Raw genomic sequence first — 230,686 nt, 5'->3', positions numbered from 1 at the left:
TGGCGCCGGCCTCGATCAGCAACATCGGCTTGCAGTGGCGATATTGCTGGCGCAGGAAGTCGAGCGCATTGGCGTCCGCCGACAGCTGCCGGGCAGCCGCCTCGCCATCGGGCACGATCACTGCGTCGTACAGTACGGCCGGTCCCGCTTCGAGCGATACTTCAACCGCCAGCGGCGCGCCCTTGCCCGTATCGACCTTGCCCAGCTGGCTGCCCACCAGGCGCGGTACGGCGCCGTCGGCCAGCAGCGCATCGTACAGCTGGCGCACCTGCGCGCCGTCGCTGCCCGGCCCGATCAGGATGGCCACGCGGCGCGTGTGAATGCCGGTCTTGCCGGGGCGGAAGGTCAGCGACAGCGCCGGCGACGGTGCATACTCGGGCACCGGCAGCACGGCCATGCTCGGCATGGCCGGCGGCAGCGCCAGACCCAAGTCGTCAGCCAGGCGCTGCGCCAGCGTCTCGTCGACATTGCGCAGCATGGCCACGATGCGCTCGCGGATCGCCACCGTCTGCACGCGCGTCAGCTCGAAGCGGAACGCATGCACGATATGGTCCTGCTCGTGCGGCGTCTGGCTGATCCAGAACAATCGCGCCTGCGCGTAGTGCTCGGCAAATTTCTCGGGCTTGCCGCGCACCTTGTCGCCTTCGCCGGACGCCGGAAAGCTGTTGAAGCCGCGCGGGCCCGCCTGGAACGGCGCGCCGCCGGCCAGCGAATTGGGCTCGTAGGCGACGCGCCCCCGGTTGATGGCCTGGCGGTGCATGCCGTCGCGCTGGTTGTTGTGCACCGGCGCAATCGGCGAGTTGATCGGAATTTCATGGAAGTTCGGGCCGCCCAGGCGCGAGATCTGCGTGTCGACATACGAATGGATACGCCCTTGCAGCAGCGGATCGTTGGAAAAATCGATGCCGGGAATAATGTGCGCGGTGCAGAACGCCACCTGTTCGGTCTCGGCAAAGAAATTGTCGGGATTGCGGTTCAATACCATCTTGCCGACCGGTTGCAAAGGCACCAGTTCTTCGGGAATCAGCTTGGTCGAATCGAGCACGTCAAAATCGAACGCCTCGGCCTGCTCTTCGGTAAACACCTGCAGCGACAATTCATATTCCGGGTACTCGCCGGCCTCGATGGCTTCCCACAGGTCGCGGCGATGGAAGTCGGGATCGGCGCCGCTGATCTTGACCGCTTCGTCCCACACCAGCGAATGCGTGCCGGCCAGCGGCGACCAGTGGAATTTACAGAACACCGATTCGCCCTGGGCATTGACCAGGCGGAAGGTATGCACGCCAAAGCCTTGCATCATGCGGTAGCTGCGCGGAATGGCGCGGTCGGACATCACCCACATCAGCATATGGGTAATTTCCGGCATCAGCGAGGCGAAATCCCAGAAGGTGTCGTGCGCGCTGGCCGCCTGCGGCATGCCGTGATGCGGTTCGGGCTTGACGGCGTGCACCAGGTCGGGAAACTTCATCGCATCCTGGATAAAGAACACCGGGATGTTATTGCCCACCAGGTCCCAGTTGCCTTCATCGGTATAGAACTTGACGGCAAAGCCGCGCACATCGCGCGCCGTATCGGTCGAGCCGCGCTCGCCGGCCACGGTGGAAAAGCGCACGAACACCGGCGTGCGCTTGCCGGCCTTGGCAAAGGGCGCCGCGCGCGTCAGCGTGCTTTGCTCCTTGTAGCATTCAAAATAGCCATGCGCGGCCGAACCGCGCGCATGCACCACGCGTTCGGGGATGCGCTCATGGTCGAAATGGGTGATCTTCTCGCGCAGGATAAAGTCTTCCAGCAGAGTATGGCCGCGCAAGCCCGCTTTCAGCGAATTCTGGTTGTCGCCCACCGGCACGCCCTGGTTGGTGGTCAGGGTGCAGCCGGTATCGTCGGCGCGCGCGCGGTCGAGCGGCGCATTGCCGGCGTTTTCGCCGATCAGCGGCTGGCCGGCGCCCAGCTTGGGTGAGGCCAGCGTTTCGCCGGTGGTGCTGCCGGTGGCCGCTACGTCCGGCGGCGCCACATGCTCGCCTTCCTGCGCCTGTGCGCCGTCGCCATATTGCGGCGCCACGTTGGGATTGCCGGGCATGGCGGCGGACAGGTCCTGGCTGGCAGCAACTTTCTGGCGCAATGCTTCGGCCACATCATTGCCGCCGCCAAGGCTTTTCGGTGGCGGTGCGGAAGGGCCCGCCATGCTGCTCAGTACGGATCCGGCGCCGTCAGTCGGCGCCGCTTTTTTGGTGGTAGCCATATATCTCCTGAAAATGAAAAAGTGAACAATGCGAAACAACCACGCAGGCCACGCGGCCGGAAAAACCAGTAAAAAGGGCGCTGTTCCTCTGCCATGACAGCAAGAAGAACAGCGCCCATCAGAGCATCAGCCGATTCAGGCAGCGCTTATTTGCGCGAGCTCAACAGTTTCGACAGGCCGTAGCCGGCCGCAGCAGCGATCAGCAGCGACACGCCCGGACGCTCGCGCACATAGCCGCGGCCCGACTCGCCCGCTTTCTGGCAGGCGGCGCCCAATTGCTTGCCGCGCTCCATCAGGCGCTCGGATGCTTTCGAGACGGTATCGCTGACCTGGCTGATTTTCTCGCCGACCTGGTCGACGCCTTCGTGTACGCTGGAGGCAACCTTGTCGACCACCGGCTTGGCCTGGTCGGCTACCTTGTCGATGGTTTTATGCACGTCCTTGCTGGCGTCCTGGGCGGTGTCTTTGACGTCGGCGGCAGTTTTTTCAATCGCGTTCATATGGGTTCCTTTTGGTAGTGAATAAACACTGGCGGCGCATCGCGCGCCAGCCGTTGTATCCACCTTAACGCCGCACGCCAGCGCTGACCGTGCGCTGCCTCACGTTGTGCAACAGACCAAAATTCCTGGCGGAAATGAAAAACCCGCCGGCGTTGACCGCGGGCGGGTGCAAACATGGGAATATCGCGACATCCGACAACATTGTTGGCGTCGCAGGTGTTGTCGGATTACGGCCCCGCAGGGCCTAATCCGACCTACGGATATCAGAACTGTCCGCGCAACGTCAGCGTGACATGGCGCGGTGCGCCATACCAGCCCTGGTACGCGCCCTGGTAGTAGCGCTTGTCGAACAGGTTGGCCACGTTGAGCGACGCCTGCCAGTGGGGCGAGATGCGGTAGCCGGCCATCGCGCTCCAGACGGCGTAGCCGCTCTGCTGGCGCAGCGACGGGCCGGCCGGTGCATAGAGGTCGAGGTCCGACGTTTCCGACTGCAGCGACACGCCGCCGCCCAGCGTCAGGCCAGCCAGCAGCGCTTCGGGTTTGTAGGAGGACCACAGGCGCAGCATATGGCGCGGATTGTAGTCGTGACCGTAAGGCTGGCCTTCGTACGGGGTCGGCAAGCCGTTCTCGTCGCGGTTGATCACGTACCTGGCCGCGTTGAAGGTGTAGCCGGCCGACACCTGCAGGTTTTTCAGCACTTCACCGGACAGCTCGGTCTCGAAGCCTTCGCTCTTGACTTTGCCGCCATTAAGCGAGCAGCCGCCCGTTGCCGGCGTGCCCGGGCAATTGAGCGGAAACTGCGGATCGGTGGCCGCCAGGCCGTCCTGCACGGTATGGAACACGGCGGCCGACGCGTTGAGCCTGCCGTCGAACAGTTCGCCCTTGAGGCCCGCTTCATAGTTCTTGCCGATGGAAGGCGAAAGCGGCTTGCCGCTGGACGTATAGCGGCTGCTTTGCGGCGTAAAAATATCGGTATAGCTGCCATACAGCGACCAGCGCGCGTCAAGCCTGTAGAGTGCCGCGACAAACGGCGTGAATTCACGGCTCTGCTTGTAGGCGCTGCCAACCTGGCCGGTGCCGCGATCAACATCCTGGTAGTCATACCAGCTGACGCGTCCGCCCAGTATCAGGCTGAGCGGCTCACTCAAGCTCAGCTTGACGTTGCCATACACGCCCTGCGTGACAGTGCGGCTGTAGATGGCCGGCCCCCATGCCGGGCGCGCAGGCTCGGCCACCGCAGCCGTCGTGAAACGGTTGAAATCGACAGGATAGGCTGGCGAAAAACTGACGCGCACGTCGCGACTGTCGATCTCGTTGCGCTGCCAGTTGGCGCCGACGATCACGCTGTGCTGGCGGCCCAGTGCAGTAAATTTGCCGCTCAGCTGGCCATCCACGCCGGCATCCTCGTACTGATCGTCGCCATACACGACGCTGTTGATCGAGACGCCAGTCAACGTTTGCGGATTGACATAGCCGGCGCGGCGCGTAGCCTTGTCCTGGCGCTCGCTTTTGAGGTAGCTGCTGCTCAGTTTGAACTGCCAGTCATCACTGAAGCGGTGCGACAGTTCGGCAAACAATTCATGGCCCTTGACGTCCAGGCTGGTCCATGAAGGGGCCATCGAAGTCGAGCGCGGCAGGTGCAAATCGCTGCCGTCGGTCGACTGCGGCAGGCCGCCGATCCAGCGGCCGCCATCCTGGTGATAGGACTGGGTGCGCGCGCCGGCCGTCAGCATGGTGTCGCTGCCGAGGTCGGCCTCGATAATGCCGTACAGCAGCGGCGCGTCGATCTCGGTCTGCCTGACCCACGATTGGCGCTGCTCGTACGCCGCCACCACGCGCCCGCGGATCGAACCGCTGTCGTTCAACGGCCCGCTGGCGTCGACATCAAAGCGGTAGTTGGACCAGCGGCCGGCGCGCGCCGTCAGGTTAATCTGCTTTTCCGCCGTCGGGCGCTTGCGCACGAAATTGACGGTGCCGCTGGGGTCGCCATTGCCGACCAACACACCCGGCGCGCCACGCAGCACTTCCACGCGGTCGAAGATGGCCAGGTCGGGCGCAATGCCGATGCCGCCATAGTCGCCGCGCGGAACACCGTCGACCTGGAAATTGCTGATACCGAAGCCGCGCGCGTTATACGTGAAATGGCCGAAATTGCGCTCCTGCGCCGTCACGCCGGTGCTCTGCAGCAGCACATCGGCCAGCGTCAGCATGTTCTGGTCATCCATGCGCTGGCGCGTTACCACCGTCACCGACTGCGGCGTTTCGCGCAGCGACTGCGCACCTTTGCCGATAGTCAGTTGACGCGCCGCGTAAGAGCCGCTGTTTTCAGTGGCGGCATCGGCGCGCGCCGTAACCAGCACCGGCGCCATGGTTGCTTCCTGCGCCACCAGCCGCTGCGCCGCCACGATGGTGACCGCATTGCCGTCGATATTGGCCTGCAGGCCACTGCCCAGCAACAGGCGGTCGAAGGCCTGGCGCACGGTCAGGCGACCGGTCACGGCATGACCTTCTTTACCGGCCAGCAGGACCGGCGTGGCCAGCAGCGTCACGCCGGACTTGCGCGCCAGTTCCGACAAAGCCTGCGCCAGCGGCTGGGCGCCAATCGCAACGTCCAGCGTGGCTTCCTGGCTGGCGGCGACCTGCGCCATGGCCAGCGGCGAGGCGCCCAGCGCCATGGCAACGGCCAGCGCCAGCGGCGCCAGGGAAATGCGGGGTGGTGACATCTGCATACACTCTTCTCCAATAGGGGTGGTGGGCGGCGCCGCGGAAAATGCGCCGTATGCAGAAGAAGACGTAACAGCCAGGGCAACCCTGATGCCGGATAAAAAATTATTTTGCTGTTGCCGCAGCAATCACCTGACCACCGCACCCATCGGGCAGCAGGCGCACCGGCAGCACCAGCGGCAGGCTGCGCGCAAAGCGGTCGATATGGGCCAGTTCCACGCTGGCAGTGACGGGCAGGCCGGCCACGCGCGCGTCGCGCACCGCCAGGCCGCTGTCGCCATAGCGCGCCAGTTCGGCCAGCACGTCGGCCAGCGGCACATTGTCAAAGTTGAGGCGGCCGGCCAGCCAGTCGGCCATGGCGTTGACCGGCATGCTGCCTACCGGCCCCAGCCGGCCAAGCGCATCGGCGCTGATGGTCTGGCCCGGCAGCAATTGCACCGTGACCGGCGGCGCGCCGGGCGCTGTCGACTGCACTTTGACCTGGCCTTCCAGCACCGCCACCTGCACCGCGCCCTGGCCGGACCCGGGCGTGTGGCGCACCACGAAACGCGTGCCCACCACGGTAATGCGGGCCGCGCCGGCCAGCACGTCGAACGGCCGCGCGCGGTCGCCCTGCACCTGGAACAGCACCTGCCCTTCCGACAGGCGGACCTGGCGCCGCTGGCGGTACAGGGTGACGTCGGCGCTGGTGGACGTATCGAACTGCAGATGGCTGCCATCAGGCAAATCGGCAGCCAGCTGCTGGCCGCGCGCGCTGGCGTAATGCTGTTCGAACACGGGCAGGCTTTGCCAGTAGCGCCAGCCGCCCCAGCCGGCAGCGAGCATGCACAGCGCGGCAATACTGGCGGCGGCCTGCGGCAGCCAGCGCGCGCGCCGCGGCGGGAGGCAGTCATGCGCGGTGTCTTCTGCCAGCGCCTTGCGGCAGGCAGCCACGGCCAGCATTACATGGCGTTCGACCATATTGACGCTGATGCCCATTTCGGCCGCCACGTCGGCATGGCTCAGGCCATCGATACGATGGCGTACAAAGGCGGCGCGGCAGCGCGGCGGCAGCGCTTCGATGGTATCGGCCAGCAGGCGCAGACGCTGCATGCCGGCCACCACCTTCTCCGGTTCGCAGCTGGGCAAGGCCGCCTGTTGCTGCAGGACCTCGTCGCTGTCATGCTGGCGCACCCGCAGGTGGCGGTGGCGATCCACCAGCAGGTTGCGGGCGATCTGGTAGAGCATGGCACGCGGATTATCGGTGCGCTGGCCGGCATGCTGGGCCGACAACAGGCGCTCGAAAGCGTTCTGCACCAGGTCCTGTGCTTCGTGTCCATCCCTGACGGCATGCGTGAAAAAATTCAGCAACTCATTGTAGTAATGGACACCCACAGTACCCCGGCAATAACGCAAATAAGATTCATTCTCATTATCGCCGTAAAATGTTTCTTAAGCAAGTTCAACCGTGGACAGCGGTGCGCAGCCTTGCATCGACCGAATAGCGCCCGGCGCCGCTGATGGCAATCGTCCCGAACACAATGATCAGCAGCCAGCCGAACTGCCCATCGGCAATGCTCCAGTCCGGGTGTACCAGCAGCATCGACACCAGCAGCAGGAACAGGAACGGCAGGCTGGCCAGGCGCGTCAGCAGGCCCAGCGCCACCAGGATCGGGCACAGCACTTCGGCAAAGATGGCGCAATACAGGGTCAGTGCGCGGCCCATGTGCAGCGGATCGTCGATATGGGCCAGCTCGTCGGAAAAATGCAGCAGCTTGGGCAGGCCGTGTACATGCAGCACCAGCAAGGCGCCGGTCACGCGGGCAAACAGCAGGCCCGCATCGGGCGTGAAAGGGCCGCACAGGGCGGCCAGCAGACTTCTCAATTTCATGATGGCTCCGGATGATAATGATGATGAGTCCGCGTCAGCATAGGCAAGCGCCGTCACGGCCACACCTGTCAAAAGGCCAGCCCGCCAGCCGCACCAAAACTGGCCATTCGGCAGGAGCCGTTTCCAACGACAGCGGCTAGACTGGCTTTGCTTGTCTCCACAAACGCTTATCCCTACAAAAGGAACGCCATCATGTCGAACAAAATCGCCACCAGCACGCCAAACCTGACCGTCAATACCGTGACCGCCAAAGACGGCACCGTCATCCACTACAAGGACTGGGGCAGCGGCACGCCGGTGGTCTTCAGCCACGGCTGGCCGCTGCAAGGCGACGCCTGGGAAGACCAGATGATTTTCCTGGCCAGCCACGGCTACCGCGTGATTGCGCATGACCGCCGCGGCCATGGCCTGTCGAGCCAGCCATGGACCGGCAACGACATGGACACCTACGCCGACGACCTCGGCACCCTGCTCGACGCGCTCGACGTCAAGGATGCTTTCCTGGTCGGCCACTCGACCGGCGGCGGCGAAGTGGCGCGCTATATCGGCCGCCACGGCGAAGCGCGCGTGGCCAAGGCTGCGCTGATTGCCGCCGTGCCGCCGCAAATGGTGCAGTCGCCTACCAATCCGGGCGGCCTGCCGATGTCGGTGTTCGACGGCATCCGCGCCGGCGTGCTGGCCGACCGCTCGCAATTTTTCAAGGACCTGTCCGAGCCGTTCTACGGTGCCAACCGTCCAGGCGCGAAAGTGTCGCAAGGCCAGCGCGATACTTTCTGGCTGCAAGGCATGCAGTGCGGTATCAAAAATGCCTATGACTGCATCAAGCAGTTCTCGGAAACCGACTTTACCGAAGACCTGAAAAAAATCACCGTGCCGACCCTGGTGGTGCATGGCAGCGACGACCAGATCGTGCCGATCGACGCCGCCGGCAAGGCCTCGGCAAAGATCGTCAAGCATGCCAAGCTGGTGATTTTCGAAGGCGCGCCGCACGGCCTGCCAACCACCCACAAGGATCGCCTGAACGAAGAGCTGCTGGCCTTCCTCAAGTCCTGAACAACACGCTGCCGTTGCCCGGCAAGCGTGTAATCTTGCAGTAATAAAAACGCCGCACTTGCCTGCGGCGTTTTTGCTTTTATCGCCTCGCAATAAGAATATTCCTACCCTCCCCCATTCGTATAACAATGATTTGCTGCATTGCGCGCATACTGTCTTCATCGCGGCTCAGGCCGCACTGACCGACAGGATATGACGATGAACGCCCCAGCACTATGCCGTGCCGTCGCCTGTGCGCTTTGCACTGCGCCACGGTCAGTTTTGCCTTGCCAGCGTGCGGCCACTTAAATGGGCAGCATTCTCTATCAGCCGCTGGCGGGCGGCACACCAAAACACACGCGGCATGCCGCAGCGCCCAGTGCGCCATTGGCATTGCAACCTGACGCCGCACGCACCGCGCGCATCAGCACCATGGGCGAATTTGCCGCCTCGATCGCACATGAGGTCAATCAGCCGCTGTCGGCCATCGCGCTGCATGCCAACGCGGCACTGCAGTGGCTCGATCACGATCCGCCACGCCTGGAACAGGTGCGTGCAGCGCTTGCCCTGATTGCCGACGCCAGCACCGGCGCCAGCGCCATGATCCGCAACCTGCGCGCACTGACCGGCAAGGCGGCGCCGAAAGCCGAGCTGTTTGCCGCCGACCAGGCCATCAACGATATTTTGCTGCTGCTGGCGCCGGAACTGGCATACCGCCAGGTCAGCGTGCATCTGCAGCTGATGCTGGGCCAACAGCTGGTCTGCGCCAACCGCGTGCAGTTCCAGCAAGTGCTGATGAATTTGATCAGCAACGCCATTGCTGCCATGCAGGACCACGGCGACCGGCCGCGCATCCTGCAGATCATGTCCTGCCACGAGCACGACATGCTGTGTTTCAGCGTCGCCGACAATGGTGTCGGCATCGCCCCCGAAGCCAGCGAACATATTTACCACGCCCTGCATTCAAGCAAACCTGACGGCATGGGCATGGGACTGGCAATCTGCCTCGCCGTGGTCCAGGCGCATGGCGGCCACCTGTGGCACGAAGCGGCAGCGCCGGACGGCACAGGAACGGTGTTTCACTTCACCTTGCCCATTACCTGATATTGACGTTGCGCCTTATGCCTTGCCCCTGCATGCGCGCACACAGAAAGGAACCATCATGCATTTTTCTACACCAGAGGTGAGCGGCGCGCATTTTTCAGCCGCCACCATGCACGCCGCCGTGTCGCCAGTGACCATCGTGATTGCCGACGACCATCCCCTGATCCTGGCCGGCCTGGCCTCGCTGATCAACTCGATCCCCAGCCTGAAACTGCTGGGTCAGGCCAGCAATGGCCAGGCTGCCGTCGACCTGTATATGCAACTGCGACCGGACGTGCTGCTGACCGACCTGAACATGCCGGAAATGAACGGCATGCAGGCCATCGAGCAGATCTGCGCACGCGATCCACAGGCAAAAATCGTGATCCTGACCACCTACCAGGGCGAAGAAAACGTCTATCGCGGCCTGCGCGCCGGTGCGCGCGGCTACCTGCTCAAGGACTCCGGCTTTACGCAGCTGACCGACTGCATCCACAGCGTGGCCGCCGGCCGCCAGTTTCTGCAGCCGGAACTGGCCGCGCAGCTGGCCGAACGCATCGACGCCAACCGCCTGTCGAAACGCGAACACGATATCCTGCTGCATCTGTCGGCCGGCAAGAGCAACAAGATGATTGCGCGCAGCGCCGGCATCGAAGTCGGTACGGTGAAATTCCACGTCAATAACATCCTGTCCAAGCTGAACGTATCGAGCCGCACCGAGGCCGCTACCGTAGCGGCCCAGCGCGGCTTGCTGGGCGCGTTTTAAGCGCTTGATCAGCACTCTGTGTCGGATTACGCCCTGGCGGGCTAATCCGACCTACGTGATTTGCGTTAACCTGGCGCCATGATCATCAGGCCGCGCCGTCGCGCGGCTGTTCGTCCTTCGATACCGCCACCAGCGTGGCCGGCTTGGCGTCCACGCCGCTGATCTTCGGCACGCATTCGCTGCACAGCCACGACACCGTAATTGGCTCGCCAGCGACCACGCGCTTGACCACCGGCACGATCTGTTCGCCGATCAGCATGCCCAGCAGGCCGATCAGCGCAATCGCCGGCGGCGCAGGCGAACGCACTTGCAATACAGAGTAAATGATCCCTACCAGCAGGCCCACGGCCAGCGAAACGATATATAACTTCATGTCCAGCTCCATTGAATAAAAAAACCCGCCGCGCACAGAGTCGGGCGCGGCGGGTTGATCGACCACTTCGTGATTACTTGTTGGCAGCCACTGGCGCCAGCGTCTTGTGCTCGCTGGTGTGGCGCGGTGGCGCGTTGTGCACCATGGTGTAAGCGTAGTCGACGCCCATGCCGTAGGCGCCTGAGTGCTCCTTGGCGATGGCCATCACCTCGTTATAGGTGTCCTTGTGGGCCCAGTCGCGCTGCCATTCCAGCAGCACCTGCTGCCAGGTCACCGGCACTACGCCAGCCTGGACCATGCGCAGCATGGCCATGTCATGCGCTTCCTTGGTGGTGCCGCCCGATGCATCGGACACCATGTAGATTTCGTAGTCGCCTTCGAGCATGGCGCACAGCGCAAACGTGGTGTTGCACACTTCCGTCCACAGGCCCGATACCACCACCTTTTTCCGGCCGTTGGCGGCCAGCGCGTCGCGCACTTTCTGGTCGTCCCACGAGTTCATCGAGGTGCGTTCCAGGATATCCTTGCCCGGGAACACGTCCAGCAGCTCAGGGTAGGTGTGACCCGAGAAGGCCAGGGTTTCCACGGTGGTGATGGTGGCCGGAATATTGAATACCTTGGCAGCCTTGGCCAGCGCCACGGTATTGTTTTTCAGGGTCTGGCGATCCATCGATTGCACGCCAAAGGCCATTTGCGGCTGCTGGTCAATAAAGATGATCTGGCAGTTATCGGGGGTCAGAACTTCGAGTTTTGGATTGGTCATGATGGTTATCCCTAAAGGTTGAACAGGTATTGCGCGCAGTGGCGCTGGTACACGGCGCGGCGCTGGCAAGCGGTTCAAAACAGCCTGCCACTGCCTTGCATCGTATGCGTCGCAGCCCCGGCGCACCACTATCTAAATGTATAGGGACGCCCTGCTCCGGAGACCGGGCCTGGCGCCAAAAACCATGCGCCACACAGTGCTGCAAGCTTGCCAGTGCTGAGGTAAAATGCTTCTCACTTACTATTGTTTGCTGACTTTTGATCGCTAGACCGAGCACCGACCTTGATTGACTTATCGCCCCTGCCAGACAACACCAAGCACGACGCCACGCTGCCGATCCGCGTATTGATTGCTGACGACCATCAATTGCTGCTTGACGGCATCGGCTCCCTGCTCTCCTCGTTTCCCGGCGTCGAACTGGTCGGCCAGGCCAGCGATGGCCATCAGGTGGTGGAAAAATTCACTGCACTGCAACCCGATATCACCCTGATGGATCTGCAGATGCCGGGCCTGTCCGGCATCGAAGCGATTGCCGCCATCCGCGCCACATACCCGCTGGCGCGCATTATTGTGCTGACCACTTACAAGGGCGATGCGCAGGTGCTGCGGGCGATTGCCGCCGGCGCCAGCGGCTATATGCTCAAAAGCTCGCTCAGGCACGAATTGCTGACGGCAATCCAGAACGTGCACGCCGGGCGACGTCATTTCACGCCCGAGGTGGAAGCGGAAATGACGCGCTATGCCAGCGCCGATGTGCTGTCGAACCGCGAGCTGGAAGTCTTGCAGTTGGTGGCGCAAGGCAATTCCAACCGCGCCACCGGCACCCTGCTCAGTATCAAGGAAGAAACCGTCAAGGCACACATGAGCACCATCCTGGCAAAACTGGGCGCCAAGGACCGCACGCATGCGGTCACCATTGCGCTACGGCGCGGCATCCTCGACGCCTGAGCGGCGTTGCCTAGCGCCAGCGCAGCCAGTGCGGCAGGCAGCGGGTCAGCCAGTTGCCAGGCTTCCTGTGCACCGGAAGGTGCAGATGCCACTGCGTGCCGCCGCCCAGGCGCGTACTGTGGGTCAGTTGCGCGCCAAGCCGGTCAGCGCGTTCACGCATGCCGGGCAAACCCCAGTGGCCCGCCAGGTGGCCGTCGCTCATCACGTTGGCCGGCATGCCCTGGCCATCGTCGCGCACGGTAATGTCCACGCTGTCGGCATCGTGGCTGACCTGCACCTCGATCAGTTGCGCCCGCGCGTGCCGGAAGGCATTGCGCATGGCCTCGATAACGATGCGGTAAATCTCGTGCGCATCATCCAGCTGCAATGTAGTGGTATCGCCGTGCTCGCCGTAGCGGAAACGCACGCCATGCTGTAATGCCAGACGCTCCCCCTCACGCTGCAGCACGACGCACCAGGGCATGTCTGTTTCCTCGCCCGTGCGCAGGTGATGAACCTGATTGCGCCCCTCCCTGAGCAGGCTTTCTGCATTGTCGAGCGCCTGCTGCATGGCGGCGCGCGCCGGATCGCCAGGCGCCAGCGCCAGGCTGGCCATATGAAAATGCAGGATCATCGCCTGGGTCCCTTGCAACAGCGTATCGTGCAGCTCGCGCGCGATGCGCTCACGTTCGGCCTGCTGCACTTCCAGGCGCGCCTTGAGCTGCGTATCGTGGCGCCGCAAACGCCAGCGCAGCAGCACGAACACGCCGGCAGACAACAGCAGCACGCCCAGGCTGCGGAACCACCAGGTCTGGTGCATGGCAGGCAGCACCCGCAGGGCCAGCTGCGCCGGCTGTTCGCTCGGTACGCCATCGCCGTTGATGGCCATTACCCTGAAACGGTAAGCCCCCGGTCCCAGGCCGGTATATTGCGCCTGGCGCTGGCTGCCGGCATGCTGCCAGTGACGGTCATAGCCTTCGAGCATATACTGAAAGCGCAGGCGCGCAGGCGTTCCCAGGCTGCTGGCGTTATAGGTAAATTGCAGGTCGCGCGTGCCGGCCGGCAAGCGCTGCAGATCGGCCGGCGCCACGCTCACGCCATCGACCTGCAGCGCCAGTATTTCGGCCTGTGGCGGCGGCAGTGGCGGCAGGCGGTTATGCGGATCGAACCAGAAAGTCGCACTTTGCCGTGAAAACCATATCTTCCCATCGCTTGCCTCGGCCACCGAGCGGCCCTGCAGCAGGCTGATGCCGCCATGCAGACCATCGATGGCATCATAGGAATGCGTCTGCATGACATAAGCAGGGTCATGCAGTGCATGCAGCACTTCGCTGGCAGCGATATGCGTGACACCACTGGCGGTATTGAGCCACAAGCTGCCGTCAGTGGCCCTGAGCAGACCGACCACGCCCTGCACAGCAGCGGCAGGCGCGGCCTGCAGTTGCACGAAGCGCTCGCCGCGCCACAGTGCCACGCCCTTTTCACCGCCTGCCCATAGCTGGCCCTGATACTGTGCCAGGCCGCTGATCTTGCCAATATCGAGTCCCTGCAACGGGCCATAGGCATGCAGGCGGCCGGCCCCAAACATGACCAGCGAGCCGTCAGCATAGGAAAACCAGACGCGCCCGCCGCTGTCGGCCAGCAGCATCAACGGCAAGCGCGAGCCTGCGCCGGGCAACAGCAGTTCGCGCCGCCATGTGCCGTCGCGGTATTGAAAAGCGCCGGCGCCACTGAAGATGGCCCAGATGGTACCGTCGGCAGCGACTGCACCTTCGCGCATCGTATTGAGCGCAGCGCTGGCAGCGGGAAATGCGATGCGGCGCAGGCGCTTCCCATCGCTGACGGCAAACTCGTGCAAGGCGCCGTCGCTGGCCGCCCACAGCGAGGCGCCAGCGCCGATCAGTGCGTCGACCCGGCCGATGCGGGGCGCCTGGCGCACCGTACCGTCCGCCTCGACCAGCGTCAATGTGGCCGCGTCATCGCGCCGGCCCAGCCACATAGCGCCATTAGCGCCGGGCAACAGCCGCTGCGCACGGAAAGGGTTGAGCGTGCCGGGCTTGCGATTGCTGCCCAGCACCACCGGGCCGGCTTCGCGAAAACGGTCCAGCCCGCCCGCGGTGGCTACCCAGACATTGCCCTCGTTGTCTTCGCACAGACTGGCTATCACGACATCACTGAGGCCATTGCTGGGCAGGAACGATTCGGTGTCGGCACTGATGCCGCGCTGCTGCGGCCCCAGGCTGCCGCTGCTGCGCGTGCGGTGCAGCCCATACTGACTGTCGAACCACAGGCTGCCGGCACGGTCGACCAGCATGCTGCCGCTGGTGCCGCTGGTGTCGCGATAAATCCACCGGTGATCGAGCCGGTCATAGCGTTCGAGCGAGTCGATAATGCGGATGCCGCGCAGCTCAAGCAGGTAGATGCGCCCATTGCGGTCCTGCTGGGGCGGTGCGCGCAAGTCGAGCCTGCCGATCGGCGGCGCAAAGCGTGCCTGCTGCGGCTGCCAGATAAACAGGCCTTTTTCGCTGAACACGCCCACGCGGCCTGCGCGGTCGGCAAATACAGCCGAAGCCTTCTGCGCCGTGTAGCCCTGCGCTGCGCCCAGCGTTTTCCATTGGTGACCATCAAAGCGTGAAATACCCGAGACGCCGGCCGCCCACACAGCGCCCTGGCCATCGATGGCAAAACCCCAGATAGCGCCAGGCTGCACGCCCTGCGCCTCGCCAAAATTGCGCACCACGCCATGCTTGACATGGCTGATACCGCCGACCTGCCAGCCCACCCACATGCCGCCGTCGCTGGCGCGCTGCATGGCCAGCGGCACCTTGTCGGGGAAGCTGCCTTCGCTCGCCACCAGGGGTGCAAAGCGCAGGCCGTCAAAGCGGCTGATACCGGCGTGCGTACCCACCCAGAGATAGCCATCATTGCCCTGCGTTATAGAAACAATATCCTCAGGCGCACCATCGCGGACAGTCCAGCTGGTGTGCTGCAACTGGTGCAGGCCGCGTCCTGCGTCAATGGCTTGCGCTGCACTGCTCCATAACAGCAAGAGCAGCAGCAGCCATCCCGGCAGGAGCGGCATGCGCATCGCAGCTTACTTGGCCAGCGCGGTTGCGCGCGCAGTACGATGTTCCACCACGATCAGGCTGCCCAGGATAATCAGTGGCAACGCCAGCGCGGCAAAGCCGTAGGCCATATAAGCGAAAGCGGCGGCGATACAGCCGATGGCAAAGCCAACCAGCGGCCACAGGAACTTCACGCAGCGCGCCCGGGTAGCGCCATCGGACATGCCGCGCAGCACATCGACCGTATCGAGCACCATCTGCGTAACGTTACCGGTCATCATCGACGTGGGCGCCAGGTGCGCCAGCAGCAAACGGCTGGTGGCGCTGTGCACGCCCATGGCGGCCGTACCGAGCAGGCCCGAGGCCATCGCCATGTCCGACACATCCTTGCCGATCGGCTCGGCCAGGCAGCCGAAGAACATGAAGCCGGCCAGCAGCAGCCATTGCATCACGAATGCATAAGTCAGCGCCGGCCCCTTGCTGCGCTCGACCGACAATACCATCAGGCGCGTGATGGCAATACCGAGGATAAAGGCAGGAAAGGCCAGAAATTTCAGCAGGATGGACATCTTGCTGTGATCGGCCAGGCTGATGCCGATCATCACAAAGTTGCCCGTGACGTGGGCGGTAAAGAGACCGAACAGGGCAACAAAGCCCAGCGTGTCGACATAACCGGCGAGAAAACCCAGGCTGGGGCCGTACAGACGGCTGTTTGGTGGTACTGCATCCATGATACTGACTCCTGCAAACTGAAAAAAATGCGACAGCGAACATGTCCTGACGCAGCATGTCGCCATGGTAGAACAAGCCTTGCGCTGCCGCACCCGCCATTGGTTCAGTTACAGCCAACTGGTCTTTCGACCCGTGCAGGCAGGCCGGCTTGCCACTACACTCATTGCTGTGATACTGCCTGCCGAAGCCGTGCCCTGATCGCCACCGCGCCGCGCACGCCGGCCCACTTTCAACCTGATAGCATGGAGCTGCATCATGAACCAACCAACCACCAATACCAAGGCCGAAGCGCCGCTGATCCTGTTGAATGGCCGTTTCCATACCGTCGACAGAAGCCGCCCGCAAGCGAGCGCGGTAGCCATTGCCAATGGAAAATTCCTGGCCGTCGGCGACGCTGACGATGTGATGCGCCACCGCACGCCGGACAGCCGCGTGATCGACCTGAACGGGCGTACCGTGATTCCCGGCCTGAACGACTCCCATCTGCACTTGATCCGCGGTGGCCTGAACTACAACATGGAACTGCGCTGGGAAGGCGTGCCATCGCTGGCCGACGCACTGCGCATGCTCAAGGAACAGGCGCTGCGCACACCGAACCCGCAATGGGTGCGCGTGGTGGGCGGCTGGAACGAATTCCAGTTTGCCGAAAAACGCATGCCGACGCTCGAAGAAATCAATGCGGCCGCACCGGACACGCCGGTCTTCATCCTGCATCTGTACGACCGCGCCCTGCTCAACCGCGCCGCGCTGCGCGTGGTGGGCTACGACAAGGACACGCCCAATCCGCCAGGCGGCGAAATCGTGCGTGATAGCGCCGGCAACCCGACCGGCATGCTGATCGCCCGTCCGAACGCAATGATTTTGTACGCCACGCTGGCCAAGGGCCCGACCCTGCCGCGCGAGCTGCAGGTGAACTCCACGCGCCAGTTCATGCGCGAACTGAACCGCCTGGGCCTGACCAGCGCGATCGACGCCGGCGGCGGCTTCCAGAACTATCCGGAAGACTACGCAGTGGTCGACCAGCTGGCCGCCGACGACCAGCTGACGATCCGCATCGCCTACAACCTGTTCACCCAGAACAAAGGCCGCGAGCTGGAAGACTTTGAAAAGTGGACCGAGATGGTCACGCCTGGCCAGGGCAACGACTACTACCGCCATAACGGCGCCGGCGAAATGCTGGTGTTCTCGGCCGCCGACTTCGAAGACTTCCTCGAGCCGCGCCCCGACCTGGCACCGGGCATGGACGACGAGCTGGAAAAGGTGGTACGCCACCTGGTATCGAAACGCTGGCCGTTCCGCCTGCACGCCACCTATGACGAATCGATCGACCGTATGCTGACCGTGTTTGAAAAGGTCAACCGCGATATCCCGTTCGACGGCCTGACCTGGATGTTCGACCACTGCGAAACCATCACGCCGAAAAATATCGACCGCGTCAAGGCGCTGGGCGGCGGCATTGCCATCCAGCACCGCATGGCTTTCCAGGGCGAATACTTTGTCGAACGCTACGGTGCAGAAGCGGCCAAGCTGACCCCGCCGATTCAACGCATGCTGCAAACGGGTGTACCGGTCGGCGCCGGCACTGACGCCACCCGCGTGGCCAGCTACAACCCGTGGACCGCGCTGTACTGGCTGGTATCGGGCCGTACCGTGGGCGGCCTGCGCCTGTACGATGCAGGCGCACGCCTGTCGCGCGACACCGCGCTGGAACTGTGGACCACCGGCAGCGCCTGGTTCTCGAACGAGAAAGACAAGAAGGGCCGCATTCAGGAAGGCATGCTGGCCGACCTGGCCGTATTGAGCCAAGACTTTTTCAGCATCGACGAGGAAGCCATCAAGTCGATCGAATCGGTGATGACCATCGTGGGCGGCAAGATCGTCTACGGCCAGGCAGAATTTACGCCACTGGCGCCGCCACCGATCCCTGTCCTGCCGGACTGGTCGCCGGTAAAAAACGTGGCCGGCCATTACCGCGCCGCGCCGCCGCAAAAAACCAGCGTCCTGCAGCCGCACCAGTGCCAGGGTCCGTGCGGCGTGCACAAGCATGCGCACGACGTGGCGCGCAAGAGCGCCATTCCGGTGGCAGGCAATTCTGGCTTCTGGGGTGCCTTGGGGTGCAGCTGTTTTGCCTTCTAAGGTGCGCTGACAGGTACTATCAGCACAACGCCCTCACGGGTTTCACCATCAACATCCTCAACGCCACCACGTCTTGTCCGACAGGCTCTACCCTGTCGGACAAGACGCTGGGCAGGCAGACCGTAGTGCTGCCAGGTTAGCCAATTTTTCATCCCATAAGCAGACTCTGGGGTCGGCCCTTCAGGGTCCGGCCCCGGCATTTCTGCCGTTGGGGTGAATCCACGAATGTCACCGGCATTCTCGACTTGGCGGCCTTGCAGACAGACCGTCCCTCCCGCCACTGCCAAACAGCTGCCAAACAGCTGCCAAGCCAGATTGCACTCTCAGACAACAAGCCCGGTCCTGCTGAGCCAACGGGCTGGCGGCGCTCACTTTATATTTGCAGCATTGGTCAACAGGCCAAATATGACGGACAGCGGGTGGGCAGCAGATAGACAGCGCCCTGCCTCCACCGCGCTGAACCGACAGGTCACCAAACAGTGCTAAGCAAAGGAAGTTACATGAGCGTCAGTGCATCGAGCCACACCACCAGAACAGCACCCATCGCGGGTGGCGACGGCTATCTTCTTCAGAGCGAGCGCGATCTTGCCCAGGCCGTGGCCTATGCGATCGAACGCAGCGCAGCCATGGGCGCCAGCGAGGCTATCGCCATGGTCAGCGAGCAAGGCGGCATCACCCTCACGGTTGCCGGTGGCAAGGTAGAAACCGCCGTGCGCGAAGGCAATCAAAGCCTGCGCATCACGGTGTATGCGGACGGACGCACCGGCGTTGCATCGACCGAATCACTGAGCCGCAGCGCCATCGACCGGGTGGTGCAGCAGGCAACGGCCATGGCGCGCCAGCTGGAACCGGACCCGGAGGCCGGCCTGGCCGAGCGCGACGCCCTGGCATGGACCACGCCCGAAGTGCCACTGTTCGCGCCCTGCGGCCAGAGTGCCGCGGATCTGACCGAGGCCGCCATGGCCATCGAGGCTGCCGCGCTGGCCAATACCTCGCGTGACAGTATCCGCGTGTCGGAAGCCGGTGCGGCCAGCCAGGACATGCGTTTTGCGCTGGCCACCAGCCAGGGCTTTTGCCGCACCGGCAGCAGTTCAATCCAGCAGCGCTGGTGCCAGACCATCGCCCAGCGTGGCGAAGACATGCGCCAGGGACACTGGGCCTCGGCAGAGCGCCGTCTGGACGGCCTGCTGTCCCATGCCGAGATCGGCCGCATCGCTGCCGACAAGGCGCTCGGCATGCTGGGCGCCGAAGGTCTGACGACGCGCCGCGTGCCGGTGCTGATCGATGCGCCAGTGGCCTCGAGCCTGGTGCGCGACCTGTGCGCCCAGTTGACTGGCAACGCACAGTTTCAGCGCCTGACTTTCCTGCCCAACGCCCTGGGACAGAACCTTGCCGCCACGCACCTGACACTGCAGGAAGACCCGTTCGAGCCCTTTGGCCTGGCCAGCGCCACCTTTGACAGCGAAGGCGTGGCAGGCAAACGCCGCGCTATCGTGCGCAGCGGCGTGGTCGAAAGCCTGTTTCTGGATACGCGCATGGCGCGCAAGCTTGGGCTTGCCTCTACCGGCAACGCCGGCGGCATGCGCAACCTGACCTTGAGCAGCAGCACCACCGCACCGGGCGACGATCTGGTGGCGATGCTGCGCAAGCTGGACACCGGCCTGTGGCTGACCGGCTTCATGGGCGGCGGCAGCAATCCGGCCACCGGCGTGTATTCGCGGGCGGCGGCCGGTTTCTGGGTTGAAAACGGCCTGGTGGTGCGGCCCGTCCACGGCTTCACGGTGGCGGGCAATCTGCAAGACATGCTCAAAGACATCGTTGCAGTGGGCGCCGACGTGCACCGCGAGGGTGCAATCCGGGTCGGCTCGATCCTGCTGCCCGACCTGCAGATCGCAGGCCGCTGAACTAACCCTTTTGCAGAAAGAACCATTGCCATGCCTATTACCATGACCGCTGACGATCGCCTTGCCCTGGCCCAGGACAGGCTGCTTGCCGCCAACGACCTCGATATCCAACAGCTGCAAACCGGCCTGTCCGGCCTGTGGGCGCGCGGCGCCGACTATGGCGACCTGTATTTTGAACTGACCACCCGCGATAGCTGGTCGCTCGAACGCAGCAAGGTGGCGCGCGCCGCCTTCTCGATTTCGCAAGGCGTGGGCGCGCGCGCCGTCAACGGCGACAACACCGCCTTTGCCTATTCGAGCGACATCAGCAACAAGTCCATTACCGCCATCACGGCGGCGGCCCGCAGCATGCAGGCCCAGGGACTGGACGCCGGCGCGACCGGACGTGGCGTGGCCATTGCCGGCGCCGCCCGTGACGCCCAGGCCTATCCGGCCATCGAGGCGGCCGGCGGCATGGACAGCGTCGAAAAAGTGGCGCTGCTGCAGCGGCTTGACCGGATGGCGCGCGCCATGGATGCGCGCATTACCGAAGTCTCGGCCCAGCTGTCGGTGCAGGATGCCACCATGCTGGTAGCGGCCACCGATGGCACGCTTGCTGGCGACGTGCGCCCGCTGGTGCGCCTCGATATCTCGGTGATCGCCGAAAGCGCCGCCAGGCGGACCACCGGCGCGGCCGGCGGCGGCGGGCGCTTTGCACTGAGTGAGCTGACCGACGAGCGGCTGGAAAAAATGGTGCGCAAGGCAACCTCGATAGCGCTGACCAACCTGGCGGCCAAGCCGTCGCCGGCCGGCGAGATGACGGTGGTCCTGGGTGCCGGCTTTCCCGGCGTGCTGCTGCACGAGGCGGTTGGCCATGGGCTGGAGGGAGATTTCCACCGCAAGCGTGAATCGGTATTTAACGGCATGATCGGCCAGCAGATCGCGGCCCTCGGTGTCAACGTCTACGACGACGCTACGCTGCTTGACGCGCGTGGCTCGCTCAATGTGGACGATGAAGGCGTGGCTGGCCAGCGCAATCTGCTGATCGAGAACGGCCGCCTGGTCGGCCTGATGCAGGACAAGACCAGCGCCCGGCTGATGGGCTGCAATGCCACCGGCAATGGCCGCCGCCAGTCGTACTCCGACCTGCCGATGCCGCGCATGACCAACACCTTCCTCGGCAACGGCGCGTACGACCCGGCAGAAATCATCGCCTCGGTGCGCAACGGCATCTATGCGGTCGAGTTCAGCGGCGGCACCGTGGACATTACCTCGGGCCAGTTCAACTTTTCGGCCGAACAGGCGTTTCTGATCGAAAACGGCAAGGTGACCACGCCGATCGAAGGGGCCACGCTGATCGGCGTGGGGAACCAGACGCTGAAAGCGATCTCGATGATCGGCAACGATCTGGCGCTCGATGGCGGCGTCGCCACATGCGGCAAAAACGGCCAGATGGTACCGGTCGGCGTAGGCCAACCGACGATTCGAATCGACAACGTCGTTGTCGGCGGTGCACAAGGATAATCATGCAAGCAAACACAACAACACCGGCATCAACAACAGCACGCCACAGCAAACTCTTGATTATCGGCTCCGGCCCGGCCGGCTACACGGCGGCGATCTACGCCTCGCGCAGCGCGCTTGAACCGGTACTGATCGAAGGGCTGCAACCGGGCGGGCAGCTGACCATCACCACCGACGTGGAGAACTGGCCAGGCGACACCAGCGTGCAGGGTCCCGAACTGATGGCGCGCATGGGTGACCATGCACGCCATCTCGGGACCGAGATCATCAATGACTACATCGTCGAGGTCGACCTGTCCCGGCGTCCGTTTACCGCCGTGGGCGACGGCGGCGCGCGCTACAGCGCCGACAGCCTGGTGATCGCCACCGGCGCCAATGCGCGCTGGCTGGGGCTCGACAGTGAACGCCTGTACCGCAGCAAGGGTGTCTCGGCCTGCGCCACCTGCGACGGCTTTTTCTTCCGCAACAAAGTGGTGGCGGTGGTAGGCGGCGGCAACACCGCCGTCGAAGATGCGCTGCATATGGCCAACTTCGCCAGCCAGGTCTATCTGATCCACCGCCGCGGCAGCCTGCGCGCCGACAAGACCAACCAGGCCCGCCTGCTGGCCAACGGCAAGATCACGCCGATCTGGAACGCCGAAGTGGCTGACGTACTCGGCGACGGCAAGAAGGTCACGGGCCTGCGCCTGCATCACCGCGATAGCGGCGAGACCTCGGAGCTGGCGCTCGACGGCCTGTTCGTGGCGATCGGCCACGATCCGGCGACCAGCCTGTTCAAGGGCCAGCTCGTCATGGACGAAGATGGCTACATCGTGGTCACGCCAGGCTCGACCGCCACCAGCGTGCCCGGTGTGTTTGCTGCCGGCGACGTGCAGGACAAGCACTTCCGCCAGGCCGTGGTCTCGGCCGGCATGGGTTGCATGGCAGCGCTGGAAGCCGAACATTTTCTGATCGACACCCAGGCCGGCATCAGCCAGCCCGGGTGACCTATACCAGCCGCCCTGCCTGCATGGCGGGCGGCGCCCACCTGTAAAGGATACCTGCATGTCCCTGCTTAAAATTACCACCACCAACAGCTTCGAGGAAGACGTGCTGCGCTCGTCGATTCCTGTGCTGATCGATTTCCACGCCGTCTGGTGCGGCCCGTGCAAGGCCTCGGCGCCTGCGCTGGAAGATGCTGCACGCGAGTTCGAGGGCGAGGTCGCCTTCGTCAAGGTCGATATCGACCAGGAACCCCAGCTGGCCGAGACCTATGGCGTGCAAAGCGTGCCGACCTTTATCCTGATCCAGCAGGGCGAGCCGGTCGAGCGCTTCAGCGGCCTGGTCTCGCGCGGCAAGCTGGCCTCGCTGCTTGAACCGTATACCGGAGGCGGCCAGTGAGCACTTTCCACGCCTTTGGCAACGAAGCCACCAAGCAGGCCCTGAAAGCCGATATCGGCAGCAAGGGCCCGGTGTACGCCGCGTGGCTGACCAGCGCCTCGATCGAAGGCGACCTGACACAGGTCTCGCAAGACTACGGCCTGCACCCGGCGCTGGTGCGGCTGTTGCCGTCGCTGGGCGCCTTTGGCGAAGACGATGCAGCGCCAGCGTTTTACGATGCTCTGCTCGAGGCCATTCCGGTCGGCGCCGAAACGGGCCAGTTGGCCCGCCATGCCGTGCTGCTGGCCTGGACCGATCCTGCGTATGGCCGCGCCGGGCGTGTCGAAGCCGGTGCGGTGCGCGACGCCTGTGTCGCCATCGTCAGCCTGGTGCGTCAGTCACTAGCCACCGCCATCGACAAGTCCACCTGGCGCGCCGCCCGCACCAGGCTGACACAGGCCCAGCGCGAAACCCCTGCCAGCGAGCCGGTGGTCGACCTGATGCTGTCGATGGCCTGGGACCTGGAACTGTCGCCCGGCGCAGTGGTGGACGTCATGCGGGCCTGGAACGCGCAGCTGTCGGAAGAGGCCGAAACCGCTGACGACGACAGGTTCACCGAGGCCGAGGTCGCGTTCTTCCAGGCCGCCATGGACCGCATCAACGAGGAATCGTTTATCGCGCTCGGCATGGATGGCGATGGCGACCCGGACTATGAAGAGTTCCTGGCAGAAATGAACAGACGCTGGGATGCGGATCCGGCCACGCACGCCATCAGGGAGCGCGCGCTGGCCAGGCAGGCGCGTGTCAGAGGCAAGCTGGCCATCTGGCGCGCTGCCATGCAACAGCAAGTGCTTGATGACGCCAACAGGCTCGTCAGGTAAGATAAAAGTATCGAGCTCAGGGAGGCGGTCCGGCGATACCCCGGGCCGGTTACATACAGCATGTCAGTGAAGTCTTCGTTTATTGCCGCTGTCTTCGACAACAGCGTTCCCGGTACCCGCGAAGGCGACGGCTGGCGTGTCAGCAGCGTTAGCCGTGACATCGCCACCGTACACCAGGTCTCTGCGGGCGACTTTACCAGCGCCATCGAAGGCACAACCGGTCCGGACGGCAGAAACTTTTGCACCCACGTGATGTTCCTTCGTTCCGGCGAACTGAGCGTGGAGCAGCACGGGTATCGCCACCGGCTGCAGGTCGGCGACATCTTTGTTGCCTGCTCCTGGCATCCGATGACGCTGGCCGGCTCTGGCGAGGTGGACCTGCTGGTCCTTACCTTGCCGGGCTGGTGGGCGCTGCGGCACTTCATGGATACCTTGCAGATCCTGCCCGACCTCTACGTCAGCAAAGACTACTTTGCCGCCCCGATCATCGCCAGCCTGGCCCAGCTGATCACGGATCTCGACGACGAGGTGGCCGTGCCCCAGGCCCTGTCCATGATCTCCGACCTGCTGCGCACCGCACTGGCCGCCAGCACCAGGCCGGACACGCTGATGCCGCGTGCACGCGGGCGCATGGGCGAAATCCTGTGGTTTATTGCCCGCAATATCGAGCAGACCGGCATGTCGGCGCAGGATGCCGCGGCAAGACTGAAGTGCTCGGTGCGCACCATCTACAACACCTGCGCGGCCCATGGCACCAGTTTCAGCGCGGTGCTCATTGAAACCAGGCTGGTGACCGCGCAGTACCAGCTGCTGCGCAGCGAAGAGCGCATCTCCCAGATTGCCTACGACGTCGGCTTTTCCAGCCTGTCCCACTTCTCGCGCCTGTTTCGCGCGCGCTTTGGCATCACGGCCAAAACGATGCGCGCCAATAACCGAGCCGAAAACGGGATCCTCCCGCCGCGCTGAAGAGGATCCCGCCGTATCAGAAGTGCTTGCGCAGCGACAGCGAGAAGCGGCGCCCGCGTGGATCGGTATACGACGTCGGACCCACCACATAGGCAACACCGCTGGCAATCGCCGACCCCTGGTCGTTGAACACATTGTTCACGGCAAAGCTCGCTTGCGTATTGCTCAACATGCCCTGCTTCGTGCCGAAGTCATAGCTGACATGAACGTCGTGGTACAGCTGGCTTTGCACCTTGCTCGCGCCCTGCCACTTCTCCCACGACTGGCATTCCAGCGCCGACAGGGTGGACTGGCAAATCCGGTAGCTGTGGTAATACTGTGCGTTCCAGCCAGCGCTCCAGCTGTCGTTCGGGCTCCAGTCGATGCCGAAGTTGCCGCGCCACTTCAGTGGTCCATCGGAGTAGCCGGCACGATCCACCGCCGCGTCGTTTGCCAGCACACTGCGGCTCAGCTCCTGCGTGTAGGTGCCAGCGGCATGGAAGCGCACATGGCCAAAGGTTTCGCTGCTGGTCTTGTACTCAGCCTGAAGGTCAACCGCCTTGAGGCGGGTGCTGGCCAGATTGAACGACGAGGCGTCGATCTGCGTAATCGGACCGGGCTGCCCGCCCGAGCTCGGCCCACGCACCACACGCCCGGGGAACGCAGCTTCGTTGGCGATAATATAGCTCAGCGGCAGCGCGCTGACCTCATTGGTCTTGTGGATATCGGTATGGTCCAGGGAAATGCGCAGGCCCGGCGCGAAGCGCGGCGTAATCACCACACCGAGCGACGTGCTGCGCGACGCTTCCGGCTCGAGCGAAGCGTTACCGCCTGCCAGTACCGTCAGTGGCGCAGGGATGGGCGTATTGCCGCGTGCAGGATCGCGCAGACCCAGCAAGGAGATCAGGAACGCCGTGTACTGGGCTGGCGCCGCACTGCGGATCTGGCCCAGGTCGGGCGGCAGGAAACCTGTGCCACGGCTGGCGCGCAAGGCGATATCGCGCGTCGGTGCGTAGCGAAAGCCCAGTGTGTTGTTGGTCGAACCAAAGCTGTTGACCGAAGCGGTCTGCGGCAGGAACGGCCCGTTGGCGCTGTCGACCGGAATCTGCGAACCCGAAAAATCAGTGCGGTAGGCATCATGGCGAACCGAAGCCATCAGTTCCAGCGCGTGCATGTAAGGCACCTTGGTGCCGGGCGATGTGATCGGTGCGCGCAGCTCCAGATACTGCGCATCGACCTTGCGATGGGCAGCAGGCGTCCAGGTGTACCGGCTCTCGCCGCCAATGTCGCTGAAGTTGATGGCGTTGTCGCTGGTTTCACGCCGCTGTTCCAGCGAAGCGGTGGCCGTCAGGTCGCCGCCCGGCAGCTTCATCAGCGGGCCGCTCAGGCGCAAGGACAGGGTCTTGAGCGTGTTGCTCATTTCGCCGCGCTGGTTGTAGAACGAAAACAGCGAGTTCGGATTGCTGAGCGGAGAGGCGACGATATCGCGCAATACCGCGCCCTGCAGCGTTTCGTCGGCGGCCTCGGAAGCTGCGCCAAGAGCGGTGCTGTTGGTGCTGGAGGTGGTGTTGCGCAGCCAGCCGTATTCCGCCACCGCGCTCCAGTGCGCAGGCAGGCGCATGATCGCCCCGAGATGGGCACGGCTGTTCTTGACCACCTGCTGCTGCACCAGGCCATTGGGCACGGTCAGGTAAGACAGCACATCCTGCTGGAAGGGATTGACGCTGGCGCTGGCCGGCACATACTGCAGGCTCTGCGTCGGCATCGTCTGCGAAGTTTTAGACTGGTCATGCGCGAAGTCCAGATAGCCTTCGATATTTTTCGTGAACTCACGGCGCGGGTTGAAGGCAAACGTCGACGTTTCAGGGGCCGACCACAGCGGCAGCGCAGTGTTGTTGAACTGGAGCTTGCCGGCATTGGCTGCCAGTGCCGCGCCGCCATCGCTGGCAGCGCCGGTGTAGCCGGCGGGAACGCTGGTAAGCGCCGAGCCCAGCGATGCACCGCTCTTGAGCTGCAGCGGGTCGGTCGAGCAGGTAAAGCCGTCAACGGTGGAACAGATGTTGGCGCCGCCCATCAAGACGCTGGTATCGGTCGGATCGTTGCGCATTTGCAGTTGTCGACCCCGGCTGTTGAAACTGCGGCGGTTTGACTGCAGCACGCCGGCATCGGCATGCGTGGCTGAAAACAGCACGCGTGTGCGGCCGTCTTCCAGCGTAAAGCCGCCTGTCAGGCCGACACGGTATTCGCCCACGGCACCATCGGTCGCATTGCCATAGCTGACGTCGCCCTCGATACCGGAATACTCGCGTTTCAGGATGATGTTGATCACACCGCCGGTCGCCCCACCGCCATAGATGCCGCTCGCTGTCGCGGGCAGGATCTCGATGCGTTCGATCTGCGACAGCGAAATGCCGTTCAGGCTGGCCTGCTGGAAAGAATCGCCGGTGGAAATGGACGGCAGGCGGCGCCCGTCAAGCAGAATCAAGGTCTGGTTGGCACCCAGGCCACGCAGGTCGAGCCGGCCCGATGGCTGGGTTTGCGGCCCCAGTTGCGAGCTCGTGTTCTGCTGTGCATTCATCGGCAGATAGGTCTGCAGGAAGCCTTCGATGGTTTGCGCGCCACTGCGGGAAATCTGCTCCGCATCAAATACCACGTAAGGCTGGATGTCGTCACGATTACGGTGGATATCCATATCGAGCGTATTCTTGCCGCGCACCAGTATCTGCGGAATGCCGGCCGCGCCGGCGCCGGCGTCGGCATGGGGTCCGGCTGCGGTGACCTGATCCTGCGCATACGTGATGCTGCATAAGGACATCCCCATGGCCAGGTTGCCCAAGCCCATCAATGTACGGAAACGTGCGCCTGTAACGTCAAACTTCATCTGCTGTACCTCTTAATGATAAAAGTTAACCGAGTGGTGAGAGGCTGGCCCTGCCCTTCTCTAGTCTGAGAAGCTGCTGGTGAAATGGCGCCACGCTTTCGCGGTGTGCCACAGAGATCAGCGCCGCTTTGGGCAGACGCTCAACGATGGTCTGGTAGACCTTCGCTTCTGACTGGGCATCGAGTGCGCTTGTACCTTCGTCGATGAACAGGAAGTCGGGTTGGCTGAGAATCGCCCGCGCGGCCGCAATGCGCTGTTGCTCGCCCGGTGACAGAATCCGGCTCCACGGCTGGAAGCTGTGCAAGTGCGGCAGCAGGCGCTCCAGACCCAGGGCAATGAGCAGGCTGATGTACTGCTCGTCCGGGTAGTGATCGGGCCCATGCGGATAAGCCATCAAGCCGGCGATCGTGCCGTCAGGCATGTAATTGCGCTGAGGCAAAAAGGCGATATTGGCGTTGGCGGGCAGCTCCACGGCGCCACCGCCATACGGCCATAGCCCGGCGATGCTGCGCAGCAGCGTGCTTTTGCCCGCGCCGGAGGTGCCCTGCACCAGCACGCGCGCGCCGGCCTCGATCGCCAGTCCATCAAGCGCCACCATCGGCGTGCCATCGGGAAAGGCGATCTTCAGATCACGCACGGCAATACGCGGTGCAGCACTTTCGCTGATCACGATATCGCTGCTCACGGGCTGCGACAGCGCTTCGTCGAACAGGCGCAAACGGGCGATGGACGAGCGCCAGATGGCAAGCTCGGCATATTGCGTCACCAGGGCACCGATACCGTTATAGACCTGGCTGAAGGCGGCCGACACGATCTGGATATGGCCGATCTGCATGCGCCCGTCGAGCACGAACGGAATGCACAGCAGGTAGGGCATCAACATCAGCAGCAGGTCGGGCAGCGCGGTGGAAATCGTGATGCGCATGTTGGCCACGGTATAGGTGCGCCAGTTCAGTACGATCAGCGCGAAGGTGTCGGCGAGGCGCCGGCGTTCAAGCGGCGCCGCGCGGACAAAGGCGATCGATTCGCCGTTTGCCCGCACCGCGTGCATCTCGGAACGGAACTGCGCTTCGAGCCGCTGCCGCACCACCTCGGCACGCGTCAGCAGCGCGCCCACCCAGTGCACCAGCATCGTCATCGCCACTGCAAAGATAAAGGCGAGATAGACCAAGAGGCCTGGGATCGGCTGCGTCACGCCGATGGCCGGCACCGCGATCGGCGGCGACAGGCGCCACAGCTCGGAGGTGTAGAGCAGCACGCCAAAGAACGAACCCAGCACGGCTACGCCGATCTGGGTCAGCTTGTCGACAAACTGGAAGATATCTTCCTGGATACGCTGTTCCGGATAGTCGATGCGGGCGCGCCGTTCGAGGTGGAAGAAACGGTTGTCGTTCAACCACCGGTCGAGCAGCGTGGTGGTCAGCACGCGGCGCATGCGCATGCGCAACGACAGGCGCGACCAGGTACCGATGGCGCCCAGCACCGTGGTGACGACGGCAAACAGCAGGATCTGGGTGATAATGCCTGGAATGACCGCACCATTGCGGGCGGCCAGCGCGTTGACGATGTCCGCAAAGGCCAGCTGCATCTTCAGGAAGAAAGACATGGCCAGCCCGCTGTGGGCGAACTGGTAGGCAATCAGGAGCGAACCCGCCAGTGGTTCGGCCTTGACGTACTGCACGACCAGCGACGCACCATAGCGTATGTCGGCGCGCAAGGACTTGCCGGTGCTTTCCAGCGGCATCTCGGTCTTGACCGCTTCCTCTGCAGAAGGATCGGTAATGGCAACGTCAGTCATGCGAAATTTCCCTTGCTGTAAGTGCGTTCATGCCAGGTTAGACCTGGGCTGGCCGGCGGCCTCGATCAGCCCGCGCAACACGTCCATCAGCTGGCGCAGCACGCGGTCCGATTCCGGCTGGGCTTGCTGTTTGGCTGCCTTGAGACGCGCTTGCATCTCGGGTTGCATCGACGCCAGCACTGCGTCTTTGGTGTGCGGACTGCGCTCCAGCAGGGTTTCGATGGGCAACTCCGCCAGTTCAGGATCGCGCATGGCACGATTGACCTCGCACAGGCCGATCAGCGACTGCATCTGGATCTCCCGGTCTTCAATGCCGAGATAAGGCGCAGCCAGAAACTGGCGCCAGTCCTTCATGAAAACCTGGAAGATCGGCACGAATTCCGGCGCCAGCCCGCGTGCGGGCCAGGCCAACGATTCGACCAGCTCGGCCAAGCTGTAGCTCCACGGATCGCCATGACCTTCGGACGCCCGCATCGCATCGGCCCGCACGCTGCGCCATTCCTTGGGCGCCACCGCCACGCCGTCCATCTCGCGCGTCCACAAGCCTGAAATCCGCTCGGCACAGCTGCGCACGGCAGGTGACAGGTGAGCCGCCATGGCGAAATCGGGCGCCAGCACGCTGGCCAGGAAGCTGTGCATGAAGCGCGGCACCACGCCGCCCAGATCCGCACCCACCGCAATGGCGTCCAGCCACTCCATGGCAAACGCCAGGATCGGTACGCTGCCTTGCATGGACATGCCCCACGGCCCGTTCTCGTCCTCGCTGAACTCGACGCCCGAATAAACCACGCCCTCGCACAGGATCGCCAGTTCGAGCGGCAGGCCGGTGCGTTCGATGAACTGCTCCGGATCCTGGGTTTCAGCGAGGATGCCCGACATCGTTACCATGCCGCCATCGGTACGCCACTTCAGATAAGCCAGCGGAAACACCTGTCCTTGCGACCATTTGGCGCGGACCCGCTCGACCATCTCGCTCTTGCGTGCCGGTTCGCCCCGGAAGGCGCAGTAATGCGTGGCGCCGCTCATGCTTCGCCATCCTGGTCGAGAAAGGCGTCGATCTCGCTGGCCAGGCGCGTGCGGCTGCGGTCGTGCAAAGTAGTCACGGCCTTGCCTTGCCGGGTCAATAACAGGTAGGGGATGCCTCGAACATTGAATTTGTCAGCCAGTTCAGGCGACTCGTCGATATTGACCTTCACAATCTTCAGACTGTCTTCATACATCGGCGCCAGGGCCTGCAGGGTCGGCAGCAGCGTCATGCACGGGCCGCACCAGGGCGCCCAGAAATCAATCAGAACGGGAACCTCGCTGTGCGCCACTTCGGCCTCGAAGTTCGCATCGGTGACAAGGGTAATTTGCTCGGTCATATCTATAGTCCTTGCGGTAATGGGTACTGGGGTAATCGATCATGGCGTCAAGTGCGCCGATCAATCAATTATCTAATGTGACAAGCATATGACCTGCGTGAACCGGCGATGGCTCGACAGAACCCTCGTTTTTGCCTGACAGTGCAAACAACAGGGCGTGCGATGGCGCGCCAGCCGTTTTGCATGGAAAACCACGGTCAATTGGCGCCGTAAAGGCTCAGGACGGGAGGATGGGTGGGGTTTTACAGCGTGACAGCGCTATCGGGCGCATGGCCGGCGCTGCTTGCGGTCCCAAGAGGTCCGCTGGCGGGTATTGATGGCGGGAAGATGCAGTGAAGACCGGTGCGACTGGCGCACCGGCGTGATGCCGCGCAGCTTGCGGCGTTTAACTGGATACAAGCCGGATCAGCGAGGTCGGGCTGATCCGGCAAGCCCTGTTATGCCAGTACCTTCAGAAACGCTGCATTGAACGCTGGAATATCATCGGGCTTGCGGCTGGTCACCAGTGCGCCATCGACCACCACTTCTTCATCGCGCCACTGTGCACCGGCATTGCGCAAATCGGACTGCAGGCTGGGCCAGCTGGTCATCTGCTTGTCCTTGACGGCTTGCGCATCGATCAGCGTCCACGGCCCGTGGCAGATCGCGGCAATCGGTTTGCCGGCCTCGGCAAAGGCTTTCACAAACGCCACCGACGCCTTGTCGATGCGCAGTTCATCGGGGTTGGCCACGCCGCCTGGCAACAGCAGGCCGTCGTAATCGCCCACTTTCGCATCGGCCACCGCCAGGTCGACATCGAACTTGTCGCCTTCATCCTTGTGGTTCATGCCCTGTACCTGTTCGCCCTTGCACTTGGGCGACACCAGCGTCAGCACGGCGCCGTGCTCTTCGAGAAAATCGTGCGGGCCCGTGTATTCCACCTGCTCGAAGCCGTCCGTCAGCAGCACTGCAATGCGTTTGCCGTTCAGTTGTTTGTCGGTATTGTTCGCCATGGTTGCTCCTTGTAAATGAAGCATGCGCAAGCTGGCATGCGTGAACAAGCACCATAACCGGCTGCTGGCCGAGCCTATGTGAGCGCACGCACTTTCTGTTCATTGTTCCAAGAGGCAATGCCCTTGCTAAAGCTCAAAATAGTGCTCTAGAAAGTCGTTGAAGCTGGCCCATTGCGGCGCCAGCCTGCCCTGCCTGAAATCGTCCAGCTGGCTGCCCAGCGACAGTTCCAGCGCCTGGCCGGTGGCACGGTGATAAAAATAGCCGCTTTCACCTTCAAAGCTGTCCAGCGGCAGATAGTCCGATGGCAACCCCAGCGTCTTGTGCGTGAAATCCAGCGCCTGGCGGTAGTTGGTATTCCTGGAAAACCAGCACACCTGCATCATCTCCCTGCCACGCCACATGAAGGTGGGACCATCTTCGACATGCAGGCAAAACTGGCCGAACGGCGAGCCGGCATCCACGTTCAAGCGTTCCAGCTCCAGCGCATAATCGGCACTGGCTTCGGGGTACCACCAGCCCTGCTGCTTGAAAAAGTCGATCAGTTTGTCAGATAGCATGCAACACTCAATTATTCAGTTGGTCTATGCGAGGCTGGTTTTAACAGCAGCAATTGCTTGTCCATCACGCGAAACTCCAGCGGGTTGCTCAGCTGCGTGATTTCGCCATCGGTAGCCACTTTGATATTGCGCCGGCGCGACAGGGTTTTCACCTTGACCTGCATCTGCTTGAAGCTGAACGTGGCCAGTTCGTCGGCCTGGTCCAGCCGCCCCATCCTGCCCAGCGCGCCATGCAACAGCAGCCACAGCATGCCCAGCTTGCCTTTGGTGCGCGGCGCCACGGCAGCCAGATGGCCGTCTTCCAGCGCATCGCTGAGCGGGGCAATGCCGATCTGCTCCATCTGCAGCCGGTTATTGCCGACAAAAAAGGTCGCCGTACGCAGGCGCTGCAGTTTCCCATCCAGATTCAACACCAGGCGCAGCCGGCGATGGGGGCTGAGGATGGTTTTCAGCGCCGACAGTGCAGCAACCAGCCGGCTGCGGCCAAACTGTTTCTTGTCCACCTCCCGCTCCTCCAACAGCTTCGGATACAGCCCGATGCTGGCATTGACCAGAAACACCCGTTCATTGACCATGCCCACCTGCACCGGCTGCAGCGTCGACGCCAGCAGCGCATGCACCGCTTCATCGAGTTCCTCGGGTATGCCGTGGGTGCGGGCAAAATAATTGAACGTCCCCTGCGGCAGCACCCCGAACGCACAACCATGCGCAATCGCCTGCCGCGCCACCGCATTGATGGTGCCATCGCCACCAGCAGCCACCAGCACGCCGCCAGCGTCGGCAGCCTGGCGCGCCAGCCGCGCCGCAATCTCGTCGATGGTGCCCGGTGCATCGATCACCGTCAGATAAAACCGCCGCCCTGCCCCACCCAGCACCGACTCGATGATCGAACGCCGCTCCTCGGTTTCGTTATGGCCGGAACCGGCGTTGAGCGCGATAAAAAACGGGGCGTCGGGTGCGGCAGCGTTGATTGGCATGGCAGGGTCGCCTGGTTGTTATCACGTGAGGTTAGGTGCACGTATCGTATCTTGAAGATCGATGCGAACTGTGGGCGGTAGCGTACGCTGGCGAGCAGCAGGTGCAACTGGCATAGGACGGATAGTTTTTCAACATTTATGACATTCGCTTTGCCATACGATTCCGGATTAACTAACTGCCAAGTAACCATTACACACTATCTATATGTATTTCTAGTAATTGATGAAATTGAGGCTTATAAATAATTATTCGGTCAAAAGCGGACGACTTTAAAAACTCTCCCACCGGCCAAATCAGTTCTTGATCCTGAGCCAAATCCATGAAATCAACTATTAACAGGAGCCATAGACAGTCTGTGAGACAGTAGTTTTTGGCTAATTCATCCTTGATAGCTACAATCTCTCTCAACCTCGCCGGACACAATTGAACGCCTTCAAACGACTGCATCACTGACCATTTCGCGTTATGATACTCGTTGCCATTATGGTAAATCCAGCGTAACTCTGGTATCTCTGCAGATGGTGAATAATTTGTGTAACCTTCAACTTCTCCAGAGATGGCTTTTGCAAAATCCGCTATGGCAACAGCTAATTTTTTACAGTCAGAGATAGCATGCAATGGAGAAAAATCAACTGATAATTCAATCTTGCGCCCGCCTGCTTCGGCGTACAGTTGCTGAGCAATCCTCACCACCTTTTCTCGCAAAGGTCGCTGGCGCTGCTCACTAGTTATCGCGGTTCCGTCTTGCAGATAAAAATTTGTAATTTCAATACCAACTGTCTTACCTGTTGCTTCAACTTGAATCAAAACGTCAGGCTTGTCGTCATACTTGATATGGCCCGCTGGTAGCTCAAAATCGGACCGAAAGAGCTCAAAGTAGTATTGTTCTATTTTCGAGTTAGTTACCGTAGCCATCTAGCGATGCTCCTTCGCGTAATATTCTTTCGATAAGCCATAATTTGTACTATCACTAATATAGACCATGCATTTCTGTACATGAAGTCCAGATAGAAGACGAAGACCAACAGAATAAGCCACTTTGGTGGAGGAATACGACAAACCTTGACAGCACAGACCGAACCTCTGAGCCTCATGGACAACAAAAAACCCGCTTACCTTTGCAGATAAACGGGTCTTTTGATGAATCCTTGGTGCCGCTTGCCGGAATCGAACTGGCGACCTTTTCATTACGAATGAACTGCTCTACCAACTGAGCTAAAGCGGCGAAGACCCGTATTCTACAAACAATGCACAAAATTTGCTAGAGTCAACGCGATCTTTTTTGAAATTTCGGGGTAAACCCCACTTACTCCTGGTGGTAGGCCGTGACGCGGGCTACTTCGTCCTTCGAGCCGAGGAACACCGGTACGCGCTGGTGCAGCTTGTGCGGGGCGATGTCCATGATGCGCTGCTGGCCGTCGGTGGCGGCGCCGCCGGCTTGCTCGACGATAAAGGCCATCGGGTTCGCTTCGTACATCAGGCGCAGCTTGCCGGGCATCGAGGTGTCGCGCAGGTCGGCCGGATACATGAAGATGCCGCCGCGGTTCAGGATGCGGTGCACGTCGGCCACCATCGAGGCGATCCAGCGCATATTGAAGTTGGTGCCGCGCGGGCCGGTGTCGCCGGCCAGCAGTTCGTTGACGTAGCGCTGCACCGGTGGATGCCAGTGGCGCGCGTTCGACATGTTGATGGCGAACTCCTTGGTCGTTGCCGGGATCTGCATATTGCTTTGGGTCAGCACCCACGAGCCCATTTCACGGTCCAGCGTGAAGCAGTTGACGCCGTTGCCGAAGGTCAGCACCAGCATGGTTTGCGGGCCGTACACGGCGTAGCCAGCGGCGACCTGTTTGGTGCCTGCCTGCATGAAATCCTGTTCGGTCGGCTCGGTCATGCCTTCCGGCGCTTTCAGGACCGAGAAGATGGTGCCGATCGAGACGTTGACGTCGATGTTCGAGGAGCCGTCCAGTGGATCGAACAGCAGCATGTATTCGCCCTTCGGATAGCGATTCGGGATCGGATGGATCGATTCCATTTCTTCCGACGCCATGGCTGCCAGATGGCCGCCCCATTCGTTGGCTTCGAGCAGGATTTCGTTGGAGATAATGTCGAGCTTTTTCTGTACTTCGCCCTGCACGTTTTCGGTGTCGGCCGTGCCCAGCACTTCGCCCAGGGCGCCTTTGCTGACGGCGTGGCTGATGGTCTTGCAGGCGCGCGCGACGACTTCGATCAACAGGCGCAGTTCGGCCGGGATGCTATTGTTGGAGCGCTGCTCTTCGACCAGGTACTGCGTAAGACTGATGCGTTTCATGACTTCCCTTTTGGTTTTAATTTAATGGTGAGCGTTTACTCGAAACCATGGCAAAGGCCAGGGTCTGCGCCTGATCCAGCAATGTTGGCTGATACGTCAACATTGTTGGTTTATGCGCCAACAATGTTGTCGGATTACGCCGCTGCGCGGCTAATCCGACCTACGCTGCTAATCCGACCTACGCAATGCATGAGCGTAATCCGACAACAGCGATTAATTTGATAATGCCTTGGAGACGACTTCCATCACGTCGTTGGACAGGTTTTTCTTCGCTGCCACGCGTTCGAGGGCGCGGCGCATATGCTCCTGCAAGGCGGGAGCGTAGCGGCGCCAGCGGTCCATCGAGCGGGCCAGGCGCGCGGCTACTTGCGGGTTCAGGGCGTCCAGTGCAATCACCTGCTCGGCCCAGAAGGCGTAGCCGCTGCCGTCCTGGGTATGGAACTGCGACGGGTTGCCGTTGGCGAAGCTGAAGATCAGGCTGCGCGCGCGGTTCGGGTTTTTCAGCGTAAAGGCCGGATGCGTCATCAGCTGGCGCACGGCAGCCACATCGGTGGTTGGCGCTGCGGCCTGCATGGCAAACCACTTGTCGACCACCAGCGCTTCGCCGCTGAAATCGCGGTAAAAATCAGCCAGTGCGGCCTGCGCAGCAGCTTCATCGCCCGAATGGATCAGCGCGACCAGCGCGGCGGCGCGGTCGGTCATATTGCCGGCGCTGTCGAACTGCTGCTGGGCCAGCGCCAGCTCTTCCTTGCCAGGCGCCACCAGCAGATAGGCCAGCGCCAGGTTTTTCAGCGCACGCTTGCCGGCCGACAGCGCGTCGGGGCTGTAGTCGCCGGGCGTCAGGTTGGCGTGGTATTGCGCCAGCAGTTCGGGTTTGAGCGCCTCGGCGATGGTGCGACGCATGAACTGGCGCGCCGCGTGGATGGCATGCGGATCGACCTGGGCCAGTTGCTCGGCAATAATGGTTTCGGACGGCAGAATCAAGGCCAGCTCGCGGAAGGCCGCATCGAGCGTATCGTCTGCCAGCAAGGCGCGCTGGGCCTCGATAAAGGTGTCGTCCAGCGACAGGGTTTCGCCTGCTGCGTGGGCGGCAGTCAGTTTCAGCAGGCGCGCCATGGCCAGGCGCTGACCCGCTTCCCAGCGGTTGACCGGGTCGCTGTCGTGGCGGAACAGATGCAGCAACTGCGCATCGCTGTAGTCGTACTGCAGCACCACCGGTGCGGAAAAGTCGCGCAGCAGCGAGGGCACTGGCGCTTCTTTTACTTGCGCGAACACAAAGGTCTGCTCGGCCTGGGTCAGTTCCAGCACCACGCTGTTGGTCTCGGCCGCCACGCCATCGACAATCAATGACAGGTCGCATCCATCGGCGCCCAGCAGGCCTACCGTCACAGGAATATGGAACGGCAGTTTCTGAGGCTGGCCAGGCGTGGCCGGGCAGCTTTGGGACAGCGTCAGGGTAAAGGTTTGGGCGGCGGCATCGTACTGCGAGGCGGCTTTCACCACCGGCGTGCCAGCCTGGCTGTACCAGCGCTCGAACTGCTGGAAGTCTCGGTCGTTGGCGTCGGCCATGGCGGCGCGGAAGTCGTCGCACTGCACCGCCTGCTCGTCGTGGCGCGCAAAGTACAGGTCCATGCCCTTGCGGAAACCCTCGCGGCCCACCAGGGTCTGATACATGCGCACGACTTCGGCGCCTTTTTCGTAGATGGTGACGGTGTAGAAGTTATTGATTTCAACGAAAGAATCGGGGCGCACCGGGTGGGCCATCGGGCCGGCGTCTTCCGGGAACTGCGCCTGGCGCAGCGTGCGCACCTGGTCGATGCGGGTTACGGCGCGGCCGGTGTCGGTGCCAATCATGTCGGCCGAGAATTCCTGGTCGCGGAACACCGTCAGGCCTTCTTTCAACGACAGCTGGAACCAGTCGCGGCAGGTCACGCGGTTGCCGGTCCAGTTATGGAAATACTCGTGGCCGACTACCGCCTCGATGCCGGCATAGTCGACATCGGTGGCCACGCGCGGGTTGGCCAGCACGTATTTGGTGTTGAAGATATTGAGGCCCTTGTTTTCCATCGCGCCCATATTGAAGTCGCCGACGGCCACGATCATGAAGCGGTCGAGGTCCAGCTCCAGGCCGAAGCGCTCTTCATCCCAGCGGATGGAGTTTTTCAGCGACTGCATGGCGTAGTCAGTCTTGTCGAGGTTGCCCTCTTCCACCCATACCTGCAGCAGCACGGTGCGGCCATCGGCCAGCTTGAAATGCTCTTCCTGGCACACCAGCTTGGCGGCCACCAGCGCAAACAGATAGGACGGCTTCTTGAACGGATCTTCCCATTTGGCGTAATGGCGGCCGTCGCCGAGGTCGCCCTCTTCGATCAAATTGCCGTTCGACAACAGCACCGGGTACTTGGCCTTGTCGGCGCGCAGCATCACGGTGTAGCGCGCCATGACGTCCGGGCGGTCCGGGAAGAAAGTGATGCGGCGGAAACCCTCGGCTTCGCATTGCGTAAAGAAGTTATGGTTAGACACGTACAGGCCGGACAGCGAGGTATTGTCCTGCGGCGCCAGAATGGTCTCGATGTCGAGTTCGACTTCGTCGGGCGCTTTCGGGATGGTGAGGGTGCTGGCCGTCAGCTTGTATTGCGAAGGTTTCAAGACTTTACCGTTCAGGCGTACCTGCACCAGTTCGATATGCTCGCCATGCAGCTCGATGCTGCGGCTGCTGCTGGCCGGGTTGTGACGCATGCGGATCCGGCTCGCCACTATCGTGCGGGCGGGGTCGAGATCGAAACCAAGTTCAACACTGTCAACCAGAAAACTGGGAGGGGTGTAATCCTTGCGGTAAATCGTCTGAGGGCTGTCTGTGCGCATAGTGATAGTGAAATGAGAGCCGGATAAAGGCCTATTTTACCAATACCGGCCCGGTGCCGGGATGAATTGGCGCCTATTTGGTCACATATGCTTGCCAGCTAACACAGCGGGTAACATTCTGTAATAGTCAATTGCCGTAGCGTGGCGTACCCTTAAACTGACAGTCGAACAATTGCGTCTTTAATTGAGGAGAGCAAGGCATGAAAACCCTGGCTATTGTATTTACCGCGCTGACCGTGATGCTGACCGGCTGCGCCACCACCATCCGCAGCGATGTGACGGCCTTCCATGACTGGCCGGCGCAGCTGAATGACAAATCCTATGTGTTCGAAACGCCAGCGGCGCAGGAAGACACGCTGGAATACCGCAGCTATCAAAACCTGGTGCGCAACGAACTGGCCAAGCAGGGCTTTGGCGAAGCGTCAGGCCCGGCCAGTGCCAAGCTGCGCGTATCGATGCGCTTTTCCACCACCGATGTGCCCGAGCGCGTGCTGCAGGCCACCGACCCGTTCTGGTACGGCCCCGGCTACTGGCCTGGCCGCTACGGCTATCGTTATGGCGCCTGGCCCGGCTATGGCCGCTTTGGCTACAGCCCGTTCTGGGGCGGCCCGATGGAAGTGGAAGAATCGGTGCGCCACAAATTCGAGCGCGACCTGCGTGTCACCATCAACGAGCGCAATGGCAAGAAACTGTATGACGTGACCGTGCATTCGGCCAGCACCAAACGCGCCACGCCACAAGTGATGCCGGCCATGGTGGCCAGCGCCTTTGCCGACTTTCCAGGCCGTAGCGGCGTGCCGCGCCAGGTCGAAGTCAAGGTAGAGTAATTCTCACCACGAGCAATAAAAAAAGCTGACAGCGATGTCAGCTTTTTTTTTCGCCTGCCAGCTTGAGGTTCAAGGCAGCAGAATGCTCGAACCGGTGGTCTTGCGCGCTTCCAGTTCCGTGTGGGCGCGCGCCACCTCGTCGAGCCGGTAGCGCTGGTGCACATCGACTTTCACTTCACCGCTGCTGACCACGCCGAACAGCGAGGCAGCCATCTCTTCGAGATTGCTGCGGTTGCTGGCATAGCTGAACAGCGACGGGCGGGTAATGAACAGCGAGCCGCGCGAACCGAGTTCGGTCAGCGAAAATGGCGGTACCGGACCGGAGGCGTTGCCGAAGCTGACCATCATGCCCAGCGGCGCCAGGCAGTCGAGCGAGCCGGTAAAGGTATCCTTGCCGATCGAGTCGTACACCACCGAGACGCCTTTGCCGCCGGTAATCTCGCGCACGCGCTCGACAAAATTTTCCTTGTTGTAGTTGATTACATGGGCAGCGCCATGCGCGCTGGCCAGCGCGGCTTTTTCATCGGAGCCCACGGTGCCGATCAGGTTGACGCCCAGCACCTTGGCCCACTGGCAGGCGATCAGCCCGACGCCGCCCGCTGCTGCATGGAACAAAATGGTGTCGCCGGCCTTGAGCGCAACTGTGCGGTGAAACAGGTATTGCACCGTCAGCCCCTGCAGCATCATGGCGGCAGCCGTATCGAAGCCGATACGTTCGGGCAGCGCCAGCAGCAGATTGGCCGGAATATTGCGCTGCTGCGCATAGGCGCCATTGATGCGCGCCGCATAGGCAACGCGGTCGCCCACCTTGACTTCCGTCACGCCCTCACCCACCGCCTCGACAATGCCGGCGCCTTCCACGCCCAGGCCGCCTGGCAGCAGCTGCGGATACAGGCCGGTGCGGAAATAGACATCGATAAAGTTCAGGCCGATTGCCTCGTGCCGGACACGCGCTTCGCCGGGGCCGGGCGGCGCCAGTTCCACATCGACATACTCCATCACCTCCGGGCCGCCGGTACGGTGCATACGGATGGCCTTGGTACTGATCAACTCACTCATTGCCTACTCCTTGTTCAGGGAAAATCGGTCAGGCTGTCTTTGCCAGCGCCCTTGCCTGTGCCTGCAATTGCGACAGTACCAGATGCGCTGACGACAGGTTGGTGGCACAAGCAATATTGTGCACGTCGCAGGCGCGCACCAGCGCGTTGATGTCCGGCTCGTGCGGCTGCGGCGTCATCGGGTCGCGCAGGAAAATCACGCAATCGATCAGGCCTTCGACCAGCAGCGCGCCGATCTGCAGGTCGCCGCCGAACGGGCCAGAATGCTTGCGCTCGACCTCCAGCCCCACTTCATTGATCAGGCGCCCGCCGGTGGTGCCGGTGGCTGACAGTTCGCAGGTCATCAAAAAATCGCGGTATTCGCTGGCCAGGGCAATCATGTCATCTTTTTTCTTGTCGTGCGAGATCAGGGCGATACGTGTTTTCATGGTGAGGTCAAGGTGAGGTGGAAAGAGGTTACTTCTTTTTCGACAGCAAATAAATACCAGCGAGTACCAGGCTGGTGCCAGCCAGTTGCCAACTGGTAATAGGTTCGTCGAGGATCATGGCGCCCAGGAACAGCGTCGAAACGGGGCCGATCATGCCGGCCTGCGAGGCCACGGGCGCGCCGATACGCTCGACCGCGATCATGGTCATAAACACCGGCAGCACGGTGCAGAATATGCCATTGACCAGAGACCAGCCATACACGGCCTCGGGCTGTATCAATAGGCTGACCGGGCGCAGGATAAAGAACTGCGCGATGCAGGCAAAGCTGGCCACGCACATCGCATAGCTGACCAGGCGCAGCGAGCCGATACGCTTGACCAGCTCGCCTGAACCGAGCAGATACACAGCATACGAGCAGGCCGCGCCCAGCACCAGCGTGGAGCCCAGCGCCACATTGCTGGCGCCGCCCTGCAGATCATGCACGAACACCAGCACGATGCCGCAATAGGACGTCAGCAGGGCCAGCCACTGCACACGGCTGATGGCGTACTTGAAGTAGACGGTGGTAATTAACAGCACAAAGGTGGGCGTGAGGAACAAAATCAGCCGCTCCAGCCCGACCGAAATATATTGCAGCCCGAGAAAATCCAGATAGCTCGACAAATAGTAGCCAACCAGACCCAGCCCGACCAGTTGCCAGCGGTCACGCCACGACAAAGGCGGCGCCGTGCGCATCTGCCAGCAGGCAATCACGGCAAACACCGGCAAGGAGAAGATCATGCGAAACGCGATCAGCGTGACGGCGTCGATCTGGTAGCGGTACAACAGCTTGGCCACGATGGCCTTGGTGGAAAACAGCACCGCCCCGCCCACGGCAATGGCCAGGCCACCGAGATAGACGGAACGGGAAACAGGAGGTGGTGCGACAGGGGCGGGAGTGGTGCTCATCCCGTGATTGTAATGGAAGTGGCGTAGGTCGGATTAGCGGGGCAAAGCCCCGCGTAATCCGACAACATTGTTGGCGTTACTGGTGTTGTCGGATTACGGCCTGCGGCCTAATCCGACCTACGCCACCGTTACCGCCGCCGTTCCCGCCACAACCGTCGCGGTGGTTACCCGCGCAATCACGCTGGCTGGCGCATTGCTGCCGACCAGCTTGTTGACCTGCTTGAACTGGGCCACCAGCTTGCCGGGGGTCAGCGTGACGACCGTGTAGCCCTGGGCGTCCGTGTTCAGGTGCTTCATCCACGGATTGTTGCCCAGGCCGGCCAGTTGCTGCGCCAGCGCCAGCAGGGTGCCGGAGAAGTCGGTGCTTGCTTTCAGACCGGCCTGCACGGCAGTCACGGTAGCGTCGAGCTGGGCTTCGGGCACGCCCTTGGCGGCCAGCGCGCCGCGCAGTTGCACGCGCAGCTGCTCAAACAGGCTGTCGACGGTCGGTGCGGCCTTGCCCATGGTGTAGTCGAGCAGGTTGATGGCCAGATTGACGGTGCCCACGCCCGGCACAGGAATGGCCAGCGGGTAGCTGACCAGCGTGCCGATATCGCCCTGGGCCGCCGAATTCATGTAGCTGAAGAAGGAGTCGGAACTCACGCCCGCCGACACCAGGTCCACCATCACCGGCGTGCCGCCACCAGCGGCGTCGAAATCATCATTGACGGTGCCGGCAAAGAAGGAATGGATATCGCCGGTAATGGCCACCACGTTACCGATGGCATTGGTCTTCAGGTGCGCCATCAGCGCCTTGCGTTCGCTGTTGTAGCCGTCCCACTGGTCGCAATTGAGCAGGAAACGGTTGAAAAACGGCGCCAGCGCAGCGGCCTGGCCGGAAGCGGTGACAAAAGCCGATGCCGCCTGCCTGGCCTGTACGTCCGGCTTGATCCAGCCAAACGCGATCACCTGCGCAGCGGCCGCCGGCGTGGCGCTGTTGTAGGCGGCCACCGTGATGGCGGCCTGCGCCGCGCTCAGGCCTGCACCCATGGCAGAGCCCGCCTGCGCGGTGGCGTTGGCGGCGGCGCCGGCAATCGCCATGGCGGCGGCCTGCGCCACGCTGTTGCTGGCGCCGGCAGTCGAAGCTGCCACGATGGCCGAAGCGACACGCACATTGCCGCCGGCCAGCAGCACCGTATTGGCAATCGCCGTGCCGATGGTCGAGACTGAACTTAAAGCCACCAGCGTGGCAATCGCATCGACGCCGTTAAAGCCCATGCGCAGCAGCGATACTTCATTGCCCCACAGCTTCCAGGTGGATGTGGCCGACTTCATCTTGCCCTTCCACCATTCGCGCTGGGTCACGCCCAGCATGCTGACGGCGCCCAGGCCATCGGCGCCAGCCTTGGTAGCGGCAGCCATCTTCTGCGCTTCGGCGCCATCAAACAGTTGCTGCGGCACCAGATAGCGGCTGCCGATGCTGCCCAGCGCCTTGCCGGTGGCCGGATTGATCGATGCTTCGGGAATCGCATGGTCGGCGCGGTACAGGCGCTCGTCGGTCATTACCAGCTGCATCAATTTGCCGAACTGGAAGTCGCGATAGATCTGGATATTTTGGAACGTGCTGGCCGACGCGTCGAACGTGACGTCGGCCGGCATGTATTCAAACCAGGCCTGGTTGGCGTTGCGGCGGCGCGATGGCTGGTGCAGGTCGCTGCCGTCAGCGGCCACAATGCCTTCATAGGTCGAGGCATCCTGCCAGGCGTCGTCGGTAAATTCATGGTCGTCCCACACGGCGATAAAGGCAAAGCGCTCGTGCACGGCCTGCAGGCGGGTATCGGTGCGGTATTTTTTGTACAGGTAGCGGTAGTCGGCAGTGGTGGTGGCGTACTTGGCGCCGCTGGTGCCGGACTTGAAGGTGCCGTCCGGCAGCTTCAACTGGTCGTGGCGGCTTTCCACGGCGCCGCTCTGGAACGCTTCACCCACGGTCTCGTAGATATAGTCGCCCAGGTGCACGATAAAGTCGAGCGACTCGTTGGCGGCGATATGGCCGAGCGCGCCCCAGTGGTTGATGCTCCAGTCCTGGCAGGTCAGGTAGGCGAACTGCAGCTGCGCCACATCGGCCGTGGCCGCCGGCGCGGTCTTGAAGCGGCCCACGTTGGAGCGCACCTCGCCGGCAATGAACTGATAGAAATACACCTGGCCCGGCTGCAGGCCGGTAACCTTGTGGCGCAAGGTATTGTCGAATTGCGCCCTCAAAGGCAGTTTGGCGTCGACCACCGGCGTGCCGGTCAGCGCCGCATTGCCCCCCAGGCCGGTCGTATTGTCGGCCGCGACTACGATCAGGCGCACCGACACGTCGGTGGCACCGGCAGCGGGCATGGGCACGGCGGCGACTGCGTCGAGGCTGCTTGGTACTACGCGCGTCCACAGCATCACGCTGTCGGCGCGCGGATCGCCCGAAGCGATACTTTGCGGGAATTTCCAGTCGCGGCCGGCTGCCAGCGGCATGCCGTCGTCGCCGTAGTCGCTGCTGCCGCAGGCGGTAAGGCCGGCAGTGGCCACCGACACGGTAATAAAGCCGCCCAGGCGCAAAAATTGCCTTCTGTCCATTTGTTTTGCCATGATAGTGCGTCCGCCCCGAGTGTTGTGAGAGATGAAAACGCGTCACTTTAACAACAGATTATGTCGGCTTGATGACCTGTCCATGCCGCTTTGCGAGGGGGCGATATGCTAAAATATCGGCCACAATTGAACACCCGTCTAAGGAAATTCGACATGGCAGGACATAGCAAATGGGCCAATATCAAGCATAAAAAAGCTGCCACGGATGCCAAGCGCGGCAAGATCTGGACGCGCCTGATCAAGGAAATTACGGTAGCAGCGCGCATGGGCGGCGCCGATATTCCATCGAACCCGCGCCTGCGCCTGGCAGTCGACAAGGCGGCTGACGCCAATATGCCGAAAGACAACGTCCAGCGCGCGATCAACCGCGGCAGCGGCGGCGTCGATGGCGCCAACTACGAAGAAGTACGCTATGAAGGCTATGGCGTGGGCGGCGCGGCCGTGATCGTCGAATGCATGACCGACAACCGCGTACGCACGGTGGCTGAAGTGCGTAACGCCTTCAACAAGAATGGCGGCAATATGGGCAACGAAGGCTCGGTTGCCTTTATGTTCCAGCACTGCGGCCAGCTGCTGTTCGCACCGGGCACCGACGAAGACAAGCTGATGGAAGCGGCGCTGGAAGCAGGCGCCGAAGACGTCATCGCCGACGAGGAAGGCGGCTTTGAAGTACTGACGCCGGTACATGACTTTGCCACCGTCAAGGAAGCGCTGGAAGCGGCCGGTTTCAAGGCCGAAGTGGCCGAAGTGATCATGAAGCCCGCCACCGAAACCGTCTACACCGGTGACGACGCCATCAAGATGCAAAAGCTGCTCGATGCGCTGGAACTGCTCGACGATGTACAAGAAGTGTTTACCAACGCATTAATCGAAAACTAAGAAACCATCCCATGAAAATTCTGGTAGTCGGCTCTGGCGGCCGCGAACACGCCCTGGCCTGGAAACTGGCCCAGTCCGAACGCATACAGATGGTGTATGTTGCACCGGGCAATGGCGGCACCGCGCGCGATGCGCGCCTGGTCAACCTCGATATCAGCGATCCGCAACTGCTGGCCGACTTCGCCCAACAGGAACATATCAGCCTGACCGTGGTGGGCCCGGAAGTGCCGCTGGCAGCGGGCATCGTCAATCTGTTCCGCTCGCGCGGCATGAAAATCTTTGGCCCGACCAAGGAAGCGGCGCAGCTCGAATCGTCGAAAGATTTTGCCAAGGCCTTTATGCAGCGCCATGGCATTCCAACGGCTGCCTACCAGACGTTTTCGGAAGTGGCGCCAGCGCACGCCTACGTCGATGCGATGGGTGCGCCTATCGTGATCAAGGCCGACGGCCTGGCTGCCGGCAAGGGCGTGGTAGTGGCAATGAGCCTGGAAGAAGCGCACCAGGCAGTCGACAATATGCTGTCCGATAACCAGTTCGGCGACGCCGGCGCGCGTATCGTGATCGAGGAATTCCTGGCCGGCGAAGAGGCCAGCTTTATCGTTATGTGCGACGGCAAGAACATCCTGCCGCTGGCCACCAGCCAGGATCACAAACGCCTGAAAGACCACGACCAGGGCCCGAACACGGGCGGCATGGGCGCCTATTCGCCGGCGCCGATCGTCACGCCGGCCATGCATGCGCGCGTAATGCGCGAGATCATTGTGCCGACCATTACCGGCATGGCGAAAGACGGCATCACGTTTACGGGCTTTCTGTACGCCGGCCTGATGATCGACGACAAGGGCACGCCGAAGACGCTGGAATTCAATTGCCGCATGGGCGACCCGGAAACCCAGCCCATTATGGCGCGCCTGAAAACCGATCTGGTCACTGTGATGGAACACGCCGTCAACGGCACGCTCGACGCAGTGGAACTGGAATGGGACCGCCGCACCGCCGTGGGCGTGGTCATGGCTTCCGCCGGCTACCCGGACGACCCGATCAAGGGCACCTCGATTGGCGCCATTCCGGCCGAGACGATCGAGTCGGTCACCTTCCATGCCGGCACCCGCATCGACGGCGAGCGCCTGGTGACCAATGGCGGACGCGTGCTGTGCGTGGTGGGCCTGGGCGACAGCGTCAAGATGGCGCAAAAGCAGGCGTATGAAACGGTGGAAAAAATCCATTTTGACGGCGCGCAGTACCGCCGCGATATCGGCTGGCGCGGTCTGAAGCACTAAGCGTTTCAGACATCACCACGGCGGGGCCGGCGCGCAGCAATGCGCCCGGCCCCGTTTTCTATGGTGCGCCCAAGAAATGATTTTTATTATAATATTTTCTTCATGCACATTCTTTGCCTGCCATGAAGTCGCCGTCGCGCATTTCCCTGAACAAACAGCCCGTGGGCGTTGCCGCTCCAAGCCGCCTGTCGTGGCTGGTGGCAGCATCGCTGATCGCGGGCGGCCTGGGCTGGTACTGGTTCAGCAGCTACGCGGTGCCGCGCTGCGATGCGCGCGAAACACTGGAAGCGATGACCTCCGGCAAGTTCGTGCTGCACGAGATACGCCAGGCTGGCTATGCGTGGTCACGCAAGATACGCGGCTGCCTGGCCAAGGTCGAAGAGAACGGCAAGCTGCTGCCGTACGCCTACACCATCGAGCGCGTCGAAGGACGCCGCAACAGCCGCCTGGTCTACGACTATGCGCAGCCACGGCTGATCGCGCAGCGTTTTGGCCAGATTGCCTGGCATGGCGACTTTGCCGGGCAGGCCGAGCCGATCGGCCGCGAAGCCATGTTCAAGGCCATGCTGGCCGGCATGGACACGCTGCGTGGCAAACCGCTGACGCATATGAGCCTGGTCGCGCTGCTGTCGCCCCACCACTACCGCGAAATTGGCGATATTGAAGCGCTGGCGCCGTGCCGGGAAGCCTCGCCCGGGCTGTATGCATGCCGCCTGCTGATCGAACGCAATGACCTCAGGCAGAATGGACCGATGACGGTGTGGGCCAGTTCGGTACTGCAGGAAGGCGACATTACCTTCCAGCGCGGCAAAGACAAACACGCCTGGACAGTCACGCCGCAGTTTGGCGAAGAGCTGAGCCAGGCACGCTGAAAGCACCCGCATGAGTTTTGATCGTATTGACACACGAACGCAGCATTTCCAACATCTGCAAGACCTGGGCCTTTTGAGCGCGCAGGAACGCGAGGACGCCATCGCCGAACTCGATATCGCCGATCATGAACTGCTGCATCCGCCCGAAGAAGATGCCGGCGTGCCGCTGCTGGCGCCGGACGCCGATCTGGTATCCACGCTGGCCTGGTTGCTGCTGAGCGATATGCTGCCCAAGGATACCTTCCTGAAACGCGTGACCGACCTGCCGCGCCAGTACCAGGGTGCCGCCCTGCTGGAACGCCAGCAACTGGCCGCGCAGGGCGTGCAGCACTACAACCGCAAGGAGTTCGACGATCTGCACGAGGTGGGCCTGCTCAACAGCTTCCAGCGCGACGCGGCGCATGCCGCCGTGCCCGGCGACCGGCTGCTGCTCTCGCCGTGGATCGCCATGCGCTGGCTGGTGGTCAACCATGTGCTGTCGACGCAGCAGTTCGAGGAACTGGAAGTGCGCACGCGCGCGCACGGCAGCGAACTGGCACGCGAGATCATGCAGGCGGCCAGGCTGCGCCACGGCCATGACCGCATCCCGTACAAGCGCCCGCCGGCCTGGAAAGGCGCGCTGATCGTGCTGGCGATGCTGCTGGTGTTTTCCTTGCTCTACGGTGCAGCCACCGGCAAGCTGGGGGCGCCATGAGTGGCGATACGCGCCTGGCGCCATTGGGCGAGCTGCTGCGCCTGGGCCTGATCACCGTCGAAGAACATGACGACGCACTGGCCGAACTGGAGATCGTCGAACTGCAGCGCGCCGACAATGCGGCGGAAGGCATCGACGTGCCGGAACTGGCGCAAGACGCCAGTGCGGTGCAGGCGCTGGCATGGATGCTGTGCGAACAGCTGGTCGATGAGCCGCGCTTTTTTGCCATGCTGCCCGAAGCGGACAAGTACCCGCTGGCCAGCGCGGCGCTGCAGCTGGCCAACGCCCAGGCAGTCGATACGCTGTACAACGAGAATGTGATCGACCAGTGGCAGCGCGACAGCGCCCACGAGCGCCTGCCGTCAGACCGCCTGGCCGCCACACCGGTAGCGGCGCTGCGCCATATGCTGGCACAGGGCACGCTGTCGGCGCAGCAGTTCGAGGCGATAGCGCTGCGCGTGCGCACAAACGGCACGGAGCTGGCGCGCATGATCGTTGGCGGCGTCGAGCGGCAAACGCACCGGCGCCGTTTGCCGCAATGGCGCCCGTCGACCTGGATGAGCATTGCGATTGTGCTGATTGCACTCTTGCTGGCGGCCAGCACCTGGCACAGTTAGCCGCTGTAAGCCGGGACGGCCCGCCAGCAACAAGCCGGTGGTTTTGCTATCACAAAAATCCGTAACAGGGTACAATCCGTCCTCACTTTTTTATTTTGGCCTGGTTGGCCCACGCGATGGCGTCAATATCCTCCCCTTCGGCCGTCAAAGCCTATTTACTCGATCTGCAAGCGCGCATCGTGCAGGCGCTTGAAGCGCAGGACGGCAAGCCCTTCCTGACCGACAGCTGGCAGCGTCCGGAAGGCGGCGGCGGCATTTCGCGCCTGATCGAAGAAGGCAATGTGTTCGAGCGCGGCGGGGTGAATTTTTCGCACGTGATGGGCGCGGCCCTGCCGCCATCGGCAGCGGCAGCGCGGCCTGAATTGCAGGGCAAGGCGTGGGAAGCGATGGGCGTGTCGCTGGTGCTGCATCCGCGCAATCCCTACGCGCCAACGGTGCACATGAACGTGCGTTTTTTCAGCACCGTCAACGCCGACAACGAGCCGGTCTGGTGGTTTGGCGGCGGCATGGACCTGACGCCGTATTATGGCGACGTGGCCGATGCAAAGCACTTCCACCAGGCCTGCCATGCAGCGCTGGCGCCGTTTGGCGATGAGCTGCATCCAAAATTCAAGCAGTGGTGCGACGAGTATTTTTACCTGAAGCACCGGCGCGAAGCGCGCGGCGTGGGCGGCATCTTTTTTGACGACTTCAACGCGCTGGGCTTTGACGACAGCTTTGCCATGATGCGCAGCGTGGGCGACGCGTTTGTCGCAGCCTATGTGCCGATCCTGGCGCGCCGCAAGGATACGCCGTATGGCGAGCGCGAACGCGATTTCCAGTGCTACCGGCGCGGCCGCTATGTCGAGTTCAACCTGGTGTTCGACCGCGGCACGCACTTCGGCCTGCAGTCGGGCGGACGCACCGAGGCGATCCTGATGTCGATGCCGCCGCTGGTCAAGTGGCGCTACGACTGGCAGCCGGAAGCGGGCAGCGTGGAAGCGGCGCTGACGACTGATTTTCTCGTGCATCGCGACTGGCTGCAGGCGTGACGCAAGCCGCGCAGTCCTGCGTGGCCCTGCTGGGCGGCAGTTACGATCCGGTGCACCACGGCCATGTGGCGCTGGGCGCGCATTTTGCCAGCCTGCTGCGGCCCGACCAGCTACGCGTGATTCCGGCTGGCGCGCCGTGGCAAAAGGGCCGCCTTGGCGCCAGCTGCGAGCAGCGCGCCGAGATGACCGAGCTGGCGTTTTCCATCCTGGCGCTGCCGGTGGTGATCGACCTGCAGGAAATCGAACGCAGCAAGCAGGGACAGCCCAGCTACACCATCGATACCCTGCGCCAGGTGCGCAGCGAGCTGGGGCCACAGGCGTCGATCGTGTTCCTGATGGGGGCCGACCAGCTGCAGCGGCTATCGACCTGGCGCGAATGGCAGCAATTATTTGAATACGCCCATATCTGCGTGGCAGCCCGTCCCGGCTTCACGCTGGAGGGCAACAGCATGCCGCGGGAGGTTGCCGATATCTTTACGCAACGCCTGGGCACACTGGACAATATCCGCAACACGCCGCACGGTCTGACTTATCTGGCACAGGACTTAGCGGTGGATATCTCTGCCACCGAAATACGTGCGGCATTACAACGGGGGACTCGGGCAAACGAGCTTGTTTCTCCGCTAGTGCTAGACTATATTGAACAACATAATTTATACAAAAGCTAAATGGATATCAAAAAACTGCAAACCCTCGTCGTTGACGCCCTGGAAGACGTCAAGGGCCAGGACATCGCCCTGTTCGACACCACTCATCTGACCAGCCTGTTCGACCGCATCGCGATCGTGTCCGGCACCTCGAACCGCCAGACCAAGGCGCTGGCCGCCTCGGTACGCGACAAGGTCAAGCAAGCCGGCGGCGACGTCATCGGCATGGAAGGCGAAGACACCGGTGAATGGGTACTGGTCGATCTGGGCGACATGATCGTCCACATCATGCAAGCACCGATCCGCGCCTACTACCGCCTGGAAGAAATCTGGGGCGACAAGCCGGTCAAGCTGGGCGCTGCCAAGCGCGCACCGAAAAAAGCGGCTGGCGACGAGCCAAAGAAAACCAGCGGCCATCTGGCAGCGAGCAAGGCGCAGGTTGAAGCGACGCCAGTGATCGAGAAAAAAGCACCGGCCAAGAAAGCTGCTGCCACCACCACCGCCGCCAAGAAGGCCCCGGCCAAAAAGCCAGCCGCACCGAAAGCCGTTGGCAAGACCGTCAAAGTAGCGCCAACCAAAGCCGAAACAGCCGCCGTCAAGGCGCTGAAAGCGCTGCCAGAGAAAAAAGTGCGTGCCCCACGCGCCGCCAAACCGGCAGCCGATGCAGCTCCGGCCAAGACGGTCATCAAGCGCATCAAAAAAGTCGAAGAGTAATCGGCAGTGCAGCTGATTATCGCTGCGGTCGGCCATAAAATGCCGGCCTGGATCGAGACGGGCTTCGCCGAATACGCGAAGCGCATGCCGCCGGAACTGCGCATCGTGCTGAAAGAAATCAAGCCCGTCGAGCGTTCCGGCAGCAAGACCGCCGCCACCGCGATGGCGCTCGAACGCGAGCGCATCGAAGCCGCCCTGCCCAAGGGCGTACGCATTATCGCCCTCGATGAACGCGGCAAGGACCTGACCAGCGTCGGCCTGTCGCAGCAGATCGAAACCTGGCAGCAGGACGGTCGCGACACCGCCTTTCTGATCGGCGGCGCCGATGGCCTCGATCCGGCCCTGAAAGCACGCGCCGAAGGCATGCTGCGCATCTCCAGCATGACCCTGCCCCACGGCGTGGTGCGCGTGATCCTGGCCGAACAGCTGTACCGCGCCTGGACCATCACACAGAACCATCCCTATCACCGTGTCTGATTGTCGCCATGACTCTCGCTGACCAACCTATCTACCTGGCCTCGAAAAGCCCGCGCCGGCGCGAGTTGCTGCAGCAGATCGGCGTGCAATTTGAACTGCTGCTGCTGCGCAGCGACGGTCCGCGCGGCGCCGACGTCACCGAAGAAGTGCTGCCGGGCGAATCGGCGCTCGACTACGTAGCGCGCGTGGCCAATGAAAAGGCGGCCTTTGCGCTGAAGGTGCTGCAATGGCGCCGCCTGCCGGCGCGTCCGGTGCTGGCTGCCGACACCACCGTCACCATTGACGGCGAGATACTCGGCAAGCCGGCCGACCGTGCGCAAGCGATTGCCATGCTCGAACGCCTGTCGGGCCGCACGCACGAGGTGCTGACCTCGATTGCCGTGCATGGCAACGGCATTGCCGAACAGCGCACGCAGATTTCACAGGTGCGTTTCGGCATCCTCTCGCCGGCCTCGATTGCCGCCTATTGCGCCACGCCCGAGCCGTACGACAAGGCCGGCGCCTACGGCATTCAGGGCAGCGCCGCGCTGTTTGTCGAGCATATCGAAGGCAGCCATTCGGGCATCATGGGCCTGCCCCTGTACGAGACGGCGCAGTTGCTGCGCCAGGCGGGTTTGCCCCTGCCCTGAAGCCGGGTATGATGTCGTTCATTGTTTCCACTTTTGCGCCTCCATGAACGAAGACATCCTGATCAATATCACGCCGCAGGAAACCCGCGTCGCCCTTATTTTGCAAGGCGCGGTGCAGGAACTGCACATCGAGCGCACGCTCACGCGCGGCCTGGCCGGCAATGTGTATTCCGGCAAAGTGGTCAGGGTCTTGCCCGGCATGCAGTCGGCCTTTATCGACATCGGCCTGGAACGCGCCGCCTTTCTGCACGTGGCCGATATCTGGGAAGCGCGCGGCCACGACGGCCAGAACGCCACGCCCGCACCGATTGAAAAAATCCTGTTTGACGGCCAGGTGCTGACGGTGCAGGTGATCAAGGATCCGATCGGCACCAAGGGCGCGCGCCTGTCGACCCAGATCTCGATTGCCGGGCGCATGCTGGTCTACCTGCCGCAGGACAAGCATATCGGCATCTCGCAAAAGATCGAAAAGGAATCCGAACGCGAACTGCTGCGCATGCGCCTGCAAAGCCTGCTGCCGGCTGATGAAAAAGGCGGCTATATCGTGCGCACCATGGCCGAAGACGCCTCCGACGCCGACCTGAAAGCCGACGTCGACTATCTGCGCAAGACCTGGAGCACGATCTTGCACGGCGCCCGTACGCGCCCGGCCACCAGCCTCTTGCACCAGGACCTGAACCTGGCCCAGCGCGTGCTGCGCGACTTTGTTGGCGATGAAACGGCCACCATCCAGGTCGACTCGCGCGAGAACTACGTCAAGCTGCGCGAATTTGCCGAGATCTATACGCCCAGCGAACTGACGCGCCTGCAGCACTACACTGGCGAGCGCCCGCTATTCGATCTGTACGGCGTGGAAGAAGAGATTTTGCGCGCGCTGGGCCGCCGGGTCGACCTCAAATCGGGCGGCTACCTGATCGTCGACCAGACCGAAGCGATGACCACCATCGACGTCAATACGGGCGGCTTTGTTGGCGGCAAAAATTTTGCCGATACCATCTTCAAGACCAACCTGGAAGCGGCGCACGCCATCGCCCGCCAGCTGCGCCTGCGCAACCTGGGCGGCATTATCATCCTCGACTTTATCGACATGGACAACGCCGAGCACCGCAACGCCGTGCTGGCCGAACTCAAACGCACGCTGTCGCGCGACCGCACCAAGGTCTCGGTCAGTAACTTCTCGCCACTGGGCCTGGTGGAAATGACGCGCAAGCGCACGCGCGAGTCACTGGCCCATATCCTGTGCGAACCGTGCCCGGCCTGCGCCGGCAAGGGACAAGTGAAAACCTCACGCACCATCTGCTATGAAATCCTGCGCGAACTGCTGCGCGAAGCCAAGCAATTCAACCCGCGCGAATTTCGCATTCTCGCTTCGCAGGAAGTGGTCGATCTGTTTTTAGAAGAGGAATCGCAGCATCTGGCGATGCTGGGCGATTTTATCGGCAAGAAGATTTCACTGCAGGTGGAGAATGCTTATCATCAGGAGCAGTATGACGTGATTCTGATGTGACTGGCTCAGTGGGTGCTGTCGGATTACGCGCTTGCGCGCTAATCCGACCTACGCCTGCTCTGGCGCCGCATCCAGGTAAAACACCGCAAATACTTTCAAGGCCGAGGTTTCGGTGGCCTTTTCCGTGCGCACCACGGCGCAGTCGTCGGCCGCCAGGCTGCGCCAGTTCTGTACGCCGGCGCGGGCAAACAGCGCATGCGCGGGAGCGTTGGCGGCCAGGTCCAGCACCAGGCTGGCGTTGCGTGGGCCGGCGCCGTAGTTGACGGAGCGGATCTCGATGCCAAAAGCGCTCATCCACGGCTCCCACAGCGCTTTCTCTTTGCCAGCAACCATGCGCTCTAACATCTCGGCAAAGCTCAGGCCCTTCTTGACGGTGCTACGCAAGGTTTCCAGTGATGGTGCGTAGCGCGGGTCCGGGCTCTTGTTGCCAGCGCGAATTTCAGCAATGGCTTTGAGTTCCTTGATAAAGGCTGCATCACGCTCGGTGTAGTCGCGCATGCGCGCATGAAACTCGGCGTCCAGAAAAGGATTGACGGTCAGCTTGGCAACGCCCTCTTCGCGGCGTTTCGGGGAAGGCGTGTTGGTTTTGGTCATGGCGATGAGGGCAAGAATACAGGGAGGGCCGCCAGTGTATCACCTTGCGGCGACGCCCACACCATCAAACCCGCGGCGGCGCCGTCGATTCGCGCACCACCAGCTCGGGCTTCAGGCGTACGTCCAGCACCGATGCATCGGGCGTATCGATGGTTTGCAGGATCAGCCGCGCCGCTTCGGCGCCGATGCCGTGGTGACGGATGCGGATGGTGGTCAGCGGCGGACGTATCATGTCCATATAAGGCATATCGTTGTGGCCGACTACCGAAATATCTTCCGGGCAGGACAGGCCCAGTTCGCGGATGGCGTCGTAGCAGCCCAGCGCCACCAGGTCGCTGCCGGTGACCACTGCCGTGGTGCGCGGCGACTGGCGCAGCAGTTCGAGGAGCGCGCTGCGGCCACACTCGCGCGAATAACCGCTGCTTTCAAACACGAACGCCTGCGATGCATCGAGTTCGCTGGCCGCGATGGCGGCCAGGAAGCCCAGCCGGCGCACATGGCCGGTCGACAGGTTTTCGGGGCCGGCAATATGGGCGATATGGCGATGCCCGAGCGCCAGCAGATGGCCAACAGCCAGGCGCATACCGACCACGTCGTCGCTGACCACGCACGACGCCACGCCGTTCTCGTCACTGCGGTTGACGGTCACCACCGGCACGTTCTGGTCGATGCACAGCTTGATGACCGGGTCGTCGCGGCGCGCCGTGGCCAGGATCAGGCCGTCAACCTGCTGGCCCAGCAGGCGGTTGATGACGAACAGCTGCTCCTCTTCATCGGCGCCGACATTGGCCACGATGGCCAGGTAACCGTGCTTGCGCAAGCCTTCCTCGATGCCCAGCAAGATCGGCGGAAACACCGCATTGGTAATATCGGGCAGCACCACGCCAATCACGCGCGACTTGCGCGTGACCAGCGTGGAGGCGGCGCGGTTGGGACGATAGCCGAGCCGGGCAGCCTCGGCCAGCACGCGCTTTGCCACCTCCTCGCTGACCTTTTGCCGCGTGGCCGGGTTCATCACGCGCGAGACGGTGGAAAAGTGCACGCCGCTGGCGCGCGCAACATCACTTAAGGTGGGATTCTTGTTTGTCATGGACTGCCCGGATTGCAAGAAGGCGATTTTATCGCACAAGTTGTCTTCTCCGTAAAAAAAGCAAACGCTTGCATTGTTTTTATAAAGCATACGAACGTGCTTTTCCTGATCAGGAGCTTGACAGCGTGCAAACGCTTGCATAACATGGCCCGGACTTACCACTCGGGCTTATTCTGCCCCTCCAAGAATTCCTATGTCTACCGCTCAAAGCAAGCACGCCGACACCGGCGAAGCCTTCAACCTGAAAGAAGCCGCCCTCGCCTATCACGCCGAACCACGCGCCGGCAAGATCTCCGTCACGCCAACCAAGCCTCTGGGCGACGCGCGCGCGCTGACGCTGGCCTATTCGCCTGGCGTGGCGTTTGCCTGCGAAGCGATTGTCGAAGACCCGCGTTCGGCCGGTACCTACACCTCGCGCAGCAACCTGGTGGCGGTGATCACCAACGGCACGGCCGTACTGGGCCTGGGCGATATCGGCCCATTGGCCAGCAAACCGGTGATGGAAGGCAAGGCCTGCCTGTTCAAGCAATTTGCCGACGTCGACGTATTCGACATCGAACTGGCCGAGAATGACCCTGACCTGTTTATCGACACCGTGGTGCGCATGGAGCCGACTTTCGGCGGCATCAACCTGGAAGACATCAAGGCGCCCGACTGCTTCTATATCGAGCAGCAACTGCGCAAGCGCATGAATATTCCGGTGTTCCATGACGACCAGCACGGCACCGCCATTATCGTGGCCGCCGGTATCCTGAACGGCCTGGAACTGGTCGGCAAGGACATCGGCAACGTCAAGGTGGCTGTGTCGGGCGCCGGTGCGGCATCGATTGCCTGCCTGGACCTGCTGGTAGCGCTGGGCCTGAACAAATCCTTGTTGAAAGTATGCGACAGCCAGGGCGTGATCTACCCGGGCCGCGACGCCAAGATGGAAGAAAACAAGGCGCGCTATGCCAATGACACCACCGACCGCGACCTGGCCGACGCCATGGTTGGCGCCGACATCTTTATCGGCGTCTCCAAAGGCGGCGTGGTCAGCGCGCAGATGGTTGAATCGATGGCCGACAAGCCGCTGATCTTTGCACTGGCTAACCCGCATCCGGAAATCGCGCCGGAAAAAGTGCACGCCGTGCGCAGCGACGCCATCGTCGCCACCGGCCGTTCGGACTACCCGAACCAGATCAACAACGTGCTGTGCTTCCCGTACATCTTCCGCGGTGCACTCGACGTGGGCGCCACCACCATCAACGAAGAAATGAAGATGGCCTGCGTACGCGCCATTGCCGCACTGGCCAAGGAGCCGCTGCCAGGCCACGAAACCAGTGCCCTGACGCCGCTGCAACTGATCCCGTCGCCATTTGACGAGCGCCTGCGCAGCTGGGTGGCGCCAGCCGTGTCGCAAGCGGCGATCGATACGGGCGTGGCGACGCGCGTGCCAGTAGCGACCGCCTGATTCCACCACTGCCGGTTACCTTTACTTACAAAAAAACCACGGTGAAAACCGTGGTTTTTTTCTTTCAGCATCGATAATCGCAAAAAATGTCATTAACCCTACACTACCATCAGTCCGGCTTGCGATAAGCCAATCAACCAATGATCGCTTCTCGATTGGCTACCAACGACTGCCTTTTCACCGTCTGGTCAAGGAAATGTAATGCTCCGTTTCACCTCCGTTAGTGTATTTCTTTTTTCAGCTTTGGCTTTGGCAGTCAGCAGTGGCTACTCGCTCGGTGCGTTGGCGCTGCTGTTGGGTAGCGTCTGTTTATTATGGAAACGTCCACGCCTGGAGCTGCAGCAGCGTGACCGTTTGCTGCTTACCGCATTGCTGACGTACTGCCTGGTTTTTGTCGCCAATATGTTCTACCACGGCGATCCAATGCGCGAATTCGACATACCATTGCGCGTCCTGCTGGCGGTGCCGGTTTTGCTGTTGCTGCTGGCATACCCGCCACATCCCGCCGCATGGTGGGCTGGCTTGGCGTTTGGAGCAATCGGCGGAGCAGCACTGGCAATATGGCAATTCGTTGTGCAACACATGCCGCGTCCGGAAGCTGCTACCAGTAATGCCATTCACTACGGTAACGTCAGCATGTTGATGGGGATGCTGGCGCTCTGCGGCCTGGCATGGGCTCGCACGCAGCGCCATCGTATTGCATGGTATGGCCTCCTGATTGCTGGCTGCCTGGCCGGCATCTTCGGCTCAATCATCAGCGGCAGTCGTGGCGGCTGGCTTGCCTTGCCAGTGTGCGTATTGCTGGTGGCAATCGACCATGCGCAGATACATGGCAAGCGCTATATTGCAATAATTTTATCCGCCATGGCACTGCTGATGGCGCTTGCATACTATCTTCCTCATTCACCAGTACATGAACGTACGGCTGCCGCCATAACCCAGGTAGAAAAATTCAACGCGAACGATGATAAAAGCACATCGATCGGACAACGCTTTGAAATGTGGAATATTGCTCTTGTCCTTTCACGCCAGCATCCATTAATAGGGCTGGGGCGTAACGGTTATCTGGAGCAAAAAGAAGCACTGGTAAAGGAAGGAAGGATGGGCCCCTCCACCATGAACGTCACGAATGCTCATAACGACTATCTCGATACACTCGTCAAGCGCGGCGCTGTCGGCGTCCTGGCTCTGCTGCTGCTATTGCTCTGTCCGCTGACGATGTTTGCACTCACGCTGCGTCATGGCACGCTGGCTGGTCGCCCATACGCACTGTCCGGGGTAGTGTTATGCACCTGCTACCTGATCTTTGGCCTGACTACCAGTTCACTGACTCTTAATATAGGCATCATTATGTTGGTGTTTCCTATGGTTATACTTTGGGCACTGCAGCGCCATGCGCAGAAAAGCGCCAGCACAGGGCAAAAGGTTTCGAATTGACAAGCTTAATTGGATGCATGATTGGTAACGTGGTATTGTGCTAAACGAAAATAAGGGCAACCAATAGTTATGTATGGCACCGATTGCCGTTCGTGCCTGTACCATGCTTTCCGACTGATTCAAAACTGATTCAAAACTTGACACTGTACTGTTACATGACGCCTCTGATACCTGCCGCCACACTACACAAATCGGAAAAGATCCTGTTTGTCGCTCATCTGGCTTTAGGCGACTTCACCTATATGCAAAATGGCTTTCGCGCGTTTGCAGCGGCCTATCCGCATATTGCAATTCATTTATGGATAGATGAAGTCAGGCGGACATCCGATCAAACCCAGTGGGAGGGATTACGCAACTATTCGCTATACGATTGGGTAGAGCAATCTGGCCTGTTCAGCAAAGTCTATCGAAAGACGTACAGTCCCGCGCTGTATCAGGAGTCAATTCATGAAGCACAGGCCGAAGACTATCCTGTCATTGTTTCGCTAGCGCATATCCGTGCCCCGCGCTATGCAGACCTGGCGCGCGAGATTGGCCCCAACAGCCGTATTATTGGCATCCGCAAGCCAGTTACACTGCTGCGACCATTGCGTTACTTTTCTTATCGGAAGCTCGACGCCACCTTCTCGCCCTATTCTGCCGCTGACGTCGGCAGGCACCACATCAGCAGCGTGTATGCCGACTGGTTCCACCAGCTGACCGGCCTCGAGATTCCCGTGGCAGAGCGCTATCCCTTCGTGCATATCCCCGACAGTGCGCTGCAACAGGCAAAGGCACAGTTGCGCGAATGGGGCGTCGATACGCAAACCACGCCGTTGGTACTGCTCAATCCGTTTGCCAAGTCACACAAGCGCGCCTGGCCGCTCGAACGCATTACCGAACTGATTGCACGCATGCAGCAGCAACCGCAATGGCGCCATGCCTGCTTCCTGGTCAATGCCATGCCGCAGGAACTGGCCAGCGTCAATGCCGCCATCGCGGCAGCCGGCGTGGCTCAGACGCGCGCCTTCAGCGCGGTCGACAACTTTTTCCAGCTGCCGGCGATGCTGGCACAATGCAACCTGATCATTTCAGTGGAAACATCGATCATGCACCTGGCCAATGCCGTGCATGTGCCGGTGATTGCCCTGATGCGCAAGAAAAACCCGGAATGGGCGCCGTTCGACAGCGCCAGCAGCACCATCATTACGGTGGCGCGGCGCAGCGACTGGGTCAAGGCGATTTCGGTTGAACAGGTATTGCAGGCATTGCCCGCCAGGACGACTTAACTGTCGAGCATGCTGACGCGCACCAGGTCGGCCACGTTATCGACGCCCAGCTTGTCCATCAGGCGCGCCTTGTGCACTTCCACGGTGCGCACCGAAATGCCGAGCGCCGGGGCGATATCGCGGTTATGCTGGCCCGTCACCACCAGTTGCATCACCTCGCGCTCGCGCGGCGTCAGCAGCGCCAGCCGCGACTGGCCCTGCAACTGACGCTGCTGACGGCCGCGGTGCTCGGCCTCGCGCGACAGCGCTTCATCGATGGCGGCCAGTAATTTGTCGTGGTCAAACGGCTTTTCCAGGAAATCGCTGGCCTGCGCTTTAAAAGCCTGGCGCGCCAGGCTGACGTCGCCATGGCCGGTGATGACGATCACCGGCAGCAGGCAGCCGTTGTCACGCAGGCGCTGCTGCAGGAACAGGCCATCCATGCCGGACATGCGGATATCGAGCAGCAGGCAGCCGCTCCATTCGGCGCGCCAGCCCAGCAAAAAATCTTCGCCGCTGGCAAACATGGCGGTGCGATAACCGCGCACGCCCAGCAGCAGGCCAAGCGCATCGCGCACGGCAGGGTCATCGTCGACGATATACACCGTCAGGTTACTGCTTGCCATTGTTCCCCCTTACCTCAGCCGCCGCCAGCGGCAACATGAACCTGAACAAACCGCAAGTCCCCACTTCGGCCCACAACTTGCCGCCATGCGCTTCGATAATCGCGCGGCTGAGCACCAGCCCCAGTCCCAGACCGCTGGCCTTGGACGAGACAAACGGCTCGAACAGGCGCGCCGCCACGCTGCCCGACACGCCGGGACCGCTGTCCTGCACCGACAGGCGCAAGCGTCCGCCATCGAGCGCAGCGACCGACAGCGTCACGCGGCGCTGTCCGCGCGGCAAGCCTTGCACGGCGTCGTAGGCATTGGCCAGCAGATTGCGCAAGACCAGTTCGATCTGCAGGCGATCGGCATTGACCAGCAGCGGCGCGCCGTCGCTCACCGTCAGCTCGATATCGTGCTGATGGAACTGCGGTGCGAACTGGCGGCTGATATTGGCGATCAGCACACCGATTTCCAGCGTTTCGAGCTGCATGGCGCCGGTACGGAAGAAGTCGCGCAGGCGCCGCACCACTTCGGCGGCCCGGCTCGATTCGACAATCATGTGGCCGATCGCACCTTTCAGCATGGCGCCGCTCTCGCCGCGTTCCAGCAGGTATTCGCAGGCCTTGCCGTAGGTCGACAGCGCCGTCAGCGGCTGGTTCAATTCATGCGCCAGCGCGGCGGCCATCTCGCCGGCGGCCGCCAGGCGCAGCGTATGCTTGAGCTCATCGGCCACCTTGCGCATTTCATCGACCACGATACCGATAAAGAACCCCACCAGCGCCAGCACGGCGTCAAGCATCTGCAGTTCGTAAAACTCGATATTGATGGCATGCGACCATTTCACCAGCGTAATGATCCCAAGCTGTAATACAAACACCATCAGTGCGGTGCCATACAGGCCCTGGCGCGTAGCTGCCCAGATCACCGGCAGGAACAGGAAGTAGAAATGCTTGAATTCGGAGCGCGCAATCGAACCGAATACGCACCACAACACAAAGATGGCCAGCGCCAGATAGGCCAGGGTTTCCCAGCGCCAGATGGTAGCCCGCAGCCGCTCGCGCCCGCTGCTGCTGGCTAGCATCCAGATCAGCGGCATCGACACGATCAGCCCGACCATATCGCCGATGCCAAAGCGCAGCACGGCCGAGGCCCAGTCGCCGGGCGGTATCCGGCCCGAAAACGACAGCAGGGAAATATACACCAGAGCATTGAACAGGGTGCCGGCCACCACGATAAAGGCCCAGATCGCCAAACGGCGACGGTTGTCAAAGATGTCGCCGCTGGGGAAACGCCGGCGCAGGGCTTCGCCGATGGCGCCATAGCCGATCACCAGCCACAGCGAACACAGTAGCGTCAGCGGCAGGCCGGCAGGCAGGCCGCGCACCAGCCATTCGCCGGCCAGGATAGCGAGCAGCCAGGGCAAGGCGGCACGGCGGCCATGCATCAGCCAGAAGATCAATCCCAGCGCCGGGTCGGGATTCCATGGCGTGATATTCAAGCCATACATGGGATCGATATACGTTGCCCAGTCGAACAGCAGATACAGGCCGACAAAGGCGGAATAGGACGCGACGCGGGAAAGAAGATGGGGCTGGAGCTGGGACATGAACTGGTTTTTTCTGGCTGTCCCGCATTATGCATCGGCAAGACCGGCAACACCATGCCGGCTTATGCGAAAAACAAATATCGTTGCAGTTTTACAATCACTGGCTCAGGCCGGCGTCTGCGGCAGGCGCACCTCGACCAGCAGGCCCTGGCCGCCGCTGGCGCGGTGCAGTGCGATCGTGCCGCCATGCTGGCGCACCACTGAGGCCACGATCGCCAGGCCCAGCCCGCTGCCGGCCTGCTCCTGTTGCGGCGCCCTGAAAAAACGGTCGAACACGCGCGCATGCAGTTCCGGCGCAATGCCCGGCCCCTGGTCGGCCACATGCAGCACCGCCTGGCCCCGTTCGGCGTGCAGCGAGACTGTCACGCAGCTATCGCGTGGACTGTATTTGAGCGCGTTTTCCAGCAGGTTGTCGACCAGGGACACCAGGCTCTCGCGCTGGCCGGTCACGCATACCGGGCCTGATGAGTGCAATTCCAGCTCGATGCCGCGCTGCTGCGCCAGGCCGGCCATGGCCGCCAGCCTGTCCTGCAGCAGCTCGTCGAGCGCCTGCGGCGCCAGCTCGCCAGGCGCTTCGAGCCGCGCCTCATTGCGCGTCAGCTGCAGCAGTTGGCCGACCAGTCGGGCCGCGCGCTGGTTGCTGCCGAGAATGCCATCGAGCAGCTCCTGCTGGCGCGGGTTGTCAGCCTGGGCCTGCAGCGCCTCGACATTGATGCGCATGGCAGCCAGCGGCGTGCGCAATTCATGCGTGGCGTCGCTGATAAAGCTGCGCTCGCGTTCGGCGCTGGCCTGTACGCGGTGCAACAGCGCATTGATATTGTCGACCAGCGAAGCGAGTTCGCCGTGCGGCGGCTTGCCGGCCAGCGGACGCAGGTCATGCGGGCCGCGCGCGGCCACTTCCTGCGCTACCGCCCGCCACGGCCGCATGGCCAGCCAGATCGACAACCAGGCAGGCAGCAGCAAAAACGGCAGGCTGATCAGCAAAGGCAGCAGATAATAACCGTGCGAGTTGAGCGTGACGAAAAACTGCCACGGCCCGCCCGCTTCCAGTACGGTGACGCGCGTGCCGTGATGCGTCAGGGTGCTGCTGCGCCAGGCCTGGCCCTTGATATACACGATTTCCATCTGGTCGGGACCGGCGCTGCGGATGCCGTCGGGCGCATAGGGCGAACGATAAACCAGCTTGCCTTGTTGCCAGACCAGCATGATCGGCGCCACCTCTTCCACCTCGCCCAGCATATAGGCTTCGCGCACCGCTTCGTCGATCAGGCGCAGGCTTTCCTGCTGGCGCACCGGCTGTTCGGCCAGGTTGTCGCTGACGCTGATGATGGCCTGCATCATGCTGCGGTTCGACACCATCGCCTCCTGCGAGCCGTCGATCATCACAAAACCCACGGCCAGGCTCCATAGCAGCGTCAATAGCAGCATCTGCGCCAGCACCATGCGCCGCACCAGCGTCGGCTGGCGCAGGCGTTGCCAGGCGCGCCCGATCACGGCGCCCCCTGGGCAGCGCGCGGATCGTGCAGGTCGATCACGTAGCCCACGCCGCGCACGGTGCGAATATAGCCGTCGCCGATCTTGCGGCGCAAATTGCCCATATGAACGTCCAGGGTATTGCTGGCGTTGGCCAGGCCGCCGGGCAGGATATGCTCTTCCAGCACGCGACGCGTCATGACGCGGTCGGCGCGCATCAAGAGGGTCTTGAGCAGCGCATGCTCGCTGGTGGTCAGCTCGACCGTGCGTCCGTGCACACTGACGCGACGCGTCGGCACATGCAGCTGCAGGCCGCGTACCTCGACCGTATCGCCGTCGTAGCCATAGCTGCGGCGCGCCAGCGCACGCACGCGCGAGAGCAGCTCGGCCAGCGCAAAGGGCTTGACCAGGTAATCGTCGGCGCCACCGTCGAGCCCGCGCAAGCGCTGCTCGAGGCTGTCACGCGCACTCAGGATCAGCACCGGCAGGCGCGCCGCGCGCAAGCGCGCCAGCAACGCCAGGCCGTCGCCGTCCGGCAAGCCCAGATCCAGCAGCACCAGCTCGTAACTGTCCTGCTCAATGCTGCGCGCGGCGTCTTCGAGCGTGCGCACCCAGATAACCTGCATGCCTTGGTCACGCAAGGCGATGCGCACGCCGTTGCCCAGGTTCATGTCGTCTTCAATCAACAATATTTTCATGCGCTTATTAAACCATTGCCGGCTGAAGAAAGACTAAAGAAACACACGGACAAACCGCTTCGCCAGCGCCCGGATAAGGGTTTCCCTTACGTCAGTTCGCCAATTGTCAGGGCAAATGCCGCGTCCTAAGATGCGTCACCAGAGCTCACCTATCTTTCTCCATGCATGCCTGCGCCACCTCACCTGCCATGCCAAGCCAGTTCGTCGCGCCGGCGGTACTGCAGCTGCTGCTGCCGCTCAAGCATCTGGCCGATGTGGTGCACGGTGCGCGTTACGCGCGGCGCCTGCAGGAATGGGGCATAGCCGTCAAGGTGAGCCTGTTGCATGTGCAGCCAGCAAGCCGACGCGAAGCGCTTTACCAGGACGCGCCGCCAGGCGCAGCAGCTGATGCAGCCAGCACCCAACTCATGCAGGAAGCGGAGCTGTATCTGCAGCGCTCGCACCTTGATTTCGCGTCCTTTCTTTTTTCAGGCGAACTGGCCTTCACGATACTGGACACTGCGGAAATGCTGGGCTGCCACGAAATCGTGCTGCCCGACAACGGCCGCAGCCTGTGGCAACGCCGCCTGCGCGGCGACCTGGCCAGCAGGCTGGCGCGCGCCAGCCGCAGCGCCACCATCGTGCTGGCCGCTCAGGACGGCGTCAGCACTCCCGTTTCACCCTGAATACCCTTCCCCTTGCCTTCATGAACATGCCTACTTTGCTACCCTCGATTACCCTTTCCTCCGGCCTGACGGAAACGCCTTCGGGCCTCGCGCGCCTGCGTGAAACGCTCAAGCTGCACTTGCGCGCCGGCGTGCGCCAGCGCCAGACGCAGCGCTGGCTGCAGCTGCTCAATTCGCATCCGGTCTTCCACGACCTGGTGCGCGCCTATCCGCATCTGGTACACAAGATCTATCGCCCGTACCTGAGCCAGGCGCTGAACTGCCGCCAGCGCGTCGAGCTGCTGACCGGGCACTACCAATTCATCCTGAAACAGGGCTGGGCCAGGCTGATGAGCCAGGCGGCCTGCGCCCCGGTACGCCTGGGCACGGTGGCCGGCAAATCCGGTTCGGCCTACCATTTGCAACTGTGCTCCCTGCATCCGATGGACCGCGAAGGCGAAATGGTGTTGCAGCTGACGCATGGCGATGATGTGATCTATTCGATCGCATTCTCGTTTTTTGGCTGCCCGCAGCAGGCCACTCTGGCTGTCGGCATCGGTTGCGTGCAGGGCCCGCGCGGCCAGGAAGGCCTGCGGCGCGTGCGCGAAGCAACCCGTGACCTGCACGGCCTGCGCCCGAAAAACCTGATGGTGCGCCTGGTGCGCCAGTTGGGCCACGATCACGGCTGCCGTCAGATGATCCTTGTTGGCAATAAAAACCGCGCCGTGCATCATTCGGCAAAAAAGGGGCGGCTATTCGCTGATTACAATGAACTGTGGCAAGAGCTTGGCGCACAGCCACGTCCAGATGGCGACTTTGAACTGATGTGCGAAAACCTGGCCATGCCCGTCATGGAAGACATTGCCTCCAAAAAACGTTCTGAAATGCGCAAGCGCCATGACATCACGTTGGCCATTATCGACAGCCTGCGCGATGGCCTCGACGCGTATCGACGCGCAGCCAACGACACGGCTGTGCCGGCGAGCCTGCCCTCTTTTGCGGCGGCCTGAAGCGCCAATCACGGACAGCTTTTGACGCACAACAAAAAAACTCCGTTTGCGCAATCCTGTTACGCTATGACTATCGGTGTGCGCCGGGCGCACGCCGTCTTTCCCAATGATTACTAGGAGGCAAGTCATGCGCGTGGATATTTACCGCCGAGCCGAACACGACGGCATTTTTTCCCATCTGGCCGTACCAGAAGACAAAAATATTCCAGAGGAAGCCACCAGCACCGACTGGGAACTGGAAGTGAAGGCGCATGAAATCGCCGACGATGCCGCCGACCTGCCGGAGTTTCATATCGGCAAGCCGTTGCAACAGATCGCTGAAAAAGGCTATGCCATTACCAGCCTGAAAGACATGTAAAAAAAAGCCAAACCTCTGCGGTTTGGCTTTTTTACTGGCGAGGGGCAAATCAATACTCGACTTCCACCTCGCGCGCACCGAGCTGCTGCACCAGCGCCGTCTGCAATTCGTCGGATGGCGCCACGCGCCATTGTTCGCCAAACTGCAGCACGCACGGCACGCCCTGCGGCGCGACCTTGGCGGCAATAATCAGGCCGGTCTCGGCACGGTGCGGCAGCAGCACTTCGCGGATGCGCCTGACATCGGTGACCGGCAACACCAGCCCCAGCTGACGGCCATACTGCACCCGCGCAGCAATGATATCGAAAGCGCTCTCGGCGGTAATGCGCAGGCCGCCCGAGAAACGGTCTTCCGACACCTTGCCGACCACGGCCAGGAACTCGTCTTCCTTGAAGATTTTCTTGTTCGCATCAAACAGTTCGTTATACACCGTCACTTCCACCGTGCCGGTCTTGTCGTCCAACGTGACGATCAATATCTTGCCGCGCTGCGTCATCTGCGTGCGCACGCCGGTAATCACGCCGGCCATCATGCGCGGCTCGCGCGACGGCGTCAGCTCCGACAATTTGGTACGGGCAAAGCGGCGCGCTTCGGGCGCGTAGGAATCGAACAGATGGCCCGACAGATAGAAGCCGAGCGCAATCTTTTCTTCCGTCAAACGCTGCTTGTCGGTCCAGGGCTGCACCTTGACGTACTCGGGCGGCGCCACCATGTCGCTGTCGTCGCCGCCAAACAGGCTGACCTGGTTGGCCGCCCGGGCTTCCTGGTCGGCGCATTCCATGGCAAACGCCACCGAGGCCAGCAAGATGGCGCGGTCAACCTTCAGGCAGTCAAACGCGCCGCTGCGGATCAGCGACTCGATGGTGCGGCGGTTGATCTGCTTCTTGTCGACCCGCTTGCAGAAATCGAACAGGCTGGTAAACGGGCCGCCGGCCTGGCGCGCGGCAATAATCGCCTCGATCGCGTTCTGGCCCGACCCCTTGACGGCGCCCAGGCCATAGCGAATCTGCGTGACTTTCTTGCCGCTGACGGACGGCGCTTCGCCGCTCGGTGTAAAGCGGTAGTCGGACTCGTTGATGTCCGGAGGCAGCAAGGTCAGCTTGCAGATCTCGATGGCATCTTCCACCAGGATCTTGATCTTGTCGGTGTCATCCATGGCCAGCGACAAGTTGGCGGCCATAAAGGCGGCCGGATGGTGCGCTTTCAGGTAGGCAGTGTGGTACGACAGCAGGGCGTAGGCAGCGGCGTGCGACTTGTTAAAGCCGTAGCCGGCGAATTTTTCCATCAGGTCGAAAATTTCGTCGGCCTTTTGCGCCGTCAGGCCATCCTTGGCGGCGCCGGCGCGGAAAATCTCGCGGTGCTCGGCCATCTCTTCGGCCTTTTTCTTGCCCATCGCGCGGCGCAGCATGTCGGCACCACCCAGCGAATAGCCGCCGACGATCTGCGCCATCTGCATCACCTGCTCCTGATACACCATGATGCCGTAGGTTTCCGACAGAATCGACTCGGTGCGCGGATCGGGATAATCGAACTTCTCGCCGTGCTTGCGCTTGCAAAAATCGGGAATCAGGTCCATCGGACCCGGACGATACAATGCCACCAGCGCAATAATGTCTTCAAAGCGGTCGGGACGGGCATCCTTCAGCATGCCCTGCATGCCGCGCGACTCGAGCTGGAACACGGCCACCGTCTTGGCCTTGGTCAACAGGTCGTACGAGGCCTTGTCATTGAGCGGCAAGGCGGCCAGGTCGAAATCGGCCTGGGCCGGATCGAGCTGCTTGATATAGCGCACCGCACGGTCGAGAATGGTCAGCGTGGTCAGGCCCAGAAAGTCGAACTTGACCAGGCCGACCGCCTCCACGTCATCCTTGTCGTATTGCGAGACCACGCCGCCATCGCCGCCCTGCGTATAGAGCGGACAAAAATCGGTCAGCTTGCCCGGTGCGATCAGCACGCCGCCGGCGTGCATGCCGATATTGCGGGTAATGCCTTCGACCTGCTGCGCCAGGTCGAGCAGCTGCTTGACCTCTTCCTCGTTTTCCTGGCGCTCCTTGAGCAGCGGCTCCTCTTCGATGGCATCGGCAATCGACACTGGTTTACCCGGCTTGAACGGAATCAGCTTGGATACGCCGTCGCAGAAGTTGTAGCCAAAATCCATCACGCGGCCGACGTCGCGGATCGCGCCCTTGGCCGCCATGGTACCGAAGGTGGCGATTTGCGAGACCGCCTCCTTGCCGTACAAATCCTTGACGTGCTGGATCACCAGTTCACGCTTTTCCTGGCAGAAGTCGATATCGAAGTCGGGCATCGATACCCGTTCCGGGTTCAGGAAGCGCTCGAACAGCAGGTTGTACTTGAGCGGGTCGAGGTCGGTAATCTTCAGCGCATAGGCCACCAGCGAGCCGGCGCCCGAGCCGCGGCCCGGGCCAATCGGCACATCGTTGTTCTTGCCCCACTGGATAAATTCGGCCACGATCAGGAAGTAGCCGGGGAACTTCATGTTGATAATGGTGTTGTTCTCGAACTCCAGGCGCGCCTCGTAGCGCGGGCGCTCCTTCTCGCGGCGCTCCGGGTCGGGATACAGCTGAACCAGTCGCTCCTCCAGGCCTTTCTTGGTTTCGGCACGCAGGAAATCGTCGATGGTCATGCCCGGCGTCGGGAAGTTGGGCAGTTGCGGCTTGCCCAGGGTCAGCGTCAGATTGCAGCGCTTGGCTATTTCCACCGAATTGGCCAGCGCAGCGGGCAGGTCGGCAAACAGTTCCTGCATTTCCGCCTGGGTCAGGAAACGCATCTGCTCGTTGAAGCGCTTGACGCGCTTGGCGTTGGCCAGCATTTCGCCCTCGGCGATACAGACGCGTGCTTCGTGGGCAATAAATTCTTCCGGCGAAATGAACTGCACCGGGTGGGTCGCCACCACTGGCAAGCCCAGCTTGGACGCCAGCGCCACCGCATGGCGTACCTGCGCCTCCTGGTTGGGCTGGCCGGCACGCTGGATCTCGATATAAAAGTGGCCGGGAAACAGCGCCGCCCATTTGCTGGCATGGGCTTCGGCCAGCGCCAGATTGCCGTTTTCAATCGCCGTGCCAACATCGCCGAAATGCGCGCCCGATAGCACAATCAGACCATTGGCCGGGTTGTCGTCCGGATACAACTCATAGTGCTTGCTGGTCAGCGCCTGCAGCCATTCGATGCGCACTTCGGCGCGGCCCTTGTACTGATTGCTCAGCCAGGCTTGCGACAGCAGTTCGCTCAATTGCAGATAACCCATGCGGTTCTTGGCCAGCAGCAGCAGCCGCGACGGTTTGTCGCGGTTGTCGTCGTTGGTGATCCACACATCGACGCCCACCACCGGCTTGACGCCTTTGCCGCGCGCCTCCTTGTAGAACTTGACCATGCCAAACAGATTCGACAGGTCGGTCACGGCCAGCGCCACCTGCTTGTCTTTGGCGGCCGCCTTGACCACGTCATCGATGCGCACCAGGCCGTCGACGATCGAATACTCGGAGTGCACGCGCAAGTGCACGAACGCCGGTCCCTGGGGTGCCTGCGGTGCCTGCTGTATGCCGGCAGGCGCGCCGGCCTCTTGCATTACCATTTCCATTCTTGAGCCATTCTTTTGCTAAATTCAATGACGTCTATTTTACCGCGTTGCGGACAACAGACGGCCGGGTATCAGCGCCGGGCCTGCGGGCTTATAATATCGGCTGTTCAGTCTTAGCCCATTCCTAACATGCAAGCCACTCCCGCCGTTTCCGACGCCGCCAGCCCTGCCGCTGCCCTGCCTGCCGACCAGTTTGTCAATATTGCAGCATATAAATTCATCACGCTGGACGATACGCCAGCCATGCGTCCGCTGTACCAGGAGCAAACGCTGGCGCTGGGCCTGAAAGGCACCATTTTGCTGACCCCGGAAGGCATTAATATGTTTCTGTCGGGCACGCGCGAAAATATCGACGCCTTTTTGGCCTGGCTGCGCAGCGACGCGCGCCTGGCCGACCTGGAGTGGAAGGAAAGCCTGTCAAACGAGCAATCGCACAAGCGCATGCTGGTCAAGCTGAAACAAGAAATCATCACCATGCGCATGCCGCTGATCAAGCCCGAGCTGGGCCGCGCACCATCGGTGGACGCCCACACGCTCAAGCGCTGGCTCGACGCCGGCGTCGACGATGCCGGCAAGCCGGTCGTGATGATGGAGACGCGCAACGCCTTTGAAGTCGACGTGGGTACCTTCAACAACACGCTCGACTACCGTATCGACAAATTCACGGAGTTCCCGGCCGTCGCCGCCGCGCACAAGGACGAACTCGAAGGCAAGACCGTGGTCACTTTCTGCACCGGTGGCATCCGCTGCGAAAAAGCTGCGATCCATATGAAAGAAATCGGCTACGACAGCGTCTACCAGCTCGACGGCGGTATTTTGAAATATTTCGAAGAAGTGGGCGGCGACCATTACACAGGCGACTGCTTCGTGTTCGACTACCGCACGGCGCTCAATCCGAAGCTCGAACCGACCGAAACCGTGCAGTGCTTCGTCTGCCGCGCAGTAGTGACGCCACGCCAGCAGCTGGCGCCGGAGTATGTGTATGAGGTGTCGTGCCCGCATTGCTTTGGAAAACACGGTACGCCAGCGTAAGACAACAAGAAACTACTGGCGCTGCTGACATTGATTCAACGCCGTCGGCATCAGCACTCGGGCCTCAAGCGGGCGATCTGGCTGATCACCCGCTGACCCAGTTTTTTCAGGAAGCTACGTCAGTCTCGATGCGCGGCGGCCATGCCAAACTGAAATCACCATGCTGCAATGTCAAATTGGGACTGTATGCCGGATCACGCTGCAGCAATGACTCCCAACGCTCCATCATGTAGCGCACTTCCCTGCCAAAGCGTGCGCTTTTCTCCGCAGTATCGTCAAGGCCGCGCGTGGCCGATTCATAGTGATACAACTCGGCATAAGGTGTCAGCACATTGGTATAACCAAGTTCGCGTACCCGCAGGCAGAGATCGACATCATTGAATGCGACCTCAAGCTCCACCTCATTGAGCCCACCCACTTCATCGTAAATGCTTTTACGGATGACCAGGCAGGCAGCAGTCACCGCGGAGAAAGCGCTGAGCAGGCTGGCACGGCCAAAATACCCACTGTGATGGCGTAACATCCGACTGTGTGCATGACCGGCTACGCCGCCAAGCCCGACAATGACGCCGGCGTGCTGCAGTGTGTTATCCGGGTACCATAGCCGCGCGCCTACAGCACCTATGCCGGGCTGCAATGCATGGCTGACCATCTCGTCGAGCCAGTCGGGGGTAATGACTTCCAGATCGTTGTTGAGCAGGCCCAGCACTTCGCCACGTGCATGGCGTGCAGCACCGTTATTGAGCGCCGAATAGTTGAAAGGTCGGTCATCGCGCAGGACGCGCACACGCTGATCGCTTTGCACGGCGATAAGCCAGGCCAATGTGTCCGGGTCATCGGAACCGTTATCAACAATCAGGATCTCATAATCGGGATAAGTGGTCAGCGCCAGAATACTTTGCACACAGGTACGCAGCAGATCGAGACCGTTACGTGTCGGAATAATCAGGCTGACGAGCGGCAGCTGTGCCGGTAGTGCATAGCGCACGCGATAGCCACCAGTCACTATTTCGACACTGGCGTCTATGCTGCGGCGCAAGAGATGCGCTTTCAAGGCACGCTCGCCAGCAAGCTGCGCATATGGCTTGGCATCACCTGACATGGCAGTGCTATCGCTATGGACACGCCAATGGTACAAGACGCGGGCAATATGATGAATCTGGCTGTCGTCAATGCGCTCAATGCAGCGCAGTGCCAGATCATAATCCTGGGAGCCCTCCATGCCGATCTGGAACCCGCCTATCTCGCGCAACAAGGCTGTCTGATACACGCCCAGATGAGAAATCATATTGTGTGAGTAGAACAGCGGACGGTTCCAGTCCGTCTTGAAGTAGGGACCCGAACGCACGCCATCGGCATCGATTTTATCTTCATCCGAATAAATCAGACGTACATCTGGCGCCTTATTGATCGCCTCGACGACCCAGAACAGGGCCTGCTCGCTGAGCAAGTCGTCGTGATCGAGCAATGCAATCCAATCGCCTGTAGCGATATCAATTGCGCTATTGGAGGCCGCTGAAATATGCCCATTTTCTGATCGCAAGACAATCTTGATGCGACTGTCTTCACGCTGATAACGCTCGAGAATCGAGCGAATTTCCGGATCGCTGGAACAATCGTCGGCGATACACAGCTCCCAATTCGGATAAATTTGCTGGCGCACAGATTCGATTGCTTCAATCAGCCAGGCAGGCTTGGGATTGTAGGTGGGCATGACCACACTGATCACCGGCTGAACGGCGAAAAGCTGCTGCCTCGCCCGTAGCGCACTGCGCTTTTCGTCATCGAGCACATCGTAGCGGCGCAACCATTGCGCATAATTGTTGCGGTCAGGATCACCAACCGTCACTGGCACGCCGTTCGGATTGCCAGTCTGTGCTGCATCGACAATAGCGACACCACGTTTCAGGCCAGTAACGCCTTCGCGACGATAAGCGGTTACCGCTTTGGCGGCCGTTGCCTGCAGGCCGCCACCAAGGCGAACTGCCGAGCGCATCAGGCGAGCCAGACGCTTGGCCCGCAATACCTGGGTTCCCATAAAACGCAAACCGCCAGTCACGCGCCAGCTGGTAGAGGCATACAGTTCGCCGATCTGATTGTCGCGTTGTGTCAGAGTATGCTGGACGTGAGCAACCCGTTCATCACGTTGCGCCAAAGCGTGCAATATATCGGCAGCGTGTTCATCTTTCTGCGCCAACTCATGCCTCAAAGCAGTAAGCTGTTCATCGCGCAGGGCCAATTCACGCTGTATCTCGGCAGCTTTAATGATGCTGCCAGAAAGTTGCTCACGCAAGCTGGCAGCATGTTGCCGCTGCGAAGCAGCATACTGCTGTTGAACCAAAACTTGGTCAGCATGTCGTTGTTGCAACAGCGATAATTGCTGCTCAATGGCAGGCAAAGCTTCATCCGGAGCCTGTTGCCGGATGCTCCATGGATTGGCGCTCTGATCGAATGCAACTCCATGAACGTATTTCATGTTTTTCAGCGCCAATATGCCGGGCACGACACGCTCATCGCTGCCAGCAACGATACGTAAGCCCAACATATTTTCTTCAGCAGCCGCTTTGCGTACGACACATAAGGAATTGATAAACTCGACTGAATGCACCGTAGCAAGCACTGATTCATCGATGTCACAACCGTAGTGTGCAAAAAAACCCTGCAATATGGCCTTGCGCTCCCGTTCTATGCCCCAGTGTTCATGACTGATGACATCAGACAGTCGCTTGAAAAAAGACAAAGAGGAATAAGGATCATAAAGACCCCCTTGATATTGCTCCCAGTAACTGCAGTGCAAATCTTCTGCCACAAACAGACCGCCTTCAGCTACATGCTGGAAATACAAGGCAAAGGACTTGACGATATCGGAAGAGGTATGCGAACCATCATCGATGATCAAATCAAATAACGGCGAGCGTTGCAAAATCTGATCGACCACGTCAGGCTCATTGGCATCGCCAATAATAAAACTGATAGCTGGATTGTCATATGCCAATGCAGCGCAGTCAGGGTTGATATCGCAGCCAATCAGCGTACTGCCAGGCGCGAAATAGTCGGCCCATATATCAAGCGAGCCGCCATTCTGAATGCCGATTTCAAGCAGACGTACAGGTTCTGCACGGTACGAATCAAATAAACGATCATATTCTCGCAAATATAATTGCCATTTATCGGATACTTTGCCTTGGTGGCTGGTAAATACATCGAACAACGTAGGCTTACTCATGAATAACCTCAAGTTCAGCACGGGTGAACGGCAAGCCGACCAATCCATACCGAATTTTACTAGATGAAATATTAACAATCAGGGCATCGTGCAGCCAGTGATGTTGAATATGATTTTGCAAGTCGCCGTCGGCTACCGATGCCATGACGGCATACTGGCCATTCGGCAACATCGGCAGGCGGAACTCAAATATCCCTTCAAACACTTCCCCAGCGGCAATCGGTGTAGGCCGAAGTCCAGTGAAATGGAGGGTGTTTTCTCCGAACAGGTCTTGCCCCAGACGGTCGCGTACGAGAAAACCCAGGATAGGACGCTCCAATGGCTGGTATGCCTTGGCACGCACGGTCATGCGCACGGGTTCGTCGCCCTCAAACACCACATCGCTATTATCAGAAAGGCGAGTCAACTTCACTGAAATGATGTCAGCATCGCCAGTTCTCCAGCCATTGGCATCGCTCAGATTGTTTTGTACCGACGCTTGCGCACCATAGCTGCTTGCCACCGCCAAAGGCGCATCGTCCACCTCAGCAGCGTCGGACTGGCCACCAATCGACTTCAGTTTCGATTCGGCACCATATATTTCCTGTAACGTATATTGCAGATACGCTTCGGAAACGGCCTTGGCCGTACCTAATTGCTCGACCCGGCCATGTTTAAGCCAGATGCCTGAGCGACACAGGTTTTGCACCGACGCCGTATCGTGGCTGACAAAAATAAGCGTACCGTTCTCCTGGAATTTCCGGATGAAACGCATGCATTTCTGTGTAAAGACTGCGTCTCCGACCGCCAGCGCCTCGTCCACCACAAGAATATCTGCATCGACATGGGCGATGACAGCAAATGCTAGCCGGAGATACATGCCGCTGGAGTAAGTCTTTACCGGCTGCTCGACAAACTGCCCAATATCGGCAAAGGCAACAATATCGTCATACCGGGCGTCGATTTCTTCTATTGTCAGTCCCAGTACGGATGCATTGAGATAAATATTTTCACGACCAGTAAACTCCGGGTTAAAGCCGGAACCGAGTTCAAGCAGCGCAGCAATACGGCCACGCGTTTCAATGCTGCCTGATGTTGGCGTCAGCGTGCCGCAAATCATCTGCAGCAAAGTCGATTTACCACTGCCATTGCGCCCAATGACGCCAACTGTTTCACCACGCCGGATTTCAAATGAAACGTCGTTCAATGCCCAGAATTCGCGAAAATACTGGCGTGGCTTGCGGCCGGACAAACGCTGCGTGCGAGGCAGGATAAATTGTTTCAAGCGATCGCGCGGCGTATCGTAAATCTCATAGCGTTTGCTCAGGTTACTGACACGGATAGCAATTTCATCAGAGGACATCAGCAAATCCTTTCCTGGTTTTCTGGAACCAGGCATAGCCCGCCCATGCAAATACGATGGCTACCAGTGTATATAATCCCAGGCCCGACCAGTCAGGCAAATGCCCCCAGAGCAGCACCGCGCGCGACTGTTCGATAATGAAGGTCAATGGATTAGCCATGATAAATACACGCGCCGCTTCAGGTACGGCGGAGACTGGATAAAAAATTGGCGACAAAAAAGTGAGCACGGTGGTCAAGATGGTGACAAACTGCCCTACATCACGCAAGAAAACCCCAAGCGAGGCAAGTATCCAAGCCAGCCCCATGACCAGGATCAGCAATGGCATCAGAACCAGCGGTAATAGCAGGGCTGTCCAATGCAGATAGCCGTTCAGAAGCCAGAATGCACTGAGCAAAACGCCGAGGCTGATGCAGGCATGAAATAACGCTGCTCCCATGACAATGAGAGGCAGTATCTCAAGTGGAAAGACCACTTTTTTGACATAGTTGACATTAGCAAGTACCAGTCCAGGGGCGCGGTTGATGACTTCACTGAACAGGCCGAGTACGATCATGCCCACAAACAATATAATGGCAAACTGCGTCCTGCTTTCTTCAGCGCCACCACCGCCCCAGCGTGACTTGAAAATTTCTGAAAATACGAACGTATAGACTGCCAGCATGAAAACCGGGTTAAAGAACGACCAGGCCAGTCCAAGAGCAGAACCTTTGTAGCGTCCTATGACCTCACGTTGACTCATCTGTGCAACCAGACTTCGGTTATGCCAAAGGCTCTTTCCCAGCGCCAGTAACGATGTAGGCTGGGCAGCGTGCGGGTTGATCGCCGACATATGCTGTTTCATGAAAATTTTTCCGCTTCAGCCAGAAGCTTGCCCAACTGGTCTTTACCTGACAAGGCAGGATCGCCCGCGAGTGGCCATGCGATATTGATCGCTGGATCATTCCAGGCAAGGCTGCGCTCAAACTCCGGGTACCAGTAGTCGGTGGTCTTGTAAAGAAATTCGGCAGTCTCGGACAACACCAGAAAGCCATGGGCAAAGCCCGGCGGAATCCAGAACATCCGTTTATTGTCCGCCGATAGTTCAACGCCGACATGCTGGCCATAGGTTGGAGAACTGGCGCGCAGGTCGACTGCCACATCATAGACGCAGCCTTGCGTGGCGCGTACCAACTTGCCTTGCGGATGCTGGATCTGATAATGCAGGCCGCGCAGCACGTTTCTGGCCGAGCGACTGTGATTGTCCTGAACGAACTGTACAGAGTAGCCGACAGCCTCCTCGAAACGACGTTGATTGAAGCTTTCATAAAAAAATCCACGATCATCACCAAAGACTTTGGGTTCGATGATCAGCAGGTCAGAAATCGCCGTTGATACAACTTTCATGGCATGACCCTTTCCGTCAATAACCGCATTAAATACTGTCCGTAACGGTTTTTTGCCAAGGGTGCGGCTAACCGCTCAAGTTGCTCGGCATCAATAAACCCACGACGATAAGCAATTTCTTCAGGACACGCTACTTTGAGTCCTTGCCGATGCTCGATGGTTTGAATGAAATTGCTGGCCTCGTTCAAGCTTTCATGCGTGCCCGTATCAAGCCAAGCATAGCCACGACCAAGAATTTCCACATCCAACTGGCTACGCTCAAGGTAGATGCTATTGACATCGGTAATTTCCAATTCGCCACGAGCAGATGGTTTTAGCGAACTGGCGATATCGACGACCTGTACATCGTAAAAGTACAGTCCTGTGACCGCATAATTACTCTTCGCCACCGCTGGTTTCTCTTCCAGGCTAGTCGCCCTGCCTGCCTCGTCAAAATCCACTACACCATAGCGTTCCGGATCCTGCACATGATAGGCAAACACTGTTGCTCCTTGAGGCTGAGCACAAGCGCGCTCAAGTTGAACCTGCAAGTCATGGCCATAAAAAATATTATCACCCAGTACCAACGCGCTAGGATGATTTCCTATAAACTCTTTGCCAATGATAAATGCCTGCGCCAGACCATCAGGATTTTCTTGCACTGCATATTGCAAGTTAAGTCCCCATGCACTGCCATCACCGAGTAATTGAACAAATCGCGGAGTATCTTGAGGGGTAGAAATGATCAGGATGTCACGAATACCTGCAAGCATCAACGTACTGAGCGGATAATAGATCATCGGCTTATCGTAAATTGGCAGAAGCTGTTTGGACACAGCTTTAGTGACTGGATACAGGCGTGTACCGGATCCGCCAGCAAGAATAATGCCTTTGCGTTGTGTCATTATTTAATCCCAATAGTTTCACAGAGCATTCGTGCAACACCGTATTGCCATTCCGGCAATTCCAGTGCGAAAGCCGATTGCAGTTTTTTCGTCGACAGCGTCGAATTTTTTGGCCGGATAGCCACCGCCTGAAATGCATCGCTACTTACAGCACTGATAGCTGTCTGTGCAACTTTGATCGGTGCTCCGGACTTCCGTGCCAGATCGATAACATAACTGGCATAACCATGCCAAGAAGTTTTACCGCCAGCGACCAAATGATAAATACCCGACAGGTCAGCCCTTCTGACCGTGCAACGAATCGCATGCGCAGTCACATCAGCAATCAAGTCTGCACCGGTTGGTGCTCCAAATTGATCAGCCACAACTGACAGGCTCTCACGCTCACCAGCCAGTCGCAGCATGGTACTGATAAAATTACTCCCACGCGCAGCATATACCCAACTGGTTCGGAAAATCAGGTGATGACAACCACTTTCCACAATCGCCTGCTCTCCCTCGAGTTTGGTACTGCCATAGACGCTCAATGGCTTCGCGATAGCTGACTCATCGCGCGGCGCGTTGCCGCTGCCGTCAAACACATAATCGGTTGAGTAATGAACAAGTAAGGCGCCGATTTGCGCTGCCGCGGCAGCGAGTACAGCGGGCGCCAAAGCATTGACTGTATGGCAAGCCAAGCTATCGGTTTCTGCCCTATCAACTGCAGTATAGGCAGCAGCATTGACAATCACATCTGGCGCGATGGCACGTACCGTTGCAGCAATACCATCGAGATCTGCCAGATTGCCGCACCATTGCGTGCTATCACTAGTCAGTGCAATAACTTTGCCCAGTGGGGCCAGGCTGCGTTGCAATTCCCAGCCAACCTGACCATTTTTACCTAAGAGTAAAATTTTCATGCATGACGCTCGTTGTAATTTTTTTCTACCCAATCCCGGTAATTCCCGGACTGAACATTTACTACCCAGTCTTGATTATCCAGATACCACTGCACAGTTTTGCGGATGCCCGTTTCGAACGTTTCGGCAGGCTTCCAGTTCAACTCCCGTTGTAATTTGCTGGCATCAATAGCATACCGGCGGTCGTGTCCGGGGCGATCAGTAACATACGTAATCTGGCTACGGTAACTTGCGCCATCAGGGCGTGGACGCAACTCATCGAGCAAGGCGCAAATGGTATGTACGATTTCAATGTTGGGCTTTTCGTTCCAGCCACCAACGTTATAAACCTCACCGAGCTTTCCAGACTCCAGTACGCGGCGAATCGCACTGCAATGATCTTTGACATATAGCCAGTCACGAATCTGCTGGCCATCGCCATAAACGGGCAAGGTCTTGCCAGCCAGCGCATTGACGATCATCAATGGAATCAGCTTTTCAGGGAAATGGTACGGCCCATAATTATTGGAACAGTTGGTCGTCAGCACCGGCAAGCCATAAGTATGGTGGTATGCACGAACAAGGTGATCACTTGCAGCTTTGCTTGCCGAATACGGGCTGTTGGGCTCATAGCGATGAGTTTCGGTAAAGGCGGGCTCATCCTTTGTCAGTGAACCATAGACCTCGTCCGTTGATACGTGCAGCATGCGGAAGTTCTGCCGAGAATCCTCCTCCAGCTCCCCCCAGTAAGCACGCACCGCTTCAAGCAGATGAAATGTGCCGACGATATTGGTCTGGATAAAGTCTTCCGGGCCGTGGATGGATCTATCCACATGACTCTCTGCCGCAAAATTGATGACGGCACGTGGCTTGTATTGAGTAAGCAATTGCGTTACCAATTCAGAGTCGCCGATACTGCCACGTACAAACACATGGCGTTGATCGCCATCAAGTGTGCGCAAGGTATCAAGATTGCCTGCGTAGGTCAGAACATCGAGGTTAACCAAAGGTTCATCGGATTTTGCAAGCCAATCCAGTACAAAATTTGCACCAATAAAGCCAGCCCCACCAGTTACAAGTATCATCACGAACTCCAAATATTGATCTTATAATTATTTAAAAACTTCACACATTAAATAAGATATAAAAAATTAATTTCATAAAATCCAAATTTTCCCAGATTTTTTAATTATAAATTTTCACCAGTATCATTTCTGACAATCATTTTTTTCCTGCCAGCCGATCAAACTGAATTTTCAAATAAACCCCTGAAACAAAGAATTTCATTGCACTTTCCAAATGCCACACAAGAAATTGCAACTTTCTATGACTATCGCGCTGCGCTTCATGTATTACATGAATATCCATATTGACTAGAATCCGAAAACCCGCAAGGCGTGCACGCGCACACAAGTCCACATCCTCAAAATACAAAAAATATCGTTCGCTGAATCCATTCAATTTTGCATAAATATTTCGAGGAACAACCAAAAACATTCCCGCCGCCCAGTCCGGCATCAGGAAATCTCCTTTTTTTGGTACAACCTCACGTGGCAACGGCAGCTTGAACAGTCGTCTGGCCAGCTTACGCAAGAGCAGAAGAGGTGATGGAAAATTGCGGGCACTATCCTCAATCTCACCATTATTACCAATAATCAAGGGAGCGCAAATGCTGTCAGATGCTTGTTCGACCATGGCAAGCAACGAAGGAAATGGGTCCTCAATGAGCCGTATATCAGGATTGAGTACCACAAAATAATTACCAACCGACAACCGAAATGCAGCATTGTGATTGGCAGCAAACCCCTTGGGATTCTGATTAACAATAAGATAAGTTTTGAAAGGCAGAGATTTAAGATCAATCGGCATATCCTCAGCAACATTAAGCGTAAGAATAACTTCAAAATCACGATGCTTCAGGCTCGCCAATTGGTAGAGCAAGGGCACAATATAAGCGTGGTGCCCATGACTCACAATAGATATGGAAAATCTCTTGCTACTCATAACCAAATCCATTGAAAAATAGAGAAAAATTGATTTAACTATGCACAAAATTTATCTGGATAGCAGACCAATATTTATAATAATAATCGAACTACTTCGGCATCAATTAATTATTGCAAACATAACAGTTCACTATAAATTGACAATATCAATAAGATTTCAATTTGACATCATTAAACATGCCACATGGAAACAAGATGACGCATACTTTAAACTGTAGTATAGCAACAGTCTTCACAAAGTCAGCAACAATTGAACTTATTGAAAAATTTTCTTTTTTACATCATTTTAATGGAGGAATATTATCATTCAACAACACAAACATGGCATTATGATAGCTAACGATGACAAGCAGTGAGGGATTTACAAACAGATACACTTGCTGGCAGAGTGCCTATAGTTCAATAAATACGATAGCCTGCCAAAAGCAATTTCTTCTATACAAAAACGGATGCCAAACCTTCATCCATGCGTCGATATAACATTCCTTTATTACTTAAAGCGAATACCATCAAGAATTCCACTCATCAAATACTTTATCTGCTTTTTTTTGTTTTTTTGCGTTGCAATCAGAATAAATTGATGAATTATATTTACGAAAATTTCTCGCAATGCAAGTATTTTTGGTACGTGAGAAAAATGATAGAGAAAAAAAGAGTTTCTTATTCTATAGTAACGCCGCCATTCAGAGTGAATAGCCAAACGCCATCGTATAAAGAGGATAGAACGATCTCCAATTGAGTGCATCATGCTTACAGCTGGCACGGCAAACAAGGAATAACCCGCATGTGCAGCACGCAGGCACCATTCAATATCTACATAATCGATAAAAAAATCACTATGCATGTTGCCCACTTCATTGACTACGGCCATGCTGGTAAAAGTTCCTGATGAAATGACGAAAGAAACTTGAATAGGGAAGTTTTCACTACCGTCGGGAGTAATCCTGCGACGCAATCCGAATTTACGTAAACGAATCAATGGATAGAAAAATCCCTTTTTTTCATCCTTAAATATTGGCGCGACCACGGCAACTTTGCTGGATTCCGATAATTTCAAAAAATAATTTTTTAACAAAAAAACGAAATCTTCTTTTATCGTACTGTCTTGATCAAAAAAAATAAGATACTCTGCCTTAGCATTCCTTGCAAAATCAATCCCACAATTTTGCGCATATGCAATACCAAAATTTTTATCAAAAGCAATAATTTCGATATTTTCAGCAGTCGCACATCCAGCGCGCAATTCAGAGCAATTCGCACTTCCATTGTCGACCACAATAATTTTTTCAACCTGATGATTAAGGATTGAAATCAGACGAAGTATGTTGATTAAATTTGGATTGTAAGCAACAATAATGGCAAAAACACCTTTTCTATTGCATGATGAATTTTTCATATATCAAAGTTGTATAAACTTGACTACCAAAAGCAATTCACCACCTTCCAAGAGGTTAATTGAATTGGGTATTAGAATATTGTTAGCTTGATGAGGGAAGATGAGGACTTGGTGCGTAGGACGCCAGAACTACACCTATCATAGACAAATCATGTCTGAGTTGGCGTATTGTCAGGCGTCCTATTATGCAGAATAACTATCGTTTGTTCAAACCACCCAGGAGAGCGGCGAGTTTTTTTGGAGGTTTACTTACGGAAATATTGGGTGTGGCTGTCGCTAATGTTTTAGCTGGCTCATACGGCTTGAGAAACCAAGGATCAACCTTTTCACGACGGCTACCGGGTCCGAAAGCAGTTCGGCCAGTGCGATCTTGAAAACGGCCTGATGCGCGCATATCCGTGTCGCTGGAGGGCGTACGGACTGGACGCGCTTCACCACTGTCGCTGCGGCGCGGCGCACGGCGCTCGCCATCGCGCGATTCGCGTGCCGGTGCCGGGTTAAAGCCGGCCAGATCGCCACGTTTGACGGTTTGCTTGATCAATTTTTCGATATCGGCCAGCAGGCGCTCGTCCTTGTCGGAATAGATCGAGATGGCGTCGCCGGAAGCGCCGGCGCGGCCGGTACGACCGATGCGGTGCACGTAGTCTTCCGCGTTGTAAGGCAAATCGAAGTTGATCACGCAAGGCAGGTCGGAAATATCGAGGCCGCGGGCCGCCACGTCGGTGGCAACCAGTACATCGATCTCGCCTTTCTTGAACGCTTCGAGTGCCGCCATGCGTTCCTGCTGGGTCTTGTCGCCGTGAATCGCGGTGGCACGCATGCCTTCCTGCTCCAGCACCCGCGCCAGGCGCGAGGCGCCGATCTTGGTATTGGAAAACACGATCACCTGTTTCAGGTCGCGCTGGCGCAGCAGATGCGCAACCAGTGCATGTTTCTGGTCTTCCGGCACCTTGTAGACTACCTGCGTGACTTTGTCGGCCGTCTGGTTGCTGCGCGCCACTTCGATAGTCAGCGGATTGTTCAGGAAGGTATTGGCCAGCTTCTTGATTTCCGGCGAGAAGGTGGCCGAGAACATCAGGTTCTGCCGCTGTTTCGGCAGCAGATTGATAATGCGCTGCAGATCCGGCAGGAAACCCATGTCAAGCATGCGGTCGGCCTCGTCCATAACCAGCATCTGCACCTGGCCCAGGCTGATGTTTTTCTGCTCGATATGGTCAAGCAGGCGGCCCGGAGTGGCAATCACGATTTCCACGCCGCCACGCAGGGTCACTGTCTGCGGCTTCATGTCCATGCCGCCAAACACCACGGTCGAACGCAGCGGCGTATGTTTGGCGTAGGCCTGCACGTTTTCGGCAACCTGCACTGCCAGTTCGCGCGTAGGGGTCAGGATCAGCGCGCGCACCGGGTGGCGCGCTGGCGACATGCTGCTGCTGGCATGGGCAAGCAGCAATTGAATGATCGGCAGCGAAAAGCCAGCCGTCTTGCCAGTGCCGGTCTGGGCGGCGCCCATCACGTCACGCCCTTGCAGCACTACGGGAATGGCCTGCGCCTGGATCGGGGTCGGCTTGGAGTAGCCTTGCTCGGTCAGGGCGCGCAGGATTTCCGGCGCCAGGCCGAAATCGGAAAACAGCACAGTGGGAGCAATGTCGGATGGGGTGGGTGCAGCGGCAGGAGCAGTCGGGGTGGCGGGCGTGGGCGCCGGGCCGGGCGTAGGAGTCAGTTCAATTTCAGACATAAATTTTCTGGTGTGCCTCCGCACTGCGGAAGCCATGCTTTCTCAATAAACAACATTTCGTGGCACTGGCAGCTCCGTTTGAGCAATTTGCAAGCCATCATCAATGCACTTCGGCACCTCTGTGCTCCGAGGCATTCTGTCTTGCGAGTGCGGGAGCGCTGGGGAGATGTGCGGCGGTGGCGGCGGAGAAGAGCGCCGGCGGAACATCGCGCGCAGAAGATACAATATCAGTGCTGTAAACGATACCCTAATTCATCGCCACTGTACACGGAAAGTATGAATTACATCAATTACCAATTACAGCAAAAACCATTCCATCTGCTGCGGCACGGCCGCCATCAATCCGGTTCTGTATTTTATGTCTATCGATTCCCTGCCTCTCGATCCCCCGCCAGAGCCGCCTGCCCCGCCTGACGACAACGCCTGCTGCAATAGCGGCTGCACCTATTGCATCCTCGATATGTACCAGGAAGAACTGGCCGCCTACCGGCTTGCGCTGCATGCATGGCAACAACGCCAGCCGCCGGCCGGCAAGTCACTGAACTAAGCATTCTCTCCTCGCTTTAAACAAGAACAAGCCGGTCCGACAGGATCATGGGCAGGCCCCGTCACGCCCGTACGCCCGGGCACCCCATAAAGCATGCCAATAAGAAATTATCTGACGTAGGAGTGGGATGACAAAGGGCAATGTTCCTAGCCTACACAAGCACGTCAGCTCATCCGATGCCCATGACGGCGGCCAACTTCTATAGTGGAGTCATTGCAGAACACAACGCAGCAGACAGTAACAAGCAGCACAATAAATAACAGACAGCCAATCAACAAGATCAGAAAACGAGGCCATACCATGTACAAAGCATACAGCAACCTGACCCCAGCATCGACCAGCAACGCCGCCGCCCGCGACTGGAGCGCCGCCCCCGTCAAAGCGCCTGCCACGCCGATGATCAGCATTACCGGTGCCCAGCAGAACGAGTTGCTGCGTGCCCTGTCGCGCGCCGATCTGGAACGTCTGTTCTGCCAGCTTGAACTGGTTACCCTGCCCGCCGGCAAACATCTGTTCGACTTCGGCGACAAGATCGAATACACCTATTTCCCTACCAACGCCATCGTTTCGCTGTTGTACGTGATGGAAGACGGCGCCACCACCGAAATCGCCGTTGTCGGCCGCGAAGGCGTCGCTGGCGTCGCCCTGTATGACGGCGAACGCGCCACCTGCACCGCTGTCGTGCAAAGCGCCGGCTACGGCTATCGCCTGAAAACATCGTTCCTGCGTGAAGTCTTCAGCGAGGGCGGCGCGCTGGCCCAACTGCTGATGCGCTACACCAGCGCAATGTTTGCCCAGATGGCACAAAACGTGGTCGGTGGCCGCCACTGCAGCATCGAACAAAAACTGTGCCGCTGGCTGCTTGACCGTCTCGACCGCTCGCTGTCGAACGAACTGAAAGTTACACAGGACACCATGGCCAATATGCTGGGCGTGCGCCGTGAAAGCATCACCGTCACGGCCCGCAAGTTGCAGGACGAAGGCCTGATCCAGTATCGCCGCGGCACCGTGGAAGTGCTGGACCGCGAAGGCCTGGAAGCGGCAGCCGGCAATTGCTACAAGGCTGCCCGCGCCGGCTTCGAACAGTTCCGCCGCGCCATCAATCCAAGCTTGCACAACTAATCGACTCACCTGTCTCCTCCCCATTCAAGCACGCTCCGGCGTGCTTTTTTTATGTGCGGCGCCGGGTGTCGCTACAATAGGGCTTGAACAGGAAAACAGGAAACACGCTGTGGAAGATATCAATTGCCATGAACTGCCGCACATTCAGGTACTGGCAGGCAAAAACAAGCAGGGCCCCGTCTTTGAAGCATTGCCGGCACGCCAGATCGACACCCATGTCTACGAACTGCTGGCCTCGCCCGGCCTGACGCTGAACCTGGCGCGCGGCGACGTCGTCAATATTGAAAACGCAATGGAACCGGCAGTGGTGCTCAAGCGCGGCGGCAACTTTTGCATCCAGCTGTATGCCGACGAGGCGCCGCAGGCAGATGTGCTGCAGCTCGAACATGATGTCAGGACTCAGCTTGGCGGCACGCTCGATGGCCAGTACCAGGGCAACCTGACCTTCAGCGTACCCGGCCATCACGGCCTTGGGAACGTCAACGCCCCGTTTGACGCCTTTCGTGAACGCACCGGCATAGAATGGTATTTCGCCAACATCTACGCCAATCTCGATGACGACAACGACGAGACCTTGCTCGACTGGTGGCGCCAGGACTGACAGGGGCCGCCTTCGTCAGCCAGACTCGGCTGGCCATGCTAGGATGCGGCTGTTCCCAGCCAGCATCCATTTATCATGAAGTATCAACTTTTTCTGTTTGACCTCGACGACACCCTGCTCGATTTCAGGGCCTCGGAAAAACTGTCGTTCGTACGCACCATGCAACAGCTGGGCCTGCAGGAGGCGCCAGACGCCCTGTTCTCGCGCTACCAGGTGATCAATACCGCGCTATGGCGCAGCTTTGAGCTGGGCACCGTTACCAAGGATGTGCTGAAGGTACAGCGCTTTGCCCAGACGTTCGAAGAATACGGCCTGGCGTTCGATCCACAGGCAGCCAGCCGCCTGTACCTGGAGTCCCTGTCGGAAACGGCCGTGCTGATCGACGGCGCACTGCAACTGTGCGCCAGCCTGTCGGCGACCGCCGAAGTGGGCATTATCACCAATGGCGTCGAAGCGATCCAGAACCGCCGCCTCGCCAGCACAGGCCTGGCCCAATATATCTCGTTTGTCGCCACCTCCGAAGCCTGCGGCCACGCCAAGCCCGACGTGCGCTTTTTCGACTACGCCGTCAAGATGGCACGCCCGATCACCAAAGAGCAGATGGTGATTATCGGCGACCGCCTCGACGCCGACATCCTCGGTGCCAACCGCTATGGCATCGACAGCTGCTGGTTCAATCCGGACGGGCTGGTCAATGGTACGCAGGCGGTGCCGACCTATGAAGTCGACAGTCTGGACGCCGTTTTGCCAGTTTTGAATGCAACAAGTTTGCTTTCATCGCGCTGACGATAAATTAAACGCATTGTTTCAAGCAATTTATAGCGATAATAGCGAATTTCGTTTATCGCCAGTGACTTCATGAAACCCCTACTTGATACGCAGGAAGTGTGTACTACCCAGCGCGCAGCAGAAATCCTGGGCATCTCCGTATCATCGGTGCAGCATCTGGTGGAAGCTGGCTCGATCGATGCCTGGAAAACGCAGGGTGGCCATCGCCGCATACCGCTTGCGTCCATCCTCGCCTACAAGGGCCAGCACGCCGGCAATAGCGCCATGTCCGGCGCAGCGCCCAAGGTGAGCGCATCGCAAGGGTCGCCGATTATCCTGATTGTCGAAGACAATCCCATGCAACGCACGCTGTACCAGCGCCACCTGCTGGACTGGGGCATGACGGAACAGGCCGTGTTTTGCGATAACGGCTATCAGGCTCTGCTGGAAATTGCACGGCGCCAACCGGAAATCCTGCTGATCGATATCATGATGGACGGCATCGACGGCTACGAGGTCATCAACACTATTATTGCCGACCCGCAGTTGCGTCCTATGCATATTGCCGTACTGTCGGCCTTGAGTGAAAGCGACGTCCTGGCACGCGGCGGCCTGCCGCCTGGCGTCGTATTTTTCAGCAAACCAGTCAACTATGACGAATTGCGCGGCTACTTGCGTGCAGCTTGCGCCCAATTTACACGCGATACACGCTAACTGTTGCTAAATGCCGTGAATGACTTTCATTCACCGATTAAATTTTCAAAAATAACAATTTTCGTTGTAACATGGCAACCTGAAAAGCCATACTGGCCTTCATCTTATCCAGAGGCTTTTGATGTTGCAGCAGCTCCCCGCGCCATCGCGCCTTGTCGCATCTTCACCGGCCAGCACCGGCTCACAGCAGTTACCACCGTGAAACAGTCGCCCTATCACGACATCGATCCGCAGGTGCTGATGGCGGCCGCTGGCGACAGGGCCACCTTTCTGCTGCTGTCGCAGACCTTTCTTGAGCACGCCCCCCAGCTGGCCGAACGCCTGCACGATGGCTTGCGCCGGCAGGACGCCACTGCCGTTGCCAGCGCCAGTCATGCGCTCAAGGGTATGGCAATGCTGATTGGCGCCACACAACTGTGCGCGCAATTGCAGCACATCGAAAACACCGCGCGCCAGCACCACGCACTGCCGTTGCATCAACCATCATTGCATGCATTGTTTGATCGTGTGCTTAGTGAAGTAAGAACAAGTATCGATGCGCCTGCCGCCTGACATGAACAAGCTGCTCAAACGCCTGATTGAAACGAACTCATCGCAACGCTGGGCAGGCCTGACGGCGCGCCAGGCCACCATGATCATCTGCGTGGTCCTGCTGTCGATGCTGGTACTGACTACGGCCGTGGCAAGCTGGCGGCTGTACGAGCATGAACTGTCCGACTGGCGAGATACTATGGATAACCTGTCCACGGTATTGGCCGAAAATACGGCACAAACCATGACATCGAGCTACCAGGTGCTTGACAGCATTGCCGGGCAGATTGGCGACATGCCTTCGTCCGTCGCGGCACAGCGTGCAGCCTTCGGGACGGCAGCTTTTTACCAGTCCATGCGCGACCGGATCGGCGTGGCGCCGCAAATCGATGTGGCCACCATTATTGCAGCCGATGGCAATGTCATCAATTTCTCGCGCAACTATCCGGCGCCGCAGATCAACCTGGCCGACCGCGATTATTTTCAATATCACCAGCAGCACAAGACCCTGGTGCCTTTCCTGAGCGAGCCGGTGCGTAACAGGGGCAATCAGGAATGGACGTTCTATATCAGCCAGCGCCTTAATGATGCCAAGGGTAATTTTGCCGGCGTGGCACTGGTCGGTGTATCAAGTAATTTTTTCAGCGAGTTTTATCGCCACGTCAGCCTTGGCCGCTATTCGGCCATTTCGCTGTACCGCAGCGACTACACCTTGCTGGCCCGCTGGCCCCGGCACGAATCGATGATGGGAAAACGGTGGCTGGGAGGTCCTACCCACGAAGTGATCAGTTCGGGCAAGCAGCACGACGTCGTGCTGACCGACAGCGTGCGTGCCTACAACAACTTCCAGCCTGTGCTGCGCATGGGCGCCGTGCGCGTGGTGCGCGACTACCCTCTGATTATCAACGCAACCATCACCAAAGAACTGCTGCTCGCTGGCTGGTACGACAATTTGCGCATGCTGTTCCTGGTTGTGCTACCCAGCATGATCGCCGTACTGATTGCTTTCCTGATCATGGCGTCGCTGCTCAAGCGGCGCGAACAGGATGCTGCCGAAGCCATTGCGCTGAAAATACAGGCCGATGCCGCCAATGCCGCCAAGTCGCGTTTTCTGGCCATTACCAGCCATGAAATCCGCACACCGATGAACGGCCTGCTGGGCATGAGCGAGCTGATGCTGGGAACCAGACTCGACCCTACCCAGCGCAGCTACGCCGATAATGTGCACCAGGCCGCACTGGAGTTGCTGCGCATTATTAACGATGTCCTGGATTTTTCAAAAGTCGAGGCAGGACACCTGGAACTGGAGCGCACAGTCTATCAGCCTGAACAACTGATCGGGCAGGTCATTTCCCTGCACAGCAGCAAGGCACACGGCAAGCAACTACACATCGCCACTCGCATCGACACGATACCGGGCCATGCCGAAGGCGATCCGGCCCGCTTGCGCCAGGTGCTGGGCAACCTGCTCAGCAACGCCATCAAATTTACCCCGGCCGGCGACATTACAATCAGCCTGCAGGCCATTGCCCCCACAGCTGATGACAACAGCTGGCGCTTGCGCTACAGCATCCGCGACAGCGGCATCGGCATACGCCCGGAAGCGCAGCGCCATCTGTTCAAGGCTTTCCGCCAGGCAGATCCCAGCATCAGCACCCAGTATGGCGGGACAGGACTGGGACTGGCCATTTGCAAGCACCTCGTTGAGCTGATGGGGGGCACGATCTGGTTTAGCAGCGAAGAGAACAGTGGCTCGACCTTCAGCTTTGAATTGCCAACCAGACTGCTGCAGGCAAGCGAAACGCGCCAGCCGGCAGTCGTTGACACACCCGCCCCTGCACTTGGCAGGCGCGCCCTGCTGGTCGAAGACATGGAAATGAACCGGCAGCTGGCGCGCATCCTGCTCGCCAGACTGGGCTGGACCGTCGATGAAGTCACCGATGGCCGGCAGGCGCTCGAGGCGATGGAAATGACGGCCTATGATCTGGTGCTGATGGACTGCCGCATGCCAGTCATGGATGGCTACGAAGCGTGCCAGCGTCGCCGTGCGCACGAGCAGGCATTCAATCTGCCACGCACGCCCATTATCGCGCTGACTGCCAACGCCATCGAAGGCGAACGCAGCCGATGCCTTGCGGCCGGTGCCGACGAGTATCTGTCCAAGCCCTTCACCGCGCATACCTTTACAGAAGCAATACAGCGCTGCACCAGCAGCGACTGATCACCCTCCCGTTTTTTACCAGCGCTCAGCGCACTGGCTACGTACGCCTGTACGTCGTTGTTCTGCAACAAAATCAAACTGATTCAACGATATTATTTGATAAAATTGCGATATTTGATGCATTCAATAATATTACTACATGTTGAAAAAGATCTCAATTCATGAACTTGCCGTCGGAATGCATGTGCACGCCGTGTGCGGCGCCTGGTTCGACAACCCCTACTGGCGCAACGCATTTTTCCTCAAGGACGAGGCTGACATTGCCAGGCTGCGCGGCGGACGCGTACGCCAGTTGTGGATCGATACCAGCAAGGGCATCGGCCTCAGCACGCAAACTGTCACGCCATTCCGGACGGTGCCAGCCAATGATGCGCACTTCGCCGCGACGGCGCAGCGCCCTGCCCCTTCTTTGCAACCAGCCAGTACGACGCACGAGCTGGCCAACGCTGCCGCTATCATCGCAGCGTCAGCAGGCACGCTGTCGGGCATGTTCGCTGACGTGCGCCTGGGCCGCCAGCTCGATGCGCAAGCTGTACTGGCACTGGTCGACAGCATCCATGCATCGGTCGTGCGGCATGGCAGCGCCCTGGCAAGCCTGGCACGCCTGAGAAAAGCAGACAATGACTGCCAGCTGCATGGCGTGGCAGTGTGCGCCATGATGATAGGCCTGCCACGACAGCTGGGTCTGGAAGAAAGCGAGGCCCGGCTGTGCGGTGTGGCTGGTCTGCTGCACGATATCGGCAAGACAGCAGTCGATGCGAACGCACCATTCCCAGGCAGCCCAGGCGACGCGCGTCAGTATGGCCGCGCCACGGAGCACGCAATGGCTTCCCGCCAGATCTTGCTGCAAGCCGGTATCGATCATCCTGTCATTCTCGATATCTGCCTGAATCACCATGAGCGGATCGATGGCACCGGCTACGCACACGGCTTGCGTGGCGAGGCGGTGAGCCTGCACGCACGCATGGCAGCCATCTGCGATGTCTATGATGGCATGACGTCGGAAGGCCACGGCAGACAGGTGTGGAACCCTGCAGCTGCGCTGAAAAAAATAGCGGAATGGACGCGCAGCGGCCAGCTCGACGTCACCATTTTCTCGGCGTTCGTCCGCTGTACCGGCATCTATCCGCTGGGCACGCTGGTACGCATGCGATCAGGCCATCTGGCCGTGGTGACAGACAGCGAATCGTGCCTGTATGCCCCCGTCGTACGCGCCTTTTTCTGTATCGCTTCGCGGCGCCATATCCCGCCGTTCTCGATTGACCTGTACGAATCCAGGGACAACGGCATCGCCAGTCATGAAGACGCCGCCACGTGGGGACTCGGGGAACTTGGCCACCTCTGGACATAAAACCGTGCTTGCAGACAAGCACTTGCTGACAGATCAATCAGCCTGGTCACCAGGATCACTTTTCATTTTTGGAGACACCATGAATAAAGCAGGTATCAAATTACAGCTCTGGCTTGGATACGGGCTGGTAACCGGACTGTTGCTCCTGATCGCTGCGCTAGCCATCGTCAGCCTGGCCAAACAGAAACATGAATTTGATCAGTTTGTTGACGGTAATCATGCGCGTGCCCAAATGGGCAACCAGTTGTTGCATGCCATCGATGCCCGGGCAATTGCCGCACGGAATCTGGTGCTGGTAACGACCGAAGCTGATCGCGACAAGGAAAAAACGGCCGTATTGCGCGCGCACGCAGCGGTGCTGGCTTCTTTACAGGAACTCGAGAAACTGGCCATCCATCCCGATGCCAGCGAAGGCGTACGCGTGCAGGTGCAAAAAATCGGCTCAATCGAAAAGCAGTATGGAAAGGTGGCCCTGACCATCGTGCAACTGGCGCTCGATGGCGACAAGGACGCAGCCACCGCCATGCTTGTCGAGCAATGCCGGCCCCTGCTTGCCGCTCTGGCTGGCGCCGCGGATGAATTTGACAATGCGGTAAAAAACGAATCGCTGCAAGCGACACGCGATGCCGATGCCCGCTACGTCACCACCCGCAACAGCCTGATCCTGGCCAGCGTGCTCACTTGCCTGGTCAGTATTGCTGCCGGCGTGTTGATCAGTCGTCATACCCTGAAAACACTGGGCAGCGAACCTGCCGTATTGAAAGCAGCAGTCGCCCGGATCGCCGATGGCGACTTGCGCGGCCAGTTGGAGAAAGACGCGTTCGATACCAGCAGCGTGCTTGCAGCCGTGGACCGTATGCAATATGCGTTGATAAGCGTGGTATCGTCAGTGCGCGACAATTCGCTGGCCGTGGCAACGGCTGCGGCAGAAATTTCCGCTGGCAACAACGACCTGTCGCAACGTACGGAACAGCAGGCAAGTTCACTGGAGGAAACCGCCTCGTCAGTAGAAGAGCTGGCTACGACCTTGCGCCAGAACGCCGCCCATGCGCTGCGCGCCAACAAGGAGGCGCATGCAGCGTCCGATGTGGCCAGCAAAGGCGGCCAGCTGGTCGCTGAAGTTGCTGACACCATGCAGTCCATCAACACCGCCTCGCAACAGATCGCGCGGATTACCGGCGTCATCGACAGCATCGCCTTCCAGACCAATATCCTGGCGCTCAATGCCGCAGTCGAAGCAGCGCGCGCGGGCGAACAGGGTCGCGGCTTTGCCGTCGTCGCTGGCGAGGTACGCAACCTGGCCCAGCGCAGTGCCGCGGCATCGAAGGAAATCAAGGCATTGATCGACAATTCGGCCGAGCGCGTACGGCTGGACAGCGAACTGGCCACCAAAGCCGGCGCGACCATGACCGAAGTCGTTGACAGCGTGCGCTTGGTCAGCGGCCTGATCGGAGAAATCTCGGACGCCAGCCAGGAACAGATGCTGGGCATCGAACACATCAACCGCGCCATCACCGAAATAGACGACGTAACCCAGCAAAACGCCGCCCTGGTCGAACAGGCCGCCGCCTCTGCCAGCTCGCTCCATCAGCAGGCAGACGAACTGGTACAGGTAGTGGAAATTTTCCGCATCACCGGCAATGGCGCCACTGCCGGCTAGGCTGCACCACAGGTTGCTCGTAGGAACGTGGCGGCCCTGCTGTAAATAAAAAAACCCTGACGTATGGTCGTCAGGGCTTGATTTGGGCATATCAGAATTCTGGTGGGCCTCCCGTGAGTCGAACACGGCACCAACGGATTATGAGATCCTCTAGCTAACGGAATACGTTTTAAATCAAAGACTTAAAAATTGCTCACAAACCGTAAGTCTTTGATTTTTATTCTTTACGCTACGCAGTTGTAGCCTAGATTGTAGCCTAAAAAACCCCGCTAAACAGAGGAAAGAAAGTCCTTTACTCTAGTGGATTACTGCTTTTCCATTTCAGGCACACGTTCCACCAAGAAACGCCGATTACGGCAACTAAACCTAATTGTCCTCCAAAACCTGAAATTATCCGTAGCCTAGCATCGGTAAATACTTATCTCATTCTCCGATATCATGACCAAACATTCGCGGCCCCAAACCCAACGCCTCTCGCCTTAAAGCCTGAGTCATAAAGTGAACATACTCAGGCATTTCCTCAAGGAGATTTTGTTTCTTGATTGCCCTGGAATGCAATTCCATGAGGACGATAGCATTGAGTTTGGCAGGCATACCGTTCAAATCCAGGTGTTCAAAGTCAGGCAAAACACTCCCATACTTGCCAATCTCAGGCAACATTGCAGCCCATTTCTGAGCCATTGGATCGTCAGGATTGGAGACGGCGAACACAGCAGCCGCAGCAAGCGTGTCGGCGATCTGAATGCCATGCTCAACAGCAGAGCTCGCAAACTGGATAGGACCGGACAGGTTGAAAGTGAGAGGTTGTTTCCCAATGGGGCTGTCCACAAAGATGGTCTCCCCTTTCCTACCTATCATGCCGTCAAAGAAATCGTTCTTTTCCATGAGCGGCTTTGACTCATCACAGATAGCGGTCATTTCGCCATACATAAGGCCCCAATGAGCCAAGAGACTGCCTAAAGCGCTGCCTGTTAAATCAAGTATCCACTTTCCTGTAACTCCACCCCGCAGGCTATCAAGCTCACCACGAATGTCATCAATACGATGAATGGCGAACTCTCGTATTTGGGTAAGTATCGGGGAGTTCTCACGATGTACAGACGACGAAAAAAGACTTGCAAGCCTTGGCTCATCCATCTCCCGCATGAGACTTTCAAACTCGTTGAAAATTTCGTCGGCACCGGCCCCACGTGCAATGAACTCAACATACAAAATGTTCGCTATGAACAAGTGAAAGTTGATGCCATAAAAGAGCGAATTAATCTCAGATAGGGACGGTTCAAAAATATACTCAAAGAACTTGCCTGCTAAAGCATATTTTTTATCTGAAATTGATATTTTTACCCTACCCTCAAAATGAGTAAGGATGTCGTCCATAGCACGCCGACCACGGTTGTATTTGACAAGGTTCTTGCCTTTTAATTCGCCGCCCTGGACACCGTATTGTTTCATTATCCGAGCAACAACCTCCTGTGCCTCATCAGGATTCGTTGCAACTGAACCATAAGCAAAGTAGTTCTGTTTTTCGTTTAGTAGATTGTTGCCTGTAAAACCGGACTCATCAAAGTAAATGTTTTGTGCCATCTTTGTCTCGTTATTGTTTGTTATTCATAAGGTAGTTCACCGAACAAACCAATCATCAAGTCACCATCAAGAACCTCAAATGGCAACTCTAAGTAATAGTCAGGATGCCGAGGCAAAGCTTTGCCGTCCTTGGACGAGTTCTTTGTATGGCCTTGGACAAGCTCACCGTTTTCTTTTATGTAAGGAAGGACAACGATACGACCGTGATTTTTTGAGACGATTTTTCCCTCTTTCCAAAGGGTTTCCCCCTCTTTGCTTACACCACCATTGCCAAGACTCTTGACCGTCCAACCGACCTCTTTACCTGTCTCATACCAGAAAACAAAGGTTCCAATGACAATGACATGCTGACCTCTTGCCAATGCCTCATCGAGCATTCTTTGGACACCAGCAATTTGGAGTAGCTTGTTCGCACGAGGTAAAAGCATGTCACGGATTTTTGCTTTAGTCTCACCCCAATGATCAATGCCCGACAGACCAAAGCCGCTTGCAATCCTTTCACGAAACGCATACATACCCGTTTTGCTATTTGTATTGATCACAGCCGACCAATCAAGCTCACCCTTGCGTTTCAAGGACGCACGATGATTTGTAAGCTGAACGACTTGAACCTTTGGCGACTCAGACAAGCATTTGAACAGGTCATACCTATACTTTTCGCCGTTTTTAGGGAGAACTAAACTTTCAATAGTCGGCCCGGGAAAAGCTGCACTACGCTTGATTGCCTCGCCAAGCATAAGCTGTTCCTCTTGCGCAAGCCTTTCCTCAGCCGTTACCTCTTTCTCTGCTTTAAGAGAAATGGAGAGCTTTAACTCATCATCAAGGTCTAAGACATTGACTCTTTCACGGATAGTCTTATTGAATTCCTTGGCAACCTCATTGGCCTCTTTGAACGTGTTGTAGCCATCACTATGAGCATGACCCGTACCTCTATCTACATAATGCCGATACCATTTCAATGTACCATCAGGCTTGACTTTGAAAGCCCACATAATCCACATGGCCCCGTTCTCATACCAAGCGAAAGGATAGATAGCAATCGTGGGATACGCATACCCAGGCATTTGTATCAACAGCATCTTGTTGCTCCTTTGCAGAAAGCGTTTGCTTGCATCAATTAAGATATTATCGGGAAAGCAAAAAAAAGAAAAGACTAAATCTCAGAATAAGGATTTCTTTTTTTTACAAACCGTCTTGGGTAAAAATAATCCACGGCAACATAAAACTGGACGATGAAAAACAAAAAACCGCAGCGCTTTTCAACACTGCGGTTCCTTTAATTGGGGCGCATCCCGTAGGTCGAACCCGACAACAACGCATCACGCACACCAACTATGGCTCTCGCTAACTCATTCGTAACTGTGCTGTTGACCACCACTCTAAGGGCAGTTCAATAGTTAGGTCGCCATCTACCTCTTGCAAAAGGAGTTTCAATGCAACAGCTTGTTGCGACATTGAAAGATCTAAACTCGAAAAGTTTTGCCAAATCTCATCACTTGGACTCATAGTGCATATCAACCTGAATACCTAACAGTTTTCCACTAGGGGAGTCATCACGGAGTTCCAGGACAGTGTTATCAACGATGAGCCGCTGATATTCGTCGCTCGTAAATTCGTCTGACATGCCGCTAATGAAATCGGGATTTAGAGTTGCTATGTATTGAGCGCCTAAATTGCCTACCACCCTATCAGCCAACGTAAAGACTTGTGCGCGCTGACGCACATCCATGTTGGCAAAGAGTCGTCCATCATGAAAAATGAAATCCACTTTATGATTTTTCCTTAACGCCAACAAAGTTAAGTCATAGCAAAAGATTCTTACCTCATTGATACCATCAGAGCTATCGTTTTCAACTTTAACGTCAAAATCAAAGCGTTTCTGGTTGTTGCCCTCATTATTATGGAATGTAATGCCAGCGGGTGAGTTCGGATAAAAATCAGACACAAAAGATTTAAATACCGAGAAATTGCGCTCTCTATATTCCTTTGTTTCCTCTAAGTAGTTATTGGTTTTTTTAACCTCCTCGCTTAACACCCCATCTAAATCAGCAGCTTGATTGCTATACTTAATATCAATAGCCTTATAGTCCCTGACTTTCTGTGCTTGCGCCATCAAGTCTGAGATTTCGCCAACCAGGACGGTATATTGATCAAGTGCTTGAGATTGGCTCAGTGTGCGTAGCGCGTCATCCAAATCTTTCTGTTTTTTTCTTAGTTCTATTTCAGCTTGACTAATTTTATCAATAAGACGTAATTTTTCACTACTTAACCTTGCAATTCTGTTCTCAAGCATTCGCTTGTGGAAATCAGTCACCTCATCAAGCCGTTTTAGAGCAAATGACTTAAAGTTTTCAAGTAATTCACCGTATAAGGCATTTACACGGTCCAGTGAAATATGGGGCTGTTCTACCATGCTCTCAGAAATATTCTCAACAGCAGAGCGCCACAAAAATATAAGGTTCTTGTCTTGTTCAATTGAAACCGCAAGAGCATCAGCATTTTTTTGTAAGTCGTAGAAATTCTCTGCTACTACAAAGTCATCTCTCTTTTTATTAAGTCCTTGAATTTGTTGATCCAAGTGCGAAAGTAAGATGTCAGAGTCCCGCCCACCAGAATAGAATTCTTTTAGTAGCGAATCCTCTTTAAAGTTTTGGCGCAACTGTTTAAGTCTCGTTATTTCACTACGTACAACCATTTTCTTAGAAATGAGTTCAACATCAATGCCTAGCAAAAAAGCATTCCTGACCAACATTTCGTATTCTGAAAAGTCGCCCGTATCTCTCGGATCTACATATTGTTTAAGCCCACGACGCAGGAATTTTGGCAGTAGCGATCTATAAGTGAGTCCTGATATGTTACTTGGAATACTGAAAAGGCGACTCTCAAACCAATCGTTCAGCTCCGCAAGCTTAATTTCTTTATGGTCAAGATGGACAACGCCTTGCGAGCTAGTATTGCGTGAAACAACGTGAGTTTTTCCATCTATTTTAAAGTCTAAAGAAAATTCCCATTGAGGTATTTTTTTCTCAAACTCACTGTTCTTTTTTGAGCCTAGACAAAAATGTAGCAACTCAACAATCAATGATTTACCAACACCATTGTAGGTTGAACCTTGATTTGTTTTTGCCCCGATGATGAGAGTTAAGCCAGTCTCATTAAAATGGACTGTATTAAAGGTCTCACGATTAGCATAGAGTTTTACTAGACGCATTTTTACAAGGCCCCATTACTTTTCAGCTTGTCGAATTTTTCTAAGGTCCCATTGCTATTCAACTTGACGGCTTGAATAGAGAACAAAAAGTCAACTGCAAGCACAACATTTTCAAAAGAATGTTGTGCCGGATATTCTTTAGCCATGAGAGCCTGGGAAAAAAGATGCCACAGTTCATCAATCGTTTTCGGCACGGTAAGGAGTTCAAGCAAAAAACTACCAAGCCCGAAAAACGACTCAGCCAATTTTACATGTTTGTCAGGCATCAGCACTTAAGGCTCCTCGAAAATGTCGCAAGCCTCAAAGAAATAAGCCATGACAACTAGGGCCGCATCATGCAACTCTTTCTCAGCACGCTTATCATTTGGATCAACGGGCTTTGGCGTTACTTGATTGAGAATATATGCTAATAACTGGTCTTGGGACGATGCTTGGTTAGGAGCACTAGGAAAGGTCAACACTTTGCCAGCCTCGTAGATAGCCTTTAGTTTGTCTCGGACAGCTTGCCTACAGAACGAACCGTTCGCCTGAAAAAACTGCTCTACCGTGCCTCTCCTGTAGTCTGCATCGCGCAACCAGTTTGCGGTAAGGCTTAGATTATTGAAAACAATCTTTTTTTCAAAATCGGGATCAGTCAATGATTGTGTTAACGAACGAATGATTGGATTGTTTATGATGTGACCGACGACCTCTGACACCGAGTCAAGCTTTAAGACTTTGATTTGTGCAGGGTTTGGAATGAAACCTACCACAGAGAAAATTTCGTCGTCAGCGAGGCCGAACAGAACGTTCTCAAGGTCTTTAGTCAGGAAAGGCTTGCACTCTTGCAACGTTTTCTTTCTCTTGAGTTCAGCGAGCGCAGCATAGGTTGTTGGATACGCGCCTGGCGTAACACGGTAGCCATCATTGATAACAAAATAAAACTCTTTAATTCCAACAGGATACACTTTTGTTTGGCCCCACTTTAACGCCAACCCGTCGAAATCCTCTTTGAGCTTTTTGATAGCCTCGGATTCGGTATATGTCTCGGGGGCGTAGACTTGGTAGTACCTACCGTATGTAGGCATGTGGCCGTCATTTTTCCAATCACCCTCGTTGCCTTGGGGCTTGACCGGCGAAAAGTCAGAGTCAGCCAAACTCATGATTTTTGAGAATTCGTTCTGAAAACCCATACCAATCACGCTGGACATACGTGAGCGAAATAAAAGCCTCGCTAAAGTCTTTTCCTCAGTATTCACAGGCACCTCTTGTCTAGATGGCTATAACTTTAACGTACAGAATATGTAAAGAAAAGCCGCAGCATGTTTCCATGCTGCGGCTTGTTGTTTGGTGGGCCTCCCGTGAGTCGAACACGGCACCAACGGATTATGCTTACCAACTATGGCTTTCGCCACCCCTTTCGGGTTTGTGGTCTGGACTGTCTCTTGTCTTTACGACCTGCCCGTACAGTCTCTACACGTCCTCTCTGAAGAGAGTTTCGCTCGGGATTGCCACGCTGCCAAGGCAACAGAGGTTTCCCCGAATTTGAGCAGTTCTACCAAGGAGCAGAGTGAACTTACCCCAAGGCAACCCAATCAATTTTCACCGTCCTCATACGAGTCGTAGGTGAAAATTTGTTAAGTCCGCTGCTCTAACCAAGCATGAGCTAGAGGCCCTAAAACTGTTTTACCGTTATCGCCCAATTTAAAAAAGGCAAACTTGTAGCCTATATGTAGCCTTGGCCTATTTTACCACTTTCAGATCTCCCTAACTCTTTGATTTTATTAAAAAATTAGAATTAGCTAAACCGTTATGAGTCCGCTGCTCTAACCAGGCATGAGCTAGAGGCCCTGAGGTACTGCTGGCGCAAGGGCAATATTGCCGCCTCGCGCTGCCGTTTTGGAAACGGACACGCGAGGATAGGGGTATCGGCCTCGCGCGTCAAGCCCTATTGGCGGCTAGTTTGCTTCGAGGAAGCTTTTCAGCTTGTCGGAGCGAGATGGGTGGCGCAGCTTGCGCAGCGCTTTTGCTTCGATCTGGCGGATGCGCTCGCGCGTCACGTCAAATTGCTTGCCCACTTCTTCGAGCGTATGGTCGGTCGACATTTCGATGCCGAAACGCATGCGCAGCACTTTGGCTTCGCGAGGCGTCAGGGAATCGAGCACGTCCTTGACCACGCCGCGCATCGACGCGTGCAGCGCGGCGTCCGAAGGCGCCAGGGTGTTGTTGTCTTCGATGAAGTCGCCCAGGTGCGAATCGTCGTCGTCGCCGATCGGTGTTTCCATCGAGATCGGTTCCTTGGCGATTTTCATGATCTTGCGGATCTTGTCCTCGGGCATTTCCATCTTGATCGCCAGCGTGGCCGGATCGGGCTCGGCGCCGGTTTCCTGCAGGATCTGGCGCGAGATGCGGTTCATCTTGTTGATCGTCTCGATCATGTGCACCGGGATGCGGATGGTGCGCGCCTGGTCGGCGATCGAACGGGTAATGGCCTGACGGATCCACCAGGTGGCGTAGGTCGAGAACTTATAGCCGCGGCGGTATTCGAACTTGTCGACCGCCTTCATCAGGCCGATATTGCCTTCCTGAATCAGGTCGAGGAACTGCAGACCACGGTTGGTATACTTCTTGGCAATCGAAATAACCAGACGCAAGTTGGCCTCGGTCATTTCACGCTTGGCCTTGCGCGCCTTCATTTCACCGGCGGCCATCTGGCGGTTGATATTGCGCAAGTCCGGCAGCGGCAGCACCACGCGCGCCTGCAGGTCGATCAGGCGCTGCTGCAGTTCCTTGATGGTCGGAATATTGCGTCCCAGAATGGCGCTGTAGGCGTGGCCGGCGTTGACTTCGCCATCGACCCAGTCCAGGTTGGTTTCATTGCCAGGGAACACCTTGATAAAGTGGGCGCGCGGCATGCCGCAGCGGTTGACGGCCACATCGAGAATCTGCTTTTCGATATGGCGCACTTCATCGACCTGGCCACGCAGGGTGTCACACAGCTTTTCCACCACCTTGGCGGTAAAGCGGATGCTGAGCAGTTCGTATGAAATGGCTTCCTGCGCCTTGGCGTAGGGCTTGGAGTTATAGCCTTCTTTCTCGAAAGCGCGGCGCATCTTGTCGAATTGCTGCGAAATGAGGGCGAACTTTTCCAGCGCGGCACGTTTGAGCGTTTCAAGCTGTTCAGCCGAGAAACCGGCCGCGCCCGACGGGCTGGCTTCTTCCTCTTCTTCCGCTTCTTCCTCTTCCTCTTCGGCCTCTTCCTCGTCTTCTTCGACGGGTGCTGCTGCCACGGGCGCCGCTTCCGGCTCGCTTTCATCGACCAGGCCGTCGACGATCTCGTCGATCTTGATCTCGTCGTTGGCGATGCGGTCGGCCGCGGCAATGATCTCGGCGATGGTCACCGGGCAGGCAGAAATGGCCTGTATCATGTCTTTCAGGCCGTCTTCGATGCGCTTGGCAATCTCAATTTCGCCTTCGCGCGTCAGCAGTTCGACCGAACCCATTTCGCGCATATACATGCGCACCGGGTCGGTGGTGCGGCCGAAGTCGGAGTCGACCGTCGACAGTGCCGCTTCGGCGGCCGCCTCGGCCTCATCGTCGCTGGTGACCACGGCAACATTGTCGGTCAGCAGCAGGCTTTCCGCATCGGGCGCGTGCTCGTAGACGGCGATACCCATGTCGTTGAAGGTGCCGATAATGCCTTCGATGGCTTCCGGATCGACGATGTTTTCGGGCAGGTGATCGTTGATCTCGGCGTAGGTCAGGAAACCGCGTTCCTTGCCGAACTTGATCAGGGTCTTGAGCTTCTGGCGCCGGCGCTCGAGCTCTTCCTCGCTCGCTTCTGTATCCGAAGAAAACGCGTCTTTCAGCAGTGCGCGCTCCTTGGCCTTGCGGTCCTTGGCCTTGGCCTTGTCGACCGCTTTCAGTTCTGCCCGTTCGACAGCATTGAGCGCGGCGACCTCGTCATTTTCTGGCTGGAATTCTTTCGGCTTGCGACCACGGCGGCCTGGCACTTTTACCGAAGGCAAGACATAGCTCGAGGTATCGATGGCAGCCAGGGTGGCGGCATCGGTTGTCTGGCTGACCACGGGCGGCGTGCTGACAACCCGGTTTTCGGGGCGGTCGAGCGCCTTCTCGGCTTTCGTGGTAACTTTGGTGGGCTTTGCAGCCGCTTTGGATTCGGGTTTCTTGATTGGCACAGGCGCTTTCGATTACACAACGACTTGCTTTACGGTGGATTAGGATAAAGTTTGCTGCCAGCGACCGTCGTGCTGCACGGGCGCTACCATCTCGATACTGCCGTCATGACACTGTCACGATGACCTTACTTACACCTCGTCGGCCACGATCCGCGGGAACCGCAGCCATTCCTGTCCACCGACTGTTGCCAGCCGGGTGTGCAGAAAGGTCTGCATCCGACCGCATCAAGAAGCGAGAGCCTGGTACGGCTGGCCAGCACCGCCTGATAAGCGACGCCGCACCACCGTTTGGCCCTGGCTGCCGACGCGGTCCGTGCGCCGATCAAGAGCCTAACTTACTGAAAACAAATACTATTTACGAACAGAACTAGCTTGCCAAAGCACACAATACTTAGCATTTAATTATAGCACGCGAAAAATCTTTTTCCAGTGCGCTCCGTTTCAATCGGGCAATATTACCTAATAGACATCTCCGCTTCGCGCTGGCGTTCCAGCTCTGCCTGCTCCTGCATGATTTCGCGGTAGCGTACACCAATTTTGTCCGATGGCAAACCTGACGCGAACAGCTGCTGCAGCTCCGCTTTCAGGGCATTGCCCTTGATCTCGCGGATGGTGCTGATCAGCCAGGATTTCTCGCTGTCAAAGTCCGACTCGCTGCCTGCGGCAATCTCGCCAATGATGTCATCATACTCCGTGCCCAGTTCTTTCAGCACCTGCGCCAGTGCAGCGAAACTGCCGTGCTCGCCCAACGCCTGGCCGGCCGCCACCAGTTGCCCAAGACTATTGGCCGCATCGGGGCCCAGCGTTTCAAAGGCGGTCAGCGCCGAGGCGTCGATGTGCAAGGTCAGCGGCGGATGCGCCACCAGCATGCGCATGATTTTCAGCTCCAATCCCACCGGCACCGGACGACCCGATTTGGGTGGCGCACGGCGCGCCACCGCGACCGGCCGGGCCAGTTCGAACAGCGCTTCAATTTCGGCCGGCGTCGATTCGGTCAGGCTGGCCAGGCCGCGTACGATTTGCAGGCGCAGCGACGATGGCGTCATCAGTTGCAGCAGCGGCTTGGCGTCGAACTGCACGCGCGCGCGCCCTTCCGGCTCGGACAAATCATGCTCACCCGACACTTCCTTGAGCAGGAACTGCGACAGCGGCATCGCTTCATGCACCTGCTGCTCGAAGCCTTCGGGGCCGAATTCGCGGATATAGCTGTCCGGATCGTGCTCGGCAGGCAAAAACAGAAACTTGATGGTTTTATTATCCGACACGTGCGGCAAGGCCGCTTCGAGCGCGCGGCGGGCGGCGCGGCGGCCGGCCTTGTCGCCGTCAAAGCTGAAGATCACGTTATCGGTCTGGCGCAGCAGTTTTTGCACGTGGGTCGGCGTACAGGCCGTGCCCAGCGTGGCCACCGCCTGCGGAAAACCCATTTGCGCCAGCGCCACCACATCCATATAGCCTTCGGTCACCAGCACATAGCCGGCGTCGCGGATGGCCTGGCGCGCTTCGAATAACCCATATAGTTCGAATCCCTTGGAAAACAAGGGGGTCTCGGGCGAATTGAGGTATTTTGGTTCACCGTGATCCATCACGCGACCGCCAAAGCCGATCACCTGGCCCTTGGTATTGCGGATCGGGAACATGATGCGGTCACGGAAGCGGTCATAGCGCTTGCGGTGGTTGCCCTCTTCGTCGACCTTGTCGATCACCAAGCCGGCTTCGACCAGCGCTGTCACTTCATAGTCGGAAAACACGGCGCGCAGATTGTCCCAGCCGCCAGGCGCAAAACCCATGCCGAAGCGCGCGGCAACTTCACCGGTCAGGCCACGGTTTTTCAGATAGGCAATGGCGTCGGGCGCATGGCGCAGTTGGCCGCGATAGTAATCGCAAGCCTGCGTCATCGCTTCGGTCAGCGCCAGGCTTTGCGCCTGCATCTGCGCGCGCTGGGCCGGCGGAATTTTGTCATCGGCCTCGGGCACGACCATGCCCACGCCTTGCGCCAAATCCTTGACGGCATCAACAAAGCCCATGCCCGAATACTCGATCAGGAAACCGATCGAGGTGCCATGCGCGCCGCAGCCAAAGCAGTGATAGAACTGCTTGGTGGGGCTGACGGTAAAGCTCGGCGACTTTTCATTGTGAAACGGGCACAGGCCCATGAAATTGGCGCCGCCTTTTTTCAGCTGCACATAGCGGCCCACCACGTCGACGATATCGACCCGGTTGAGCAAATCGGAAATGAAAGATTGTGGTATCACGGGCTGGAACGGTCTTGTTATAGATCAGACTATACTACCGCACGCGGCCTGAGGTTGAGCCAGATCAACGTGCGGTGCTTGCCAAGGCAATCAGGCTGCCGGCGCCAGCGCTTTCTTGATCAGGCCGGACACCACGGCCATGTCGGCGCGACCGGCCAGCTTCGGCTTGACGATGGCCATCACCTTGCCCATGTCCTGCGGACCGGCGGCGCCCGAGGCAGCCACGGCGGCGACCACTTCAGCGGCCACTTCTTCGTCCGACAGGCCGGCTGGCATATAGCCCACCAGGTGCGTCAGTTCGGCTTTCTCGATATCGGCCAGGTCGGCGCGGCCACCGGCTTCGAATTGCGAAATCGAATCCTTGCGCTGCTTGATCATTTTTTCCACGATGGCCAGCACCTGCACGTCCGTCACTTCGATGCGCTCATCGACTTCCTTGCGCTTGATTTCAGCCAGCAGCAGGCGCACGGTGCCGAGCTTGCCGGTATCCTTGGCGCGCATGGCGTTTTTCATGTCTTCGGTAATTTGTTCTTTCAAACTCATGACGATCCTCGTTTGGTAATATTGGTATGCAGGCGGGCCACAAAAGCGAAAACCCGCTGCGGCGAACCGGAGCGGGTATGCGACTCATCTGAAGCTGTGCTTCAGTCGAATCAAAACAGAACCCGCGGCGAACAAGGCGCCATACTGCGCGGGTTGGTTCTGACTGAACAGTCTTAGAACAATTTTTTAGGCAGTTGTTGGCTGCGGATACGCTTGTAGTGACGCTTGACAGCAGCTGCCAGCTTGCGCTTGCGCTCAGCCGTTGGCTTTTCGTAGAATTCGCGAGCGCGCAGTTCGGTCAGCAGACCGGTTTTTTCGATGGTGCGTTTGAAGCGACGCATTGCGACTTCGAACGGCTCGTTTTCTTTAAGGCGAATAGTGGTCATGTAAAATTCAAACCGTTGAGGTGGTGTATAGGAAGAGATAGATAGTAGCAGCTTTTATCGGGAAATGGAAGCCCTTCCCGCGCCGAGTGCGGACTGCAGAGTTGCAATACTGCCCAGATGTGGCGTAAACCACGCATCGGAGCAGTGTACATCATCAGGCGGCAACGCGGTGGCCAAGCGCCAATTACTGCAGCGCCAGCCCCGCCGCCATGCCCGATGCCCAGGCCCACTGGAAGTTATAACCGCCGAGCCAGCCCGTCACATCGACCGATTCGCCAATAAAGTACAAGCCAGGCACCTTGTTGGCCATCATGGTCTGCTGCGACAGTTCGCGCGTATCGATGCCGCCACGCGTGACTTCAGCCTTGCGGTAGCCTTCCGAGCCGTTCGGCACAATCGACCAGGCATTGATGGCCTGGCCCAGCTTGCGCAGCTGCGCGTCGGGCATATCGGCAAGGCGCGCGTCGGCAGCCAGGCCATGCACGGTCAGCAGGCAGGCGGCCAGACGCTCCGGCAGCCACTGCGCCACGATATTGCCCAGCTGCTTTTTCAGGCTGCCCTTGCCTTCGATCAGCGTCTGCGCCAAATCGACTTCCGGCAGCAGATTGATGATGATCGGCGTACCCGGCTGCCAGAAACTGGAAATTTGCAGAATTGCCGGGCCGGACAGGCCGCGGTGGGTAAATAACAAGTCTTCACGGAAACGTGCACCGGTGGCCTTGCGCCCTTTCAGGCTGCCCGTTTCCACATCGACCTCCAGCGCAATGCCGGACAATTCGGCAAACGGCGCCCAACTGGCAGCATCAAAGGTCAACGGCACCAGCGCCGGGCGCGGCTCGATCATGCCAAGGCCGAACTGCTTCGCAATGCGGTAAGCAAAGTCGGTCGCGCCGATTTTCGGGATCGACAGGCCGCCGGAGGCAATCACCACATTGGCCGCCTCGATCTCGCCGCTGTCGGTCTGCAGGAAAAAGCTGCCATCGTCGCGGCGCTCAAGCTGCTCGATCTTGCACGGCATGCGCCAGTGTACGTCGCCAGCGGCGCACTCGTCCTTGAGCATCTCGATAATCTGCTCGGCCGAGTCGTTGCAGAACTGCTGGCCCTTGTGCTTCTCGTGATAGCCGATGCGGTGTTTTTTGACCAGCGCCAGGAAGTCCTGCGGCGTATAACGAGACAAGGCGCTTTTGCAGAAATGCGGATTTTCCGACAGGAAATTCTGTGGACCGGCATGGGTATTGGTGAAATTGCAGCGCCCGCCACCTGAGATGCGGATCTTCTCGGCCAGCTTGGCCGCGTGATCGATCACCACCACGCGCTTGCCCTGCTGCGCGGCCACCGCCGCGCACATCATGCCGGCCGCGCCCGCGCCGATTACTGCCACATCAAACTGTTTCGCCATATCACCACTCGCCGCCGATTACAAAAGCAGCATTGTAAACGCTGGCGCGCCTTCAGGCGCCGCCGGCAATCTTGCGCGAGGCCATCAGGCACTGTTCCACCTGCTCGGCTATCGATGGCGGCACCGGCACCTCGCCGCGCAGCACGGCCTGTATCCAGGCAGCCGTGGTAGCCGCATCGCGCTCGGCCGGCAAGTCCGGCAATTGCCCGACCAGCGCCTGCTTTTCCACCAGCACCGTGCGTTGATGCGCGTGGAACCAGTCGATCTGCTGGGCCTTGTTGGCGTTGGCCACCGTTTCGCCTTCGGTGCCGCGCATCAGGAAGGCGTCGCCGCGTCCGCCTGGCGCTGCCGTGGTGAAATATTCACCGAGCATTTCCAAGTACTCGGGATGCGTGTACGACACCAGCCGCAGCGCCGGGCCGGCAAACGGCTGCATGATCTTGACCAGCGTATGAGCTGAATTGCGCACACCGAGTATGCGGCGCAGCGACAACTGATGCGCCATGGCCGGCGCCAGCGTGTCGATGGCCATAAACGCGGCCTCGCCGCGCGCCATGGCAGCTTGCGCCTCGGCAAGACTGGCTGCGGCCGGCACGCCCAGTGCGGCCAGCACTTCGGCCGTGGTCACGCGGCCCGGATCGCTGGTGACGCCATGCACGAGCACCGGTGCGCCGGCGCGCACCAGCAGCAGCGCCAGCAAGGCGGTCAGGTTGGCCATCTTGCGCGCGCCGTTATAGCTGGGAATCACGATCGGCGCGTACTGCCCGGCCGGTGCGTGCAATGGTGCAAACGACGCTTCGGCCGCCTCCAGGAAGCCGGCGATCTCGTCAACCGATTCGCCCTTGATGCGCATCGACAACAAAATGCCGCCCAGTTCCAGCTCGGACACGCGCCCTGCCAGCATGGCGCCATACAGCGCGCGCGCATCGTCGCGCGTCATGCTGCGCGCGCCATTCTTGCCGCGGCCGATTTCCTTGATAAAGCGGGCGGCCGGGAAAGGCTCGCCGGCCACGTCGGTATGGGGTATGGATACAGTAGTCATGGCCCGAGCTTACACGCAAACCGGCGCGCCATCAGCGCCAGGCAGCGTGATTTTTGAATCCAGTTGCCAGTCTGCCACGTATCAACGTCAGGAGGGCATCATCATGGAACATTCAAGCGGCGCACAGCATCCGGTCGTGGGCATTGAAACAAGCAGGCTGCACCTGAAAGCGGTGCTGCTGCAGCAGGGCGAAGTGCTGGTCAAGGTGGTGGAAAACGACCTGGCCGGCTACCGCTGGCTGCGCAGCTGGCTGCAGAAAAACGGCGCAGAGGCAAATGGCTTGCGCATCTGCATGCGCTTCGACCAGCCATATGGCGAAGTTGCCGCGCGCAATCTGGTTCTGATGGGCATGCAGGTATGCGCAGTCGAACCGGCTGCGCTGGAACAGTTTGCACACCAGCAAGGACTGGGCGCGGGCGCCGGCCATAGCGCCGTGATGCTGGCCCGCTACGGCGCCGTCGCCCTGCCAGCGCGCTGGACGCCGCCGTCGCCGGCCTGCATGGAGCTGCGGCTGTGGCTGCGCCGCCTGGCGGCGATCGAGGCGGTGCGCAAGCAGGAATGCCAGCGCCTCGACGCCCACCTGGCGACCGGCCAGCAGGCGCTGCATGCGCTGCTGCAGCAGCAGATTGCCTGCCTCGACCAGCAGATTGCCCAGCATACAGCGGTGATCATGGCGCATGTGCGGCGCCACCCGAATCTGCCCAAGCCGCCGGCACTGGCCCGGCGCGGCCAGTGCGTGGCGCGGCAGGACATAAAGGAGCAGGCTGGCGCGTTCGCGCTGCACTGAAAACCGACAGAACGGCGGCGTTTTGAGCCGCTATCGGCTGGCAGGGCGCATTTCCGCTACACTATTGCCTCTTTATAAGCATGCGAACGAAAGCCCAGCCAGATCATGAATACGCCAGACATCGAAAATATCAACGTCACCTCGTTTGCGCCGATGCCCACGCCGGCCGAGCTGCACGCGAAACTGCCGCTGTCGGCCAGCGCCTTTGACACCGTCAACCGTGGCCGCGAAGCGCTGCGCGACATTATCGACCGCAAGGACCAGCGCCTGTTCGTGGTGGTCGGCCCCTGCTCGATCCACGACCCGGTCGCCGGCCTCGACTATGCACGCCGCCTGAAGGCGCTGCAGGAAGAAGTCAAGGACACCATGCTGCTGGTGATGCGCGTGTATTTTGAAAAGCCGCGCACCACCACCGGCTGGAAGGGCTATATCAACGATCCGTACATGGACGATTCGTTCAAGGTCAACGAAGGCATGGAAAAGGCGCGCCAGTTCCTGCTCGATGTGTGCGAACTGGGCCTGCCGACCGCCACTGAAGCGCTCGATCCGATCTCGCCGCAATACCTGGGCGACCTGATTGCCTGGACCGCCATCGGCGCGCGCACCACCGAATCGCAGACGCACCGCGAAATGTCGTCGGGCCTGTCGACGCCCGTGGGCTTCAAGAACGGCACCGACGGCGACATCAGCATCGCCATCAACGCCATCCTGTCATCGGCCCACCCGCACTCGTTCCTGGGCATTAACGGCGAAGGCAATGTGTCCATCGTGCGCACGCGCGGCAACGCCTATGGCCACGTGGTGCTGCGCGGCGGCGACGGCCGCCCGAACTACGATTCGGTGTCGATCGCAATTGCCGAACAGGCGCTGGCCAAGGCCAAGCTGCCGGCCAACCTGGTAGTGGACTGCTCGCACGCCAACAGCTACAAGAAGCCTGAACTGCAGCCTCTGGTGATGGCCGACGTGATCCACCAGATCCGCCAGGGCAACCGCTCGCTGGTGGGCGTGATGATCGAATCGAATCTGGTCAAGGGCAACCAGAAAATCCCGCAGGACCTGTCGCAGCTGACCTACGGCTGCTCTGTGACCGACGGCTGCATCGACTGGGACACCACCGAGACCATGCTGCGCGAGGCGCATGCGCAGCTGCTTAATCGGCCGGCCTGAGCAAGGTCATTCACGCCATCTGCACATGCGGCAGCAGCGCAAACGAGCCGGCCAGCGCCTGCTCGGCTCGGCTGGCCGGGATATTGAGTTCCTTTACATCGAGATAAATGCGTCCGTCCATCAGGCGTACGGCATAGCGGCGCACGGCTGCCTGCACGGGTGCGACCAGCCGGTCGCTGCCGAGATCGACCAGCCAGCTGCCGCACGGGCCCAGCAGCTGCGCGCCATCGAGCGTGCCGCCGGCCAATGAGGCGCCCGGCAGCGGCAGCATATCGAGCAGCGCATGGACGGTATCGTCCGCGTCGCGAAACAGCGCCACGCCCGGCAGCTCCTGCCAGGCCAGGCCGCGCTGCACCATGCGCGCGCCCGCCAGCGGCATGTCCTTCAGGCGGCAAATCATCGTCCATTGTTCCGGCATCACAAGCTCCCTCAAGAAATGCACAGGCTTACTCTAGCAAGAGCGATGCCACCTGCACTGTGCAGGCAAATCAGGGCGCAAGGCGCGTCTGCGCGTGAGCCCATGCACGCTGCAAGTGCAGCTTGCCGCCGAAATGGTGCAGGGACAGGTGCACCGGCTTTCCTTTACAATGTCGGATTACTTCTTTTATCTTCCATCTTCATGATTGTTCTTGGCGTCGAATCCTCCTGTGACGAAACCGGCCTGGCCCTGTATGACACCGAGCGCGGCCTGCTGTCGCACGCACTTTATTCGCAAGTGGCCATGCATGAAGAATACGGCGGCGTAGTGCCGGAACTGGCTTCGCGCGACCATATCCGACGCGCCCTGCCGCTGCTGGATGAAGCGCTGTCCAAGGCCAATATCGCGCTCGACAAGGTCGACGCCATCGCCTATACGCAAGGCCCGGGCCTGGCCGGTGCGCTGCTGGTCGGCTCGTCGGTGGCCTGCAGCCTGGGCCTGGCCATCGACAAGCCGGTGCTGGGCATCCATCACCTGGAAGGCCATCTGCTGTCGCCGCTGTTGGCCTCAGAACCTCCCGAGTTCCCGTTTATTGCGCTGCTGGTGTCGGGCGGCCATACGCAGCTGATGCGCGTCGATGGCGTGGGGCAGTACACGCTGCTCGGCGAAACGCTCGACGACGCGGCCGGCGAAGCGTTCGATAAGTCGGCCAAGCTGCTCGGCCTGGGCTACCCCGGCGGCCCGGCCATTTCGCGCCTGGCCGAATTTGGCGACCCGCTGGCCTACAAGCTGCCGCGCCCGATGATGCATTCCAAGGACTTCAATTTCAGCTTTTCCGGCCTGAAAACGGCGGTGCTGACGGTGGTGAAAAACCACGAAGAAAAGGTGATTGCCAATATCTGCGAGCAGGACAAGGCTGATATCGCACGCGGCTTTGTCGACGCCATCGTCGAAGTGCTGACCGCCAAATGCGTGTCGGCCCTCAAGCATACGGGCCTGAAGCGGCTGGTGATTGCCGGCGGCGTGGGCGCCAATGCACAGCTGCGCGCCTCGCTCAATGCGGCTGCTGCCAAGAAGCGCTTCAAAGTCTACTACCCGGAACTGGAATTCTGCACCGACAACGGCGCCATGATTGCCTTTGCCGGCGCCATGCGCCTGCAGATCAACCCGCAGGCAGCAAAGCGCGACTATTCGTTCAATGTGCGGCCGCGCTGGCCGCTGGACGAACTACGCGAGGTCTGATTGCCAACTTGAGGCGGCGCGCCCCAGCATGGCGCGAAACGCCTCGAACACCTTCTGCATGACAGGGCGCTTGTACGGGTACATCTGTTCGGCGTCCATCGCATGCACGATCATGGCGTTGTCGGCCTCGAATACCAGCAGCTGGCCATCCGGCGTCTCGGCGCAGTCGATGCCCAGATAAGGCATGGCCATGCGCGCGTCGATGGCGCGCAGCGCCTCTGCATGGCGCTGCGCAAACTGCTGCTCGAAGTTCGCCATCACCTGCGCCTCTTCCTCGCGCTTGGCCACGCTCTCGTCCATGCCGGCATTGAGGTAATGGATCATCCAGTGCGACGAGACGGCAAAGTGGCAGATATACGGCAGCCCATCGACCAGCACGATGCGGTATTTGCGGAACTGGCCGTCGCTGCTGCGGTAGTCGACAAAACGGGCCATATAAAAGCGCTCGGCATCCACCCTGTCGAGGTAAGCCAGCAGATCGCTGGCCTTATCCATCTTTTCCAGATCATGCCCGGCGTGCGAGCCAAGCGGACGCACGATCAGCGGAAAATCGTCACCGGGCAGCAAGTCGCCCAGCGTCAGTTCTCCGTTGGCCAGCGCGGCCAGCTGCGCGCGCTCGAGACGCACCGTACGCGGCATCACCACGCCAGGCACATCGTGCAGCTGCGCAAACAGGCCATCGCGCGAGGTATGCGCAATCTGCTGCGGCGGATTGATCACCGGCCGCGGCCAACCTTCAAGGTAAGCGGCCAGGCGCGCCAGCAAGGGCTGGCTGGCATCCGACTCGGCCACGCCGACCAGGAGCACATCATGGTCGGGCACAAGCTCGGGAAACGCCATATCGGCCGTCAGGTACAGCAGTTCGAGCGACACATCGGACTGCTCGACCAGGAATTCGATCGGCGTATTGGACATCAAGTCGCCCGGCCCATTGATCACCAGCACGCGCAGGCCGTTACCGGACGCTTGCTGCGCCGGCAGGCTGTAGTGCTGCTGCAGCTCGATCGCCTGCGCCTGCACCGCCAGCGCCATCTCGCGCTCGCCCTTCAATTGCAGCACGGTGGAGAAATCAAGCCAGGCGTGCGCATCATCAGGAAAAGCCTGCGCGCGCGCCATCAGCGCCTCGCCCAGCGGCGCCAGGTCTTCGTGCATGAAAGCGCGGCGCATCAGCGGCGCCACGCCGATCAAGGGCGCATGGGGCGTGGCCGCCTGCAGCAGCAGATCATTCATATGGGGTTCCATTCAGGCGCGCCGCGCCAAAGCGCAGTACGCCGGCAACGAGCGCATCGATATCGGCGGCGCGCGTGCGGTGATTGACGATGGCGGCGCGGATCGCCAGATGACCATCGATGGTGGTGGACGACGGCGCGGCAATGCCCGATTCATGCAGGTCGGCCACGATTTCGCCATTAAAAGCGTCACTGTCGCCATGCGGGCGGCCACGGTGGCGGAAACACACGATATTGAGCGTGACTGGCGCCATCAGTTCGAGTTCCGGCGTCGCTTCGACCTGCTGTTCCAGGTAGCGCGCCAGCGCGCAGGTGTGATCTATCGCCGCGCCCAGGCGCTCGGCGCCATGCACCTGCAGCGTGAACCAGGTTTTCAGCGCGCGAAAGCCGCGCGACAGGTCAGGACCGAAGTCGCACGGCCACGGTGAACCGCCGGCCAGGCCGCGCACTTCGCGCCGCAGGTAGGCGGCCGGCGCGGCAAACGCCGCCATATGCTGCGCACCATCGCGCACCAGCAGATAGCCGGCGTCATATGGCACCTGGCCCCATTTGTGGAAGTCAAAGGCAATCGAATCGGCCCGTTCGATGCCGGCCAATAGCGGCGCAATTGCGGGCGCCAGCATGCCCAGCGCGCCATAGGCACCGTCGACATGGAACCACAGCTTTTCGCGTGCGGCCAGGTCGGCCAGCGCTGACAGATCATCAATGGCGCCGGTATCGACCGTGCCGGCGGTGCCGGCGATAAAAAATGGCCGCAAGCCGGCGGCGCGGTCGCGCGCAATCGCCTGCGCCAGCGCGGCCACGTCGATCTGCTGGCTTGCGTTGACGGCAATGCGGCGCAGGCTGGCCGTGCCCAGGCCAGACAGATCCATCGCCTGCGCAATGCAGCCATGGGCGCCGGCCGAGGTGTAGGCCACCAGCGGTGCGCCTGCGAGGCCCTGCTGGCGCGCGGCCACGCCGAGCGTCTGCGTGCGCGCCACCAGCACGCCCATCAGATTGGCCATCGAGGTGCCGGTCACGAACACGCCGCTGCTGGACTCAGGAAAGCCGAACAGCTCGCGCATCCAGCGCCCGATCTGACGCTCCACTTCGACCGGCATCTGGTTGCGTCCACCGACATTGGCATTGAGACCGGCAGCGAGCATCTCGGCCAGCATGCCCACCGGCGTGCCGCCGCCATGCACCCAGCCCATAAAGCCCGGATGCACATTGCCGACGGCGTAAGGCAGCACCTGCTCAATAAAGACCGCATGGGCGTCGGCCAGCTGGCCAGGCGCCTGCGGCAGCGGCCGGGCAAACGCGGCGCGCGCCGTCTCGGGCGCGGCCTGCCAGACAGGGCGCTGGCGGATGCCTTGCGCATAGTCGAGCATATCGTCGAGCATGCGATGGCTTTGCGCACGGAAATCGTCCCAGTCTTCCGGGTCGAGTGAGGGCGGATCGGGTGGCAGCATGATGGCGTCAAGGTCTGGTGATAAGCAATTATCGCACTGCCGCCACTGCCCGGGGCGCCATTTACATTATTCCAGGCTGCGCAGCGCGCCTTCCACCTGCGGATAGCGGAACACAAATCCGTCACCGAGCAGCCGGCGTGGCGCCACGCGCTGGCCTTCGACCAGCAAATCGGCCTGCTCGCCCAGCAGCGTGCGCATCACCACGGCCGGCGTCGGCACCAGCGCCGGGCGGTGCAGCACGCCTGCGGCGGTTTTCGCAAAGTCGCGCTGCGCCATGGCTTCGGGTGCACAGAAGTTGTAGGCGCCGTCAACGCGTCCATGCAGGCTGGCGCGCGCAATATGGGCCATGGCGCGCAGCACGTCATGCACATGGATCCACGACAGCCACTGGCGCCCGCTGCCCAGCGGGCCACCAACGCCCAGACGTATCGGCAGCAGCATCTGCGGCAGCGAACCCTGGTGGCCAAATACCAGGCCCAGGCGCATGCAGGCCACCTGCACGCCGTATTGCTGCGCTTCTTGCGCGGCCGCTTCCCATTCGCTGCACAGCTGCGACATGAAGACCGGCTGCGGCGGACTTTCTTCCTGCAACTCGCGGTCATCGCCCTGTGGCTGTACGCCGTAATAGCCAATGGCCGAACCGGACAGCAGCAGGCGCGGCTTGTGCTGCGCGCGCGCAATCCACGCCACCAGCTGCTGCGTCAGCGCCACGCGGCTGCGCCGCAGGGCCGCCTTGCGCGCCGGCGTCCAGCGCTGGCCGACAATGCGCGCGCCAGCCAGGTTGACCACCATATCGATCGGCTGCGCATCGGACAATTCATCGAAAGACGTAATGCAGCGCACCTTGCCGTCGAACTGCCAGGCCGCCTGTTTGGGCTGGCGCGTCAGCACCGTCACCTGGTGGCCATCGGCCAGCAGGGTGGCTACCAGCTGCTGGCCGATAAAGCCGGTGGCGCCGGTTACCAGCACACGTTGCGACGCAGCGCCAAAAGACAGCGCACCCAATTGTTCCTGCGGCGCGCTGGTACGCCGGCCCAGCTGCCAGGCAGCATAGCCGTCGCGCAGGCCCGACAGCCCCACGCCAATGCCGCACAACGCCAGAAACACGCTCAGCAGCCCATACGGTTGCCACACCAGCGCGGTCGGCTGGCCGGCCCAGTCGGCGCTGTTCAGGGCCAGCAGCGCGATAAAGGCGCCGGCATTGATCGCCAGCACCGTGTGCGTGACGCGCTCGGTGGCCGGCAGCAGCCGCGTGCGGTCTTCCACCACGAAGTCCCACAATGTGAGCACGATTTCCACGCTGAAGACGATGACCAGCACCCAGGCCCAGGCCCCATGCCACTCCCAGGCAGACAGGCCGGCAAACAGCACGCTGTAAATCAGTGCACGGATCGAATGGATGGTCAGTTCCAGCCGTGCCGATGCCTTTTGCGGCAGCGCTTCGGTGATCTCGTGATGGTAGATGGTGTCAAAAGCGCCCAGGCAGCCTTGCGCTGCCATCAGCTGCAGCGCCAGCAGATGCGTATTCATGGTGTCTCCTTGGAAGATGCAGGACCGGATGCTTCGCGAAATACGCCCACTTGCGTAAAAGTAGTACCGAACAGCGCGTGGCGTATCTCGATGCGGATATTGAATTGCTGCCGGTTGTCGTTGCGGTGGCAAAGAAAGGTTTGGCCAGGCGTGAAGAGGCCGGGCAGCGGCATGCGCCAGCCGAACAGGTCGAGAAAATAGCCGTCGCTGGTAAAGTACAGATTGCCTTCGCGGACATCGAGCAGCAGCTTCATGCCCAGACCCATGCCCACATATTCCAGCACTTCACCGCGCGCGCTTTCGGCCATATAGGAAGTAAAGCGGATGGCTTTGCGGCCATGCAGGCGGTAATTGCGCTGCTTGAAAATATGCGGGCAACCGGGGCGCGAATAGACTTCGATCTCGACCGGGAAATTGGTGTCATCGTAGGGAATCAGTGCGCCGTCGATAAACGGGCGCGTCAGATGGCCCAGCAGCTTGCCCAGGCGCGAGCTGCTCAACTCACTGAGCTGCCCCTGGTAGTAGAGCGGCTGGCCCGGTGCGGGATTTTTCTCGAAACGGCGACGGATATCGGGATGCAGTTCGAGCCAGCGTGCGCCCAGTACCTTTTTGAACAACTCCCCTTCCGATGGGCCGCTCATGGCTTTGCCGCCTTTCTGGCTTTGGCCGGCTTGTCGGCTTTGTCAGTCTTGTCATTGGGGCTGAAGAATTTGGCCACCTTGCCGCCCATCGACAGCATGCGCTGCAGGGTGGCCGGCGGCAGATTGCTGTAATCGCTGTAGGCGGTGTCAAGCATTTCCAGGAAGGCCAGCACCTCGTCCATGCGCGCCAGCGTGGCCGGTTCGATCGCGGCGTCCTGCGCGCCCTCGATTGCGCATTCGCGCAGCACCGTCAGGGTCGGGTCGATCTCGCGCCGCTTGCGCTGTTCCATAATCACGCGGAAAATTTCCCATACGTCCTGCAGCGCCACGAAATGGTCGCGCCGGTCACCCATCACATGCGTGCTGCGCACCAGGCCCCAGCTTTGCAGTTCCTTGAGGCTGTTGCTGACGTTCGAGCGCGCCACATTGAGGCTGGCGGCAATCTCTTCGGCCGTCAGCGGCGCGTTAGCCAGGAACAGCAAGGCATGGATTTGCGCCACCGTGCGGTTGACACCCCAGCGCGTACCCATCTCGCCCCAGTGCAGGATATATTTTTGCGTGGTCGGACTGAGCTCCATGATTTCCCTTATTTCTGTCATTACAGAAATGTAAGACGATCAAGAAACCAAGTCAAGCACGATACGATTCAATCTTTCAGCGGCCGCTGTCCCATCGCGCGCAGGAACTGCTGCTGCGATGCGTGCAGCTCGCGGTAGCCGATCTTGCGGTAAACCAGTCCATGGCGTGGCGCCAGTTCGGCAATAATGCGCGCCAGCGCCGGGTAATGGCGGTGGTTCCAGGTGGGGAACAGATGGTGCGTCAGGTGCAGGTTCAGGCCCCCCAGCCAGTAACCGAGCCAGCGCAGCGCGCGCGGTTTTGGCGTCCAGTCGCAGGCCGTGTAAAACGTGTGCTGATACCAGTCATGCGGCAGGCTGCCGTCCTGCCCCGGCTGGAAGAACTCGACTTCGGCCCAGTGCGTGCCCAGAATCAGCGCCACCAGCGCGCATGAAGCGAGCATCTGACCCAGCAGGTACGCGCCCAGCACCGTGCCCCAGCCGATGCCGCTACCATGCAGCAGCCAGATCGGCAGCGCCAGCACCAGCGCCACATGCGCCAGCTTCCAACCCAGGAAGGCCGCCCAGCCGCGCCAGCCCTGCAGCCGGCTGTGCACGACCACCGGCGTCTTGCCAAAGCGGTCGAGCCAGTCGCCATACCAGTTCAGATAGGGTAGCGACAGCGCCGCCACCAGCGGCCAGTACAGATACTGATAGCGGTACTGCGGCGACCAGGCCTGGTACGGCGTCTGACGAAGAAAAGGATTGGGTTCGGTATCGAGGTCGTAGCCTTCGACATTGGCGTAGGTATGGTGGAAATGCACATGGCGGATGGTCCAGAAATCGGTATCGACGCCGACCGGCACGCTGACCAGGCGCGTGAGCAAACGGTTCCAGCGACCGGTGCGGAACATGGCGCTGTGGGCACCGTCATGCAGGCTGTTCATGGCCAGTACCATGGCGGTGACCAGGCAGGCGACATAGCAGGCAACAAACATGGCCACGCCCGATGCGTTCAAGGCCAGCACATACAGCAGCGTGGCCAGGCCAGCCAGTGCCAGCGATTTGGCCCACATGCGCCAGTCGGCAAAGCGGTGCGTGGCGGCGCCTGCCAGATAGGCGTCGGCGCGCTCGCGCAGTTCGCGGCGGAACGCTGAATCGCGGGCAGGCTTGAAACGCAGCGGCGGCAAGGTCGTCAAGCCTGGCTCTCCCTGCGCGCCGGCCACCACAGGCGGCGCGCGCCATCGAGGCCGTGCACCAGCAGCAGCGCCAGGAACACCACGCCCCAGGCGTCATACGCGCCATACCAGCCGATAAACAGCAGCGGCGTGGCCGCGGCAATCGCCACCCAGGCCAGTGCTCCCCAGCGGCGCGCATCCGACAGGCCGCCCAGCGCCAGCGTGCCGGCAAAGATCAGTGCAAACAGCAGTCCCTGCTGCAGCCCTGACAACGCCGCCTCATGATTGACGTAGTAGATCACCAGACCAAACAGAATCACGCCGCCGAGACCGATATACAGCTCCGGCACCACGAACGGCGCGCGCTGCTGCCAGTGCGGAAAACGCGCACGCAGCAACTTGAACAGTTTGCCGTTGCTGGCCAACAGTGGGTTATGGGTCGGGGTCATGCCCTTGACGCCGTAGCGCATTTCCACGCCGTCGAGTTCGGGCTGGAAGCTGCCGAACCATTTATCCCAGACCAGCAGGGTGCCGCCGAAATTGCGGTTGATATAGCGCTTGTCGGTGCCGTGATGGACGCGGTGGTGCGAGGGCGTGACCATGATTTTATCGAGGAAACCCGACTTGTTGACCAGTGCGTTGTGGTTGTAGAACTGCACCGAATAGTGCAGCGACGAGACCACCACGAATACTTCCAGCGGCACGCCCAGCACGGCCAGGATGGCGATAAACGGGAAATTGGTCAGCGACGAATACCAGGAATTGCGCACCCCCAGCGACAGGTTGAAATGCTCGCCCTGGTGGTGTACCACATGCACGGCCCACAGCAGCGGAATCTTGTGGTGCAGTCGGTGCATCCAGTAGAAGCACAAATCCCAGGCCACGAAGGCAAACGCCCACTGCGCCGCCAGCGGCCACTGGTCGACGACATGCAGGTTGGCGTAGCGCAGCAGCAGCGCAAAGGCCGCCACTTCCACGCCGCGAAACACCCACATCAGGATATGGCCGGAATTGAGATTGAAGATCACGTCTTTCCATGGCACCGGCTTCTTGCGTACCCATTTGAGTATCAGCAGTTCGGCCAGCACAAAGACCAGCATGATCAGAAAAGTCAGGGCGAAATGGTTCATGGCGCGATTTCCGAGGAGGCGCTGCGCTGCTTGTGCGCGCGGCGACACGGCAAGCTTACCTGTATTTTTGCCAGCATGCCGCCCGCCACACCGACCAGCAGGCCGGCGGCCAGATCGATGCTAACATGGCGGCGCAGCGCAATAATGGCATAGGCGATGCCCAGCCCCAGCAGCACAGACAAGGCAGAGCGCAGTGGGCGCTCACGCTCGGCCAGCGCCCAGACGCACAGCAGCGTCAATGCGCCGTGCAGCGAAGGCAGGCAGTTCTGGGTGGAGTCGGCCGCCTGCAGCAGGCGCAGCATCTGCGTACTCCAGCCCGTGCCCTCGCCCACCGGCGGATAAGCCAGCGTGGTCGGATAGAGCAAAAACACCACGCCACACATCAGGGCCGACAGAGCCATCGCACGCGCCAGCCAGCGCACCCTGTGCGGCTGCGCTACCAGATAAGCATACGGAATCAGGATAAAGAAGGACAGATACAGCCAGATGGCCGAGTCGCTATAGGCAATCGCACGGTCCAGTGCCGTTTCGGGCAGCAGCACGCCCTGCCCTTGCAGCAGATCGCTGGAAAAATACACGAGGCCCACGCTGCCCCAGCCAGCCAGCAGATGCAGCAGGCGCGCCCAGACACTCATGCTGCGGCCTTGCGCACGATGCGGCGCCGTTTCGTGGTGGGATCGAACGGCGGCAGCGTGCTGTCCAGTGTCCATTCGAGGCGCTCGGTTGCCACGCCCAGGGCACCGAGAATTTGTTCTAGGTGCGCGCGCAAGGCAGCCAGGCCAGCGGCATTCTGCGCCGCATGCAGCTGCAAGGCGCACTCGCCGTGCTGCACCAGCCGGTAGTCGCCATCGGGCGGCAGTGCCTGCGCAAAAGCGCGCGTCAGTACATCGGCAAACACCGCTACCGGCGCGCCCGCTGCCGACGGCAGCAGCAGCATATCGTCGCAGCGCCCTTCGATGCCGTCGATGGCGCGCGTGACGCGCCCGCAAGCGCATGGCGTGGCACGCGCCAGCAGGATATCGTCGAGCCGGTAGCGCACGATGGGCTGCGTGGTGCGGGTAAAGTCGGTAATCACCGGCACGAAGCGGCGCTGCTGCGCATCGAGCCACTGTGGCTCGATCTGCACGTATTCCTCGTTCAGGTGCAGCACGCCATGCTCGCAGCTGCTGGCCAGGAAACCCTCGGTGGCCTGGTAGATTTCATGCACGGTGCCAAAGGCCCGTTCGATCAGCGCTCGGTCCTGTTCTTCGAGCACTTCGGCCACGGAAATCACTTTTTTCGGTTCCAGGGCCAGCTCACCAGCGAGCACACGCTGCGCCAGCTGGCGCAGTACCTGGGCAGGTGCCACCACAACCGTTGGCTGGTAGACGGTCAGCTGCGCGCACAGGCTGTCGAAAGGCTGGAACAGGTCGTAAAAGGCAAACGTCAGCCAGGGCGAGCGCACGGCCGTGTACAGATTGCTGTTGGCGCGCAAAAACAGCGCCACGCGTTCGCCGGCAAACAGGCCATTGGGCAGCGCCTTGGCCAGCATCACGCCGGCCCACTGCGCCTTTTCACGCGGGCTGACGGTAAATACGGCGCGCTGCGACGAGGTGCCCGACGACAGCCCCACCGTGATCTCGCCCACGGCCGGCGTAAAGTCGCGGCTGCGCTCAGCCGCCATGGCCGCCGCCATCGCCTCGGCCAGCGTGACGCCGGCCGTATTCATGCGGTCGAAATGCTCGAGCATCAGCGCCTTGTTCATCAACGGCCACTGCGCCAGCGGCAAAGCGGCAAATGGCGCAAAGTAGCGGCTGCGCGTGCACAAGGTGCGCATAAAGCGCGCCAGCTGCCGCTGCTGATGCTGTTCAAGCTGCTCGCGGCTGGCAAAGCGCAGGCGCCGCGTGCGCCAGTACGACAGCAGCAGCCAGACGATGCGCATCATGGACGGCCCGCCAGCGGCACGTAGTCGGCCGTGTCTTCATGCGTAATGCGGATCTGCGCCTGGCCCGCGCCATGCAGCTGGTGCAACTTGTGCAGCGTGTCGTAATACGGCGCGCGCTTGTGCTGGATAATAAACGACAGCTCGGACGGGCCGCGCAGCTGCTGGAAGCTCTCGGGCGTCCAGGCCGCGTCCGAGGCCAGCAGCGTCCAGCCGCTGTCCTGCAGCACAAAAGCACCGATATGGCCATGCGCATGGCCGGGCAGGTCAACAATATAGATTTCACCGGTGCCGCTGATATCGCGCCCGTGGCCAAACGGCTGCAAGGCAGCCGGCAAGGCCGTCTGCGGCACGCTTTCAACAAAGTCCAGCCGCTGTTCGATATCATCGGGCAGCAGTTCGGGCACAAACGCCTGGCGCACGGCGGCAAAGCCGGACAGGCCGCGCACGGCGTCCCAGCCGGTTTGGGACGCCATCAGGCGCGCTGCCGGAAAGTCGCGCAGGCCGGCGATATGGTCCGCATGAAAATGCGACAGCAGCAAAGTGCCGATATCATCGGGCGCCACGCCATGCGCGCGCAGCTGGCCGCGCAGCGATTCTTTAGGCTCGAACGCAATCGGCGTCACCCACGCATACAGGCGATAGACGCCCCTGGCGGTGGCGGCGCGAAAGTGTTCGGCGTAACCGGTATCCCATAAATACAGGCCATTGCGTGTCTCGATCAGGTAGGCGCGCGAAGGGAAGCAGCGGCTGGCCAGTCCGCTCCCCTTCAACACCATGCACGATGGATGCGTGCAGTGGCCCACGCGAAAAGCGGTAATCCTAGCCATTGCGCTCCCTGGGCAGCTGCTGCGCAGCCGCTTCCTGGCGCAGCCACCGGGCGGTGCGCGCAATGCCTTCCTGCAGGCTGACGATGGGCCGGTAGCCGAGCACCTTGCGCGCCTTGGCGTTATCGAGCGTCATGTCAAAGCTCAGCGCGCCGAGACTGTAGGCGGTCAGCGACGGTTCACGCCGCGTCAGGCGCGAAGCCAGTTCCATCGCGCGCGCGGCCAGCGCCAGCACGCGGTACGGCAGGCTGACAATCTCGAACGGCTGCTGCAGCTCATCGCAGAACAGCGCGCGCAAAATATCGCACAGGCGCGCCGGTTCGCCATTGGTGATATTGAAGGCCACGCCTGACACCAGTGACTTGTGGATAGTGGCCAGCCACATCGCATGCACCACATTGTCGACATAGGTCACGTCGATGGTGGCCGCGCCGCCATTGGGCAACGGCAGCTTGCCGCCGCGTTCCTGCAGCACGCGCGCCAGACGCGGGATCAGCACCTGGTCGTGCGGGCCGAAGATGGCGCGCGGACGCAAAATCACGCACAGCATCTGCGGATGGCGTTCGGCGCTGTCCTGCACCAGTTTTTCCGCCATCGCCTTGGTGCGCGCATAGGCGTTCACATAGCGCTCGGGCCGGAAGGTTTCCGGCACCTCGTAGCGGTTGCGGTAATCAAAATACATGGCCGGCGTGGAGATATGCACGAAGCGCTTGACGTGTGCACTGGCGGCAGCGCGCAGCAGTTGCCCGGTAGCGGTGACATTGGCAGCGATAAAATCCTGCTCGCGCCCCCACGGCGACGACAGCGCGGCGCAGTGCCAGACCGTGTCGATACCGCGTACCAGCGCATCGGCCTGCAGCTTTGTTGCCTGCGCCAGATCGAGCGGAAAAAATTCGGCGCCCATGCGTTCCAGCTCGCGCCCTGTTTCCGCATTGCGGCCGGTGGCGCGCACCTGCACACCCTGCTCCAGCAAGGTGCGCACTGCATTGCGACCGAGCCCGCCGGTGGCGCCCGTGACCAGTATGCGCTGCATCCGCTCTCCTATGATCCTATAAGTCGACGATCATGCCGCCCACCGTCAGGCCGGCGGCCGTGCCCATCATCAGCAGGCGCTGGCCCGGCATGGCGCGCCCGGAGCGCACCGCTTCATGCAGCGCGGTGGGCAAGGATGCGGCCACCTGGTTGCCATGGGTTTCAAATATCTTGACGATTTTAGCATCGGGCACATCGAGGATGCGGGCGGCATGGGCCAGGCCCAGCGGACTGGCCTGGTGCGGCACGACGACATCGACCTGGTCGAGCCCCACGCCAGACTCCGCCATCAACTGGTCGAGAAACTCCGGCATCACCTTGACGGCCAGGCGGAACACGCCCTTGCCGTCCATATGGAACAGATAATCGTCAGGCACGCTGCCCTGGCGCGGATTGCGTTCGGTGCCGCCGCCGCGGATTTCGCAGTGGTGGCGCCCTTCAGGATAGGTCGCCATTTTGTAAGCACGGATGCCACTGCTGCCATCGCCGCGTTCGACGATCACGGCGGCGGCGCCGTCGCCAAAGATCATCGACGACTCCGGCTCGCGCCAGTCGACGCCGCGCGAGGCCAGGTCGGACGAGACGATGGCAATGCGGCGGTAACCGCCATCGGCCAGCATCGAGGCGGCCACGCGAAATGCCGCCATGAAACTGAGGCAGCTGGCGTTGACGTCAAAGGCCGGTGTGCCCGGCGGCAGGCCGGCATGCAGCGCGATAAAGCAGGCGGTATTGGGCAGCGCCTGCTCGGGCACGGCGCAGGCGCCGATCAGCAGGTCAATATCGGACGGCTGCAAATTGGCATGCTGCAGTGCGTCCTGCAGCGCGGCGGCGCCCAGCTGGCTTTGCGATTGATCGGGCGCGGCCACGAAGCGCGACTGCACGCCGCTTTTCTGCAGCGTATAGCCGGGCGGGTGGCCGAACTCGAGGTCGATTTCAGCAGAAGTGACGCTGCGCGACGGCACAGCCTTGCCAGTGGCAATCAGGCGAACGGGGATCATTGTCGGCCTTTACAAGACAACTTCAGGTTTCAGGGGCGGCAGTGCGTCACCGCAGTGCTGGCAGAAGCGCGCGTCTTCCGGCAGGTCATCGGCCAGGCAGCCTTCGCAGCGGCGTGCGGCGCTGTCACGGCTGTTGCGGCTGCCGCGCTGCATGGTCATTTCCGAGCTGATGATGCCGGTCGGTACAGCCAGGATGCCCCAGCCGAGCAGCATCATCATCGAAGCAATCGCGCGTCCTATATCGGTCTTGGGCGCGATATCGCCAAAGCCCACCGTGGTCATGGTGCTGACGGCCCAGTATACCGAGGTAGGGATGCTGGTAAAGCCGTTTTGCGGCCCTTCCACGACATACATCACGGTCCCCAGCAAAAACACCACCATCATCACGAACGACAGGAAAATCAGTATCTTGCGCCGGCTGGCCAGCAATGCCCGGCCCAGCATCGTATATTCATGCACATAGGTGGTCAGCTTGAGAATGCGGAACATGCGCAGCAAACGCAGGATGCGCACATCGATCAGCACATGCGCGCCTGGCAGCAGCAAGCCGATATAGGTCGGCACGATCGCCAGCAGGTCGATCACGCCAAAAAAACTTCTGGCGTAGCGCACCGGATGCTGCAGGCAGCACAGGCGCGCCAGATATTCGATGGTAAACAAAACGGTAAAGAACCATTCGAGCGCCATCAGCTCCTGGCCGTAACGGGCCGCAATGGCGCTCACGCTGCTCAGCACCACCACCGTCACGCTGATCAGGATGGCGGCGATCAGCAGCAGATCAAAAGTGCGCCCGGCGCGGGTTTCGGACTCAAAAATGACCGCGTACAGCTTCGCGCGCCAGCCCTGTTCGGGCTTGCCGTATCGCTTCTGTACCTCTTGCGCTGCATTATGTGCTGCTTTATGCGCCGCCTGCTGCTGCGCAGTCAGGGGGCGTGTTCCGGTGCCGGTTTTCATATTGTTAGTAGCTTCATAAGGCGTGATTGTAGCCATAATCGTTGCCACACTGCAGCACGCTTGGCTAGGGCGTTTTTTTGGCCAGCAGCACGGCGTCGCGCCGTTCGCGCTCCAGCTGCACGATGCCGGCGGCGCGCTCTTCGGCGATACCTGCCGTCTGTAGCACGGTGGCCGTCAGCTGCAGCGCCGCTTCCAGCGCCTCGGGCACCACCAGCGTGGCGCCGGCCTGCGCCAGCGCGACCGCATGCGCTTCATCGCGCGCCCGTGCATAGACGGGCAGCAGCGGGTATTCGCGGCGGATCGCGCGCACCGCGTGCAGCACCGACGCCGGGTGATCCATCGTCAGCACCACCGCGCAGGCGCGGTCGGCATGCACCTTCTGCAGCAGTTCGGCGCGCGAGGCGTCGCCGAAATAGACGGGAAAGCCGCGCGGATGCAGCGTCGTCACCAGGCGCGCATCGTTTTCTATCGCTACGTAGCCGATATCGTGTTCGGTCAGCACCTTGGCCAGCAGTTGGCCGACGCGGCCGAAACCGGCAATGATTACCCGGCCGCCCTGCGGCGGCAGCGCGCCGCCGTCCAGGTCGGCCAGTTGATGGCGGTGGCGCTGCTCCCACCAGTTGCCAAAGCCGCGCGCGCCTTTCGCCAGCGCCGGCGTGGCAAACAGGCTCAGGCCCACCACCAGCATCACGAACTGCGCCACTTCCGGCGCAATCAGGTGCGTGCCCAGCGCATAAGCCACCACGATAAAGGCAAATTCACCGCCCTGCCCCAGCAGCACGCCCGATTCGACCGCACGCCCCCAGTGAAAGCCGCCCAGGCGGAAAATCACGCTGATCACCAGCGTCTTGGCGGCAAACAGGCCCAGCACGGCCAGCGGTATCCAGACCGGCGACTTGAGGATCTCACGCACATCGATCTGCATGCCGACCGACATGAAAAACAGCCCCATCAGCAAGCCCTTGAACGGCTCGATGGTCACTTCGACTTCATGGCGAAATTCCGTTTCGGCCAGCAGCAGTCCGGCCAGCAGCGCGCCGAGCGCCATCGACAAGCCGGCCAGATAGGTCAGGCCGGCGATGCCCAGCGTACTGAGCAGTGTCAAGGCCATGAAAACGTCGGGCTGGTGCTTTTTCACGAAAAACTGGAACAGCGGCCGGATCACGCGCCGGCCCAGCAGATAGATCAGCACGATGGCGCCAGCCGACTTGACGGCAGCAAAGCTGAGCAGATAGGCCAGGTCTTCGCTGTGGCCGCTGGCAAACACATCGATCAGGATAAACAGCGGCACCACCATCAGATCCTGGAACATCAATATCGAAAAGCCGGCCTGGCCGGCCGGCGTGGGCAAGGAGCGCTGATCCGTCAGCAGCTGCATCACGACCGCTGTCGACGACAGCGACAGCACCAGCCCAAGCACGATGGCAGCTTCAGTCGACAGGCCGCAATACCAGGCGACAGCGCCAACCAGGCAGGCACTGACGGCCACCTGCGCCACGCCGCCGCCAAACACCCAGCGCCGCAGCGCCCACAGCCGCTCGGTCGACAGCTCCAGCCCGATCATAAACATCAAGAACATCACGCCCAGCTCGGCCAGGCCGCTGACCTGTTCGGCGCGCACGAACGAAAAATAAGTCAGCCAGTGAAAGTCGCCGGCCCACAGGCCGAAGCCATACGGGCCGAACAAGGCGCCCACGGCCAGAAAGCCCAGTACCTGATTGACGCGCAGACGCTGCAGCAAGGGAATAAAAATGCCGGCCAGCGCCAGAAACAGCAGCGTTTCGCGCAGGTAGGGCAAGGCGTGTTGTTCTTCCACCGTCTATTTCCCTTCCGGCAGGCCCAGGATATCGGCGCGCGGATGGCCCCAGCCCGGCACGTAGGACGGGCAGGCGCGGCCCTGGAACTGCGCCATTTCCACCGTGGTAAAGTTGGGCTGCATATCGGGATTGAAGCGCACGTCCGTCAGCTCCTGCGCGCTGACCTTGGGCATGCGGGCAAAGCGGAACCAGGCGTCGACATAGCAATTGCTGGTCTGCATGGCGCGCAGGCTGGCCAGGCTGCCCTTGGCCTGCGCCGCCAGCGCAATTCCCGGCGCCAGCATGGCGCCCTTGCCCGTTTCAGCCAGCCCGGCCGGACAGGCTTTCGGCGCCATCGCACCCGGCAGCAGGTTCAAAGTGCCGCGGCGCAAGGTATAGCTGTCGTCGGCCTTGCTGTCGAGCGAGACATAAATCCAGCACAGCGGATTGCTGGGGAATGCCGTCATGGCCACATCCCACACGCGTACGCCAGGGTCGGCAGTCTGTACGGCTGCAATCACGCGCGCGCGCCCAATGGCCGAGGCCACGCCCTGGGCGCCGATAAACACGGCCGACAGGCCAAACGCCAGCAGCAGGGCGCGGCGCCCGTTTGCGCCAGCGCGCGACTGCAGAGACGCCTGCATAAGCGCCATCAGCGCACCCAGCGCCAGCAGCACGGCCAGCGACAGCGGCGCCAGGTAATGCTTGTAGGTAAAGAAGCACAGCGCCGCCGCCAGGCCGGCCAACAGCACGCCTTTGACCAGGCGGTAGCGCATCGCCATGATCACCGGCACGCCCAGCAGCACCCAGAACATCGGTTCGACAATAAACACCATGTCGCCAAACAGCCAGCGGTTGTCGAACGGATAGAACGGATGGACGCCGTAGGAATTCAAAAAGTCCATGCCCATATGCAGGCAGAAGCCGGCTATCACGCAGATGCCCAGCCCCAGCCGGGCCGGCGCGCTGTCACGCAGCAGGCGCCGCGCACCTGGCCACAGCAGCCAGATCAGCGCCAGCAGCAGCAAGGCCTGCGGTATGGCAAGCAGCAAAGTATGCGTATGGCCGCGATGGTGCAGCATATAGCCAAACGGGCGCGGCAGCAGCCGCGTCAGTATCAGATCCAGGTCGGGCGCATTGCTGGCAAACCAGGCTGAAAACAAAAACAGCGCACGACGCGTGCGCTGGGCAGGCGCTTGCGGCTCGACCGGCAAACTGCGGTGTACCAGTTCGCCCACGCCAAGACCGACCACCGAATGTGTAAGATTATCCATTGGATAATTTTACAGGAGGCAACTGCCACCTGCCCACCAACTCAGGGTCAGTTCCGCCAATCGGACACGAACTCGTCCCTGATACCTACTCCCGGCAGCTGCTGAAAAACCAGCATGCAGCATGCCGCCGGCTTCTTAAAGATGAGCTTGTGTCCAGATGGCGGAACTGACCCCGGGTTGGCGGGTTAGGTACTCGCTACAGCGCTTCCAGGTGTTCGCCGCGCATGCCGACCAGCAAGGCGCGGCCATCGGGCATGACGCGAAACTCGCCATAGCGCGCCTTTTCCCAGCGCGCCGCCTCGCCTTCCTTGAAATACCAGGCGTCGGTGACCAGCGCCCAGCGGCCGTCTTTCGGTGTCAGTTGCATCAGGAACTGGCCAGGCGCCAGCGGCTTGCCCTCATGCAGCCCCTGCACCGTGGCGATGCCGCGCTCGTCGCGCGCAAGTACGATATAAGGGCGTTTGACGCGTTCACCGTGCATGGTCACGGCGTCAAACGCATTCAAGGCCAGGAAATTCAAGCGCATGAAGTCGCCCTGCATCAGCGAACGCGGATCAGCCGGCGCCAGCGCAATAAAGACCGGCTGGCCGTCGCTGATCAGCTTTTCCTTTTGCCAGATGCCGATATTGGCCACCGCCAGCACCACCAGCAGGCTAGCTAACACGCCGGGGCGTACCAGCCGGCCATGCGGCGCGGACAGCTCCATGCCGCCGGCCTGGTCGACCAGCTTGCGCACCGCGCCGCGCGCGGCCAACCAGGACAGCGCCGCCAGCACCAGCCCGGCAACCGCCAGCACCAGCGCCTTGCTAGCCAGGGGCCAGGCCAGCTGATAGTAAAAACCGCCGATAACCCAGGCTGCTGCCAGTGCTGCCGCTGTCGCCACGCGCAGGCGCGCGCTGGTCACGCAAAACGCGAGGATCAGCAGCACCGGCCCCAGCGCCGGCATAAACCAGGCCAGCACGGTCAGCACAATCGCCACGCCCAGCGCCGGCAACTGGCGCAGCGAAGGCCAGCGATGCTGCGCCCAGAACGCGGCAGCAATGGCCAGCGCCACCGAGATGCCCTGCAGCAGCTGGAATTGCCACGGCTGCCTGCGCGTTGCCACCTCGTCGGCCATATCGCTGACCCAGCCGTCGCCCATGCTGGCGCCCAGCAAAAACGTCTTGCCGGACCACATGATCAGTCCTGCCAGCACGGCCAGCACCCAGCCGGTCGAGACCGATTCGATATAGGCCGCCGCTGCCGCACCGCGGCCGTCGCCATAGCTGGCTTTCTGTACCCAGTGTACGCCCAGCCATACGCCCAGCGCCAGCAGCCAGGCAATAAACAGGCTGGTCGGGTCGCTGTTGAAAGACCAGCTCTGATGGCTGCTCACACCGCATAGCGCCAGCAGCGCGCAGGCAGCAAAGCCGAGCAGCACGCGCAGCCAGTCGCGCGCCAGGATCACGGCGAACAGCAGGCAGGTCAGGCCCAGCAGCAGTGCGGCAAGCTGGCTGTGCAGGTCGCGAAACAGCGCATAGCCCAGCAGGCCGCCGCCAACCAGCAGGCCGGGAATGGCCAGTTGCTCGACAAACAGCGACACGCTGCGCAGGCGCAACACCGTGCAGGCAGCAGCAAGCGCCAGCGCCGCCACGATATAGGTACCGATGCCTCTTTCAAGAAAACTGCCCAGCATAAGGCCCAGCATCAGCATCAGGGGCAGCGCGGCCAGCCAGGCGCCAAAAGCCGTCATCAGCACCACCGGCCAGGGCCGCACATCCTGCTCCGGGCGCGCCGCCGTGGCGCGCAACAGCTGAGCCTGGACGGCAGCGTCCATCAGTGTGGATAAGGCATCGGGTTTGCGCGGATTCATGGCGCCTCCTGGCGCGTGCGCCACAGAATGAACTTGACGCTGGCGGCAAGCAGCAGGGCCGCTGTCAGGGCGGTAAAGGCCATGCCGGCAATCGGGTCATCACGCGTGTCGACCATGCGCGAACCCAGTCCGGCAACGAGCACGATATTGATACCGAGCGTGACGGCACTGAGGCCAAACACATCAAACAGGCGGCGCGTCTGCAGCACTACGGCGGCGACCAGCAATACCGCCAGCCCGCCCCAGTACAGCATGCCGATGGCCGAGCTGAACAGCGCGCTGATGGCGGCGCCGACGATCGAGATCATCAGCAGCATCAGACCCAGGCGCAACGGCCACAGGCCGGCCCCGGTCCAGCGCGCCAGCAGCGGCGAGACAAAGGCGCAGGCCAGCAGCCAGGCTGCCCAGCCGGCCATATACAGATCCAGGTCCTCGGGGTCGATCAGCCAGCTGCGGTGCGCATGGGCCTGTATCCAGAGCGTAATGCCGGTGGCGATGATCAGCATCCACGGCGTCCACAGCACATCGCTGCGCGCCACCAGGCACAGCGGCAAGGCCAGTGCGGCCCAGACGGCAAACAACTGCCACGGATCGGCGCCGGTCTGGTAGGTCTGGCCGAAAAAGGCAAACAGGCCACCGATGGCCAGCATGGCGATCAGCAGCAGCGGCGAACGCGCTTTCGGTGCGGCAAAGGCGCCGAGACAGGCCAGAACGACAATGCCCTGCAGCAAAGCAAAGCGGCCGCTACGGCCAAAGTCTGCCCAGTTGGCGGCAACCCAGCAGATCAGGCCCAGCCCCAGCAAGGCGGCACCCAATACAGCCACGCCGCGCGGCAACCAGTACGCCAGGCGCGCCGGTTCCTGCTCGAAGCCGGCCAGCTCGTGCAATTGACGGGTTTGGTGTGTATCAAGCTGATGGGTTTGGGCCAGTTGATAGACGGCAAGACGCAGGTCCATGACTAACGCTCGACCTGCACGCCGCGCCAGAACGCCACATGGCCGGCGATCTGGCGGGCAGCGTCTTTCGGCTCGGGGTAATACCAGGCGGCGTTGGCGTTGACCTGGCCATCGACCACGACATCGTAATAACTGGCCGTGCCCTTCCATGGGCACACGGTCTGGTGGCTGCTGGCGCGCAGGCAATCCTGCTTGACCGCGGCGAGGGGAAAATACACATTGTTTTCAACGATCTGCACCTGGTCGTCGGCAGCTTGCGCAACGACGGCGCCATTCCAGCTTGCTGTTGGCATTTGACTATCCTCCTGTGGAGGCGAGTGTAGCGCAAAAGCAATTTAATGGCGCACGCCTGAGGCGAGTTCAGCTACCGGACGCGATCTGGCGCAAAGCCTGTTCGAATACTTCGGGCGGCTGACCACCGGAGATCAGATGGCGCTCGTTGATAATAATGGCCGGCACCGAATTGATACCGTTCTGCTGATAGAAGCGCTCCTGCTCGCGCACTTCGTCGGCAAATTCGTTCGAGGCCAGAATGGCGGCCGCGCGCGTGGTATCGAGGCCCACCTCGCCCACTACTTTGAGCAGCAAGTCATGCGACGACGGGTTTTGTCCTTGCGTAAAGTAAGCGTCGAACAGCGCCATTTTCAGCGAGTGCTGACGCCCTTCCAGACCAGCCCAGTGCAGCAGGCGGTGCGCGTCGAAGGTGTTGTAGATGCGCCCACGCTTGTCCATTGAAAAGGTAAAACCCAGCTGTTCGCCGCGCGCGCGGATCGCTTCGCGCGACTGCGCCATCTGTTCCGGAGTCGAGCCGTATTTCTCGGCGATATGTTCGCCGATATCCTGGCCTTCCGGCGCCATATTGGCGTTCAGCTCGAAGGGCTGGAAATGGATGTCGGCCTTGACGGTGCCTTGCAGCTTGTCGAGCGCCTGCTCCAGCGACTTGAGGCCCACCACGCACCATGGGCAGGAAACGTCGGAAACAAAATCGATACGGATGGGCGTTGCAGTCATGATGGCAGCCTTTGAAAGTCGGTGGCGGGCGCACCGTGCGCGCCGCAAGCCTTGCATATGCGTGCGGCGACGGCAAATTCAAGTTTACTTCTTTTTGCTGCCGATCTTGCTTTCCTTGCCGGCGAGCAGATTGGCAATATTCTGGCTGTGGCGATACGCCAGCAGCACGCTCATCACGATCACTGCCAGCAGGATCGCGTCCACGCCAAACAGCAGGCCATAGTAGAACGGTGCAAACAGCGCTGCCACCAGCGCCGCCAGCGAAGAATAGCGGAAGGCATAGGCAATCACCAGCCAGGTGGCCAGCGTGGCCAGGCCCAGCCAGGGATTGATGCCCAGCAGTACGCCCAGCGCGGTGGCCACGCCCTTGCCGCCGATAAAGCGGAAAAACACGGGCCACAGGTGCCCGAGGAACACGGCAATGGCCACCAGCGCCACGGCCGTGTCGCCCACGCCCAGCTGCGCGGCAAAGTGATCGGCCAGGAAAACGGCCAGCCAGCCTTTGGCGCCGTCGCCGAGCAGGGTCATGATGGCCGCGCCCTTGTTACCGCTACGCAGCACGTTGGTCGCGCCCGGATTTTTCGAGCCATAGGTGCGCGGATCGGCAATCCCGAACATCTTGCTCATCACCACGGCAAACGATATCGAGCCGAGCAAGTAAGCGGCCACTGTCATTGCCACGGTTGTGATTACTGGATTCATTTCTTCCCTTTGTTATGTTTATTGCAGCAGTGTCGAGACTGACGCTGAGGCTGGGGCAGCAGAATATACACCATCGCGCGCTGGCTCAGTCCGGCAAAGCGCACTGCACGACCTTTGCGCCCAGCAACTCGAACACCACCTGCGGCGCCAGCGACACCAGAAAACCGCGCCGCCCGCCGTTGATATAGATGCGTTCCAGGTCCAGTATGGTCTGCTCGACATAGACCGGCATCACTTTGCGCGTGCCAAATGGCGAGGTGCCGCCTATCATGTAACCAGAATGACGCTGCGCCACCTCGGGCTTGCATGGCTCGACCGATTTACAGCCGATGGCGCGCGCCAGGTTCTTGGTCGAGACCTTGCAGTCGCCATGCATCAGCACGATCATCGGCCGCGCCGCCTCATCCTGCATCACCAGGGTCTTGATGACGGCATGCTCGGGCACGCCAAGCTCGCGCGCCGACACGCTGGTGCCGCCGTGCTCTTCGTAAGGATAGGGATGTTCGTCAAAGGCAACCTGATGCTTGCGCAGCATTTGCGTTGCCGGGGTTTCCGAAATATGCTCTTTTTTAGCCATGCGTGATACGCTGATCATTCAGTGAGGAGTGCTAATTATGCAGGAAGAAATCCGCTTTGCCACCTTCAATGTCTGCAATCTTGCCCTGCCCGGTGCAAAACTGTATGACAACCTCGAACCGTTGACGCCAGCGCAATATGAAGCCAAGCTGCAATGGACGGCGCGCCAGCTCGACCTGCTGAACGCCGATGTGGTCGGCTTCCAGGAAGTGTTTTCGCAGGCCGCCCTGCGCGAGGTGCTGGCGCGCACGCAACTGTATCGCGACGCCGTGCTGGCCGGCTACGACGCCGTCGACGCCGGCGGACGCGCGCTGCCGGCCGTGGCGCTGGTATCGCGCCTGCCGCTGGCCGGCCCCGCCGTGGCGTACGCCAACTTCCCGCTGGGCGTGGCCCTGCCGGCGGAAGACCATGCGGCCGAAGACCAGGCCGCGCGCTTTGCCCGCGCGCCGCTGCATGTGCCGGTGCTGCTGCCCGGCGGCCATGTGACCGATGTGCTGGTGGTGCACCTGAAATCGCGCCGCCCCGATTACCGCCATGGCGACAGCAGCGATGCGCTGGCCTACGCCATGGCCAACCTGCGCTCGCTGCACCGGCGCGGCGCCGAAGCGGTGGCGCTGCGCGTGCTGGCGTGCGAACTGGGCCGCAGCGGCCGGCCGCGCATCGTGCTGGGCGACTTCAACGATATTGCCCAGGCCGTGACCACCAGCATCGTGATGGGCGCCGGCGCACCCAGCCTGCCGGGCCATGAAATGCACGAGCGCCTGTACGACTGCAATGCCATCCAGCAGCGCCGCGACGATCTGCGCCAGCTGCGCTATACCAATATCCACGACAGCAGCAATATGACCATCGACCATGTGCTGGTGTCCGAGCATTTCCACGCCGCTTCGCCGCGCGCCATCGGCGTGGTACAGGATGTGCTGTATCTGAACGACCATCTGCTGCTGGCCATGCCGCAGGCGTCCGACCATGGCCAGGTGCTGGTACGTATCCGCCTGCGCGGCCCCTTCGATTAGATTTTCTGCAGTTCAGCCCCCGTTTTGTGCAATCTGTCGCATGACGGTGGCGGCGGCCCTTGAAAATTCATAAAGTGGCAATATGCGTAGCGCTGTGAACGGCTGCTGGCGGCAGGCGTGCTGCCGGTGGCCCGACACGGCGCCGCGCTACCCGTACGGTCCTGCGCTGCCAGGCAGGATCGAACCGAGCCCAGGCGCCCCAACGGCGCGCCGCCACGCCATCAAAACCATGAAAAACGAGACACTGCCACCGCCCGCCCCCCTTGCCATCAAACGTAGCCGGCGCTGGCGTCCACTGGTGCTGATCCTGATCGGCGTCGCCGTAGCCGCCGGCGGCTGGAGCTACAAGCAATCGAAGCAGCAGGCCGCCAGCGCCGCTGCCGCGCAGGCCAGCAAGAAAAAAGAAGCAGCAAAAACACCGGTGCATGAACTGGCGCAGGGCGACGTGGCGGCGATTGCCGCGCGCGAGCTGAAAGTGAGCCTGCCGCTGTCGGGCTCCCTCATGCCGCTGACGCAGGCCACCATCAAGTCCAAGGTCTCCGGCGAAATCGCCGCCACCACCGTGCAGGAAGGCCAGCAGGTTGCCGCCGGCCAGATACTGCTGCGCCTGGACGCCGCCGACCAGCGCGCCCGCCTGACGCAGCAGCAGGCCATGCTCGACGAAGCGCAGGCGCGCCTGGCAATGGCAGGCAAGAACGAGGCCAACAGCCAGGCCCTGCTCAAGCAGAAATACATTTCGCAAACCGCCTACGACACCACGCAAAACTCGGTCGACCTGGCGCGCGCCGCCGTCAAGTCGGCGGGCGCCATGGTCGATATCGCGCGCATCGCACTGGCCGATACCGTGATCCGCGCGCCGATGGCCGGCATCGTCAGCAAGCGCCATGTGCAGGCAGGCGAGAAGGTCGCGCCCGACATGCCGGTCTATACCATCGTCAATCTGGCGCAGATGACGCTGGAGGCACCGGTACCGAGCGCCGAGATCCCGCGCATCAAGGTCGGCCAGGACGTGCGCTTCAAGGTCGACGGCTTTGGCGCGCGCGACTTTGCCGGCAAGGTCGAACGCATCAACCCCACCACCGAAAGCGGCTCGCGCGCGATGATGGTGTATATCGCGGTCGACAATAGCGACCGCGCGCTGCGCGGCGGCATGTTCGCCAAGGGCAGCATCGTGACCGAGCGCTCGAGCGTGGCGCCGCTGGTGCCGCTCACGGCCGTGCGCCAGGAAAAGCGCGGCACGGTGGTGTATGCACTGGTGAAAGGCAAGGTAGTGGAAACGCCGGTCACGCTGGGCCTGCGCAATGAAGATGAAGGTTACGCCGAAGTGACGGCCGGCCTGGCGCCGGGCGCGCAGGTGATCGTGGCCAGGCTCGATGGCGTCAAGCCGGGCCATGAGGTGACGTTCAATACCGCGCCGGCAGCCGCCGCCGCTGCAGCCAAACCGGCCGCCGCGCCGCAGAAAGGCTGAGCCATGTGGATGACCAAAGTCAGTATCCAGAACCCCGTGTTTGCCACCATGGTGATGGTGGCGCTGGTGGTGCTGGGCCTGTTTTCGTACCGCGGCCTGGGCGTGGAAAGCATGCCCAGCGTGCAGTTCCCGTTTGCCGCGATTGAAGTCAATTACCCGGGCGCTTCCCCGGAAGCGGTGGAAAACGATATCACGCGCCCGATCGAAGACGCCGTCAATACCGTCAGCGGCATCAAGACCATCCGCGCCAATTCCTGGGAAGGGCGCGCCGGGGTCTACCTGGAGTTCGAGCTGTCGACCAATATGGACAAGGCCATGCAGGACCTGCGCGACAAGGTTGCGCTGGTGCGCCCGCGCTTTCCCAAGGAAGCCAAGGACCCGTTTATTGCGCGCGCCGAAGGCGACAACGAGCGCCCGATTGCCACCATCGTGCTGACGGCGACAAGCCACGACCTGCGTGAGCTGTCGACCATGACCGAACAGGTGATCAGCAAGCGCTTCCAGAGCGTGGCCGGCGTCGGCCAGGTCAAGCTGCGCGGCCTGCGCGCACGCCAGATCCTGATCAGCATGAAGCCGATCGAACTCAATGCGCAGGGCATCGGCGTCGATGAAGTGATCCGCGCCATCCAGGCCACCAACACCAACCTGCCGGCCGGCTCGATCAGCCATGGCGCGGCCGAGCAACTGGTGCGGGTCGAAGGCAAGATCAAGGATGCACGCGAGTTCGGCAAGATCATCGTCGCGCGCCGCGCCGTCGGCCCGGTGTATCTCGACCAGGTGGCCACGGTGGTCGATGGCGAGCAGGAAGAACTGTCGATCTCGCGCATGAACGGCCAGCAGGCCGTCACGCTGGAAATCACCAAGGTGCAGGACGCCAACGTGGTGGAAGTAGGTACCGGCATTCTGAAAGTGGCGGCCGAGCTGCAAAAGACGCTGCCGTCCGATATCTCGCTGCGCGTGCTCGACGACGAATCGGCGCGCGTGCAAAGCCAGCTGGACAACGTCAAGCGCACCATCCTGGAAGGCGCCATTCTGACCATGGTGATCGTGTTCCTGTTCCTGCACTCGTGGCGCAGCACCATTATTACCGGCCTGACCTTGCCGATCTCGGTGCTGGCCAGCTTTATCGCCATGAAAGCGTTCGGCTTCACGCTCAACTTCCTGACCCTGATGGCGCTGTCGCTGTGCATTGGCCTGTTGATCGACGACGCCATCGTGGTGCGTGAAAATATCGTGCGCCACCTGGGCATGGGCAAGAACCATGTCAAGGCGGCCAACGACGGCACCAATGAAATCGGCCTGGCCGTGATGGCCACCACCTTTGCCATCGTGGCCGTGTTCGTGCCAGTGGCGTTTATGGACGGCATTATCGGCCGCTTCTTCCTGCAGTTCGGCATTACCGTGGCCGTGGCTGTGATGGTGTCGCTGTTTGTCAGCTTTACGCTCGACCCGATGCTGTCTTCGGTCTGGCGCGACCCGGTCAAGGACCGCTTCAAGTACGCGCCATGGCTGGGCCGCTTCATGGCCTGGATCGAAACCGGTATCGACCGCCTGCATGTCTGGTACGGCAAGGTGCTGGCGGTGGCCCTGCGCTGGCGCAAAACCACGCTGGCGACCGCCTTTGCGCTGTTTGCCGGCAGCCTGATGCTGGTGCCGATGATCGGCGGCGAGATGTTCCCGGAAACCGACCAGGGCTGGGTCAACCTGCGCTTCAAGACACCGGTCGGCTCCAGCCTCGACTACACCGACTCCAAGGTGCGCCAGATCGAGCAGGCATTGAAGGAATTTCCCGAGATCGACAGCCTGGTGGCCAATGTGGGTACCCAGGACGGGCGCAATGCGGCCGAGGTCAATCTCAAGCTCACTGACGTCAAGACCCACAAGCGCCGTTCGCAGCAGGAACTGGAAAAGCTGATCCGCGAACGCCTGGCGCCAATTGCCGGCATCACGCTGTCGGTGGGCCAACGGCCGATCTTTATTGCCATTCTTGGCACCGATGAAGCCAAGCTCGATGCGGTAGCCCACACGCTGATGAACAAAATGCGCGGCATCAAGGGCCTGGCCGACATGGAATACAGCCAGGAAGGCGCCAACCCGTCAACCACCGTCAAGATCAACAACGAACTGGCCAGCGACCTGGGCCTGTCGGTACAGCAGATCGGTAATGCGCTGCGCCCGTTTGTTGCTGGCGACACGGTCAGCCACTGGCTCGCCTCCGATGGCCAGAACTACGACGTCAATGTGCAGCTGCCCAAGTCGGGCCGCCAGAAGGTGGCCGACCTGGCCGACCTGTCGCTGGCTTCAAGCAAGCTTGACGCCAACGGCAAGCCGATCATGATACCGCTGCGCCAGGTGGTCGAATTCGTACCGTCATCGAGCCCGCAGGTACTCAAGCGCCAGGCGCTGCAGCGCCGCGTGGCGATCTATGCCGGCACCGAAGGCCGCCCGGCCGGCGATGTCGACGCCGACGTACAGAAAGCCATCAAGTCGATCGACCTGCCGCCCGGCGTGCGTTTCGATGTGGCCGGCAATGCGCAGCAGATGGCCGAAACCATGGGCGGCGCGATGATGGCACTCGGTATCGCCGTGATCTTTATCTACCTGGTACTGGCCTCGCAGTTCGGCAGCTTCTTGCAGCCGATCGCCATTATGGTGTCGCTGCCACTGTCATTGATCGGCGTGCTGGGCGCGCTGCTCATTACCGGCAGCACCCTGAATATTTTCTCGGTGATCGGCTTTATTATGCTGATGGGCCTGGTGACCAAGAACGCGATTCTGCTGGTGGACTTTACCAACCAGCGCCAGCGCGAAGGGCTGGGACAGTTTGACGCCCTGATGGAAGCGGGCCAGGTGCGCCTGCGCCCGATCCTGATGACCACCCTGGCGATGGTGTTCGGCATGCTGCCGATGGCCATCGGCATGGGCGACGGCGGTGAAACGCAGGCGCCGATGGGGCGCGCCGTGATCGGCGGCGTGATTACTTCGACCCTGCTGACATTGGTGGTGGTGCCGGTGGCCTATACCTACCTGGACAGCCTGGGCAAGCGCGCCGCACGCTGGTTTGGCGGCAGCGCACACGACGATGAGCATGGGCACGATAACCAGGTGACAGCACACTGAAGTAGGTCGGATCAGGCCCCAAGGGGGCCGTAATCCGACAACACCGCTGCTGCCAACAATGTTGTCGGATTACGCGGGGCGTAGCCCCGCTAATCCGACCGACGCCGACCGACGCCGGCCCATGACATTAAACCGCAGCGCCAGCCTGCGGTTCCTCATCCTCTTCTTCATCTTCATCCGGCAGCGCAATGCCGTTCTCGTCGACCGCCGGCTTCGGATTATTCTTTGCTTCGAACTTGCGGCGTGCCTTTTCCTCGGCTTTCTTCTTTTTTTCCAGCTCTTTTTGTCGTTTTTCGTATTGGAAATTTGTTTTTGCCATGGCTTACCTCTTGAGTTGTTTTAACGTTACTGATGAACGCGTAAGACACATTATGACGCAGATAGGGCAAATGCAAATTTTTCAGCCCCGCGGATGATGTGCTGCATGCAGTATCTTCAGGCGCTCGCGCGCCACGTGGGTGTATATCTGGGTGGTGGAAATATCGGCATGGCCGAGCAGCAGCTGCACCACGCGCAGGTCGGCGCCGTGGTTGAGCAGATGGGTGGCAAAGGCGTGGCGCAAGGTATGCGGCGACAGCGGCGCGGTGATCCCCGCACGCAGCGCATGCTTCTTGATAATTACCCAGAACATCTGGCGCGTCATGGCGCCGCCACGCGCCGTGACAAACAGCGCATCGTCCATCTGGCCGTCGAGAATCACGCCGCGCGCATCCTTCAGGTAGCGCTCGATCCAGGCGCGCGCTTCGGCGCCGAACGGCACCAGGCGCGTCTTGCTGCCCTTGCCGGTAATGCGCAGCACGCCGTCGTTCAGGCTCAGCTCGACCGATTTCAGCTCGACCAGCTCGGATACCCGCAAGCCGCTCGCATACATCAGTTCAAGCATGGTGCGTTCGCGCAGGCCCAAGGGCGTGCTGACGTCGGGCGCGGCCAGCAGCGCTTCAACTTGCGCTTCGGACAGCGTATGGACAAAACGCACCGGCTGTTTGGCCGACACCATCTTCAGGCAAGGGTCGGCCTGGACGTATTTGAGGCGCAGCGCGCGCTGGTAAAAGCGCTTCAGTACCGACAGGCGGCGGTTCGACGAAGTGGCCTTGCTGTCGTCATTGCGGGCGACAAAATAGGCTTCGATATCGCCGCTGTCGACATCGAACAGGCTGTCGCGGCCGGGGCGCGTCACTTCCAGGTAGCGCGCAAACAGGCGCATGTCGCGCCGGTAGGCGTCGAGCGAGTTTTTCGACAGACCGTCTTCGAGCCACAGGCTGTCGCAGAATTCGTCGATCAGGGTGGCGTTGTCGGGTGCCAGCAAAGCATTCATTATCAACAGTCAGATTGGCAAATGTGGCAGATATACAACTGGCGATGCACCATCATGAACGCGGCGCACCAGAATCAGGCATAGCGCCCAGTATAAAGAAGACGAAAAAAAAGCGCACCATCTGGTGCGCTTTGAATATTGCTTCACGTTCCCGGTCGTTTGGGTTAGCTGGTGACAGCTCGTGGCCGCAGGCAGCTATGACTCAACAACTTCTGTGAAACGTGTGTCTCCTCACATATCCCCGGTATCAATACCGTTCTTATAGACCACTCCCCCACCAACTTTTACCGCTTGTTCTGTATTGCCTGCCTTGCTACAGGCACGCATATCGATATACGTGTTTCCCCGTAAGGCCGCCCATCATAACGTATTTAATCGGCCGCATCGATTTTTTTTGCACCATGAAAGGGAGTGGCATACACCCCACAGCAGATACTGGCGCAACTGGCCAGAAGTATGGTATGCCGGACTATTTTGCCGTTTCGCGGTTGATCGCCGAAATCCATTCCTTGCCGATGCGCTTTTCCATGGTCTTTTGCACCGGCGCCAGCGCGCGGCGCCACTCGGCCTGCTCCTGCACGCTGAGCGTATAAATCTTCGTCTTGCCGCTTTTGCGGATCGCTTCGAGCGCCTTGTCGTTGTCGCTCTGGGCAATCGCCTTTTCAAAGGTGGTCGCTTCCTTCATGGCCTTTTCCAGCTGGTTGCGGATATCCGAAGGCAGGCCGTCCCAGAACTTCTTGTTGACGATCACCGCATAGCCCAGATAACCGTGATTGGACACGGTCAGGTGCTTTTGCACTTCATGCATCTTCTGCGTGTACATGTTCGATGGCGGATTTTCGGTGCCGTCGACCACTCCCGTCTGCAGCGCGCGATAGGCTTCGGAAAACGCCAGCGCCTGCGGATTGGCGCCCAGCGCGCGCATCTGCTCGTCAAGCACATTGGACGACTGGATGCGCATCTTCAGGCCCTTGAAGTCGGCCGGATGATGCAACGGCGTATTGGCCGACATCACCTTGAAGCCGTTGTCCCAGTATGCCAGGCCCGTGATGCCCTTCGGTTCGAGCTTTTTCAGCAGGTTCTTGCCGATATCGCCTTCGGTCACGTTGTACAGCGCGGTCTTGGTGGGGAAGATATACGGCAGGTCGAATACTTCGAACTCCTTGACGCCCAGCGGGCCGAACTTGGCCAGCGAAGGCGCCAGCATCTGCACCGCGCCCAGTTGCAGCGCTTCGAGTTCTTCCTTGTCCTTGTACAGCTGGCTGTTCGGGTAGAGTTCGACCTTGACGCGGCCGCGCGTGGCCTGTTCGGCCAGCAGCTTGAAGCGCTCGGCGGCCTGGCCCTTGGGCGTATCAGGAGCAACCACGTGGCTGAATTTGATGACGATGGGCGCCTGGGCCAGGGCGGGAACGCCAGCGCCGGCGCCGATCGCCATGCAGAGCATGGCCAGCATGGATTTGATGTGCATTACAATCTCCGTGGCGAAACCAGATGCCTGATTCCTGATCTGCGCCGATAATGTGTGAAACCAATGAACAGCACTATTGTGGATAACCACACTAGTGCCCACCCAACTACGCGCTACCCTGCGAGCCATGAAAAATCCGCCCACCCTCGCGCGCCGCCTGCAGTTTACCAGCCCCGTGCGCTGGCTGCTGCCGGTGATCCTGCTGCTGCTGTTCCTGGCAGTGCTGCTGTGGCTGCCCTGGCAGGCGCGCCAGATGGAAAGCAACGAGCGCCAGGAGCAGCTGATCGCCGACACGCTGTGGGTCGAGCAGACCATCCGTTTCCAGCTGGCGCGCAACGAAGAGAGCCTGTACAACCTGGGCGTCGACATCGCCAAGGGCGTGCTGCCGGCCGCCAATGTGCATGAGCGGCTGCAGCAGATGCTGCGCAACGGGCGCGAGCTGCAGCGCGTGCTGTGGCTCGACGCGCATGGCAAGGTGCTGGCGTCGAGCGACCATGCGCTGTCGCAGCAGACCTATTTTTCCGCCGCCTCGCTGACCACCGGCGACAATGCGCGCCGCCTGCACCGCGGCCAGTATGCCCAGCCGGCGCAGCAAAGCGGCTTTCCCGACGCGCCGCCGGGCGCCATGCTGATGGATTACCATCAGCCGCTGTACCAGGGCCAGCACTATCTCGGCAGCCTGGTGGCGACCTACCAGATCAGCAGCCTGCTCGATGAAATGGTGCCCTGGTGGTTCGCGCAGGATAACCAGATTTCGCTGATCGACCGCGATGACAAGGTGCTGGCGCGGCGCGCCGCCGCCGGCCCCGGCCACGGCGTCTATACCCACAAGCGCGCGCTCGACGTGCCGGGGGCCAGCATCACCTTGTTTACCGACAGCGTGAAAAGCCAGCCCAAGCTGCTGCCCAATCTGCTGGTCGGCTCGGTGATCGTGCTCTCGCTGGGCCTGTTGTGGAGCCTCTTGGCGCTGTGGCGCCATATTTCGCGCCGGCTGGTGGCCGAAGGCGCGCTGCGCCAGCAGATGCTGTTTCGCACGGCGATGGAAAATTCGCTGGTCACCGGCATGCGCGCGCGCGACCTTGAAGGGCGCGTCACCTATGTCAATCCGGCTTTCTGCCAGATGGTCGGCTACCCGGCCGAGGAAATCCTGGGCCGCCTGCCGCCGATGCCCTACTGGGCGCCGGAGGCGATGGACGAATACCAGCAGCGCTTCGTCAAGGCGCTGGCCGGCAACGCCACGCCGCAGTTTGAAACCTATTTCCAGCGTCCCGACGGCACGCTGGTACCGGTGCTGATCTTCGAAGCGCCGCTGGTCGACAAGAACGGCAAGCAGACCGGCTGGATGGGTTCGGTGCTCGATATTTCCGACCGCAAGCGGGTCGAGGAACTCAATCGCCAGCAGCAGGAAAAACTGCAGACCAGCTCGCGCCTGGCCACCATGGGCGAACTGGCCTCGATGCTGGCGCACGAACTGAACCAGCCGCTGGCAGCCATCTCCAGCTATACCACCGGCGCGCTCAACATGCTGCGCCGCGCCGGCGAAAGCGGCCAGCCGCTGGCCAGCGACACGCTCAGGCCGGCGCTGGAACAGGCCAGCGCACAGGCGCAGCGGGCCGGCCAGATTATCCGCAGCGTGCACGACTTCGTGCGAAAGAGCGAGCCGCAGCGCCAGGACGTGGCCATCCGCACGCTGATCGACGGCATCAGCGCCCTGATCGACCTGCAGGCGCGCAAATACTATGTCACCATACAGGAAGATATCGCGCCCGACCTGCCGCTGCTGCATGCCGATCCGGTCATGCTCGAGCAGGTGCTGCTGAACCTGACCCGCAACGCCATCGAGGCAATGCGCGAGGCCGCGCCGGGAAGGCGTATCATGCGCCTGCGCGCCACGCATGATGCGCAGCAGGGCATGGTGCTGGTGGACGTGATCGACCATGGCCACGGCATTTCACAGGAAGTGGCCGAGCGATTGTTTTCGCCGTTTTTCTCGACCAAGGCCGAAGGCATGGGCATGGGGCTCAATATCTGCCGCACCGCCATCGAGTTCCATGGCGGCGCGCTGACGTTCAGCGCCAATCCGGCCGGCGGCACCATCTTTACCTTCAGCGTGCCGGCTGTACCGCGCAAGCGGCAGTAACAATACAACAACATCAGTCACAACGACAGGAAGCCGGAGACACCATGCTGCATATTATCGACGACGAAGAAGTGGTACGCGACTCGCTGTCCTGGCTGGCGTCTTCGCGCGGCATCGAAGCGCGCAGCTACGCCAGCGCCCAGCAATTTCTCGACAGCCTCGATGGCAGTTTTGACGCGGCCGGCGACTGCGTGCTGCTCGACGTGCGCATGCCCGACATGAACGGCATCGCGCTGTTCGATCAGCTGGTCAAGCGCGACCTGGCCGCGCGCCTGCCGGTGATTTTCCTGACCGGCCACGGCGACGTGCCGATGGCGGTGGACAGCCTGAAACGCGGCGCGCTCGACTTTTTTGAAAAGCCGTTCAACGACAACGACCTGATGGACCGCGTGCAGCAGGGCCTGGCCAGCTCGCGCCAGGCCGGCGAACTGGCCGCCGTGCACGCGCGCCTGGCCACCCTGTCCACCCGCGAGCGCGAAGTGCTGGACCTGATTTTGGCCGGCAAAATGAATAAAGTGGTGGCCGACAAGCTCGGCATCAGCATGCGCACCGTCGAAGTGCACCGCGCGCATATCTTCGACAAGATGCAGGTCAAGACGGCGGTGGAGCTGGCAGGATTGCTCAAATAATCCTACGCTGGCAGGTCGGATTAGCGGGGCAAAGCCCCGCGTAATCCGACAACATTGTTGGCGTCCATGGTGTTGTCGGATTACGGCCCGCAGGGCCTAATCCGACCTACGCAGTTAATCCGTTCTCATTCATCATGCGTCTGATGATGTTCAGCCGCGCCATGCTTCCAGTAGCTGGCCACATGCAGATGCTGTTTCGGTACGCCCGCGTCAAGCAGATGGCGGCGCAAATCCTGCACCTGGGCGTGTTCGGTGGCGACCCAGGCGTAGCCGTCGCCGTCTGAGGGCAGGCTGAGCTGGCGCAGGGCGTCAAGCAGCAAGGCACCTTCGCGACCGTCGCGCGCCACCCAGCGCACATCGAGCTGGGCGGCACTGTCGAGCGCAATCTCTTCGCCTGACTCCAGCGTTTCAATCACCACCATCGCGCGCGCGGTGGCCGGCAGTTGCTCAAGCCGGCGCGCGATGGCCGGCAGGGCCGTCTGGTCGCCCACCAGCAGATACCAGTCAAAGTCGAGCGGCACCACCATCGAGCCGCGCGGGCCACCCACGCCCAGCGTCTGGCCCGGTGCAGCCTGCGCCGCCCAACTCGACGCCGGCCCGTCGCCATGCAACACGAAGTCGATTTCCAGTTCGCCGCGTTCGGCGTCGTAGCGGCGCGGCGTATAGTTGCGCGCAATCGGCCGCGCGCCCGGTGCATATTCGATCGGATTGGCGCCCTGGCCCAGCACGGGAAACACCGGATCGATCTGGCCCGGGGCCGGGAAGAACAGCTTGACATGATCGTCATGCGACGGTGAGACAAAGCCTTCCAGATCGGCGCCGCCCAGCGTAATGCGGCGCAGGTGCGGTGTCAGCAGTTCGGTGCGTACCACAGTCAGTACGCGCAGTTTCAGTTCATGGCGCACGCGCTCGATGGCGTGCGGGCGGACAGCCTGGTTTGCTTCAGTCATAACGGCTCCTTTCATTCAGTTGGCTGGCCATCGGCGATGGCGTTGGCAGCCTGCTCCAGCAGGGCTGAAACACGTTCGGCTTCGGCGTCGTTCCAGTTCGACTTGTTGAGCAGCAGCGCATGCTTCAGGGTATGCATGGCCTGGTGCACGCGCTCGGGCAAGGCGCGGCGCGCCTGCATGCGGGCAAACATGTCGAGCCGGGCCAGGATGCCGTCGACCTGGGCGCGGTTTTCCAGCAGGTAAGCGCTGCCCTGCTCCGTGATCGTATAGCGCTTTTTGCCGTTGCCACTGTCGCTTGAAGTCACCTGATCCTGCTCTTCGAGCAAGGTCAGCGTGGGATAGACGGCGCCCGGGCTCGGTGCATAGGCGCCGCCGCAACGCTCTTCGATGGCCTTGATGATTTCATAGCCGTGGCGCGGGCTGATCTCGATCAGCGCCAGCACGATCAAAGGCAGGTCGCCACGACCGAAGACGCGTTCGGCGCGCTCGCCCGGGCCGCCGCGGCCACGGCCACCGGGGCCGCCCGGACCCATGCCGTCACCACGGTCGCCGTGGTCGTTACTGAAGCCGCCGCCGCGCGGGCTGCGGCCATGCATATGGTAATCATGCTGTTCGCTGTAATCACCATGGCCATGGCCGTGGCCGTGGCCATGGCCACCGTGGCCGCGATGGTGGTGGTGATGATGATGGCCTTGCTGGCCTTGTTCTGTGGTTGAAGTGTTCATGGCTTCTTTTTAAAGATATATCGTTAGTAGGTATCGTTATTTTATAACGATATATCGATAAGTCAAGGAGAAAGTTTGAACGTGACAGGTCCTGCCGCAAAAATGGCATCAGTTCAAAGTAAAGGGTGAAAAAATCAGGCCGCGCCGTGCAGCGCCAGCGCCCACTCCACATGTTCGCGCACCACCTCGGACGGGTGCTCGCGGCGGCTCAATAGCGCCGCCACCAGGTCGGGCCGGCCTTTTGCCGTAACAGCGGCATTGCCCAGGCCGACGGCCAGGTTGCGCAGCCAGCGCTCGTGGCCGATGCGGCGGATTGCGCTTCCTTCCATATTGCGGTTGAATTGCTCTTCGGTCCAGGCAAACAGCTCGACCATGCCGGCGCTGCCCAGACTGTGGCGCTCGTCGAAATCGGGCACCACCGCGCGCTGGGCAAACTTGTTCCACGGGCAGATGGTCTGGCAATCGTCGCAGCCATACACCTTGTTGCCGATCAGCGGGCGCATCTCCAGTGGAATCGCGCCTTTCAGTTCGATCGTCAGATAGGAAATGCAGCGGCGCGCATCGAGTTTGTGCGGCGCCAGGATGGCCTGGGTCGGGCAGACGGTAATGCAGGCCGAGCACTGGCCGCAGCGCGGGGTTTCGGGCGGGTCGACCGGCAGCGGCACGTCGACCAGGATTTCGCCCAGGAAGAAAAACGAACCACCCTGGCGGTTGATCAGCAAGGTATGCTTGCCGCGCCAGCCCAGGCCGCCCTTGGCCGCCAGTTCGACCTCCATCACGGGCGCAGAGTCGCTGAAGACGCGGTAGCCGAACTCGCCGATCTGCCCCTTGATGCGATCGGCCAGCTGCTGCAGGCGCGAACGCATCACCTTGTGATAGTCGCGGCCGCGCGCATACACCGAGATCACGGCGGCCGACGGATCGTCGCCACGCGCTGCTTCCTGCTCGCGCCACTGCGGCCCCAGCGCCGGCGGCAGATAGTTCATGCGCGCACTGATGGCGCGCACCGTGCCGGGCACCAGTTCGGCCGGGCGCGCACGCTTCATGCCGTGGCTGGCCATATAGTCCATCTGGCCATGATACCCTGCATCGAGCCAGGCCTGCAGCGGCGCTTCCATGTGCGACAGGTCGACATCGGCGATGCGCACTTCGGCAAAGCCGAGTTCCTGGCCCCATGCCTTGATGGAGCGCGCCAGGGCGGTCAGGTCGGTATCGGTGGCAGACATGGAAACTTTACAAAGATGACAGCAGCGGCGGCGTGGTGAACGATGCCAGGCGGGCGGTTACAATGGGCGCAGCGTTTTTTCGCGCAATTTATTCAGCCTCTATTTTATGCGATACCGATGATGTCCACGACCGAACACTTCAAAGCCCATCTCCATGACGAAGCCGGCACCGCTGCGCTGGGTGCGGCGCTGGCGCGCGCGCTGGCGCCGGGCCTGGCCATCTACCTGCACGGCGACCTCGGTGCCGGCAAGACGGCCCTCACGCGCGCGCTGCTGCATGCGGCCGGCCACACCGGCCATGTAAAAAGCCCGACCTATACGCTGTCCGAGCCGTACAGCGTGCAACTGGATGGCCAGCCGCTCGATATCATTCATTTCGACCTGTACCGCATGGGCAGCCCGGAAGAGTTTCTCGACGCCGGCTTTCGCGAAGACTTCAACGGACACAATATCTGCATCGTCGAATGGCCCGAGAAAGCCGATCCGGTGCTGCCGCCGGCCGATATCAATATCTATCTGAGCGTTGCCGGTACGGGACGTGATGTAGAATTGCAGGGGTCTTCAAAATTGGGTCTGTCATGCCTTCAACGCCTCAAGTTCGCCCCAAACCTTTGATCGCCTCGCCGGTCACCCGCCGCACCCTGCTCAAGGCCGGCGGCACCTTGCTGCTGTCGGTGTTTGCGCCGATGTCGGCCATGGCCGCGCAGATCCTGGCCGTGCGCGTCTGGCCAGCCGACGACTATACCCGCGTCACGCTGGAAAACGACAGCATCCTCAAGGCCACCCACTTTATCGTCAAGGACCCGGAACGGCTGGTGATCGATATCGAGGGGCTCGAGCTCAATCCGACCCTCAAGGGCCTGGTGGCCAAGATCCAGTCGAACGATCCGTATATCAAGCAGGTGCGCGTGGGCCAGAACCGGCCCAATGTGGTACGGCTGGTATTCGACCTGAAGGAAGAAGTCAGGCCGCAGCTGTTTACGCTGCCGCCGGCAGGCTCCTACAACCACCGCCTGATCTTCGACCTGTATCCGGTGCAGGAACAGGATCTGATCGCGCAGATGATAGAAAAAGGCGACTGGTCGAGCGACCCGGGCAAGCCGCTGATGAGCGACACGCATACCCCGCCGCCGGCGCTGCCGCTGCCCGAAAGCGGCAAGCCGCCGGTGGCCGTGGCGCCTGTCACGCCGATCCTGCCCGATGTGAAACCGAACCTGAAACCGGAACAGCGCCCCGAAGCGCGTCCGCTGCCCGGCCAGAAAGTGGTGCGCATGATTACCGTGGCGCTTGACCCGGGCCACGGCGGCGAAGACCCGGGCGCCTCGGGCAGCCGCGGCAGCCGCGAAAAAGACGTGGTGCTGGCCATTGCCAAGCGCCTCAAGACCAAGCTCGAACTGCAGCCCAATATGCGCGTCATGCTGACCCGCGACGCCGACTTCTTCGTGCCGCTCGGCATGCGGGTGGAAAAGGCGCGCAAGGTGCAGGCCGACCTGTTCGTGTCGATCCATGCCGATGCCTTCGTGCAGCCGACCGCGCGCGGCTCGTCGGTGTTCGTGCTGTCAGAAAAAGGCGCCTCGTCGAGCGCGGCGCGCTGGCTGGCCGACAAGGAAAACCAGGCCGACCTGATCGGCGGCGTCAACGTCAAGAGCCATGACAAGCAGCTGGCCAGCGTGCTGCTGGACCTGTCGACCACGGCCCAGATCAACGACAGCATGAAACTGGGCAGCGCGGTGCTGCGCGAGATCGGCGGCATCAATCGCCTGCACAAGGGATCGGTCGAACAGGCCGGTTTCGCCGTATTGAAAGCGCCCGACATTCCTTCGATCCTGATCGAGACGGCCTTTATCTCGAATCCGGAAGAAGAAGCCAAGCTGACCGACAACGCCTACCAGGACAAGATGGCCGACGCCATCGTCACCGGCATCAAGAACTACTTTGCGAAAAATCCGCCCCTGGCGAAAAGCCGCATGACCTGAAACGAAAGCCTGAACCCCGAGCATGAGCAACAGCATCAATCAACATCTATTTGGCCAGCTGCCGGCCGTGACCATCCGCGCCGCCGACGGCGCACAGGCCACCGTGACGCTGTACGGCGGCCACCTGGTATCGTGGCGCACCAGCAGCGGCCAGGAACGGCTGTTCTGCAGCCGCGACTCCTCGCTTGACGGCAGCCGCGCCATCCGTGGCGGCGTGCCCGTGATTTTCCCCCAGTTCGCCGCGCGCGGCGCGGGCATGCGCCACGGCTTTGCGCGTGTATCGATCTGGCAGCTGGCCGACAGCGGCGAGCAGGACGGCGCGGCCTGGGCCGAATTTGCGCTGACCCAGCATGATCTGCCCGAAGCGATTGCCGCTGCCTGGCCGTTTGACTTTACGCTGCGCCTGCGCGTGAGCGTCCACGCCGATACACTCAACCTGAGCCTGAACGTGCATAACACGGGCGCCCAGGCGTTCCCGTTTTCAGCGGCCCTGCACAGCTATTTTGCCGTGCCTGAGCTGGCTGCAGCGCGCGTGCGCGGCCTGCAGCATGTGCGCTACTCGGACGACACGCCGCAGGACGCGCTGCAGGCCGAGGAATGGCTGCAGTTCACCGGCAAGCTCGATCGCATTTACTACCAGTTGCCTGGCGCGCTGACCATGCAGTCGGGCGACACCACGCTGCGCCTGGCACAGCAGGGCTTTACCGACGCCGTGATCTGGAACCCGGGCGCCGAGGACGCAGCCGCCCTGGCCGACCTGGCCGACGACGAATACCAGCGCTTTGTCTGCATCGAAGCGGCGCTGATCCAGCCCGACCTGCTGGCCGCCGGCGCCCAGTGGCATGGCAGTCAGCAGCTGGAAGTGCAGACGAATTAGTTCGACTCTTTGATGATGCGTCCGTTGGCCGGTTGCAGCGGACGTGCATTGAACGGATACAGGCGGCTGAACAACGCCATCTGCGCACCCGACGCCTGCATCGGCTGCTTCATCACCAGCCACAATACGCCTTCGCTGCAAGGCGGCTCGGTCATCGATCCCATGAACGTGTAATAGTCGCGCCGCGCCGGCAGCAGCTTGGCCGGATCGAGCAGGATGGTCGGGCTCATGGTGTCGAATTTTTCCAGCGGCAGGTTGTTCCACACGGTCTGGATGGTCGGCTGCGGCTCGCCGCGCTCGAGCATCACGGCCAGGATCGCCAGCTTGCCCTCGGCGTCGCGATGCACCAGATGCACCACCATTTCATAGGTCTTGCCATTGATGCGGTCTTCGGCCGGGCGGTGAAAATGGAACTGCTGCAGCTCGAACATGCGGTTCTGCACGGTGATGTAGTTGCCGCTGCCCACGCCCACCTGCACCGTATGGCCGTTGTCAACCACATTGAATGACGACGGACGGTAGTCAAAACTGATCTGCTCGAGGTCAACCTTCATACCGTCGCGGATGTCGATCGGCGACTGGCGGTTGCCATTGCTGCATTTGCCCCAGTCGACATTGATCTTGCTCCAGTTGGCCGGCCCGCTGTCGCCTTCATACGACCAGTGGGTACCGCGCGGCACCGGCGGCGGAGGCGGCGGCGCGGCCTTGACGGTGGCCGCATGTTTGGCGCGGGCCTGCGCGCGCGCCGCCTGGGTAGCGCGCATTTCAGCCAGGCGCGCAGCGATGCGCGCCGACAGGTCGACCTCGGCCGACTCCTCCTTCTCGCGCTCGGTGGGCGCAATGGCCACCGATGGCTTGCCCTTGACCGATTCGGTAATGGTTTTCATGGCCGCCGCTCGTTGGGCGGCCGTTGCTGGCGCCGAAGCGGAATGGGATGCGCTGGCACCGGCTGGCGCAATGGCCGGAGTCGGTGCATCTTTGGCGCTGGCCGTGGCCGTCATGACGGCCAGGCTGCAGGCAAACAGGGCGCTCAAATTTCGCATGAAAATCCAGAAAGTAAGAATACCTTCTGGTTTACGGCTTCAAGGCAACAAAACTTGAATGAAAATCTGGGGTCAGGTCGGCCATTGCTACACGGCCCCAACCGTCGGAAGCTACCAAGCTGATCGATGAAACATGAGCTCGTGTAGCTTTGGCCGACCTGACCCCGTTTTTCTGCCGTTTTATGCGGAGCGGGCCGTCATCTTCTTGTACAACTTCCAGATGCCGCCCAGTACCACCGGCACCACGGCGGCGCCCACGCCGATCAGCACGATCAGTGTCAGGTGGTCGCGGATCCAGGGGATATTGCCGAAGAAGTAGCCAGCCGTGACCAGGCCCACCACCCACAGCAGCGCGCCGGTAATGTTATACATCTGGAAGCGTGCATGGGTCATGTCCGAAATGCCGGCCACGAACGGCGCAAAGGTACGCACCACCGGCACGAAGCGCGCCAGGATAATCGTCTTGCCGCCGTGCTTTTCAAAAAACTCGTGCGTGCGGCGCATCGCATCTTTGTTGATCCAGCGGTAATCGTGGGTAAATACCCTTTGCCCGATGGCCTCGCCGATCCAGTAATTGAGCGTGTTGCCGGTAATGGCCGCCGTCACCAGCAGGAAAAGGAGAAAGCCCAGGTGCATCTGGCCGGTTGCGCAGAAAGCGCCGGCAATAAACAGCAAGGTGTCGCCGGGGAAGAAAAACAGCACCACCAGGCCTGTTTCACAAAAAATAATGGCAAACAGCACCGCATAGACCAGCGTGCCGTATTGTTCGATCAAAATGCCGAGCGTCTTGTCGACATGCACAATCATGTCGAGAAATTGCACTAAATCCATAAATTATTTTCCCCAAAGGTAGCGCCGGAATCATACACCACGAGGCCAGTGCGAAGGCAGTCCCACGGCCCATATTTCGTGATTAATTTTTCAGCGCCCGGGCGGCTCTTGCATTTTAAGTCTCGATTAAGGATATGGCGCAAAAACGCCACAATCTGGCCATGTTGCGACCAGGAGGGTATACACTTTCTGCCGGGCGCAAGCCGCGCCGACCAGGAGAATCCATGCATCTGAACGCCCTCAAGACCCTGACCATCGCCGTCGCCTTCGGCTACCCGCTGCTGGGCGCCACGGCCGCCACCATCCGTCCTGCCGCCGAACTGCCTGCCAGGGCCAGCGTGGCCGACGTCGTCAAGGCCAGCAAGCCGTCGGACTGGCGCGCGCTCGACCCGGCCAACACCTTGTATATGGAAACGCCGGCCGGGCGGGTGGTGATCGAACTGGCGCCGCAATTCGCGCCGAAGCATGTGGCCAATATCAAGGCGCTGGTAGCCGAACAGTATTACGACGGCCTGGCCATCACGCGCGCGCAGGACAACTGGGTGGTGCAATGGGGCGACCCCGATGAGAAAAACCCGAAACCGATCCGGCACGCGCAGCGCACGCTGCCCGGCGAATTTACGGTGCCGATGCAAAGCATTACCAGCTTTACCCGCCTGCCCGATGCCGACGGCTATGCGCCGCAGGTCGGCCACTCGAACGGCTTTGCCTCGGCGCGCGACCCGGAAAGCGGCACCGCCTGGCTGACCCACTGCTACGGCACGGTCGGCGTGGGCCGCGACGTGGCCAGCGACAGCGGCGGCGGCACCGAACTGTACGCCGTGATCGGCCAGTCGCCGCGCCACCTCGACCGCGACATCACGGTGGTCGGCCGCGTCGTGTCGGGCATGCCGTTGCTGTCGACGCTGCCGCGCGGCGCCGGCCCGATGGGCTTTTACGACAGCCCGGACAAAAACGTGCCGATCAAATCGATCCGCCTGGCGCAGGACGTGCCGGAGGCCGAGCGCAGCCGCCTGGAAGTCATGCGCACAGACAGCGCAGCCTACCAGGCCGTGCTCGATGCCCAGCGCAACCGCGGCGGACCGTGGAGCAAGGTGGCGGCCGGACATATCGATGTGTGCAATGCGCCGATACCGGTGCGGGAAGTGGGGAAATAAGCACGGCAGGGGCGGTATAATCGCGGCATGAACGCACCGCATACTCCCCATCGCCCGATCCAGGCCCTGCCCGACCAGCTGATTTCACAGATCGCCGCCGGCGAGGTGGTCGAGCGGCCGTCGGCGGTGGTCAAGGAGCTGCTGGAAAATGCGCTCGACTCGGGCGCCACGCAGATCACCGTGCGCCTGGAAGAAGGCGGCGTCAAGCGCATTGCGATTACCGACAACGGCCGCGGTATCGACAAGGATCAGCTGCCGCTGGCCCTGGCGCGCCACGCCACCTCGAAGATCGCCTCGCTGCATGACCTGGAAAACGTCGGCACGTTGGGCTTTCGCGGCGAAGCGCTCGCGTCGATCGCCTCGGTGGCGGCCGTGACCGTGACCTCGCGCACGGCCGACGCCGCGCATGCCTGGGAAATCGTCGGCTCGCACAACGGCACGGTCGCCCCGTCATCGGGCGCACCGGGCACTACGGTCGATGTGCAGGATTTGTACTTCAATACGCCGGCGCGGCGCAAATTCCTCAAATCCGAGCAGACAGAATACGGCCACTGCGCCGAAGTGGTACGCCGCATTGCGCTGGCGCGGCCCGATGTGTCGTTTTCGCTGTCGCATAACGGGCGCACCATCGACCAGTGGAACATCAGCGAACTGGCCAAACGCAGCGCGCATATCCTCGGCAACGACTTTGCCGAAGCGCGCCTGGCGCTCGATGAAACCGCCGCCAGCCTGCGCCTGCACGGCTTTGTCGGCCTGCCGACAGCGTCCAAGGCGCGCGCCGACGGCCAGTTCTTCTATGTTAACGGGCGCTTCGTGCGCGACAAGCTGCTGGTGCATGCGGTGCGCATGGCCTACCAGGACGTGCTGCACGGCGACCGCTTCCCTTCGTACGTGCTGGCGCTCGACCTCGATCCGTCGCTGGTGGACGTCAATGTCCATCCGTCGAAGATCGAAGTACGCTTTCGCGACAGCCGCTCGGTGCACCAGTTCGTCTTTCACGCGGTGCAGCGCGCGCTGGCGCAGACCTCGGCCACCGCCTTTGGCAGCGTGCCAGCGCCCTTGCCGGCCGCATCCAGCCTGGGCGGCGATGCACCTGCCGGCGGCCCCGGCATCTGGCGCCGCGAACAGACGCAGACCTCGTTTGGCGCGCAATTTACCAATACCTACGCGCCGCCAGGCGGTGGCACGCAGCCGTTCTTTGCCGAGATGCCCGGCGTGGCACAAAGCACGGCAGCCTATGGCGCGCTGTTTGCCGGCACGGGTGCGTCCGGTCCCTCCCCGATTACCCAGGTCGAACCGTATGTAGCCACACCCGAGGCGATGGCGCGCGAGGAGTATCCGCTCGGCTTTGCGCTGGCCCAGCTGCATGGCATTTATATCCTGGCGCAAAACACCAAGGGCCTGGTGCTGGTAGACATGCATGCGGCGCACGAACGCATCCTGTACGAGCAGCTGAAAAACGCGCTGCAGGCGCAGGTTTCGGGCCAGGACATGCAGGTGCAGGCGCTATTGATCCCGGTAACGTTCTATGCCGATGCGATCGAAGTGTCGACCGCCAACGAGAACCAGGACACGCTCAAGGCGCTGGGCTTCGACATTGCCGCGCTGTCGCCGACCACGCTGGCCGTGCGCAGCGTGCCGACGCTGCTGAAAAACGCCGACGCTCAGACGCTGGCGCGCGACGTGCTGCGCGACGTGCGCGAATACGGCGGCTCTCGCGTGCTGATCGAGCGCCAGAACGAACTGCTGGGCACCCTGGCCTGCCATACCGCCGTGCGCGCCAACCGCATCCTGTCGGTACAGGAAATGAACGCCCTGTTGCGCCAGATGGAAAGCACCGAACGCGCTGACCAGTGCAACCATGGCCGGCCGACCTGGGTGCAGGTGGAAATCAGCGCGCTGGATAAATTATTCCTGCGCGGCCAGTAGGTCGGGTAGGTCGGATTAGCGCAGCGTAATCCGACATAATCAAAAAAAACCGCGTCTACATCCATCAGCAACGTCGGATTACGCTACGCTAATCCGACCTACGCTGACCGACGCCGACGTACGCTGCAACTTTTACCCTAGATTCAAATATGACCAATAACTCCCCCCTGGCCATCGCCATTATGGGCCCCACTGCCAGCGGCAAGACCGCAGCAGCGCTGGCGATTGCCGCCCAGATTCCATCCGAGATCATTTCGGTCGATTCTGCCCTGGTCTACCGCGGCATGGATATCGGCACGGCCAAGCCCACGCGCGAGGAACTGGCGCAGGCGCCGCATCATCTGATCGACATTATCGATCCGCTCGACGCCTATTCGGTGGCGCAGTTTCGCAACGGTACGCTGCGCCTGGTGGCCGAGATCACGGCGCGCGGCAAGCTGCCGCTGCTGGTCGGCGGCACCATGCTGTACTTCAAGGGCCTGACCGACGGCCTCGATGACTTACCGGGCGCCGATGCGGCGCTGCGCGTACAGCTGGAAAGCGATGCCGCGGCCATCGGCTGGCCGGCCATGCATGCGCGCCTGGCCGAACTGGACCCGGTCACGGCAGCGCGCCTGGCGCCCAACGACGCCCAGCGCATCGGTCGCGCACTGGAGATTATCGCCCTGTCGGGCCAGCCTATGTCGGCCCTGCTGGCGCAGCGCGAAAAGACCGTGCTGCCATTCCGTCTGCTGTCGTTTGCGCTGGAACCATCGGACCGGGCCGTGCTGCACGCGCGCATCGCGGCGCGTTTTGACGCCATGCTGAAAGACGACGCACTGCTCGATGAAGTCGACGATTTGCGCCGCCGTGGCGACCTGCATCCGGGCCTGCCGTCGATGCGCTGCGTGGGCTACCGCCAGGCCTGGGAATACCTTGATGGCCGCATCGACCGCGCCACCTTGCGCGAAACCGGCATTATCGCCACGCGCCAGCTGGCCAAGCGCCAGTTGACATGGCTGCGTTCGATGCCTGACAGAGTCGTCATCGATTGCCTCGGCAACGATCCGGCCGCACAGATGCTGGCGCAGATCAGCGCGCAACAGCCATAAAACTTTTTTGGTGGCGGCATTGACAGAAAAAAGAGAAGACTGGATAATGCTCGCCTGTCGGGTGATATAGCTCAGTTGGTTAGAGCACAGCATTCATAATGCTGGGGTCGGTGGTTCAAGTCCACCTATCACCACCAAAGATTATGGTTCATGTTTTGCGTATCGAACATGAAAAACCGAGCATCCGGTCTCAAGCCGGTCTGTCTGGTGATATAGCTCAGTTGGTTAGAGCACAGCATTCATAATGCTGGGGTCGGTGGTTCAAGTCCACCTATCACCACCAAGAATTCGCCGCACCGAAAACCGCCCCTGCTTCATGCAGCGGCGGTTTTTTCGTTTATAGCGCGCCTGGGCAGTCCGTTGGCCTGTTTGCTCCCAACGGCTGAAAGACAGGGGCCAGACCTGGCGGGTCTGGCCCCTGATTTCTACAGCGGTAAAAACAGCGCCAGCAACCTTATTGCCAAACCTCTTTCCCCGCCCGTGGCTTGCCCACCGCCAGCAAGGCTGCCAGCGTCAGCAGTGCGGCCAGCGACAGGTAGTAGCCCACGTACTGCAAGCCATGGTTGGTGGCCAGCCAGGTAGCGATATACGGCGCCAGCGAAGCACCCAGGATGCCGGCCAGGTTGAACGTCAACGACGCGCCCGTATAGCGCACTTCCGGCGGGAACAGTTCGGACAGCATGGTGCCCAGCGGTCCGTAGGTCATGCCCATCAGGCCCAGGCCAACCGACATGAAGAGCGTCACTTCCCAGGTCACGCCGGAGCCGAACATGGGCGCGAGCACCAGGCCGAAGATGGCGATGGCTACCGACACCCAGATCAGCGTGCTGCGGCGGCCGCGGCGGTCGGCCAGCACGGCCGAGAACGGAATCGTCAGGGCAAAGAACAGCACGGCAAACAGTTGCACGATCAGAAACTCCTTGCGGGTGAAGCCCAGCTTGGTGGTGCCCCAGCTCAGTGCAAACACCGTCATCAGGTAGAACAGCACGAAGGTGGCCAAGGCGATGATGGTGCCCAGGAACAGCATGCGACCGTGCTGGCGGAACACGGTGGCCACCGGCAGCTTGACGACTTCGTTCTTGTCGATGACTTTCTGGAAATCCGGCGTCTCGGTAATTTTCAGGCGCACATACAAGCCGACGATCACCAGCAAGGCGCTGGCCAGGAAAGGAATACGCCAGCCGTAGCTGAAGAACTGCTCGTCGGTCATGGTTTCGCTCAGCAGCAGGAAAATGCCGCCCGACAGGAAAAAGCCGATCGGCGCGCCCAGTTGCGGGAACATGCCGTACCAGGCGCGCTTGCCCGGTGGCGCGTTTTCCGTGGCCAGCAGCACGGCGCCGCCCCACTCGCCGCCCAGCCCCAGGCCCTGGCCGAAACGGCACAGCGCCAGCAGCAGCGGCGCCAGCGTGCCGATGGCGGCGTAGGTCGGCAGCAAACCGATCACCACGGTGGAGATGCCCATCGTCAACAGCGCGGCAACCAGGGTCGCCTTGCGGCCGATGCGGTCGCCGAAGTGGCCAAACACGGCCGAACCGACCGGACGGGCAAAAAAGGCGATGGCAAACGTGGCCAGCGACTGCAGCATGGCGGCCGACGCATCGCCGGCAGGAAAGAACAGTTTGGGAAACACCAGCACGGCGGCGGTGGCGTAGATATAGAAGTCGAAGAACTCGATAGTGGTGCCAATCAGGCTGGCAAACAGCACGGTCCCTGGTGAATTTTTCTTGTGGGTAGTGCTCGGGGTGGTGCTCATTACTGCGCTCCTTGGGGAGGGTGTCTAAAGGCCATTCTCTGGATGTTTTTTCAGGCAGCAGCACAGCACGTTGTCTAGGCGCGTTGTTCATCTATCATAGCGGGGCGCGCGCGGAAATGCTGCGCATTTGCTATATATTGAGCAACCAAAAAACAACGGTTGTGCGCCGTCGGGCAAACCGGGGCGCCGTCAGGGGATGGAAGACGTGCGGCAGCGTCCGGCGTGTTGCCGGGCATTGCGTATGGGACCTGTGCGTGCTGCCAAGGGCGGCGGCGCAACATCGCGGCATCGCTCATTTGTGATGTAGCCTTGCCTGCGCCCGCTCAAGGTGGAGCGGCGTGATGATCAGGTCGATCTTGCTGATAAACCGATCATACGCGCAGTGATGCAGCGCGGCAAGAAAGTTGTATGTTCAATCCAAAGCGGGGTCAGTTCCGCCATTCCGACACGGCCCCATCCTTAATCATCACCACCGGCCTGAAATCGGAGTAACAGATGAGTTCGTGTACAAATGGCGGAACTGACCCCGAGCTTCCGAGTTGAATGTTCAGGTGGCGATCTGCGCCAGCGCCTGGGCGATTTCGGTGCTGTCGAGGGGGCGCACCAGCCGGGCTACCTCCTGGCCGTCTTTCAGGAAAATCAGCGTGGGCCACAACTTGACGCGAAACGAGCGGCCCAAGGGGCGGCCCGGGCCGTCTTCGACGCGCAGATGCGGCACGCCGGCATGCTGCTGCAGTGCGCTGGCCAGCGGTGCATCGGTGGCGCGGCAGTGGCCGCACCAGCCGGTGCCGAATTCGAGCACAGTAGCGCCGGCCAGGGCGTCGATTTCAGCGCGCGTCGGCTGCGCCACGGCATAGATGTTGTTCATGGTTGGTCTCCTGATAAAAAAGCCCGCGCGGCCAGTATGCACCGCGCGGGCCTATCGTGCCGTACGCCAGCGTACTTGCACGACTTTTACACCACTTTGAGGCGCAACTCGCCCAGGCCAGTGATGCTGCCTACCAGCGCGTCGCCGCGCTGCACGGCCGCCACGCCGGCCGGCGTGCCGCTGTAGATCAGGTCGCCCGGCTGCAGCGTAAAGTATTTTGACAGGTCGGCAATTGTTTCAGCGACGTTCCAGATCAGCATGTCGATGGTGCTGTGCTGGCGCACCTGGCCATTGACCTGCAGGCTGATGGCGGCCTTGCCGATATCGCCTGCCTGCGCAGCCGGGGTGATCGGACCGATCGGTGCCGAATGCTCGAACGCCTTGCCGGTATCCCATGGGCGACCGAGTTTTTTTGCTTCGCCCTGCAGGTCGCGGCGCGTCATGTCCAGTCCCAGCGCATAGCCCCACACATGGTCCATGGCGCTGTCCACGCTGATATGGCTGCCGCCCTTGCCGATCGCCACCACCAGTTCCATCTCGTGCTGGTAGTCCTGCGTGTGCTCAGGGTACGGCAGCTCGCAGGTGGCACCAGCCGCTACCGGCAAAATGGCGTCGGCCGGCTTCATGAAAAAGAACGGTGCTTCGCGTCCGGTATGACCCATTTCCTTGGCGTGATCCACATAGTTGCGGCCCACGCAGTAGATGCGGTGAACAGGAAAGGCGGCATCGCTGCCCACGACGGCAACGGCCGGCTGCGCTGGCGCAGCAAATACATACGACATGGCAAACTCCTCGATACAGAACAATAAAAAATGGGACAACCGAAGTTGTCCCATTGTAGGTGAGCTTACTTGAGCAAGCCCGAGCGGGTTGGGTCCGGCATGCGGATGGCCACGATAAACGAGATCAGGCACATGATGGTGACATACCAGTAGAAATACTCTTCCACGTGCAGCGCCTTGAACTGCAGCGCCACGTACTCGGCCGAGCCGCCGAACATGGCGTTGGCCACCGCATACGACAGGCCCACGCCCAGCGCACGCACTTCGACCGGGAACATCTCAGCCTTGATCAGGCCACTGATCGACGTATAGAAGCTGATGATCGCCAACGCAACGATGATCAGGCCAAACGCTGCGTACGGGCTGCTGATGTCTTTCAGTGCATGCATGATCGGCAGCACGCACAGCGTGGCCAGGCCGCCAAAGAACAGCATCGAGGTGCGGCGGCCGATACGGTCCGACAGCGCGCCGAAGACCGGCTGCAGGACCATGTAGACCAGCAGCGCGCAGGTCATCACGGCGCTGGCCGTCTTGGTGTCCATGCCGGCCGTATTGACCAGGTATTTCTGCATGTAGGTGGTGAAGGTGTAGAACACCAGCGAGCCGCCGGCGGTAAAGCCCAGCACCGTGATAAAGGCGCGCTTGTGCTTGAGCAGGCCGCGCAGGCTGCCGGCGTCCTTGTCCTTGCGCTCGCTGGCGTTGGTGGTTTCGGTCAGCGACTTGCGCAGGTTCAGCGACACCAGAGCCGCCAGCGCGCCGAACACGAACGGAATGCGCCAGCCCCAGGCGCGCAGCTCTTCCACCGTCAGCAACTGCTGCAGCACCACCAGTACCAAGAGCGCCAGCAACTGGCCGCCAATCAGCGTCACGTACTGGAACGAGGCAAAGAAGCCGCGCTTGCCTGACTCCGACACTTCACTCATGTAGGTGGCACTGGTACCGTATTCGCCACCGACCGACAGGCCCTGGAACAGGCGCGCCACCAGCAGCAGGAACGGTGCAAAGGCGCCGATGGTGTCATAGGTTGGCATGACGGCGATCATCAGCGAGCCGCCGCACATCATCAGCACCGAAATCATCATCGACTGGCGACGGCCGTATTTGTCGGCAATGCGGCCGAACAGCCAGCCGCCAACCGGACGCATCAGGAAGCCGGCGGCAAAGATGCCGGCCGTCTGCAGCAGTTGGGTGGTGGGATTACCGGACGGGAAGAATGCATGCGAGAAATACAGCGCGCAAAACGAGTAAATATAGAAATCGAACCATTCGACCAGGTTGCCCGAAGAGGCGCCGATAATGGCCTTGATACGCTGCTGCGAGGTGAGGTTCGCAACGTCGTGCGGAGTGTCTTGTGTCATATCTGTCTTCTTGTTCGTGAAAAAAGCCTGCCCCTGCCCGGTTGCCGGGGCAGGTTTTTCATCATACGCGCTCAAAACGCATGGTGCAGGCGTGCCGCCTACGCATAAACACGTAGTGCCGGCATAAAAAAATGGCGTGTCAGACCCGCTCCAGCACCACCGCAATGCCCTGGCCGACGCCGATGCACATGGTGCACAGCGCATAGCGGCCACCGGTGCGGTGCAGCTGGTTGACAGCGGTGATGGCCAGCCGCGCCCCAGAGGCGCCCAGCGGATGGCCCAGTGCAATGGCGCCACCGTTCGGATTGACGCGCGGATCGTTATCGGCCACACCGAGCTGGCGCAACACGGCCAGCCCTTGCGCGGCAAACGCTTCGTTCAGTTCGATTACATCGAAGTCGGCCATCGTCAAGCCGGTCATGGCCAGCACTTTTTGCGTGGCCGGCGCCGGGCCGATGCCCATAATACGCGGCGCCACGCCGGCCGTGGCCATCGCCACCACGCGCGCGCGCGGCGTCAGGCCAAAGCGCGCTGCGCTGGCTTCGTCGGCCAGCAGCAGTGCGGCGGCGCCATCGTTGACGCCGGAAGCATTGCCGGCAGTAATGCTGCCGTCGGGGCGCACCACCGGCTTGAGTCTGGCCAGCGTTTCCAGCGTGGTGGCGCGCGGATGCTCGTCGCGGCTGACAACGATGGGGTCGCCCTTTTTCGGCGTGATGGTGACCGGGCAGATTTCACTGTCGAACACACCGGCCTGCTGCGCTGCCAGCGCGCGGGTCTGGCTGGCCAGCGCCATCAGGTCCTGATCAAACCGGCTGATGCCAAATTCAGCAGCCACGTTTTCCGCCGTTTCCGGCATCGAATCGACGCCGTATTGCGCCTTCATATGCGCATTGATAAAACGCCAGCCGATGGTGGTGTCTTCCATTTTCATGCCGCGCGCAAAAGCGCTGTCGGCCTTGCCCATCACGAACGGCGCGCGGCTCATGCTTTCCACGCCGCCGGCGATCATCAGGCCCGCTTCGCCGCTCTTGATAAAGCGCGCCGCGCTGCCGATGGCGTCCAGGCCCGAGCCGCACAGGCGGTTCAGGGTGACGCCGGGAACTTCGATAGGCAGACCGGCCAGCAAGGATGCCATGCGCGCCACGTTACGGTTGTCTTCGCCGGCCTGGTTGGCGCAGCCGTACAGCACATCGGTCACGGCCGTCCAGTCGACGCCGGGATTGCGCGCCATCAGGGCGCGGATCGGCACGGCGCCCAGATCGTCGGCTCGCACACCCGACAGGCTGCCACCATAGCGGCCAAACGGCGTGCGCTGGCCGTCACAGATAAAAGCGTGGTTCAATTTTCTCTCCTCCAAGAAAGATGTTGCGATAGTTGTCTTACATGCTCAGCGGCACCGGCGTCAGCGCCTGCAGCTGCGCCAGCGTCATGCCGTCGACCAGTTCGACCACGGTGGCGCCGTGCGGCCCCAGGTCGATCACGGCCAGGTCGCTGTAGATGCGGCTGACGCAGCCGATGCCCGTCAGCGGATAGGTGCAGGTCGGCACCAGCTTGCTGTCGCCGGTCTTGGTCAGCAACTCCATCATGACCCAGGTTTTCTTGGCGCCGATGGCCAGGTCCATCGCGCCGCCCACGGCGGGAATGGCGTCCGGTGCGCCCGTATGCCAGTTGGCCAGGTCGCCGGTGGCCGAGACCTGGAAGGCGCCCAGCACGCAGATATCGAGGTGACCGCCGCGCATCATGGCAAAGCTGTCGGCATGGTGGAAATAGCTGCCGCCGGCCAGCAAGGTCACGGGCTGCTTGCCGGCGTTGATCAGGTCGTAATCTTCCTCGCCGGCAGCCGGCGCCGGGCCCATGCCGATTACGCCGTTTTCGCTGTGCAGGATGATTTCGGCGCCGGCCGGCAGGTGATTGGCCACCAGCGTCGGCAGGCCGATGCCCAGGTTGACCACGGCGCCTTCATGGATGTCGGCCGCCACGCGGGCCGCCATCTGGTCTCGATTCCATTTGTTCATGCTTGCTCCTTAGACTTTGAAGCCGGCCGGGCCGGTGGCCGTGCGCGGCACTTGCACGATGCGCTGCACAAACAGGCCAGGCGTCACGACATGTTCGGGATCGATGCTGCCCAGCTCGGCCACCTCGTGCACGGAAGCAATGGCTACCTTGGCAGCCATTGCCATAATCGGGCCGAAATTGCGCGCCGTCTTGCGGTAGGTGAGGTTGCCCCAGCGGTCGCCCTGCTCGGCCTTGATCAGCGCAAAGTCGGCATGGATCGGCAACTCGAACACATACATGCGGCCGTCGATTTCACGCGTTTCCTTGCCACGGGCCAGTTCGGTGCCATAGCCGGTGGGCGTAAAGAAGCCGCCGATGCCGGCGCCGGCGGCGCGGATGCGTTCGGCCAGGTTGCCTTGCGGTACCAGTTCGAGTTCCAGCTTGCCGGCGCGGTAGAGACTATCAAACACGTGCGAGTCGGCCTGGCGCGGGAACGAACAGATGATCTTGCGCACCTGGCCGTTTTTCAGCAGCGCAGCCAGGCCGGTGTCGCCGTTGCCGGCATTGTTATTGACGATCACCAGGTCGCGCGCGCCATGGGCAATCAGGCCATCGATCAGTTCGGCCGGCTGGCCGGCGCCGCCAAAGCCGCCAATCATGACGGTGGCGCCATCGTGGATATCGGCCAGCGCCTCGGCCACGCTGGCGCGGAGTTTGTCGATCATGGTCTCTCCTGTTGTGATTATTTTGTTCGCCTAACGAACAAGTATTCGTATTTAGAACAACATGGATGAGAATATGCCTGTTCGCGGTGCTTGTCAATTTGCCGTTTTGCCAGCTTGCATGGCTATAATTGCCAACTTACTCAAATGGAATGCGCATGAACGACGCCAGCCTGGACGCAATCTCAACCGATGAAACCCCGGATACCGCGCCGCGCCCCGGCGACAGCTATGTGCAGTCGTTTGCACGCGGCCTGGCCGTGCTGCGCAGCTTTGGCGCCGAGGCGCCCAGGCAAACGCTGTCGGAGGTGGCCGAGCGCGCGCAGCTGACACGCGCCGGCGCACGCCGCATCCTGCATACTTTGCTCCATCTCGGTTATGTGGAGGCCGAAGGCCGGCTGTTCCGGCTCACGCCCAAGGTGCTTGACCTCGGTTACGCCTATCTGTCGTCGCTGCCGATCTGGACCCAGGCCCAGCCGCTGCTGGAAGAACTGATGCAAACGCTGCGCCAGTCGTGTTCTGCCACCGTCATGGATGGCGACGATATCGTGTATGTGGTACGCCTGTCCGCGCATCGCACCATGTCGATCAACCTGGGCATCGGCAGCCGCCTGCCGGCCTACTGCACCTCGATGGGCCGGGTCTTGCTGTCGGGACTGACGCCGGAGGTGCTGCGCGCGCGCTTGTCGAAGATGGCGCTGCTACCCATCACGCCAGCGACCATGACCGATATCGACGCGCTGATGGCGGAAATTGCCCAGGTGCGGCGCCAGGGCTGGTGCCTGGTGCAGGAGGAGCTGGAACAGGGACTGGTGGCGCTGGCAGCGCCAGTGTTCGACCGCAGCGGCAAGATCGTGGCAGCCATCAATGTCAGCGGCCAGACGGCCGGACCGTCGGTGGCGCACCTGCTCGAACACAGCCTGCCGAAACTGCTGGAGACGGCAGGACGCGTCAGCGGCATGATCAGGCTGCAGCAATAGGGCCGCAGCCGGGGACTACTTTTTGAACTTGGCGCAAGGATCGGGCCGCGGCTGCACCGGCATGGTCTGGGTCAGGTCAAACGCGCCGCGATAGTTGCTGCTGCCCTGTTCCAGGTAGCCGATGCTGCGCACGTTCAGTTGCGGATCTGCAATCTTCAGCCAGCGCGGCACACCGATATCCTTGCGCACCTGGCCGTTGCCGGCGATCAGCACCACATCGCGCGGCGCCTGGTCACGGATCAGCTTGGCCATCCAGATATCGCGCGCCACCTGGGCGTCGACCATGCCGCCGATCATCATGTCGGGCAGCATATTGCAATGGCCTTCCTGGATTTCCTTTTTCTGTCCTTCGAGCACGTCAGCCGGCACCGGCGTGGCCAGATAGGTGCTGACCATGGCCGGCGTCATCGACCATTTGAGGCCATCGCGCACGGTGCGCGATGCATCGGCGCGCGACAGGTTGCCGGCAATCAGCGGCAATTGATAGCTGATCACCAGGTCGAGCACCGGGCGGTACAAGCTCCAGTCCCAGCGCGGCTGTTCCATCACGCGGATAATGCAGCCGGGGTCGGCGCATTCGCGCGCCGCGCGCGTCAGCAGCGGCTGGGTCTCGCGGTCAAACTGTTCCATCACGATGGCTGGTCGCCAGCCGGCCGCCAGCCGGCGCTGCAGCTCGGCCAGGCGCAAGCGGTGGCCCTGCGCATTGTCATGGACTTCGCCCAGCAGCAGCACTTGCGGATTGGGCAAGGCGTCGGCCACCGGCACAGGCGGCGGCGCGTCTTTTTTCAGCACACTGCAGGCGGACAGGGCCAGCACGCCGCTGAGCAGGACAGCGGGCAAGGCAGCACGTTGGAGCACGGTCATCATGGTATCGGCATCATTGATTGGTGATGCGCAAGATTGTACCGCCTCAAGCTGACGCCGGGCTGCGTCGCCTTTCCAGCAGCGCAAAGAGCACCATGCCGACCAGCATGCTGGCGACAAAGATCCAGGCCTTGGGTTGCCAGGCCAACAGCGACACCAGCGCCGGCCCCGGACAAAATCCGGCCACGCCCCAGCCGACGCCAAAAGCCAGGCTGCCCAGCAGCAGGCGGCGATCGATCTGGCGCGCCACTGGCAGCATCAGCGGCTCGCCGAGCAGCGAGCGCTCCCGCCTGCGCGCCAGCCAGAAAGCCGGCGCCGCCACGGTAATGGCACCCAGCATGACCAGCGCCAGCGAAGGATCCCAGTTGCCGGCCAGGTCGAGAAAAGCAAGTACTTTGGCCGGATTGCCCATGCCCGAAATAATCAAGCCCAGGCCAAACAGCAGGCCGCTGGCCAGCGAAAAAAGCAGGCGCATCATGAAGCGAACCCATGGCGAAGGCAGTACACCGTGACAAAGCCGGCCACCATGAAGGTAGCCGTTGCGGCCATTGATCGTACCGACAGGCGCGCCAGGCCGCACACGCCATGGCCGCTGGTGCAGCCGCCGCCATAACGCACGCCAACGCCCACCAGCAGGCCAGCCATGCATAGCGCCACGGTGCTGGCGTCGATCTGCGCTGCGGGCAAGCCACCGTACAAACGGTAGAGCAAGGGCGAGGCCAGCAAGCCGGCCAGAAAGGCCAGGCGCCAGCCCTCTTGCGCGCGCAGGCGCACGCCGGCAAGGATGCCGCTGATGCCGGCAATGCGGCCGTTGAACAGGATCAGGATGGCCGCCGCCAGGCCGATCAGCATGCCGCCGCCCAGTGAGGCCCACGGTGTAAATTGTTGCCAGGCTATTTGCATGGAAAGTTCAACCGGTTCGACATGTCAGTCTGCGTTATCGTCAAAGGCCGGGCGTGGCGCGCAAAATTGTGCGTACAGCACTTGCAGCACTGCCAGTGCAGAGGAACTGGCCACGCGGTAATAAATCTGCTTGCCGTCGCGCCGTGTGGCCACCAGCATTTCCTCGCGCAGCACGCCGAGCTGCTGGGACAGCGTAGGCTGGCCTATACCCACTTTCTGTTCGAGGTCGCTGACGCAGTGCTCGCCTTGTGAAAGCTGGCACAGCAGCATCAAACGATCGGCATTGCCCATCGCTTTCAGCAGTGAACTGGCCTTGTAGGCGGAAGAACGCATGACGTCGGTGTCGAATTGGGATGCTGCTGTCTCCATCGTGCCCTCCTGCAGGCTTTTTATAGTGAAAATCGCGCTACTGAACAATATATTAAACGATATAGTGTTTGACTGCTGAGCAGGCGCATAAAAAAACAACAGTGTTTTTTCTATCGATAGTCAGTGTGATTCATCTCACCTGACGCGATAGCCAGCTGACTATCAAAATAACAAATATTCTTATTTTTTAGAAACAACAAGAGATAAAATGGCATCACTTGTGGTGTAATAAGATGTGGCTAAAAAAATCTGCTTGCATGACAAGCAGCCCTGGGAGATGGCGATGAACGCATCACATTGGACTTGCCTGTATCTGCTCGCGGCTTGCACCAGCATGCCGGCGCAGGCAGCGGGCATCCTCGAACATGACGCCGGCGTGCCGGTCATGGTCAATGACAGCACCAGCTTGAACAACCAGTTCGTATGGCAGGAGCCGGAGCTGCCGTATGTCCGCCTGCTGGCCGATGACGGCTCGTCCCGGGTTCATTGGAGTGCGCCAGCCCATCCGATGCCGGGCATGCCGCATGTATTGGCCCAGCCCGTCCCCGCCATGCCGGTGGCAGCGGAAGTGCCAGAAGCGAGCATGGTGTCGATGCTGCTGGTGGGACTGGGGCTGCTGGCGCTCGGTGTCCATGGTGAACGACAGGAAAAATTCCAGGAAGCGCCCAGGCCGCATCTGTAGCAGCTATTGCCTGGGCTTTTGCCTACCTAATGCCCGGTGCTGCCGTCGTTGTCAAGCAGCGGCGTGATGCGCGGCAGGCGCAGCAGGAAAGTGGCGCCCTGTCCCAGCGTGCTGGTCACCGTGATGGTGCCGGCAAACTGCTTGACGATCAGGTTGAACACGATATTCAAGCCCAGGCCAGTGCCGCCCTGGCCGCGCCGCGTGGTGACAAAAGGATCGAACACGCGCTCGATCATGTCAGGGGCAATCCCGCGCCCGTTGTCGCGCACTTCCATTTGCAGCCAGTCATCTTCGCAACGCACGCCGATATGAATGCTGCCGGCTGTCTCGGCGTCAAACGCATGTTCGACGCAGTTGAGCACCAGGTTGGTGAGCACCTGCGCCAGGGCGCCCGGATAGCTGTCGAAGGTGATGCCGGGCGGGCAATCGATCAGGATGGCAATGCGGGTTTTCTTGAGCGTCGGCTGCAGGCTGGCGATGACTTCGCCAATATAGTCGCGCAGTTCAAAGGCGCGCCGCGCCTCGCTGACCTGGTCGACGGCAATCTGCTTGAAGCTGTGGATCAGGTGCGCGGCGCGGTAAGCGTTATTCATGATCAGGCGCGCGCTTTCGCCGGCCGTATCGAGATAGCGCACGATATCGGATTTTTTCACGTTGCCGCCAGCGACCGCGGTACTGATGGCATCGGTTGCCTCTTTCAGTACCGAGGCGCTGGTCAGGGCGATGCCGACCGGCGTATTGATTTCATGCGCCACGCCGGCCACCAGGCTGCCCAGCGAAGCGAGCCGCTCGGACTGCAGCAGGGACTCCTGGGTGCGCCGCAGATCATCGAGCGCCTGCGCCGTTTCATGCTGCGAGCGGCGCGCCGCGTCTTCGGCCTCGCGGATGCGCGCAATGATCGACTTGAGCTTGCGCTGCACGGCGTTAAAGCCGCGGATCACGTCGCCCAGTTCATCGCGCCGGCTTTCCGGCAACTCCTCGACATCGTCGCTGCCGCGCGTGGCCAGGTCGTACAGGCCGTCGCGCAACTGGCGCAGCGGCTCGAACACGATGCGCAGGCTCAGGCCCAGTGCTGCCACCAGGATCACATCGAGCAGCAATACTTCCAGCACCTTGCGCTGCACTTCGTTACGCAGCGCCGCGTCGATCTGCGCGCGGCTGAAATTGACCACTACCTTGCCCACCACCATGGCCTTGCCGCCATCGGCAACGGCGACCGCATCGCGAAACACCAGCGGCGCCTCGACTGCGGCGCCGCCCAGCGCCTGCTTGCCGGGATCGGTCGTCAAAGGCCGGACGGTGCCGCCGACATCGCGCTGTTCGCCGGCAAACAGGCCAACCGACGCATCATAGACGCGGATGGCCACCAGCTCGGGCGGCAGCATCTCGGCCGCCACGATGCTGTCGACCTTGGACTTGTCGAGATCCCACAGGGCCGAAGGCAGGCTGGTCTGCAAGCGCGTCAGCACGCCGCTGCGCAGGCGCGCGCTGCCCGCTTCCAGTTCCTTGCTGAGGGTATATTGGGTATAGCTGCCGGAAATGGCGAGCACCAGCGTGACGATCACGATAAAGAGCATGGTCAGCCGGACCTGGATACGCACCATCGCACTGCACTCCCGCAAAGGCCGCCGTCCACCACCCGCGGCGCGGGAGCAGAGCGTCGACAGTATGAATGTACGGTATGAAATACTTATTGGCAAGATTTGATGCAGATCCAAAGCCGGGCAGATGCGCTCATTGCGCAGTGGCAATGGTAATATCCTGCAATCACAGGAGGAACAGTCATGGCGGTCACGCATCAAACCTTAGCCCTGCAGCAGGTTCGGCCGGGCATGATTTTATCGGACGTGCTGCTCGACGCACACGGGCAGGTACTGCTGCCGCAAGGCGCCGTGCTGACCGAAAACATGCTCTCGCTGATGCCGCGCCACGGCATCGACATGCTGCCGATCCAGGCCCCCGACATGACACCGGAGGAAAAAGCGGCGCAGCAGGACGCCTACCGCGCGCGCCTGGCCTACCTGTTTCGTCGGTACGATCCGGACAACCCTGACGATGCAGCGACCAGCATCCTGCACGGCTATATCAACAGCTATCGCCTGGGCAAGGGAGAGCCGGTATGAGCGCGCCGCAGCAGCCACTGACGCTCGACGACATCGTGGCCCATCTGGACGACCTGCCGTCGCTGCCGGCGGTGGTGATGGAGCTGCTCGACAGCATCGACCAGGAAGACGTCGATATTTCGGTGCTGGCCAAAAAAGTGTCGTACGACCAGGCGCTGACGGCCAAGACGCTGCGCCTGGCCAACTCCTCGCAGTATGGCCTGCAGGTCAAGGCCACCACCATCCAGCAGGCGATCACTTACCTGGGCTTCCAGACTACGCGCAGCCTGATTACGTCGGCAGCGATTACCGGCTGCTTCCCGGAAGGTCGCTGCCCCGGTTTTGACGACAAGCAGTTCTGGCGCCATTCGGTGGCCACCGCTGCCTGCGCCAAGGTGCTGGCGCGGCAGATCCGCTTCAACCAGGACTACGCCTTCACGGCCGGCCTGCTGCACAATATCGGCCGGCTGGTGCTGGTCAGCAGTTTCCCCGAGCACTATGCGCAGGTCATCGTTTACCGCGCCCAGCACGACTGTCCCCTGCTTGAAGCAGAACGCACGGTATTGGGGATCGATCATGTGCAGGCAGGGGTGGCGCTGGCCGAACGCTGGAATTTTTCCGACACCATGCGCCTGGCGATCAGCAACTATCCGCACCCGGAAGCGCCGGGCGCAGGTTTCCTGGCAGCACTGATTCATGTGGCCAACGCGATTGTCTGCGCGCTCGACCTGGCGCAGGCCGGCGACGATATGGTGCCGCGCGTGTCGATGGTGGCCTGGCAGGCGCTGGGCCTGTCCGAGGATACATATCTGCAGCTGTTTCGCGAAACAGAGCTGCGCTACGACGAGATTACCGCCGCGCTGCTGTCATGAGGGGGCGCTGAAAATGCACACGGCCTTCGCCTGGGCGAAAGCCGTGGTGGATGATGCGATGACACCGGGCTGACCGGACCAGGAACGTCTGCAATTGCACAGGCGGCCTGGCCGGCACCACAGCGCCACATCAGTGATGCGCGTAATTCGATTCCTGCGCTTCGCTGCGCTCTTCCGGTTTCGGACGGCCCTGGGCGTCGGACAGGCGGTATTTGGTGCGGCGGTCGCCCATCAGATCGCGCAGGTCGCGGATGCTCATGCCCGTCACTTCGTGCATGCGGATCAGCAGCGACGCGCCCACTGGCAGACGGTGATGGCGAATCTTGCTGATCACCGGCGGCGCTACTTCAAGCAGGCGCGACAAGGCTGCATCGTTCTTCAACTGCATCTTACTCAGCAGAATGTCGAGCAGGTGGTTAGGGTTGTAACTTTCTTGCGATGCTAATGCATGATGTGCCATGATTTTCCTCGTCTGTTGAATGTTGAAAATAATGCCGATCCGAACTTAAGGCTGACTTAGAGTGTCTGAGAAAGTAAAATCCCCGGTCAGCCCTCCCTCCCCTCAAATTGCACATAAGGCAATATACTAGTTCAAACTGCCAGCACCTGCGCTCAGCACCACCTTGTCGATTGTTAAATATCAATCAAGCTGCTGGTAGGCTTTGCAACGATGCTATTTCAACACATTAGGATGTTGACAGGCGCACACAAGGTTTTGCAGCAACTTGTTACAAATCAATCGTGACACAGGGCAATAATTGCCTTGGCAAGCAGTTACGGTTCACGGGTTTGCCGAACAACCGGATGGCGCGCCGCACATGGCCGGCCACGGCGATTTACGTTAAACTACAGCCTGAACTCCCGCCAGCGCGCCATTCCAGGCGACGCATGCCCACCGCTCTCGCGGCCCCGGCCGGCAGCATCCATCAGCACCTATTACCGCTAACCGCTAAAGCAGACCCCATGCAGAAAAAAGTATTTATCAAAACCTTCGGCTGCCAGATGAACGAGTACGACTCGGACAAGATGGCCGACGTGCTGGGCGCCTCCGACGGCCTGGTGCGCACCGACACGCCGGAAGACGCCGATGTGATCCTGCTCAATACCTGCTCGGTGCGTGAAAAGGCGCAGGAAAAAGTGTTTTCCGACCTGGGCCGCCTGCGCGAGCTGAAACTGGCCAAGCCCGACCTGCTGATCGGCGTGGGCGGCTGCGTGGCCTCGCAGGAAGGCGACGCCATCGTCAAGCGCGCGCCGTATGTCGACGTGGTGTTCGGCCCGCAGACGCTGCACCGCCTGCCCAAGATGATTGAAATGCGCCGCGCCAGCGGCGCCGCGCAAGTCGATATCAGCTTTCCAGAGATTGAAAAATTCGACCATATGCCGCCGGCGCGCGTCGAAGGCGCGTCAGCGTTTGTGTCGATCATGGAAGGCTGCAGCAAGTACTGCAGTTACTGCGTGGTGCCCTATACGCGCGGCGAGGAAGTATCGCGCCGCTTTGAAGACGTGCTGACCGAAGTGGCGGGCCTGGCCGCCCAGGGCGTCAAGGAAATCACGCTGCTGGGCCAGAACGTCAATGCCTATCGCGGCACCATGGAAGGCGGCGAGATCGCCGACTTCGCGCTGCTGCTTGAATACGTGGCCGATATTCCCGGCATCGAGCGCATGCGCTTTGTGACCAGCCATCCGAAGGAGTTCACGCAGCGCCTGATCGACGCCTACGCAAAAATTCCACAGCTGGTCGACCACCTGTACCTGCCGGCCCAGCATGGCTCGGACAAGGTGCTGGGCGCCATGAAGCGCGGCTATACAGGCCTCGAATACAAGTCCATCGTGCGCCGCATCCGCGCGGTACGGCCTAATATGGCCATCTCGTCGGATTTTATCGTCGGTTTTCCGGGCGAGACCCAGGCCGACTTTGACGCCATGATGAAGCTGATTCTTGATGTCGGCTTTGACAACAGCTACAGCTTTATCTTCAGCAAGCGCCCTGGCACGCCGGCCGCCAGCCTGGAAGACGATACGCCGCACGAAGTCAAACTGGCGCGCCTGCAGCAGTTGCAGGCGGCGATCGACGCCAATACGCGCAAATACAGCCTGGCGATGGTCGGCAGCGTGCAGACCATCCTGGTTGAAGGGCGCTCGAAGAAAGACACCGATGCGCGTGAACTGCAAGGGCGCACCGAGAACAACCGCGTGGTCAATTTCGATGCCGGCCCGGACGGCCTGCATCTGATCGGCCATCTGGTCCAGGTGCGCATTACCGAGAGCCATTCCTACACCCTGCGCGGCGAACTTGTCGCCGACGCCACAGCCTTGAAAAGAGCCAGTTGAAAACCAAAGCCCCGATCCAGCCGCACTACTTTATTCCCGAGCCGCTCGACAACACGCGCCTGGCGCACCTGTGCGGGCCGCTCGATGAAAACCTGCGCCAGATTTCCGCGGCGCTCGACGTGACGATTTTCCGCCGCGGCGAAAAATTCATCGTCGGCGGCAGCAACGCCGAGCGCGCCGTGGCCATCCTCGAGCAGTTCTATGCCGTCGCCAACAAGGTGGTGCCGCTGGAAGAAGTGCAGCTGGCGCTGGTCGAACAACGCGCCAACCAGTCGGCCGCATCCGAGCACCATGCACAGCAGCCGGGCGCGCAGGCAGCAGCGCCGGCATCGACCTTTGTCGAACCCGATATCGCCAGCCCGGTGCTCAAAACGCGCCGCAGCGACCTGCGCGGACGCACGCCGCACCAGATCGCCTACCTGCGCAATATCCTCGAACACGACATCAGCTTTGGCGTAGGGCCGGCCGGCACCGGCAAGACCTACCTGGCCGTGGCCTGCGCGGTCGATGCGCTCGAACGCGACGCCGTCAAGCGCATTATCCTGACCCGCCCGGCCGTCGAAGCGGGCGAGCGGCTGGGCTTTTTGCCGGGCGACCTGGCGCAAAAGGTCGACCCCTATCTGCGCCCGCTGTACGACGCGCTGTACGACCTGCTGGGCTTTGACCGCACGCAAAAACTGTTTGAAAAACAGGTGATCGAGATTGCTCCGCTGGCCTATATGCGCGGACGCACGCTCAACCACGCCTTTGTGATCCTCGACGAAGCGCAGAACACCACGGTCGAGCAGATGAAGATGTTCCTGACCCGTATCGGCTTTGGCAGCAAGGCCGTGATCACCGGCGACGTAACCCAGGTCGACCTGCACAAGAGCCAGACCAGCGGCCTGGTCGACGCCGTGCACGTGCTGAAAGACGTGCGCGGCATCGGCTTTACCCACTTTAACAGCACCGACGTGGTGCGCCATCCGCTGGTGGCGCGCATTGTCGATGCTTATGAAACGGCGCAGGCCGCCGGCCTTGATGCCGCCGCCCTGCCCGCCATCACCAAACCAGCCGCCGCCAAAAATGTCCGAAAAAAATAAACTCTCGCTGTCCGTGCAATACCCGGACACCCGCCTGGAAAGCCTGCTGACGCGCCCGAAAATCCGCCGCTGGGTCAAGGCTGCGCTGCTGGCGCCGGCCGAACTGGCGATCCGCTTTGTCGACGCCGAAGAAGGCCGTACGCTTAACCGCGACTACCGCGAAAAGGACTACGCCACCAACGTGCTGACGTTTGCCTACAACGAAGGCGAACAGCTGGCCGACGACGAGCCGACCCGCGCCGACATTATCCTGTGCACCGACGTGCTGGAAAAGGAAGCGGCCGAACAGGGCAAAAGCGTGGAAGAGCACGCGGCCCACCTGATCGTGCACGGCGTGCTGCATGCGCAGGGCTACGACCATCTCGATGACGAGGAAGCGACCGAAATGGAAGACCTGGAGACCGAGATCCTGGCGACGCTGGGTATTTCCGACCCATACGCGGACCAGAAAATTTGACGCGAACGTAACTCGACGCAGGTCGGATCAGGCGGCACGCCGTAATCCGACAACACCCGTCAGCATGACCGACAACACCCCGCGTCAACACAACGCCTGCCTCGCAACGTCAGATTACGCTGCGCTAATCTGACCTACCCTCCCTTACCACGCGCTGTAGTTGGCCGGCAGCCATCGATAGCCCTCGCCGTCCCTGGCGATATGTCCGATACCGGGAAAGCTCAGGTGCGCCGCACCGACCCAATACCCGTTTTTCGCCGCGTCGGCCATCTCGCTGGCGCGCTGCGCTTTTGCCGCCGCCGCGTCAACGTCGAAACGGATGGTGGTGTCCGGATGGGCGAACTGCACTGCGCCCGCATGAATCATGTCGCCCAGCAGCAGCAACTTCTGTCCACCGCTTTCCACCGCATAGTAGCTGTGGCCAGGCGTATGACCAGGTGCAGCCACCGCGCGAATGCCGGGCACGATCTCTTCGCCATCCTGGAACGGCGACAGCTTGCCCGCCGCCACGTAGGGCGCCAGCATGGCCTGCGCTTCGTCGAAACCATGACGCTGGCCTTCTGCGGCGCCTGCCCGATTCGCCGGGTTCAGCCAAAAATCGCTGTCATGACGATCCACATACACCTGCGCGTTCGGAAACAACCTCACGCCGTCATGCGACAGGCCTCCCGAATGGTCGGCATGGATATGCGTGAGCAGCACCGCGTCGATCTGCTCGGGCGCATAGCCGGCGTTGCGCAGACTGCGCTGCAAGCGGCCCGCGTGCTCACCCATCGGCAGACCAAACAGGTCGCCCGCGCCCGTATCGATCAGCACCAGATGCTTGCCCGTGTTGATCAAAAACGCATTGATCGACGTTTCCGTCATAGGCTGCAGGTGGGCCGCTTGCAGGCTGGCGGCCAGGGTAGCGGGCGCGATTCCGGTCAGCAGTTTGTCGAGCGGGATGGTAACGGTGCCATCGGACAGGGTCGTGACCTGGAACTTGCCCAGCATCATGCGGTAGATACCAGGCGCCGGAGCCTGGTCGAACGGAGCGGCGGCCAGCGCGGTGTGGGACAAGGCAAAGGTGGCGGCCAGCGCGGCCAGGGTTTTGAGAGCAGACATGAAATACCTTTCGGAAGAAGTGATACCGCAGTAAACTCCTTTTCATCATATAAATGAAATTGATTATTTAGATTACAGGCATCCAAATGCTCGATATACGAGGCGTCGACCTGCCCCTGCTGGTATCGCTTGACGTGCTGCTGGAAGAAAAACACGTGACGCGCGCTGCTGCCCGCCTGCATCTGAGCCAGCCGGCCATGTCGGCCCAGCTGGCCCGGCTGCGCATCCTGTTCGACGACCCACTCCTGGTGCCGGCCGATTCCGGGCGCGGCATGCTGGCCACGCCGCGCGCGCTTGAACTGCAGGCGCCGCTACGCGCCGCGCTGGCCATGCTGGGCCAGGCCGTGCGCCGTGATGCGCCGCCGTTCGATCCGGGCACGGCCGGGCGCACCTTTCATATTGCCGGCAACGACAACGCCGTGCTGATGCTGATGCTGCCGGTGGTACAGCAGGTGGCGGCGATCGGCGGACCTGGACTGAAACTGGCGTTTCGCACGCCGGAACCGGCGCACCTGGCAGGACAGATGGAACGCGGCGAGATCGATCTGCTGGTCGGCGGCAGCCGCTTTGTCCCGGCCACCTTGCACCAGAGCCCGGTGCTGCTGGTCGAACACCGTATGGCCCAGCGCAAAGGCCATCCGCGTGGCACCGCGCCGCTCGATGTGGATAGCTACTGTGCGCTGCGCCATATCGTCGTGTCGACCAACGGCAGCTTTCACGCATTTATGGACGAGCAACTGGCAAAGTTGGGCCGCACACGCAGCGTGCCGGTCGCCGTGGCCCAGTACAACCTGGTGCCGCCAATGCTGGCAGCCACCGATCTCGTTTGCACCTTGCCATCGCGCTTCCTCGACCGCTTTCAAGACCAGCTCGACACCTTCGAGCTGCCCTTGAACGTACCGGCGCTGGATCTGTCGCTGGCCTGGCATCCGCGCAGCGACAACGATGCCGGGTTGCGCTGGCTGCGCGAGCAGGTGGTGGTACATGGCACAGGCATGCCACAATAGCGCTATCACACAACGACGCAAGGATATATATGGCCACCTGGGCAATCGACGCCTTCGGCAACGACTACGCCATGGACTGGGCGCAGGACTTGCACGAATATAAAACGCTGGAACTGGTCGAGACCACGCTCGACAACGTGATCGACAGCACCGAAGCCGAACTCGAAGCGCCGTTTGCCGCCGAAGCGCTGGCGGCGCTGGAAGTAATCGCGCGCCTGCAGGGCAATCCGGGAGAGCGCGACCCGGCCACCGCCGAAGTCGATGAATGGGTAGCGGCCTGCAAGAAAAAAGTCACGCCGCCGCTGCTGGAAAAAGCGCGGCTGGCGTTGGCGCGCATTACGGCCGAGTCGTCCGAGCTGCGCCAGCTGTGGCAGGACAGCGAGCACTGGGAAGACTGGCAACGCGAGGTAGCAGCGCTGCAGTCGCGCGTGCTCGGTGGCGCGGCTGCATGAACCGTACACAAAGCGGCTGAAGCGCGCCAAATAACTGCCCAAAGCGCGAAATTGCGGTAGTGCCGCCATTTTGGTGTATCCTATATGCCTTCGCAACAACGGCTCACGCCTCCTATGCCAGAGCACCCTAGTGGCGTCAGAACTGACGCCAAACCCCACCGGTCGCTGTTTGAACGCCTGACCGCCCTTATTTCGCCCGAACCCGAGAACCGCGCAGAGCTGCTCGATGTGCTGCATGACGCACACGAACGCAAGCTGATCGACGCCGACGCCCTGTCGATGATCGAAGGCGTGTTCCAGGTCTCGGATCTGTGTGCCCGCGACATCATGATTCCCCGCTCGCAAATGGATGTCATCGACATCAGCAAGCCGATCGAGGAATGGATGCCCGAAGTGCTGTCGACCGCCCACTCGCGCTTTCCCGCCATCGAAGGCGAGCGCGACAAGGTAGTCGGCATCCTGCTGGCCAAAGACCTGCTGCGCTACTACGCCGAGGAATCGTTCGACGTGCGCGCCATGCTGCGCCCGCCGATCTTCATTCCCGAGTCCAAGCGCCTGAACGTGCTGCTGCGCGATTTCCGCGCCAACCACAATCACATGGCCATCGTAGTCGATGAATACAGCGGCGTGTCCGGCCTGATCACCATCGAAGACGTGCTTGAACAGATCGTTGGCGACATCGAGGACGAATACGACTCCGATGAAACCGAAGACAACATCATGTCGCTGCGCGAAGGCCAGTTCGGTCCGCGCTGGCGCGTCAAGGCGCTGACCGAGATCGCCCAGTTCAACGACGAACTGGGCGCCCGCCTGGCCGACGACGATGTCGACACCATCGGCGGCCTGGTCTCGAAACACCTGGGACGCATGGCGCACAAGGGCGATATTCTCGACCTGGGCAATCTGCGCTTCGAGGTGCTGCGCGCCGATGCGCGCCGCGTGCATGTGCTGCTGGTCGAGCGTCTGCCCGATGTGCCTGAACTCGATCTCTGACATGCGCGTGCTGTAGATGCGTTTCAGACGCCAGGACCCCAACGCCCCCGCCAGAGCGCCCAAATCCACCTGGGCGCGCATGCTGACCGCCGCCGTTGCCGGCGCGGTGGCGGTGCTGGCCTTCGCTCCCTTCGGCTACTGGCCGCTGCAGATCGCCTCGCTGGGCGTGCTGTTCTACCAGGTGCTGCGTGCCTCGGATATCAAAAAAAGCGCGCTGGTCGGCTGGGCCTACGGCTTTGGCTGGTGCGCCGCCGGCACCCACTGGCTGTATATCTCGATGCACCGCTACGGTGACATGGCCGCACCGCTGGCGGTGATTGCGGTGGCGCTGCTGGCGCTGCTGATGGCCATCTACGTGGCGCTGGCGATGGGCGCGGCTAGCTGGCTACGCCAGCGCTGGACGCTGTCGATCCCCGTCATGGCGCTATTGGTGCTGCCGGCCATGTGGACGCTGTTCGAGTGGACGCGCGGCTGGCTGTTTACCGGCTTTCCGTGGCTCGCTACCGGCTACGCCCACAACGCCAGCCCACTGGCCGGCTTTGTGCCCATCGTCGGCTCATACGGCACGGGCTGGCTGGCCGCGCTGTCGGCCGGCGCCTTGCTGCTGACAATGCACCGCACGCGCTGGCCGGCGCTGGCCGGCGTGGTGGCGCTGTATGCAGCCGGCTTTGCCCTGCAGGGCGTCGCCTGGACCCATGCGGTGGGCCGGCCGATCTCGGTACGCCTGTTGCAGGGCAATGTGCCGCAGCAGGAAAAATTCGACCCCGGCTTCGTGCTCGGCGCGCTCAATATGTACCAGAAGGCCATCACGGCCGCGCCGGCCGACCTGATCGCCACGCCGGAAACGGCGGTCACGGTGCTGCCGCACCAGCTGCCGCCCGGCTATCTGGACAACCTTGCCAGCTACGCGCAAGGCACCGGCAGCACGATTTTGCTGGGCATGCCGGTACTCGACGAACAGCAGCAGTTCTATAACGCGGCGCTGGGCATTACCGGCCAGCCTGCCGGCGTGCCGTACTACCAGTACCGCAAGCACCATCTGGTGCCGTTCGGCGAATTCGTGCCGCCCGGCCTGCACTGGTTTGTCGCCATGATGGCCATCCCGCTGGGCGACATGGGCCGCGGCGCCGAAGTCCAACCGCCGCTGGCGGTGCGCGACCAGCTGGTGCTGCCCAATATCTGCTACGAAGACCTGTTTGGCGAGGAAATCGCCGGCCAGCTGGCCAGTGCGCACCGCGCCGGACGCCAGTCGGCCTCGGTGCTGCTCAATATCTCCAACCTGGCCTGGTTCGGCGACTCGATCGCCATTCCACAGCACCTGCAGATCTCGCAGATGCGCAGCCTGGAGACGGGCCGCCCGATGCTGCGCGCCACCAATACCGGCGCCACCGCCGTGATCGACGGCAAGGGCGTGGTACTGAGCCAGCTGGCCCCTGTCACCCAAGGTGCGCTGGCGGCCAGCGTGCAGGGCATGGGCGGCATGACGCCCTATATCTTGTACGGTAACAAGCTGATGCTGGCGCTGACCGTGCTGGCGCTCGCGGCCGCCGTGCTGCTGGGCCGCGCAGGCCAGCGGCGCGGCGCCGGCCAATAATACGTTACTGAGGCGTCATAAAAACCGCTAAAATTAGCAAACCATGGCCGGCCCGTGCGCTGTGAACCAGCAGCGCGGCCCGGCTTCAAGCAAACCCTAACAACGCGCGGCCTTGAGCGCGGCGAATCCATACGATGCTGACATTTCAACAAATTATCCTGACCTTGCAAACCTACTGGGACAAGCAAGGTTGCGCCCTGCTGCAGCCTTACGACATGGAAGTGGGCGCCGGTACATTCCATACCGGTACCTTCCTGCGCGCGATCGGCCCGGAGCCGTGGCGCGCTGCGTATGTGCAGCCGTCGCGCCGCCCGAAAGACGGCCGCTATGGCGAAAACCCGAACCGCATGCAGCACTACTACCAGTACCAGGTGGTGTTGAAACCGGCTCCGGAAAACATTCTCGACCTGTATCTGGGTTCGCTGGCCGCGCTCGGCCTGGACCTGAAACAAAATGACGTGCGCTTTGTCGAAGACGACTGGGAAAGCCCGACCCTGGGCGCCTGGGGCCTGGGCTGGGAAGTCTGGCTGAACGGCATGGAAGTGACGCAGTTCACCTACTTCCAGCAAGTGGGCGGCCTCGATTGCAAGCCGGTGCTGGGCGAAATCACCTACGGCATCGAACGTCTGGCGATGTATCTGCAGGGCGTGGAAAACGTGTACGACCTGGTATGGACCGAGTGGGAAGAAAACGGCCAGATCAAGAAGCTGACCTATGGCGACGTGTTCCACCAGAACGAAGTGGAACAATCGACCTACAACTTCGAGCACGCCAATACCGAACTGCTGTTTGCCCAGTTCAGCAACCATGAGTCCGAAGCCAAGCGCCTGATCGAACTGGCACTGACACTGCCGGCCTACGAGCAGATCATGAAGGCCTCGCACAGCTTCAATATGCTCGACGCGCGCGGCGCCATCTCGGTCACAGAGCGCGCCGCCTATATCGGCCGCGTGCGCACGCTGTCGCGCTTGGTGGCGCAAGCCTATTACGACTCGCGCGAACGCCTCGGTTTCCCGATGCTGCCCGCTGCCGACAACGCCGCCCCTGCCGCCTAACAGCGCCCCTAGACGCCGCAACAGACAAGAATCACCATGAACCAGACACTGCTTATTGAACTGCTGACCGAAGAACTGCCGCCGAAAGCGCTGGCCAAGCTGGGCGCCGCCTTTGCCGCCGGCATCGTCAACGGCCTGAAATCGCGCGACTTCCTGGAAGAAAACAGCGTCGCGACCAGCTACGCCTCGCCGCGCCGCCTGGCCGTTTCCATCACCAATGTGCGTGAAGTCTCACCCGACAAATCGATCCGCGAAAAAGTGCTGCCGGTCTCGGTCGCGCTCGACGCCAACGGCAACGGCACCGCGCCGCTGGCCAAGAAACTGGCCGCACTGGGTTTTCCCGACCTGACGGTGGCCGACCTGGAACGCGCTGCCGACGGCAAGGCCGAGAGCTTCTTCTACACCCACACGGCGCCAGGCAGCAAGCTTGAAACCGGCGCGCAGGCAGCATTGAGCGAATCTTGCGCCAAGCTGCCGATTCCAAAGCTGATGAGCTACCAGCGCCCGGACGGCAGCACCGTGCAATTCGTGCGCCCTGCCCATCGCCTGGTCGCGCTGCATGGCATCAACCTGCTGCCACTGACCTTGCTGGGCCTGGAAGCGGGCCGCGAGACGCTGGGCCACCGCTTCCTGACCGACGGCCAGCCGATCACCATTGCGCACGCAGAAAACTATGCCGCCGGCCTGATTCTGAACGCCAGCGTGATTGCCAGCTTTGACGAGCGCAAGGCCACCATCCGCGCCCAGCTGCTGGAAAAAGCCGGTGCCGACCAGGTGCTGATGCCAGAATCCTTGCTCGACGAAGTGACCGCGCTGGTCGAATGGCCGGTGGTCTACGAATGCCATTTCGAGGAAGAATTCCTGGCCGTGCCGCAGGAATGCCTGATCCTTACCATGCAGACCAACCAGAAATACTTTGCGCTGACCGATGCCGATGGCAAGCTGCGCTCGCGCTTTCTGATCGTCTCGAACATCGCCACCGACACCCCTGAGCACATCGTTGGCGGCAACGAACGGGTGGTGCGCCCGCGTCTGGCCGACGCCAAGTTCTTCTTCGAGCAGGACAAGAAGAAAACGCTGGAGTCGCGCCTGCCGCTGCTGGCCAATGTGGTGTATCACAACAAGCTCGGTACGCAGGCTGCGCGCACACAACGCGTCACCGCGCTGGCCGGTGCCATCGCCGGCAAGCTCGGCTACGACGTAACGCTGGCCGAACGCGGTGCGCGCCTGGCCAAGGCCGACCTGCTGACCGATATGGTTGGTGAATTCCCCGAGCTGCAAGGCATCATGGGCACCTACTATGCACGCCATGACGGTGAGCCGGAAGAAGTGGCGCTGGCCGCCTCGGAACACTACCAGCCGCGCTTTGCCGGCGATGCGCTGCCGTCGACCGCCACCGGCACGGCCGTGGCGCTGGCCGACAAGCTTGAAACGCTGGTCGGTATCTGGGCCATTGGCCTGGCGCCAACCGGCGACAAGGATCCGTTCGCACTGCGCCGCCACGCACTGGGCGTGCTGCGCATGCTGCTGGAAAAACGCCTGCCGCTGTCGATCAAGGGCCTGCTGGCCGATGCGGCGGCGCAGTTTGCCCAGGTTCCCGGCTTCAAGGACCCGACTGCGGACGTGGCCAGCTTCATGTTCGACCGCCTGCGCGGCATGCTGCGCGAACGCGGCTTCTCGCCCAACGAGATCGAAGCGGTGGTGGCGCAGCAGCCGGACCGCCTGGACGATATCGTGCAGCGCCTCGAAGCGGTGCAGGCCTTTGCTGCCCTGCCGGAAAGCGCCTCGCTGGCAGCGGCCAACAAGCGCATTACCAATATCCTCAAAAAGAACGAGGAAGCGGTCAGCCAGGTTGCCGCCGGCGGCGTGAACGTGGCGCTGCTGCAGGACGAGGCCGAGAAAAAACTGGCCGCCTCGGTGTCGCGTGTGCAGCCTGAAGTCGATGCGGCGTTTGCCCGCGGCGACTTTGCGCTGACCTTGCAGACGCTGGCGCAGCTGCGCGACGATGTGGACGGCTTCTTCAACGACGTGATGGTGATGGCCGACGATGTGGCGCTGCGCAACAACCGCCTGGCGCTGCTGTCGTCCCTGCACGCGATGATGAACCGCGTGGCCGACATTTCCAAGCTGGCGGCATAATGGGTACGGCGCCGCTCAAGCTGATCATTCTTGACCGCGATGGCGTGATCAACCACGACTCGCCGGACTTTATCAAGTCGCCGGCCGAGTGGCTGCCGATACCCGGTTCGCTCGAAGCGATCGCGCGCCTGAACCAGGCTGGCTACCGGGTGGTGATCGCCTCGAACCAGTCGGGCATTGCGCGCGAATACTTCGACATGACGGTGTTAAATGCGATTCACCAGAAGATGCATACGCTGGCGCAGCAGGTCGGCGCCGATATCGACGCCATCTTCTTCTGTCCGCACGCCGGCGCCGACAACTGTGACTGCCGCAAGCCCAAGCCGGGCATGTTCCATGAAATTTCGCAGCGCTACAACACCAGCCTGAAAGGCGTGCCGACCGTGGGCGACTCGCTGCGCGATCTGCAGGCCGGCTTTATCAGCGGCTGCACGCCCTACCTGGTATTGACCGGCAAAGGCGAACAAACCAATGAAACCGGTGGCCTGCCGCCCGGCACCCAGGTCTTTGCCGACCTGGCCGCCGTGGTCAGCCACCTGCTCAAGGCGCCCGCCGCCCCCTCGCCCACTGTGGCATCAAGTAATTAATCCGGAGAACCGCGTTGCGTAATATTTCCCTGTTCCTGCGATCGCTGCTGTTCATGATCATCATGATCGTGTCCACCATCGTTTGGGCCTGCGTCTGCTTTTTTGCTGCGCCATTGAGTTACAACAAACGCTACTGGGTCACTTCGCGCTGGAATGTGCTGATGATCTGGTGCGCCAAGGTCATTTGCGGCATCCGCTACGAAGTCAAGGGCGCCGAGAATTTCCCCGACCAGCCAGCCATCGTCTTGTCGAAGCACCAGTCGGCCTGGGAAACCATCTTTTTGCTGCCCAATTTGCCGCGCCCTCTGGTGTATGTGTTCAAGAAGGAGATTCTGTACATTCCGTTCTTCGGCTGGGCCATGGCGCTGCTGCGCATGATCCCGATCGACCGCAAGCAGGGCAAGCACGCGTTCCGTAGCGTGGTGGCGCACGGCAAACGCCGCCTGGCGGACGGCCAATGGATTATCATGTTCCCCGAAGGCACCCGTATTCCGGTGGGCCAGAAGGGCCAGTACAAGAGCGGCGGCACGCGCCTGGCGATTGCCACTGGCGCGGTGGTGGTGCCGATTGCGCACAACTCGGGCGAGTGCTGGCCCAAGCAGTCGTTTCTCAAGCGGCCGGGCGTCATCACGGTCTCGATAGGCAAACCGATTTCGCCGGAAGGGCAAACCCCGGACAGCATGATGCAACAGGTGGAAAATTGGATAGAATCAGAAATGCGCGTCATTTCGCCTCACGCCTACAACGCTGGCTAGACGGCATCAGCGCGGTCATCCAGGAGCCGACACTGCGTCAGCAGTTAAAGACCATCAGGGTCGGCGACAAGCAACTGGATCTGTTCGCGCACGATGTCTCGACCAGCCCCCCTGCGGCGCTGCGCCCTGCAGCACCGCAGGTGCCTGTTATTGCGCCGCCGATGGCGCCAGTAACCACACCGGCAAGCGCGCCGGTAACTGTTTTACCTCCTCCACCCGCTCCCCTGCCTTCGCCGCCACGCGCTGACGATGGACCGCCGCTGCGCCAGTTGCAACTGGGGCAGCACCTGGTCGAATTTGCGCTGCGCCGCTCGACGCGCCGCTCGATCGGCTTCATGATCGACGATAACGGCCTGCGCGTGACCGCGCCCAAACGCGTGACACTGGCTGAAATCGACAATGCGATCCGCGCCAAGCAAAGCTGGATTATCGCCAAGCTGCAGGAACGCGGCGAACGCAAGTTGCAACGCCAGCAGCGTGCACCCGTCGCCTGGCACGACGGTGCGCAGCTGCCCTACCTGGGCGGCGACATCACGCTGCGCCTGCACCAGGCCCAGCGCCACCGCGCCAGCTTCCAGGCGGATACCAATGAGCTGCATGTGTGGGTCACGCCCAGCGGTACCGAACTGCAGTTGAAGGAGAAGGTCAAATCCTGGTATCAGCAGCAGGCGCGTTCGCTGTTCGAGCAAAGGCTGGACCTGTACGCGGCCAGGCTGGGCGTGCGCTACGCCTCGCTGTCGCTGTCGTCGGCCGGCACGCGCTGGGGCAGCTGCACCATCGAACGCAAGATCCGCCTGAACTGGCGTTTGATCCACTTTGCGCTGCCGCTGATCGACTACGTGGTCGCGCACGAACTGGCGCACCTGCTGGAAATGAACCACAGCCCGCGTTTCTGGGCCACCGTGGCGACGATCTACCCCGACTACGAAGGCGCCAAGCTGGCGCTGAAAAAGCGCTCGCAGGAGCTGCCGGTGCTGTTTGGGTGATGCGGCGGCCCGGCAATATCCTTATGGGCCAACAATGTTGTCGGATTACGCGCTGCGCGCTAATCCGACCTACGTGACTAATCCGACATACGTGACTGATACGGTGCAGGCAGGAAAAAATCGTAGGTCGGATTAGGCCGCAGGCCGTAATCCGACAACCTTGCCAGCGTCAACAATGTTGTCGGATTACGCGGGGCTTTGCCCCGCTAATCCGACCTACGTGATATACATTAATTGTTGGATTTCAAGAGCGCTTCAGGTCAGCAGCGGCCTGATTGCTTCCATGGTGCGCGGCGTCGCTCCGCGGTGCTGGCTGGCAAACGCCAGCGCGTGCGCGCCCATGGCGGCCAGTTGCTGGCGATCCGACAGCAAGCTGGCAGCCTGCGCCATCAGCGCCGCTGCATCATCGACCCGCACCGCGCCGCCAGCCTCGATGGCCTGCTCGGTCACCTGCGCAAAATTGAAGGTGTGCGGGCCGATCAGCACCGGCTTGCCCAGTGCTGCCGGTTCGATCAGGTTCTGGCCGCCCAGCGGCAGCAGGCTGCCGCCGACAAAGGCGCAGTCGCAGGCGGCGTAATAGGCAAACATCTCGCCCATCGAGTCACCCAGCAGCACCTGCGTATCGGCGCCGATGGGCTGCCCTGCCGACCACGAAGACCGGCGCTGCGCCGTCAAACCATGCGCATTGACCAGTTGCGCCACTTCGTCGAAGCGCTGCGGATGGCGCGGCACCAGCAGCAGCAGCACATCGGCCGGCAGGCTGGCGCGTGCCGCCACAAAGGCGTCCAACAGCAGCACCTCTTCGCCTTCGCGGGTGCTGGCGCACAGCAGCACCGGTCGTGCGCCGATGGCAGCGCGCAGCTGTGCGCCCAGCGCCAGCGCCGCTTCCGGCACCACCACATCGAACTTGATGCTGCCGGTAACGGCCACCTGCTGCACGCCGAGCTGGCGCACGCGTTCGGCGTCGTCCGGCGTCTGTGCGGCCACCAGCGCAATGCCGCGCGCGGCGTCGCCGATCAGCCGGCCCAGGCGCAGCGCCTTGCGCAGCGAGCGCGCGGACAGGCGTGCGTTGGCCAGCACCACCGGCACCTGATGCCGATTGCACTGATCAATCAGATTGGGCCAGACTTCGGTTTCCATCAATATGCAAATGCGCGGCGCAAAATGGCGGATAAAGCGCGCCGGCATGGCGCCCGTGTCATACGGCAGATAGCTTTGCACCAGGCGCGCACCATGGCGCGCAAACAGCGCCTTGCCGGTGGCGCGCCCGGTCGGCGTCATATGCGTGAGCACGATGCGGCTGTGCGGATAGCTGGCCAGCAGCGCATCGACCAGCGGTTCGGCCGCGCGCGTCTCGCCCACCGAGACGGCGTGCAGCCAGATCGTCATCGGGCTGGCGGCAGGTTTACTGCCGTAAAAGCCCAGGCGCTCGCCCCAGTGCTGGCGATAGCCGGGTTCCTGGCGTCCGCGCAGCCATAGCCGCGCCAGCACCAGCGGCAGCGCCAGCCACCAGGCAAGGGTATAAAGAATACGCATCAGTTTCAGTTCAGACGGCCAGCAACTGTCTGGCAGCAGCCAGCACTTCGGCAACGTCGGGCGGCGCGCCCTTGTCGCCCAGATTGATAATACGCGGCGACCAGTTGCCTTCGGTCTTCCAGCGCGGTGAATCGGCATAGATTTCCACCGTCGGCGTGCCAAAAGCGGCAGCGATATGGGTCAGCCCCGTATCGACGCCTATCGCCAGCGCTGCCTGGCGCGCCAGCAAGGTGGCCTCGCTCATCGACAGCTTGGGCAGCACGCGCGCATTGGGCAGGCCCGCGGCCAGCAGTTCGGCCTCGGCTTTTTCCTTGGGCGAGCCCCATGGCAGCAAAATCGGCATCGGTGCCAGCGCCTGGCCCAGCGCGATCCAGTTCGCACTTGGCCATTTCTTGGCGTCGCGCGCGGTGCCATGAAAATACACGGCATACGACTCTGCCCCCATCCAGTCGGGACGCGGCGCATCCTGCTCTACCTCCGGCAGGCCGAAATCGGCCGCTGTATCGACCGTATAACCGAGGGCGGCGGCGGCCACCAGGCGCCCGCGCGCCACCGCATGCGTGCGCGGATCGAGTGGAATGCTCTTGCTGTGGAAGATGCGCGAAATGCCTTCGTAACCGGAGCCTTCGCTGCCATTGGCCAGGCCGACCTTCTGGCCGCCCGGCGCCAGGCGCGCCGCGCCCATGATCACGCCGGTCTTGAGCAGACCCTGCGTGTCGAACACATAGTCGTAGCGGGTCTGGCGCAACTGGCGGAAAAACGCAGCAATTTCAGCGCGCGTTTCCTTTTTGCCCAGGCTTTTGCGCCACCGTCGCAGTGCAAACGGGAAGATGGTGCCGACACGCGCGTTCAGGCGCACCAGGCTGACATAGCCCTCCTCCACCACCCAGTCGATAATCGCATCGGGATAATGGCGGGCGATATCGGCCACCATCGGCAGATTATGCAGCACGTCGCCCAGCGAGGAGACGCGCACCAGCAGAATTTTCAACGGCGCCTTCGCGCCTGCATGGCCAGCCATCGTTCAGAAAGGCAGAAGGGCGTCCGGCTTGGCAGCCAGGATCACGCTCTTGAACTGGCCCTGGATGCGCGCCAGCGCTTCCGGCGTCTCGGCCTCGAAACGCATCACGATCACCGGCGTGGTGTTCGACGAGCGGGCCAGGCCGAAGCCGTCGGCATATTCCACGCGCAGGCCGTCGATGGTAATGATCTGCTCATTGCCAGGGAAGACCGCGTCGCGGCGCAGGGTGTCCATCAGCGCCACGTTTTCGCCTTCTTTCAGTTCGAGGTGCAGTTCGGGCGTGCTGTCGGACTGCGGCAGCGAATTGAGCAGCGCCGACGGATCGCTTTCGCGGGTCAGGATTTCCAGCAGGCGCGCGCCCGAATACAGGCCGTCGTCAAAACCGTACCAGCGATCCTTGAAGAAGATATGGCCACTCATTTCGCCGCCCAGCGGTGCGCCGGTTTCACGCAGCTTGGCCTTGACCAGCGAATGGCCGGTCTTGCACATCAGCGGCACGCCGCCGTGCTTGCTGATATACGGCGCCAGGTGGCGCGTGCATTTCACGTCGTACAGAATCTGTTCGCCCGGGTGGCGCGTCAGCACATCGGCGGCAAACAGCATCATCTGGCGATCCGGGTAGATGATCTGGCCATCCTTGGTGACCACGCCCAGGCGATCGCCGTCTCCGTCAAAGGCAATGCCGATCTCGGCATCGGTCTCGGCCAGGGCCCGAATCAGGTCCTGCAGGTTTTCAGGATGCGCCGGGTCCGGGTGATGGTTGGGGAAATTGCCGTCGACTTCACAGAACAGTTCGATCACGTCGCAGCCCATGCCGCGGAACAGCTCGCCGGCAAATGCGCCTGCCACGCCATTGCCGCAATCGACAGCGATCTTGATCGGGCGCGCCAGCTTGGCGTCGCCCAGGATGCGCTCGATATAGGCGGCGCGGATATCATGCGTGCTGTAGTTGCCAGGAGCGGCTACGGCAGCGGCGCCATTGCTGTCATGGGCGACGATGCTGTGGTACAGCGCCAGAATGGCGTCGCCATAGATCGCTTCGCCCGCCAGCACCATCTTGAAACCGTTGTAGTCAGGCGGATTATGGCTGCCAGTCACCATGATGCCGGAGCGCGTGCCGAGTACATTGGTGCCGAAATACACCATCGGCGTGGCCACCATGCCCAGGTCGATCACATCGACGCCAGCCGATTGCAGGCCTTGCGCCAGCGCGCCGGCCAGTGCCGGGCCTGACAGGCGGCCATCACGGCCGATCACGACCGTCTTCTCGCCCTTGGCCAAGGCTGCCTGGCCAAATGCCCAACCGATCTTTTTAGCCACGCTGGCATCGAGAGTCTTATCAATGATGCCGCGGATATCGTAAGCTTTGAAGATCGTTTTTGACAGGGCAACTGTGTTCATGGTTTCAGCTTGTAAAAAGTAGGAGGGCACAGCGGCCGCGCCGCAAGGCTTGCTACTGCACCATGTATAGCGAATTATACGCGCAGCAGCTCGATTGCCTTGCCCGATTCCACCCAACTCCTGACCCATATCGGCTGGCGGCCGCGGCCAGTCCACTGTTCGCTGGCGTTATCGGGATTGCGGTAACGCACCGCGACCTTGCCGGTGCGTGGCACGCCATCCTGTATCAACTGTTTGAGCGTGATACCCGCTTGTTCGGCAATGGCCATAATCTGATCGCGCGCCTGATGCAGATCCTTGCGTTCACGTTGTTTGAGTTCCTGGGTAACCTGATCCTGCAAATTACGCAATTGAACCATTGTCATCATTGATAATTCCATCACTGCCATCCTTTGCATTTACATCAGAAATAATCCTGCCAATATACTGCATTTTTGATTGATTTGATTTCAAAGCCGGTCTCTATTTCAATTAATCCGATTAATCCGATTAATCAATCGGCGCATTTAAAATAAACGCCGGCCGCTTAATTAATAATATTTGCCCTTGTTGCCGGATTGATTTCCCGGCCTGCCACCGGCATTCACGATGCCACCTGCGCCGCAGGAATCGCAGGCACACGGTAAAATCCGTCGATATTGCTATTTTGTCCGCACTGTATGCGCATACTATGAAAACTTACTTTATCGGTGATTTGCAAGGCTGTCATGATCAGACGCAGGCCTTGCTGGAGCGGCTGCACGACATCGCAGACGGTCCTTATCGCATTCTGTTCTGCGGCGACCTGATCAACCGGGGGCCCGATTCGCTGGCGACCTTGCGCCTGGTCTACCGCCTGTGGCAGCAGGACCTGGCCGACAGCGTGCTGGGCAACCATGATCTGCACCTGCTGGCGGTGGTCAACGGCATCCGTCCAGAGCATGCTTCCGATACCCTGTCCGATATCCTGGCCGCGCCGGACCGTGACGAGCTGATCGGCTGGCTGCGCCGCCGTCCGCTCGCGTTGCAGCAGGACGGCCACCTGCTGGTGCACGCCGGCCTGCTGCCGCAATGGACACCGCGACAGGCGCTGGCGCTCAGCGATGAGGTGTCAACCATGCTGTCGGGCGACGGCTGGATTGACTTCCTGCGCCAGATGTACGGCAATGAGCCGGCGGCCTGGCGCAACAGCCTGCGCGGCGCTGACCGGCTGCGCTGCATTATCAACGCCATGACCCGGCTGCGCTTTTGCAGCGCCGACGGCGTAATGGATTTCAAGCTCAAGGAAAGCGGCACCGCACCGGCAGGCTCCGGGCTGATGCCGTGGTTCGAGGTGCCGGGCCGGCGCAGCGCGGTCGAGACGGTGGTGTTTGGCCACTGGTCGGCGCTGGGCCTGCGCATCGAACCGAACCTGATCGCGCTCGACAGCGGCTGCGTCTGGGGCGGCCAGCTGTCGGCCGTGTGCCTGCAGGACCACTCGCTGGTCCAGGTCAGTTGCCCCGAGTTCCGGCAGGCAGCCGGCAAGGCGGCCCGGTAAATGCAGCATCCGCATATGGTTACTTGGAATGCGTCGTTGGCGGCGCCATGCCTGCCTCTTATGATGCACTCTTTGCCTGTGTTTTGCCATGAATGCTGATACCGACAGATTGTCACGCTGGCTGCTGGGCAGCATGGAACTCGATACCGCCGTGCTGCACGTGGGCCAGTACTGCGGCCATTGGCGCGCCTCGACGGCAGGGCGGGAACTGGGCAGCTTTCACCTGGTGCTCGGCGGCCAGTGCTACCTGCATCTCGACGGTGCCGAACCGATCGCGCTCGGCCCCAGGGACGGCGTGTTCCTGCTGCGCGACCTGCCGCATTTCCTCAGCCCACACCGCGACCCGCTGCAGGCCGTTGCCGCGCAGCCGATGCTGCCGATGTGCGCGCCCGTTCCGGGCGAGGCCGCCGCGCTGGCCTGCGGCTTCTTTCAGTTCCGCACGCCGCTGTCGTCGCTGATCATCGACTCGTTTCCGCCCTACCTGCTGCTGCGCGGCGCGGCGCCCGCTTTCAGCGCCGCCGCCTCGCTGTTCGAACTGATTTTGCAGGAGCCGGGCGACGATCCGGAACAGCCGTCACCGCTGATTGCGCGCCTGGTCGAACTGCTGTTCTTCTACCTGATCCGCCATGTGGCGCAGGGCGAACAGATGGCGGCCGGCCTGCTGCCACTGCTGCACCGCCCCGAGTTTTCACCGCTGCTCGAACGCATGCTGGCCGCGCCCGGCGACGACTGGTCGATCGAAAACATGGCCAGCGCAGCGTGCATGTCGCGCGCCAGCTTTTGCAAGCATTTCGCCAGCGTCAGCGGCCATACGCCGGCGCAGTTCCTGCTGTTGCTGCGCATGAAACTGGCCGCGCGCCGCCTGCATGACGGCGCCTCGGTCGAGCGCGCCGCCGAAATGGTCGGCTACCGCTCGCACGCCGCCTTTACGCGCGCCTTCAAGCGCGTGACCGGCGAGCAGCCAGGCGCTTACCGACGCCTGCGCCAATTGCCGAACTGAGGTCAAGAAAACGCCAAACAAAGACGAACGAGCACAAAACACGGATGCAGGCGTATATTGCCAAAAATCTGGCGGCCATATAATCAAGTCACTGCCAACCATCACGCAAGGTGCCCGCCATGACTGAATCGACCTCCCGCCTGACTCTGCATACCCTGGAAACTGCGCCGGCCGAAAGCCGTCCCTTTGTTGAAAAAGCCATCGCCAACAATGGCTTTCTGCCCAACCTGATCGGCGTACTGGCCAATGCTCCGCTGGCGCTGGAAACCTACCTGACCGTATCAGGCATCAACGGGCGTGCCAGCCTCTCCCTGATGGAGCGCGAAGTGGTGCAGATCACCGCCGCGCGCATTCACGGCTGCGACTTCTGTATCGCCGGCCATAGCGCCATCTCGCTGAAAAAAGCCGGCCAGACGCCCGATATCGTGCGCGCGCTGCAGCATGGCCAGCCGACCGGCGACGCCAGACTGGACGCCGTGGCAGCGTTTGCCACGGCCGTGATTGCCACGCGCGGCGCCGTCGGCGACCAGGCTTACCAGGACTTTATCGCGGCCGGCTACAACGAGCAGCAGGCGCTGGAGGTGGTGCTTGGCATCAGCCTGGCCACGCTGTGCAATTTCACCAACAGCCTGGCCGGCACGCCGGTCAATCCGCAGCTGACGCCCTACCTGCCAGGCGCGGTCTGATATGGGCCAGCTCACTGACTGGCTGGCCGCACACGCCGAGCAGCTCGATGCTTCCAACGACCTGGCTGAAAGCGTGCTGCCGGTACTGGCCGGGGCGCAGGTGCTGGCCGCCGGCGTGCCACAAGAACATGGCGGCGCCGGCGGCGACGTGCGCGACGCGATTGCCGCCATCGCCAACGTAGCCGAACAATCGGTCACGGCCGCCTTTGTCTTCTGGGGCCAGCGCTGCTTTATCGAATTCATGCTGCAAAGCCCGAACCGCGCGCTGGCCGAGCGCCGCCTGCCGGGCCTGCTGGCCGGCACCCACGCCGGCGCCAGCGGCCTGTCGAACGCCATGAAATTCTTGTCCGGCATCGAGCAGCTGCAAATCAGTGGCGCGCGCCAGAGCGACGGCCTGCTGGTCGACGGCAGCCTGGCGTGGGTAACCAACCTGCGCAAAGGTGGCTTCGCGGCCGCCGCCGCCGTGGCCCCAACCGATGGCGCGCCGCCGGTGATCGTGGCCTTTGACAGCCATGCGCCTGGCGTGCAGCGCAACGACGATCTAGATCTGATCGCCCTGCGCGGCAGCAATACCGCATCGGTCAGGCTCACGCAAGTGGCCATCGCCAGCGCCGACATCATCAGCGACAACGCCCCCGTGTGGCTGCCGCAGGTGCGCCCGGCTTTCCTTGGCATGCAGTGCGGCCTGTCGATCGGCCTGGCGCGCGCCAGCCTGGCCAGGGCCGAGGCCATTTCGGTGGGCTCGCGCAACCAGCTCACGCCGCGCGTCGCCGCGCTGCAGACTGCGCTTGAACAGGCGGTCGATACGCTGCTGTCCGGCGTGCACGACGGGCGCTTCCAGAGCCAGGCGCCGGCCATGTTCCGCCTGCGCATACAGCTGGCCGAACTGGTGCAGCAGGCGCTGATGCTGGAACTGCAGGCGATGGGCGGTCGCGCTTACCTGAGCGCAGAACAGCAGGGCTTTGCGCGCCGCTGGCGCGAGTCGTCCTTTATTCCCATCGTCACGCCGAGCCTGACGCAGCTGCAATCGGCGCTGGCGCAGTTCGACGCGGCCAAGGCCGCAGCTGCAGCATGAGTGGCATGAATGGTAGCGACTGGGCGCTGCAGGCGCAGGACCTGAGCTTTGCCTACCCCGGCACGGCGCCGGTATTCGAACAGGTCTCGCTAGGCATACGCCAGCGTGAAATCGTCTGCCTGCTCGGCGGCAGCGGCTGCGGCAAGTCGAGCCTGCTGCGCGTGCTGGCCGGGTTGCAGGCGCCGTCCACCGGCAGCATTGACTTTCTCGGCGCGCCGATGCGCGAACCCGATCCGCGCAGCGCGCTGGTGTTCCAGCAGGCCAGTTTGCTGCCCTGGCTGAACGTGACCGGCAACACCGGCTTTGGCCTCGACTTCAAGCATCAGCCCAAGCTGACGCGCGAGGCGCACCAGGCGCGCGTGGCGCAGGCGATTGAAGCGGTGGGCCTCAAGGGCCGCGAAAAACTGTATCCGTCGGCGCTGTCAGGCGGCATGGCGCAGCGCGTGGCGCTGGCGCGTGCACTGGCGCGCGAGCCGGAGCTGCTGTTTGCCGACGAGCCGTTTTCGGCACTGGACGCCATCACGCGCTCGGAAATGCAGTCACTGCTGGTCGAAGTGGTACACCGCTGGCACACAGCGGTGCTGCTGGTCACACACGATATCGACGAGGCGATTCTGGTGGCCGACCGCATCTTGCTGATGGGTGGCAAACCCGGCAATATTGTGCGACAGTGGCAGGTCGATATCGCCCAGCCGCGCATCGGCCACAGCGACGACGTGATCGCCCTCAAGATGGACATCCTCGACGCCTTGCAGGCGTTGCAGCAGCAAGATCATGCGCCCGCCGGCGCAGCCCTTTAAACCATGAACGGGACCTTACGATGATAGACACCCCAAAAGACAAACCGCTGCATATCTGCGCTTCGTCGGACTGCGATTGCGGCCTGACCCGCCGCGACTTCCTGCGCCTGTCCGCGCTGGCCACGGCCAGCGTGGCCTCGCCGCTGCTGTTTGCCGGCGACGCGATGGCCCAGCAGGGACCTAAGGGCGACGACCAGCCGGTGAAAATCGGCTATCTGCCGATTACCGACGCCACCCCGCTGCTGGTGGCGCACGCGCGCAAGATGTTCGAAGCCGAAGGCCTGCAGGCGGAAACGCCGCGCATGTTCCGCAGCTGGGCGCAGATCGTCGAAGCCTTTGTGGCCGGCCAGGTCAACGTGATTCACTTGCTTTCACCAGCCACGCTGTGGGTGCGCTATGGCTCGAAATTCCCGGCCAAGGTGGTGGCCTGGAACCACGTCAACGGCTCGGCGCTGACGGTGGCCAACAACATCAACAAGGTGTCCGACCTGGGCGGCAGCACGTTTGCGATCCCGTTCTGGTATTCGATCCACAATATCCTGCTGCAGCAGATACTGACTGCCAATGGCCTGACGGCCGTCACCCGTCCGCGCAACGCACCGATCAAGGCCAATGAAGTCAACCTGATCGTGCTGGCGCCAGCCGAGATGGTGTCGGCGCTGGCCAGCAAGGCCATTGCAGGCTATATCGTGGCCGAGCCCTTCAATGCAGCGGCGGAAAACGCCGGCATCGGCAAGATCCTGCGCTTTTCGGGCGACGTGTGGAAAAACCATGCCTGCTGCGTGACGTTCCTGTCCGAGCGCGACATCACCACCCGCCCCGAATGGGCGCAGAAGGTCACCAACGCCATCGTCAAGGCGCAGCTGTGGACGCGTTCGAACCAGGTCGACACTGCCAAGCTGCTGGCCAATTCGGGCGAGCACCGCTACACGCCGCACCCGCTGCAGGTGCTGACCAAGGTACTGGCCACCACCGACTATGCCACCTACGAGAAAAAGGGCCTGATCGTGCACAAGGACTGGCAGCAGCGCCGCATCGACTTCCAGCCCTACCCGTTTGCCTCGTACACGGAAGAACTGGTGCGCGCCATCGGCCGCACCAAAGTGGAGGGCGACACCAGCTTCCTCACCAAGCTCAATCCGAAGTTCGCTGCGCGCGACCTGGTTGACGACCGCTTTATGCGCAAGGCCATCAACAGCGTTGGCGGCCCGTCCGTATTCGGCCTGCCGGCCAACCTGATGCGCACTGAAACCGTGGCGGTCTGATGGCGGACAAGATGTTGACCCGGGCGTGGACGCGTCTGGGCCTGCCCCTGGTCGGCCTGGCCGTGGCTGTCGGGCTATGGTCGCTAGGTGTCTCGGCGCTGGAAAAATCGACGCCGATCGGTGCTGCCTTTGCGCCGCTGCCCACTGTGCTGGCGCTGCGCGAGCTGGTGACAGGGTCTGATATCTGGCTGCACGTGCTGCTCAGCCTGCAGCGCGTCGGCGTCGGACTGGGGCTGGCCATCGTCATCGGCGTGCCGCTGGGCGTGCTGGTGGCCATGTCGAAAAGCTTTTCCGGCGCCGCCATGCCGCTGTTTCAGCTGCTGCGCATGGTCTCGCCGCTGTCGTGGATGCCGATAGCCGTGATGGTGCTGGGCGTGGGCAATGCACCCGTGTATTTCCTGCTGGCGTTTGCGGCCGTCTGGCCGATCATGCTCAATACCGCAGCCGGCGTGGCGCGGCTCGATCCGAACTGGCTGCTGCTGGCCAGGAGCCTGTCGGCCACGCGCAGCGAAATTGTGTTCAAGGTGATTTTGCCCGGCATTACCGCCGATATCCTGACCGGCGTGCGCCTGGCCATCGGCATAATCTGGATCGTGCTGGTACCGGCCGAGATGCTGGGCGTATCGGCTGGGCTGGGCTACTTTATCCTCGATACGCGCGACCGTCTCGCGTATTCGGAACTGATGGCCGCCATCGTGCTGATCGGCATACTGGGTTTTTTGCTCGACTACCTGGCCCGCGCCGCCCATGCACGCTGGCTGCATTTGAAACGCTGATTAAACACTGATCAAGCGGTAGCAACACCCAGCGAATTGGCCACGGCGGCATGCGCCGCCAGCGCCAGTTCGCGCCGGTGCGTACCGACCGTATCGATCGGCGCCAGGCATTCCAGGCGAGCAATCACCGGCCTGCCGCACAGGATGCGCACCATGCTTTGTGCAAAGGTCATCTCGCCAATGAAATCAATCGAGTCGTGCGGCCGGCCCTGCGCATCGACATAGGACACGGCAAACGGCTGCACCGGCGCCCCGGCGTCGATGGCCGCTTCAAACAGATTGGCGTGAAACGGCAGCAGCTGCCCCTGCGCGGCGGTGGTCCCTTCCGGGAACACGCCCACGCGTTCGCCATCCTTGAGTTTATCGACCAGCCCCTGGAAAATCTTGCGCAGGTCGCGCTTGCTGCCACGGGAAATAAAGATGGTGCCGGCGCGCGCCGCCAGCCAGCCCAGTATCGGCCATGAACGGATCTCGGCCTTGGCGACAAAGCGGCAGGGATGCACCGCATCGATCACGAAGATATCGAGCCAGGACACGTGATTGGCCACCACCAGGCAGTGGTCAAGCGCGCCGGCATGGCTGCCTGAGGCCTGCACGGTGACGTTACAGATGGCCAGCAGCTGACGCGACCAGGCGCGGATGCGCCGGTTGCGCCCCGCCACATCGAGCCAGGGAAACAGCACCAGGCTTTTGGTCATGCCGATGGCCAGGTGCAGGGCAACGCGCGCAAGGCGCCAGGTAAGCAGAAGTTTCAAATCACACCAAAGTTGAGAGCAAGGCCGCGTAGGCTGGCCTGGCCGGGCTGCCAGGCCCGGCGCAAGCCGGCAGGAATTGCCACAGGCTTGTCGGATTACGCGTGCCGCTAATCCGACCTACGGCTAACGACAAGCTGCAATCAGCGTTGAAACGCCACCTGTCCACCGACGATGGTGGCCCTGACAACGCCGGACAGTTCATAGCCCAGGAACGGCGTATGCTTGCCCTGGCTGGCCAGCGAAGACGGTGACACGGTCCAGCGCGCGGCCGGGTCGAATACGCAGATATCGGCTGCCTCGCCAACAGCCAGGCTACCGGCGGCGATGCCGGCCACGCGCGCGGCATCCGAGGTCACCTTGGCCACTGCGCGCGCCAGCGGGCGGGCGCCTTGCGGCGACTGCACCTGCGCGTAGTCGTCGGCCCATTTCAGCGCCAGCGACAGCAACAGTTCCAGGCCGGTGGCGCCTGGCGAGGCTTCGCCGAACGGCAGCAGCTTTTCATCGTCGTCGACCGGCGTATGGTCCGAACACATGGCGTCGACCGTGCCGTCGAGCAGTGCGGCGCGGATCGCGTCGCGGTCACGCTGGCTGCGAAACGGCGGCGTGACGCGCGCGTTCGGGTCGAAAAAGCCGATATCGGCGTCGGTCAGATGTGCATGGTGCACGCCCACATCGCAGGTAACGGGCAGGCCTTCGGCTTTGGCGGCGCGGATCAGTTCCAGGCCGGCGCCTGAGGAAATGCGGCACAGGTGGACCCTGGCGCCGGTGGCGCGCATCAGTTCGAAAATCGTGTGCAGCGCGATGGTTTCCGACATCACCGGCACACCCGACAGGCCCAGGCGCGACGCCAGCGGGCCGCTGTGGGCGATGCCGCCTCGGCCGATATGCGGGTCCTGCGGACGCAGCCAGACGGTGTAGCCAAAGGTGTTCGCATACTGCATGGCGCGCAGCAGCACGGTGGTGTCTTCGATTGGCTCCTCGGCCTGCGCAAAGCCGATGCAGCCCGCTTCGGTCAGTTCGGCCATCTCGGTCAGCGACTGGCCTTTCAGGCCCATCGTCAATGCGCCCAGCGGATGGACATGGGCCTTGTTCTGCGTCTTGGCACGGTATTTCAGCATCTCGACCAGGCCCGGTTCGTCCAGTACCGGGTCGGTGTCGGGCGGGCATACCAGGCTGGTCACGCCGCCTTGCAATGCTGCCTGCAGTTCCGACTCCAGCGTGGCCTTGTATTCGTAGCCTGGCTCGCGCAGGCGCGCCGACAGGTCGACCAGGCCGGGTGAAACCACCAGGCCGGCCGCGTCAAAGGTGGTGTCAGCCACGAAGCCGGCTGGTGCAGCGCCGATGGCTGCTACCTTGCCGTCAGCGATAAACAGGTCCTGCAGGGCGTCGATGCCGTTGGCCGGATCGATCAGATGGCCGTTCTTGATATGTAGTGTCGTCATGCTTGCTTCTCGTTCCCTGGCCATCAGCCCTGATTACCAGCCAAAATACTCATGACCGCCATGCGCACGGCGATCCCGAAAGTGACCTGCGGCAGAATCACTGCCTGCGGGCCGTCAGCCACCGCCGAGTCGATTTCGACGCCGCGGTTCATCGGCCCCGGATGCATGACGATGGCGTCCGGCTTGGCCAGGGCCAGGCGCTCGGGCGTCAGGCCGTAGCTCTTGAAATACTCCTGCGCCGACGGCAGCAGCGCGCCGCTCATGCGCTCGTTTTGCAGGCGCAGCATGATGATCACATCGACGCCCTTCAGGCCCTCTTCCATATTGGTAAAGGTGCGCACACCCATCTGATCGAGACCGCCCGGCAGCAGCGTGTGCGGGCCGATGGCGCGCACTTCCGGTACGCCCAGGGTGGTCAGGGCGTGGATGTCCGAGCGCGCCACGCGGCTGTGCAGGATATCGCCGACGATGGCCACCGTCAGGTTGGTGAAGTCCTTCTTGTAGTGACGGATGGTGTACATGTCGAGCAGGCCCTGGGTCGGGTGCGCGTGGCGGCCGTCGCCGGCGTTGACCACGTGGACATGCGGCTGTTTGGTGTCGATCAGGTGCTTGGCGATCAGGTATGGCGCGCCCGACTGCGCATGGCGCACCACGAACATGTCGGCATGCATGGCCGACAGGTTGTCGATGGTGTCGAGCAGCGATTCGCCCTTGCTGGCCGAAGAAGCCTGGATATTGAGGTTGATCACGTCAGCCGACAGGCGCTTGGCAGCGATCTCGAAGGTGGTGCGGGTGCGCGTGGAGTTTTCAAAGAACAGGTTGAAAACACTTTTGCCGCGCATCAGCGGCACTTTCTTGACGTCGCGGTCGGAAATGCCGACAAACGACGAGGCGGTGTCGAGGATATGGTTGACGATAGACTTCGGCAGGCCTTCGATGGTCAACAGGTGTTGCAGTTCGCCGTGTTTGTTCAGTTGCGGATTGAGCATGGTGGGTAGTTAAGCCAAGGTAAGCGTGAAGGTTCCGGTGTCGGCCTGCTTGAGGACCAGCGCCTGGCCCGGCGGCACGGTCGTGAAGGCGGCCACGAAATCGGCGGCCACCGGCAGCTGGCGTTCGCCGCGGTCAACCAGCGCGGCCAGCATGATCTTGGCCGGACGGCCATAGTCGAACAGTTCGTTGATCGCAGCGCGCGTGGTGCGGCCCGTGTAGAGCACATCGTCAACCAGCAGAATGGTGGCGCCGGCCACTTCGAAGTTGATCTGGGTCGGTTTGACGTCGGCGTGCAGGCCTTTCTGCGCAAAATCGTCGCGGTAGAAAGACACGTCAAGCACACCCAGGCGGTCGGCCAGGTCCAGGTCGCGCGCCAGGCGCTCGGCCAGCCAGGCGCCGCCCGAGTGGATGCCGACGATGGCGACATTGGCCACCCCGGCCAGGCCGGTTTTCACTTGCTGCAGCAGCACCGAGTACAGCGCCTCGGCGTCGAGTTGGGAAGGATTCAGAGTTGTGGGCATGGGTTCAGAAGTTCGCGTCAAAATACTGTTGCAAGATAATGGCGGCGGCCTTGTCATCGATCACGTCGCCGCGCTTGGCGGCAATCACGGCCGACGAATAGCGCTCGTCAACCAGCTCCACCGGCAGGTTGTAGCGCCCGTTGAGCTGATTGGCAAAGCGACGGCAGCGCGCACTCATTTCATGCTCGGTGCCGTCCGGATGGCTGGGCAAACCCACCACGATGCGGCTGGGACCCCATTCGGCAATCAGGGCGGCAATCGCGGCAAACTTCGGTTCATTGGCCGTGGCCGTAATCACGCTCAGGGGCTTGGCCTGGCAGATCATGGTATTGCCGATGGCCACGCCGATGCGTTTCAGGCCAAAATCAAAGGCCAGGATGGTATCGATGGCCTCGCCGCTCATGCGTGGCCGGCTTCGGAGGCCAGCATCAGCGGGTCGATACCGAGCAACTTGATGGCCGCCACATAGCGCTCGGCAATCGGCAGGTCGAACAGGATATCGGCCGACGCGCCGACGGTCAGCCAGCCGTTGCGGCCGATCTCGTCTTCCAGCTGGCCCGGGCTCCAGCCCGAATAACCGATGGAAACGAGCATGCGCTCGGGGCCATCGCCTTTGGCAACAGCTTCGAGCACATCGATCGAGGTGGTAAACGCCACATCCTCGGTCACCGTCAGCGACGACGAATAGCGCGCGCCGGGCGTATGGAGCACGAAGCCGCGGTCATCTTGCACCGGACCGCCGAACATGATCGGCTCATGCACGATGGGCGCGTCGCTGCCGGCGGCCAGTTTCAGGTCGATGCGTTCGAACAGCACCTCCATGGTCATGTCGGTGGGCTTGTTGATCACCACGCCGAGCACGCCGTTTTCATTGTGTTCGCACACGTACACCACGGTGCCGCCGAAAATCGGATCCTGCATCGCCGGCATGGCGATCAGAAAATGGTTGGCCAGGTTCAGCGTGGACATGCCAGTCGGCGCGCCCTGGCCGGCACTTTGCATCAATCGATGTCCCGGCAGCGTGTGGTCGATCTTGGTCTTTTTCATACGCAATATTCTCTCTGTGGGCTTCGCTGCACATACCGCTTGCCCCTGCTGTGTTTCTTTTTCAGTGTGCGGTGACGCCGCGCGCGGCGTTTGGGGGCAATCACTATAGAATTGATCGCCGCCTTGTTGTCGCACGCAAGTGGTGGACCACCACCGCCCAGTCAGGCGCTAGTTTACACTGAATTAACGTTGGGGCGACGCCGATGGCACGGCGCGAACGGCCATAATGCCCGCAGTATGGCGAAAAACCGCCATTTCTTGATCCTTGTATGACAAAAAATCATCAAACTCAGAAAAATCATTAAATAATGACAATCTCCACTTCCCTGGTCTGGTTCCGCCGCGACCTGCGCGCTTTTGACCATGCCGCCTTGCACCATGCACTGCGCCAGAGCCAATCCGTCCATTGCGTCTTCGTGTATGACAGCGCGATCCTGGACAGCCTGCCGCGGCGCGACCGCCGCGTGGACTTCATTCACGCCAGCATCGCCGAACTGGCGCGCGAACTGCGCCAGCTTGGCGGCGACCTGATCGTGCTGCACGACGATGCCGCCACCGCCATTCCACGCCTGGCGGCCGAACTCGGTGTCGACGCCGTGTTCGCCAATCACGACTATGAACCGCAGGCAATAGCCCGCGATGCGGCCGTGGCACAGGCGTTGACGGACGATGCACGGCTGTGGTTCAGCTTCAAGGACCAGGTGATCTTTGAAAAAAACGAGGTACTGACGCAGACCGGCAAGCCCTATACCGTCTATACGCCGTACAAGAACGCCTGGCTGAAGAAAATGCGCGCCGAACCGGCCTGCCTGGCGCCATACGATATCGAGCCGCATGCAGCGCACCTGGCGCCGCCGCGCAGTCCGGCCCCACCCTTGCCGACGCTGGCCGAGCTGGGTTTCGAGCCCAGCAACCTGGCCGAGCTGGCGATTCCGACCGGCATGTCGGGCGGCGCGCAGCTGTTCGAGCAGTTCCTGACGCGCGTGGAAAAATACGACGTGGCGCGCGACTTTCCGGCACTAAAGGGGCCATCCTACCTGTCGACGCATCTGCGCTTTGGCACCGTCTCGCTGCGCTACCTGGTGCGTACCCTGGTTGACCTGATGGAGCGCGGTGGCGGCGGCGACGGCGCGCCGGTGTGGCTGGCCGAACTGATCTGGCGCGATTTCTACGCCATGATCCTGTACCAGAACCCGCATGTGGAAGGCAGCGCCTTCAAGCCGGCCTATGATGCGATTGCCTGGGAAACCGGACCAGAGGCCGACGAATTGTTCGCCGCCTGGTGCGAAGGACGCACAGGGTATCCGCTGGTCGACGCGGCCATGGCGCAGCTGAACCAGACCGGCTATATGCACAACCGCCTGCGCATGGTCACCGCCTGTTTCCTGATCAAGGACCTGGGCATCGACTGGCGCCGCGGCGAAGCCTATTTTGCGCTGCACCTGAACGACTTCGACCTGGCCTCGAACAACGGCGGCTGGCAGTGGGCCTCTTCGTCCGGCTGCGATGCGCAACCGTACTTTCGCATCTTCAACCCGATTACACAGTCGGAAAAATTCGACGGCGCCGGACGCTTTATCCGCCGCTACCTGCCGCAGTTGAAGGCGCTGGGCGACAAGGACATCCACGCCCCCTGGCTGGTGCCGCGCATGCTGCTCGCGCAGCACAATATCGTGCTGGGCCGCGATTATCCGCTGCCGCTGGTGCAGCACGACGAAGCACGCAAGGAAACGCTCGAACGCTATGCGGTGGTCAAGGTGGTGGACGCCGGGCAGTGAGATGACGGTGTTAGCAAGCCGGCAGTGTTGTCGGATTACGCGGCGTACCGCCGCTAATCCGACCTACGCCACCCAAGGGCCGTAGGTCGGATTAGCTGGCCGAAGGCCAGCGTAATCCGCCACCACCACAACCCTAGCCATGGACCAGCAGCGCCACCTCGGCCAGCAGTTGCTCCTCTTGGAACGGCTTGCCGAAATAGGCGTTCACACCCAGTTCGAAGGCATGGTCGCGGTGCTTGTCGGCGCTGCGCGAGGTGACCATGATGACCGGCAGGCTGCGCGTGCGCTCGCTGGCGCGCAGGTTGCGCACCAGGTCGTAGCCGTCCATGCGCGGCATCTCGATATCGGCCACCAGCAACGCCGGCATGGCTGCCGCGTCCAGTTCATGCAGCTGCTCGAGCGCATCGACGCCGTCGCGCGCCAGCAGCACCTGGTAGCCTTCGCGCTCGAACAGGCGCTGCATCACGCGCCGTACCGTCAGCGAATCGTCGACCACCATGATGCAGGTGCGCGGCGCTGCCTGCGCATTGGCGGCGCTGCGCTTGCCTTCTGCCGCGATCGCATATTGCGCCAGCAATTCCGGATGATGCTGCAGGTGCTGCGCCAGCGCCACCGGATTTAAAATCAGCACGATATCGCCCGTGCCCAGCACAGTGGCGCCGGCAATGCCGGGCATGCGCGCCAGCTGCGGCCCCACATGCTTGACCACCACTTCACGATTGCCCAGCACTTCGTCAACCTGCAGCGCCAGCTTGTCATTGCCATTGCGCAGCAACAATACCGGCGCCTGGCGCGCCAGCGCCGGCGCAGTCACCGTTTCGCCCAGCATCGCCGACAGATGCTGCAGCGCCAGCATCTGGCCATGGGCTTCGATCTGGCCTGCCGCCTGGGCCTGCGCCAGCGCCTCGCCCTTCAGGTACAGCACCTGCTCGACCAGTACCGACGGCAGCGCGTAGGTCTGGCCATGCGCGGCCAAGAGCACCACCTGGGTAATGGCCAGCGTCAGCGGCAGATGCACGGTCAGGCGCATGCCGGTTCCGGCGTCGGACTGCGTGTCGATACGCCCGCCCAGCGCCAGCACTTCCGAGCGCACGATATCCATGCCCATGCCGCGTCCGGCCAGTTCGGTCAGGTTGTCGGCGGTGGAAAAACCGGGCGTAAATAGCATGTCGATGGCTTGCACCGGATCGAGTACAGCGTCCGGCGCCAGCAGTCCCTTGCTGCGCGCACGCGCCATCACGCGCTGCAGATCGATCCCGGCGCCGTCGTCCGAAAATACGATCGCCACTTCGTTACCCTGCTGGCTGATCTGCACCAGCAATTCGCCGGTTTCATCCTTGCCCGCCTGCGCGCGCGATTCGCGCGACTCGATGCCGTGCACGATGGCGTTGCGCAGCAGATGTTCGAACGGCGCAGCCATGCGTTCGAGCACGCTGCGGTCGATCTCCACATCGCCGCCGCGGATATCGAGATTGACGCGCTTGTCGAGCTCCTTGGCGCTCTGGCGCGCCACGCGGAACAGGCGTTCGGCGATGCTGGCAAAGGGCACCATGCGCATCTGCATCAGGTCGCGCTGCAAGTCGCGCGTCAGGCGTGCCTGCAGCACCAGGTCGTCGCCGATCGCGTCTACGCTGTGACTGAGGTTTTCATGGAAGGAGGCCACATCGTTGACGCTTTCAGCCATCATGCGGGTCAGCTCCTGCAACCGCGTAAAGCGGTCGAATTCAAGCGGATCGAATTCACGCTCGCTGCCGACGGCCATGCGCGAGGCGATCTGCGACTCGGCCTGCATTTCCACTTCCCGCAGCTGGCGCCGCAAGCGCGCCAGATTGTCGGAAAACTCGCCCAGCGAGCCGCCCAGCAGGCCCACTTCGTTGTCGATCTTCGAGCGTGCAATCGACACTTCGCCAGCCTGGTTGACCAGGCGATCAAGGATATCGGCGCGCACGCGCACCAGCGCCGCCTTCGGTTCGGGCGGCGGTGCATCGTCCATGCCCGGCAACGGCAGCAGCGGCTGCTGCAACTGTTCGAACAGATGCAGTGCATGGTCGTAATGCGCCAGCAGCTCTTCAAATGCCTGCGCGGTGGCGGTGCCGGCATGCAGCATGTTTTCAATATGCGTTTCAATCTCGTGCGCATGCTGGCCCAGGCGCATGGCGCCGGCCATGCGCGCGCTGCCCTTGACGGTATGCAGGGTGCGCAGCAGCATCTGCGCCTGGCCGCTGTCGTGCGGCTGCTGCTGCCAGTTGCGCAGCGCCTCGCCGATCTGCGGCAGCAGGTCGGCGCCCTCTTCCAGAAATACCGGCAGCAGGTCGAGATCGAGTTCGTCGCTGATGCCGGCGCTGGCCGCCAGCAGCGCTGCGGCGTCAGCCGGGGTGGAAAACGCTTCGGCCGGCAGCGGTGCAGCCGTGGCTTCGGTTGTCGATGCGGTTGTCGGTTCGGTCGCGGATTCGGCAGGCGTTTGCGGCACGGCGTCAAAGACCGAATCGAACAGGTCGTCGACTGCGCTGGTATCGGGTGCTGGCGGCAGCTTGATGCGCGGTGCAGCTGGCGAGGCTGGCGGCTCGGCGTCCGGGTTGCCCGCCGCCGGCGTGCCGGCCAGGATGCTGGCGTAGGTGGCGGCAAACAGTGCGTCGAGCGGGGTGGACGGCTGCGTAGCATCGTGCATGATGCTGTCGTAGGTGGCGCTGAAGAGGGTGTCCAGTGGCGACTCTTCAGTCGACCCTACGGCAACGGCTGGGGTCTGACCCACAGGATCTGCCCCCGGGGCTGGCACCGGCGCTGCCGCTGGCGCAGTCAATTCACGCCACAAGGCATTAAGTTCGGCAATCAGTTGTGGCTGCGCCGCAGCCAGCTCGCCCTGGGCAAACGCCTGCAGCATCTGCGCGATGACGGCAGTGGCTTTTTCAAGGATGTCGTGCTGCGCTTCGCTCAGGCCTGCCAGTGGTGGCACCACCGTTTCAATGGCAATTTCCAGTGCATGGGCCACATCGCGCAAGGCCAGAAAACCCACGGTGCCGGAGGAGCCGGCCAGCGTATGGACGGCCTGCAGCGCTTCGGCGCTGACGGCGCGCGGCTCGTGGCGCCACTCGCCGAAGTCGCGCGTCAGCACGCGCAGCAGTTCGTCGGTTTCGGCCAGGTAAATGCCATACAGAGGCAAGCTGATGCGCAAATCGCCCACATGCTTGAGATGGTCGTCCGGCGTCTCGTGCGCCACCGGCGCGGTGGCAGCCGGGAAACCGATCACATTGCCCTGCGCGGCGGGGCGCGGCTTGCGCAATTCAAAGGCGCCGCCGGCGCGTACCCGCTCGGCCGCGTCCAGCAGCATGCCCGCTTCGCGCTCGAGCGCGCCGCCGCCTTCAAGTTCGGCCACCCATTCGCTGAGCTGGTACCAGCCGTACTTGAGCAGAGTGAACAGGTCGTCGCTGGCCGGACGCGCTTCGGCCAGCCAGGTATTCATCACCTGCTCGATGGCGCCGGCCGCTTCGGCAAACTGCGTCAGGCCGATCATGCGGCTGCTTCCCTTGAGCGTATGGAAAGCGCGGCGCAGCAGCGCCAGCTGGTCGTGGGCGCCAGCCTGCTGGCGCTGCTGCGCCAGCAGGTTGTCGATATGCGCGAGCACATCACGTGCCTCGGCCAGGAAAATATCGAGCATGTCGGCGTCGAAGCTGCCTGGCAGCGCCGGTTCGGCCAGCAGCGACGCCGCCGGCGTCAAGGGCTGGTCCAGCAGCGGTACGGCGCCGGCGGCCGCCACTTTTTCAAACGGCAGCGCGCGAAAAGCGCCGCTGGCCGGATCGAAATGAAAACGCGCCCTGGCGGCTTGGGCGTTGCGCCCCAGCATATCGGCAAAAAAGCCCAGCGCACTGACGTTCTGCGCAATCGCATCGAAAGCGTCCAGTTGCTGCTCGACCGGCAGCGGCGGCGCGCTGGCAGCTAACGCCTGCACGGTCGCTTCGACCTGCGCCACGCCATCGCTGGCAGCATTCTGCTGCCACTGCGCCAGTGCGGCCTGCAGCGCCTGCAGTACTGGCGGCAGATCGTCCAGGCCGGCATGGCGCGAGATATCGGCGTGATAGGCATTGAGCTCCTGCTCGATCTGGCGCAGGCCCGCCTTCATCTGCGCCGCCAGCGCGGCAACGCTCTGCTCCTGCTCGATCTGGCGCGACAGTTCTCCCTGCGCCGGCGAAGGCGCGGTGCCGGCTTGTTGTGCCTGCAGGCGCGCAGCGATGGCACGCGCATTGTCGTCAAAGTCCGGCGGCAGGCGGCGCAGTTGCGCCAGGCCGGTTTCGGCAAACAGCAGCGCGCTATCGGTTTCCGCCGCAAGCGGCGCCTGCGCTGCCTGTTGCAACAGATCGGCCAGCGCCGGCAGTTGCAGACGCTCGGCGCAGGCGGCCGCCTCGAGTGCGGCGGCGCTGAATTTTTCCATCGCCTGCTGCTGCCGGCTGTCGCGCGCCAGCGCCAGCGCCGTGCGCGCGCCCTGCAAGGCGTCCTGGTCCACCAGGCCATAACGGCGCGTCGCCACATCGAGCGGCGCCGCGGCGCCCAGGCCAAACGCCGCGCGTACCTGCTGCGCATCGGACGTGACAGCATCGCTGGCGGCAATCAGGAACAGTGCGTCGCGCAGCATGGCTTCCGGCAAACTGGCCTCGCCCTGCGCCAGACGGCGCAGTTGCAGGTTGATCAGGCCGAACAGCTGCTTGAACTGCAGGCTCTTGTCATCAGGGGCCGTCGTGTCGCCGGCCGCAGCCAGTCCGGCCACCGCCTGCATCACGAACCAGAAACTGCGCGCCGGCGCCTGTTGCTGCGCATCGGCCACCAGCGCCAGTGCCGCCTGCAGGGCCTGCGCATGTTCGCGCCGGACTTCGTCCTGCTGCGCCCTCAGGAACGGTAGCAGCGACTTTTCAAAGCGCGCGCGCCAGGCCGGATAGTCGGCTTCAATGACAGGGTCGGCCAGCGCGATCGGCGCGCCGTCCAGGCTGGCCGCCGAGGTAAAAAACAGCTCGGCCGGATGGATGCGATCGACGCCCAGCATCGCCTGCAGCGCGCGATAGTAGGGAAACAGCAGCGTCGGTTGCGGCGCCATGCCCGCCACCAGGTCTTCCAGGTATTCGACGATGGCCTGGTACAGCTGCGCCACCACCTGCGCATGGTCGAGCGTGCATTCCAGGCTGCCGTCGCGAAAACGCGCCAGCGCCTGCTCGGCGGCGCCCGTCAGCAGGCTGACGCCGGCCACGTCGACCATCACCAGCGCGCCGTGCGCCTGATGCAGGTGCGAACGCGCATGCTGCAATGCGGTGGCGCGCTCTTCGCGCTCGCGTCCACCGGCCTCGAACAGCGCCGTCTTCGAGCGGCCCAGCGCCTCGCGGATTTCCACCATGACCCACGACAGCGGCTCGCTGTCGAACGGTCCCGCTTGCTGCGCATAGTGGCTGGTGTCAGGTGGTCTCATGCATGCCTCGGTCAAGATTATGCAGCGACGCGAAAGCGCGACACCGAATTTTTCAGTTCCTGCGCCAGCATCGACAGTTTATGGATCGACTGCGCCGTTTGCTGCGTGCCATCCTGGGTCTGCTCGGTCACGCTCAGGATATGCGCGATATTGAGCGCCACCCCGCTGGCCGAGCCGGCCTGGGCACCGGTGGCAAACGACATGCCTTCGATCAGCTCAGCCAGATGCTGCGACACCTGGCGGATATCGTTCAGGGCCGCGCCGGCCGCATCGGACAGGCGCGCGCCTTCCACCACGCCCTGGGTCGACTTGTCCATCGCCCGCGTGGCGTCCTGCGTATCGGTCTGGATGGTGCGCACCAGCGCGCCGATCTGCTTGGCCGCCGCCGCCGAGCGCTCGGCCAGGCGCTGCACCTCTTCGGCCACCACCGAAAAACCGCGCCCGGCCTCGCCGGCCGACGCGGCCTGGATCGCCGCGTTCAGCGCCAGCACATTGGTCTGTTCGGTAATGTCGGAAATGAGCTCGGTGATCTCGCCGATCTCCTGCGACGACTCGCCCAGGCGCTTGATGCGCTTGGAGGTATCCTGGATCTGTTCGCGGATCTCATGCATGCCCTTGATGGCGTTTTCCACCGCCGTCGAGCCCTGCAGCGCGGCGTCGACCGACTGGCGCGCCACGTCGGCCGACACGCTGGCCGACCTGGATACCTCGGTAATTGCATTGGCCATGTTGACCACGGTGGCGCTGACGTCCTGGATCTCGCGCGACTGCTGCTGCGAGGCGATCAGCAGCTTGCTCGACATGCTCTGCGCCTGGGTCGAGGCGCGGTTGACCTGCTCGGCCGTCGCCGTTACGCGCCCGACCAGGCCGCGCAGCTCCTCGACCGTGTAATTGACCGAGTCGGCAATGGCGCCGGTAATGTCTTCCGATACCGTGGCCTGCACCGTCAGGTCGCCATCGGCCACCTTCTGCAGTTCATCCATCAGGCGCAGGATGGCGGCTTGGCTCTGGTCGTTCTGCGCCTTGGCCTCCTGCTCCTTTTCCTGCGACAGCAGGCGCCGGATTTCAGCGTCCTGGCGGCGCCGCTCCGCTTCGCGCGTGCGGTTGACCGAGTCCTGCAGCAGCACGCGACCCATGCCGGCCGCCGCGATCAGGGTCAGCAGCACGCTGGCCACCATCAGCCAGAAACTCAGGTCCAGCGTCTCCTGGTTGTCGTGGTACATCTGCTGCAGCAACGTCAGGCGCTGGCGCAAGTCCTCGTTTTCGCTGAAGATCAGCTGCTCGGCGCTTTTCGCGGCGCTGAATTTATCGAGCCGGTCGAGTATGGCCGACACCAGCGTCTGGTAGGCGTCAAAGCTGGTTTTCAGAGCCAGCAACTGTTCGCGCAGTTGTGCGTCGCGCGTGCCCGGCAGCTGCAGCGCGGCGCTGCCGTTCAACAGCCCGTCGACGGCGGCGCGGAAATAGGTGGCGTCGCGGCCCAGCGCAAACGCCGTTTCCGAGCTGATGCTGCCGGTTTCCACAAAACTGCTGGCGCTGCGGCTCATGCGCTGGGTCAGCATCATCAGGCGGCCGATCACGGCCAGTTCGCGTGCGCTGCCGCCGCGCTGCACCTTGAGCGCAGCGATTTCCTCGGTCTGCGCCAGCAGCCTTGGTGACAGCGCATTCAATTGCTGCAAGGCTTTGTCGAAGTCGCCCAGTTCGGCCTTCAGGCGCAAGATGGTGCCGGCCGCGCGGTCGCTGCTGGCCCACTTCTTGCGCGCATCGGCCACGGCCGCCAGCAAACCGGCACGCGACTCGCCGATATCGCGGCCATGGTAGGCGCCGCCGCGCACCATCAGGCGAAAATCCTGGTCCAGTTCATTGCGGCTTTCTTCAAGCTGGCGAAACGCTTCCGGATTGCCCTGCACCGCATTGGGCGCAGCCTTGCCCAGCCGCTGCGAGTGCATCAGCGCATCGCTGGCCAGCTGCGTCTGCGCCGAAGCAATCGCGCCCGAACGCATATTGAGGGTGACAAACAGCAGGCTCGCCGCCAGGCTCAGCGCCATCACGGTCGACAAAATGCTCAGCTGCTTTTTCAGCGGCAGGTGGCCGATCAGCGGCAGCTTCAGGTCGCGCGCGGGGGCGCCGGCCAGTGTCTTGCGACTGCCCAGCGCATCGCGCAGGCGCAGCGGCAGTTCGTCCGGCGCTGGCAGCGCAGGTGCAGCAGATGCAGCCGGTGCAGCCGGTGCAGCCTGCGGCTCGGCGGCCAGGATGGCCGAGTGATGATCGAGCGGCGCACCCATCAGCGCCTCTCCTGCATCACTGGCGCTGCGGCAAAGCCGGCGTCCAGGAAGCGTTCGGACTGCGCCAGCTGCGCCAGGTCCAGGCGCAGCCATTGCTGCTGATCCTTGTCACACAATACCTGCGCCGCCCACTGCGGCGTGTCAGTTGCATGCGCCAACGCCAGCATGCCACGCTGCTGGCGCAGTCCGAGCACGCGCCCGACCAGCAGCGCGCTGTTGACGCCCAGGCGCGGCGCCAGGCTGATAATGCGGCTGTCGGCGTCGGCCACGCACGGCGCTTCGCCAAAAAAAAGCGCCAGGTCGACGACTGCCGTCAGGCGGCCGCGCATGGCCGCCAGGCCCAGATACCAGTCCTGCGCCAGCGGCACGGCCTGGATCGCCAGGCCGGCCGGGATCACGATCTCGCCCAGCTGCGTCAGGTCCAGCAGGCAGTGGCGCCCGCCCAGCAGCACGCCCAGTTCCTTCCTGCCGGCCTGGGCGCTCGAACGGGCCGCCTGCATGCGCTGCAGCAGCTGCAACTGGTACTGGCGCAAGCGCCCCTGGCGCGCGCCGGCAAGCACTGGCGGCAGGGCGGCGGAATCTGGCGGCGCAAATACAGACATCATCGGGATCGGCCTAGGACAGGGCGGCAATCTTGGCCAGCAGGTCCGCTTCGACCACCGGCTTGACCAGGTAATCGCGCGCGCCCTGGCGCAAGCCCCAGATGCGATCGGTTTCCTGGCTCTTGCTCGAACAGATAATCACCGGCACATCGTGCAATTGCGGGTCGCGGGCAATCGCGCGCGTGATCTGGAAGCCGTTCGCGCCCGGCATCACCACATCCATCAGGATCAGGTCGGGACGCGCCTGTTTCAGCTGCGCCAGCGCGTCGGCGCCGTCTTCGGCCATGCTCACGGCATAGCCCGCGCGCACCAGCATCTGACTCAGGTAGTAGCGTTCGGTCGGCGAGTCATCGACGATCAGGATTGTATGTATAGCCATCTGCTTTCCAGCTTCCCTGCCGCGTCTAGCCGCATTAAAGGATTAAATAAGTGCACAACAAGTCAGTGCGCCACGGCCGCCAGTTGCTGGCGCACGGCCGCCAGCAACGCCTCGCGCGCCAGCGGCTTGGCCAGGCAGGCGCTGGCGCCGGCCATGCTGCCGCGTGCGCGCTCGAACAGGCCTTCCCTGGACGACAGCATCAGCACCGGCGTGGCGTGAAAGCCGGCGCTGGCCCGCACCAGCGCACAGGTGCGGTAGCCATCGAGGCGCGGCATTACGATGTCGCACACGATCAGCGCCGGCTGGCAGTCGCCGATCTTGGCCAGCGCATCGAAGCCATCCTCGGCCAGCACCACGCGGTAGCCGGCCTCGCCCAGGTAAGCGGCCAGGCAACTGCGCATGGTGGCGCTGTCGTCGATCACCAGGATCGTCGCGCCGTCGAACGTTTGCGGACTCGTCATTTATTCATCAGGCAAGCTTGCATACCTTAGCATAGCCTGCCGCTGCCTGCTGCCGCAAAGCAGCAACAGGACACGGCGCATGCCTGTCAGTTAAAATTGATTAAATCGCCACCATCTCGAAATCTTCCTTGCGCGCGCCGCATTCGGGGCAGGTCCAGTTCATCGGTACATCCGCCCAACGCGTGCCCGGAGCGATGTCTTCGTCAGGCAGGCCGGCTGCCTCATCGTAGATCCAGCCGCAGATGAGGCACATCCAGGTTTGAAATTGCTGCGTTGTTTCGTTGCTACTCACGTTCTGCCATCCTTCAATCAAGTAAAATGCCCAATTAGGTATCTTAATCTACCCGCCGTGCAAAACCAAACTTCTCCCCTCATATTAAGCTTCGGCGTGGCCGATCCCGTCGGTGCGATCGGCATCCAGGCCGATCTGGCCACCTTTGCCGCGTTCGGCTGCCATGGCCTGTCGGTCACCACCGGCCTGTTGATCAGCGATACGGCGCGCGTCGAGGATGTGTTGCCTACCGACCCCGACTGGGTATCCGACCAGGCCCGCGTGCTGCTCGAAGACATGTCGGTGGCGGCCATCAAGATCGGTGCGCTGGGCAGCGTGGAAAACGTGACGGCGATTGCCGAAATCGTTTCCGACTATCCGAACGTGCCTTTGATCCTCGATCCGTTCATTTCGGCGCTGCCCGAGCAGGGCATGGACGACGAAGATATCCTTACTGCCGTGCGCCAGCTGCTGATCCCGCAAACGACGCTGCTGGTAATTTCTCCGGTGGAGCTGGAACGCCTGGCCGAAACCTGGCGCGACGCCGATCCGTCCGACACGCTGCAAAACGACGTCGACTACCTGGTCGCTTCGGGCTGCGAATACGTGCTCGTCACGGGCATGCCGGCCGACCCGGCCAACAGCGGCAAGGGCGAAGGCAAGCTGCGCGCCAACACCCTGTTCGGCGAAGATGGCGTGGTGCGCCACGACGAATGGCGCCACCTGCCCGGCATCTTCAACGGCGCCGGCAGCACCCTGTCGGCCGCCGCCACGGCGCTGCTGGCGCTGGCGCAGGACGACGAGGACGTGCCGCAGGTGGTAGCGGCGGCGCAGGACTTTACCGCCGGCGCGCTGGCCCATGCACGCCGCTTCGGCATGGGCAAGCTGGTGCCGAACCGGCTCTACCAGCGCCAGCCTGGCGTAACCGGCTGACACGGTGCTGACAACGCAGCTCCAGACAACGATCACTTTCAAGGTACTCTTATCATGACGACTTCACAGAACGATATCCTGTTTGCCCGCGCGCAAAAAACCACGCCTGGCGGCGTCAACTCGCCGGTGCGCGCCTTCCGTTCGGTGGGCGGCACGCCGCGCTTTATCACGCGCGCCGAAGGCCCCTACTTCTGGGACGCCGATGGCAAGCGCTATATCGACTATATCGGCTCGTGGGGCCCGGCCATTGTCGGCCACGCCCATCCCGAGGTGATCAAAGCGGTGCAGGACGCTGCCGCGCTGGGCCTGTCGTTCGGCGCGCCGACCGAAGGCGAAGTGCTGATGGCCGAAGAAATCACGCGCCTGGTGCCGTCGATCGAGCAGGTACGCCTGGTCTCGTCGGGCACGGAAGCGACCATGAGCGCGCTGCGCCTGGCGCGCGGCGCCACCGGCCGCGACAAGATCGTCAAATTCGAAGGCTGCTACCACGGCCACGCCGACTCCTTGCTGGTCAAGGCCGGCAGCGGCCTGCTCACTTTCGGCAACCCGACTTCGGCCGGCGTGCCGGAAGACTTCGTCAAGCACACGCTGGTGCTCGACTACAACAACGTCGAGCAACTGAAAGACGCCTTTGACAGCTTCGGCAGCGAAATCGCCTGCGTGATCGTCGAGCCGGTGGCCGGCAACATGAACCTGGTGAAAGCCACGCCGGCCTTCCTGCAGGCCATGCGCGAGCTGTGCACGCAGCACGGTGCACTGCTTATTTTCGATGAAGTAATGTGCGGTTTCCGCGTGGCGCTGGGCGGCGCGCAAGCCCTGTACGGCATCAAGCCGGACTTGACGGCGCTGGGCAAAGTGATCGGCGGCGGCATGCCGGTGGCAGCGTTCGGCGGCAGCGCGGCGCTGATGCAGCATATGGCGCCGATCGGCGCGGTGTACCAGGCCGGCACCCTGTCGGGCAATCCGGTGGCGGTGGCCGCCGGCATGACGACCCTGAAACTGATCCAGCAGCCGGGCTTCTACCAGCGCCTGGAAGCGAGCGCCAAACGCCTGGCCGAAGGCCTGTCGGCTGCGGCCAAAGAGGCCGGCGTAACCTTCTGCGCCGACTACGTGGGCGGCATGTTCGGCCTGTATTTCAGCGAAACGCCACCGACCACTTACGCTGAAATGATGGCCGGCGACCGCAGCAAGTTCAATACCTTCTTCCACGCCATGCTGGACGAAGGCGTGTATTTTGCACCGGCCGCGTTTGAAGCAGGCTTTGTCTCGGCGCAGCACGACGACGCCATTATCGACGCCACCATCGACGCCGCGCGCAAGGTGTTTGCCACGCTGAAGTAAGCGCTGCCAGCCAGCTGTCCATGCTGCTCTCCTGCTATGATGCATTCAAAAAAGGAGACAGCATGGACCACGCAGCAGAGTACACAGCAGAGTACATTATCGGTGTCGATATCGGCACCCAGAGCACCAAGGCGCTGCTGGTTGACAGCAGCGGCAAGATCATCGCCCAGCATGGCCAGGGCTACCAGGTCGATACCCCCAAACCGCTGTGGGCCGAACAATGGCCGTCGGTCTGGTTCGACGCCGTGATGGCCTGCGTGCAGGAAGTGATGCGCAAGAGCGCCGTGGCGCCCGCCTCGGTCAAGGCCATCTGCGTCACCAGCCTGTATGGCGGCTCGGGCATTGCCGTTGACGCCGACATCACACCGTTATACCCGTGCCTGATCTGGATGGACCGGCGCGCCACCGACGAGGTGGAGTGGGTGCGCCAGCATGTCGACCAGCAGCGCCTGCAGGACATTACCGGCAACGGCGTCGACAGCTATTACGGCTACACCAAGATGCTGTGGCTGAAAAACCGGCAGCCCGAGGTCTGGTCGCGCACGCACTACCTGCTGCCGCCCAACAGCTATATCAACTACCTGCTATGCGGCGAAGTGGCGGTCGACCATAGCTCGGCCGGCAATATCGGCGGCGTGTACGATCTGGCGGCGCGCCAATGGTCGGCCGAGATGCTCGACGCACTGGGCATCCCGGCGCGCATGATGCCAGCGCGCCTGGTCGACTCGTCCGAGGTGGTGGGCCATCTGTTGCCGCAGATCGCGCAGCAACTGGGCCTGCAGGCCGGCACGCCGGTGATTGCCGGCGGCGTCGACGCCGCCGTGGCGACGCTGGCGGCAGGCGTCAGCCGCGCCGGCCAGCATGTGGCGATGATCGGCACGAGCATGTGCTGGGGCACCATCCGCCAGCATACCGATGCGCGCCACGGCCTGGTCAGCATGCCGCATGTGCTCAACAGCCGGCACGACCTGTATGTGTTTGGCGGCGCGATTACCGCCGGCGCCTCGGTCAGCTGGTTTCGCGACGCTTTCTGCCAGGCCGATATCGCGCAGGCGAAGCAGCAGGGCTACGCCGATGTGCACCAGCTGATGGAAGACCAGGCCGGCAAGGTGCCGCCCGGCGCCGACGGCGTGCTGTTCCTGCCCTATCTGATGGGCGAGCGCAGCCCGATCTGGGACCCAAAAGCCAGCGGCGCTTTTCTTGGCCTGAACCTGTACCATGGCCGCGCCCATCTGTACCGCGCCGTGCTCGAGGGTGTGAGCTTTGCGCTCAAACATAATATCGACGCCGGCAGCCAGGGCGCCGCCACGCTCGACGAGCAGCTGATCGTCGTCGGCGGCGCCGCCCACTCGGCGCTGTGGATGCAGATCATTGCCGACATCACCGGGTTTGAAGTGGTGACCATCGCTGAAAACGTCGAGGCGGCGCTCGGTGCGGCGCTGCTGGCCGCGCTGGGCGCCGGGATGATCGATGCGCAGCGCGCGCAGCAAGGCTGGGTCACGCTGGTGCCGCGCAGCACGCCGCAGCCGCAGGCCAGCGCCATTTACCGGCGCACCTTCGGCCATTATCGCGACGCCTATCCGGCGCTGAAAACGCTGATGCACCGGATTTACCAGGACCAGCAGCTAGCCGGCCAGCCCGAAGCAGGCTGACAGGCCGGTAACATTGCCAGAGGCAGCGCAGCCGGCTGGCGCCGGAAACAGTTCAGGATTCGGCAGCACAGCCGTCTGGCACCGCCGACCTGCCCAGCGGGACCGACATCAGCCAGCCACGCAGATTTTTGATCAGAACCCGCGCGCACTGCTCGCCCAGCACCTGCGCGCGCTCGGCCACCTCCTTGCCGCCCTGCTGATAGCGCACCGTGCGAAAGGCGCTGGCAGCAGGCGCCGCAGCATCGGCCTGCGCCTGCGCCAGGGCGATATCGAACGACATGGCTAGCAGCGCTGCACTGTGGCGTCGCAATGGCTCGCCCTGTGCTGCATTCCAGTAAGTTGGCAGGTCTTCATGTTCCACCAGGCGCGACACGACCCGCACCGTATTGGTGTAGCTGGCCTGCCGCATCGCACCGGGGCGATACACGGCAATGACGTTTTCAAGTATCAGCGCACCCTGGTCCTGGGTCATGAAAAACACCGGTGCGCTTTCAACTATCCACCCTTGCTCGTCCATATCGAGATGGCTGATGAGCTTGCGCGCACTGCCTGTGCGTGCGCGCGCCAGCGCCTGCGTCATCAGCTCTTGCTGGCTCACGGCGCCAAGCACCGGCAGATAAGGCTCAAGCACCTGGTCAGCCCGCAGTTCAATCTCGCTTTTTTGCTGGCGCAAGCCGTTATTGATCAGCAAGCCATGCGCCGCCACTGCCAGCACCGTGCCGGCCACGCCAGGCATCACGTAGGTGGTATTGGTAGCGCCCTTGCCAGCCTTGTCGAAACTGGCCAGGCCGCGATAGGTCACGCCCTGCTCCTGCGTCAAACGCAAGGACCAGGCGACAGGTTCCACCAGTGACTGCGCCCGGGCCGGTGCCGCCAACACAGCAATCAACAGCAGCGGCGAGAGTGCTTTGAACATATCAGTTCAACGGCTTCAGAAAGGCGTCGCGTGCGCCTTCGATTGCCTGGAAATAGGCATTGCTCAGCCCGGGATAAGAAGGACCTTCATCCCAGTTGCCTGAGGCGCTTCTGAGCTGGCGCACCGTACGATACCAGTCGTAGCCCTGCCCATCGAGATTGACAAGGTAGCCGGCACCACTGACCATGCCTTGCGGATCGCCGCTCGGTATATAGCTGTTGTAGGTACGATTGACGCCAACCCTGGCAATCTGAATGACCAGCAGTTTATCGAGCTTGTACTGCCGCCCCAGGGCAGAAAAATCCTTCCTGGCGGCATTCGGCAGGCTGTCAGTGCGATCAGGCAAAGCATCGATATCAATCGCTTCGGCAATCACAACGACCTCATGGCCCTTCTTGCGCAGCAGTGCAGCCGCTTCCTCCTTGAGGGACAGCAAGTCGTCGCTCGGCAAAGTCTGTACATGCGCGGTCAACGCAGTATTGGCCACCGACGCTGCTGCCTTGCACAGCAGGCAACTGGCGCCGGGAAAATAGGTATCGACCTTGGGCATGGTACTCATGGCAACGCCGATGCGCGCCGGCTTGGCTGACAGCACCGTAGCCGACATCGGCACCGCAGCCTGGCGGGGAGTAGAGCAGGCCGCCAGCAACATGCAGCACAGCAGGGACCATATCAGGCGCATGCTCATCTGCCTGATCAGTGACTGACAGCCGAGTGATGCGTCGATGAACCACCAGAGCTTGCCACGCCGACGGCCAGGGCTGCGGCGGCACCAATGGCGATCATGACGGGCATGCTGATGACGGGAGCAGCAAGTAATGTTGTGCCAGCCACGGGCGCATTGACAACAGCCGCTGGCGTTGCCACCGGCTTTTTGCGGGCGACTTTTTTCAGGCCCATCACATCCTGGTTGTCGTCATCTTCCTCTTCAACTTCATCGCCGGTCACGCTGACAACGGCAGCTGGCGCCACCACGGGCACTGGCTGCAGTTGCGGCTGTGATTGCGCCATGACATGGGCTGGCAAAGCAGCAAATAGGGCGAGAAATGGCAGGATTTTCATGATGACCTCTGTAAATAACAAACAGCGTGGAAGATACGCCGCATTTTATATCAGAACGCCACTTAAAATATCCTAAATGCAACAATTCAATAGATTTTTTACCATTAAATCCTGACAGACAGTCAGTTTGTTGCTTTACTGCCACCACACCTTGAATTCACAGTACTCAGGGTTGCACTGTCGCCATCACCTGCGCCACCAGCGCCGGCAATGCTCCCATATCGCTGAACACATGACTGGCGCCGGCTGCTTTCAGGCGCGCCTCCTGGCCGGCGGCGATATGGCCGCCGCCGATAAAGCCCAGCACCGTCATGCCGGCTGCCGTTGCCGCCGTGACACCGGTCACGCTGTCTTCGAGCACCAGGCACTGCGACGGCGGCACGCCAAAGGCGCTGGCGGCGGCCAGGTACAGGCCGGGATGGGGCTTGGCGTGGCCGACCAGGTCGGGCGTAAACACGCGGCTGTCGAACAGGTCCGTCATGCCGGTGCGCGCCAGCGCCGAGCGCACGCGTGCGCTGACGCTGTTCGAGGCCACCGCCTTGGGCAAGGGAATCGCCGCCAGCGCGGCCGCTACGCCGGGTACGGCGCGCAGTTGCGCGTCACACGCTACATTGACGGCGTGGCCGATCGCCAGGATTTCTTCCATCGGCGGCTGCGCCAGGCCCAGTTCGTCGTAGATATCCTGCATCAACGGCACCAGGCGCAGACCCAGGCGCGGCTCGATCAGGCTTTGCAGGGTGACACCATCGAGCAGCACCGGCAGGCGCAGCGCCAGCAGTTCAAGCAGCGCCTGCAGGGCCACCGCTTCACTGTCGATCAGCACGCCGTCGCAGTCGCTGATCAGGTGGGTAAATTGTGCTGGAGGTGTTACGGACTCTGCCATGGTGCTCCTGAAGTAGTTGCTTTTAAATAAATCGCAATGCGATACTGTGCTGGTCCTGATCGCTTGAATCAGGCCTGACCGGAGCCATGCCATGACAACCAGACTGTTCCCATCGATTCGATTATCTCTGATTTGCAGCGCCGCTGCGCTGGCGTTCGGCGCGCAGCCGGCAATGGCTGCACCCGACGACGCCGATGTCATCAAGCTGGTGCGCCAGCATGTGGCGGCGCAAGCCGGTTTTGACACGGCCACCCTGGCAGCCATCACAACCGACAACTACACGGAAGTGTCACCGCTGGGCGAAGTCGATCCGCGTGAAAAAATGCTGGCGTTTTACGCGCCCGAGAAAAAAACCGTCACGCCCGACATCAAGGTGGAAGAGCCGCTGGTGCGCGTCGACGGCGATATGGCAGTGCTGATTGCCAAGCTGGCCGTCAGCGTGCCCGGGCCGAATGGCCAATTGCGCCAGATGGCGCTGCGCGCCAGTTATGTAGCGAAAAAAGCAGCCACAGGCTGGAAGCTGATGTCGGCGCAATACACCGGCATCGCACCGAAACGGCCCGCGCCTTGAAAAAACGAGCCAAGCGAACCTGTTAAAGAATTAAAGCCCCGGTCGCCAGAACAGGCGTCCCGGGCCAAGCCAACCTGCTAAAGAATTAAAGCCCAGGTCGCCAGAACAGGCGTCCCGGGCCAAGCGGGCCTGAAAAATGTCGAGGGCAAGGCGCAGCGACGAAGACAGTACGAATGTACGGCGAGGAGCTGCAACGCCGCCATCGGCATTTTCTCAGGCCCGCGTCTCCGGCCCGCTTTTACGCTTTAAGCTTTTAATGCGCCGGATAGATTAACTGAACGTCCCGTTTCCAGCAGCCTATTTCAACCACCCGCGATGGCGGAAATACAGGAAAGGCGCAATCGCGCTGGTAATCATCAGTCCCCAGGCCCACGGATAGCCAAAAGTCCATTCCAGTTCCGGCAAGAACTTAAAGTTCATGCCATAAACACTGGCAATCAGGGTCGGCGGCAGGAAAGCCACGCTGGCCACCGAGAAAATCTTGATGATCTTGTTCTGGTTGATGTTGATGAAGCCGACCGTGGCGTCCATCAGGAAGTTGATCTTGTCAAACAAAAAGGAAGTATGGCCGTCGAGCGACTCGATATCGCGCAAAATCTGGCGCGCTTCCTCGAACTGCTCGGAATTGAGCAGCCGGCCGCGCATCAAAAAGCTGACGGCGCGCCGCGTGTCCATCATGTTGCGGCGGATGCGGCCGTTCAAATCTTCCTCGTGGGCGATGGCGTTCAGCGCCTCGGCCGCGTGCGCATCGGTAAATTCTTTCTGCAGCACGCGCGTGCTGACCTCTTCCAGGTTCTGGTAGATGCCCTCCAATACGTCGGCCGAGTATTCAGCGTCGGTCGCGTACAGGTCGAGCAGCACGTCCATATAGTCGGCAATCGAGCCGGGGCGCGAGCGCGCGCGCATGCGCACCAGGCGAAACACCGGCAAATCGTCGGTATGCATGGAAAACAAAATCTTGCGCGCCAGGATAAAGGCCACCGTGATCACGCGCGACGGGCCGTCGTCTTCTTCCAGCAGAAAGTCGGTGCGCAGGTGCAGGTCGCCGTTTTCCGCTTCATAGTAGCGGGCCGACGCTTCGATATCCTTGACTTCGTCTTCGCCCGGCAGCGTGACGTTGTAGGTGGCCTTGACCCAGGCCCGTTCGTCGTCGGTCGGATCGGTCAGGTCGACCCATACCGGTTCGGCATTTTCCAGGTCTGCGCGGCTGTTGATCGGCACCTGGTTGAGCCGGCCATTCTGTAATACAAAAACATTGATCATGCGCGCTCTCAGCCGGAATGGGTTTATCGATATGGGTTAGGGGTCGGTTCGCAGGTCGTGGCGCTGGCGCCAGAATCAAAACAGCGCAAGTGTACCCGCAAAGCCCTTTTCCCGGCCACCCCCGCACCGCGCTTTTTGCACCAGAATGTGCAGCGCAGCAGACGACTGACCAAAAACCATGAACAGAGCACAACCATGCTTTTAAATCATGGTTGCACGATTCATATGCAGCTTATTGCGGGTTATTGCGGCAGTTCGGCCGCGCCCATGCGGCGCAGGATCACGCCGGTGCGCCGGTTCAGGTAGCCGGTGTCGCGATGGCTGTCGTAGTAGCGCGGATTGGGCAGCATCACGGCCAGCTTTGCCGCCTGCGCGGCACTCAATTTGGCCGCACTGGTGCGGTAATAATGGCGCGCCGCCGCTTCGGCGCCAAAGGTACCACGCCCGAACTCTACCACGTTAAGGTAAATCTCGAAGATGCGCTGCTTGTCCATCAGGCTTTCGAGCATATAGGTGATGATCAGTTCCTGCCCCTTGCGCACATAGCTGCGCGAGCCGGACAGGAACAGATTCTTGGCCAGTTGCTGGGTGATGGTCGAGCCGCCGCGCACCACCTTCTGCTTCTTGCTGTTCTGTTCATACGCTTTTTGCAGCGCATCCCAGTCGACGCCTTCATGTTCGGAAAAATTGGCGTCTTCCGAGGCGATAATGGCGCGCTTGAGATTGTTCGAGATGCGGTTGTACGGCACCCAGGTCTGGATGATGACGGCATCAGGATTTTTCTCCTGCAGGCTCGACAGCTGCTCGCGCATGAATGCCGTGCTGGTCGGGTTATGGTCGACCCACCACCAGATCTGCAGGAAAAAATACAGCTGCACCACCACAAAAGCCAGTACCGGCACGATAAACAGCCATTTGATCCAGCCGAAACGGCTGGTGCTGCGCGTGCTTGCACCGCCCTTCTTTCTGGCCGCGCTCACGCTGCCGTATCCAGTTGCGCGCGCAATTCGGCCAGCAGCTGCTGCGTTTGCGGACGCACGCCGCGCCACACATAAAACGCTTCGGCCGCCTGCTCGACCAGCATGCCCAGCCCGTCGCGTACCTGCGCGCCATGGCTGGCGGCAAAGTCCATGAACACGGTCGGCTGCGCGCCGTACATCATGTCGAGCGCCAGCGTTTGCGGGCCGAATACGCTGGCCGGCACGGGCGGCAGGTCGCCGGCCAGGCTGGCCGAGGTGGCGTTGATGATGACGTCAAAGCTGCCTTGCGCCTGCTCGAAGCCGCAGGCCTGCAACTGGCCGTCATGTTTGACAGCATCGGCAAACTGCGTCACCAGCGTTATGGCGGTAGCCACGGTGCGGTTGGCAATCACGATCTCCTGCGGACCTTGTTCGAGCAGCGGCAGCACCACGCCGCGCGCCGCGCCGCCGGCGCCCAGCAGCAGGATGCGTTTGCCAGCCAGCGCCACGCCGGCATTGCGCACGATGTCGGCCACCAGGCCGGCGCCGTCGGTATTGTCGCCAACAATGGCGTCTGCCTCGAAGCGCAAGGTATTGACGGCGCCTGCGGCCTTCGCGCGCGGCGTCAGTTCTGTCGCCAGCGCGCAGGCATCAAGCTTGAACGGCACCGTGACGTTGGCGCCACGTCCGCCTTCGGCGGCAAAGCTGCGCGCGGCCAGCGCAAAACCGTCCAGCGGCGCCAGCCGGCGCTCATAGGCAATGACCTCGCCAGTCTGCTGCGCAAAGGCGGCGTGGATCAGCGGCGACTTGCTGTGCGCGATCGGATTGCCGAATACGCAATACAGCGCAGGTGCTGCAGCTGGCGCGCTCAATTGCCGCCGCCGGTCAGGTTAGCTTCCATTTTTTCTTCACGGGTAAATTTGAATCGGGTAATGACGACCCACAGGTCGTCCTTGTCGCTCGACAGCATATTCGGTGGAAAGCGGCCATACGGCGCGGCGCGGCGCACGATGGCCAGCGCGGCCGCATCGAGCGCCGGATTGCCCGAGCTTTTTTCCACGCGCGCGCCGCCCTCCTTCTGGTAGATGGTGCCGTCCTGGAAAATCGGGATATACACGACCAACTCACCATACATCTTGCGGCCGTTTTTCTGCGGGAAGTTGAGCGTGCCGATTTCTTCGATGCGCTTTTGCAGGGTCTTGTAGTACATGGCGTAGCCGACTTCCTGCGTGCTGGGCGTAATGAAGGTCTTGCGCGGACGCTTGTTCTGGTCTTCCACGGTCTGGCTGATTTCGGCCGCCATGCGGGCAATCGCCTTGCTGCTTTCCAGCAGGTCCGAGCCGCTTGCCAGCGGATTGGGTTTGTCTTTTTCCGTAATCGGCGCAACACTGTAGGGCGTGGTTTTGGCCTGGGTCAGCAGTTCCTGCTGCTGCTGCTCGAGTTCGGCGATGCGGCGTGCATTGGCCTTGACGCTGTCGCCCTCTTCCGTTTTGCGCATGTCGGGCAAGGGCGACTTGGCGCGGCCCTTGTCGGCCTGGCCGCCACCATCCAGATTGGCCTGCGCCAGCGCCTCGGCCTTCAACGGCTTGGCCGCATGCTTGGCGTTGACCAGGATCACTTCGAGGCCCGGATCGGTCACCTCGGCCCGTTGCGGCGGCGGCGACACAAAGCGCACAGCCAGCAAAGCACCATGCACCAGCACCGAGGCGCCGATGGCGATGGCCAGGAAACGGTTTTGTGAGCGGTTTTGTGGAAGAAGCTTCACGCGGGCAGGCACTCGGACGTCAGGAAATGCTGAATTTTACGACAAAGCTGCCCCGACTCCCGCAGTTTTTATTAACGTGCAATACAGCATGAGCATGACTGGCATTAAAACCCGGCTTCACGCCACAGCAAAGCCGCCACGCCGCGCAGCAGGCGCGTGCCGGGCGCTTCCCAGTCGGCGGCAATGACCACCTTGCCGCGCCAGCTATGGCCGGCCAGCGGCCCGGGCGATTCGGTCACCTTGAGCGTGACGCGGTAGACGGCGCGCTCGGGAAACCAGTAACCCTGCTTGTCATGCGCTGGCACCGAGCCGCCGTGCTGGGCCGACCACATGCCGCTCGGCAGCACATGGGTGGCGTCCTGGTCGATGCCGGTCACCTGCAGGCGCACGAACGGGCCTTCCAGGCCGTCGGCATAGAAACGCGCGCTGTCGCCCACCGCCACGCGGCGCACCGTGTCTTCATCGAGATAGGTGCTCACTTCCTCGCCCTGATCGCTGACCAGTACGCCGATGCGCTCGTTCTTGCCGACCCAGACGCCGGGCGCCAGTTCGGCGTCCATATCGCGCAAGGTGCCGGCAAACGGCGCGGCGGGCCGGTAGCGGGCCGCCTGTTCCTTGAGCAGGTCCAGCTTGGCTTCGGCACTGGCCAACTGCTCGCGCAGCACCATGCTTTGCGCCTTTTGCTCGGCGTCGAAGCCAGCGCCTTCGCTGCGCCAGCGCAGGGATTCGATCTGCGCTTCCAGGCCCTGGCGCTGGCTGGCGTTTTCCGCTACCGCAAACTGCAGCATGACCTGGCCCGGTTCGACCCGGGCGCCGTTTTTCAGCGGCAGCGCCGACACCATCGCGTGTTCAGGCGCATGGATGGGAAACACCTCGCTGGGGCGCAGCACACCGCTCGACTGGACGCGCGTGGGCCACGGCAGCACAAACAGCAGCACGGCCAGACCCAGCAGCATGGCCGAACGCCTGGTGCGGCCGGTACGCCGGATGGCCGGCCAGAGATCGCGCCACACGCGCAGCTCAGTGGCCAGCGGGCGCAGGATAAACCAGCTCATTTCAATCGCGAACAAAAAGATCCCCACCAGTTTGATAAAAAAATGATAGACCAGCACCGCGATGCCGATAAACAGGGTCAGGCGGTACAGCCAGACGCCCCAGGCAAACAGGATCAGGCCCCAGTGCCGGCGCGCCGGAAAGTATTCGGGCGGCGGCACGCCCAGGCCGAACAGGCGCTCACGCAAATCCCAGCGCGCCAGCGCAAACGAACGCGCATGCAGATTGGGCATGTCGAGCCAGTCCGACACCACGAAATAGCCGTCAAAGCGCATGAACGGGCTGGCGTTGATCGCCAGCGTGGCAATCCAGGTGGTGGTGGCCAGTGGAAACACGATCGAGCGCAGCACGCCGTCCGGCAGCACGGCCCAGGCCAGCGAGGACCAAATGGCCACGATCAGTTCGGTCGCCACGCCGGCCGCCGCCACCTGCTGGCGATGGTGCTTGTTGTTGAGACGCCAGACATCGTTGGTATCGGTATAGGGCACCGGCCACAACACCAGGAAAGCCAAGCCCATGGTCGGCACGCGGCAGCCGCGCCGCTTGGCCGCAATCGCGTGCCCGAGTTCATGCGCGCATTTGACACCGGCCAGCGCCAGGCCGTAGCACAGCAGCCCGGTCGGCGTGAAGGTGTCCATCAGCATGCTGCCCAGACGCCCCCATTCGCGATAGATCTGGATGCCGCTCAGCACCAGCGCCAGCAGTGTCAGGCGCAGGAAAACGGGCGAAAACAGCCATTCGAACGACGGCGCCACGCGCGTCAGCCAGCGGTCCGGCTTGACCAGCGGGATGCGGAAAAACAGATAGCTGTGCAGCAGCTGGGTATACCATGCGCCGCGCTGCGCCTTGTGTCGCCTGGACATGACCGCGATACTGCCCAGCGGGTCCGGCTGCAGCAGCTGGTTCTGGTCCAGAAAACCCAGCACCGCTTCGACGTCATCGAGGCCGATATCGAGCGCGGTTTCCTGCACGATGTCGTCGAGCACCCGCTGCGGACTGCCCAGCGACCAGCGGCGCAGCACTTCGAACGTCAGCCAGTCGACGCGGAAGAACTGGTTGCGCACCGGGTCTTCCAGCGTATAGCTGGGCTCTCCGGTGGCCAGCGCCGGCCCCGCATGCAGGCTCAGTTCTTCACGCAGCGGCGGCAGCGCAATGTGCGCAAACTGCGGCGGCAGCAGGCTGTCCAGTGTCGCTTCCACGTTTTATACGCCCAGCATCTGGCGGATCGCCGCCAGCGGCCGGCGCATGATCCAGTACGCGGCCGGCACCCAGTGGCCGGTCAGCTTGGCTGTGCCCTTCAGGCCGACGCGGTGTTCGGTTGCGCCATCGAGCGTGGCGCGCACGCGGTAGGCATAGCTGCCGTCCGGTCGCGGCAATGCTTCGTACGAAACATAGCGCACGCTGGCCGTGATCGGCTGCAGCGGACTGGCGCCCAGGTACAGGCTGACCGGTGCGCCGGCGTCGAGCGGAATGGCGTCGCCTATGCCCAGCCAGGCTTCGATTTCCACGTCGCGCGGTGTGGCAATGCGCATGATGCGCTCGCCCGTCATGACCGGACGGCCGATCCATTCGCTGGGATCGTCGAACAAGGCAATGCCGTCGCGCGGCGCCACGATGTGGGCGCGCTCGGCCTGGCCACGCAAATACTCGCTTTCGGCGCGGCGCTCCTCGATCTTGCCCTGCAAACCGGATAGCAAGGCTTTCGACTTGCCGTCGTTGAGCGCCAGTTGCAGCGACTGCCGGTATTCCGCTTCGGCCGTGGACAGCGCCTGGATCGCCACCTGGTAGCGGCTGTCAAGCTGCGCCTCGTCGAAGTCGAGCAGCGGATCGCCCTTCCTGACCAGCTGGTTGGGCTTGACGTGAAAGCGCTCGATCACACCTTCAAGCGGCGAGCGGATGGCGGCCGGATTGGCCGGCACCAGTTCGCCCGGCGCGAGGATAGTCAACCGTACCGGTATGCACAGTAGCACCAGCACGCCCAGCGCCACTTGCACCTTGCGCCGGCGCCACCATGGCAGTTTTGCGCTCTTCTCATGCGCCATGCGCCGGCGCCAGCCCGACCTCAGGGCAAACGGCGACCACGGTGCCGGCTTGGCGATCGCGGCATACGCGTGGCGCAGCACATCGCACCATTCTGTCAGCAGTCCGATTTCATGCTCCTGCCACGGCATGTCGCGCGCCAGCAGCAGGCCGCCCCGTGGCATGGCGTTCTTGCCTTCGCCAGCAGCCAGCGGCAGCCACAGTACATAGGCCGGCAGCCATTCGGCCCATTGCTGGGCAATCTCGCCATCAAAATCGAGCGCCGTCAGTGCGCCTGGCGGCGCCTTGGCGCACAGCCGTTCAAGCCATTGCACATACGGTGCATTCGCTTCGATCTGCACCACACCCGACAGCGCGCAGACCTTGCGGTCTTCGAACCATAAAGCGGCCTGGCGGTATGGCGCCAGCGCGTGGCTGCCGTTGACCGCCAAAAAATCGAGTTCGACCCGGTCACCGACATGGCGCGTCCGGCGCGCCATGTCGAGCAGCGTTACCAGCGGAACGGATCCGCCGGCTTGCGTGTTTTCCATCATGTGACCCTGTACTGCCTTCCCTGAAAATTAAGCACGCACGCGGAAGCTGGGCGATACGGCGCTGGCCTGGCGCAACTGCTCGCTCAGACCGCTCTTGCCCATGGCGTTTTTCGCCTGGCCGACGTTAATGCGGAACAGCGCCGTTGCCTCATGGCCGCCGATATCGCGCGCTGTCAGCTTGATGCGCAGTTCGCCCACCAGGCCTTTCGGCACCTCGCCGGTAAATTTGCCGGTCTGCGAATCGAACTGTACCCACGACGGCAGCGGACGGCCGTCCTGCAAGGTGGCCGACAGGCGCACCACGGCGTCCGCCTGGGTGTGCACGAAGGCATCGGCCGGGATCGTCATCGACAACGGACGGCCGTTGTCGGTGTACTGGTCAGGTACGCCCTGGAACAGCATCAGCGCCGGGTTTTCCGCCTTGGCCACCACGGTGCGGAAGCCGTTCATCGCCGTATACAGATCGCTCATTTCAGCCGAACGACGGTAATCCGGGTTCGACAGATCGGCCGCACGAATGCCGCGGCCATCGAGCTGGAGCAGCGTGCCGCTGCCCGATACGCTGAGCGTGTCGGCTGGCGTGATGCGCGTATCGACCACGTCAAAGCTGGTCGTCAGCGTTGGCAACGGCGGCAAGGCGGCTACCGGCAGCGGCGCTGCAGGCGGCGGCGCCTCCGCGACAACCGGCGCAGGCACGGTCACCACGTCCGGCGCAGACACTGGCTGCGGCGGCAACGGCAGCACGGTAAAGTTGACCGTGACGCTGGCCGAGGCGGCGCCGTCGCTGCCACGCACCACCACCGTGTAGGTACCCGCCGCGTCGCTGGCCGGCGTGCCGCTGAAGGTGCGCGTGGCAGAGTCGAATACCAGCCAGGCCGGCAGCGCCGAACCGTTGCCCAGCGTGGCCGTATAGTTCAGGTTGGGGCTGTCGACGTCGACAAAGGCCGGAATGGTCAGCGTCGGCATGGCCACGCCAGCAGACAGGTCGGCCGGCGTCGGCACCGATCCTGGTGCAACCGGTGCGTCGTTGACCGAATTGACCGTGACATTGACGGTATAGGTATTGTTGCCGCCCTTGCCGTCGCTGACGGTATAGGTAAAGCTGTCGGCGCCATTGTAGTTGGCCACTGGCGTGTAGGTGTAGCTGCCGTCCGGATTGACGGTGACCGTGCCGTGGGCCGGATCGCTGCCCTTGCCATAGCTTGGCGTCTCGCCATCGACATCAACCGCCACCGGCAGGCGGCCCGTCAGTACTGCATCCTCATCGACCGACACATTGGCATCGGACGCGGTTGGCGCATCGTTGACGGCGTCGATGATCACATTGACGGTGTAAGTGCTGCTGCCACCCTTGCCGTCGCTGACGGTGTAGGTAAAGCTGTCCGCGCCATTGTAGTTGGCGCCCGGCGTGTACGTGTAGGTACCGTTCGGATTAACCACCACCGTGCCGTGGGCCGGGTCGCTGCCCTTGCCGTAGGTGAGGCTATCGCCATCAACGTCGGTGGCCACCGGCAGCGTGCCGGTTTTGACCGTGTCTTCTGCCGTGGTAATCGTGGTGCCGCTGCCGACCGGTGCATCGTTGACCGGATCGATCACGATATTGACCACATAGGTATTGCTGCCGCCCTTGCCATCGTTGATGGTGTAGCTGAAGCTGTCGTTGCCGTTGTAGTTGGCCGTTGGCGTGTACGTGTAGCTGCCGTTCGGATTGACCACTACCGTGCCATGGGCGGGGTCGCTGCCCTTGCCGTAGGTAACGGTGTCGCCATCGACGTCCGTTGCCACCGGCAGCGTGCCGGTTTTGACCGTATCTTCCGCCGTGGTAATCGTGGTGCCGCTGCCGACCGGTGCATCGTTGACCGGATCGATCACGATATTGACCACATAGGTATTGCTGCCGCCCTTGCCATCGTTGATGGTGTAGCTGAAGCTGTCGTTGCCGTTGTAGTTGGCCGCTGGCGTGTACGTGTAGCTGCCGTTCGGATTGACCACCACCGTGCCATGGGTTGGGTCGCTGCCCTTGCCGTAGGTGACGGTATCACCATCGACGTCCGTTGCCACCGGCAGCGTGCCGGTTTTGACCGTGTCTTCCGACGTGGTAATCGTGGTGCCGCTGCCGACCGGCGCATCGTTGACCGGATCGATCACGATATTGACGACATAGGTATTGCTGCCGCCCTTGCCATCGCTGATGGTGTAGCTGAAGCTGTCGTTGCCGTTGTAGTTGGCCGTTGGCGCATAGCTGTAGCTGCCATCCGGATTGACGGTGACCGTGCCGTGCGACGGATCGCTGGCCTTGGTGTAGGTAACGGCATCACCATCGACGTCCGTTGCCACCGGCAGCGTGCCGGTTTTGACCGTGTCTTCCGACGTGGTAATCGTGGTGCCGCTGCCGACTGGCGCATCGTTGACCGGATCAATGACGATATTGACCACATAGGTATTGCTGCCGCCCTTGCCATCGTTGATGGTGTAGCTGAAGCTGTCGTTGCCGTTGTAGTTGGCCGCCGGCGTGTACGTGTAGCTGCCGTTCGGATTGACTACCACCGTGCCGTGGGCAGGGTCGCTGCCCTTGCCGTAGGTAACGGTATCACCATCGACGTCCGTTGCCACCGGCAGCGTGCCGGTTTTGACCGTGTCTTCCGGCGTGGTAATCGTGGTGCCGCTACCAACAGGCACATCGTTGACCGGATCGATCACGATATTGACCACATAGGTATTGCTGCCGCCCTTGCCATCGTTGATGGTGTAGCTGAAGCTGTCGTTGCCGTTGTAGTCGGCCTTTGGCGCATAGCTGTAGCTGCCATCCGGATTGACGGTAACCGTGCCGTGCGACGGATCGCTGGCCTTGGTGTAGGTAACGGTGTCGCCATCCACATCAGTCGCGGGTGGCAGATTGCCGGTCTTGACCGTGTCTTCCGACGTGGTAATCGTGGTGCCGCTGCCGACCGGTGCATCGTTGACAGGATCGATGACAATATTGACGACATAGGTATTGCTGCCGCCCTTGCCATCGTTGATGGTGTAGCTAAAGCTGTCGTTGCCGTTGTAGTTGGCCGCCGGCGTGTACGTGTAGCTGCCGTTCGGATTGACCACTACCGTGCCATGAGCCGGGTCGCTGCCCTTGCCGTAGGTGAGGCTATCGCCGTCAACGTCGGTGGCCACCGGCAGCGTGCCGGTTTTGACCGTGTCTTCTGTCGTGGTAATCGTGGTACCGCTGCCGACTGGCGCATCGTTGACCGGATCGATCACGATATTGACCACATAGGTATTGCTGCCGCCCTTGCCATCGTTGATGGTGTAGCTGAAGCTGTCGTTACCGTTGTAGTTAGCCACCGGCGTGTACGTGTAGGTACCGTTCGGATTGACCACCACCGTGCCATGGGTTGGGTCGCTGCCCTTGCCGTAGGTGACGGTATCACCATCGACGTCCGTTGCCACCGACAGCGTGCCGGTTTTGACCGTGTCTTCTGCCGTGGTAATCGTGGTGCCGCTACCAACAGGCGCATCGTTGACCGGATCGATCACGATATTGACCACATAGGTATTGCTGCCGCCCTTGCCATCGTTGATGGTGTAGCTGAAGCTGTCGTTGCCGTTGTAGTCGGCCGTTGGCGCATAGCTGTAGCTGCCATCCGGATTGACGGTAACCGTGCCGTGCGACGGATCGCTGGCCTTGGTGTAGGTAACGGTGTCGCCATCCACATCAGTCGCGGGTGGCAGATTGCCGGTCTTGACCGTGTCTTCTGCCGTGGTAATCGTGGTGCCGCTGCCGACTGGCGCATCGTTGACCGGATCGATCACGATATTGACCACATAGGTATTGCTGCCGCCCTTGCCATCGTTGATGGTGTAGCTGAAGCTGTCGTTGCCGTTGTAGTTGGCCGCTGGCGTGTACGTGTAGCTGCCGTCCGGATTGACGGTGACCGTGCCGTGCGACGGATCGCTGGCCTTGGTGTAGGTAACGGTGTCGCCGTCCACATCACTCGCGGGTGGCAGATTGCCGGTCTTGACCGTGTCTTCCGACGTGGTAATCGTGGTGCCGCTGCCGACTGGCGCATCGTTGACCGGATCGATCACGATATTGACCACATAGGTATTGCTGCCGCCCTT

General features: G+C 61.3%; 202 protein-coding genes, 3 tRNA genes and 1 pseudogene (1 of these 206 cut by a window edge). 83 read left to right on the top strand and 123 right to left on the bottom strand.

What is annotated here, in order from left to right; translation table 11 throughout:
* The 5 genes from GCM43_RS08805 to GCM43_RS08785 form a co-directional block, all read right to left on the bottom strand.
* Nucleotides 1–2,239 carry the 5' portion of a catalase gene (locus GCM43_RS08805; RefSeq protein WP_152243282.1) on the bottom strand. 167 nt of this gene lie to the left of the window's left edge, so only the first 2,239 of its 2,406 coding nucleotides appear in the window; the start codon lies at nt 2,237–2,239; the stop codon falls past the left edge of the window.
* Nucleotides 2,240–2,385: 146 nt separating this feature from the next.
* Nucleotides 2,386–2,739, bottom strand: coding sequence for an ElaB/YgaM/YqjD family protein (locus GCM43_RS08800; RefSeq protein ID WP_152243280.1), 354 nt, complete (start codon nt 2,737–2,739; stop codon nt 2,386–2,388).
* Between the two features lie 263 nt (nt 2,740–3,002).
* The gene (locus GCM43_RS08795) at nt 3,003–5,462 is read right to left on the bottom strand and encodes a TonB-dependent siderophore receptor (protein ID WP_226929403.1); all 2,460 of its coding nucleotides are present in this window, start codon (nt 5,460–5,462) and stop codon (nt 3,003–3,005) included.
* A gap of 106 nt (nt 5,463–5,568) precedes the next feature.
* Entirely contained in the window at nt 5,569–6,837 is a 1,269-nt protein-coding gene (locus tag GCM43_RS08790) for a sigma-70 family RNA polymerase sigma factor (protein WP_226929402.1), read from the bottom strand.
* A gap of 67 nt (nt 6,838–6,904) precedes the next feature.
* Nucleotides 6,905–7,333: a DoxX family protein gene (locus tag GCM43_RS08785; protein ID WP_152243274.1), complete on the bottom strand. Its 429-nt coding sequence runs from the start codon at nt 7,331–7,333 to the stop codon at nt 6,905–6,907.
* Between the two features lie 192 nt (nt 7,334–7,525).
* Between GCM43_RS08785 and GCM43_RS08780 the strand changes: the two genes are divergently transcribed.
* The 3 genes from GCM43_RS08780 to GCM43_RS08770 all read left to right on the top strand — a co-directional run bounded on the left by GCM43_RS08780 (nt 7,526) and on the right by GCM43_RS08770 (nt 10,214).
* Nucleotides 7,526–8,386 carry an alpha/beta fold hydrolase gene (locus GCM43_RS08780; RefSeq protein WP_152243272.1) on the top strand — a complete coding sequence of 287 codons (861 nt, stop codon included), beginning with the start codon at nt 7,526–7,528 and terminating at the stop codon, nt 8,384–8,386.
* A gap of 288 nt (nt 8,387–8,674) precedes the next feature.
* Nucleotides 8,675–9,469, top strand: coding sequence for a sensor histidine kinase (locus tag GCM43_RS08775; RefSeq protein ID WP_152243270.1), 795 nt, complete (start codon nt 8,675–8,677; stop codon nt 9,467–9,469).
* Between the two features lie 58 nt (nt 9,470–9,527).
* On the top strand, nt 9,528–10,214 hold the full coding sequence (locus GCM43_RS08770) for a response regulator (RefSeq protein WP_226929401.1): 687 nt from the start codon (nt 9,528–9,530) through the stop codon (nt 10,212–10,214).
* An 85-nt stretch (nt 10,215–10,299) separates the two neighbouring features.
* Here the strand turns inward: GCM43_RS08770 and GCM43_RS08765 are convergent, their stop codons facing one another.
* The gene (locus GCM43_RS08765; protein WP_152243268.1) at nt 10,300–10,587 is read right to left on the bottom strand and encodes a XapX domain-containing protein; all 288 of its coding nucleotides are present in this window, start codon (nt 10,585–10,587) and stop codon (nt 10,300–10,302) included.
* Between the two features lie 73 nt (nt 10,588–10,660).
* Complete coding sequence (locus GCM43_RS08760) at nt 10,661–11,350, bottom strand: hydrolase (protein ID WP_152243266.1); 690 nt, start codon at nt 11,348–11,350, stop codon at nt 10,661–10,663.
* A gap of 282 nt (nt 11,351–11,632) precedes the next feature.
* On the opposite strand from GCM43_RS08760, the gene GCM43_RS08750 reads away from it, so the two are divergent.
* Nucleotides 11,633–12,298 carry a response regulator transcription factor gene (locus GCM43_RS08750; protein ID WP_319636949.1) on the top strand — a complete coding sequence of 222 codons (666 nt, stop codon included), beginning with the start codon at nt 11,633–11,635 and terminating at the stop codon, nt 12,296–12,298.
* Between the two features lie 10 nt (nt 12,299–12,308).
* Here the strand turns inward: GCM43_RS08750 and GCM43_RS08745 are convergent, their stop codons facing one another.
* Nucleotides 12,309–15,365 (bottom strand): sensor histidine kinase, encoded by a 3,057-nt coding sequence (locus GCM43_RS08745; RefSeq protein WP_152243261.1) that lies wholly within the window; start codon nt 15,363–15,365, stop codon nt 12,309–12,311.
* A gap of 6 nt (nt 15,366–15,371) precedes the next feature.
* Nucleotides 15,372–16,073 carry a YoaK family protein gene (locus GCM43_RS08740; protein WP_152243259.1) on the bottom strand — a complete coding sequence of 234 codons (702 nt, stop codon included), beginning with the start codon at nt 16,071–16,073 and terminating at the stop codon, nt 15,372–15,374.
* 256 nt (nt 16,074–16,329) lie between these two features.
* Between GCM43_RS08740 and GCM43_RS08735 the strand changes: the two genes are divergently transcribed.
* The 7 genes from GCM43_RS08735 (at nt 16,330) to GCM43_RS08705 (ending at nt 24,823) form a co-directional block, all read left to right on the top strand.
* A complete protein-coding gene (locus tag GCM43_RS08735) occupies nt 16,330–18,210 on the top strand; it encodes an amidohydrolase (RefSeq protein WP_152243257.1) in 1,881 nt (626 codons plus the stop codon).
* A gap of 500 nt (nt 18,211–18,710) precedes the next feature.
* Nucleotides 18,711–20,114 (top strand): TldD/PmbA family protein, encoded by a 1,404-nt coding sequence (locus GCM43_RS08730; RefSeq protein WP_152243255.1) that lies wholly within the window; start codon nt 18,711–18,713, stop codon nt 20,112–20,114.
* Nucleotides 20,115–20,144: 30 nt separating this feature from the next.
* Complete coding sequence (gene tldD, locus GCM43_RS08725) at nt 20,145–21,617, top strand: metalloprotease TldD (RefSeq protein ID WP_152243253.1); 1,473 nt, start codon at nt 20,145–20,147, stop codon at nt 21,615–21,617.
* 2 nt (nt 21,618–21,619) lie between these two features.
* The gene (gene trxB, locus GCM43_RS08720; RefSeq protein ID WP_152243251.1) at nt 21,620–22,603 is read left to right on the top strand and encodes a thioredoxin-disulfide reductase; all 984 of its coding nucleotides are present in this window, start codon (nt 21,620–21,622) and stop codon (nt 22,601–22,603) included.
* Nucleotides 22,604–22,661: 58 nt separating this feature from the next.
* Entirely contained in the window at nt 22,662–22,997 is a 336-nt protein-coding gene (gene trxA / locus GCM43_RS08715; RefSeq protein ID WP_152243248.1) for a thioredoxin, read from the top strand.
* Nucleotides 22,994–23,857: a hypothetical protein gene (locus GCM43_RS08710; protein ID WP_152243246.1), complete on the top strand. Its 864-nt coding sequence runs from the start codon at nt 22,994–22,996 to the stop codon at nt 23,855–23,857. Before trxA ends, GCM43_RS08710 begins: the two co-directional genes overlap by 4 nt.
* Before the next feature lie 60 nt (nt 23,858–23,917).
* Nucleotides 23,918–24,823, top strand: coding sequence for a helix-turn-helix domain-containing protein (locus GCM43_RS08705; RefSeq protein WP_152243244.1), 906 nt, complete (start codon nt 23,918–23,920; stop codon nt 24,821–24,823).
* Between the two features lie 16 nt (nt 24,824–24,839).
* Here the strand turns inward: GCM43_RS08705 and GCM43_RS26375 are convergent, their stop codons facing one another.
* From GCM43_RS26375 to pepN, 11 genes are all read right to left on the bottom strand, one after another.
* Nucleotides 24,840–27,683: a TonB-dependent receptor domain-containing protein gene (locus tag GCM43_RS26375; protein WP_152243242.1), complete on the bottom strand. Its 2,844-nt coding sequence runs from the start codon at nt 27,681–27,683 to the stop codon at nt 24,840–24,842.
* 25 nt (nt 27,684–27,708) lie between these two features.
* Complete coding sequence (locus GCM43_RS08695) at nt 27,709–29,481, bottom strand: ABC transporter ATP-binding protein/permease (protein WP_152243240.1); 1,773 nt, start codon at nt 29,479–29,481, stop codon at nt 27,709–27,711.
* Between the two features lie 27 nt (nt 29,482–29,508).
* Nucleotides 29,509–30,507, bottom strand: a complete 999-nt coding sequence (locus GCM43_RS08690) for a hypothetical protein (protein WP_152243238.1) — start codon at nt 30,505–30,507, stop codon at nt 29,509–29,511.
* Complete coding sequence (locus GCM43_RS08685; protein WP_152243236.1) at nt 30,504–30,845, bottom strand: thioredoxin family protein; 342 nt, start codon at nt 30,843–30,845, stop codon at nt 30,504–30,506. The genes GCM43_RS08690 and GCM43_RS08685 overlap by 4 nt, the downstream gene beginning before the upstream one ends.
* 437 nt (nt 30,846–31,282) lie before the next feature.
* Entirely contained in the window at nt 31,283–31,837 is a 555-nt protein-coding gene (locus GCM43_RS08680) for a type 1 glutamine amidotransferase domain-containing protein (protein WP_152243234.1), read from the bottom strand.
* Nucleotides 31,838–31,963: 126 nt separating this feature from the next.
* Entirely contained in the window at nt 31,964–32,395 is a 432-nt protein-coding gene (locus tag GCM43_RS08675) for a hypothetical protein (protein ID WP_152243232.1), read from the bottom strand.
* Nucleotides 32,396–32,406: 11 nt separating this feature from the next.
* Entirely contained in the window at nt 32,407–33,372 is a 966-nt protein-coding gene (locus GCM43_RS08670) for a diacylglycerol/lipid kinase family protein (protein WP_152243230.1), read from the bottom strand.
* Between the two features lie 190 nt (nt 33,373–33,562).
* Entirely contained in the window at nt 33,563–34,288 is a 726-nt protein-coding gene (locus tag GCM43_RS08665; RefSeq protein ID WP_152243228.1) for a hypothetical protein, read from the bottom strand.
* Between the two features lie 234 nt (nt 34,289–34,522).
* Nucleotides 34,523–34,598: transfer RNA gene (locus tag GCM43_RS08660), tRNA-Thr, on the bottom strand.
* A gap of 81 nt (nt 34,599–34,679) precedes the next feature.
* Entirely contained in the window at nt 34,680–35,681 is a 1,002-nt protein-coding gene (locus GCM43_RS08655) for a class 1 fructose-bisphosphatase (RefSeq protein ID WP_152243226.1), read from the bottom strand.
* 213 nt (nt 35,682–35,894) lie between these two features.
* Nucleotides 35,895–38,546, bottom strand: coding sequence for an aminopeptidase N (gene pepN, locus GCM43_RS08650; protein WP_152243224.1), 2,652 nt, complete (start codon nt 38,544–38,546; stop codon nt 35,895–35,897).
* Nucleotides 38,547–38,746: 200 nt separating this feature from the next.
* On the opposite strand from pepN, the gene GCM43_RS08645 reads away from it, so the two are divergent.
* Nucleotides 38,747–39,373 carry a DUF4136 domain-containing protein gene (locus tag GCM43_RS08645; protein WP_152243222.1) on the top strand — a complete coding sequence of 209 codons (627 nt, stop codon included), beginning with the start codon at nt 38,747–38,749 and terminating at the stop codon, nt 39,371–39,373.
* Nucleotides 39,374–39,442: 69 nt separating this feature from the next.
* On the opposite strand, the gene GCM43_RS08640 is transcribed toward GCM43_RS08645, so the two are convergent.
* The 4 genes from GCM43_RS08640 to GCM43_RS08625 all read right to left on the bottom strand — a co-directional run bounded on the left by GCM43_RS08640 (nt 39,443) and on the right by GCM43_RS08625 (nt 44,400).
* Nucleotides 39,443–40,432: a quinone oxidoreductase family protein gene (locus GCM43_RS08640; protein ID WP_226929400.1), complete on the bottom strand. Its 990-nt coding sequence runs from the start codon at nt 40,430–40,432 to the stop codon at nt 39,443–39,445.
* A gap of 28 nt (nt 40,433–40,460) precedes the next feature.
* Nucleotides 40,461–40,859: a methylglyoxal synthase gene (locus GCM43_RS08635; RefSeq protein WP_152243220.1), complete on the bottom strand. Its 399-nt coding sequence runs from the start codon at nt 40,857–40,859 to the stop codon at nt 40,461–40,463.
* A gap of 28 nt (nt 40,860–40,887) precedes the next feature.
* Nucleotides 40,888–41,808 (bottom strand): DMT family transporter, encoded by a 921-nt coding sequence (locus tag GCM43_RS08630; RefSeq protein ID WP_152243218.1) that lies wholly within the window; start codon nt 41,806–41,808, stop codon nt 40,888–40,890.
* A 117-nt stretch (nt 41,809–41,925) separates the two neighbouring features.
* The gene (locus GCM43_RS08625; RefSeq protein WP_152243216.1) at nt 41,926–44,400 is read right to left on the bottom strand and encodes an alkaline phosphatase D family protein; all 2,475 of its coding nucleotides are present in this window, start codon (nt 44,398–44,400) and stop codon (nt 41,926–41,928) included.
* 165 nt (nt 44,401–44,565) lie between these two features.
* On the opposite strand from GCM43_RS08625, the gene GCM43_RS08620 reads away from it, so the two are divergent.
* From GCM43_RS08620 to rng, 11 genes are all read left to right on the top strand, one after another.
* Nucleotides 44,566–45,291, top strand: a complete 726-nt coding sequence (locus GCM43_RS08620; protein ID WP_152243214.1) for a YebC/PmpR family DNA-binding transcriptional regulator — start codon at nt 44,566–44,568, stop codon at nt 45,289–45,291.
* A gap of 11 nt (nt 45,292–45,302) precedes the next feature.
* Nucleotides 45,303–46,571 carry a phosphoribosylamine--glycine ligase gene (gene purD, locus GCM43_RS08615; RefSeq protein ID WP_152243212.1) on the top strand — a complete coding sequence of 423 codons (1,269 nt, stop codon included), beginning with the start codon at nt 45,303–45,305 and terminating at the stop codon, nt 46,569–46,571.
* Between the two features lie 122 nt (nt 46,572–46,693).
* Nucleotides 46,694–47,443, top strand: coding sequence for a hypothetical protein (locus tag GCM43_RS08610; protein ID WP_193315573.1), 750 nt, complete (start codon nt 46,694–46,696; stop codon nt 47,441–47,443).
* Between the two features lie 73 nt (nt 47,444–47,516).
* Nucleotides 47,517–48,137, top strand: coding sequence for a hypothetical protein (locus tag GCM43_RS08605; RefSeq protein ID WP_193315572.1), 621 nt, complete (start codon nt 47,517–47,519; stop codon nt 48,135–48,137).
* Nucleotides 48,134–48,754 (top strand): hypothetical protein, encoded by a 621-nt coding sequence (locus GCM43_RS08600; RefSeq protein WP_152243205.1) that lies wholly within the window; start codon nt 48,134–48,136, stop codon nt 48,752–48,754. The genes GCM43_RS08605 and GCM43_RS08600 overlap by 4 nt, the downstream gene beginning before the upstream one ends.
* A gap of 116 nt (nt 48,755–48,870) precedes the next feature.
* Nucleotides 48,871–49,785, top strand: coding sequence for an oxygen-dependent coproporphyrinogen oxidase (hemF, locus tag GCM43_RS08595; protein ID WP_152243203.1), 915 nt, complete (start codon nt 48,871–48,873; stop codon nt 49,783–49,785).
* Nucleotides 49,782–50,453 (top strand): nicotinate-nucleotide adenylyltransferase, encoded by a 672-nt coding sequence (locus GCM43_RS08590; RefSeq protein WP_152243201.1) that lies wholly within the window; start codon nt 49,782–49,784, stop codon nt 50,451–50,453. The genes hemF and GCM43_RS08590 overlap by 4 nt, the downstream gene beginning before the upstream one ends.
* Entirely contained in the window at nt 50,454–51,146 is a 693-nt protein-coding gene (gene rsfS, locus GCM43_RS08585; RefSeq protein WP_152243199.1) for a ribosome silencing factor, read from the top strand.
* 6 nt (nt 51,147–51,152) lie between these two features.
* On the top strand, nt 51,153–51,623 hold the full coding sequence (gene rlmH, locus GCM43_RS08580) for a 23S rRNA (pseudouridine(1915)-N(3))-methyltransferase RlmH (RefSeq protein ID WP_152243197.1): 471 nt from the start codon (nt 51,153–51,155) through the stop codon (nt 51,621–51,623).
* An 8-nt stretch (nt 51,624–51,631) separates the two neighbouring features.
* On the top strand, nt 51,632–52,252 hold the full coding sequence (locus GCM43_RS08575) for a Maf family protein (RefSeq protein ID WP_152243195.1): 621 nt from the start codon (nt 51,632–51,634) through the stop codon (nt 52,250–52,252).
* Nucleotides 52,253–52,295: 43 nt separating this feature from the next.
* On the top strand, nt 52,296–53,759 hold the full coding sequence (gene rng, locus GCM43_RS08570; RefSeq protein WP_152243193.1) for a ribonuclease G: 1,464 nt from the start codon (nt 52,296–52,298) through the stop codon (nt 53,757–53,759).
* 48 nt (nt 53,760–53,807) lie between these two features.
* Here the strand turns inward: rng and GCM43_RS08565 are convergent, their stop codons facing one another.
* Entirely contained in the window at nt 53,808–54,353 is a 546-nt protein-coding gene (locus GCM43_RS08565) for a hypothetical protein (RefSeq protein ID WP_152243191.1), read from the bottom strand.
* 64 nt (nt 54,354–54,417) lie between these two features.
* The gene (locus GCM43_RS08560) at nt 54,418–55,443 is read right to left on the bottom strand and encodes a LacI family DNA-binding transcriptional regulator (protein WP_152243189.1); all 1,026 of its coding nucleotides are present in this window, start codon (nt 55,441–55,443) and stop codon (nt 54,418–54,420) included.
* Between the two features lie 193 nt (nt 55,444–55,636).
* Here GCM43_RS08560 and GCM43_RS08555 point away from each other — a divergent pair.
* From GCM43_RS08555 to GCM43_RS26490, 3 genes and pseudogenes are all read left to right on the top strand, one after another.
* Nucleotides 55,637–56,872 (top strand): annotated as a pseudogene (locus tag GCM43_RS08555) (malic enzyme-like NAD(P)-binding protein); the annotation flags it as partial.
* Nucleotides 56,873–57,094: 222 nt separating this feature from the next.
* The gene (locus GCM43_RS08550; protein WP_152243185.1) at nt 57,095–58,330 is read left to right on the top strand and encodes an O-antigen ligase family protein; all 1,236 of its coding nucleotides are present in this window, start codon (nt 57,095–57,097) and stop codon (nt 58,328–58,330) included.
* A 587-nt stretch (nt 58,331–58,917) separates the two neighbouring features.
* On the top strand, nt 58,918–59,598 hold the full coding sequence (locus GCM43_RS26490; protein ID WP_319636948.1) for a glycosyltransferase family 9 protein: 681 nt from the start codon (nt 58,918–58,920) through the stop codon (nt 59,596–59,598).
* On the opposite strand, the gene GCM43_RS08540 is transcribed toward GCM43_RS26490, so the two are convergent.
* From GCM43_RS08540 to GCM43_RS08525, 4 genes are all read right to left on the bottom strand, one after another.
* Nucleotides 59,595–60,203 (bottom strand): response regulator transcription factor, encoded by a 609-nt coding sequence (locus tag GCM43_RS08540; RefSeq protein WP_152243181.1) that lies wholly within the window; start codon nt 60,201–60,203, stop codon nt 59,595–59,597. The genes GCM43_RS26490 and GCM43_RS08540 overlap by 4 nt on opposite strands.
* Nucleotides 60,190–61,791 carry an ATP-binding protein gene (locus tag GCM43_RS08535; protein ID WP_152243179.1) on the bottom strand — a complete coding sequence of 534 codons (1,602 nt, stop codon included), beginning with the start codon at nt 61,789–61,791 and terminating at the stop codon, nt 60,190–60,192. The genes GCM43_RS08540 and GCM43_RS08535 overlap by 14 nt, the downstream gene beginning before the upstream one ends.
* 105 nt (nt 61,792–61,896) lie before the next feature.
* Nucleotides 61,897–63,285 (bottom strand): ATP-binding protein, encoded by a 1,389-nt coding sequence (locus tag GCM43_RS08530; protein ID WP_226929399.1) that lies wholly within the window; start codon nt 63,283–63,285, stop codon nt 61,897–61,899.
* Entirely contained in the window at nt 63,282–63,962 is a 681-nt protein-coding gene (locus GCM43_RS08525; RefSeq protein ID WP_152243177.1) for a response regulator, read from the bottom strand. Before GCM43_RS08525 ends, GCM43_RS08530 begins: the two co-directional genes overlap by 4 nt.
* A gap of 188 nt (nt 63,963–64,150) precedes the next feature.
* Between GCM43_RS08525 and GCM43_RS08520 the strand changes: the two genes are divergently transcribed.
* The 3 genes from GCM43_RS08520 (at nt 64,151) to GCM43_RS08510 (ending at nt 65,974) form a co-directional block, all read left to right on the top strand.
* Entirely contained in the window at nt 64,151–64,627 is a 477-nt protein-coding gene (locus GCM43_RS08520) for a universal stress protein (protein ID WP_193315571.1), read from the top strand.
* 26 nt (nt 64,628–64,653) lie between these two features.
* On the top strand, nt 64,654–65,616 hold the full coding sequence (locus tag GCM43_RS08515) for a VirK/YbjX family protein (protein ID WP_193315570.1): 963 nt from the start codon (nt 64,654–64,656) through the stop codon (nt 65,614–65,616).
* Nucleotides 65,617–65,743: 127 nt separating this feature from the next.
* Entirely contained in the window at nt 65,744–65,974 is a 231-nt protein-coding gene (locus GCM43_RS08510; protein WP_152243171.1) for a DUF6139 family protein, read from the top strand.
* Between the two features lie 49 nt (nt 65,975–66,023).
* On the opposite strand, the gene dnaE is transcribed toward GCM43_RS08510, so the two are convergent.
* Complete coding sequence (gene dnaE, locus GCM43_RS08505) at nt 66,024–69,563, bottom strand: DNA polymerase III subunit alpha (RefSeq protein WP_226929398.1); 3,540 nt, start codon at nt 69,561–69,563, stop codon at nt 66,024–66,026.
* Nucleotides 69,564–69,704: 141 nt separating this feature from the next.
* On the opposite strand from dnaE, the gene GCM43_RS08500 reads away from it, so the two are divergent.
* Complete coding sequence (locus tag GCM43_RS08500) at nt 69,705–70,607, top strand: sulfurtransferase (protein WP_152243167.1); 903 nt, start codon at nt 69,705–69,707, stop codon at nt 70,605–70,607.
* Nucleotides 70,608–70,713: 106 nt separating this feature from the next.
* Here GCM43_RS08500 and GCM43_RS26550 read toward each other — a convergent pair whose 3' ends face one another.
* The 10 genes from GCM43_RS26550 to GCM43_RS08450 form a co-directional block, all read right to left on the bottom strand.
* A complete protein-coding gene (locus GCM43_RS26550) occupies nt 70,714–72,603 on the bottom strand; it encodes a glycosyltransferase family 2 protein (RefSeq protein WP_152243638.1) in 1,890 nt (629 codons plus the stop codon).
* A gap of 1,222 nt (nt 72,604–73,825) precedes the next feature.
* Nucleotides 73,826–75,175, bottom strand: coding sequence for an ABC transporter ATP-binding protein (locus GCM43_RS08490; RefSeq protein ID WP_152243165.1), 1,350 nt, complete (start codon nt 75,173–75,175; stop codon nt 73,826–73,828).
* Nucleotides 75,165–76,007 (bottom strand): ABC transporter permease, encoded by an 843-nt coding sequence (locus tag GCM43_RS08485; RefSeq protein ID WP_152243636.1) that lies wholly within the window; start codon nt 76,005–76,007, stop codon nt 75,165–75,167. The genes GCM43_RS08490 and GCM43_RS08485 overlap by 11 nt, the downstream gene beginning before the upstream one ends.
* Nucleotides 76,008–76,015: 8 nt before the next feature.
* Nucleotides 76,016–76,561, bottom strand: a complete 546-nt coding sequence (gene rfbC, locus GCM43_RS08480) for a dTDP-4-dehydrorhamnose 3,5-epimerase (RefSeq protein WP_152243163.1) — start codon at nt 76,559–76,561, stop codon at nt 76,016–76,018.
* A complete protein-coding gene (gene rfbA, locus GCM43_RS08475) occupies nt 76,558–77,445 on the bottom strand; it encodes a glucose-1-phosphate thymidylyltransferase RfbA (RefSeq protein WP_152243161.1) in 888 nt (295 codons plus the stop codon). Before rfbA ends, rfbC begins: the two co-directional genes overlap by 4 nt.
* Complete coding sequence (rfbD, locus tag GCM43_RS08470) at nt 77,445–78,344, bottom strand: dTDP-4-dehydrorhamnose reductase (protein WP_152243159.1); 900 nt, start codon at nt 78,342–78,344, stop codon at nt 77,445–77,447. The genes rfbA and rfbD overlap by 1 nt, the downstream gene beginning before the upstream one ends.
* On the bottom strand, nt 78,341–79,408 hold the full coding sequence (rfbB, locus tag GCM43_RS08465; RefSeq protein WP_226929395.1) for a dTDP-glucose 4,6-dehydratase: 1,068 nt from the start codon (nt 79,406–79,408) through the stop codon (nt 78,341–78,343). Before rfbB ends, rfbD begins: the two co-directional genes overlap by 4 nt.
* Before the next feature lie 136 nt (nt 79,409–79,544).
* Complete coding sequence (locus GCM43_RS08460; protein ID WP_152243155.1) at nt 79,545–80,327, bottom strand: glycosyltransferase; 783 nt, start codon at nt 80,325–80,327, stop codon at nt 79,545–79,547.
* Between the two features lie 492 nt (nt 80,328–80,819).
* A complete protein-coding gene (locus tag GCM43_RS08455; RefSeq protein ID WP_152243153.1) occupies nt 80,820–81,725 on the bottom strand; it encodes a glycosyltransferase family 2 protein in 906 nt (301 codons plus the stop codon).
* Nucleotides 81,726–81,921: 196 nt separating this feature from the next.
* Entirely contained in the window at nt 81,922–83,460 is a 1,539-nt protein-coding gene (locus tag GCM43_RS08450) for a DEAD/DEAH box helicase (RefSeq protein WP_152243151.1), read from the bottom strand.
* Nucleotides 83,461–83,818: 358 nt separating this feature from the next.
* Between GCM43_RS08450 and GCM43_RS08445 the strand changes: the two genes are divergently transcribed.
* The 9 genes from GCM43_RS08445 (at nt 83,819) to GCM43_RS08405 (ending at nt 92,975) form a co-directional block, all read left to right on the top strand.
* Nucleotides 83,819–84,007, top strand: coding sequence for an oxidoreductase-like domain-containing protein (locus GCM43_RS08445; protein ID WP_152243149.1), 189 nt, complete (start codon nt 83,819–83,821; stop codon nt 84,005–84,007).
* Nucleotides 84,008–84,403: 396 nt separating this feature from the next.
* On the top strand, nt 84,404–85,129 hold the full coding sequence (locus tag GCM43_RS08440; protein WP_152243634.1) for a Crp/Fnr family transcriptional regulator: 726 nt from the start codon (nt 84,404–84,406) through the stop codon (nt 85,127–85,129).
* Nucleotides 85,130–85,238: 109 nt separating this feature from the next.
* Nucleotides 85,239–85,730, top strand: a complete 492-nt coding sequence (locus GCM43_RS08435; protein ID WP_152243147.1) for a DUF4265 domain-containing protein — start codon at nt 85,239–85,241, stop codon at nt 85,728–85,730.
* 75 nt (nt 85,731–85,805) lie between these two features.
* Nucleotides 85,806–86,516 carry a YjjG family noncanonical pyrimidine nucleotidase gene (locus GCM43_RS08430; RefSeq protein ID WP_152243145.1) on the top strand — a complete coding sequence of 237 codons (711 nt, stop codon included), beginning with the start codon at nt 85,806–85,808 and terminating at the stop codon, nt 86,514–86,516.
* 72 nt (nt 86,517–86,588) lie between these two features.
* Nucleotides 86,589–87,212 (top strand): response regulator, encoded by a 624-nt coding sequence (locus tag GCM43_RS08425; RefSeq protein WP_152243143.1) that lies wholly within the window; start codon nt 86,589–86,591, stop codon nt 87,210–87,212.
* Nucleotides 87,213–87,227: 15 nt separating this feature from the next.
* Entirely contained in the window at nt 87,228–87,764 is a 537-nt protein-coding gene (locus tag GCM43_RS08420) for an Hpt domain-containing protein (protein ID WP_152243141.1), read from the top strand.
* Nucleotides 87,748–89,964 carry a hybrid sensor histidine kinase/response regulator gene (locus GCM43_RS08415; RefSeq protein ID WP_226929394.1) on the top strand — a complete coding sequence of 739 codons (2,217 nt, stop codon included), beginning with the start codon at nt 87,748–87,750 and terminating at the stop codon, nt 89,962–89,964. The genes GCM43_RS08420 and GCM43_RS08415 overlap by 17 nt, the downstream gene beginning before the upstream one ends.
* A gap of 139 nt (nt 89,965–90,103) precedes the next feature.
* Nucleotides 90,104–91,315, top strand: a complete 1,212-nt coding sequence (locus GCM43_RS08410) for an HD-GYP domain-containing protein (protein WP_152243139.1) — start codon at nt 90,104–90,106, stop codon at nt 91,313–91,315.
* Nucleotides 91,263–92,975 carry a methyl-accepting chemotaxis protein gene (locus tag GCM43_RS08405; protein WP_152243137.1) on the top strand — a complete coding sequence of 571 codons (1,713 nt, stop codon included), beginning with the start codon at nt 91,263–91,265 and terminating at the stop codon, nt 92,973–92,975. Before GCM43_RS08410 ends, GCM43_RS08405 begins: the two co-directional genes overlap by 53 nt.
* Before the next feature lie 423 nt (nt 92,976–93,398).
* On the opposite strand, the gene GCM43_RS08400 is transcribed toward GCM43_RS08405, so the two are convergent.
* The 11 genes from GCM43_RS08400 to ybiB all read right to left on the bottom strand — a co-directional run bounded on the left by GCM43_RS08400 (nt 93,399) and on the right by ybiB (nt 107,570).
* Nucleotides 93,399–94,559 (bottom strand): DUF3800 domain-containing protein, encoded by a 1,161-nt coding sequence (locus GCM43_RS08400; protein ID WP_152243135.1) that lies wholly within the window; start codon nt 94,557–94,559, stop codon nt 93,399–93,401.
* 20 nt (nt 94,560–94,579) lie between these two features.
* Complete coding sequence (locus GCM43_RS08395) at nt 94,580–95,638, bottom strand: hypothetical protein (RefSeq protein WP_152243133.1); 1,059 nt, start codon at nt 95,636–95,638, stop codon at nt 94,580–94,582.
* A 413-nt stretch (nt 95,639–96,051) separates the two neighbouring features.
* Nucleotides 96,052–97,770 carry a DUF2326 domain-containing protein gene (locus GCM43_RS08390; RefSeq protein ID WP_152243131.1) on the bottom strand — a complete coding sequence of 573 codons (1,719 nt, stop codon included), beginning with the start codon at nt 97,768–97,770 and terminating at the stop codon, nt 96,052–96,054.
* A gap of 2 nt (nt 97,771–97,772) precedes the next feature.
* On the bottom strand, nt 97,773–98,036 hold the full coding sequence (locus tag GCM43_RS08385) for an ABC-three component system middle component 6 (protein ID WP_319636952.1): 264 nt from the start codon (nt 98,034–98,036) through the stop codon (nt 97,773–97,775).
* Between the two features lie 6 nt (nt 98,037–98,042).
* Nucleotides 98,043–99,008, bottom strand: coding sequence for an ABC-three component system protein (locus GCM43_RS08380; RefSeq protein WP_152243127.1), 966 nt, complete (start codon nt 99,006–99,008; stop codon nt 98,043–98,045).
* A 699-nt stretch (nt 99,009–99,707) separates the two neighbouring features.
* Complete coding sequence (gene rpoD, locus GCM43_RS08375) at nt 99,708–101,948, bottom strand: RNA polymerase sigma factor RpoD (RefSeq protein ID WP_152243125.1); 2,241 nt, start codon at nt 101,946–101,948, stop codon at nt 99,708–99,710.
* A gap of 455 nt (nt 101,949–102,403) precedes the next feature.
* On the bottom strand, nt 102,404–104,200 hold the full coding sequence (gene dnaG, locus GCM43_RS08370) for a DNA primase (RefSeq protein ID WP_152243123.1): 1,797 nt from the start codon (nt 104,198–104,200) through the stop codon (nt 102,404–102,406).
* Nucleotides 104,201–104,290: 90 nt separating this feature from the next.
* Complete coding sequence (locus GCM43_RS08365) at nt 104,291–104,743, bottom strand: GatB/YqeY domain-containing protein (protein WP_152243121.1); 453 nt, start codon at nt 104,741–104,743, stop codon at nt 104,291–104,293.
* Nucleotides 104,744–104,916: 173 nt separating this feature from the next.
* Nucleotides 104,917–105,129, bottom strand: coding sequence for a 30S ribosomal protein S21 (gene rpsU, locus GCM43_RS08360; RefSeq protein ID WP_008451879.1), 213 nt, complete (start codon nt 105,127–105,129; stop codon nt 104,917–104,919).
* 184 nt (nt 105,130–105,313) lie between these two features.
* On the bottom strand, nt 105,314–106,528 hold the full coding sequence (locus GCM43_RS08355; protein ID WP_152243119.1) for a BaiN/RdsA family NAD(P)/FAD-dependent oxidoreductase: 1,215 nt from the start codon (nt 106,526–106,528) through the stop codon (nt 105,314–105,316).
* Between the two features lie 52 nt (nt 106,529–106,580).
* The gene (gene ybiB / locus GCM43_RS08350; protein ID WP_152243117.1) at nt 106,581–107,570 is read right to left on the bottom strand and encodes a DNA-binding protein YbiB; all 990 of its coding nucleotides are present in this window, start codon (nt 107,568–107,570) and stop codon (nt 106,581–106,583) included.
* A 103-nt stretch (nt 107,571–107,673) separates the two neighbouring features.
* Between ybiB and GCM43_RS08345 the strand changes: the two genes are divergently transcribed.
* Both GCM43_RS08345 and GCM43_RS08340 read left to right on the top strand, forming a co-directional pair.
* The gene (locus GCM43_RS08345) at nt 107,674–108,357 is read left to right on the top strand and encodes a hypothetical protein (protein ID WP_152243115.1); all 684 of its coding nucleotides are present in this window, start codon (nt 107,674–107,676) and stop codon (nt 108,355–108,357) included.
* 105 nt (nt 108,358–108,462) lie between these two features.
* Entirely contained in the window at nt 108,463–109,524 is a 1,062-nt protein-coding gene (locus GCM43_RS08340; RefSeq protein WP_152243113.1) for a 3-deoxy-7-phosphoheptulonate synthase, read from the top strand.
* A gap of 10 nt (nt 109,525–109,534) precedes the next feature.
* Here the strand turns inward: GCM43_RS08340 and GCM43_RS08335 are convergent, their stop codons facing one another.
* The gene (locus tag GCM43_RS08335) at nt 109,535–109,942 is read right to left on the bottom strand and encodes a Rieske (2Fe-2S) protein (protein WP_152243111.1); all 408 of its coding nucleotides are present in this window, start codon (nt 109,940–109,942) and stop codon (nt 109,535–109,537) included.
* Nucleotides 109,943–110,143: 201 nt separating this feature from the next.
* Between GCM43_RS08335 and tsaD the strand changes: the two genes are divergently transcribed.
* The gene (gene tsaD / locus GCM43_RS08330; protein WP_152243109.1) at nt 110,144–111,184 is read left to right on the top strand and encodes a tRNA (adenosine(37)-N6)-threonylcarbamoyltransferase complex transferase subunit TsaD; all 1,041 of its coding nucleotides are present in this window, start codon (nt 110,144–110,146) and stop codon (nt 111,182–111,184) included.
* On the opposite strand, the gene GCM43_RS08325 is transcribed toward tsaD, so the two are convergent.
* The 21 genes from GCM43_RS08325 to ybaK all read right to left on the bottom strand — a co-directional run bounded on the left by GCM43_RS08325 (nt 111,170) and on the right by ybaK (nt 132,797).
* Complete coding sequence (locus GCM43_RS08325) at nt 111,170–112,414, bottom strand: ATP-grasp domain-containing protein (RefSeq protein ID WP_152243107.1); 1,245 nt, start codon at nt 112,412–112,414, stop codon at nt 111,170–111,172. The two genes, tsaD and GCM43_RS08325, sit on opposite strands and share 15 nt — an antisense overlap.
* A complete protein-coding gene (locus GCM43_RS08320) occupies nt 112,407–113,864 on the bottom strand; it encodes a pyridoxal phosphate-dependent decarboxylase family protein (RefSeq protein WP_152243105.1) in 1,458 nt (485 codons plus the stop codon). The genes GCM43_RS08325 and GCM43_RS08320 overlap by 8 nt, the downstream gene beginning before the upstream one ends.
* Before the next feature lie 66 nt (nt 113,865–113,930).
* Entirely contained in the window at nt 113,931–115,394 is a 1,464-nt protein-coding gene (locus GCM43_RS08315) for a TIGR01777 family oxidoreductase (RefSeq protein ID WP_152243103.1), read from the bottom strand.
* A complete protein-coding gene (locus GCM43_RS08310; RefSeq protein WP_152243101.1) occupies nt 115,391–116,035 on the bottom strand; it encodes a DUF4166 domain-containing protein in 645 nt (214 codons plus the stop codon). Before GCM43_RS08310 ends, GCM43_RS08315 begins: the two co-directional genes overlap by 4 nt.
* Nucleotides 116,032–116,613 (bottom strand): GbsR/MarR family transcriptional regulator, encoded by a 582-nt coding sequence (locus GCM43_RS08305; RefSeq protein ID WP_152243099.1) that lies wholly within the window; start codon nt 116,611–116,613, stop codon nt 116,032–116,034. Before GCM43_RS08305 ends, GCM43_RS08310 begins: the two co-directional genes overlap by 4 nt.
* Nucleotides 116,614–116,681: 68 nt before the next feature.
* Nucleotides 116,682–117,788, bottom strand: coding sequence for an acyl-CoA desaturase (locus GCM43_RS08300; RefSeq protein WP_226929393.1), 1,107 nt, complete (start codon nt 117,786–117,788; stop codon nt 116,682–116,684).
* Nucleotides 117,785–118,897 carry a sterol desaturase family protein gene (locus GCM43_RS08295; RefSeq protein ID WP_152243095.1) on the bottom strand — a complete coding sequence of 371 codons (1,113 nt, stop codon included), beginning with the start codon at nt 118,895–118,897 and terminating at the stop codon, nt 117,785–117,787. The genes GCM43_RS08300 and GCM43_RS08295 overlap by 4 nt, the downstream gene beginning before the upstream one ends.
* Complete coding sequence (locus GCM43_RS08290; RefSeq protein ID WP_152243093.1) at nt 118,894–119,532, bottom strand: phosphatase PAP2 family protein; 639 nt, start codon at nt 119,530–119,532, stop codon at nt 118,894–118,896. The genes GCM43_RS08295 and GCM43_RS08290 overlap by 4 nt, the downstream gene beginning before the upstream one ends.
* Nucleotides 119,529–120,821, bottom strand: a complete 1,293-nt coding sequence (locus GCM43_RS08285) for a F390 synthetase-related protein (RefSeq protein ID WP_152243091.1) — start codon at nt 120,819–120,821, stop codon at nt 119,529–119,531. Before GCM43_RS08285 ends, GCM43_RS08290 begins: the two co-directional genes overlap by 4 nt.
* Complete coding sequence (locus GCM43_RS08280) at nt 120,818–121,648, bottom strand: MBL fold metallo-hydrolase (RefSeq protein ID WP_152243089.1); 831 nt, start codon at nt 121,646–121,648, stop codon at nt 120,818–120,820. Before GCM43_RS08280 ends, GCM43_RS08285 begins: the two co-directional genes overlap by 4 nt.
* Nucleotides 121,641–122,678, bottom strand: a complete 1,038-nt coding sequence (locus tag GCM43_RS08275; RefSeq protein ID WP_152243087.1) for an NAD-dependent epimerase/dehydratase family protein — start codon at nt 122,676–122,678, stop codon at nt 121,641–121,643. The genes GCM43_RS08280 and GCM43_RS08275 overlap by 8 nt, the downstream gene beginning before the upstream one ends.
* A gap of 16 nt (nt 122,679–122,694) precedes the next feature.
* Entirely contained in the window at nt 122,695–123,675 is a 981-nt protein-coding gene (locus GCM43_RS08270) for a 3-oxoacyl-ACP synthase III family protein (RefSeq protein WP_152243085.1), read from the bottom strand.
* A gap of 9 nt (nt 123,676–123,684) precedes the next feature.
* A complete protein-coding gene (locus tag GCM43_RS08265) occupies nt 123,685–124,629 on the bottom strand; it encodes an ion transporter (protein WP_152243083.1) in 945 nt (314 codons plus the stop codon).
* A 64-nt stretch (nt 124,630–124,693) separates the two neighbouring features.
* A complete protein-coding gene (locus GCM43_RS08260; RefSeq protein WP_152243081.1) occupies nt 124,694–126,445 on the bottom strand; it encodes a cation:proton antiporter domain-containing protein in 1,752 nt (583 codons plus the stop codon).
* A gap of 3 nt (nt 126,446–126,448) precedes the next feature.
* Nucleotides 126,449–127,699: a metal-dependent hydrolase gene (locus tag GCM43_RS08255; protein ID WP_152243079.1), complete on the bottom strand. Its 1,251-nt coding sequence runs from the start codon at nt 127,697–127,699 to the stop codon at nt 126,449–126,451.
* Nucleotides 127,700–127,895: 196 nt separating this feature from the next.
* Nucleotides 127,896–129,551, bottom strand: a complete 1,656-nt coding sequence (locus GCM43_RS08250; RefSeq protein WP_152243077.1) for a GDYXXLXY domain-containing protein — start codon at nt 129,549–129,551, stop codon at nt 127,896–127,898.
* The gene (locus GCM43_RS08245) at nt 129,548–130,507 is read right to left on the bottom strand and encodes a DUF2157 domain-containing protein (RefSeq protein WP_152243075.1); all 960 of its coding nucleotides are present in this window, start codon (nt 130,505–130,507) and stop codon (nt 129,548–129,550) included. The genes GCM43_RS08250 and GCM43_RS08245 overlap by 4 nt, the downstream gene beginning before the upstream one ends.
* Nucleotides 130,508–130,509: 2 nt before the next feature.
* Nucleotides 130,510–130,800 carry a DUF427 domain-containing protein gene (locus tag GCM43_RS08240; protein WP_152243073.1) on the bottom strand — a complete coding sequence of 97 codons (291 nt, stop codon included), beginning with the start codon at nt 130,798–130,800 and terminating at the stop codon, nt 130,510–130,512.
* 67 nt (nt 130,801–130,867) lie between these two features.
* Nucleotides 130,868–131,518 carry a DsbA family oxidoreductase gene (locus tag GCM43_RS08235; protein ID WP_152243071.1) on the bottom strand — a complete coding sequence of 217 codons (651 nt, stop codon included), beginning with the start codon at nt 131,516–131,518 and terminating at the stop codon, nt 130,868–130,870.
* Nucleotides 131,519–131,602: 84 nt separating this feature from the next.
* A complete protein-coding gene (plsY, locus tag GCM43_RS08230) occupies nt 131,603–132,220 on the bottom strand; it encodes a glycerol-3-phosphate 1-O-acyltransferase PlsY (protein ID WP_226929392.1) in 618 nt (205 codons plus the stop codon).
* A gap of 85 nt (nt 132,221–132,305) precedes the next feature.
* On the bottom strand, nt 132,306–132,797 hold the full coding sequence (gene ybaK / locus GCM43_RS08225) for a Cys-tRNA(Pro) deacylase (protein WP_152243069.1): 492 nt from the start codon (nt 132,795–132,797) through the stop codon (nt 132,306–132,308).
* A gap of 37 nt (nt 132,798–132,834) precedes the next feature.
* Here ybaK and GCM43_RS08220 point away from each other — a divergent pair, with 37 nt between their 5' ends.
* From GCM43_RS08220 to GCM43_RS08210, 3 genes are all read left to right on the top strand, one after another.
* Nucleotides 132,835–133,812, top strand: coding sequence for an endonuclease/exonuclease/phosphatase family protein (locus tag GCM43_RS08220; protein ID WP_152243067.1), 978 nt, complete (start codon nt 132,835–132,837; stop codon nt 133,810–133,812).
* A gap of 82 nt (nt 133,813–133,894) precedes the next feature.
* Entirely contained in the window at nt 133,895–135,280 is a 1,386-nt protein-coding gene (locus GCM43_RS08215) for an efflux RND transporter periplasmic adaptor subunit (protein ID WP_319636947.1), read from the top strand.
* A gap of 3 nt (nt 135,281–135,283) precedes the next feature.
* Nucleotides 135,284–138,400, top strand: a complete 3,117-nt coding sequence (locus GCM43_RS08210) for an efflux RND transporter permease subunit (protein WP_152243065.1) — start codon at nt 135,284–135,286, stop codon at nt 138,398–138,400.
* Nucleotides 138,401–138,527: 127 nt separating this feature from the next.
* On the opposite strand, the gene GCM43_RS08205 is transcribed toward GCM43_RS08210, so the two are convergent.
* The 3 genes from GCM43_RS08205 to GCM43_RS08195 all read right to left on the bottom strand — a co-directional run bounded on the left by GCM43_RS08205 (nt 138,528) and on the right by GCM43_RS08195 (nt 141,183).
* Nucleotides 138,528–138,719, bottom strand: a complete 192-nt coding sequence (locus GCM43_RS08205; protein WP_152243063.1) for a hypothetical protein — start codon at nt 138,717–138,719, stop codon at nt 138,528–138,530.
* 81 nt (nt 138,720–138,800) lie between these two features.
* Nucleotides 138,801–139,715 carry a site-specific tyrosine recombinase XerD gene (gene xerD, locus GCM43_RS08200; RefSeq protein WP_193315568.1) on the bottom strand — a complete coding sequence of 305 codons (915 nt, stop codon included), beginning with the start codon at nt 139,713–139,715 and terminating at the stop codon, nt 138,801–138,803.
* A gap of 469 nt (nt 139,716–140,184) precedes the next feature.
* Nucleotides 140,185–141,183, bottom strand: coding sequence for a TRAP transporter substrate-binding protein (locus GCM43_RS08195; protein WP_152243061.1), 999 nt, complete (start codon nt 141,181–141,183; stop codon nt 140,185–140,187).
* Between the two features lie 127 nt (nt 141,184–141,310).
* On the opposite strand from GCM43_RS08195, the gene GCM43_RS08190 reads away from it, so the two are divergent.
* Nucleotides 141,311–143,323, top strand: a complete 2,013-nt coding sequence (locus GCM43_RS08190; RefSeq protein WP_152243059.1) for a sensor histidine kinase — start codon at nt 141,311–141,313, stop codon at nt 143,321–143,323.
* Nucleotides 143,324–143,367: 44 nt separating this feature from the next.
* Entirely contained in the window at nt 143,368–143,952 is a 585-nt protein-coding gene (locus GCM43_RS08185) for a response regulator transcription factor (RefSeq protein ID WP_152243057.1), read from the top strand.
* 125 nt (nt 143,953–144,077) lie between these two features.
* On the opposite strand, the gene GCM43_RS08180 is transcribed toward GCM43_RS08185, so the two are convergent.
* The 3 genes from GCM43_RS08180 to queG all read right to left on the bottom strand — a co-directional run bounded on the left by GCM43_RS08180 (nt 144,078) and on the right by queG (nt 146,853).
* Complete coding sequence (locus GCM43_RS08180; RefSeq protein ID WP_152243055.1) at nt 144,078–144,902, bottom strand: siderophore-interacting protein; 825 nt, start codon at nt 144,900–144,902, stop codon at nt 144,078–144,080.
* 11 nt (nt 144,903–144,913) lie between these two features.
* Nucleotides 144,914–145,498: a PadR family transcriptional regulator gene (locus tag GCM43_RS08175; protein WP_193315567.1), complete on the bottom strand. Its 585-nt coding sequence runs from the start codon at nt 145,496–145,498 to the stop codon at nt 144,914–144,916.
* 263 nt (nt 145,499–145,761) lie between these two features.
* Nucleotides 145,762–146,853: a tRNA epoxyqueuosine(34) reductase QueG gene (gene queG / locus GCM43_RS08170; RefSeq protein ID WP_152243051.1), complete on the bottom strand. Its 1,092-nt coding sequence runs from the start codon at nt 146,851–146,853 to the stop codon at nt 145,762–145,764.
* A 117-nt stretch (nt 146,854–146,970) separates the two neighbouring features.
* On the opposite strand from queG, the gene tsaE reads away from it, so the two are divergent.
* From tsaE to GCM43_RS08155, 3 genes are read left to right on the top strand one after another with little or no spacing between them, the layout of a single operon-like run.
* The gene (tsaE, locus tag GCM43_RS08165) at nt 146,971–147,468 is read left to right on the top strand and encodes a tRNA (adenosine(37)-N6)-threonylcarbamoyltransferase complex ATPase subunit type 1 TsaE (protein ID WP_226929391.1); all 498 of its coding nucleotides are present in this window, start codon (nt 146,971–146,973) and stop codon (nt 147,466–147,468) included.
* Nucleotides 147,432–148,829, top strand: coding sequence for an N-acetylmuramoyl-L-alanine amidase (locus GCM43_RS08160; RefSeq protein WP_152243050.1), 1,398 nt, complete (start codon nt 147,432–147,434; stop codon nt 148,827–148,829). The genes tsaE and GCM43_RS08160 overlap by 37 nt, the downstream gene beginning before the upstream one ends.
* A gap of 22 nt (nt 148,830–148,851) precedes the next feature.
* Nucleotides 148,852–149,706 carry a D-hexose-6-phosphate mutarotase gene (locus GCM43_RS08155; protein WP_152243049.1) on the top strand — a complete coding sequence of 285 codons (855 nt, stop codon included), beginning with the start codon at nt 148,852–148,854 and terminating at the stop codon, nt 149,704–149,706.
* On the opposite strand, the gene GCM43_RS08150 is transcribed toward GCM43_RS08155, so the two are convergent.
* Nucleotides 149,703–150,749 (bottom strand): carbonic anhydrase, encoded by a 1,047-nt coding sequence (locus GCM43_RS08150; protein WP_152243048.1) that lies wholly within the window; start codon nt 150,747–150,749, stop codon nt 149,703–149,705. The genes GCM43_RS08155 and GCM43_RS08150 overlap by 4 nt on opposite strands.
* Nucleotides 150,750–150,929: 180 nt before the next feature.
* The gene (locus GCM43_RS08145; protein ID WP_152243047.1) at nt 150,930–151,580 is read right to left on the bottom strand and encodes a VTT domain-containing protein; all 651 of its coding nucleotides are present in this window, start codon (nt 151,578–151,580) and stop codon (nt 150,930–150,932) included.
* 224 nt (nt 151,581–151,804) lie between these two features.
* On the opposite strand from GCM43_RS08145, the gene GCM43_RS08140 reads away from it, so the two are divergent.
* From GCM43_RS08140 to GCM43_RS08120, 5 genes are all read left to right on the top strand, one after another.
* The gene (locus GCM43_RS08140) at nt 151,805–152,737 is read left to right on the top strand and encodes a peptidylprolyl isomerase (RefSeq protein WP_152243046.1); all 933 of its coding nucleotides are present in this window, start codon (nt 151,805–151,807) and stop codon (nt 152,735–152,737) included.
* 27 nt (nt 152,738–152,764) lie between these two features.
* Entirely contained in the window at nt 152,765–154,666 is a 1,902-nt protein-coding gene (gene mutL / locus GCM43_RS08135; protein WP_152243045.1) for a DNA mismatch repair endonuclease MutL, read from the top strand.
* Between the two features lie 149 nt (nt 154,667–154,815).
* The gene (miaA, locus tag GCM43_RS08130) at nt 154,816–155,757 is read left to right on the top strand and encodes a tRNA (adenosine(37)-N6)-dimethylallyltransferase MiaA (RefSeq protein ID WP_152243044.1); all 942 of its coding nucleotides are present in this window, start codon (nt 154,816–154,818) and stop codon (nt 155,755–155,757) included.
* 60 nt (nt 155,758–155,817) lie between these two features.
* Nucleotides 155,818–155,894, top strand: a tRNA-Met gene (locus GCM43_RS08125).
* 69 nt (nt 155,895–155,963) lie between these two features.
* A tRNA-Met gene (locus tag GCM43_RS08120) sits at nt 155,964–156,040 on the top strand.
* Nucleotides 156,041–156,211: 171 nt separating this feature from the next.
* Here GCM43_RS08120 and GCM43_RS08115 read toward each other — a convergent pair.
* The 7 genes from GCM43_RS08115 to GCM43_RS08085 form a co-directional block, all read right to left on the bottom strand.
* Complete coding sequence (locus GCM43_RS08115) at nt 156,212–157,510, bottom strand: MFS transporter (protein WP_152243043.1); 1,299 nt, start codon at nt 157,508–157,510, stop codon at nt 156,212–156,214.
* 547 nt (nt 157,511–158,057) lie between these two features.
* Nucleotides 158,058–158,378 carry a thioredoxin family protein gene (locus GCM43_RS08110; RefSeq protein WP_152243042.1) on the bottom strand — a complete coding sequence of 107 codons (321 nt, stop codon included), beginning with the start codon at nt 158,376–158,378 and terminating at the stop codon, nt 158,058–158,060.
* An 86-nt stretch (nt 158,379–158,464) separates the two neighbouring features.
* Nucleotides 158,465–159,160 carry a fumarylacetoacetate hydrolase family protein gene (locus GCM43_RS08105; protein ID WP_152243041.1) on the bottom strand — a complete coding sequence of 232 codons (696 nt, stop codon included), beginning with the start codon at nt 159,158–159,160 and terminating at the stop codon, nt 158,465–158,467.
* 65 nt (nt 159,161–159,225) lie between these two features.
* On the bottom strand, nt 159,226–160,518 hold the full coding sequence (locus GCM43_RS08100) for an MFS family transporter (RefSeq protein ID WP_152243040.1): 1,293 nt from the start codon (nt 160,516–160,518) through the stop codon (nt 159,226–159,228).
* A gap of 139 nt (nt 160,519–160,657) precedes the next feature.
* Nucleotides 160,658–161,860, bottom strand: a complete 1,203-nt coding sequence (pcaF, locus tag GCM43_RS08095; RefSeq protein WP_152243039.1) for a 3-oxoadipyl-CoA thiolase — start codon at nt 161,858–161,860, stop codon at nt 160,658–160,660.
* Nucleotides 161,861–161,897: 37 nt separating this feature from the next.
* Complete coding sequence (locus tag GCM43_RS08090) at nt 161,898–162,533, bottom strand: 3-oxoacid CoA-transferase subunit B (protein ID WP_152243038.1); 636 nt, start codon at nt 162,531–162,533, stop codon at nt 161,898–161,900.
* 9 nt (nt 162,534–162,542) lie between these two features.
* Nucleotides 162,543–163,238 (bottom strand): 3-oxoacid CoA-transferase subunit A, encoded by a 696-nt coding sequence (locus tag GCM43_RS08085; protein WP_152243037.1) that lies wholly within the window; start codon nt 163,236–163,238, stop codon nt 162,543–162,545.
* Nucleotides 163,239–163,393: 155 nt separating this feature from the next.
* Here GCM43_RS08085 and GCM43_RS08080 point away from each other — a divergent pair, with 155 nt between their 5' ends.
* Nucleotides 163,394–164,215 carry an IclR family transcriptional regulator domain-containing protein gene (locus GCM43_RS08080; RefSeq protein WP_152243036.1) on the top strand — a complete coding sequence of 274 codons (822 nt, stop codon included), beginning with the start codon at nt 163,394–163,396 and terminating at the stop codon, nt 164,213–164,215.
* Between the two features lie 15 nt (nt 164,216–164,230).
* Here GCM43_RS08080 and GCM43_RS08075 read toward each other — a convergent pair whose 3' ends face one another.
* Genes GCM43_RS08075 through GCM43_RS08060 form a run of 4 tightly spaced genes read right to left on the bottom strand, consistent with a single transcriptional unit; the run spans nt 164,231 to nt 166,351 of the window.
* A complete protein-coding gene (locus GCM43_RS08075) occupies nt 164,231–165,082 on the bottom strand; it encodes a ChaN family lipoprotein (protein WP_152243035.1) in 852 nt (283 codons plus the stop codon).
* A gap of 43 nt (nt 165,083–165,125) precedes the next feature.
* Nucleotides 165,126–165,554, bottom strand: coding sequence for a YeeE/YedE family protein (locus tag GCM43_RS08070; RefSeq protein ID WP_226929420.1), 429 nt, complete (start codon nt 165,552–165,554; stop codon nt 165,126–165,128).
* The gene (locus GCM43_RS08065) at nt 165,554–165,982 is read right to left on the bottom strand and encodes a YeeE/YedE family protein (protein ID WP_152243033.1); all 429 of its coding nucleotides are present in this window, start codon (nt 165,980–165,982) and stop codon (nt 165,554–165,556) included. Before GCM43_RS08065 ends, GCM43_RS08070 begins: the two co-directional genes overlap by 1 nt.
* 24 nt (nt 165,983–166,006) lie before the next feature.
* The gene (locus tag GCM43_RS08060; RefSeq protein ID WP_152243032.1) at nt 166,007–166,351 is read right to left on the bottom strand and encodes an ArsR/SmtB family transcription factor; all 345 of its coding nucleotides are present in this window, start codon (nt 166,349–166,351) and stop codon (nt 166,007–166,009) included.
* Nucleotides 166,352–166,634: 283 nt separating this feature from the next.
* Between GCM43_RS08060 and GCM43_RS08055 the strand changes: the two genes are divergently transcribed.
* The gene (locus GCM43_RS08055; RefSeq protein ID WP_152243031.1) at nt 166,635–167,033 is read left to right on the top strand and encodes a PEP-CTERM sorting domain-containing protein; all 399 of its coding nucleotides are present in this window, start codon (nt 166,635–166,637) and stop codon (nt 167,031–167,033) included.
* 26 nt (nt 167,034–167,059) lie between these two features.
* On the opposite strand, the gene GCM43_RS08050 is transcribed toward GCM43_RS08055, so the two are convergent.
* The gene (locus GCM43_RS08050; protein ID WP_152243030.1) at nt 167,060–168,637 is read right to left on the bottom strand and encodes a sensor histidine kinase; all 1,578 of its coding nucleotides are present in this window, start codon (nt 168,635–168,637) and stop codon (nt 167,060–167,062) included.
* 228 nt (nt 168,638–168,865) lie between these two features.
* Between GCM43_RS08050 and GCM43_RS08045 the strand changes: the two genes are divergently transcribed.
* Together GCM43_RS08045 and GCM43_RS08040 are read left to right on the top strand one after the other, a co-directional pair.
* On the top strand, nt 168,866–169,156 hold the full coding sequence (locus tag GCM43_RS08045) for a hypothetical protein (RefSeq protein ID WP_152243029.1): 291 nt from the start codon (nt 168,866–168,868) through the stop codon (nt 169,154–169,156).
* Nucleotides 169,153–170,007: an HDOD domain-containing protein gene (locus GCM43_RS08040; RefSeq protein ID WP_152243028.1), complete on the top strand. Its 855-nt coding sequence runs from the start codon at nt 169,153–169,155 to the stop codon at nt 170,005–170,007. The genes GCM43_RS08045 and GCM43_RS08040 overlap by 4 nt, the downstream gene beginning before the upstream one ends.
* 130 nt (nt 170,008–170,137) lie before the next feature.
* Here the strand turns inward: GCM43_RS08040 and GCM43_RS08035 are convergent, their stop codons facing one another.
* On the bottom strand, nt 170,138–170,467 hold the full coding sequence (locus tag GCM43_RS08035; RefSeq protein WP_152243027.1) for a hypothetical protein: 330 nt from the start codon (nt 170,465–170,467) through the stop codon (nt 170,138–170,140).
* A 503-nt stretch (nt 170,468–170,970) separates the two neighbouring features.
* Between GCM43_RS08035 and miaB the strand changes: the two genes are divergently transcribed.
* From miaB to ybeY, 3 genes are read left to right on the top strand one after another with little or no spacing between them, the layout of a single operon-like run.
* Nucleotides 170,971–172,338 (top strand): tRNA (N6-isopentenyl adenosine(37)-C2)-methylthiotransferase MiaB, encoded by a 1,368-nt coding sequence (miaB, locus tag GCM43_RS08030; RefSeq protein WP_152243026.1) that lies wholly within the window; start codon nt 170,971–170,973, stop codon nt 172,336–172,338.
* Complete coding sequence (locus GCM43_RS08025) at nt 172,335–173,420, top strand: PhoH family protein (RefSeq protein ID WP_152243025.1); 1,086 nt, start codon at nt 172,335–172,337, stop codon at nt 173,418–173,420. The genes miaB and GCM43_RS08025 overlap by 4 nt, the downstream gene beginning before the upstream one ends.
* Nucleotides 173,404–173,877, top strand: coding sequence for an rRNA maturation RNase YbeY (ybeY, locus tag GCM43_RS08020; RefSeq protein ID WP_152243024.1), 474 nt, complete (start codon nt 173,404–173,406; stop codon nt 173,875–173,877). Before GCM43_RS08025 ends, ybeY begins: the two co-directional genes overlap by 17 nt.
* Nucleotides 173,878–174,021: 144 nt before the next feature.
* On the opposite strand, the gene GCM43_RS08015 is transcribed toward ybeY, so the two are convergent.
* Nucleotides 174,022–174,981: an MBL fold metallo-hydrolase gene (locus GCM43_RS08015; protein ID WP_152243023.1), complete on the bottom strand. Its 960-nt coding sequence runs from the start codon at nt 174,979–174,981 to the stop codon at nt 174,022–174,024.
* Nucleotides 174,982–175,067: 86 nt separating this feature from the next.
* On the opposite strand from GCM43_RS08015, the gene GCM43_RS08010 reads away from it, so the two are divergent.
* The 9 genes from GCM43_RS08010 to GCM43_RS07970 all read left to right on the top strand — a co-directional run bounded on the left by GCM43_RS08010 (nt 175,068) and on the right by GCM43_RS07970 (nt 184,549).
* A complete protein-coding gene (locus GCM43_RS08010; RefSeq protein ID WP_152243022.1) occupies nt 175,068–175,988 on the top strand; it encodes a LysR family transcriptional regulator in 921 nt (306 codons plus the stop codon).
* 29 nt (nt 175,989–176,017) lie between these two features.
* Complete coding sequence (locus GCM43_RS08005; RefSeq protein ID WP_152243021.1) at nt 176,018–176,440, top strand: DUF4259 domain-containing protein; 423 nt, start codon at nt 176,018–176,020, stop codon at nt 176,438–176,440.
* A gap of 114 nt (nt 176,441–176,554) precedes the next feature.
* Complete coding sequence (locus GCM43_RS08000; protein ID WP_152243020.1) at nt 176,555–177,433, top strand: HlyC/CorC family transporter; 879 nt, start codon at nt 176,555–176,557, stop codon at nt 177,431–177,433.
* Nucleotides 177,434–177,449: 16 nt separating this feature from the next.
* Nucleotides 177,450–179,027, top strand: a complete 1,578-nt coding sequence (lnt, locus tag GCM43_RS07995; RefSeq protein ID WP_193315566.1) for an apolipoprotein N-acyltransferase — start codon at nt 177,450–177,452, stop codon at nt 179,025–179,027.
* Between the two features lie 134 nt (nt 179,028–179,161).
* Nucleotides 179,162–180,082 carry a glycine--tRNA ligase subunit alpha gene (gene glyQ, locus GCM43_RS07990; protein ID WP_152243019.1) on the top strand — a complete coding sequence of 307 codons (921 nt, stop codon included), beginning with the start codon at nt 179,162–179,164 and terminating at the stop codon, nt 180,080–180,082.
* 36 nt (nt 180,083–180,118) lie between these two features.
* Nucleotides 180,119–182,221, top strand: coding sequence for a glycine--tRNA ligase subunit beta (glyS, locus tag GCM43_RS07985; RefSeq protein WP_152243018.1), 2,103 nt, complete (start codon nt 180,119–180,121; stop codon nt 182,219–182,221).
* Nucleotides 182,221–182,808, top strand: coding sequence for a D-glycero-beta-D-manno-heptose 1,7-bisphosphate 7-phosphatase (gmhB, locus tag GCM43_RS07980; protein WP_152243017.1), 588 nt, complete (start codon nt 182,221–182,223; stop codon nt 182,806–182,808). The genes glyS and gmhB overlap by 1 nt, the downstream gene beginning before the upstream one ends.
* A 14-nt stretch (nt 182,809–182,822) precedes the next feature.
* On the top strand, nt 182,823–183,563 hold the full coding sequence (locus GCM43_RS07975; RefSeq protein ID WP_152243016.1) for a lysophospholipid acyltransferase family protein: 741 nt from the start codon (nt 182,823–182,825) through the stop codon (nt 183,561–183,563).
* A gap of 53 nt (nt 183,564–183,616) precedes the next feature.
* A complete protein-coding gene (locus tag GCM43_RS07970) occupies nt 183,617–184,549 on the top strand; it encodes a M48 family metallopeptidase (RefSeq protein WP_413770939.1) in 933 nt (310 codons plus the stop codon).
* Nucleotides 184,550–184,804: 255 nt separating this feature from the next.
* Here the strand turns inward: GCM43_RS07970 and waaA are convergent, their stop codons facing one another.
* From waaA to GCM43_RS07950, 4 genes are all read right to left on the bottom strand, one after another.
* Complete coding sequence (waaA, locus tag GCM43_RS07965) at nt 184,805–186,085, bottom strand: lipid IV(A) 3-deoxy-D-manno-octulosonic acid transferase (protein ID WP_152243015.1); 1,281 nt, start codon at nt 186,083–186,085, stop codon at nt 184,805–184,807.
* A gap of 10 nt (nt 186,086–186,095) precedes the next feature.
* Entirely contained in the window at nt 186,096–187,106 is a 1,011-nt protein-coding gene (waaC, locus tag GCM43_RS07960) for a lipopolysaccharide heptosyltransferase I (RefSeq protein ID WP_152243014.1), read from the bottom strand.
* Between the two features lie 3 nt (nt 187,107–187,109).
* The gene (locus GCM43_RS07955) at nt 187,110–188,507 is read right to left on the bottom strand and encodes a phosphomannomutase/phosphoglucomutase (RefSeq protein ID WP_152243013.1); all 1,398 of its coding nucleotides are present in this window, start codon (nt 188,505–188,507) and stop codon (nt 187,110–187,112) included.
* A 74-nt stretch (nt 188,508–188,581) separates the two neighbouring features.
* A complete protein-coding gene (locus GCM43_RS07950; protein ID WP_319636945.1) occupies nt 188,582–188,875 on the bottom strand; it encodes an H-NS histone family protein in 294 nt (97 codons plus the stop codon).
* Nucleotides 188,876–189,177: 302 nt separating this feature from the next.
* Here GCM43_RS07950 and GCM43_RS07945 point away from each other — a divergent pair, with 302 nt between their 5' ends.
* The 7 genes from GCM43_RS07945 to GCM43_RS07915 all read left to right on the top strand — a co-directional run bounded on the left by GCM43_RS07945 (nt 189,178) and on the right by GCM43_RS07915 (nt 195,625).
* Nucleotides 189,178–190,023, top strand: a complete 846-nt coding sequence (locus GCM43_RS07945; RefSeq protein ID WP_152243011.1) for a symmetrical bis(5'-nucleosyl)-tetraphosphatase — start codon at nt 189,178–189,180, stop codon at nt 190,021–190,023.
* Nucleotides 190,024–190,111: 88 nt separating this feature from the next.
* On the top strand, nt 190,112–191,023 hold the full coding sequence (locus tag GCM43_RS07940; RefSeq protein ID WP_152243010.1) for an AraC family transcriptional regulator: 912 nt from the start codon (nt 190,112–190,114) through the stop codon (nt 191,021–191,023).
* A 119-nt stretch (nt 191,024–191,142) separates the two neighbouring features.
* Nucleotides 191,143–191,709 (top strand): carboxymuconolactone decarboxylase family protein, encoded by a 567-nt coding sequence (locus tag GCM43_RS07935; protein WP_152243009.1) that lies wholly within the window; start codon nt 191,143–191,145, stop codon nt 191,707–191,709.
* Nucleotide 191,710: 1 nt separating this feature from the next.
* On the top strand, nt 191,711–192,784 hold the full coding sequence (locus GCM43_RS07930; protein ID WP_152243008.1) for an acyl-CoA dehydrogenase family protein: 1,074 nt from the start codon (nt 191,711–191,713) through the stop codon (nt 192,782–192,784).
* Complete coding sequence (locus tag GCM43_RS07925) at nt 192,781–193,584, top strand: ABC transporter ATP-binding protein (protein ID WP_413770936.1); 804 nt, start codon at nt 192,781–192,783, stop codon at nt 193,582–193,584. The genes GCM43_RS07930 and GCM43_RS07925 overlap by 4 nt, the downstream gene beginning before the upstream one ends.
* Nucleotides 193,585–193,604: 20 nt before the next feature.
* Complete coding sequence (locus GCM43_RS07920) at nt 193,605–194,849, top strand: ABC transporter substrate-binding protein (RefSeq protein WP_152243007.1); 1,245 nt, start codon at nt 193,605–193,607, stop codon at nt 194,847–194,849.
* 11 nt (nt 194,850–194,860) lie between these two features.
* A complete protein-coding gene (locus tag GCM43_RS07915; protein WP_152243006.1) occupies nt 194,861–195,625 on the top strand; it encodes an ABC transporter permease in 765 nt (254 codons plus the stop codon).
* 11 nt (nt 195,626–195,636) lie between these two features.
* On the opposite strand, the gene GCM43_RS07910 is transcribed toward GCM43_RS07915, so the two are convergent.
* The 6 genes from GCM43_RS07910 to GCM43_RS07885 all read right to left on the bottom strand — a co-directional run bounded on the left by GCM43_RS07910 (nt 195,637) and on the right by GCM43_RS07885 (nt 200,380).
* Nucleotides 195,637–196,380, bottom strand: coding sequence for a lysophospholipid acyltransferase family protein (locus GCM43_RS07910; protein WP_152243005.1), 744 nt, complete (start codon nt 196,378–196,380; stop codon nt 195,637–195,639).
* 140 nt (nt 196,381–196,520) lie between these two features.
* Nucleotides 196,521–197,822: a dihydroorotase gene (locus tag GCM43_RS07905; protein WP_152243004.1), complete on the bottom strand. Its 1,302-nt coding sequence runs from the start codon at nt 197,820–197,822 to the stop codon at nt 196,521–196,523.
* 23 nt (nt 197,823–197,845) lie between these two features.
* Nucleotides 197,846–198,811 carry an aspartate carbamoyltransferase catalytic subunit gene (locus GCM43_RS07900; RefSeq protein WP_152243003.1) on the bottom strand — a complete coding sequence of 322 codons (966 nt, stop codon included), beginning with the start codon at nt 198,809–198,811 and terminating at the stop codon, nt 197,846–197,848.
* Nucleotides 198,812–198,820: 9 nt separating this feature from the next.
* On the bottom strand, nt 198,821–199,333 hold the full coding sequence (pyrR, locus tag GCM43_RS07895) for a bifunctional pyr operon transcriptional regulator/uracil phosphoribosyltransferase PyrR (protein WP_152243002.1): 513 nt from the start codon (nt 199,331–199,333) through the stop codon (nt 198,821–198,823).
* Nucleotides 199,334–199,337: 4 nt separating this feature from the next.
* Nucleotides 199,338–199,736, bottom strand: coding sequence for a Holliday junction resolvase RuvX (gene ruvX / locus GCM43_RS07890; RefSeq protein WP_226929390.1), 399 nt, complete (start codon nt 199,734–199,736; stop codon nt 199,338–199,340).
* Nucleotides 199,733–200,380 (bottom strand): YqgE/AlgH family protein, encoded by a 648-nt coding sequence (locus tag GCM43_RS07885; RefSeq protein WP_226929389.1) that lies wholly within the window; start codon nt 200,378–200,380, stop codon nt 199,733–199,735. The genes ruvX and GCM43_RS07885 overlap by 4 nt, the downstream gene beginning before the upstream one ends.
* Before the next feature lie 308 nt (nt 200,381–200,688).
* Here GCM43_RS07885 and GCM43_RS07880 point away from each other — a divergent pair, with 308 nt between their 5' ends.
* On the top strand, nt 200,689–202,158 hold the full coding sequence (locus GCM43_RS07880; RefSeq protein ID WP_152243001.1) for a cryptochrome/photolyase family protein: 1,470 nt from the start codon (nt 200,689–200,691) through the stop codon (nt 202,156–202,158).
* A gap of 133 nt (nt 202,159–202,291) precedes the next feature.
* Here GCM43_RS07880 and GCM43_RS07875 read toward each other — a convergent pair whose 3' ends face one another.
* The 6 genes from GCM43_RS07875 to GCM43_RS07850 all read right to left on the bottom strand — a co-directional run bounded on the left by GCM43_RS07875 (nt 202,292) and on the right by GCM43_RS07850 (nt 211,584).
* On the bottom strand, nt 202,292–207,607 hold the full coding sequence (locus tag GCM43_RS07875; protein ID WP_226929388.1) for a hybrid sensor histidine kinase/response regulator: 5,316 nt from the start codon (nt 207,605–207,607) through the stop codon (nt 202,292–202,294).
* A gap of 17 nt (nt 207,608–207,624) precedes the next feature.
* Entirely contained in the window at nt 207,625–209,889 is a 2,265-nt protein-coding gene (locus tag GCM43_RS07870) for a methyl-accepting chemotaxis protein (protein ID WP_152243000.1), read from the bottom strand.
* Nucleotides 209,889–210,494 carry a chemotaxis protein CheW gene (locus GCM43_RS07865; RefSeq protein WP_226929387.1) on the bottom strand — a complete coding sequence of 202 codons (606 nt, stop codon included), beginning with the start codon at nt 210,492–210,494 and terminating at the stop codon, nt 209,889–209,891. The genes GCM43_RS07870 and GCM43_RS07865 overlap by 1 nt, the downstream gene beginning before the upstream one ends.
* A gap of 10 nt (nt 210,495–210,504) precedes the next feature.
* Entirely contained in the window at nt 210,505–210,870 is a 366-nt protein-coding gene (locus tag GCM43_RS07860) for a response regulator transcription factor (RefSeq protein WP_152242999.1), read from the bottom strand.
* 62 nt (nt 210,871–210,932) lie between these two features.
* Nucleotides 210,933–211,331 carry a response regulator gene (locus tag GCM43_RS07855; protein ID WP_152242998.1) on the bottom strand — a complete coding sequence of 133 codons (399 nt, stop codon included), beginning with the start codon at nt 211,329–211,331 and terminating at the stop codon, nt 210,933–210,935.
* Nucleotides 211,332–211,431: 100 nt separating this feature from the next.
* On the bottom strand, nt 211,432–211,584 hold the full coding sequence (locus GCM43_RS07850; RefSeq protein WP_152243608.1) for a rubredoxin: 153 nt from the start codon (nt 211,582–211,584) through the stop codon (nt 211,432–211,434).
* A 96-nt stretch (nt 211,585–211,680) separates the two neighbouring features.
* Here GCM43_RS07850 and thiD point away from each other — a divergent pair, with 96 nt between their 5' ends.
* The 3 genes from thiD (at nt 211,681) to GCM43_RS07835 (ending at nt 215,528) form a co-directional block, all read left to right on the top strand.
* Nucleotides 211,681–212,535 (top strand): bifunctional hydroxymethylpyrimidine kinase/phosphomethylpyrimidine kinase, encoded by an 855-nt coding sequence (gene thiD / locus GCM43_RS07845; protein ID WP_152242997.1) that lies wholly within the window; start codon nt 211,681–211,683, stop codon nt 212,533–212,535.
* 54 nt (nt 212,536–212,589) lie between these two features.
* On the top strand, nt 212,590–213,876 hold the full coding sequence (gene hemL / locus GCM43_RS07840) for a glutamate-1-semialdehyde 2,1-aminomutase (protein ID WP_152242996.1): 1,287 nt from the start codon (nt 212,590–212,592) through the stop codon (nt 213,874–213,876).
* Between the two features lie 62 nt (nt 213,877–213,938).
* Nucleotides 213,939–215,528 (top strand): FGGY-family carbohydrate kinase, encoded by a 1,590-nt coding sequence (locus tag GCM43_RS07835; protein WP_152242995.1) that lies wholly within the window; start codon nt 213,939–213,941, stop codon nt 215,526–215,528.
* Nucleotides 215,529–215,580: 52 nt separating this feature from the next.
* Here GCM43_RS07835 and GCM43_RS07830 read toward each other — a convergent pair whose 3' ends face one another.
* From GCM43_RS07830 to GCM43_RS07815, 4 genes are all read right to left on the bottom strand, one after another.
* A complete protein-coding gene (locus GCM43_RS07830; protein WP_152242994.1) occupies nt 215,581–216,444 on the bottom strand; it encodes a hypothetical protein in 864 nt (287 codons plus the stop codon).
* A gap of 1 nt (nt 216,445) precedes the next feature.
* Complete coding sequence (locus GCM43_RS07825; protein ID WP_226929385.1) at nt 216,446–217,126, bottom strand: hypothetical protein; 681 nt, start codon at nt 217,124–217,126, stop codon at nt 216,446–216,448.
* Between the two features lie 14 nt (nt 217,127–217,140).
* On the bottom strand, nt 217,141–217,506 hold the full coding sequence (locus GCM43_RS07820; RefSeq protein WP_152242993.1) for a hypothetical protein: 366 nt from the start codon (nt 217,504–217,506) through the stop codon (nt 217,141–217,143).
* A 166-nt stretch (nt 217,507–217,672) separates the two neighbouring features.
* Nucleotides 217,673–218,389 carry an HAD-IA family hydrolase gene (locus GCM43_RS07815; protein WP_152242992.1) on the bottom strand — a complete coding sequence of 239 codons (717 nt, stop codon included), beginning with the start codon at nt 218,387–218,389 and terminating at the stop codon, nt 217,673–217,675.
* A gap of 91 nt (nt 218,390–218,480) precedes the next feature.
* Here GCM43_RS07815 and GCM43_RS07810 point away from each other — a divergent pair, with 91 nt between their 5' ends.
* A complete protein-coding gene (locus tag GCM43_RS07810; protein ID WP_152242991.1) occupies nt 218,481–218,960 on the top strand; it encodes a nuclear transport factor 2 family protein in 480 nt (159 codons plus the stop codon).
* A 297-nt stretch (nt 218,961–219,257) separates the two neighbouring features.
* On the opposite strand, the gene corA is transcribed toward GCM43_RS07810, so the two are convergent.
* From corA to GCM43_RS07775, 7 genes are all read right to left on the bottom strand, one after another.
* Nucleotides 219,258–220,223: a magnesium/cobalt transporter CorA gene (gene corA, locus GCM43_RS07805; RefSeq protein WP_152242990.1), complete on the bottom strand. Its 966-nt coding sequence runs from the start codon at nt 220,221–220,223 to the stop codon at nt 219,258–219,260.
* A gap of 242 nt (nt 220,224–220,465) precedes the next feature.
* A complete protein-coding gene (gene mtgA, locus GCM43_RS07800; RefSeq protein WP_226929418.1) occupies nt 220,466–221,143 on the bottom strand; it encodes a monofunctional biosynthetic peptidoglycan transglycosylase in 678 nt (225 codons plus the stop codon).
* A gap of 56 nt (nt 221,144–221,199) precedes the next feature.
* Nucleotides 221,200–222,054, bottom strand: a complete 855-nt coding sequence (aroE, locus tag GCM43_RS07795; protein WP_152242988.1) for a shikimate dehydrogenase — start codon at nt 222,052–222,054, stop codon at nt 221,200–221,202.
* A complete protein-coding gene (locus GCM43_RS07790) occupies nt 222,051–222,947 on the bottom strand; it encodes an energy transducer TonB family protein (protein WP_152242987.1) in 897 nt (298 codons plus the stop codon). The genes aroE and GCM43_RS07790 overlap by 4 nt, the downstream gene beginning before the upstream one ends.
* Nucleotides 222,948–223,051: 104 nt before the next feature.
* Nucleotides 223,052–225,199 (bottom strand): secretion protein HylD, encoded by a 2,148-nt coding sequence (locus GCM43_RS07785; protein WP_226929384.1) that lies wholly within the window; start codon nt 225,197–225,199, stop codon nt 223,052–223,054.
* A 3-nt stretch (nt 225,200–225,202) separates the two neighbouring features.
* Nucleotides 225,203–226,573: an efflux RND transporter periplasmic adaptor subunit gene (locus GCM43_RS07780; protein ID WP_152242986.1), complete on the bottom strand. Its 1,371-nt coding sequence runs from the start codon at nt 226,571–226,573 to the stop codon at nt 225,203–225,205.
* 27 nt (nt 226,574–226,600) lie between these two features.
* On the bottom strand, nt 226,601–230,686 hold a 4,086-nt coding region (locus GCM43_RS07775; protein ID WP_152242985.1), incomplete at its 5' end, for an Ig-like domain-containing protein.

Origin of the sequence: Janthinobacterium aquaticum, from assembly GCF_009208565.1 — a bacterium.
GTDB lineage: Bacteria > Pseudomonadota > Gammaproteobacteria > Burkholderiales > Burkholderiaceae_D > Janthinobacterium.
Note: the sequence above shows the minus strand (reverse complement) of the source record. Positions and strands in the feature narration are given on the sequence as shown.

Coding starts and splice junctions, on each gene's coding strand:
- GCM43_RS08800 (WP_152243280.1), bottom strand. CDS start 2,739: ATGAACGCGATTGAAAAAACTGCCGCCGACGTCAAAGACACCGCCCAG.
- GCM43_RS08795 (WP_226929403.1), bottom strand. CDS start 5,462: ATGTCACCACCCCGCATTTCCCTGGCGCCGCTGGCGCTGGCCGTTGCC.
- GCM43_RS08785 (WP_152243274.1), bottom strand. CDS start 7,333: ATGAAATTGAGAAGTCTGCTGGCCGCCCTGTGCGGCCCTTTCACGCCC.
- GCM43_RS08780 (WP_152243272.1), top strand. CDS start 7,526: ATGTCGAACAAAATCGCCACCAGCACGCCAAACCTGACCGTCAATACC.
- GCM43_RS08775 (WP_152243270.1), top strand. CDS start 8,675: ATGGGCAGCATTCTCTATCAGCCGCTGGCGGGCGGCACACCAAAACAC.
- GCM43_RS08770 (WP_226929401.1), top strand. CDS start 9,528: ATGCATTTTTCTACACCAGAGGTGAGCGGCGCGCATTTTTCAGCCGCC.
- GCM43_RS08765 (WP_152243268.1), bottom strand. CDS start 10,587: ATGAAGTTATATATCGTTTCGCTGGCCGTGGGCCTGCTGGTAGGGATC.
- GCM43_RS08760 (WP_152243266.1), bottom strand. CDS start 11,350: ATGACCAATCCAAAACTCGAAGTTCTGACCCCCGATAACTGCCAGATC.
- GCM43_RS08745 (WP_152243261.1), bottom strand. CDS start 15,365: ATGCGCATGCCGCTCCTGCCGGGATGGCTGCTGCTGCTCTTGCTGTTA.
- GCM43_RS08740 (WP_152243259.1), bottom strand. CDS start 16,073: ATGGATGCAGTACCACCAAACAGCCGTCTGTACGGCCCCAGCCTGGGT.
- GCM43_RS08735 (WP_152243257.1), top strand. CDS start 16,330: ATGAACCAACCAACCACCAATACCAAGGCCGAAGCGCCGCTGATCCTG.
- GCM43_RS08730 (WP_152243255.1), top strand. CDS start 18,711: ATGAGCGTCAGTGCATCGAGCCACACCACCAGAACAGCACCCATCGCG.
- tldD (WP_152243253.1), top strand. CDS start 20,145: ATGCCTATTACCATGACCGCTGACGATCGCCTTGCCCTGGCCCAGGAC.
- trxB (WP_152243251.1), top strand. CDS start 21,620: ATGCAAGCAAACACAACAACACCGGCATCAACAACAGCACGCCACAGC.
- trxA (WP_152243248.1), top strand. CDS start 22,662: ATGTCCCTGCTTAAAATTACCACCACCAACAGCTTCGAGGAAGACGTG.
- GCM43_RS08705 (WP_152243244.1), top strand. CDS start 23,918: ATGTCAGTGAAGTCTTCGTTTATTGCCGCTGTCTTCGACAACAGCGTT.
- GCM43_RS26375 (WP_152243242.1), bottom strand. CDS start 27,683: ATGAAGTTTGACGTTACAGGCGCACGTTTCCGTACATTGATGGGCTTG.
- GCM43_RS08695 (WP_152243240.1), bottom strand. CDS start 29,481: ATGACTGACGTTGCCATTACCGATCCTTCTGCAGAGGAAGCGGTCAAG.
- GCM43_RS08690 (WP_152243238.1), bottom strand. CDS start 30,507: ATGAGCGGCGCCACGCATTACTGCGCCTTCCGGGGCGAACCGGCACGC.
- GCM43_RS08685 (WP_152243236.1), bottom strand. CDS start 30,845: ATGACCGAGCAAATTACCCTTGTCACCGATGCGAACTTCGAGGCCGAA.
- GCM43_RS08680 (WP_152243234.1), bottom strand. CDS start 31,837: ATGGCGAACAATACCGACAAACAACTGAACGGCAAACGCATTGCAGTG.
- GCM43_RS08675 (WP_152243232.1), bottom strand. CDS start 32,395: ATGCTATCTGACAAACTGATCGACTTTTTCAAGCAGCAGGGCTGGTGG.
- GCM43_RS08670 (WP_152243230.1), bottom strand. CDS start 33,372: ATGCCAATCAACGCTGCCGCACCCGACGCCCCGTTTTTTATCGCGCTC.
- GCM43_RS08665 (WP_152243228.1), bottom strand. CDS start 34,288: ATGGCTACGGTAACTAACTCGAAAATAGAACAATACTACTTTGAGCTC.
- GCM43_RS08655 (WP_152243226.1), bottom strand. CDS start 35,681: ATGAAACGCATCAGTCTTACGCAGTACCTGGTCGAAGAGCAGCGCTCC.
- pepN (WP_152243224.1), bottom strand. CDS start 38,546: ATGCGCACAGACAGCCCTCAGACGATTTACCGCAAGGATTACACCCCT.
- GCM43_RS08645 (WP_152243222.1), top strand. CDS start 38,747: ATGAAAACCCTGGCTATTGTATTTACCGCGCTGACCGTGATGCTGACC.
- GCM43_RS08640 (WP_226929400.1), bottom strand. CDS start 40,432: ATGAGTGAGTTGATCAGTACCAAGGCCATCCGTATGCACCGTACCGGC.
- GCM43_RS08635 (WP_152243220.1), bottom strand. CDS start 40,859: ATGAAAACACGTATCGCCCTGATCTCGCACGACAAGAAAAAAGATGAC.
- GCM43_RS08630 (WP_152243218.1), bottom strand. CDS start 41,808: ATGAGCACCACTCCCGCCCCTGTCGCACCACCTCCTGTTTCCCGTTCC.
- GCM43_RS08625 (WP_152243216.1), bottom strand. CDS start 44,400: ATGGACAGAAGGCAATTTTTGCGCCTGGGCGGCTTTATTACCGTGTCG.
- GCM43_RS08620 (WP_152243214.1), top strand. CDS start 44,566: ATGGCAGGACATAGCAAATGGGCCAATATCAAGCATAAAAAAGCTGCC.
- purD (WP_152243212.1), top strand. CDS start 45,303: ATGAAAATTCTGGTAGTCGGCTCTGGCGGCCGCGAACACGCCCTGGCC.
- GCM43_RS08610 (WP_193315573.1), top strand. CDS start 46,694: ATGAAGTCGCCGTCGCGCATTTCCCTGAACAAACAGCCCGTGGGCGTT.
- GCM43_RS08600 (WP_152243205.1), top strand. CDS start 48,134: ATGAGTGGCGATACGCGCCTGGCGCCATTGGGCGAGCTGCTGCGCCTG.
- hemF (WP_152243203.1), top strand. CDS start 48,871: ATGGCGTCAATATCCTCCCCTTCGGCCGTCAAAGCCTATTTACTCGAT.
- rsfS (WP_152243199.1), top strand. CDS start 50,454: ATGGATATCAAAAAACTGCAAACCCTCGTCGTTGACGCCCTGGAAGAC.
- GCM43_RS08575 (WP_152243195.1), top strand. CDS start 51,632: ATGACTCTCGCTGACCAACCTATCTACCTGGCCTCGAAAAGCCCGCGC.
- rng (WP_152243193.1), top strand. CDS start 52,296: ATGAACGAAGACATCCTGATCAATATCACGCCGCAGGAAACCCGCGTC.
- GCM43_RS08565 (WP_152243191.1), bottom strand. CDS start 54,353: ATGACCAAAACCAACACGCCTTCCCCGAAACGCCGCGAAGAGGGCGTT.
- GCM43_RS08560 (WP_152243189.1), bottom strand. CDS start 55,443: ATGACAAACAAGAATCCCACCTTAAGTGATGTTGCGCGCGCCAGCGGC.
- GCM43_RS08550 (WP_152243185.1), top strand. CDS start 57,095: ATGCTCCGTTTCACCTCCGTTAGTGTATTTCTTTTTTCAGCTTTGGCT.
- GCM43_RS08540 (WP_152243181.1), bottom strand. CDS start 60,203: ATGGCAAGCAGTAACCTGACGGTGTATATCGTCGACGATGACCCTGCC.
- GCM43_RS08535 (WP_152243179.1), bottom strand. CDS start 61,791: ATGTCCCAGCTCCAGCCCCATCTTCTTTCCCGCGTCGCGTCCTATTCC.
- GCM43_RS08525 (WP_152243177.1), bottom strand. CDS start 63,962: ATGAAAATATTGTTGATTGAAGACGACATGAACCTGGGCAACGGCGTG.
- GCM43_RS08520 (WP_193315571.1), top strand. CDS start 64,151: ATGCCAAGCCAGTTCGTCGCGCCGGCGGTACTGCAGCTGCTGCTGCCG.
- GCM43_RS08515 (WP_193315570.1), top strand. CDS start 64,654: ATGCCTACTTTGCTACCCTCGATTACCCTTTCCTCCGGCCTGACGGAA.
- GCM43_RS08510 (WP_152243171.1), top strand. CDS start 65,744: ATGCGCGTGGATATTTACCGCCGAGCCGAACACGACGGCATTTTTTCC.
- dnaE (WP_226929398.1), bottom strand. CDS start 69,563: ATGCAAGAGGCCGGCGCGCCTGCCGGCATACAGCAGGCACCGCAGGCA.
- GCM43_RS08500 (WP_152243167.1), top strand. CDS start 69,705: ATGCAAGCCACTCCCGCCGTTTCCGACGCCGCCAGCCCTGCCGCTGCC.
- GCM43_RS26550 (WP_152243638.1), bottom strand. CDS start 72,603: ATGCGCTCGGCAGTTCGCCTTGGTGGCGGCCTGCAGGCAACGGCCGCC.
- GCM43_RS08490 (WP_152243165.1), bottom strand. CDS start 75,175: ATGTCCTCTGATGAAATTGCTATCCGTGTCAGTAACCTGAGCAAACGC.
- GCM43_RS08485 (WP_152243636.1), bottom strand. CDS start 76,007: ATGTCGGCGATCAACCCGCACGCTGCCCAGCCTACATCGTTACTGGCG.
- rfbC (WP_152243163.1), bottom strand. CDS start 76,561: ATGAAAGTTGTATCAACGGCGATTTCTGACCTGCTGATCATCGAACCC.
- rfbA (WP_152243161.1), bottom strand. CDS start 77,445: ATGACACAACGCAAAGGCATTATTCTTGCTGGCGGATCCGGTACACGC.
- rfbD (WP_152243159.1), bottom strand. CDS start 78,344: ATGAAAATTTTACTCTTAGGTAAAAATGGTCAGGTTGGCTGGGAATTG.
- rfbB (WP_226929395.1), bottom strand. CDS start 79,408: ATGATACTTGTAACTGGTGGGGCTGGCTTTATTGGTGCAAATTTTGTA.
- GCM43_RS08460 (WP_152243155.1), bottom strand. CDS start 80,327: ATGAGTAGCAAGAGATTTTCCATATCTATTGTGAGTCATGGGCACCAC.
- GCM43_RS08455 (WP_152243153.1), bottom strand. CDS start 81,725: ATGAAAAATTCATCATGCAATAGAAAAGGTGTTTTTGCCATTATTGTT.
- GCM43_RS08450 (WP_152243151.1), bottom strand. CDS start 83,460: ATGTCTGAAATTGAACTGACTCCTACGCCCGGCCCGGCGCCCACGCCC.
- GCM43_RS08445 (WP_152243149.1), top strand. CDS start 83,819: ATGTCTATCGATTCCCTGCCTCTCGATCCCCCGCCAGAGCCGCCTGCC.
- GCM43_RS08440 (WP_152243634.1), top strand. CDS start 84,404: ATGATCAGCATTACCGGTGCCCAGCAGAACGAGTTGCTGCGTGCCCTG.
- GCM43_RS08430 (WP_152243145.1), top strand. CDS start 85,806: ATGAAGTATCAACTTTTTCTGTTTGACCTCGACGACACCCTGCTCGAT.
- GCM43_RS08425 (WP_152243143.1), top strand. CDS start 86,589: ATGAAACCCCTACTTGATACGCAGGAAGTGTGTACTACCCAGCGCGCA.
- GCM43_RS08415 (WP_226929394.1), top strand. CDS start 87,748: ATGCGCCTGCCGCCTGACATGAACAAGCTGCTCAAACGCCTGATTGAA.
- GCM43_RS08410 (WP_152243139.1), top strand. CDS start 90,104: ATGTTGAAAAAGATCTCAATTCATGAACTTGCCGTCGGAATGCATGTG.
- GCM43_RS08405 (WP_152243137.1), top strand. CDS start 91,263: ATGAAGACGCCGCCACGTGGGGACTCGGGGAACTTGGCCACCTCTGGA.
- GCM43_RS08400 (WP_152243135.1), bottom strand. CDS start 94,559: ATGGCACAAAACATTTACTTTGATGAGTCCGGTTTTACAGGCAACAAT.
- GCM43_RS08395 (WP_152243133.1), bottom strand. CDS start 95,638: ATGCTGTTGATACAAATGCCTGGGTATGCGTATCCCACGATTGCTATC.
- GCM43_RS08390 (WP_152243131.1), bottom strand. CDS start 97,770: ATGCGTCTAGTAAAACTCTATGCTAATCGTGAGACCTTTAATACAGTC.
- GCM43_RS08385 (WP_319636952.1), bottom strand. CDS start 98,036: ATGCCTGACAAACATGTAAAATTGGCTGAGTCGTTTTTCGGGCTTGGT.
- GCM43_RS08365 (WP_152243121.1), bottom strand. CDS start 104,743: ATGAGTTTGAAAGAACAAATTACCGAAGACATGAAAAACGCCATGCGC.
- rpsU (WP_008451879.1), bottom strand. CDS start 105,129: ATGACCACTATTCGCCTTAAAGAAAACGAGCCGTTCGAAGTCGCAATG.
- GCM43_RS08355 (WP_152243119.1), bottom strand. CDS start 106,528: ATGGCGAAACAGTTTGATGTGGCAGTAATCGGCGCGGGCGCGGCCGGC.
- ybiB (WP_152243117.1), bottom strand. CDS start 107,570: ATGACTACTGTATCCATACCCCATACCGACGTGGCCGGCGAGCCTTTC.
- GCM43_RS08345 (WP_152243115.1), top strand. CDS start 107,674: ATGGAACATTCAAGCGGCGCACAGCATCCGGTCGTGGGCATTGAAACA.
- GCM43_RS08340 (WP_152243113.1), top strand. CDS start 108,463: ATGAATACGCCAGACATCGAAAATATCAACGTCACCTCGTTTGCGCCG.
- GCM43_RS08335 (WP_152243111.1), bottom strand. CDS start 109,942: ATGCCGGAACAATGGACGATGATTTGCCGCCTGAAGGACATGCCGCTG.
- tsaD (WP_152243109.1), top strand. CDS start 110,144: ATGATTGTTCTTGGCGTCGAATCCTCCTGTGACGAAACCGGCCTGGCC.
- GCM43_RS08325 (WP_152243107.1), bottom strand. CDS start 112,414: ATGAATGATCTGCTGCTGCAGGCGGCCACGCCCCATGCGCCCTTGATC.
- GCM43_RS08320 (WP_152243105.1), bottom strand. CDS start 113,864: ATGCTGCCACCCGATCCGCCCTCACTCGACCCGGAAGACTGGGACGAT.
- GCM43_RS08315 (WP_152243103.1), bottom strand. CDS start 115,394: ATGAATACGCATCTGCTGGCGCTGCAGCTGATGGCAGCGCAAGGCTGC.
- GCM43_RS08310 (WP_152243101.1), bottom strand. CDS start 116,035: ATGAGCGGCCCATCGGAAGGGGAGTTGTTCAAAAAGGTACTGGGCGCA.
- GCM43_RS08305 (WP_152243099.1), bottom strand. CDS start 116,613: ATGGAGCTCAGTCCGACCACGCAAAAATATATCCTGCACTGGGGCGAG.
- GCM43_RS08295 (WP_152243095.1), bottom strand. CDS start 118,897: ATGAACCATTTCGCCCTGACTTTTCTGATCATGCTGGTCTTTGTGCTG.
- GCM43_RS08290 (WP_152243093.1), bottom strand. CDS start 119,532: ATGAGTGTCTGGGCGCGCCTGCTGCATCTGCTGGCTGGCTGGGGCAGC.
- GCM43_RS08285 (WP_152243091.1), bottom strand. CDS start 120,821: ATGATGCGCATCGTCTGGCTGCTGCTGTCGTACTGGCGCACGCGGCGC.
- GCM43_RS08280 (WP_152243089.1), bottom strand. CDS start 121,648: ATGGCTAGGATTACCGCTTTTCGCGTGGGCCACTGCACGCATCCATCG.
- GCM43_RS08275 (WP_152243087.1), bottom strand. CDS start 122,678: ATGCAGCGCATACTGGTCACGGGCGCCACCGGCGGGCTCGGTCGCAAT.
- GCM43_RS08270 (WP_152243085.1), bottom strand. CDS start 123,675: ATGATCCCCGTTCGCCTGATTGCCACTGGCAAGGCTGTGCCGTCGCGC.
- GCM43_RS08265 (WP_152243083.1), bottom strand. CDS start 124,629: ATGAAAACCGGCACCGGAACACGCCCCCTGACTGCGCAGCAGCAGGCG.
- GCM43_RS08255 (WP_152243079.1), bottom strand. CDS start 127,699: ATGGATAATCTTACACATTCGGTGGTCGGTCTTGGCGTGGGCGAACTG.
- GCM43_RS08250 (WP_152243077.1), bottom strand. CDS start 129,551: ATGAATCCGCGCAAACCCGATGCCTTATCCACACTGATGGACGCTGCC.
- GCM43_RS08245 (WP_152243075.1), bottom strand. CDS start 130,507: ATGGACCTGCGTCTTGCCGTCTATCAACTGGCCCAAACCCATCAGCTT.
- GCM43_RS08240 (WP_152243073.1), bottom strand. CDS start 130,800: ATGCCAACAGCAAGCTGGAATGGCGCCGTCGTTGCGCAAGCTGCCGAC.
- GCM43_RS08235 (WP_152243071.1), bottom strand. CDS start 131,518: ATGACTGCAACGCCCATCCGTATCGATTTTGTTTCCGACGTTTCCTGC.
- plsY (WP_226929392.1), bottom strand. CDS start 132,220: ATGAATCCAGTAATCACAACCGTGGCAATGACAGTGGCCGCTTACTTG.
- ybaK (WP_152243069.1), bottom strand. CDS start 132,797: ATGGCTAAAAAAGAGCATATTTCGGAAACCCCGGCAACGCAAATGCTG.
- GCM43_RS08220 (WP_152243067.1), top strand. CDS start 132,835: ATGCAGGAAGAAATCCGCTTTGCCACCTTCAATGTCTGCAATCTTGCC.
- GCM43_RS08215 (WP_319636947.1), top strand. CDS start 133,895: ATGCGTAGCGCTGTGAACGGCTGCTGGCGGCAGGCGTGCTGCCGGTGG.
- GCM43_RS08210 (WP_152243065.1), top strand. CDS start 135,284: ATGTGGATGACCAAAGTCAGTATCCAGAACCCCGTGTTTGCCACCATG.
- GCM43_RS08205 (WP_152243063.1), bottom strand. CDS start 138,719: ATGGCAAAAACAAATTTCCAATACGAAAAACGACAAAAAGAGCTGGAA.
- xerD (WP_193315568.1), bottom strand. CDS start 139,715: ATGAATGCTTTGCTGGCACCCGACAACGCCACCCTGATCGACGAATTC.
- GCM43_RS08195 (WP_152243061.1), bottom strand. CDS start 141,183: ATGCACATCAAATCCATGCTGGCCATGCTCTGCATGGCGATCGGCGCC.
- GCM43_RS08190 (WP_152243059.1), top strand. CDS start 141,311: ATGAAAAATCCGCCCACCCTCGCGCGCCGCCTGCAGTTTACCAGCCCC.
- GCM43_RS08185 (WP_152243057.1), top strand. CDS start 143,368: ATGCTGCATATTATCGACGACGAAGAAGTGGTACGCGACTCGCTGTCC.
- GCM43_RS08180 (WP_152243055.1), bottom strand. CDS start 144,902: ATGACTGAAGCAAACCAGGCTGTCCGCCCGCACGCCATCGAGCGCGTG.
- GCM43_RS08175 (WP_193315567.1), bottom strand. CDS start 145,498: ATGCATGGCCGCAGCCCGCGCGGCGGCGGCTTCAGTAACGACCACGGC.
- queG (WP_152243051.1), bottom strand. CDS start 146,853: ATGTCTGCCACCGATACCGACCTGACCGCCCTGGCGCGCTCCATCAAG.
- tsaE (WP_226929391.1), top strand. CDS start 146,971: ATGATGTCCACGACCGAACACTTCAAAGCCCATCTCCATGACGAAGCC.
- GCM43_RS08160 (WP_152243050.1), top strand. CDS start 147,432: ATGCCTTCAACGCCTCAAGTTCGCCCCAAACCTTTGATCGCCTCGCCG.
- GCM43_RS08155 (WP_152243049.1), top strand. CDS start 148,852: ATGAGCAACAGCATCAATCAACATCTATTTGGCCAGCTGCCGGCCGTG.
- GCM43_RS08150 (WP_152243048.1), bottom strand. CDS start 150,749: ATGCGAAATTTGAGCGCCCTGTTTGCCTGCAGCCTGGCCGTCATGACG.
- GCM43_RS08145 (WP_152243047.1), bottom strand. CDS start 151,580: ATGGATTTAGTGCAATTTCTCGACATGATTGTGCATGTCGACAAGACG.
- GCM43_RS08140 (WP_152243046.1), top strand. CDS start 151,805: ATGCATCTGAACGCCCTCAAGACCCTGACCATCGCCGTCGCCTTCGGC.
- mutL (WP_152243045.1), top strand. CDS start 152,765: ATGAACGCACCGCATACTCCCCATCGCCCGATCCAGGCCCTGCCCGAC.
- miaA (WP_152243044.1), top strand. CDS start 154,816: ATGACCAATAACTCCCCCCTGGCCATCGCCATTATGGGCCCCACTGCC.
- GCM43_RS08115 (WP_152243043.1), bottom strand. CDS start 157,510: ATGAGCACCACCCCGAGCACTACCCACAAGAAAAATTCACCAGGGACC.
- GCM43_RS08110 (WP_152243042.1), bottom strand. CDS start 158,378: ATGAACAACATCTATGCCGTGGCGCAGCCGACGCGCGCTGAAATCGAC.
- GCM43_RS08105 (WP_152243041.1), bottom strand. CDS start 159,160: ATGTCGTATGTATTTGCTGCGCCAGCGCAGCCGGCCGTTGCCGTCGTG.
- GCM43_RS08100 (WP_152243040.1), bottom strand. CDS start 160,518: ATGACACAAGACACTCCGCACGACGTTGCGAACCTCACCTCGCAGCAG.
- GCM43_RS08090 (WP_152243038.1), bottom strand. CDS start 162,533: ATGAACAAATGGAATCGAGACCAGATGGCGGCCCGCGTGGCGGCCGAC.
- GCM43_RS08085 (WP_152243037.1), bottom strand. CDS start 163,238: ATGATCGACAAACTCCGCGCCAGCGTGGCCGAGGCGCTGGCCGATATC.
- GCM43_RS08080 (WP_152243036.1), top strand. CDS start 163,394: ATGAACGACGCCAGCCTGGACGCAATCTCAACCGATGAAACCCCGGAT.
- GCM43_RS08075 (WP_152243035.1), bottom strand. CDS start 165,082: ATGATGACCGTGCTCCAACGTGCTGCCTTGCCCGCTGTCCTGCTCAGC.
- GCM43_RS08070 (WP_226929420.1), bottom strand. CDS start 165,554: ATGCGCCTGCTTTTTTCGCTGGCCAGCGGCCTGCTGTTTGGCCTGGGC.
- GCM43_RS08065 (WP_152243033.1), bottom strand. CDS start 165,982: ATGCAAATAGCCTGGCAACAATTTACACCGTGGGCCTCACTGGGCGGC.
- GCM43_RS08060 (WP_152243032.1), bottom strand. CDS start 166,351: ATGGAGACAGCAGCATCCCAATTCGACACCGACGTCATGCGTTCTTCC.
- GCM43_RS08055 (WP_152243031.1), top strand. CDS start 166,635: ATGAACGCATCACATTGGACTTGCCTGTATCTGCTCGCGGCTTGCACC.
- GCM43_RS08050 (WP_152243030.1), bottom strand. CDS start 168,637: ATGGTGCGTATCCAGGTCCGGCTGACCATGCTCTTTATCGTGATCGTC.
- GCM43_RS08045 (WP_152243029.1), top strand. CDS start 168,866: ATGATTTTATCGGACGTGCTGCTCGACGCACACGGGCAGGTACTGCTG.
- GCM43_RS08040 (WP_152243028.1), top strand. CDS start 169,153: ATGAGCGCGCCGCAGCAGCCACTGACGCTCGACGACATCGTGGCCCAT.
- GCM43_RS08035 (WP_152243027.1), bottom strand. CDS start 170,467: ATGGCACATCATGCATTAGCATCGCAAGAAAGTTACAACCCTAACCAC.
- miaB (WP_152243026.1), top strand. CDS start 170,971: ATGCAGAAAAAAGTATTTATCAAAACCTTCGGCTGCCAGATGAACGAG.
- ybeY (WP_152243024.1), top strand. CDS start 173,404: ATGTCCGAAAAAAATAAACTCTCGCTGTCCGTGCAATACCCGGACACC.
- GCM43_RS08015 (WP_152243023.1), bottom strand. CDS start 174,981: ATGTCTGCTCTCAAAACCCTGGCCGCGCTGGCCGCCACCTTTGCCTTG.
- GCM43_RS08010 (WP_152243022.1), top strand. CDS start 175,068: ATGCTCGATATACGAGGCGTCGACCTGCCCCTGCTGGTATCGCTTGAC.
- GCM43_RS08005 (WP_152243021.1), top strand. CDS start 176,018: ATGGCCACCTGGGCAATCGACGCCTTCGGCAACGACTACGCCATGGAC.
- GCM43_RS08000 (WP_152243020.1), top strand. CDS start 176,555: ATGCCAGAGCACCCTAGTGGCGTCAGAACTGACGCCAAACCCCACCGG.
- lnt (WP_193315566.1), top strand. CDS start 177,450: ATGCGTTTCAGACGCCAGGACCCCAACGCCCCCGCCAGAGCGCCCAAA.
- glyQ (WP_152243019.1), top strand. CDS start 179,162: ATGCTGACATTTCAACAAATTATCCTGACCTTGCAAACCTACTGGGAC.
- glyS (WP_152243018.1), top strand. CDS start 180,119: ATGAACCAGACACTGCTTATTGAACTGCTGACCGAAGAACTGCCGCCG.
- gmhB (WP_152243017.1), top strand. CDS start 182,221: ATGGGTACGGCGCCGCTCAAGCTGATCATTCTTGACCGCGATGGCGTG.
- waaA (WP_152243015.1), bottom strand. CDS start 186,085: ATGCGTATTCTTTATACCCTTGCCTGGTGGCTGGCGCTGCCGCTGGTG.
- waaC (WP_152243014.1), bottom strand. CDS start 187,106: ATGGCTGGCCATGCAGGCGCGAAGGCGCCGTTGAAAATTCTGCTGGTG.
- GCM43_RS07955 (WP_152243013.1), bottom strand. CDS start 188,507: ATGAACACAGTTGCCCTGTCAAAAACGATCTTCAAAGCTTACGATATC.
- GCM43_RS07950 (WP_319636945.1), bottom strand. CDS start 188,875: ATGATGACAATGGTTCAATTGCGTAATTTGCAGGATCAGGTTACCCAG.
- GCM43_RS07945 (WP_152243011.1), top strand. CDS start 189,178: ATGAAAACTTACTTTATCGGTGATTTGCAAGGCTGTCATGATCAGACG.
- GCM43_RS07940 (WP_152243010.1), top strand. CDS start 190,112: ATGAATGCTGATACCGACAGATTGTCACGCTGGCTGCTGGGCAGCATG.
- GCM43_RS07935 (WP_152243009.1), top strand. CDS start 191,143: ATGACTGAATCGACCTCCCGCCTGACTCTGCATACCCTGGAAACTGCG.
- GCM43_RS07930 (WP_152243008.1), top strand. CDS start 191,711: ATGGGCCAGCTCACTGACTGGCTGGCCGCACACGCCGAGCAGCTCGAT.
- GCM43_RS07925 (WP_413770936.1), top strand. CDS start 192,781: ATGAGTGGCATGAATGGTAGCGACTGGGCGCTGCAGGCGCAGGACCTG.
- GCM43_RS07920 (WP_152243007.1), top strand. CDS start 193,605: ATGATAGACACCCCAAAAGACAAACCGCTGCATATCTGCGCTTCGTCG.
- GCM43_RS07915 (WP_152243006.1), top strand. CDS start 194,861: ATGTTGACCCGGGCGTGGACGCGTCTGGGCCTGCCCCTGGTCGGCCTG.
- GCM43_RS07905 (WP_152243004.1), bottom strand. CDS start 197,822: ATGACGACACTACATATCAAGAACGGCCATCTGATCGATCCGGCCAAC.
- GCM43_RS07900 (WP_152243003.1), bottom strand. CDS start 198,811: ATGCTCAATCCGCAACTGAACAAACACGGCGAACTGCAACACCTGTTG.
- pyrR (WP_152243002.1), bottom strand. CDS start 199,333: ATGCCCACAACTCTGAATCCTTCCCAACTCGACGCCGAGGCGCTGTAC.
- ruvX (WP_226929390.1), bottom strand. CDS start 199,736: ATGAGCGGCGAGGCCATCGATACCATCCTGGCCTTTGATTTTGGCCTG.
- GCM43_RS07885 (WP_226929389.1), bottom strand. CDS start 200,380: ATGAAAAAGACCAAGATCGACCACACGCTGCCGGGACATCGATTGATG.
- GCM43_RS07880 (WP_152243001.1), top strand. CDS start 200,689: ATGACAATCTCCACTTCCCTGGTCTGGTTCCGCCGCGACCTGCGCGCT.
- GCM43_RS07875 (WP_226929388.1), bottom strand. CDS start 207,607: ATGAGACCACCTGACACCAGCCACTATGCGCAGCAAGCGGGACCGTTC.
- GCM43_RS07870 (WP_152243000.1), bottom strand. CDS start 209,889: ATGGGTGCGCCGCTCGATCATCACTCGGCCATCCTGGCCGCCGAGCCG.
- GCM43_RS07865 (WP_226929387.1), bottom strand. CDS start 210,494: ATGATGTCTGTATTTGCGCCGCCAGATTCCGCCGCCCTGCCGCCAGTG.
- GCM43_RS07860 (WP_152242999.1), bottom strand. CDS start 210,870: ATGGCTATACATACAATCCTGATCGTCGATGACTCGCCGACCGAACGC.
- GCM43_RS07855 (WP_152242998.1), bottom strand. CDS start 211,331: ATGACGAGTCCGCAAACGTTCGACGGCGCGACGATCCTGGTGATCGAC.
- GCM43_RS07850 (WP_152243608.1), bottom strand. CDS start 211,584: ATGTGCCTCATCTGCGGCTGGATCTACGATGAGGCAGCCGGCCTGCCT.
- hemL (WP_152242996.1), top strand. CDS start 212,590: ATGACGACTTCACAGAACGATATCCTGTTTGCCCGCGCGCAAAAAACC.
- GCM43_RS07835 (WP_152242995.1), top strand. CDS start 213,939: ATGGACCACGCAGCAGAGTACACAGCAGAGTACATTATCGGTGTCGAT.
- GCM43_RS07830 (WP_152242994.1), bottom strand. CDS start 216,444: ATGTTCAAAGCACTCTCGCCGCTGCTGTTGATTGCTGTGTTGGCGGCA.
- GCM43_RS07825 (WP_226929385.1), bottom strand. CDS start 217,126: ATGCGCCTGATATGGTCCCTGCTGTGCTGCATGTTGCTGGCGGCCTGC.
- GCM43_RS07820 (WP_152242993.1), bottom strand. CDS start 217,506: ATGAAAATCCTGCCATTTCTCGCCCTATTTGCTGCTTTGCCAGCCCAT.
- GCM43_RS07815 (WP_152242992.1), bottom strand. CDS start 218,389: ATGGCAGAGTCCGTAACACCTCCAGCACAATTTACCCACCTGATCAGC.
- GCM43_RS07810 (WP_152242991.1), top strand. CDS start 218,481: ATGACAACCAGACTGTTCCCATCGATTCGATTATCTCTGATTTGCAGC.
- corA (WP_152242990.1), bottom strand. CDS start 220,223: ATGATCAATGTTTTTGTATTACAGAATGGCCGGCTCAACCAGGTGCCG.
- GCM43_RS07780 (WP_152242986.1), bottom strand. CDS start 226,573: ATGATGGAAAACACGCAAGCCGGCGGATCCGTTCCGCTGGTAACGCTG.